The following is a 227,366-nucleotide window of genomic DNA, read 5'->3' as shown; positions in this document are numbered from 1 at the left end:
AGGACGAGGGCGAACAGCTGCCGCTGCCCCGAGGACAGCTCGTGGGGGAAGCGGGCGGCGAGGTGGGCGATCGCGAGCTCGGCGAACACTGCATCGGCCCGCGCCTCGGCCTCGGGCAATGCGATGCCCCAGGAGGCGGCGACGAGGACGGCGTGCTCGCGCAGCGTGAGATCGCGGGCGAGCGGCGGCAGCCCGAGGTGGGCGGCGACGAGTCTGCGGAACTCCGGGCTGCGGTCGTCGGCGGGGCGCCCGGCGATCGCCACGGTGCCCGAGGTCGACCGGGCGCGGCCGGCGAGCGCTCGCAGCAGCGTCGTCTTGCCGGCCCCGTTGGGCCCGGTGACCGCCAGCGCGCGCCCGGCCGCGAGCGCGAAGGACGTCGGTGCGAGGAGCACCTGGCCGTCGAGGGAGACGCCGAGGTCACGGGCCTCGATGCAGGCGTGCGGGCCGCCGGGCTCGGGACCGCCGGGAACGGGTGCGCCCGGGCGCGGGCTGCCGCGGCTCAGCGCGGCACCCTCACCACCATGGTCGGGCAGGCGGCATAGGGCAGCACCGACTGCGAGGTCGAGCCCAGCAGCAGGCCGGCGAACCCGCCGCGGCCGCGCGAGCCGATGATGAGGACGTCGGCGGTGTCCGAGGCGCGCACGAGCACCTCGGCCGGCTGGCCGTCGAACAGCGTCCAGTCGACCTCGAGCCCGGGGTGCTCGGCGGCGACGGCGGTGCGCGCGGACTCGAGCTTGTCCGCACCCTCGTCGAGGAACCGCTTCATGTCCCCGGTGCTCGGCAGCCATTCGGGGCCGACGACGGTGGTGGTGAGCACCCCGAGGATGTGGAGCGGCGTGCCGCGGTGCAGCGCGTGCTCGGCGGCCTTCCACAGCGCCGGCGACTCCTTGGCGAGCGAGTCGACGCCGACCACGACGGAGCCGGAGAAGTCGAGGCCCGGCACCGCCTCGGCGGTCTCGTCGTAGCCGAGGAGCTCGCCGCGGCTCGAGCGGACCGGTCGGGAGGAGCTGTGCTTGGGCGCGGTCTCCCGGCCCGGGGTCCACCCTACGGGGACGACGATCGTCGGGCAGTGGGAGTGGGCGGGCAGGGCGCTGGAGACGGTGCCGAGCAGGCGGCCGGCGAAGCCGCCGCGCCCGCGGGAGCCGACGACTGCGAGCGAGGCCTGGCGGGACTCCTCGACGAGGACGCCGGCGGCATCGCCGATCTCGATGACGGCCTCGACGGGGACGCCGGCGGCCTTGACCTCGGCGGCGGCCTCCTTGAGGGAGGCGGTCACTGCCGCGCGGATCGAGGTGTCGTCGATCGGGACGTAGGAGACGTCGATCGTCGCGGCGGCGACGCTCGGGATCGTGTAGGCGCCGACGAGCCGGATCGACCGTCCGAGGGCCCTGGCCTCCTCGATCGCGAAGCGCAGGGCGTTGCGGCTCGCCTTCGAACCGTCCACGCCGACGAGCACGGCTTGGGGGTCGGCGACTTCTGGGGAGGAGAGTTCCTCGGTCACGGCAGCTCCTTCGTGGCGGTCTCGCGTGCGCCCGGTGGGTGCGCCGCACCGGTTCGGGCGCGGTGTTCTCGCTCACACCGGTGTGCCCACGATACCCGGATGCGGCGGTCGTGCGAACCGCTGGTCATGCGCATGGTTCCGCGGATCTCACGACTCGAACGGCGTTCGCCGCTCACCCCGGAACACCGGATCCCGCCGCCTGTCGCGCCGCGCCGGGCCGGACGATCATTGAGGCTCACAAGTATCCTTGATATATTTAACCGGTAATCGTCAGGAACTACTCCTGCTCGGTGCGGTAGGTCCGCATCACAGAATCCCGGCAGTCGCAGACGGCTGTCCGGACATCCAGAGATAAGGATCAACTCATGGGTATTCTCGCATTCCTCGTCCTCGGCCTCGTCGCCGGCGCCATCGCCAAGGCGATCCTCCCGGGTCGTCAGGGCGGCGGCTGGCTCGGCGCCCTCGTGTGCGGCGTCATCGGCGCCCTGCTCGGCGGCTGGATCGGCTCGGCTCTTTTCGGTGAGGGCGTCGACAAGTTCTTCTCGCTGAGCTCCTGGCTGCTCGCCATCGGCGGCGCACTCATCGTGCTCGTCGTCTGGGGCTTCATCTCCGGTCGCGGCTCCCGCGCCAACCGCTGATCACCTCAGCACACCGCTGAAGGGCGGTGCGATCCCTCCGGGAATCGCACCGCCCTTTCGCATGTCCGGGAATACCGGACGGTCGAGCAACCTCTCCTCCCCCTCCCCTCTCGAAGCACCGGGCACGGGAGTGTGGGGGTTTCGACGATGAGTATGAGCTTCAACGCCACCACTCTCGACCGGAAGCCCCACACTCGCCCGGTGGAGTCGCGGGTCGGCTCAGGCGGCGGAACCGTATTCGAGGAACGGCCGCCACGACTCTGCGGGGTTGTCGAGGTCGCGCAGCCACCAGCGGCCGACCCGCGGCACGTCGGGGACGAAGCCGAGCACCCAGCCCATCTCCTCGGGCGTCCGGTTCCCCTTGATGTTGTTGCACCTCCGGCAGCACGCCACGAGGTTGCGCCAGGTGTTGCCGCCGCCGCGCGAACGGGGCAGCACGTGGTCGACGGTCGTCGCATGGCCGGCGCAGTAGGCACAGGCGAACCCGTCCCGGCGCAGCACCCCGCGCCGCGACAGCGCCACCGAGCGACCGGACGGCGGCCGCACGTAGCGGCGGAGGATGATCACCGAGGGCTGCGGCATGGAGACGTGGACGCTGCGCACCGGTGCATCGTCGTCGGCCGCGAGCACGGAGGCCTTGCCGGCGAGCACGAGGACGACCGCCCGGCGGTAGGACACCACCGACATCGGCTCGTAGCCGGCGTTGAGGACCAGGGTCTTCATCCGCGCTCACCCGCCCGGGAAACAGCGAAGGCGCTGCGCGAATGCGCAACGCCTCCATGCTCCACAACCGTCGGTATCGAATCGACGATGACATCACCGAGCAGATTCCGGGACCGGCTCCACGCCTCGCAACGGCGCACCACGGCGCCCGCCCCGGTCCGGCGGACCGGCACCCGATCTCCCTGCGATGCGGCGCTCACGCGGCCTCCTGTCGGATGAAGTGCAACGACTGGAACCAGAGTAGCGGAGGCCGGCGCCCGCGCAAGCGCCTGCGCGGTCGCAGCGCGCCGCCCCCACCATGATTTCCACGCCGGTTCACCCACCGTTCCGCAACTGCTCACGAGCAGGGCCGGGGCGGAGCATGCGGAATGCTCGCAGACACGACGGAACCCGCCGCCGGGTGGACCATGACCCGGGCGGCGGGTTCCGTCAGTGCGTCGGGCCGTGCCCGACCGTGGATCAGAGAACGCGGATGTAGGTGACCGAGCCCATCCACGAGTGGCTGCGGTACGAGGTCCCCGAGCTCGGGGAGCCCGCGTCGTACATCATGCCGTTGCCGGCGTAGATGCCGATGTGGCCGGGACTGAATACGAGATCGCCGGGCTTCGCCTCAGAAGCCGAGACGACAGTCCCGGCAGCCTTCTGCGCGCCGGAGGTGCGGGGCAGGTTCACGCCGACCTTGTCGTAGACGAACGCTATGTAACCGGAGCAGTCCCAGCCGCTGGGGGTGGTGCCGCCGTAGACGTAGGGCACGCCGACGTACTGCTTGGCGATCGCGATGACCTGCTCGGCCTTCGAGCCGTCCGGCACGGAGACGCTGTCGCTCTTCTTCTCGCTCTTCTTGGAGTCCGAGGAGCGCTCGGTGCTGCGCGAGGTCGAGGAACCGCGGTCCGAGGAGTCCGAGGAGCGCTCGGTGCTGCGCGAGGTCGAGGAACCGCGGTCCGAGGAGTCCGAGGACTCGGTCGAGTCGGAGCTCTGTGCGGGGGCCGGCTCCGGTTCGGGCTCAGGCTCGGGCTCCGGAGCGGCGGTGGAGGTGGTGGTGGAGACGTTCGAGGTGCCGGGCAGTGCGGCGTCGTCCTCGGTGTCCTCGGCGGCCTCCGGGATGACGGTGGCGGCCTGGTTGGAGAAGTCGGCCTCGACGTTCGAGTCGGCGGCCTCGGCGGAGACGACCGCGTCGGACTTCTCATCGCCCTGGGTGGCGGCCGGGAGCACGGCGGTGGCCATGAGTCCACCGGCTGCTGCGACGACGGCCGCGCGGCGACCGACGACACCGGAGTTGGCGCTCAGCGCCTCGGTGAGCTCGGTCAGCGGGGTCTTGACGGGGGTGCTGGCCGCGCGGCGGCCATGCTTCTTCTGTGCCACTGGTGTGTCCTCCACGAAACCTACGAGGTGAGCTGTCGGGCTCGAGCTGGAGTTGCTCGGTCACTCGTGAGTGAACTTGGCCCCTAGTCCCGGTGTCCGGGACGAGTGGTGGTTCCCCCGTTGCCGCTTCAGGTCCTGGTCTCCGCAGGCGGGAGCGGCACTCGGTTGCCCACCTGGAGCCGGGTTCGGTGGAACCCGACCGCTCAACCGTAACCGATGCCGGACCGCAATGTCACATTTGGATCACGGGTTTCGTGACAAAAGTGTCAGGTCGGCAACAAAACCCCAGGTCAGGGCGACTATGAGCGTCGAAAAAGTTCTGTGACGAAAGCCTGCGAAGCCGTGATCCGGCGTGTCGGCCGTGACCGGAACGTGACGGTCGCGCTGCTCCCAACGCGCGCGATCACTCGCCCTCGAGCGGGCGCACGAAGACGTTCGCGGCGGTCTCGAGCGGCAGGTCGAGCACGGTCGCGGCCTCCGGGGCGCGCAGCGTGATGTACTCCCCGGCGGGCTCCGCAGTGACGGTGGCCCCGGGCAGGATCCCGGTCTCGCGCAGCTGGACGAGGAGATGGGCATCGACCTGGAGCGGCTCGGCGAGCCACTCGACGCACACCTCGGCCCGGCCCTGGGCGGGGCAGGCCTCGGTCAGGGGGACGACAGGGGCGGCAGGCGCGGCCTCCGCGCCGATCGCGTCGAGGCCGGGGATCGGGTTGCCGTAGGGACTCGTGCTGTGCTCGGGGAGCATCCGCACGAGCCGGCGCTCGACCTGCTCGCTCATCACGTGCTCCCAGCGGCAGGCCTCGTCGTGGACGAGCTCCCAGTCGAGCCCGATGACATCGGCGAGCAGCCGTTCGGCGAGGCGGTGCTTGCGCATGACCGAGGTCGCGAGCTCCCGGCCGGTGGCGGTGAGCTCGAGGTGGCGGTCGGCGTCGACGACGAGCAGGCCGTCGCGCTCCATCCGGGCCACCGTCTGCGACACGGTGGGCCCTGAATGGTCCAGGCGCTCGGCGATCCGGGCGCGCAGCGGGACGATCCCCTGCTCCTCCAGCTCCACGATGGCCTTGAGGTACATCTCGGTGGTGTCGATGAGGTCGTTCACGGGCGGTTCCACTCCTCTGTGCTCACCGGGTCAGTCTAGCCCGGCACGGAGATGCGGCACGGCCGTCCGCCGGTGGACGGACGGCCGTGCGACGGGCCGACAGCCGGCCTCAGCCGGCGTTGATGTAGGCGGTCTTGTGGACGGTGTAGAACTCGCGCGCCGCCCGCCCCTGCTCGCGCGGGCCGTAGCTCGAGCCCTTCCGGCCGCCGAAAGAGGTGTGGTAGTCGACTCCCGCGGTGGGGGCGTTGACCATGACCATGCCGGCGTTGGAGTGCCGCTTGAAGTGCGCGGCGTGCTGGAGCGAGGTGGTGAAGATGCCCGAGGACAGCCCGAACGAGGTCCGGTTCGCCACGGCGAGCGCCTCCTCGTAGTCGGCGACCTCGATGACCGAGGCGACGGGTCCGAACACCTCCTCGCGGTTGATCGTCATCTCCTCGGTAGTGCCGGTGACGAGGGCGGGGGCGAGGAAGTAGCCCTCCGTGCCGGTGTCGACGACCGCGCCGCCGTGCACGGTCCCGCCCTCGTCGGCGGCGATCTCGAGATACTTGCGGTCCTGGTCGAACTGCGACCGGGACACGACCGGTCCCATCGTCGTGTTCGCATCCCGCGCGTCGCCGACGACGAATCCGTCGATCCGCTCCTTCACCCGGGCGACGAACTCGTCGTGGATGTCGGAGGTGACGATGAGGCGGCTCGAGGCGGTGCAACGCTGGCCGGTGGAGAAGAAGGCCCCGTTGACGGCCGCCTCGACCGCGGCGTCGAGGTCCGCGTCGCCGAGCACGATGAGCGGGTTCTTCCCGCCCATCTCGCACTGCACCTTGGAGCCGGCGGCCGCGGCGTTCGCGATGACGCCGGCACCCACGCCGACCGAGCCGGTGAAGGTCACCGCGTCGACCTCGCTGGAGCCGGAGATCGCGTCGCCGACGACCCGGCCGGGCCCCATGACGAGGTTGAGCACGCCGTCGGGGAGGCCGGCGTCGATGAGGATCCGCACGAGCTCGTGGGCGCTCGCCGGGACGAGCTCGGCGGGCTTGAACACAACGGTGTTGCCGTAGGCGAGCGCCGGGGCGATCTTCCAGGCGGGGATCGCGATCGGGAAGTTCCACGGGGTGACGACGCCGACGACGCCCACCGGCTCATGGGTCATCTCGACGGTGAGGCCGGGGCGCACGGACTCGACGAGCTCGCCGGTGTTGCGCAGGGTCTCCCCGGCGAAGAACTTGAAGATCTGGGCGGCGCGCATGACCTCGGCGGTGGCCTCGGAGACCTGCTTGCCCTCCTCGCGGGCGAGCAGCTCGCCGAGCTCCGCCGCGCGCTCCTTGATCACGGTGCCGGCGGTGTCGAGGATGTCGAAGCGCTGCTGCACGTTCCCCAGCGACCAGGCCGGCAGGGCTGCGCGGGCGGCGGTGATCGCCTGCTCGACGGTCGCGGCGTCGGCGCGGGCGAAGCGGCCGAGCACGTCGGAGGTGTCGGAGGGGTTGATGTTCGCGCTGCGGTCCTCGCTGCCGACCCACCGGCCGCCGATCCAGTTGTCGAACTGTGCCTCGGGGCCGTAGGCGGGTGCGGTGGTGGTGTCGGTCATCGTGGGATTCCTTCTCTGTGCGATGGGGTGTGGTCGAGGTGGGGTGCGGACGAGGTGAGGCGCGCCCGTCGGCACGCTGCCCCGCTGCGGGGTGCGCTCAGGGGTCGAGGCGGGCGACGGTCCAGGCAGCGGCGTCGTCGAGCGCGGCCGGGCGGTCGGCGGACTCGTAGACGAATCGGTCGTGGAACCGGTTCGCCTGCCCCTGCCAGAACTCGATCCGGTGGGGGGCGACGGTGTAGCCGCCCCACTGCTCGGGGCGCGGCACCTCGGCGTCGGCGAACTCGGCCTCGACCCGGTCGAACGCTGCGTGCATCGCCGCCCGGGAGTCCACGGGCTGCGACTGGCGGGAGGCCCGCGCCCCCACCTGGGCGCCGCGCGGGCGGGCGGCGAAGTACTCGTCGGACACCGCCGCCGAGGTGCGTGTCGCGATCCCCTGCACCCGCACCTGCCGGTGCATGTCGTGCCAGGGCAGGACGAGGGCGACCCGCGCGTCGGCGGCGATCTGGAGGCCCTTGGCCGAGGTGTAGTTCGTGAAGAAGGTGAAGCCAGCGGGATCGACGCCCTTGAGGAGGACGATCCGGGCATCCGGACCGGAGCCGGAGGCGGTGGCCAGGAGCATCGCGTTGGGTTCGCGGATCTCGGCCTGCGCCTCGGCGTACCACTGGGAGAAGAAGGTGAATGGGTCGGTCCCGGCGGCGGCCTCGCCGCGGGCACCGTACTCCACGCGCTGGTCGGACAGCCGGGACAGCGGCGAACGGTCATCGGTCATGGATCCACACTACTGCGCGGGGACGCGGGTGCCCAGGGTGTCCGCGCGGTGGGCCGAGGCGCTCGCGCGTACGGCGCCGCGGTAGGATCCCGGTGTGATGAACGCAGAGCAGACCGTGAAGATCCCGTCCGAACTCCTGCCCGCCGACGGCCGGTTCGGCTCCGGCCCGGCCCGCATCCGCCCCGCCCAGATGACCGCCCTGCAGGCGCTCGGCACGACGGTCATGGGGACCTCCCACCGGCAGCCGCCGGTGAAGAGCCTCGTCGCCCGGACCCGCACCGGGCTGACCGAGCTGTTCGACCTGCCCAGCGGCTACGAGGTGGTGCTCGGCAACGGCGGCTCGACAGTGTTCTGGGACGTCGCCGCGTTCTCGCTCGTGCGCTCGCGTGCCGCACACGCGACCTTCGGGGAGTTCGGCGCGAAGTTCGCCGAGGCCACCCGGACCGCACCCTTCCTCGAGGACTCGGTCATCACCGAGGTCGCCCCCGGCACCGGGGCCGTGCCCACCGCAGTCGAGGGCGCGGACGTCTACGCCTGGCCGCACAACGAGACCTCGACCGGAGTCGCGACGACGATCACGCGGCCGGCCGGCATCGCCGAGGACGCCCTCGTCGTCGTCGATGCGACGTCCGCCGCCGGCGGACTGGCCGTCGACATCCGCGAGACCGACGTCTACTACTTCGCCCCGCAGAAGAACATGGGATCCGACGGCGGCCTGTGGCTGGCGATCATGTCCCCGCGCGCGATCGCCCGCGCGCACGAGATCAAGGACTCCGGACGCTGGATCCCGGCCTCGCTCGACCTCGTCACCGCGATCGAGAACTCGGCGAAGAACCAGACGTACAACACCCCGGCAGTGGCCACGCTGGCGCTGCTCGCCGAGCAGATCGAGTGGATCAACGGCAACGGCGGGCTCGCCTGGGCCGCCGAGCGCACCGCGCGGGCCGCCGCGGCCGTGTACGCCTGGGCGGAGGAGAATCCGGCGACGACCCCGTTCGTCGCCGATCCCGCCGACCGCTCGAACGTCGTGTGCACGATCGACTTCGCCGAGGACATCGACGCCGCGGCGATCGCGAAGATCCTCCGGGCCAACGGCGTCGTCGACGTCGAGCCCTACCGCAAGCTCGGCCGCAACCAGCTGCGGATCGCGACCTTCGTGTCGGTCGAGCCCGAGGACGTCACCGCGCTCCTCGGCTGCATCGACTACGTGCTCTCCGCGCTGGGGAACTGACCCCGGGCACCTCGTCCGCACCGAGCCGCCTCGGGCGGTCGCTGCGAGTGCTTCTCTCGGGAGCAGCTGGTTCTGCGCCGATCCGGGGCGCCCGCGCCTCGAATCGGTCGTCATCCGCAGGAACAGCTGCATCCGCGGCGGGACGGCCCGCGGCGGCACGGCCGTCTCAGCGGGACGGCCGCCTCAGACGAAGAAGTGGATGACGGTCGCGACGGCGAAGGCGCCGGCGGCCACGGCCGCGCAGCTGAACTCGACGGCGATCCCGATCCCGGCGGCCTTGATCGCCGTCCAGCTCGAGTCCCAGGCGGCGCGCGCGTCGCGGCGGCGCAGGTACTCGGCGAGGTAGAGGCCGGCGACGAAGCCGACGAGCAGCCCGACGACGGGGATGACGAAGAAGCCCACGATCGCGAGCAGCCCGCCGATGAGGAGCGAGGAGGTCGGCACCTGCTCGGCCTTGAGACGCCGGCCGGTGAGGATGAGCGAGGCGCTCATGCCGAGCGCGACGAGCACGGCGATGATCGCGAAGGCCGTCCACACCGGGGCCGAGCCGAGGACGAGCGCCCAGATCAGCGCGGCGATGCCGATGAGGATCGAGCCGGGGAGCACGGGGACGACGATCCCCACGCAGCCGACGAGGATCGCCGCCCCGGCGAGCACCGTGGTGACGATGTCGAGCGTCATCGTATCCATCGCGGCGCTCAGCCCGAGGCGCCGCTCGTCGACACCTCGGTAACGGGTGCATCGGCAGCCGGCGCCTCGGCCGCGGGTGCCTCCTCAGCGGCAGACGCCTCAGCAGCAGACGCCTCGCCGGCCGACACGTCGACGGTGTCGTGGAGGTCGTCGATGACGGGCTGCGCGGTCTCCGGGGCCTGCCGCTCGACGTCGGTCTCGGAGTGCGCACCGCAACCGGCGTCGAGCGCGACGACGCGCCCGTCGAACGGCGACCACTGGTTGGCGCACACCCCGAACTGGGTGCGCAGGCTGCCGGCCATCGGCAGCAGGTAGCCGCAGGTGACGCACTGGGCCGAGGCGCGCTTGGCGAACTCGCCGTCCGGTCCGGCCTCCGAGTCGTGCCAGCGCTCCGCGGCGTGGGAGATCCCCTGGGCGGAGAGCACGCGGCGGCGGCCGAGCCCGAGCTCGAAGATCGGCAGCTGGTCGACGGCGTCGTCCTCGTCCTCGGCGAGCGGCACCTGTTCGAAGCCGGCCTCGAGGTTGGGATCGTCGTCGACCTTGGGCAGGGTGTCGCGGGCGCTCAGGTCGCCCGGCTGCAGGCGGTCCTCCCACGGCAGCCAGCGGGGCGCGACGAGCGCGTCATCGCCGGGCAGCAGCGCGGTCTCGCACACGGTGATGGTCTTCGAGCGCGGGGCGCGGGCGAGCACGGCGACCCAGTGCCAGCCGCGGTAGGCCTTCGAGGTGCAGGCGAAGGAATGGGTGGCCAGCCGCTGCCCCTCCATCACCGCGCCCAGGTGGGCGCCGATGTGGTTCGGGTCGGCGACCTCGGCGATCGCGCTGCGGGCGGCGTCGACGGCCTCGAGGAGGAGCGCGTCCGGGCTCGGCCGGGCGGCGCGACGGGCGGTCGGGCGATCCGCGGCGGCGGCGTGGGCAGGAGCGGACCCGGCGGCGGGTGCCGGTTCCACGTCGTGCAGCCAGCGGGAGAAGAGTTCCGACATCAGCCCTCCAGGTCGTCGGCGATGGCACGCAGTACTTCTGCCACCTTATGCGAATGCCCGCTGTCGGGATAACGGCCCCTGCGCAGGCCGTTCGAGGTGTCGTCGAGGAGCCGGATGACGTCCTCGATCATCATCGCCGTCTTGTCCGGGTCGCGGCGGGCGCGCTTGGCGACCGGGGGCTCGATGAGCCGGGCCTTGAGCACCTGCTTGCCCTTGCGGCCGTCGATCATGTCGAAGTCGAGGCGGGTGCCCTGCTTGATCTCGGCGCCGTCGGGCAGCGCGGTCGAATGGAGGAACACCTGTTCCCCGTCGTCGGCGGTGACGAAGCCGAATCCCTTGTCGGCGTCGAACCATTTGACTCGTCCGGTCGGCATGATGTCCTTTCGCGGGAAGTGATGTGTGCAGTGGTGGTGCCCGGGGAGCGGCGCAGCGGCGGTGCCGGGCGGCGGGGCGCCGGGTGCGGGCAGCGCAGCTCAGGCCCGGCGGCGGCGTGCGATGGCGCGGGCGAACTCCACGAGCAGGAGGAGGAACGCCACGGGGATCGTGATCATTCCGATCCAGGTCAGGGCACCGGACGGCGTTCCGCCCGAGACCCCGACGATGACGACGAGGGCGAGCGCGACGAGTCCGACGAGGCTGAGCGCCAGGGCGGTCACGACGATGATCGCATCGGCGCGGCCGGTCTCCGCGGTGGGTTCGACTGCCATGTGCCGTACCTCCTCCGTGCGGTCGTGGGTCTGGTCGTGGATCATGTCGTCGGTGCGGTCGTGGGCACGGTGGCCCCGATCCCGCAAGCTCCACCATTGTAGCCGGACTACACTGGAGCGGATGCCTCAGCTCATCTCCTTCGCCTCCTGGCTCTCCCGCGCCGAGGACTCCTGGTTCCTCGCCGTGTGCGAGGCCCGGCCGGACCTCCTCCGCAGCGACACCCCCGACGCCGCGGCCCCTGGCTGCGCGGGCCGCGACCCGGGCGGCCGTCGCCGCCGCCATCGAATCGCTCGACACCGAGCAGCTGCGCGCCGTCCACCGCGCGGCCGTGGCCGCCCGCGTCGATCCCGCGGTCCCCGCGTCCACCCTCGCCGCCGCGCCCGGGGTGCTCACCCGGCTGCTCGCACTCGGCCTCGTCTGGCCGGCCCAGGCCGAGCACATCGCGGACCCCCTGTCCGCCCCGCTCCTGCGGGTCCATGCGGAGACGGTCGGCCTGCTGCCGACCTCCGCGGCGGACCGCGCCCAGGACATCGACTGGCTCACCGCGCAGCGCCCGGTCCCGGTGGAACCGGTGCGGATCCCGGCCGCCCTCGTCTCCAATGCGCAGGCCGCGGCCGCCTCGGGCCTGCTGTCCGAGGTGCTCTCCCTCCTCGACGCCGTCGACGACGACCCGCCCTCCCAGCTCACGAGCGGCGGGGTGGGCAAGCGCGACGTCCAGCTCCGCGCCCGGGCCGCGCGCCTCGAGCCCGAGCACGCGGTGTTCCTCCTCGAGCTCGCCGGAGCCTCCGACCTGCTGGGGGTGGGCGGCTCCGACGTCGACCCGCAGTGGCTGCCGACGGCGCACTACGACGAGTTCCTCGCGCTGCCCGGCGCCGAGGCGCACGCCCGGCTGCTCACCACCTGGCTCACCGGCACCGTCGACACCACCCACGTGCTCGCCGGCCGGACCGGGCGCGGCGAGCGCGTCCACGCCCTGTCCTCGGCCGCCGGGCACGGCCGCCTCAACCCCTACGCGGGCTTCCCGTCCGCGCTCCCCCAGCTCCCCCTCCTCAAGCACCTCGTGCTCGCCGCGCTCCTCGCGGCCGCTCCCGCAGACGGTGCGGCGGACGCCGGTGCGATGACCGGCGGCGCAGATGCCGAGGTCAGCGACGCCTGGGCGGTCCCCGTCGACGCCCTGCTCGCACAGCTGCGCTGGGAGCGGCCGCTCGCCGCCGCGCTGAGCCCCGGAACGCTGGCCCAGGTGCTCCGCGAGGCGCAGGCGTTCGGACTCGTGTGCTCCCCGCTCACCGCCCCGCACGCCTACGGGCTCACGGGATTCGGACGGCTCGCCGCACGTGCGCTCGTGACTGCGATGCGCGCCGCCGCGACGTCGGCCGGCTACGATCCGGCGCTCGTCGAGCTCGGGTCGGAGCTGCCTGCCCGGGTGGACGCCGCGCTCCCGGAGCTGCAGACCACCGTGCTCGTCCAGTCCGATCTCACCGCCGTCGCCGCCGGGCCGGTGGCGCCGCGCCTCCACGCGCAGCTCGACGACATCGCGCTGATCGAGGCGCGCGGGCAAGGGACCGTCTACCGGTTCACCGGCGATTCGGTGTCCCGCGCGCTCCGACGGGGGCGCTCCGCCGCGGACGTCCTCGCGTTCATCGAGCAGGTGTCCTCGACCGGCGTCCCGCAGCCGCTGCGCTTCCTCGTCGAGGAGGCCGCCGCGAAGCTCCACCGGGTGCAGGTCGCCCCGGCCCGCGCCGTCGTCGTCGTCGACCGGCCCGACGACCTCGGCCCGCTGCTCGCCGACCCGCTGCTCGCCGGCGCCGGCCTCGAGCGCATCGCCCCCACCGTGGCGCTCGCGAAGGTCTCGCAGGACCGGCTCACCACGCTCCTCGAGGCGAGCGGGCAGCCGATCGGCTCGCACAGCGCCGGGGCGGGCCCCCGGCCGCGCGCGGTCCGCCGCCGGAACTCCGGTGCCGTGGCCCGCAGCTCGCTGCGGATCCCCGCGGACGAGCGTCCCGCCTTCATCGTCGGCCTGCTGCGCGGCCGCACCGCTGCGGCTCCGGTGCAGGCGGGCGCGTCCCCGCTCAGCGTGCTCGACGTGCTGCGGGAGGCGCAGGCCGCCGGCCGCGCCGTCGAGGTCACCGTCGTCGGCGCCGACGGGGCGCGCCGACGCCTCGCACTGCGCCCCACGCAGATCACCGGCGGCCGCGTGCGCGGAGTGCGCCAGGCCGGCGGGCGCGCTACCGAGATCGCCCTCGCGGTGTCCCGGATCGCAGCGGCGGCTCCGCTCGATCCCCCTGCCGGGGAGCCGGACGGCGGACCGGCGGCCGAGGCGGGGCCGGCATGAGCGGCCCGCTCATCGTCCAGTCGGACCGGACGATCCTCCTCGAGGCCGCCCATCCGGACGCCGCCGAGGCGGCCGTCGCGATCGCGCCCTTCGCACAGCTCGCCCGCACCCCGGAGCACGTCCACACCTACACGATCACCCCGCTCGGGCTGTGGAACGCGCGCGCCAGCGGCCACGACGCGGAATCCGTCGTCGACACCCTGCTCGAGTTCGCCGGGCACCCGGTGCCGCACGAGGTGCTCCTCGACATCGTCGACATCATGGACCGGTTCGGCGTCCTCACCCTCGTCACCTCGCCCGTCCACGGGCTCGTCCTCACGAGCGCCCGCCCCGAGCTCCTCGACGATCTCGTCGGGCAGCCGGAGCTGGCCGGCATCCTCGGTGCCCGGATCGATGCGGGCACCGTCGCCGTCCACCCCTCCGAGCGCGGCGAGCTCAAGCACCGCCTGCTCAAGCTCGGCCACCCGGTGGCCGACCACGCCGGCTACGTCGACGGCGAGGCCCACAGCATCGCCCTCACCGCCGACGCCCCGGAGCCGGACCCGGAGGCCGAGGCGGCCGACGACGATGGGTCCGGGCCGGGGAGTCCGGCGCACTGGCACCTGCGCGACTACCAGCAGCGGGCGGTCGACTCCTTCCTCACCGGGGAATCCGGCGTCGTCGTGCTGCCGTGCGGGGCGGGCAAGACCGTGGTCGGGGCGGCGACGATGGCCGCCGTCGGCACGACCACGCTCATCCTCGTGACGAACTCGGTGTCCGCCCAGCAGTGGAAGGCCGAGCTGCTGCGCCGCACCTCGCTCACCGCCGAGGAGATCGGCGAGTACTCGGGCACCGTCAAGGAGATCCGGCCGGTGACGATCGCGACCTACCAGGTCCTCACCACCCGCCGGAAGGGCTCCTACCTCCACCTCGAGCTGCTCGATGCGCGCGACTGGGGGCTCGTCGTCTACGACGAGGTCCACCTGCTGCCCGCTCCGGTGTTCCGCCTCACCGCGAGTCTGCAGGCGCGCCGCCGCCTGGGCCTCACCGCGACGCTCGTGCGCGAGGACGGGCGCGAGGAGGAGGTGTTCTCCCTCATCGGCCCCAAGCAGTTCGAGACGCCGTGGAAGGAGATCGAGAAGGCCGGCTACATCGCCCAGGCGACCTGCCACGAGGTGCGGGTGCGCCTGGATTCCGGCACCCGGATCGCCTACGCCCGGGCCGACGGCGAGGACCGCTACCGGCTCGCCGCCTGCTCGGATGCGAAGGTGCCTGTGGTCGAGGACCTCGTCGCCGCGCATCCGAGCGCCCAGGTGCTCGTCATCGGGCAGTACCTCGACCAGCTCGAGGAGCTCGGGGCCGCGCTCGGCGCGCCCGTCCTCACCGGGCAGACCCCGGTGAGCGAGCGCACCCGCCTGTTCGATGCCTTCCGGTCCGGGGAGGTGCGCGTGCTCGTCGTGTCGAAGGTCGCGAACTTCTCCGTCGACCTGCCCGAGGCGTCCGTCGCGATCCAGGTGTCCGGCGCCTTCGGCTCCCGGCAGGAGGAGGCGCAGCGCCTGGGCCGGATCCTGCGCCCCAAGGCGCACGCGGAGCCGGCGACCTTCTACACGGTCGTCGCCGCGGACACCGTCGACGAGCAGTTCGCCGCGCACCGTCGCCGGTTCCTCACCGAGCAGGGCTACGCGTACACGATCCACAACCACCCGTTCGAGGACTGAGCCTCCCGCCGGTCAGCCGGCAGCTCAGCCGTCGACGGCCCGGAGCTCCGGGCTCGCGGCATCCCCGGCGGCACGGGGGCCCGCCCCGGAGCTCGCGTCCTCGGTGAGCGCGTCCTCGGCCGCGGTGACCTCGTCGACCACGACCTCGCGGACGGGAACGCGGGACTCCCCGAGCTTGATGAATACGACGCCGGCGATGATGAACACGCCGCCCACGAGCTGCACGTAGCCGGGCAGCTCGGAGAGCACGAGCCAGGCGACGAGCACGGAGAACGGCACCTCGGTGAGGTTGACGAAGCTCGACACGGTCGCCCCGATCATCCGCAGGCCCATGACGCCGGTGAGGTAGGCCCCGGCGGTCGCGGCCGCGAGCAGCCCCACAGCGACCCACCACGGCACCTCGGCCCCGCCGAGGTCGACCGGGACGGAGGTGAAGGAGTACTCGAGGATCCCCGTGGGCCACAGCGCGAGCATGACACCGGCACCCACACCCATGCCGAGCCCGGTCAGGGCGACGGGCGGGATGTCGATGTCGGCCTTCGCCCCGATGAGGAAGTAGGCGCACAGGCACACCGCGGCGCCGAGCGCCAGGAGCACCGCGCCGAGGTGGAGCTCGGCCCCGCGCGGGTCGAGGATGAGCACGAGCCCGAGCATCGCGGTGACCATGCCGGCGAAGGTCGCCGGTGCCGGGCGGCTGCCGGTGCGCATCCACACCCAGAACACGATCATCAGCGGTGCGGTCATCTCGAGCAGCAGCGCGACGGCCACGGTGAGGTGCTCGACGGCGAGGAAGTAGAGGAGCTGCACGCCGACGATCGCGACGACGCCGTAGACGACGACGATGCGCCAGTGCGCGCGCACCGCGCCCCAGCGTCCGCGCATCGCGACGACGGTGGGAACGGCGAGCACGAAAGCGCAGCCGAGCAGGCGGAGGAGCACCACCGCGCCGGGCGTCCAGCCGACCGCGTACATCGCCTTGGCCACGGGGCCGGATGCGGCGAACAGGAACGACGACAGGAGGGTCAGGGCGAGACCCAGCGCGACCTGCTGCTTCATGGTGTCCTCCTCACGGGATGATGGGGAGTGATCTGCATCACTCATGAGTGTTCGACATTTGACTCATGACAGAGCCCCGCCGGATCTCAGTAGACACGATCCCTGGCTCATGAGTCAAATGCGTGATGCGCCTGACATCTGCTGCGCCCGGGAAGGCCCGCCCGGTAGACTGGTCCGACCATGACCTTCACCTACGAGGCGCGCTCCAACCTGCTCATGCTCGTCGACCTGGTCAACAGCGGCCGCCGGGACGTCGAGGACCTCCCCGACCCCGCATCGCTCACCGAATTCGTGCGCACCCACGGCTTCTCCGGCCCGCTCACCGGGACCGCGACGGAACTCGAGCGGGTGCACGCGGTCCGCTCGGAGTTCGCCACGGTGTTCGGCGCGGACTCCGTCGAATCGGTCGTCGCCCTCGTCAACGCCACCCTGCTGCGATGCAATGCGCTCCCCCAGCTCGTCGACCACGACGACTGGGGCTGGCACCTCCACGCGGTGGCGCAGACCGCGCCGCTCGCCGACCGGATCGCGATCGACATCGCTCTCGTGCTCGTCGACGTCGTCCGCGACGGGGAGCTCGCCCGCCTCCAGCACTGCGCCGCCGAGGACTGCGACGCAGTGTTCGTCGACTTCTCCCGCAACCGCTCGAAGCGGTACTGCGACGTCGGCAACTGCGGCAACCGGGCCCACGTCGCGGCCTACCGCAGACGGCAGGAGGCCGCCGAGGCCGGTTGAACCGGACGGGCAGGGCGCCTTGTGCCGCACGGTCGGCACCGGCGCGGACCCGGCCCGGTGACCGCGCCGGAGCACCGGCGTAGGCTGGTCCCATGGTCGCCATCGCCGTGTTCGTCGCACTCCTCGCCCTGGTCGCCGCCTCCGTCCTGCTGGCGGTGGTCGTCTCCGCCTGGTGGTGGCTGCTCGCCGGCCCCGCGATCCTCCTCCTCGTCCTCGGCATCATCGACATCACCCAGCGCGAGCGCGCGATCCTGCGGAACTTCCCGGTGATCGGCCGCGGCCGGTACCTCATGGAGACGATCCGGCCGATGATCCAGCAGTACTTCGTCGAACGGAACTACGACGGCAAGCCCTTCGACCGCGATGTCCGGCTCCTCGTCTACGAGCGCGCCGCCGGCACCCACTCGGTCAAGTCCTTCGGCACCGAGCTCGAGGTGCGCTCCCCGGGATACGAGTACCTCGTCCACTCGGTCCAGCCCGGCCGGATCCCCGAGGGCGAGCATCGCGTGCGCCTCGGCGGTCCCCAGTGCACCCTGCCCTACGACGCCTCGCTGCTGAACATCTCCGCGATGAGCTTCGGCTCCCTGTCGAAGAACGCCGTGCTCGCGATGAACCGGGGTGCGGCCAAGGGCGGCTTCCTCCACGACACCGGGGAGGGCGGCCTGACGAAATACCACCTCGGCGCGGGCACCGATCTCCTGTGGGAGTTCGGCAGCGGCTATTTCGGCTGCCGCGACGCGGACGGGAACTTCTCCCCCGAGGAGTTCGCCGCCAAGGCCCGGCTCGACGAGGTCAGGGCCATCTCCATCAAGCTCTCGCAGGGCGCCAAGCCCGGCCTCGGCGGGGTGCTGCCCGGGGACAAGGTCACCCCGGAGATCGCCGAGGCGCGCGGTGTGCCCGTGGGCATGGACTGCATCTCCCCGCCCGGGCACTCGGCGTTCGGCACCCCGACGGAGATGATGGAGTTCATCGCGCAGCTGCGCGAGCTCTCCGGCGGCAAGCCGATCGGCTTCAAGCTCTGCGTCGGCATGCGTCGGGACTTCCTCGCCCTGTGCAAGGCGATGCTCGCCACCGGCATCCTGCCCGACTTCATCATCGTCGACGGCGCGGAGGGCGGCACCGGGGCGGCCCCGCTCGAGTACGAGGACCACATGGGCACGCCGCTCGCCGAGGGCCTCCACATCGTCCACAACGCGCTCATGGGCTGCGGCCTGCGGGAGCACATCCGGATCGGCGCGGCCGGCAAGATCGCGAGCGGCCACGACATCGTGCGGCTGCTCATCCAAGGCGCTGACTTCTGCATGTCGGCGCGCGCGATGATGATGGCCGTCGGCTGCATCCAGGCCCAGAAGTGCCACACCAACCACTGCCCCACGGGCGTGGCCACGCAGGACCCCAAGCTCGCCCGCGGGCTCGACGTCCCCTCGAAGTCCGAGCAGGTCTACAACTACCACCGGGCGACGATCGAGGAGACCAAGCAGATGCTCTCCACGCTCGGGGTGTCCGGCCCCGAGGAGCTCGACCTGCGGATGCTGCGCCGCCGCATCTCGCAGACCGAGGTGGTGACCTATCAGACGCTCTACAACTGGCTGCGCCACGGCGAGCTCCTCAGCGACCCGCCGCGCGGCTGGGCGGCGGACTGGAACGCCGCCTCGGCCGACCGGTTCGGCCCGGACCCCCGCCTCCGCGGCGCCCGCTACTCCCCCGACCGGAACCGCGACGGGATCCCCGATGTCGGCCTCGACGACGCGCCCGTCGGGACCTCCGGATCGCCGATCGAGGGCCGCGACATCATCCAGGACTCACCGGACGACGGGAGCTACCATGCGTGAATCCCACCCCCGGGTCGCGCATCGTCCTAGATGAGACTCACATCACATTCATGCTCAGTCGACATCCAGCCGACTACCAGATTCGGGGAGCATACTCGGACCATGAACACGACTCACCATGAAGCCCAGGACGTCGAGGCGACCCTCCTCGTCGTCGACGACGAGCCCAACATCCGCGAGCTGCTCTCCACCAGCCTCCGCTTCGCCGGATTCGACGTGGTGTCCGCGGCCAACGGCACCGAGGCCCTGCGCCTGGCCGAGCAGACCGAACCGGACCTCCTCGTCCTCGACGTCATGCTCCCGGACATGGACGGCTTCACCGTCACGCGCCGCCTGCGCCAGGCCGGGCGCCACATCCCGGTCGTCTTCCTCACCGCACGCGACGACACCTCCGACAAGATCACCGGCCTCACGGTGGGCGGCGACGACTACGTCACCAAGCCGTTCTCCCTCGAGGAGGTCGTCGCCCGCATCCGCGCCGTGCTGCGTCGCACCCACAGCCTCGAGGAGGAGGAGACCGCCGTCATCGAGGTCGGCGAGCTCGAGCTCGACGACGACACCCACGAGGTGCGCCGCGGGGGCATCCTCATCGACCTCTCCCCGACCGAGTTCAAGCTCCTGCGCTACCTCATGCTCAACGCGAACCGCGTGCTGTCGAAGGCGCAGATCCTCGATCACGTGTGGGAGTACGACTTCGGCGGCGACACCGGCATCGTCGAGTCCTACATCTCCTACCTGCGCCGCAAGATCGACACCGCGCCCACCACGGACGAGGCCGGCAATCCCGTCGAGCTCGCGTGGACGCCGATGATCCAGACCAAGCGCGGCGTCGGATACATGCTCCGCACGCCCGAGCAGAAGTAGGCGACCGAGCCATCTCCGCCCCCGTCAGACACAGCCGCAGGGACCGGACGGTCATCTGGGAGGAGTGGTCGCTCACGACCAAGCTCCTCTCGATCATGATGACCCTCATGGTGCTCGTCCTGTCCGGCACGAGCGCCTGGGTCCTCGAGAACCTCCGCGCGAGCCTCATCGAGCGCACCGACCAACGGCTCATCCAGGCCTCCGAGGCGCTCGTGATCCAGGCCGCCGACCAGGTGCTCGTCCCCGCCCCGCTGCGCACCCCGGAGTCCTCCACCCCCTCGGAGGACTCGCTGCGCAACCTGCTCCCCGGCTCGTACTACGTGCAGTTCTACACGACCGACGGGGACCGGATCTACGATCCGGTGGCCCCGGTGCCGGACAACACCCCGCGCCTGCCGATCATCGACTCCGATACCGTGACGACGATGCAGGGGCGGCCGTTCACCGTCAACGGCACCGGCTCCCAGTGGCGGGTGCGGGCGCTCACCGTGAGCAGCTCCGACCTCCTCGTCGCGATCGCCGTGCCCTTCGACCGCGAGGTCGACGCGATCAGCGAGCGCGCCCGCAACACCATGGTCGGCATCGGCCTGCTCGCGCTCGCGCTCGTCGCCGGGGTCGGGTACTTCGCGATCACGAACACCTTCCGCCCGCTCAAGGCGATCGAGGAGACCGCCTCCCGGATCGCCGCCGGCGATCTCAGCCAGCGCGTGTCCACGTACCCGCCGGGCACGGAGCTCGGTCGGCTGTCCGCCGCGCTCAACACCATGCTCGGACGGATCGAGGACTCCTTCGACGGGCAGACCCGCTCGGAGAAGCGGATCCGCCAGTTCGTGTCCGACGCCTCCCATGAGCTGCGCACCCCGCTCGTGACGATCCGCGGCTATGCCGAGCTCTACCGACAGGGTGCGGTCACCGACCCCGAGCACGTCGCGCAGGCGATGAGCCGGATCGAGGCCGAGGCGAAGCGGATGGGAGTGCTCGTCGAGGACCTCGTCGTGCTCGCCCGGATGGACGAGCTGCGCCGGACCGAGACGGGCCCGGTGGACCTCGCCGCGATCGTCCGCGATGCCGCTGCGGACGCCGCCGCACAGGACCCCGACCGGGACATCGCCTTCATCGGGCTCGACGGCGAGGACGCCCCGCCGGTGCCGCCGGTCATCGGCTCCGACGCCAAGCTCCGCCAGGTCATCGTCAACCTCGTCGGCAACGCCGTGCGGCACACCCCGCCGCAGACCGCGATCGAGTTCGCCGTGGGCGTCGTCGGTCTGCCCGAGCCCGCTGCCGAGTCCGAGGAGACCAAGCCGGAGCGCGGCTTCGTCACCGGGCCGGTGCGGATCTTCCGCCGCGAGGCTGCCGAGGAGCGCAAGCAGAGCGCCGAGAGGAAGAAGGCGGCGAAGGCCGGGGAGCGCGCCCGCACCCGCACCGGGGAGCAGGCGATCGTGCCCGATGTGTCGGCGACCGGGGGCGTGAGCGTGAGCGAGAACCTCCGCGGCTTCCCCGCCGGCCGCGTGCGCTTCGAGGTCCGCGACCACGGCGAGGGCATCGACCCCGACCTGGCCCCGCGGATCTTCGAGCGCTTCTACCGCCTCGACTCCTCCCGCAACCGCGACACCGGAGGCTCCGGCCTGGGCCTGTCGATCGTCAAGGCGATCGTCGAGTCCCATCGCGGCGAGATCTCCGTGCACCCGACCCCGGGAGGCGGCGCGACGTTCCGCGTCGACCTCCCCATCCCCCCGCAGGACATCTCCGGCGAGGACACCGAGCCGATGAGGAAGGACCTCCCATGAGCGACGATCCACAGCGCCCCGGCCCCGGGGACCCCCGACAGTCCGGATACGGGCAGCACACCCCCGGGTACGCCTCCGGTCCCGGACGGCATGCCGAACCGCAGCGCCCGACCTTCGGGTCTCCCGCTGCTCCTGCCGGGCCCTCGGGTCAGCAGGGCTACAGTCAGCAGTCCCCGGGTCAGGAGTCCCCGGGTCAGCAGGGTCAGCCCGGCCGGCAGGGCTACGGCCGACCCGGTTCGGGACAGTCCGCACCGGCCGGACAGCCGGGCTACGGACAGCAGGGCGGGGCGCCGGGATACGGCCAGCAGTACGGACAGCAGGGCGGCACCCGGCCGGGCTACGGCTCCGCGGGAGCCCCCGCCGCCGGCACGACCTCCACCGGCACTGCGGTCGGCACCACAGCACACGCCGGACCGGCCGGCTCCGGCCCGGCGTCGCCGGCTCCCGCCTCGGGACCGGGGCGCGGCCGCCGCGGACCGGGCTGGCTCCCGCTCCTCGCCCTCACCCTCGTCGCCGCGCTCATCGGCGGGGCGATCGGCGTCGGCACCGCGTTCTTCCTCGATGCGCAGAACGATCGGCAGTCGCAGGAGGAGGTGACGATCGAGACCCCGGACTGGACCGCGATCTCCGCCGAGGCCACGCAGAGCGTCGTCGCGATCCAGGTGGGCACCAACGGCCAGATGTCCGGTGTGGGCTCCGGGTTCGTCTACGGCGACCAGGGCTACATCATCACCAACAACCACGTCGTCGCCCCCGCCGACACCGCCGGCGGCGAGGTGCAGGTGGTGACGAACTCCGGTGCGATGGTGAGCGCCTCGATCGTCGGCCGTGATCCGGAGACGGACATCGCCGTGCTCCAACTCGACCAGCAGCCCGAGGGACTCACCCCGCTTCCGGTGGGCGATTCCGCGGCGATGCAGGTGGGCGACCCGGTGATGGCGCTCGGCAACCCGCTCGGGCTCGCCGACACCGTGACCACCGGCATCGTCTCCGCGCTCAATCGACCGGTGACCACCTCGAACATCGGGGAGAACCCCTCGGAGGAGGACATCGCGCTGACGATCACCAACGCGATCCAGACCGATGCCGCGATCAACCCCGGCAACTCCGGCGGTCCGCTCGTCAACGGGCAGGGCGAGGTCATCGGCGTGAACTCCTCGACGGCGACCCTGCAGCAGCCCGGCTCCGGCGGGCAGAGCGGCTCGATCGGCATCGGATTCGCGATCCCGATCTCGCAGGCGACGAACATCGCCGACCAGCTCATCTCCACCGGTGAGGCCAAGCACCCGCACCTCGGGGTGAGCATCACCTCCGGCGAGGTCGAGAGCGGCGGCATCTCCCGCGGTTCCGCGGTCGTCTCCGCTGTGGAGGGCGGCTCCGCGGCCGACCAGGCCGGCATCCAGCAGGGCGATCACATCATCGCGGTCAACGACACCCCGGTGAACTCGAGTGTGTCGCTCCAGGCGATCATCCGTGCGCAGGCGGTCGGCGACACCGTCACGCTCACGATCGTGCGCGGCGGCTCGGAGACGAACGTGCAGACGACGCTCGGCGAGGGCTGACGCCGGGACCGGAGGTCACAGGCGCACCCACGCGTGCGAGCCGGGGGCTGTGGACGATATCGCGTCATCCACAGCCCCCGTCCGTGCCTGGCGCGGCGGACCGGTGGGGGACGAACCTGGGAGCACCAGCCCGTCACCCCAGGAGGATCCCATGTCCCTGTTCGAAGTCGATTCCGAGCGCGTCCTCGCCACCGCCGCCACCGCATCCCGGTCGGTGACCGTGCTCGGCGGCGAGGTCGACCAGCTGCTCCATCATCTGCGCACCCTCAACGAGTGCTGGCGCGGCAGCGCGGCGCAGAACTTCACCGCCGTCGTCGACGACTGGGAGGCGGTGCAGCGTCGCGTCCACGAGTCGCTCGACTCGATCAAGGAGGCGCTCCAGCTCGCCGGCCGGCAGTACAGCGAGGTCGAGGAGGCGAACACCCGCCTGTTCGTGCGCTGAGGCTGTTCGTGCGCCGCGGCCGCCCTCGCCGCGGATCGCAGACCGGGCGCGGATCTCGGCGGAAATTTCCAGACTCACGCAGTAGTGTGGGCAGGGACCGCACGCGTGACCGAGCGCCGTGGCCGTCGGTGCTCCCCGCCCCGTGCCACGGCTCTCCGACCGGCTCCGAAGGAGACTCCCTGAGCATGAGCATTTTCAAACGCATCGCCATGATTTTCGGCGCCAAGGCGAACTCGGCCCTCGACAAGGCCGAGAACCCCAACGAGACCCTCGACTACTCGTACCAGAAGCAGCTCGAACTCCTGCAGAAGGTGCGCCGCGGGGTCGCGGACGTGGCGACGAGCCGCAAGCGCCTTGAGCTCCAGATCGGCCAGCTCGAGCAGCAGCAGGCGAAGCTCCAGTCGCAGGCGCAGAAGGCCCTCGAGGTCAACCGCGAGGACCTCGCCCGCGAAGCGCTCACCCGGAAGTCCGGCCTGTCGCAGCAGATCGCCGACCTCCAGACGCAGCACCAGAACCTCCAGGCCGAGGAGCAGAAGCTCACCACCGCCTCGCAGCGCCTGCAGGCCAAGGTCGACGCCTTCCGCACCCGTAAGGAGACGATCAAGGCGACGTACACCGCCGCGGAGGCGCAGACGAAGATCGGTGAGGCCTTCACCGGCATCTCCGAGGAGTTCGGCGACGTCGGCCTGGCGATCCAGCGGGCCGAGGACAAGACCGCGCAGCTGCAGGCCCGCGCCGGCGCCGTTGACGAGCTCATCGCCTCCGGCGCGCTCGACGACATGACCGGCACCGCGAAGGACGACATCTCCGCCCAGCTCGACGCGCTGTCGAGCGACAACGACGTGGAGATGGAGCTCGCCCGGATGCGCGATTCGCTGCCGAGCGGGGACGGCGGCGCCCGTCGTCCGGCCCTCGAGGCCGAGGACGCGGAGATCTCGGACCCGGCCCAGGGCACCGCGGAGGGCACCGTCGACGGCCGTGGGGGTGCGCAGTGATCGTCCGCATCATGGGTGAGGGCCAGTTCGACGTCGCCGACGTCGAGCAGGACACCCTGCAGAAGTACGACGCCGAGGTCGAGGAGGCCGTCGAGTCCGGCGATGCCGAGCACGTGCACCGCGCGCTCGAGACGCTCCGCCAGTACATCTACGACCATGCGCAGCCGGTCTCCGAGGACTTCCTCGGCGGGTCCGACATCGTCATCCCCTACCCGGATGCCGAGATCGACGACATCCGCCGGCTGCTCACCGGCGAGGGCTTCCTCCCCGACCCCGCCTGAGCCCGCGGCGCGCGGTCCCCCCGCGTCACCGTCCACCGCCCCGGCGCCGGCCGGGGCGGGCCGCCACACCACAGGAAGCAGGCCGCTCGACTCCATGGCCACCTCGCGATTCATCAAGGACCGCGGACTGTCGTTCCGCATGGGCCTCACCGTGTTCCTCAACGGGCTGATCTACGTCGTCCTCATCCTCGCGATCTGGTGGATCCTGGGGAGGAGCGCCGCCGGAGCGATCCTGGCGCTCCTCATCAGCGTCGGGATCTTCTTCTTCCAGTGGTACTTCTCCGACTCGATCGCGCTCAAGTCGATGCGCGCCCGCGTCGTCACGCCGGAGGAGGCGCCGGAGCTCCACGTCATGGTCGACCGGCTGTGCCAGCTGGCCGACTCGACGAAGCCCCGGGTCGCCTACTCCGACTCCCCGGTGCCCAACGCCTTCGCCACCGGGCGCTCGCCGGACCACTCCGTGGTGTGCGTGACCCGCGGACTGCTCGAGCAGCTCGAGCCGGCGGAGGTCGAATCCGTCCTCGCCCACGAGCTGTCCCACGTCGCGCACCGCGACGTCACGGTGATGACGGTCGCCGGCGTCACCGGTGTCGTCGCCGGGCTGATGATGCGCAGCTTCCTCTACTCCGGCGGGCGCGGCCGCGGGAACTCCAACACCGGCGGCATCCCGATCCAGCTCGCCATGATGCTCGTCGGTGTGGTCGTCTACGCCCTGAGCTTCGTCCTCATGCGGGTCCTCTCCCGCTACCGGGAGCTCGCCGCCGACCGCGCGGCCGCCTACCTCACCGGCAGCCCCTCGACGCTCGCCTCGGCGCTGACGAAGATCAGCGGTGAGATGGGCCGGATCCCCGCCCAGGACCTCCGCGCCGCCTCCGGCGCCAACCACCTGGCACTCGTCCCGGCGATCAACGGCCGCGACGTCGTGCAGCTGCTGAGCACGCACCCCAGCCTGGAGAAGCGCCTCGCCCAGCTCCAGCAGATCTCCGAGGATCTCTCCCGCCCGATGTGAAAGGGGTCCCGATGGGATTCTTCGACGCCCTGCTCGGTCGCAGCTCGCCCAAAAAGGCGAACCTCGACGACCTCTTCGCGTTGCCGCCGGCTGTCCTCACGCTCGAGGCCGCCACCGGTCTGCGCCCCACCGGCACCGCCTCCGTGGCCTTCCGGGAGGTCGAGGGCGGCGCCTTCGCGCAGGTCGAGCAGGAGAGCCGCGCGCTGATCGCCAAGGACCCGGACTGCACGGTCCGGCAGGAGAACGACGGCTTCGGGTACACCTGGCAGGTCATCACGGATGCGCACGCGGACACCTCGAACCTCGTCACCAACGTCCACGCGGTGAATTCCTCGCTCGAGAACCAGGGCTTCGGGCCGATGCTCCTGTGCTCGGCGCTCTACCTCGCCGATGCCGACGGCACGCGCGCCGCACTCGTCTACCTCTACAAGCGCGGCACCTTCTACCCGTTCGTGCAGACCGGACCGCACCGGCGCGACACCGCGCTCGAGATCCAGATCCGGGGCATCGTGTCCTCCGAGCTCCGCATCGAGGACGACCTCTCGAAGTGGTCGCCGGTGTGGGACGCCCCCGGGATGGCCGGGCAGTAGTTATTCCGCGCGGACCACGGTGAAGGAGATGCCGAGGACGGACACGGAGTCCCCGGGAGCGATGCTCCGGCCGCGCCGGGTGTCCACCTCGCCGTTGACGGACACCTCACCGCCGGCGATGAGCTGCTTGGCGAGCGCCCCGTTCTCGGCCACCCCGTGGAGCTTGAGGACCTGACCGAGGGTGATGCTCTCATCCCGGATCTCGATTGACTCCATGACGGGTGCTGACCTTCCGGACTCGGGGCCGCCGGCGCAGGATGCGTGCGGCGGGGACATGCATGCGGTGCTTCCAGGGTAGCGCCCGCCGCGTCTGCGCGCTCGGGACTCAGAACCCGAAGTCGAATCCGCCGCCCATGTCGCCCATGTCCTCGCCGAATCCGCCGCCCATGTCCTCGCCGCCGCCCTCGCCGGCGCCGAACCCGTCCTGGTAGCCGGCATCGTAGGAGCCGTCCCAGCCGCCGCCGAAGCCGCCGAACATCATCGCGCCCATGAGGACGCCGGGCAGCAGGCCGGAGCCGGCGTAGGAGTTGAAGTAGCCGCGGTTGTATTCCGCGTAGGCCGGGCCGGCCTCCCAGTAGGCGCGGCGCGTGCGGCCGTCGCCGGTGGCGACCTTGCGGACCGCGGGCTCCGCGCCGACGGCGACGCGCTCGGCGTCGGCGGCGCACACGGGCACGGGACGGGGGCGGCCGCCCACCGGCGCCCAGTCGATGTCCTGCGTCGAGGGGCCGTGCTGGGGGTTGAAGAAGCAGGGCGGACGGCGCACCGGCAGGGGCTTGCCCTCGACCCGGGCGCGCACGCACTTGGCGGCGTAGCGACCGTCCTCGATCGCCTCGGTGACGTGGCGGATGTCCTCGGGATCGTCGACCTTCTCGAGGGTCTCCTTGGCGGTGTCGTAGGCGTCGATCGCCCGCTGGTAGTCCTGCCGGCCGCCCTCGTCGAGCTCGACCCCGGCGGTGACGATGTCGAGGTCGGCGACCTCCTCGCCGTAGGCGGTGACGTCCTCGGCCGCGGTGCCCTTGACGAGCTCGAGCTCGGCCCTGCGCTGTTCGAGTGCCCGGTTCCGCTCCCGTCGCGAGCCGACGTAGAAGGCCACGCCGACGATGACGAGCAGGGCCACGAACACGTATCCCATTGCGTACCTCTCCATGGTGTTGACGGATCGAGCGGACTGCCTCGATTATCCGTGGTCAACCTGGCAGCGATCTGTGCCCCACCTGCACTGCGGCCCGGTATCGAGCCCCGGGCGGCTCAGCGGCCGGCGAGCTCGGTGAGTCCGATGACGAGGGTGAGGATGCCGCCGCCGAAAGCGAGGGTGATCATGATGATCCGTGCGATGTGCACCGGCATGACGCGGGACAGGAGCTCCCCGGCCACCTGTCCGAGCACGAGCGCGGCGATGATGCTCCCCCAGATCCCGGCCTGCAGCTGCGGCACCGCGTGGGCGCCGTCAAAGAGGATCTTCGCCGCGATCGCTCCGATCCCGGCGATGATGAAGTACGGCTGCAGAGTCGCCGCGAAGCTGCGCTGGTCCCAGCGCGTCATGATCGCGTAGACGCTCACGGCCGGTCCGCCAACCCCGGCCGAGCCGCTCATGAACCCGGAGACGAACCCGGCTGTGCCGGTGCGCGCGGTGGACGGTGCGACCGGCGGGGCGTAGCGGCTCCCGAGCAGCGAGGCGGTGAGCGCGGCGACGATGAGCACGCCGATGAACACGTGGACCGCCCAGCCGGGCAGGACCGTGGTGAGGAGTGCGCCCGGCACTGTCCCCAGCAGCGCCCCGACGGCGAGCACCCAGACCCGCGGCCACTGGATCTCCCGGAACGTCCGGGCCATGACGATGGAGGAGGAGACGACGCCGCAGAAGTTGACGAGCACGACGCCGGGCACCGGATCGAGGAGGACGACGAGGAACGGTCCGGCGACGAGCGCGAAGCCCATGCCGGTGGTGCGCTGCATGAGAGCTCCGACGAACACGAACAGCACGATGAGCACGACGACGAGATCCACGCCCTCGATGGTAGCCCGGTGCGGGAGTAGTCTGGGCGTATGGCTCTCGACAGCTCGGCATGGTCGTCCTTCAGCGCGGACCCGCGCTCCGAGGGCGAGCTCCGGGCCTCCGACATGGACCGCAACGCGGTGTTCGAGATCCTCAACTCCGCACTCGCCGAGGGCCTGCTCGACATCACCGAGCACGGCGAGCGGCTCGACGCCGCCGCCGGCCTGCGCCGGCTGGGCGAGGCCGTGCCGCTCGTCGAGGACCTCATCCGCCCCGACGGCGGGCCGCCCGGCACCGGCACCCTGGTGCGCCCGGAGCTCGAGGCGCTCGACGAGTACTCCGGCACCCCGACCACGCCCGAGGCGATCGACGCCGCGGCGGTCGAGCTGTACCGGGAGGACGTGCGGAAGGCGATCGTCGGAGCGGCCACCCCGTCCCTCATCACCGTGCTCATCTGGGCGGTGACGTGCTTCGTCGCCGGCAGTCTGATCTTCTTCTGGCCGGCCTTCGTCATCCTCGGCACCGGGATCAGCGTCATCACCACCGTGTCCTCGCGGAGCTCGATCATCCGCAGGCGGCGGGAGATGCTCACCACCCGGGCGCGCGCCCGGCTGGGCGATCCCCGTGCGCAGGCCGAGATCGAATCGAATCCGAGCGCGTTCCGCTACGAGCCGCGCTCCAGCCGCGCCGAGCGCCGCGCCCGCCGCCGGGAGATCGACCGCCGGCTCGAGTGAGCGCGGCCGGTGCAGGTACCGCACCGATGAATGCAGTGGGGGCGAGGTCGCGTGCGACCTCGCCCCCGTGCCGACCGGAGTCAGCGCTGGTGTGCGTCGCAGATCAGAAGTCCATGCCGCCCATGCCGCCGTCGGCTCCCGGCATCGCCGGAGCGGGCTCCGGCTTGTCGGCGACGACGGCCTCGGTGGTGAGGAACAGCCCGGCGATCGAGGCGGCGTTCTCCAGTGCGGAGCGCGTCACCTTGACCGGGTCGTTGATGCCTGCGGCGAGCAGGTCCTCGTACTCACCGGTGGCCGCGTTGAGTCCGTGACCGGGCTCGAGGTGGCGCACCTTCTCGGCCACCACGCCCGGCTCGAGGCCGGCGTTCGTGGCGATCTGCTTGAGCGGGGCGTCGATGGCGACCTTGACGATCTGCGCACCGGTCGCCTCGTCGCCGGTCAGCTCGAGGGTCTCGAACGCGGTCTTGCCCGCCTGGATGAGCGCCACGCCGCCACCGGCGACGATGCCCTCCTCGACGGCCGCCTTCGCGTTGCGCACGGCGTCCTCGATGCGGTGCTTGCGCTCCTTGAGCTCGACCTCGGTCGCGGCTCCGGCCTTGATGACTGCGACACCGCCGGCCAGCTTGGCCAGGCGCTCCTGCAGCTTCTCACGGTCGTAGTCGGAGTCCGAGTTCTCGATCTCGGCGCGGATCTGGGCCACGCGGCCGGCGATCTCGTCCGAATCGCCGGCACCCTCGACGATGGTGGTCTCGTCCTTGGTGACGACGACCTTGCGGGCGGTGCCCAGCAGGTCGACGGTGGCGTTCTCGAGCTTGAGGCCGACCTCCTCGGCGATGACCTGACCGCCGGTGAGGATCGCGATGTCGGCGAGCTGCGCCTTGCGGCGGTCGCCGAATCCCGGGGCCTTGACGGCGACGGACTTGAAGGTGCCGCGGATCTTGTTGACCACGAGCACCGCCAGGGCCTCGCCCTCGACGTCCTCGGCGAGGATGACCAGCGGCTTGCCCGACTGCTGCACCTTCTCGAGGACGGGGAGGAGATCCTTGACGTTCGAGACCTTCGAGTTGACGATGAGGATGTAGGGGTCCTCGAGCACCGTCTCCTGGCGCTCCGTGTCGGTGACGAAGTAGCCGGAGATGTAGCCCTTGTCGAAGCGCATGCCCTCGGTGAGCTCGAGCTCGAGGCCGAAGGTGTTCGACTCCTCGACGGTGACGACGCCCTCCTTGCCGACCTTGTCGATCGCCTCGGCGATGAGCTCGCCGATCGCGGGATCACCGGCGGAGATGCCGGCGGTCGCAGCGATCTGCTCCTTGGAGTCCACGTCGACCGCGGACTCGAGGAGCTTCTCCGTCACCGCGGCGACAGCCTTTTCGATGCCGCGCTTGAGGCTGAGCGGATCGGCACCGGCCGCCACGTTGCGCAGGCCCTCGCGGACGAGCGCCTGAGCGAGCACCGTGGCGGTGGTGGTGCCGTCGCCGGCGACGTCATCGGTCTTCTTGGCGACTTCCTTGACGAGTTCCGCACCGATCTTCTCGTACGGGTCCTCGAGCTCGATCTCCTTGGCGATGGAGACGCCGTCATTCGTGATGGTCGGCGCTCCCCACTTCTTTTCGAGCACGACGTTGCGACCGCGCGGTCCGAGCGTGACCTTGACGGCATCGGCCAGGGTGTTGAGCCCGGTCTCGAGTCCGCGACGTGCTTCTTCGTCGAATGCAATGAGCTTTGCCATAGTGGCTGGGGTCCTCCCTGTAACGGGGTGGATTGTCGATCTCGTCTCCGCAGCGCCCGCGACGGCCGGGCTTCGCTCCGCTGATTCCCTTCCACAGCGGCGCTGGGCCCTCTTCGCGGAGCCGAGTCACACCAGTACTAGATTTAGCACTCTCCCCCACCGAGTACAAATGCCCCGGTTCACCGTCTGTCGGCCGATCAGGCCAGAGTCACGGACTCCGCCTGCGGACCCTTGTCGCCCTGGCCGACCTCGAACTCGACCTGCTGGCCCTCTTCCAGCGAACGGTATCCGTCCATCTGGATCGCGGACCAGTGGACGAAGACGTCCTGCTCGCTGCCGTCAACGGTGATGAAACCGTATCCCTTTTCGGCATTGAACCACTTGACAGTACCTTGCGCCATTATTTCTCCAAAACAGCTGTGAGCGCGCGTGATGCGCATTGAATCAGCCCCTGAAACTTCGAGATGACGCCGATACTTCATTCACCGCCGGTGCTGTGCACGCGGCTGAAAACTTCTACCGGAAGCCACGACGGGCCTCAGTTGACTGCTCCCCATCCTAGACGCGCACCCGGAGGAACACAAGCCGCCTTGATGAACATTCGGAGAACCGCCGCATCCGGACCCACTTCAGGACAAGCGGGCTTGCCGCGAAATGGACGGAGTCGGCCCAGGTCAGGGCTATGAGCGCGGGGATCCGCGGCTCAGGCGCCGGGGTCCTCCGCGGCCCCATCGGCAGTCGGCGGATCGTTCGCGATGTCCGAGCAGACGACGACGGTGATGTCGTCCGTGAACTCCTCGGACTCCTCGACATCGGTGACCCCGAGCAGCTCGGCGAGCGCCTGCGCCTCGGCCTCGAACTCCGGATCGGAGTAGTGGATCGAGGACACGGTGTCCGCCGTCGTGTGGTTGCCGACCTGCGCCACGGTCCAGCCGGCGCCCTCGACGGCCTCGCCGAAAGCGGAGCCCGCGCCGGACACGCCCGAGGCGTTGAGGACGGCGACCGCGGCCGTCTTCTCCACCGCGTCGATGTCGACGGAGGGCTCCTCAGTCGTTTCCTCGCTCGTGGGCTCGGCGGTAGCGGTGGGCTCGGCGATCTTCTCCTCCGGGTCGCCGGCCGAGGTGCGGATGATGTTGATCGCACCGAACACGAGGAGCAGCGCGGCGATCGCGAGGATCGCGATGAGCGCGAGCGCCCCGGCCTGCGAGGTCGGGCCGCCGTCGCGCCGATGCGCGCCCTTCCTGCCGGTCGCCGGCAGGTCGTCGAACTCGTCCTTGGGGTAGTCGGCCACGGTTACCTCGCGATCCGGGCCTGTGCGCGGTGGCGCTGTCGACTGTCACGGATCCGCCGCAGTCGCTTGATGAGGATCGGGTCCGCGACGTAGGCCGCGGGGTTCTCGAGCAGGGAGTTCAGCACCTGGAAGTACGACGCGGCGGACATGTCGAAGCGCTCGCGGATCGCGTGGTCCTTCGCTCCGCCGTAGGTGTACCAGCGGCGCTCGAACTCGAGAACCGCGACTTCGAGCGTGCTGAGCTCGCCGTGCGGTGCATCACCGCCGCCGTGCGCGCCCGACTCCACGTGCGCCATGCCACCTGCCTTCTGTTCGGATGCGGCCATTCTACCCGGAATCACATCGATGTGGTTCGCTCCACCGGTGCCCGTGTGCCCGGGTGACCGGGATGAGCGGCGGTCGCTCGCACACCGCCCGACTCGGGACGAGCGTGCGAGCGGCCCTCGGCTCAGCGGATCTTGACGTTGATCTGCTTGATCTGGGTGAAGCCCTCGAGCATGCCCTCGAGCGAGGCCTCGCGGCCGAACCCGGAGGTCTTGTACCCGCCGTAGGACTGGCCGACGACCTGCCCGCCGCCCTGGTTGATCTGCACCCAGCCGGACTCGATCCGGTCCGCCATCCGCAGCGCCTTGTCGATGTCGCGGCAGAACACGAAGGCTGCGAGCCCGAAGTCGCTGTCGTTGGCCATCTCCACGACCTCGTCCTCGGTGGTCCACGGGATCACCGAGAGGACGGGGCCGAAGATCTCCTCCTGGCTCGTCTTCCACTCGTTCTTCGCCTTCGAGAACACGACCGGCGCGTGGTAGAAGCCGGGCTCGCCGACCTCGAGGTCGTCCGCGCCGTCGTAGGCGATCTCGACACCGTCCATCGACTTGCCGAGCTCGATGTAGTCCGCGATCTGCCGGTGCTGCTTCTCATTGATGACGCAGCCGATGTCGCTCGCCTCGTCGCGCGGGTCGCCGACCTTCATCCCCTTGATCCGCTCGACGAGCCTGCCGAGGAAGTCGTCGTAGATCTCGGTATGGAGGAACAGGCGCGAGCCCATGGTGCACGACTGGCCCTGGCGGGCGAACCGGGTGGCGAGGAGCACCTGGTCGAGCACGTCATCGGTGTTCGAGTCCGGGAAGATGATGTTCGGGCTCTTGCCGCCGAGCTCCATCGAGGAGTGGGCGAGGCGCTTGCCGGCGACCTCCGCGACGTGGCGGCCGACCCCGGTGGACCCGGTGAAGGACACCTTGTCGACGTCCGGATGCTGGACGAGCGCCTCACCGATCACCGAGCCCTTGCCGGTGACGACGTTGAAGACGCCGGGGGGCAGGATGTCGCCGATGATCTCGGCCATCTTGACGATCGTCAGGGGCGCGTCCTCGGCGCTCTTGAGCACGAGGGTGTTGCCGGCGGTGAGTGCGGCCGGGGTCTTGAACGCCGCGATCATCAGCGGTGAGTTCCACGGCAGGATGCCAGCGACCACACCGAGCGGTTCGCGCTTGGTGTAGTGGAGGTCGCCGTCGCCGGCCGGCAGGGTGACGCCCTTGACCTCGCCGGCGACGCCGCCCATGTAGCGGAACAGGTCGACGAGCACGCCGGTCTCCGGGCGGGCCTGGGTGCGGATCGCGTTGCCGGTGTCGAGCGCGGTGAGCTGGGCGAGCTCCTCGGTGGCCGACTCGAGCGCGTCGGCGCAGCGGAGGATGAGCTTCTGGCGCTCCTTGAAGTGGAGGCCGGCCCATGCGGGGAAGGCCGCGCGGGCGGCGGCGACGGCGCGGTCGGCGTCCTCGGCCTTGCCGTCGGGCACGGTGGCGACGACCTGGTTGCGGTCGATCGGGGTGATGACGTCGGTGCGGGAGCCGTCGGCGGCATCGACCCATTCGCCGCCGATGTACATCTTCCAGTCCTTCGGTGCTGGAAAGTCGGTCACAGTGTTCCTCTCGTAGCGTGCGGGCCCGGAGCGCTTCCGGGTGCGGGGCGCGGGTTCAGGACGGGAAGGTCCCGTCGACGATCTTCTTGACGATGGAGCAGTCGCGGTCGCCGGCGCCGGCGTCGGACACCTGCTGGAGCATCTCCTGCACGATGGTGCCGAGGACGAGCGGGGTGTCCGTCTCCTCGGCCGCGGCGAGGGCGAGCGTGATGTCCTTGTTCGCGAGGTCGGCGGTGAAGGTGGGGGCGAAGTCGTTGTTCGCCGGGGAGGAGTCGACGACGCCGGGGTACGGGTACCAGGTGCGCAGCGGCCAGGAGTCGCCCGAGGACACGCTGGCGATCGAGTGGAACACCCGGTGGTCGAGGCCCAGGCGGTCGGCGAGCACCGCCGCCTCCGAGGTCGACACCATGTTGATGAAGAGCATGAGGTTGTTGCAGATCTTCGCCGCCTGGCCGGTCGTCGCCTCGCCGGTGGCGATGATGTTGCCGGCCATCGGCTCGATGAACGGCCGGGCCTTCTCCACCACGTCCGGCTCGCCGCCGACCATGAAGGCGAGCGTTCCCTTCTGCGCCCCGGCGATGCCGCCGGACACGGGGGCGTCGAGGAACTCGAAGCCGGCCGCGGCCGCCTCGTCGTGCAGCGTGCGGGCCGAGGCGACATCGATCGTCGAGCAGTCGATGAGCAGGGTGCCCGGGGCCGCGTTCGCGAAGATCCCGTCGGGCCCCTGGTAGGCGGCGAGCGCGTGTTCCCCGCGCGGCAGCATGGTGAACGCGATCTCCGCACCTGCGAGCGCCTCGGTCGAGGACCCGGCGGCGATCACGCCGTCGGCCGCGGCGGCCTCGAGGGCGGGGGCGGAGAGGTCGAAGCCGCGCACGGTGTGGCCGGCCCCCACCAGGTTCGCAGTCATCGGGTGGCCCATGTTCCCCAGGCCGATCCAGGCGATCGTCGCCATCACATCCATCCTTCCGCAGCATCGGTTCGACAGTGCACTCGCCTCCGAGCATATCCGTCACCGGAGCACCCGGTCACTCCCCTGCGCGGACCGCCTGCGCACAGCCGCTGTGCACGCCGCACGCGAAGAGCGCACCGGCCATGTGCCCTGTGGGTGAGGCACTACCGAGGCACTACCCTGTGAGGCATGCCCGACACCCCGCCCCCGCTCTCGCAGATCATGGCCGCCGACTGGGCCGCCGCACTCGCACCCGTCGCAGGCGACATCCGCCGGATGGGCGACTTCCTGCGAGCGGAGAACGCCGCCGGCCGCCACTACCTGCCGGCCGGCGACCAGGTGTTCCGCGCCTTCGTCGAACCGCTCGCCGACGTCCGGGTGCTCATCGTCGGCCAGGATCCCTACCCCACCCCGGGGCACCCGATCGGTCTGTCCTTCGCCGTCGCGCCCGAGGTGCGGCCGCTCCCGCGGTCCCTGCAGAACATCTACACCGAGCTCGAGGCCGACCTGGGGATCCCGAAGGCGGCCTCCGGCGACCTGCGGCCTTGGGCCGAGCAGGGCGTCATGCTCCTCAACCGCTGCCTCACGGTGGCACCCGGCGCACCCGCCTCGCACCGCGGCAAGGGCTGGGAGGCGATCACCGACCGCGCGATCGAGGCGCTCGCCGAGCGCGGCGGGCCGCTCGTGGCGATCCTCTGGGGGCGCGACGCGCAGGCGCTCGGACCGCGGCTCGGCGACGTCCCGATCATCGCCTCACCGCACCCCTCGCCGCTGGCCGCGTCCCGCGGGTTCTTCGGCTCGCGCCCATTCAGCCGCGCGAACGCGGAGCTCGAATCACGCGGCGGGCGCGGGGTCGACTGGCGGCTCTGAGCGGCGCTTGTGCATGCCGAGCGGGCGGGCGAGGAAGTTCCCGAGCACGGCGCCGACGGCGAGCGCGGCGTTCGCGGTGACTGCAGTGAACAGCGAGGACAGGCCGGCGGACAGCGGCACCGCGTCCTGGGGCTGCACGATCTCGTAGACGGCGGAGAAGATCGACAGGCCCTGGAGGAGCGGGAAGATCGCCGGGATGAGCATGACGATCGCCGGCGCACCGCGCCACAGCGCGATCGGGCGGCACAGGAAGCCGACGACGGTCGCCGCGATGAGACTCGTGATGATGGTGCCGAGCCCGATCACGCCGAGCCCGGTCAGCGCGAAGAAGCCGATGAGTCCGACGCCGGCGGCCGGCAGGATGATCCGGCGGGCGGCCTGGTTGCCGATCGAGCCGCAGGCGGCGACGATCGAGGCGGCGATGAGCGAGATGATCGTCGACAGCGCCTCCACTCCCCCGGACTCGACGACGATCTCGATCGGCGAGAGTCCGATGAGCATCCCGACCCGGAGCCCGAGCGCGATCCCGGAGACGATGCCGGCCATCGACATGAACACCTCGACGGTGCGGCTGGCGGCGGTGAGCGGGAACTTCGTCAGCGAGTCCTGCACCGCGGAGAACAGGCCGAGCGTGGGCAGCAGGAGCACGATCCCGCTCGCCACGAGGTACTGCGGACCGGCGATGAGGTCGAAGGTCCAGGCCGTCATCGCGACGAGGGTGGTGAACATCGATTGGGCGGCGATGGTGAAGAACGGCGGCATCCCGGTCCGTCCCAGCAGGGCGCCGAACCGGTCGTTGACGATGGCCATGATGAACCCGAGGAACGAGGCGATGTAGCCGCCGCCGAGCAGGAGGACGAAGCACCCGGCAAGGAGGCCCCAGGCGACGGTGACGAAGGTCTCGCCGTAGGGGCGGCGCTGCCGGCGGATCGCGTCGATCCGTTCGCGGGCCTCGAGGTAGTCGATCTTCCCGTCGGCCATGTCGGACACGAGGGTGTGGACGGAGGCGAGCTTGGCGAAGTGGATGGACTCCTCGCGGTTGACGCGCATGACGGTCATGAAGGTGCCGTCGGGGTTCGCGTAGTGCACGGTGAGCGAGTTCGAGGTGAGGTCGACCTCGACGTCGAGCAGCCCGAGCGAGGTGCAGGTGGCGATGACGGACACCTCGACGTCGGCGGACCCGGCACCGGCGCGGAGCATGATCGCGCCGATGTCGACCGCGAGGTCGAGGATCATCCGCGCCTCCTCCTCGGTCTTCACCACGGTGGCGACCGGCGCCTGGTAGGGCGTGCCCTTGAGCGCGGCGATGATCGGGATCGGTTGGGTCGACGGCGAGTTGTCGGTGACGATGCGGCCGACGGCCTTGCGGGCGATCTTCTCCGCGACGCGCTTGGAGTTCGCACCGGCGGGCCGGGTCAGCTCGATGAGCTTCTTCGCCCGCCGGCTCACCGGCCGCTCGTCGTGCGAGCGCGGGGTCTCGGACTCGGCGGGGCGGGAGCCGCGGGGCGCGGAGTCGACGGCGACCTCGACGAACTCCGGCGGCGTCTCCTCGCCGCTGGCGGCCTCGGCCCCGCGCGCCCCTGCGGGCTCTCCGGAGCCGTCGGCGTCCTCGGCCTCGCGGGCGACGGAGGCGGTGACGGAGTCCGCGGAGGACTCGACGGCAGCGCCCCCGGCCCCGGTCTGCGGTTCGGCGACCGGCTGCTCGGAGGGCTGCGGGATCGGCGAGCCGGCGTTCGGCGTCGCGGTCGTCGTGCCCCCGGCCGGGGTCTCCGTCGTCGCCTCGCTGAGCCGCACCGGATTCCGTGGCCTCGGCGGCGAGCTGCGCCTCGGCGGCGTCGAGAGCGGCCTCCGCGGCGGCTTCGTCGGCATCGTCCTCCGGGGTCTCACCCGTCACCGTCGAGCCCTCGGAGGCGCGCTGGGTCGGGGCCGGGGGCACCGGGTCGCCGGCGGGTGCCGGGTCGCCGGCGGGCGCCTCGGCGACCTGCGGGATGCCGCGGGCCGGCGTCTCGGCCTCGGGGTCGATGATCGGCACTTCCTGGGTGTCGTCGTCCTCGTTGGTCATGGCAGGTGGATGTAGGTCTTCCCGAACGGGTCCGCGACCCGCGCCTCGCCGGTCTCCCAGTCGTGCGTATAGACCTCGCGGCCGTCGACGAACACGTGGGCGGCGCGGGACTCGAGAGCGAGCGGATCGCCGGACCACACGACGACGTCGGCGTCCTTGCCGGGCTCGAGCGAGCCCAGGCGCTCGTCGAGGCCGAGCATGCGGGCGGGATTGATGGTGAGCGCCTCGAGCGCGGTCACCGTGTCGAGCCCGGCGCGCACGCACAGTGCGGCCTCGTTGATGAGGAGGTCGATCGGCACCACCGGGTGGTCGGTGGTGAGCGCGATCCGCACGCCCGCGGCGGCGAGCACGGCAGGGGTGCTCATCGCGCGGTTGCGCAGCTCGATCTTCGACCGGGAAGTCAGCAGCGGGCCGACGATGACGTCGACACCCTTCTCCGCGAGGTAGTCGGCGATGAGGTGGCCCTCGGTGCCGTGGTTGACGACGAGCCGGTAGCCGAACTCCTCGGACAGCCGGATCGCGGTGGCGATGTCGTCGGCGCGATGGCAGTGCTGGTCGAAGGCGAGCTCGCCGCGCAGCACCTGGCACAGGGTCTCGAGCGCGAGGTCCTCGTCGTGGATGACGCCGAGCTCGCGCGCCTCCTCCTTGTGGGCGGCGTAGTTCCGGGCGGCGACGAACGCCTCGCGGATGATCCGGGACACGCCCATGCGCACCGAGGGCGTCTTCTGCTGCCGACCGTAGACGTTCTTCGGGTTCTCGCCGAGCGCGGCCTTGACCGACACCGCCTCGCTGATGAGCATCTCGTCGACGATCCGCCCCCAGGTCTTGATCGCCGCGGTCCGCCCGCCGATCGGGTTGCCGGAGCCGGGCTTGATGACGGCGGAGGTGACGCCGCCGCGCAGGGCATCGCGGAAGCCGACGTCGGCGGGGTTGATCGCGTCGAGGGCGCGCAGCGCCGCCCCGTTGGGGTTCGTCTTCTCGTTGACGTCGTTGTCCGCGTCGGACTCCCCCTCCTCGTGGAGGCCGAGGTGCCCGTGGGACTCGAGCAGGCCGGGGGTGATGAAGCCGCCGGCGGCGTCGACGGTGCGCACGCCCTCGGGGATGGTCACCCGGGCGGCGGGGCCGACGGCGGTGATCCGCCCGTCGGTCACCAGCACGGTGCCGTTCTCGATCGGCTCCGCGCGCTGCTCGCCGGCGGCGACGGGGACGACCGTCCCGCCGGTGATCGCGACGGTCGTTCCGAATCGGACCGGAACAGGCTGGTACATCGCCGTCCTCCTTGGCTAGCGTGGGCGTATGAGCAGGTACATCGTGATCGGCGCCGGCGCGATCGGCGGGACCATCGGGGCGGCGTTCGCCGACTCCGGCACGGAGGTCGTGCTCGTCGCCCGCGGGGACAACGCCCGGGCGATCGAGTCCACGGGATTGCGGCTGCGGAGCCCGGACCGGACCATCACAGCACATCCCACGGTAGTCCGGAAACCGGGTGAGGTGGTCCTCGGCACGCACGATGTGCTCATTCTCGCCACGAAGACCCACCAGGCACTCAGCGCGCTCCGCGACTGGACCGACGAGCCCGTCCACGACACCGCCGGGGCCGTCGTCGGGACCGCCGGGGAGCGCCTCCCGCTCCTCCTCTTCCTCAACGGCGTCGAGGCCGCCCGGATCGCCCCGCGCTGGTTCGCCCGCGTGTGGTCGACGACGATCTGGCTGCCGGCCCTGCACACCGAGCCCGGCGAGGTCGTCGTGCGCATGCACCCGGCGCTCGGCGGGTTCTTCACCGGCCCCGTCACCGCCGCCGCGCGGACCGACTCGGTGCTCGACGAGGTCGCCGCGGACTTCCGAGGTGCCGGCTTCGAGTTCGTGCCGGTCGAGGACATCGCCGAGCACGCCTGGGCCAAGCTCCTTTCGAACCTCGCGAACGGACTCGACGCGATCCTCGGCCCCGGGGCGGATCTCACCGAGCTCGCCCGGGAGATGCGCACCGAGGCGAAGGCGGTGTACCGGGCGGCCGGGATCGAGTACTTGTCGAACGGCCCGGCACGGTACGGGATCGCCGATCGCCTGCAGATGGGCGAGGTGCCCGGCGTCGAGGAGTTCGGATCCTCCTCCTGGCAGTCCCTGGCGCGGGGCACCGGGTCGATCGAGACCGACTACCTCACCGGGGAGATCGTGCGGCTCGCCCACGCCACGGGCGCTGCCGCTGAGCGCTGCGCGCTCGTCTCCCGCTGGTGCCGTGCGCTCGCCGCCGGCTCCGACCTCGGCGGGGAGATCCCGGCCGGGCAGGCCGAGCGGAAGGCCGCGCTCGAGGCGGCGTTCGCGCGGTTCCCGGACGCCGGGGAGCCTCCCACCCCGAGTAGGATCGCCCCATGATCGAACGCATCACCAGCTACGTCGCCATCGGCGATTCCTTCTCCGAGGGCCTCATGGACCCCTCCCCCGACGGCACCCCGGACCGGTTCCGCGGGTGGACCGACCGGCTCGCCGAACAGCTCGTCACGAGCCCCGTCGGCTCCGAGGACCTGCGGTACGCGAACCTCGCGATCCGCGGCCGGCTCGTCGACTCGATCATCGAGGAGCAGGTGCCGCGCGCGCTCGAGCTCGCGCCGGATCTCGTGTCGATCGTCGGCGGCGGCAACGACTGCATGCGGCCGGGCACCGACATCGACGCGATCGCGGCGAAGTTCGAGGAGGCGGTCGTCGCGCTGCGGGAGGCCGGCATCGCGGTGCTCATGGGCAACGGCTACGACACCCGCCGGGCGACCCCGCTCATCAAGCAGCTCCGGCCCCGGGTCGCGATCTACAACTCCCACCTGTGGTCGATCGCTCAGCGCCACGACTGCACGATGCTCGACATGTGGGGGCTGCGGGACCTCTACGGCCCGGAGATGTGGGCGCCGGACCGGATCCACCTGAGCCCCGCCGGGCACGAGCTCGTCGCCGACCAGGCGCTCGCCGCGCTCGAGCGCGCCCCGCTGCCGAGCGCCGGGGTGCACATGCCCGACCGGCCGAACCGGCCGATCCGCACCGCGGTGGCCGAGGAGGCGCACTGGGTGCGCGAGCATCTGGCGCCGTGGGTGGGCCGCCGGCTGCGGGGCGCGAGCTCCGGGGACTTCGTGCAGGCCAAGCTCCCCGAGCTCGTGCGGGTGCGGCCGGAGGAGTGACGGGTCCCGCGGGGGGATTCAGGGTTCGGGCGTGTCCGGCGGCGCATCGCGCGGCTCGATCCGCACCCGGGCGACCCGGCGGTCGTCCATGGCGACGACGGTGAGCGCGGCGTCGTCGGTGGTGACGGAGTCGCCCTCCTCCGGGATCCGGCCGAGGAGTGCCATGACGAGCCCGCCGACGGTCTCGTAGCCGCCTTCGTCGGGCAGCTCGACGCCGGTCTGCTGGCTCGCCTCCTGGAGGATGAGCCCGCCGTCGACCTCGCTCACCTCGCCGTCGCGGTGGACCGCGTCGTCGACGGTGAGTGCGGCATCGTACTCGTCGTAGATCTCGCCGACGAGCTCCTCGAGCAGGTCCTCCATCGTGACGATCCCGTCCGTGCCGCCGTACTCGTCGACGACGAGGGCGATCTGGTCGCCGCCGGCGCGCATCCGGCTCAGTGCGCTGAGCACCTCGACGGTGCCGGGCAGCGCGGGCATCTCGCGCACGATCTGCGCGGCGGTGATGGCCTCCGGGTCGTCGACGTGGAGCAGGTCGCGGACGTGGAAGAAGCCGAGCACATCGTCGTAGTCCTCCCCGGTCACCGGGTAGCGGCTGTACTGGAGGTGCCGGACCTGGGCCCGCACCTCGGCGATGGTCGCAGCACCCTCGACGAACTCGACGTCGGGGCGGGGCTTCATCACCTCGACGACGGTGCGCTCGGCGGCCTCGAACACGTCGTGGAGCACCTTGCGGTCGAGCGCATCGAGCTCCTCCGAGCTCGACACCATGGCGCGGATCTCCTCGGTCGACACCGCCTCGCGGTTGACGTGCGGGTCGCCGCCGAGGAGCCGGATCACCGCGTTCGTCGACACCGACAGGAGCCAGATCACCGGGCGCATGAGCCGGCCGAAGACGACGAGCGGGGGGCCGACGAAGCGGGTCATCGCCATCGCGTTCTGCATCGCCAGGCGCTTGGGGACGAGCTCGCCGAGCACGAGCGAGAGGTAGGCGATGATCAGCGTCATGACGACGAGCGCGACGGTGGCCGCGGCGGCGTCGGGGATGCCGATCCCGGCGAGCAGCGGGGCGAGGTCCGGGGCGATGGTCGAGGCGCCGTAGGCGGAGGAGAAGAAGCCGGCGACGGTGACGCCGATCTGCACGGCGGACAGGAACTGGTTGGGGTTGCGCACCATCTCCGCGGTGCGCCGGCCGCGCGGTCCGGATTCCGCGAGCCGGGTGATCTGGGATTCGCGGAGGTTGACGATGGCCATCTCGGTGCCGGCGAAGAGTCCGCCGATGAGCACGAAGAGGAGGACGAGCCCGAGGTTGACCAGTGTTGTCGGATCCATGGCTCCAGCCTAGAGGCGGCGGCGCCGGGCCGGGCGCCGCTCAGTCGCCGAGCGCCGCCTGGAGCGGGCCGGAGACGAAGTACACGACGAACAGGGCGGCGGTGACGTACATCAGGGCGTGCACCTCGCGCCCCTTGCCGCGGAACAGCTTGATGACGACGTAGGTGATGAAGCCGGCGCCGATCCCGTTGGTGATCGAGTAGGAGAACGGCATGAGGACGATGGTCATGAACGCCGGGATCGCGATCTCGACGTCGGCCCAGTCGACGCGCACGATCTGCTGCATCATGAGGAAGCCGACGAGCACGAGGGTGGCGGCGGCCGCCTCGGTCGGGATGACGGCGGCGAGCGGGGCGAGCACGATCGTGGCGAGGAACATGATCCCGGTGACGACGTTCGCCAGGCCGGTGCGCGCGCCGTCGCCCACGCCGACGGTCGACTCGACGAAGCCGGAGTTCACCGAGGTGGAGCCCATGCCGCCGCCGATCGCGCCGAGCGCGTCGGCGACCATGATGCGCTTCGACTGCGGGATCTCGCCGTGCCGGTCCTTGATGTCGCCCTCGTTGGCGATGCCGACCATGGTGCCGAGCAGGTCGAAGAAGTTCGCGAGGAGGAGGGTGAACACGGCGAGCGCGGCGGCGACGACGCCGACGTGCTGCCAGGAGCCGAGCAGGTTGAAGCTGCCGAGGAGGGACAGGTCGGGCAGCGTGAACCACTGCTGGTCGAGGGTGGGGACGGTGAGGGCCCAGCCCTGCGGGTTGGCGACCTCGCCGTCGGCACCGGTCTTGGGGCCGATCCGGAACACCGCTTCGAGGACGAGGGCGAGGACCGTGGCGCCGACGATCGAGTAGAGGATCGCGCCGCGGACCCGGGCGGCCCACATGACGAAGAGGGCGAGCAGGGAGATGAGGAACACGAGCATCGGCCAGCCGGTGAGGAAGCCGCCCGTGCCGAGCTCGAGGCCGGCGCCCGAGCCGCGGGAGATGAAGCCGGCGTTGATCATGCCGATGAGGGCGATGAAGAGGCCGATGCCGACGCTGATCGCAGTCTTGAGCTGGCCGGGCACGGCGTTGAAGATCGCGGAACGGAAGCCGGTGAGGACGAGGATGAGGAGGATGATGCCCTCGATGACGACGAGGCCCATGGCGTCGGCCCAGGTCATGCCCGGCAGCACGACGATGCCGTAGGTGATGAACGCCGACAGGCCGAGGGAGGAGGACACCGCCATCGGGAAGTTGCCGACGACGCCCATGAGGATGGTGAGGAGACCGGAGACCAAGGAGGTGGCGGCTGCGACGGCGGGCAGGTTGGGTTCGGTGCCGCCGCCGAGGAACAGGCCGGTGCTGTCCGCGGCCGCGCCGATGATGAGCGGGTTGAGCACGACGATGTAGGACATCGCGAAGAACGTCGCGAGCCCGCCGCGGATCTCCCGGCCGACGGTCGAGCCGCGTGCGCTGATGTGGAAGAAGCGGTCGAGCGCGCCCGTGGGTGCGCCGCTGGGCTCGGTGGTGCGTGCCGGGGTGTGACTCACGGGTGCCGCCTCGTGGATAGTTCGGATGATCGGTGGTGCGTGTGCTCGGTGGTGCGGGCGTGCAGTGGTGCGGGCGTGCGGTGGTGCTGGGCCGGTCGGGTGAGCGAGCCGGTGACGCGGGGATCGGGCAGGGGCACCGATCACGCGTTCAAGAATAGGCGAGGACCGATGCGGCTCGAACAGCGCCCGGCGGAGATGCACAGCACCCAGCGGGGGCTTGTCAAGTGAATTGTGTGCGGGGTTTTACAGGTATCGGTTGATTCGGTCGGGGTAGGCCACGGCCAGCTGGGCCAGGGCTTGTTTCCAGTTCGTCGTGACTTGGCCCTCGACGAGCCGGCCGGAAGCTCTTCGTGTGCCGGCCTTGCCGCGCTCCTTCTCGCGTTCACGGGCGCGCTTGTCCTCGATGTTGCAGATCGCCAGCCACAGCAGCTTGACCACGGAGTCGTCGGTGGGGAACTGGGAGCGGTTCTTCGTGACCTTGCGCAGCTGGTAGTTCAGCGACTCGATCGCGTTGGTCGTGTAGATCACCCGGCGCAGGTCGGGTGGGAACTGCAGGAAAGGGGTGAATCGGTCCCAGGCGTTCTCCCATACCGCCACGGCTGAGGGGTACTTCTGGCCCAATGGTGATTCGGCGAACTCCGTGAGCGCTTGCAGGGCCGTCTCCTCGTTCGCAGCGGCGTAGATCGTCTTGAGCTCCTTCGACACGGCCTTGCGGTCGCCGTAAGCGACGAACCGATTCGCTGCCCGGATCAGGTGGACGACACAGGTCTGGACCATGGAATCCGGCCAGGTCGCCTCGATCGCCTCAGCCAGGCCGGTCAGTCCGTCGCAGCACACGATGAGCACGTCGCGGACGCCGCGGTTGGCCAGCTCCGCGCACACGTGGGCCCAGAACGAGGCGCCTTCGGTGTTCTGCACCCAGATGCCGAGCACGTGCTTGATGCCGTCCATGTCGACACCGACGGCGATGTGAGCGGCCTTGGATCTGACGTGGCCGTTGTCGCGGACCTTGACCCGGATCGCGTCGAGGTAGATGACCGGGTAGAACTCCTCCAAGGGTCGATTCTGCCACTCCATCACCGCCTCCAGCACCGCATCGGTGATATTGGCGATCGTCTCGTGCGACAACTCGGTGCCGATCGTCGACAGCAGGTGGTGCTGGATATCCCGGATCGTCATCCCGCCGGCGTAGAGGCTGATGATCATGTCATCGAGTCCACCCAACCGCCGGGAGCCCTTCGGCACCAGCCTGGGGGTGAACGACCCGTCCCGGTCCCGGGGCACGGCGATCTCGATATCGCCGGCCTCCGACGCGACGGTCTTGGCATAGGAGCCGTTGCGGGAATTGGCCGTCACCTTGTCGTCGCGGTCGCCCTTGGCGTAGCCCAGGTGCGAGGTCATCTCCGCCTGCAGGCCTCGCTCGAGTGTCTCCTTGATCAGCGCCGGCACCAGACCACCGTCGCCGGTCAGCTCGACCTCACCGGAATCGATCTTGGAAAACAGCTCATCCAGAGCCCCGGACGCCTTGAGCTGCTCAATCAGCTCGGATGCCTGATTCGGGTTCGATTGTGCATCGGTCACAGTCACCATCATGTCCTCTCATGAGTGAACCGGTACACAATTCATTTGACACCCCCCCCAGCGGAGATGCAGTCGACTTCGTTAGGGTGGAGGAAACCGACACCGACACCAAGGGGCACCCACTATGGACGCCGTCATCGGCATCGGCATCGCCGTCGTCGTCATCATCGTCATACTCATCGTCCTCGCCGCGCTGCTGTTCGGCGGCCTGCGCTCGAGCATCTTCTTCACGGTGCGCACGCAGGAGAACGTCATCGTCGAGCGCTTCGGCAAGTTCAAGAAGGTCGCGCGGCCGGGCCTCAACACCAAGGTCCCGTTCGTCGAGACGACCACGCGGCCGATCTCCCTGCGTGTCCAGCAGCTCGAGGTCAACATCGAGACGAAGACCAAGGACAACGTCTTCGTCACCATTCCCGTCGCCGTGCAGTACGTGGTGAGCGAGCAGAGCGTCGTCGACGCCTACTACCGGCTGGCGAACCCGGAGGAGCAGATCCGCTCCTACGTGTTCGACACCGTGCGCTCCTCGCTGTCGACGCTGACGCTCGACTCCGCGTTCGAGTCGAAGGACGACATCGCCTCGAGCGTCGAGCAGCGCCTGTCGGAGTCGATGGCCCGCTACGGCTTCCGGATCATCAACACCCTCGTCACCGACATCTCCCCCGATCAGCGGGTGCGCGATTCGATGAACTCGATCAACGCGGCGCAGCGTGACCGGGTGGCCGCCCAGGCGCTCGCCGAGGCGGACAAGATCAAGCGGGTCACCCAGGCCGAGGCGGAGGCCGAGTCCAAGCGCCTCCAGGGTGAGGGTGTGGCAGCGCAGCGGAAGGCGATCGCGATCGGCATCGCCGAGCAGTACGAGATGCTCAAGCAGGCCGGCATCGAGCGGACCGCCGAGCAGCTGCTCCTCATGACCCAGTACTTCGACACCATGCAGGACGTGGCCCGCAACGGACGGTCGAACGTACTGTTCCTCCCGTCGAACCCGGGCACGATCGGGGACATGACTACCGAGATCCGCAACTCGCTCCTCGCCGCGCAGGAGGTCGACCACGCCCGCGTGGGTGCCGAGGAGGACGAGGTCGATGAGGAGCGTCAGGCCGCAGCGAAGCAGCGCATGCTCGAGGAGCAGCAGCGCCGCCAGCGCGAGCTCCAGCAGGCGCGCGAGGCGCAGCAGCGCGCGCAGAGCCAGCAGGGGCAGCAGGGCCTCGGTCGTTTCGGCGGCCAGCAGGGTGGTCAGCGGGGTGGACCGGCGATCCCGCCCCGCCCGCCGTGGCAGAACCCGAACCAGTGATCGGATGAGGTTCGCGGGGTTGCGGTCGGTGAGCTGATGCCGACGCACTGATACCGACACGATGAACCCCATGGAGTGACCCGCTGGAGCAGAGGCCGTCCACCACCCGGTGGGCGGCCTCTGCTGAGTCCGGTGGTTCGGTGGGAGGCAGGCACCACGGCCGATCGGCGGTGGCTGCGGCAGACGGACGACTTCGATTCTGCTGATCAGCCCTCTCCGCTGATTCGCGCAAGCCTGCAGTCGTGGTCCACCACCGCGCCGGCGGGGTCGGTCGGGCGCGATCATCGGACACGTCGGGTTCGCGGCTGAGGTCGAGGTCGTTCAGCCGGCGAGCACGGGGAACAGATAGGCATCGATGGGCGGGAGCTGCCCGGTGGTGCGAGCAGTCGCGGAGTAGGCGGTGAGGTGCGCCCGCACGGTCTTCTCAACTCCGCTCCCCCGTATGTGTCCGGTCGAACTCGTGCCTGAGCGGATATCCGAACCCCGACCCGAGCGCGAATCCGAACCCGTGTCCGTGGATCGCGGACGGATCAGCCGCACGGCACGGTTGGTCGGCACGGGGACGTTCGACACTGCACCTCGGCGTTCCACCCCTCGGCGCTCCGTGGACTTCCCATCGACCGTCGACCCGTCCTTGGCCGACGCTCCTGGGCTGGTGTCCACACGCGGCCGTGTCGGCTGACCTGCGTGATCTCGGTTCGGCCCCGCCCGCTTCGGGTCGTTCCACCCGGACACGACCGGGTCGTCATGTGGTGGGGGTTCCCCTCGGCAGGGAGGCGCGGTCCTGGGCTGCCGGTGCGCTCCCCCGATCAACGGTGGAGTGGGCGCCTCATACCTGGCTCCGGTCGGGGTGGTTACGGTGAGCCGATCGGGGTCAGCTTCGTGCCTCCACCCCGGGTTCTCCTTCGCGTAATTGCACGCCGCGCACAACCCCGAAGCATTCCTGAAATCTGTTGCACCGCCGTCGCGATGTGGCCTGGCGTGGTCGATGTGGCGGATCGGAGCATCGCAGAACGGAGTCCGGCACGTGTCATCCCGCACCACGATCATCCGCCGCAGCACACCGGAGAACTCCCGCCTCCGGGAATCCATCCCCACCAGACCACCCGACCCCGGAGCCGTATACAACCTGCGGAGAAAGACTTGGCCCTGCGGATCGGCGAGCATCCGCCGAGCAGCACCGGCAGGCACCGGACCATGACCGGTCACCCACCCCGGAACATCACCATCAGCCAGCAGAGTGGAATCCGTCATCACCAGATGCACCTCGACCGGCACCGCATCCGCGGTCTCCTGCCCGGTGACCCGCTCGACGAGCAGATCCGCAGCGACCTGCCCTGCTGTCCGTTCCCCCGCCTCCCCCGTACCCACCAGGGTGGCGGCAGTCTTCTGGAGGTTCGCGTACACAGCGACGGCCTGGCGCAGCGGGAGAAGAGCGGTCAGATACACCATCCCACCCGGAGCCGGCCGAACACTCACCCGACGCTCCTTCTCACACCGCTCCACGTGCTCGACCGCGGCCTCCTGATCGAGACGCTGAGCATGTGCCCGGGCTTCGGCGGCGAGCCGCCGCACACCCACCCGATCGAGCCGGTCGGCCATGAGCTCGTCGACCAACCGACGTTTCTCTGCCGGCAGCCAAGAGGTCTCGCGGTGCAGGGTGTGGGCCTTCTCCTCCGACACCGCACCGGACTCCAGCCCCGCCAGCGCGCACGGCATGTCGTCGATGAGTGTGCGAGCCAGGGCGAGGAGCCGGGAACCGCGCGCCGGGGACTCCCGCCGCGCCAACCCGACCTCCGCACCCAAGCCCCGGCACCGCTTCTCCGCCGGCACCCCGCGTTCGGCCTCCGCTTCCGTGCGGAGGGAATGCAGGGTGGCCGCGGCGTGGGCCTGCGCGGCCGCGGCTGCGGCCTTGAGCTCCTCGAGAGCACGGACCCGCTCGATCGCATCCGCCTCGGACTCCACAGCCACCATGCTCGTGAGCGCGCCGCGCAGAGCGGTGATGTCACCGGTGCGGAAACGGGGCTCCTCGTTCATGCCACCCACGCTATCGGCACCCACAGACACGGGCCCTGTACGCATGAAAGCCCAGGTCACCGGGGTGCCAGCGCGGGAGGCGCACCTTGGCACTCGGCAATGGTGGTGGGTGGGGACCTCAGCAACCGGGTGCTGTGGCGACACACACCCAGGACCATGGTGCCGGAACAGACGCACGTCTGAGCGGCAGCACGAGAAGAAGCGGGAACCTCGCCGGACGGGCGCAGGAGCAGACGGCCACCTCGGCGAAGGGGTGCTGGAACGGGCGGGCACCTCGCCTGCGGGAACCGCCGGAACGGGAGTGGCACCTCGGCGGCAGGTGCGGGACACCACTGGCCCCGCACCAGAGCGGCTCGGCACCTATTCGTCCTGAGGCGCACATCGCTCTGAAGGCTCCCGGCACCCATCGACTTTGCGAAGAATCGCGGAATCACTCTCAGAAACCTTCAAAAATTGAGGGGTGAATGGCGGAGGGCCCCGACACCGTGGTGGTGTCGGGGCCCTCCGGGTGGATCAGGCCGTCGGATCAGGTGAACCGATCAGATCGGATCAGGCCTGGCCCTTCTTGGTGCGACGGGTGGTCACGTAGACCGCGGCTGCGCCGACCACGAGCAGGCCTGCGCCCACGCCGAGTCCGGTGAGCTCGGTACCGGTGCGCGGCAGGTTGCCGTCACCGTTCTCGTCCTCGTCCTCGCCCGGTGCGGCGCCCTCGTCGGCCACGACCTCGAACGAACCGGTGAGCGGCTCGTCGGCGTCGCCCGCGGCGTAGGCACCGGCCGCCGGAGCGGCCTCGGAGCCGGCGTTCGCGGCGTCGTCGTCAGAGGCGGCGGCCACGCGGACCTCGTAGGTGCCGAGGTAGACGTCGGCGTTGGCGGCGTTGGTGCCGTAGACACCGAAGGTCACGACGCCGTTCTCGTCAGCGGTGCCCTCGAGCGTGAAGTCGTTCACCGAGTCGTTCTGCGGGAACACCTCGAGCTCGACGACCTGGCCCGGAGCGTAGCCGGTGCCGGTGATGTTCACGCCCTCGTCCTCGTTCACGAAGTCCGAGACGGACACGCGGCGCGGGTCGATGGTGAGCTCGCGCTCGGCCGGGGCCTCCTCGGTCGGCTCATCGGTCGGAGCCGGCGTGGTGGGGTCCTCGGTCGGGGTGGCCGAGGGGTCCTCGGTCGGCTCGTCCGAAGGATCGTCGGTCGGAGTCGGAGCCGGGTCATCGGTCGGATCCGGTTCCGGGGTGGGCGGGGTCGGCTCGTCATCGGAGGCCTCGACCACGGTGATGGCGAAGGAGGCCTCATCGGAGACGTTGTACTCGCCCTGGCGTGCCACAGCGGTGTACTCCTGCTCGCCGAGCTCCTGCGGGGCCTCGAAGCTCCAGTTGCCGCTGTCATCCGCGGTGACGGTGATCGGCTCTCCGCCGCCCACTGGGGTGACGGTGACCTCCGCGCCGGCCGGGGCGGTGCCGGGCACGCGTGCGCCCTGCTCGACCTCGGTGGTGGTCACCTTCGGGGCCTCGACGAACAGCGCGACGGTGTAGCCGTCGGTGTGGGGCAGGGCGTGGACGAGCGAGGTGCCCCAGAGGAACGACTCGTTGCCGCCCTCGGCGGGGGTGCCACCGCTGACGACGCCGATCGCGGTGCTGCCCTGGAAGATCGCCCCGCCGGAGTCGCCGGGTGCGCCTTCGAGTCCGTTCGCCGCGAATCCGCGGACCCAGCGGTAGTCGGTCCCGGACACGCCGACCCGGCTCCAGCCGTCGACGATGTCGAGATCGTCGTCGTGGGTGAGACCGGTGGTGCGGCCGCTCTTGGAGACCGGCTGGCCCTCCTGCGGGGCGCCGACGGCGGTGATGGTCGTCTCGATGCCGGCGGCGAGGTCGTCGTCCCCGGCGGTGGACCAGTCGGTCACCTGCGGGAGGAGCTCGAGATCCGGGTTGTCGACGTCGATGACCGCGATGTCGGTGGAGTTGGCATCGTTCTTCGCGCCCTCCGAGTGGCCCGGACCGCCGAACTGCGAGAAGGCGAACGCGCCCATCGGAGCCGGGTCCATGAGCCGCGGGTTGTCCTCACCCGTGAAGGCGGTATCCAGGGACGGAAGGGTGCGCGTGGCAAGGTTCATCGAGTCGTCACCGGTGCAGTGGCCCGCGGTGATGACGGCCGGGTCGCCGTTCGGGTCCCAGGCGGTGAAGCCCACCGAGCACAGGCCGGCGTCCTCCACACCCTGGCCGGTCACCGCGTACCCGGCGCCGCCGACGAGCTGATTCTTGGCGTAGGCCTGGAGCGGCTTGGCGATCTCGATGACCTCGACGTTGGAGTACTCGCCCTTGAAGGCCTCGATCTTCTCGATGCCCTCGTCGTCGAGCTCCGATTCCGGAAGAGTGACGACGACGACGTTGCCCTCGCCATCGGTGCCGTAGGCCTGGATGCCTTCGACGCCGTCGAACTCCTGCACCTGCTTGCTCATGGCCTTGACGGACGTGGACGCTTCCTTGGTCGGCTCGGTGGCCGATGCCGGAACCGTGACGAGCACGCCGGTCATTCCCAGCTACGCCGCTGCGGCAAGAGCTGCCGGGCGCGAAAGGAGTCTCTTCCTCATGTGTGCATTCCCTACTTCGATACGAACTGGTCTGAGTGGTCGGGGATCGGAGTGCTGCTGCACAGACCGGACCCTCTGGGGAGGTCAACCTCGGTCGACTTTACCGATCCGTGACCATATGACCAATGACGGCGTGAACGTAACGAACTAATCACAGGAAGACGACGGTCGCGCAACAACCGCGATCCGCTCAGGCGAGCGGATCGGGGCTCCCGACCCGCGTCGCGGAGTCGTGGAAGGCGATGACCTCGCCTTCGGTCGCACTGCCTCCGTGCCCGATCACCTCGAGCAGCCGGCACACCGCGAACTGCGCGGTGCGCTCCCGGTACGCCGCGAGCCACGTGGGATCGTCCTCGCCGCCCTCCCAGAACCGACCTCGGCCCGAAACCGGGAGCGCGTGCCAACCGGCCCGCCAGGGCTTCGGGGTGAGCCGGGCGCGATAGCTCGCGTGACCGCGGGCGAGCGCGCTGTACCGCGGATCGGCCCCGAGCTCGGTGAGCAGCCCCTGGGCAGCCTCCGTGTCCGCGGTCTTCCGAACTCCGGTGAGGATGACCCGCAGCCCGGCCCGCGTGCGGTAGATCCGCACCCCGTACTCCGGGCGACGGGCGGCGAATCCGCGGATGTACTCCACTGCCGCGCCCTCGGTGATCCCGGGCCGTGCCGGTTCCGGCTCGGCGAAGAGTCTGCCGAGCAGACCACGGCGGGGACCTCCGGCGCCCACTCCGGCCGAGGTCCCGGTCGGCGCCTGCCGCGCCGTCTCCTCGGGGACCTCCTCCCAGCCGGGCACGTCGATGTCGGCGATGAAGAGCCGGTCGGTGTTGAGCACCTCGGCACCGTAGCGGTTGCGGGTGATGACCGCCTCCACGCCGGTGCGTGCCTCCGACACGAGGGCGAGGACCGGCTCCCGGAGCGGGACGCGGGGGTAGTACTCCCCGTGCTCGGGCATCCGGCCGGCGGATTCGGCCGCCGCGACGGCGCGGCGCAGGCGGCCCTCGGCGACGGTGCGCGCCTCGGCCTCGGAGGTCGACGACCACCCCCAGGCCTCGAGTGCGCGGGGCCGGTCGAGCGCGACGGCGCCGGTGGCCTTGAACCAGAATCGAGGGAACTCCATGTGCCCAGTATTCCCGGAGTCGCTGCATCGTCGCGGGTCGACCCGGCATCCCGGCCCAGGCGGTGCGTCCCCCGCTCTCCCACGCCGCGCCCAGGGACTTCCCTGTCGGCCCGGAGTCGCGGTCAGTAGACTCGGGGCATGAGACGCCGATCGCACCATCCCCTCGCAGTCCTGGCCCTGGCATCCACGCTGCTCCTCACCGGGTGCGGCGGCACCGTGTCATCGACGAACGGAGACGACGTGGAATCCGTAGTGGGACGCTGGTCCTCCGACGAGAAGGGTGAGCCGCACCTGAACTTCACCGAGGACGGCAAGGTCGGGGGCAGCGACGGCTGCAACGGCATCGGGACGACGTACGAGCAGGACGGCTCCACCGTCACCCTCACCCGCTTCGCCACCACTCTCAAGGCCTGTATGGGCGTCGACACCTGGCTACGCGAGGCGCGGCACCTCGAGATCGACGGCGAGACCATGACGGTGATGAACGGCGACCACGAGGAGATCGGCACCCTCACCCGCGACTGAGGCGCCGAGCCTCCATCACTCTCACGAGGCACCACACGCACGAGGCCCCGGGATCATCATGATCCCGAGGCCTCGCCCGTTCGCACACGCGCTGTTCGCACACGCGAACCGGTCAGCGGATCACTCCGCCCACTTCGAGGCCTTGATGACCTCGACGAAGTCCGTGCGCTCGAAGCCGGGGAGGAAGTGCTGGAGCACATCGGCCTTGACGTTGCCGAAGGTCGTCTCCGGCCGGTCCTTGAGACCCTCGGTGAAGGCCGCCAGGATCCGGTTCTTGAAGTCGGGGCGCGGGTGGGCCTCGACGACGGCGGCGCGCTGCTCGTCCGTCACCGCGTCGTAGTCGATGCCGAGCACGTCGAGCTCGACGCCGCGGGTGACGAGCGCGACCTCCGGGGCCATGTGGAGCGGGATCTCCGGGGTGGTGTGCAGGGCGATCGCGCTCCATACGCGGTCCGCGAGCTCCTCGGCGATGCCGTGTGCGGTGAGGAACCGGCGCGCCTCGTTCGCCGCGTCGATCTCGAAGCGCTGGTCGGTGGTCCGGTACTTCTCGGTCAGCCCGAGGTCATGGAACATCGCGCCGACGTAGAGGAGCTCGGGGTCGTAGTCGAGCCCGTCGCGCTGTCCGCGCAACGAGCCGAAGAGGAACACGCGGCGCGAGTGGTCGTACACGAGGTCGTTCTCGACGTCGCGGACGAGCGCGGTGGCCTCCTGGGCCAGGGTGCTGTCGGGGATCCGGATTCCGGCGATGGTCTCGGTCATGTCTGCTCTTCCTCTCGTCGTGGCGGTCCAGGAGCCTCCCCGGGCCGCGCTGCTGGAGTCGTGCTGACTCCAGTCTGGTCGGAGGCATTAGGGTGGAGCCATGTCTTTCCGGACTGAAACCCCGCTGATTCGGACATGCTCGTGAGTGCGCACCCCACCACTGCGGACTCCCCTGCGCCCCCGAACCCCGCACCCTCACCCGTGCGGGTCGGCATCGTCGTGTTCGACGGGGTCACCATGCTCGATGCCAGCGGTCCCGCCGAGGCGCTCCACCTGGCCGGCCGCTCCGGCGGCTCCTACGCCGTCGACTTCCTCTCCCCGCACGGCGGCACCGTCGCCACCTCCTCCGGGATGGCGATAGCCGACACCATCCCTGCCCGGGCCGCGGGGGCGGTCGACACGCTCGTCGTCGCCGGTGCCGAGCACCTCGCCGGCCCGGCCGTCGACCCGGATCTCCTCACCGCGGTCGAGGCGCTCGCCGGCCCCGCGCGCCGCGTCGCCTCGGTGTGCACCGGGGCGTTCGTGCTCGCCGAGCTCGGTCTGCTCGATGGGCGGCGCGCGACGACGCACTGGCGCCACGCCTCGGCTCTGGCCCGCCGCTACCCGGCGATCGACGTCGACCCGGACGTCATCCAGCTGCGCGACGGCCGGTTCCTCACCTCCGCCGGGATCACCGCCGGCATCGACCTCAGCCTCGCTCTCATCGAGGACGACCTGGGCGCCGAGGCCGCGCGCAGCACTGCGCGCGAGCTCGTGGTGTTCCTCCAGCGGCCCGGCGGGCAGTCGCAGTTCGCCGCCGCACCGATGCCGGCATCACCCGACCCGGTGCTCCGACCCGTCATCGAGGCGGTGCGCGCGGATCCGGCCGGCGACCACACCGCACCGGCCCTGGCGGCGCGCGCCGCGGTGAGCCCGCGGCACCTGAGCCGACTGTTCGACCGGGAGATCGGGATGCCCCCGACGCGGTGGGTGGAGAGCGTGCGGCTCGAACAGGCGCAGCGCCTGCTGCTCGAGGGAGCGAGTGTCACGCGGGCGGCGCAGCGCAGCGGATTCGGCAGCGACGAGACGCTGCGGCGGGTGTTCGCCCGGCACCTGCGGACCACGCCCTCGGAGTACCGGGACCGGTTCAGGACGACCGAACGGGACACCACCGGCCACGGCGGCACTACCGACCGCGTCGACAGCACCACGGCGGTGGCGCCGGGGAAGAAGTGAGCCCCCTGTCAGACTCGAACTGACGACCTTCGCTTTACAAGAGCGGTGCTCTACCAACTGAGCTAAGGAGGCGGGCCGTCCGCGGTCCGGGCGCGCGAGCGCACCGGCCGGACGACGGTTGCAGTGTATTCCATGAGGATCGGACCGGACAAAATGTCCGGACCCGATGCCCGGGTCGCTCAGCCGATCTCGCCGGCGGCGGTGAGGAGCTCGGTGGCGAAGCCCTGCGGGTCCTGCCAGGAGTCGGTGTCCTCGCCGTTGACGAGGACGCGCGGGGTGCCCTGCAGACCGTTGCTCAGCGCGTCCTGCGTGGTGTTCTCGACGAACTTGTCGAAGCTCACGTTCTCCACGCACTGCTGGACGGTCGCGCCGTCCTCGAGGGTGGTCGCCGCCGCAAGATCCACGCCGGCCTCCTCGGCGAACCCGAGGAGCTGCTCGTCGGTCATCCCGGTCTGACCCTCGCCGGGCTGGTTCTCGAAGAGGATCTTCGTGAGGTCCATGTAGGTGCCGGCCTGGCCGCTGTCGGCCACGCAGGCCATGAGGTTCGCCGCGCGGGTCGAGTACTCGTTGCCCTGCGACTGAGCGTCGAGGATCGCGACCGGCTGGTACTCGACGGCGATGGTGCCCTCCTCGACGAGCTTGTCGAGGGTCTGTCCGTTCGCCTGCTCGAAGCCGGCGCAGCCCGGGCACTGGAAGTCCATGAAGACGGTGACCACGGGTGCGGTGTCGGGCAGGCCGGACTCGGTGAACGCGGGCGCGTCGGCCGGGGCGTCATCGCCGGAGGCGCCCTTGGCGCCGTAGGCCTGCACCGACTCGCCGTCGCTCGCCAGGGTGATCGAGCCGGCGGAGTAGTTCTTGGGGCCGGGCGTCGGCTGCGCGGCCTGGTAGATGAGGAACGCGATGACCGCGATCACCGCGACCACGACCACACCGACACCGGTGTAGAGGACGGTCCGCGCGGTCTTCTCCCGCTTGGCCTGCGCCTCTGCGATCTGACGCGCCTTTTCGCGCGCGGCCTGCCGCCGGTCGGCTGCGGACGAGGAGTTCTTCGCCATGTTTCCTCACGTGGGTCTCGCTGATGGTGGATTCGATCCGCGCCCGAGGCGCCCTGCCATGATACGACGCCGGTCACCACGGCCCATTCATGAAGCACGCAGGTTGACCGGCGGGCCGCCCGGGTCGACGGGGAGCCCGGGTCACCGGGAGAGCCCGGGTCGCCGGGCAAGCGCCTACGGGAACTGCGGTTCGGGGATGAGCCCGAAGGGGTTGGCCGGGGACGGCCACCACGTGACCGCGGCACCGGTGAGCACGGTGATGACGGCGAGCACTGCGAGGACGGCGAAGATCGCGACCGCGACCCACTCCCCAGTCGAGGTGCGGGTCACCGGGCTGAGCACGACCCGCGAGCCGTGCCGGAGGTTCGAGGAGCCCGGGCCGAGCCACAGCACCACCGCGCTGGTGAGTGCGGCCGCCCAGAGCGCGGCGGACTCGGAGAACCCGCGCGGCACGATGCCGAGCACGTCGAGGCGCATGAGCACTGCGATCGCCCCGGCGGCGATGAGCGGCAGGATCATGCAGAAGAGCGAGGTGAAGACCGCGCCGAGGAGCGCACCGGGCATCGACCCGACCGAGGACCACAGGCTCACCGAGCCTGGCCCGCGCTCGAACTGCCGCCAGTTGCGGGTCCGGGCCATCGACCCGGCGGTGCGTGCGATGACCTGCCACAGGTACATCGCGATCATCATGATGAACGGTCCCAGCGGGGTGAGCGCGATCGCCAGCAGGTTGAGGGCGAGCACGGCCCAGGCCCCGCCGAGGCGCGGCGGCAGGGGCGGGCCGGGCGGCATGAGCCGGCCCTGCATGCCCGGATGCGGCCCGGGCGCCTGCATCTGCCCGCCGGGCGCAGGGCCCTGCTGATGCTGCTGGGGGCGGCCGTCGATGCCGAGCGGGCCGTAAGGACGCGGCCCGCCGGGCTGCACCTGCTGCGGGGGCATCCCCGACTGCGGGTGCCCGGGCTGCATGGGCCGACCGTCGCGGTGCTGCGCGGCGTACGGATGGAGGGCGGAGTGCCCGGGGTGCGCGGGGTTCGACTGCCGGGGCACCCCGTGGGCGGCGGGCTGGTGTCCGGGGAAGCCTCGTCCGGGGGCGTCTCCGGGTGCGCCCGGGTAGCCCGTGGGACCGGGCACCGCGGGCATGACCGAGGTGCCGCCGGGACCGGTCGCGGCATGGGAGCCGCCCGCGGCGGCCGCCCCGGCCGCAGCACCCGCGGCGGCGGCACCGGCTCCGCCGGTCGACGACCCCTGGCGCACCGGACCGCCGAGGGTCGGCATGCGTCCGGACTCGATGTCGACGAGCGCGTCGAGGATCATCGTGCCCGAGGGCCGACGCTCGGGCTTGGGGTCGAGGCAGGCGCGCAGCAGCGGGACGAACAGCGCCGGGGCGCCCTCGAGGTTCGCCCGGCCCATCGCCACCCGGCCGAGCACCGCCTCGAGCGGGCCGGAGCCGTAGGGGTTGCGGCCGGTCGCGGCGAACGCCATCGACGCCGCCCAGCCCCACCAGTCGGTCTTCTCGCTCGAGGCCTTGCCGTCGGCGATCTCCGGGCTCAGGTAACCCGGGGTGCCCATGACGAGGCCGGTCGCGGTGACCTTGACCTCGTCGGCGGCCTGCGCGATGCCGAAGTCGATGACCATCGGCTCGCCGTCCATGATCATGATGTTCGCCGGCTTGAGGTCGCGGTGGATGACCCCGGCCTCGTGCACGGCGTTGAGGGCGTCGAGGAGCGCATGGCCGAAGTGCACGAGCTCGTCCTCGGCGAAGGGCCCGTTCTCCTTGACGTCCTCCGACAGCGTCATCCCGTCGACGAACTCGGTGACGATGAAGGGCTGCTCGGACTCGAGCTCGGCGTCGAGCACCTCGGCGATCCGCGGGTGCTTGATCCGGCGCAGCGTGCGCACCTCGCGCGCCAGGCGCTTGCGGGAGGTCTCGTCGTTGGCGATGTGGGAGTGGAGGACCTTGACGGCGACGGGGTTGTTCTCCCCGTCCACCGCGAGATGCACGACGCCCATGCCGCCGGAGCCCAGCTGCTCGAGCAGGCGGTAGCCGCCCAGTTCTTCCAAAGCCACCTCATCCACATTACGCGAGAGAGTAGAATCGCACGTGACCGAGGTTCGACCCGAGGAGCACTGTGACACGCACATCCGCAGATCACGACACCCGTACCTCTCCCCTCCCTCCCCCGCCCGACGGCGCGGACTTCGTCGTCGTCGCCAACCGCCTGCCCGTCGACCGCGACGACTCCGGCCCGGAGCCGTCCTGGACCACCTCACCTGGAGGTCTGGTCACCGCGCTCGCCCCGGTCATGCAGGCCAACGACGGCGCCTGGATCGGCTGGGCCGGGATCCCGGACGAGGACATCGAGCCCTTCGACATCGACGGCATGCACCTCGTCCCGCTGACCCTGAGCTCTGATGAAGTCGTCAGCTACTACGAAGGCTTCTCCAACGCCACGCTGTGGCCGCTCTACCACGACGTCATCGTCGCCCCGGAGTTCCACCGCACCTGGTGGGAGAGCTACCTGCGCGTCAACACCCGGTTCGCCGAGGCCGCCGCGAAGACCGCCGCGGCCGGCGCCACCGTATGGGTCCACGACTACCAGCTGCAGCTCGTCCCGGCGCTCGTGCGCGCGCTGCGCCCCGACGTGTCGATCGGCTTCTTCAACCACATCCCGTTCCCGCCCGCCGAGCTCTTCGCCCAGCTGCCGTGGCGCTCACAGATCCTCAACGGCCTGCTCGGCGCGGACCTCATCGGCTTCCAGCGCCCGGCGGACGCCGCGAACTTCCGCCGCGCCGCCCGCGTCCACGCCGGCTTCGCCACGAAGTCGAGCCATATCCGCGTCCCGGAGAACCCGGAGTCCGGCACCGGCGCCCACATCGCCGAGGCACGCGCCTTCCCGATCTCCGTCGACACCCCGACCCTCGACGCGGCCGCCCGGGACCCGGAGACCATCGCACGGGCGCAGGAGATCCGCTCCGACCTCGGCGACCCGGAGACGCTCATCCTCGGGGTCGACCGCCTCGACTACACCAAGGGCATCAGCCACCGCCTCAAGGCCTACGGGGAGCTGCTCGCCGACGGCTCGATCGACCCCGAGCAGGTCACGCTCGTGCAGATCGCCACCCCGAGCCGCGAGCGGATCGAGCAGTACCAGCAGATCCGCACCGACGTCGAGCTCGCCGCGGGCCGGATCAACGGCGAGCACTCCGACCTCGGCACCACCGCGATCCACTACTTCCACCACTCCTACCCGCGCGAGGAGATGACGGCGCTCTACCTCGCCGCCGACATCCTCCTCGTCACCGCGCTGCGCGACGGCATGAACCTCGTCGCCAAGGAGTACGTCGCGTGCCGCACCGGTGAGGACGGCGTGCTCGTGCTCTCCGAGTTCGCCGGCGCCGCCGACCACATGAACCAGGCGGTGCTCGTCAACCCGCATGACATCGACGGTCTCAAGGCGAACATCCTGCGCGCCATCGAGATGGAGCCCGCCGAGCGCCGCCGCCGGATGCGCGCCCTGCGCCGGCGCCTCATCCGCGACGACGTGCAGTCCTGGTCGCGCTCCTTCCTCGACACCCTCGAGGCGCTCGACGACGACAAGGACCTGCGCCGCTGGGAGGCCGCCGAGGCGAAGGAGCCGCCCGAGCCCACCGAACCCACCGAGAGCCCCGAGCCGGGAGACACGCCCGCCGCGCCGCGGGAGCCCGCGCCGTGACCGCGCTCAGCCCACCCCTGCAGGCACCCGAGGCGATCGACATCACCGCTCTCACCACGGCCGCGCGGCTGCTCGTCGCCCTCGATTTCGACGGGGTCATCGCCCCGCTCCAGGACGACCCCTCGACCTCGACGCCGGTCGCGGAGTCCGCCACCGCGGTCGAGGCGCTCGCCGCGCTCCCCGGCACCGCGGTCGGCTACATCTCCGGACGCGACGTCGCCGCGCTCAAGGACCTGAGCCGGGCTCCAGCGCGCGCGCTGTTCGTCGGCTCCCACGGCGTGGAGCAGGACTTCACCGGACTCGCGGCAGGCGGGCCGGCCGGTGCCCCGGCCACCACCTCGGCGGGTTCGCCCGACCCGAACGACCCCTTCCGCTACTCCGCGGCCCCGGATGCCGGCGAGCGCGCGCTCCTCGAGCGCCTCGACGCGGAGTTCGAGCGGATCACCGAAGCGACCCCGGCCACCGGTTACGGGGAGCTGCGGATCGAGCGCAAGCCGCTCGGCGCCACCTTCCACACGCGCGGATGCTCGCCGGAGCGCGCGGAGTTCTTCACCGCAGAGCTGCGCCGATTCGCCTCCGCACACCCCGAGCTGCGGTCGCTGACCGGCCACGACATGGTCGAGTTCGGGGTCCGGATGCATACGAAGGGCGACGGCCTCGACACGATGATCGAGCGTGCGCAGGCCACGGCCGCCCTCTACATCGGGGACGACACCACCGACGAGGACGCCTTCGCCCACCTCGCCGACCGGCAGGACTCCGGGTTCCCGGGACTGAGCATCCGGGTGGGCACCGCGGACACCCGGGCGCAGGCCCGGCTCGGGTCGACCGACGACGTCGCGGCCTTCCTCACCCGGCTGTCCCGCGAGCGGGCAGCCCACGTGGGCGGCTGAGCCCGCCGGCCACGATCCCGGCGCGCCCGCCGCGCTACCGCGTGCGGACGGGCATCTCGGAGGAGCGGAGCACGAGCTCCGGGGTCACCGAGTAGTCCGGCAGGGTGCGCGATCCCGCGATGAGCCGCTCGAGCTCGCCGATCGCCGTCTGCGCGAGCTGCGGCCAGTCGAAGGTCACCTGGGACAGGGGCGGGTGGACGACATCGGCGTCGGGCATCTCCCCCACGGTGAGCAGCGACAGGTCCCGCGGCACGTCGAGCCCGGCACGCCGCGCGGACTCGAGGACGCCGAAGGTGATCGCCGGCGAGCAGCTGATGACCGCCGAGCAGTTCGCCTGGAGCAGGCGCTCGGCCGCCTGGGAGCCGGCGAGGATCCCCGGGCCGGCCTGCGCCACCGGCGCCTGGTCGCGGGTGGCGGGGATGTGGAGCAGATCGGCCATCGACCTCCGGTAGGCGGCCACCCGGCTCGCCGCCGCGGAGTCCTCCGGCACCGCGATGCCGATCCGCCGGTGCCCCAGGTGCACGAGGTGCCGCACGGCGGTGTCGATCCCCTGGGTGGCGTCGAGGACGATCTGGCCCGTCCCCTCGTGGCGGGCGTTCGACACGCGCATGACCGGGATGTTGAGCGCCGCGAGCCGCTTCGCCTCGGGCCCGGCCGACTGCCCGCCGAGCACCACAGCGCCGACGATCCCGAACTCCTGCAGCCGGGTCGCCGAGGATTCGAGCTCGGGCCCGGTGGTCACGCGCAGCGCCACCCGGCCCACGCGGTAGATCCGGCGCACCATCTCGAGGAACAGGGACTCGAAGGCGTCGACGTCGGCGCCGAGCACGACGGCCTGGACCACGGCGATGATCCCGCGGTCGCTCGGTGCGGCCTCCGCACCGCTCACCCCGAGGGTGCGCAGCGCCACCTCGACGGCGCGGCGCGCCTCGGCCGACACCCCGGGCGCCCGACGCAGCACCCGGGACACCGTCGACTCCGAGCGGCCGGACACCTCCGCGATGCGGGCCAGCGAGACGTCCGTGCGCATCACGAGCGGGCCGCCGCGGTCGAGGCGCGGGCGAGGAGCACGGGCCGGAAGTTCGGGGGCACGGAGCGCATGCGCTCCCCGGGGAGGTCGAGCACGGTGCGCACCCCGGCGGCGAGCGCCCGGATCATGCCCGGGCTGTCGAGCCCGAGCACCGTCGCCGGCGGGGCGGTGTAGCGCATGGTCGAGGAGTCGCCGAAGCCCACCACCGACAGGTCGCGGGGCACGACGAGCCGCCGCTGGCGCATCGCGGCGAACACGCCGTAGAGCTGCAGGGCGCTCTGCACGATGACCGCGGTGCAGGTGGCGTCGCGCAGCCGCACCGCGGCCTCGATGCCGCCGGAGTACGACTTGGGGACGGCGGCGATCCAGCCGTCGAGCCGGGACGTCAGACCGCGCGCAGGGTGCTCGGCGAGGAACCGCTCCTGCAGCTGCTCGGCGAGCGCCCCGGCCTCGTTGCACACGAGCCCGATCCGCCGGTGCCCGAGCGCGGTGAGGTGCTCGAAGGCGAGCGTGAGGCCGCCGGTGAGGTCGATGCGGGCAGCGATCCACTCCCCGCCCACCCGCGGACCGCCCGCCGGCGCGGAGGCCGGGGACTTCACCGTCGCCTCGGCGAAGCGCACCACCGGGACGTCGACGTCGAGGGCGGTGAAGGTCGGGGTGACGACGGTGGCGGCACCGGCCTCGGCGCCGGCGCGGACGTCGGCGAGGTCGGGCTGGAGGAACGCCGAGGCGGTGAGCACGCCCTCCGCCTGGAGGCGATCGGACACGCCCCGGCACACCTCGAGCTGCCAGTGCTCAGGCGATTCCGGGGCGCCCACGACGACGAGCCGGGCCACGCTGCTGTGCAGCAGGGTCGAGCGGGTGTAGCCCACCCGGTCGAGTGCGCGGAGCACCCGGTCCCGGGTCGGAGCGGCCACGGGACCGCGTCCGGAGAGCACGCGCGACACCGTGGTGACCGACACCTCGGCGGCGGCCGCGACGTCTTCCAGGCGAACTCTCATACGCCTATCCTACGGTGGGGATGTTCCGCACCACATACCGATCCACCTGCAACGATGCCTGTCGGAGACGAGCAGGCCCCCGCTCGTGCCACCTGCTGAAGGAGACCCGCCTGCATGTCCACGGTCACCCTGACCGACGTCGCCCACCGCTACCCGGCGACCGCGCACGCCTCGGTCGACGGTGTGTCCTTCCATGTGCGCGACGGCGAGTTCTTCGTCCTCCTCGGCCCCGCCGGTTGCGGGAAGTCGACCGTGCTGCGGATGATCCACGGCACCGAGCGGCCGGCCGGCGGCACGATCGAGATCGGCGGCCAGGACGTGTCGAAGGTCCCGACGAGCGACCGCGACGTCACGCTCGCCTTCGAGAACTACGCCCTCTACCCGCACATGGACGTCGCGGAGAACATGGGCTTCGCGCTCCGGCTCACCGGGATCAACGAGGACGAGATCGACCGACGGGTCACCGATGCCGCCGCCCGCCTGGGCCTCAGCGGGCTGCTCCGCGCCCGCCACGACGAGCTCGACGGCCTGCAGCGCCAGAAGGTCGCGCTCGCCCGGGCGCTCGTGCGCAATCCGCGCGTGTTCGTCATGGACGAGCCGCTGGCCAACCTCGCCCCCGAGGTGCGCGACACCACCCGCGACCAGATCCGCACCCTGCAGCAGGAGCTCGGCATCACCACTCTGTACGCCACCACCTCGGCGGCGGACGCGGTGGCGGTGGCCGACCGGATCGCCGTGCTCGACTCCGGCCGGCTCGTCGCGGTGCACGGTCCCGAGGAGTTCGGGCAGCTGCGCTGAGCCGCGCGGCCGGGGACAGGGCAGTGCCCCACCTGCTCGCACGGCCTCGCCCCTGGACTCCTGCACTGAGATGATGGCCCCATGAACATCACCGCCGACCGGCTCGGCAGCGCGATCGCCACGCTGCCGTGGCGCGTCCCGCTCGCCGACTGGCCGCGCGAGCTGCTCGTCGGCCTGCCGCGGGGCATCTCCCGGCACGTCGTGCGGTTCGTCGAGCTCGCCGGCGTGGTCGTCGCGGTCAAGGAGACCGAGGACCCGATCGCCGAGCGCGAGCACGACCTGCTCCAGGTGCTCAGCCAGCTCGACGCCCCCGCCGTCGCGCCGCTGGGCTACATCACCGGGCGCTGCACCCCCGACGGCGAGCGCCTGCCCGGCGCACTGCTCACCCCGCACCTGCGCTACTCGCTGCCGTACCGGGCGCTGTTCAGCCAGGACCTCGCCGCCGCGGTCGCCCGCCGGCTCGTCGACGCGCTCGCCGTGCTCCTCGTCCGCCTCCACCTCGCCGGGTTCTTCTGGGGCGACGTGTCCCTGTCCAATGCGCTGTTCCGGCGCGACGCCGACGCCTTCGCCGCCTACCTCGTCGACGCGGAGACCGGGGAGCTCCACGCGCAGCTGTCCGACGGGCAGCGCGAGCACGACCTCGAGCTGGCGCGCACGAATATCGCCGGGGACTTCCTCGACCTCCAGGCCGGCGGGCTCGTCGACGCCTCGGTCGACCCCCTCGCGGTGAGCAACCGGCTGCTCGAGCGCTACCGGGAGCTGTGGCAGGAGCTCACCGGACCCGAGGAGTTCTCGATGGACGACCGGTGGCGGGTCGACGACCGGGTGCGCCGGCTCAACGACATCGGCTTCGATCTGGGCGAGCTCACCGTCACCACCGACCTCGACGGGGTCACCACCCGGATCGAGCCGAAGGTCGTGGAGCCCGGCCACCACACCCGCCGCCTGCGCCGGCTGACGGGGATCGGCGCGCAGGACAACCAGGCCCGGCGCATGCTCAACGACCTCGACAGCTACCGGATGGCGACCGGCCGCACCGATGAGGACGAGCACGATTCCGCGATGGCGTGGATGTCCGATGTGTACCGGCCCGTGCTCGACGCGGTGCCGGTGGAGTACGCCGACCGGCTCGAGCCCGCGCAGCTGTTCCACGAGTTCCTCGACCACCGCTGGTACCTGTCGGAGAACGCCGGGCACGACGTCTCCACGCCGGAGGCGATCCGGTCCTACGTCGACACCGTGCTGCCTGCGCACCCGCGCGAGGAGGCCTACCTCCGCGAGCCGAGCACCGGGGCCCTCCAGACGCTGCGCACCGCCGACCCCGACTCCCCCACCCCGTAGACTCCCCACCCCAGACGTCAATTTCCGAAGGTTCCTGAGAGCGGATCCGCCGGAGTTCGCGATCTCGGCAGAGGCGGGCCGGGGCCGCGCCGGCGGCCCGGAATCGTACTGCGCGGTATCCCACCAGCGGCGCGCAATGATGCGTGCGTCACGGGATACCGCGCAGTTCGGTACGCCGTCCACCGCCGGGCGGGGATACAGTGCAGATTGGATTCAGCACCACACCTCTTCAACACCACACCACTTCAGCAGCACCGCACCTCATCAGCACCACCATCCCGGCAGCACCACTCCGACGAAAGGCAGCCCATGAGCGACGCACCCGAATTCCCCTCCATCCCCGCCCTGTTCGACCTCGGCGGCCGCACCGTCGTCGTCGTCGGCAGCGCCTCCGGGCTCGGACAGTCGTCCGCCCTCGGCATCGCGGATGCCGGCGCCCACGTCGTCTGCGCCGACCTCGACGAGGCGGGGGCGCAGAGCACCGGCGAGCTCATCGCCGCCCGCGGGGGTTCCGCGGAGGCGGCCGCGCTCGACGTCACCTCGACCGAATCGGTCGAGGACCTCGTCGCCGCCCACGCCGACGCCGCCGCGCTCGTCATGACCCCGGGTCTCAACATCCGGAAGCGGATGCTGTCGACCACCGACGAGGAGTTCGACCGCGTCATCGATATCAACCTCAAGGGCACGTACCGCCTCATGCGCGGCTTCGGGGCGGAGATGGCCGAGCGCGGCCGCGGCTCGATCGTCACCTTCTCCTCCTTCCGCGCGATCGTCGTCGAGCCCGGCCAGGGCCTCTACGCCGCAGCCAAGGCCGGCGTCGTGCAGCTGACGAAGACGCTCGCGAGCGAGCTCGGACCGTCCGGGGTGCGCGTCAACTCGATCCTTCCCGGCCCCTTCGAGACCCCGCTCACCGTGCAGATCAAGTCCGACGAGGAGTGGTGGAACGCCTACGCGGAGAAGACTGCGCTCGGCCGCTGGGGGATCCTCCACGAGATCGCCGGGCCGGTGCTGTTCCTGTGCTCGGACGCCTCGAGCTTCGTCACCGGCCACTCGCTGCTCGTCGACGGCGGCTGGATGGCCCAGGACGGACGCTTCTCCCCGCGGGTGTGAGGCCGTCGGCCCGGTCCGCACGGCGGGCCGGGCCCCGGTTACCCCCTCCCGGGCCCGAGGCGGGGGCACCTCCCCGGGACACCGCCGGCTCTCCGACCCGCGCCGGAGCCACTGATCTCACGATTCGAACACAAGCTGTGCATACGCTGGACACGGAGTGGCCGGACGTGTAGACCTGACACAGTCCTGACCGAATCTCACTGCTGAGCCCGTGGCCCGAGCCCCTCACCGACGAGACGCGGTCCATCGCACGCAAGGAGATCCGGTGTCCTCATCCACCCCCGCCGCATCCGCGGATCCGGCAGCGAATGCCGAGCTGCGCAAGCGCACACTGCGCAAGGTCGCGCTGCGACTGACCCCGTTCCTCGGGCTCCTCTACTTCATCAACTATCTCGACCGGACCAACATCGGGTTCGCCGGCCCCAACGGCATGAACGACGAACTGGGCCTGACCCAGACGATGTTCGGACTCGCCTCGGGCATCTTCTTCGCCGGCTACCTCCTGCTCGAGGTGCCGTCGAACCTCGCCCTCCACCGGTTCGGCGCCCGCCGCTGGATCGCCCGCATCCTCGTCACTTGGGGTGCGATCGCGGCCGCGATGGCCTTCATCCCGCAGACGAGCTGGCTGGGCATCACCGGCGAATGGTGGCTCATCATCCTCCGGTTCCTCCTCGGCATCGCCGAGGCGGGCTTCTTCCCGGGCATCATCCTCTACCTGACCTTCTGGTTCCCCAAGTCCGAGCGCGCCAAGGCCGTCGCCTACTTCATGGTCGCGATCCCGCTGTCGAGCGTGATCGGCGCCCCGGTGTCCGCGCTCCTCATCGAGCACGGCCACGAGATGCTCTGGGGGATGTCCGGCTGGCGCTTCATGTTCCTCATCGAGGGCCTCCCGGCGATCCTGCTCGGCATCATCTGCTGGTTCTTCCTCACCGACCGGCCGCAGGACGCGAAGTGGCTCGCCGCCGACGAGCGGGCATGGCTCCAGGCCGAGATGGAGCGCGAGGAGTCGGACACCGCGGCCCGCTTCCACGTGCCGCTGCGCAAGTCGCTCACCGCCGGGCGCGTGTGGGCGCTCGCCTTCGTGTACTTCGGTGTGGTCTACGGCCTCTACGCGATCAGCTTCTTCCTGCCGACGATCATCGAGGGCTTCCAGGAGCGCTTCGGCGTCGAGTACTCGATCTGGGAGAAGGGCCTGCTCACCGCAGTGCCGTTCACCTTCGCCGCGGTCTTCATGATCTTCTGGGCGCGCCACGGCGACCGCACCGGGGAGCGCGTGTGGCACGTCGCCGCTCCAGCGATCGTCGCCGCGATCACCATCCCGATCACCGCCTACGTCGGCTCGCCCTTCCTCGCCATGGTGTTCGTGTCGATCTTCGCCTGCGGCGTCATGGGCTCGCTCGCGACCTTCTGGCCGCTGCCCACCGCGTTCCTCTCCGGAGCCGCGGCGGCCGCGGGCGTGGCGCTCATCAACTCGGTGGGCAACGCCTCGGGCTTCTTCGCCCCGTACATCACCGGCTTCCTCGCCGATGCGACCGGTTCGCAGACCGCGGGCATGTGGGTGATCTCCGCGGCGATGGTCATGGCGGTGATCATCACCGTCTCCCTCGGCGCGCTGCCGAAGGAGAGCCGCGCCGCCGGCACGACGGACGGAGCCGACTCGGTGCTCCCGCGCGACGTGCGCTGAGCAGTCGCCCGGCTGCGCGTCCCCGCTCAGCTCTCCCGGGAGCGCGTGCGGGCGACCTCGTAGAGGGTGACGGCGGCGGCGATGCCGGCGTTGAGCGATTCGGTGCTCGCCTGGATCGGGATCGACACGATCTGGTCGCAGAGGTCGCCGACGAGTCGCGACACGCCCTTGCCCTCCGAGCCGACGACGATGCACACCGGCGAGCTCGCGAGCTCGAGCTCCGGCAGTTCGACGTCGCCGTCCATGTCGAGTCCGAGGACGAACACGCCCTGCTGCTTGAGGTCCTGGAGCGCGCGGGCGAGGTTGACCACGCGGGCCACCGGGATCCGCGAGGCCGCCCCGGCCGAGGTCTTCCAGGCCGCCGCGGTCATGCTCGCCGAGCGGCGCTCGGGGATGATCACGCCGTGGCCGCCGAACGCCGCGGTGGAGCGGACGATCGCCCCGAGGTTGCGCGGGTCGGTGATGCCGTCGAGCGCGACGAGCAGCGGGGTCTCGAACCGGTCCGCGGCGAGCGCGAGCAGGTCGTCGGGGTGGGCGTAGTCGTAGGACGGCACCTGCAGGGCGATGCCCTGGTGGATGGCGTCGTCGGTGAGCCGGTCGAGGTCGGGCTTGCTCGCCTCGAGCATGGAGATGCCGCGTTCGGCGGCGAGCGCGATCGACTCCTTGACGCGGTCGTCGGCGTCGATCCGCTGGCCGACGAACAGCGCGGTGGCGGGCACGCCCTCGCGGAGCGCCTCGAGCACGGAGTTCCGGCCCGCGACGACATCGGCCCCGGCCTCGCGCTTCTTGCGCTTGGCCTGCGCGGTCTGGCGCGCCTTCTTGGCCTGCGCCTCCTTGTGCGCCTTGTGGTAGACGCGGTCCTCGGCGCGCGGGGTGGGGCCCTTGCCCTCGAGCTTGCGCCGGCCCTGGCCGCCGGAGCCCTTCGTGGGGCCCTTGCCGGGCTTGCGGATCGCTCCGCCGCGTGACTTCGGTGGCATATCGGGTGTCCTGTCTGTTCAGCGGTGCCGGATCATTGGTGTCGACCGTCCCGGTGGCGGGATCGGTCGGTGGTGGGAGATCGGAGCGGGGTCGACGCGGTCAGTCGGCGAGCGCCCAGCGGAATCCTCCCGGAGTGTCCTCGATGGCGATCCCGGCTGCGGTGAGCCGGTCGCGGATGGCATCGGCGCGAGCGTAGTCCTTCTCCGCCTTCGCCGCCAGCCGTTCGGCGGCGAGCTCGGAGACGAGGGAGTCGAGGGCACGGGTCGCGGCGTCGTCCTGGGCCGAGGCGCTCGCCCAGACCGGCGAGGTCGGGTTGACCCCGAGGATGTCGAGCATGAGCTCGATCTCCGCGACGATCCGTGCGAGGCCGGCCCTGGTATCAGCGTCCGGCGCGGTGCCGGCCGTCTCGAGCTGCCGGTTGCCCTCGCCCACCCGGTCGAAGGCGACGGCGAGTGCGCGCGGGATCGACAGGTCCTCGTCCATCGCGGCGGCGAACTCGTCCGGCACGTCGACCACCCGGTCGCGGTAGCCGGCGGCGGCCTCGGGCACGGGCGGCGCGTCTTCACCGAGCAGCCGCCGGGCGCGGTCGAGGAAGTTCGTGAACCGTTCGAGCGCGGCCTGCTGCTGGGCGACGAGCCCGTCGGAGAACTCGAGCACCGAGCGGTAGTGGGCGGTGGAGAGGAAGTAGCGCACGGTGATCGCCGGGAAGCGGTCGAACAGCGCGTGGGCGAAGATCGAGTTGCCGAGCGACTTCGACATCTTGTCCCCGCCGACGTTGAGCAGCCCCGAGTGCATCCACACCCGGGCGAAGGGGTCCCCAGCGGCGCGGGACTGGGCGAGCTCGTTCTCGTGGTGCGGGAAGCGGAGGTCGAGGCCGCCGCCGTGGATGTCGAACTCGGCGCCGAGGTACTTCGTCGACATCGCCGAGCACTCGATGTGCCAGCCCGGCCGGCCGCGACCCCACGGGGTGGGCCACGAGGCGGACTCCGGGTCCTCGGGCTTGTGGGCCTTCCACAGCGCGAAGTCCCGCGGGTCCTTCTTCCCGCGCAGCGGGGCGTCGGCGGCATCGGACATGTCCTCGAGCCGCTGGTTGGTGAGCGCGCCGTACTCCGGCCAGGCGCTCGCGGCGAAGTAGACGTCGCCGGAGCAGTCGAGCGCCTCGTAGGCCAGCCCGGCCTCGAGGAGGCGGGAGATAAGTTCGACCATCTCCGTGATGTGGCCGGTGGCGCGCGGCTCATAGCTGGGGCGCAGCACGCCCATCCGGTCGTAGGCGGCGGTGAAGACCTGCTCGTAGTGGTAGGCGTGCGCCCACCAGGAGCGGCCCTCCTCGACCGACTTGCTGAGGATCTTGTCGTCGATGTCGGTGACGTTGCGGACGAGCGTGACATCGTAGCCGCGGTAGCCGAGCCAGCGGCGCAGCTGGTCGAACACCACGGCCGAGCGCATGTGCCCGATGTGCGGTGCGCCCTGCACCGTCGCCCCGCACACGTAGATCCCCACCCGGCCGTCGACGACGGAACGGAAGGGCTCGATGGTGCGGGTGGCGGTGTTGTACAGCTGAATGGTCACGCTCAGAGTCTAGCGAGAACCGCGGACAGGTCCGTGCGGGCGGTCCGGGCCCGAGGCACATGCCGGGGCCCGGCGCCGGCCCGCACCGCGCGCACGACTATTCGTCCTCGCCGCGCGCGCAGGCGTCGGACAGGAGCAGGAGCCGGTGCCGGGGCGCGAAGCGGAGGCTGTACCGGGCGACGAGCGCCCACAGCCGCGCGGTGCGGCCGTAGGTGCGCCGCGCGGTCTCGTAGAGCACGACCGTCCCGCCGGGGACCGGCATGAGCTCGAAGCGCTCGTAGCCGGTGACCTGATCGGCCGGACCGGGGACCTTTCCGTCGACCTCCTCGCCGCTGAAGACCACCCTCCAGGCGATGGCCCCCAGCGGGTCGGGCTGCCGGTCGACGCGGAAGACGCCTCCGCCGCCGACGATCCGCCGGATCTGCTCGGGGTCCTCGAGAACGGCCCGGACGCGCGCGGGGTCGGCGGACACGAAGTGGCTCTGCGCGATCGCCGCGGCGGGTTCGCCGCCGGGCCAACACCCGGGCAGCACCCGCGCCGGACGCGGGACGCCGGGGGCCGCGCGACGAACGCCGCGCCCGGTCCCGCTCACGGGTCCGCCCGTCGCGTCGGCCCGGAGTGCTGCGACCGATGCCCCGCAGTGTTCGATGATCGCAGCGATCCGGCCGGAGGGCTCGGCGAGGAGATCGCGGAGGATCCCGGTCTCGAAGTCGGCGCCCCGGAGGCGTCGCCGTCGGCGGCGCTCCCCGGAGGAGAACGGGTTCCAGCCGGGACCCTGGGACAGCACGTCCTGGGCCGCTCGGGACATCGGCAGGTCCCCCACCTCGCGGGCGGTGAGCCCCGCCATGTCGCGGACGTCGCGGACGGGCACAGTGGTGGGGTCGATGCCGATGTCGCCCAGACGCTCAGCCCTCACCGCGGTCACCGCCCGACGTGCACGCGCGAGGGTGACGCCGTGCGCGGCGAGGGTCTGGGCCGGTCCGCCGCCGGCGCCGAGGAGGCCGAGGAGCAGATGCTCGATGTCGAGCTCGGCACGGTGCTCGCGCATGGTCTCGAACCAGGCCGCGCCGCTGATGGACATCGCACGGTTGAAGGAGTTCATCTCTTGCCTCCGGATCGTCTGAGGAGTGCGGGGGCGACCCGCGAACGGTACTTGCGGTGAACCGCCTGCTTGGACACGCCGAGCGCATCGGCGATCTGCTGCCAGGTCATGCCCTGCCCGAGGGCGGACTCGACCTGCGCGAGCTCGAGGGAGTCGGTGAGGGTCCGCAGCTCGGCGACCGCCCGCAGACCCCGGATCGGGTCCGCGGTGTCGCCGGCGACGGCGGTGAGCGTTCGATCTGCCATGCTGTCAATATATGTTGACAGCTGTCGTTCGTCAACATCTGTTGACGCGTTGTCCTCCTCGCCGTCGTGGCGCCCGCTCCCATCCGGCGGTCACCGCACCTTCCGCGCCCCCTCACCAGTGCGCCTCGGCTCCGCACCTTCCGCGCCCCTCCCACGGCCCCTAGACTGGCGACAGACACATCATCGACCGCGCATGCTTGCGCGAACGGAGGCCCCATGCCCACCACAGTCAAGGGAATCGTCGCGATGTCGAAGGGAGCTCCGGTGGAGGTCACGGACATCGTGATCCCCGATCCCGGTCCCGGCGAGGTCGTCGTCGACGTCAAGTCGTGCGGAGTCTGCCACACCGACTTCCACTACCGCGAGGGCGGGATCAGCGACGACTACCCGTTCCTCCTCGGCCACGAGTCCGCCGGCGTCGTCTCGGAGGTCGGCGAGGGCGTCGATTCGGTCGAGGTGGGCGACTTCGTCGTCCTCAACTGGCGGGCGATCTGCGGCGACTGCCGCGCGTGCCGCCGGGGCGAGCCGTGGTACTGCTTCGACACCCACAACGCGACCCAGAAGATGACGCTCACCGACGGCACCGAGCTCGAGGCCGCCCTCGGGATCGGCTCCTTCGCGGAGAAGACGCTGGTGGCCGCCGGCCAGTGCACCAAGGTCGAGGAGTCCGACCCCTCCGTCGTCGGCCTGCTCGGCTGCGGCGTCATGGCCGGGATCGGCGCGGCGATCAACACCGGGCAGGTCACCCGCGGCAAGTCCGTGGCGGTCATCGGCTGCGGCGGCGTGGGCAACGCCGCGATCGCCGGTGCGCACCTCGCCGGCGCCTCGCCGATCATCGCGATCGACTTCGACGAGAAGAAGCTCGCGGCGGCGAAGGAGCTCGGCGCGACCGACACCATCGTGTCGAAGGACCTCGACGAGGACGGCGTGGTGAGCGCCGTGCAGGAGCTCACCGGCGGCTTCGGCGCCGATGTCGTCATCGACGCCGTCGGCCGCCCGGAGACCTGGCGGCAGGCGTTCTACGCCCGCGACCTCGCCGGCACCGTCGTGCTCGTCGGCGTGCCGACCCCGGAGATGGAGCTGTCCGTGCCGCTCGCGGACGTGTTCGGCCGCGGTGGCTCGCTCAAGTCTTCGTGGTACGGCGACTGCCTGCCGGACCGCGACTTCCCCATGCTCGTCGACCTCTACAAGCAGGGCCGCCTGCCGCTGGAGAAGTTCGTCACCGAGCGGATCTCGATCGACGGGGTCGAGGACGCGTTCGCCAAGATGGGCCGCGGTGAGGTCCTGCGATCGGTGGTGGAGTTCTGATGAGCGCGCGCATCGATCATCTCGTGACCTCCGGGACGTTCTCGCTCGACGGCGGGGCCTGGGAGGTCGACAACAACGTCTGGATCGTCGGGGACGACTCCGAGGTCATCGTGTTCGACCCGGCGCACTCCCCCGAGGCCGTCGTCGAGGCGGTCGCCGGGCGCACGGCGAGGGCGATCGTCCTCACCCACGGCCACGACGACCACATCCGCGCGGTCGCGGAGACGCAGCGGCTGCTCGGCGGTCCGCCGGTGCTCCTCAATCCGGAGGACCGGGTGCTCTGGGACATGGTGTACCCGGACACGGAGCCCGACGAGGACCTCTCCGACGGCCAGGAGCTCACCGTCGCCGGGGTCGCCCTGCGGGCGATCCACACCCCCGGCCACTCGCCGGGCTCGACGTGCTTCTACGCGGAGTCCGGGCTGTCGGCCGCCGGCCTGCCGGGGGTGGACGCCGCGGGCGAGATGCCGGTCCTCCTCTCCGGAGACACCCTGTTCCAGGGTGGGCCGGGCGCGACGGGCCGCTCGTACTCGAGCTTCGACACGATCATCGAGTCGATCAGCGAGAAGCTGTTCACCCTGCCGGGAGAGACCGTGGTGCTCACCGGGCACGGCGACGCCACCCGGATCGGTGAGGAGAAGCCGCACCTCCAGGAGTGGATCGACCGCGGGGAGTGAGCGGCCCGGCCGCGCCCCGCTGACGGCGGGGTAGCCCCGGAGCCGATGCCGCGACACCGCGCAGCACCGACACAGCGCAACAGTGGGGCTTTCGGACAAGAGTGGTGGCAATAGTGCCCCAACTCTCGTCCGAAAGCCCCACAGTTCTGCCGGGGGACTGCCGCCCCGGCCCGCGCACTCGTTTCCCAGGCCGGCACCCCGTGTCCAGCATGCAGAACGGCATCTTCAAAACTGAACGATCTATCGCTAGGCTCTCTTCAACGCACATCGGCGTGCGTTCCGGGCTCCCTCGCCCGGGCCGACCCCTCGGGACACGACGACCCTCGGGACACAGAGAAGCAGGACCGACGATGAATCGACTCAGGACCATGTTCACCCGGACCGGCCGGGGCTCCGTTGCCCCCACGTCCACCTCCGCCCGCACCCGCCGCGCTGTCCCCGCGCTCGCCGCCGGAGCCGCGCTCGCGCTCCTGGGCGGGTGCGCCGGATCCAGCGGCGGGGGCGGTGGCGGGCAGGGCGGCGGTGAGGGATTCGAGTACGGCGCCTCGCAGGAGGAGATCAACGCCGCGATCGCCGATCTCGACCCGGTCACTCTGACCTACCAGCCGGGCGCGAGCTCACAGGAATCCGAGACCGCGGCCAGCGCGCTCCGATTCAAGGAATACGTCGAGGAGCGTTCGGACGGAAAGATCACCCTCGAGATCGTGTGGGGTCAGGCGATCGCCAGCTATACCGAGCTCGAGGACGCACTCGTCGACGGTCGGGTCGATCTCGCGTTCCACGCCGCGATCTATTTCCCGGAAGAATTCCCCACGATCGACGCCTTCAGCAAGATCACCCAGTACTCGACCCCCGCGCCGCTCACGGGCGAGGCGATCTCGACGGCGATGATGGCCGAGCTCGGGTGGAACACCCCGGAGCACCTCGAGTCCTTCAAGGAGAAGGGACTCACTCCGCTGTCGCCGCTCATGAACTCCGGCGACTACTGGACCGCGTGCCGCGACACCGGCTCCTCGCTCGACGACTGGAACGGCCGTCAGATGCGGATCGCCGGCACCGCGCACACCGCGATCGCAGAGGCGCTCCAGGCGAGCCCGGTCTCGATGGAATACGGCGAGACCTTCGAGGCCCTGCAGCGCGGCACCGTCGACTGCACCTTCGTGCAGCCGCAGGTCGCCGGCTCGACCGGTCTGCTCGAGGTCGCCCCGCACGTCTCGACCTTCGCCGACTCCCGGGTGACCGGTTCGGCGACGGCGGCCCACGTCGCCGGCTCCTCGTTCGAGAACCTTCCTCTCGCCTACCAGCAGATCCTGTTCGATGGCGAGGTCGACCACTTCCACGGCATCATCCAGAGCACCCTGGATGCCCAGCGACAAGCGGTCATCGACGCGACCGAGGCCGGAGGCGAGTTCACCGACATGGACCCGGAAGCCGAGAAGGTCATGTCCGATGTCCAGGAGCAGCTCGTCGACGACCTCATCTCCGAGGGCCGGCTGCCGGAGGACATCCGCGAACAGATGGAGGAGTCCGCAGAGAAGTGGACCGGGGTCGTCGAGGAGCTCGGCTACACCGACGACGGGGAGCTCACCGACTTCGACGACTGGTACGAGCCCAACGGCGTCGACTTCCGCCCGCTCGGCGAGCGGGTCTTCACCGAGGCGGCAGCCGCCCACCGCCCGAGCTGAGCCGCAGCAGGGCACGAGAACGCACCTCGGCCCCGCAGCTCAGGCGACTGTGGGGCTTTCGGCGGAGAGTGGTGGCGCTGACGCCACCACTCTCCGCCGAAAGCCCCACTCTTGCGGAACAGGGTCTCTGCCGGAGCCGGCGCGGAACGGACGTGCCGCGTCCGAGGCGCCGGGGTGCGGGAATCCGCAGATCCCGCTCGCCCGGCGCCGGTCGGGAATCCTCCAGGGCGCGTGCGCGTTATCCTCGAGACCAGGCCTGTGACCGCCGACTGGGCCCGAGGTCGACTCGCCCGCCCCGGGCGTCGCGCCCCTCGCCCCGGGAGTCGCACGAGAAGGGATCGCGCCATGTCGAACGACCACCGCACCGAGAAGCACCCGCGTCACGACTCCGAGCACCCGCCCGTCACGACCGGTCGCGGCCGACCATCCGGCCCGTCCGCGCGCGCCGACTACACGCTGAGCCGGCACGAGCAGATGTGGATCACTGCGCAGGTCAATCAGCCGGGTTGGAACCTGTTCTACGGCATCGGCCTGCTCGTCGTCGCGATCTCGCTCGCGGTGTCGATCTTCTCCGCACCGCTGACCAGCGGATCCACGGCGATCGCGCTCGGCCTGTCCGCAGTCATCGCCGTCGGCGGGCTCATGCTGTGCCGGATGGGCTGGCGGCGCATCGCGCCGCTGCAGCGGTTGCGCCGCGACCGCGCCCCGCACACCACCCGGTCCGTCGAGGTGCAGGGCCTGCTCGGCTCCAATGCCCTGCGCCTCCTGCAGGACGACGGGCGCGAGGTGTCGCTTCGCGGGCCCGCACCCTCGACAGCGGACGGTGACCGGTCCGAGGCGCCGATCCCCGTGGGCTCGACTGCGCAGCTCTCCGTGTTCGCCCCCTACGACGAGCTCGGCTCCGCGCCGGCTCGGCTACTGCTCGCCGACGGCGACCACGCGATCGGCTGGATCACCGACGACGGCGCCGCCCGCTTCTGAATCGCCCGGCCCGCGGTCGGCAAGCCGGTTCCCGGCTCGCTCCTGCACGGGACGCAGGTTCCGCAGGCGCGCCAGTTCGGTCAGGCCGACTCGCGAGTCACCGTGGTGCGGTCACTCGGCAGAAACCGCACCGGAACGACTCCGGAACGTCTGCGCAGGTCCCGGGCTCAGCGCGCAGCGTGGACGAGCGCGGTGGCGAGCGCGGCGACACCGTCGCCCCGGCCGGTCAGCCCGAGGCCGTCCGTCGTCGTACCCGACACCGCGACCGGCGCACCGGCGGCGGCGCTGAGCGCGGCTTCTGCCTCGGCCCGGCGGGTGCCGATCTTGGGCCGGTTGCACACCGCCTGCACGGACACGTTCCCGATCTCGAACCCGGCCTCGCGCACCAGCCGTGCGGCCTCGGCGAGCAGCTCCGCTCCCGAGGCGCCGGCGAGCTCCGGCCGGTCGGTGCCGAAGTGCGCGCCCAGGTCGCCGATCCCGGCTGCGGAGAACAGCGCATCGCAGCAGGCGTGGGCCACGGCATCGGAATCGGAGTGCCCCTCGAGCCCGGTCACACCTTCCCAATGCAGTCCGGCGAGCCACATCGGGCGCTCCGGATCCGCGGAGAAGCCATGGACGTCGACCCCGATGCCCACCCGGGGCAGCACGGGACCGGGATTCACCGGTTCGTTCGCACTCATGAGGGGTCCTGTTCCGAGCGGATCCCGGCACCGTCGGCGAGGTGCAGGCCGGCGATCCGCAGATCGATCGGGTGGGTGATCTTCAGCGCACGCTCGTCGCCGGCGACGGCCTCGACGCCGTACCCGAGCCGTTCGACGAGCTGCGCGTCGTCGGTCGCGGCCGGGAGCGGGTCCGTGCGCTGCAGCCGGTGCGCCTCGCGGAGGACCGAGGCGGCGAAGCCCTGCGGGGTCTGCACCCGGCGCAGCGCGCCTCGGTCGAGGTCGCTGAGCAGCCGCTCGCGGGTGCCGGCCGGAGCCCCGGGCGCGGTGTCCGCCGCGCGCTTGACGGTGTCGGTCATCGGGAGCACGGGCACGACGGCGCGGGCCCCCGAGTGGAGCGCCGCGGCGACCCGGACGAACACCTCGGGCGGGGTGAGGCAGCGCGCGGCATCGTGGACGAGCACGAGCTCGGGGTCGCCGGCGGCGTCGAGCGCGCGTGCGACGGAATCGATCCGGTCCGCTCCCCCGGCGACGACGCGCACCCGGACGCCGTGCGCACCGGGAGCAGCGCCGTCACCGGCGAGCAGGGCATCGAGCATGTCCTGGGCCGGACGCACGAGCGCCTCGGGCACGGCGACCACGATGTCCGTGGCCGCGCCCGAGGCGAGTGTGCCGAGCACGCAGTGCTCGAGGAGCGTCCGTCCGGCGAGAGCGACGAAGGCCTTGGGGCGATCGCTGCCGAGCCGGGTCCCCGACCCTGCGGCCGGGATGATGACGCAGGTGCTCAGGACGCGAGGACCTCGTCCAGGAGGGCTTCGGCCTCGACCTCTTCCTTCTTCTCCGCCAGCGCGAGCTCGGAGACGAGCACCTGGCGGGCCTTGGCGAGCATCCGCTTCTCCCCGGTGGAGAGCCCGCGGTCCTGCTCGCGGCGCCACAGGTCGCGGACGACCTCGGCGACCTTGATGACATCACCGGACTGGAACTTCTCGAGATTCGCCTTGTAGCGGCGGGACCAGTTCGTGGGCTCCTCGGAGATCTCCGCACGGAGCACGTTGAAAACCTTCTCGAGGCCCTCTTCGCCGACGACGTCCCTGACACCCACCAGGTCGCAGTTCTCGGCCGGGACCTCGATGGTCAGATCCCCGTGCGAGACCTGCAGCTTGAGGTAGAGCTTCTCCACTCCCTTGATGGCGCGAGTCTTGATTTCCTGGACCGTCGCTGCTCCGTGGTGAGGATAGACAACGGTATCGCCGACCTGAAAACTCATATTTTCCTGTACCCCTTTCGCGGACCTCCAGTTTACCATGACATACACCACAGAGATCGCCGAGAATTCCCTCCACGTGTGGTAGGGTCCGGATTTCACCTGGTGTTCACCCTGGTGAGAGGTCCGGAGCGGGTCTGAACGGCAGTAGCGGAGTCACGCCCCGGCGACCGCCCGGGTGCCGTACGGCGTCCAGCCGCGCTCCGCCGGACGCCGTTCTACAGGGGATCGAAAACCGGGTACTATACAGAATGATTCTGTTGTGCCACTTCAAGGAGCTTGAACCGTGAAACGGCTTACCCGTGTCGCCCTGGCCGCCGCTGCCGCGGCGCTCGTCATCCCCGTCAGCGGCTGCGCTGCCCTGCTCTCGGCCCAGCAGACCCATGAGTACCGGTACAACGGCGGCGACGGCGCCTGGACGGACATCGAGGACGTCGCGGTCCGCGGTCTCATGCTCGTGGCGGAGGACGAGGAGCAGGCGAACCTGTTCTTCACCGTCATCAACAACTCGACCGAGGACGCCCAGGTCGAGATCTCGGTCGGCGACACCGACGTCAGCGAGAGCGTTCCGGCCGGCGAGACGCTCGTCCAGAACCCCGCGAACCCGGAATCCGAGTCCGAGCCCATCACCGTGACCGGATTCGGCGGCAAGCCCGGCTCGCTCGTCGACGTCGAGGTCAGCGTCAACGGCCAGAGCGAGACTGTCCGCACGCAGGTCGTCGGCACCGACCTGCCCGAGTACCAGGACCTCGCGCCCACCGGCGGTGCGAGCAGCGATCCGGCCGCGGAGCCCACCGGCGAGGAGACCGCCGCCGAGGAGCAGGGCGCCGGAGAGACCCAGGCACCCTGACGCACCTCCCGGACGCGGGCCCACGGCCCGGCGCTCCACCCAGCATCAGCAAGGCGGGCCCCCCAACCGGGTGCCCGCCTTCTGCGCTCCGTGTGCTCCTAGGCTTCGAACTTGTAGCCGAGCCCCCGCACGGTGACGAGCAGCTTGGGATCCGAGGGCGCGACCTCGACCTTGGCGCGCAGCCGCTTGATGTGGACATCGAGGGTCTTCGTGTCCCCCACGTAGTCCTGACCCCAGATCCGGTCGATGAGCTGGCCGCGGGTCATCACGCGCCCGGCGTTGCGGACGAGCATCTCGAGCAGCTCGAACTCCTTGAGCGGCAGGGACAGCTCCGTGCCGCGCACCGATGCGACGTGGCGGTCGACGTCGATCCGCACCCCGCCGGCCTCGAGCACGGAGTCGACGAGCGCGTCGGGCTCCGCATTGCGGCGCAGCACCGCACGGATCCGGGCGAGCAGCTCACGCGAGGAGTACGGCTTGGTGACGTAGTCGTCGGCCCCGAGCTCGAGCCCCACGACCTTGTCGATCTCGGAGTCCTTGGCGGTGAGCATGATGATGGGGACGTTCGACTTCGCCCGCAGGGTGCGACACACCTCGGTGCCGGAGGCCCCGGGGAGCATGAGGTCGAGCAGCACCAGATCGGCGCCGTTGCGGTCGAACTCGGCGAGCGCCTGCAGACCGTCCTCGGCGACGACCACCTCGTAGCCCTCCTTCCCGAGGAGGTACGACAGCGGGTCGGAGAACGAGTCCTCGTCCTCGACGAGCAGAATGCGTGTCACGTCGTCTGTTTCCTTTGCTCGGTGGTGTCCACGGGCGCATCCGCGGCCACTGGGGCCGCGTCCTGTCCCGCCTCGTGGTCCGGCCCGGGTTCGTGGTCCGGTCCGGTACTGATCAAAATACCCTGCTCGGCCGCCTGCTCGAGAGCGCGTCCGTCGTCGCCGCCGGCGATCGGCAGGAGGATGGTGAAGGTCGAGCCCTGGCCGAGCTTGCTCCACACCCGGATCTCGCCGCCGTGGGTGGCGACGATGTGCTTGACGATGCTCAGCCCGAGCCCGGTCCCGCCGGTCACCCGGGAGCGCGCGGGATCCACGCGGTAGAAGCGCTCGAACACCCGCTCCGTGTCCTCGGTGCTCAGCCCGATCCCCTGGTCGGTCACCGCGATCGCGATCCGGCCGTCGTCGAGCTTCGCACCGATCCCCACCTGGGTGCGCTCGTTCGAGTAGCTGATGGCGTTGTCGACGAGATTGCGCACCGCATTGACGAGGAGCTCGAAGTTGCCCTCGACGTACCACTCCCCGCCGCTCACCACCTGGAGCGTGATGCTCTTCGCGTCCGCCCGGGTGGTCGCGCGGTCGACGGCGTCCTCGATCACCCGGCCGATCGGGATGAGCTCGGTGGCCGCCGGCGTCTCGTGGTCCTGCACCCGGGAGAGGTCGATGATCTCCTGCACGAGCTGGGCGAGCCGCTTCGACTCGCGCTGCATGCGGGAGCCGAACCGGCCCACCGCCTCGGGGTCATCGGCGAAGTCGGTGACCGCCTCGGCGAGCAGGGTGATCGCCCCGATCGGGGTCTTGAGCTCGTGCGACACGTTCGCCACGAAGTCCCGGCGCACCGCATCGAGGCGGCGCGCCTCGGTCTGGTCGTCGCACAGGACGAGGACGAACGCCGTGCCCAGGGGTGCTACCCGGGCGTGGAGGTGGCGGGCGACGCGGGCGTTCGAGCTGCGCTGCTGCTCGAAGTCGAGCTCCTCGATGAGCCCGCGCATGCGCGCCCGGCGCACGACCGCGAGGAGTTCCGGGGAAGCGAGCTCGTGGCCGCGGACGAGGCCGTAGGTGTAGGCCGCCGGTGACGCCTTGACGACGTCGTCGCCGGCATCGATGACGATCGCGGCGCTCGGCAGGACGGCGAGCACCTCGGCGATCCCGTCGGGGAGCTCGCTCTCGGAGTGGAGGTCGATCGGGCTGCGGCTGCGCTCCGAGAACCGGAACGCGAGGATCCCGGCGATGCCGAGACCCAGCCCGATGATGCCCGTGAGGACGGCGACGACCAGAAGATCCACATGTCCAGCCTAGTCGCTGGACGGACGGCGGCGTCCGGGCCGCTGCGGCCCGGAGTAACATATGGACAGATGTTCACCTCCGGGCCAGGATCGGTTCACGCCGCCCTGGGACCGTGGGACACTGCCGGAGATCCGCACACCCGCCGTCGGCCCGGAATCATTCCTGCGAACGCCGCGTTCACGTTCGCAGCACCCTGCGAAAGGAAGCGTCACCATGCGCGAAGTCTTCAAGAACGAGCTCAATGCTCTCGCCGACGATCTCGTCACCATGACGACCAAGGCGGCCGACGCGGTCGAGAAGGCCTCCCGCGCCCTCGAGACCAATGATCTCGATCTTGCCGAGGCGGTGATCGACGGCGATGCCGCGATCGACAACCTCCAGCGTCACGTCGACCAGCAGGCGGCGCAGATCCTCGCCCTGCAGGCACCGGTCGCCCACGACCTGCGCGTCGTGATCTCCGCGCTCAAGATGAGCGTCGCGATCGAGCGGATGGGCGACCTCGCCCGTCACATCGCCTCGCTCGTGCGGATCCGCCACCCCCAGCCCGCGGTGCCCGCGGCCTTCGCCGACACCTTCGTCCTGATGGGGCGCTCGGCGGCCCGGATCGGCCACGCCCTCCAGCAGCTGCTCGACAACCCGGGTCTCGACTCGGTGCCGACGATCACCGCGATCGACGAGGAGCTCGACGAGCAGCACCTGCGGGTGTTCAGCATGATCTCCGAACTCGACTCCTCGGAGATCACGCCCTCGCAGATCGCCGACGTCACCCTGCTGTCGCGCTACTACGAGCGGTTCGGCGACCAGTGCGTCAACGTCTCGCAGCGCGTCGAGTACCTGCTCACCGGCAGCTGGGAGCCGGAGCTCTCCGCCAACGACGCGGCGGAGCAGCGCACCGAACCGCGTCACTGATCACCGCGCCTGCGGCACTCGGGCCGGCACCGCTCAGGCCTGAGCGCCGCAAGGATCCCGTCGCCCCGGCGGCTCCTCCCCAGGGAGGGGCCGCCGGCGTCGTTCCCGGGGGCCGTCTGGTGCATCCTTCTCGGTGCCGCTCGCGCCGCCGCCCCGGTCCCGCCTCCGCCGGCGGAACCGGAGCACGCCCGAGGTGACCGCGACGCCGAGCAGGATGCACCGCGGCCACCGGCTCGCCGGACGCGCCCGGGTGACGCTCGCCGACGTCCGGGCGGAGACGTGGACCTCGGCCCCGCGCAATGCGATCTGCCACCGCTGGCTGCTGAGCCTGTTCGCCGGCTCCGACGTGCAGCCGCGGATCGAGCACTGGGCGCTCGAGTACGACACGCAGCTCGCGTTCGTCACCCACGCCGGGGCGCTCGCGCTCGTGCCCCGGGTGGGGCGCCCCGAGCTCGGCCCGGGCCTCGTCGCCGTCGAGCTCGCCGACTCGACGATCGCGCGGACGATCCGGCTGGTGTGGCGCGCCTCGATGGACCGGGCCCCGGCGATCGGGGCGCTGCGCACGGTGCTCGGCGAAGTCGTGGAACACCTCGGACCCGGGGTCCGCGCGCTCTGAAGGAGCGGGCGGACCATCGGGTCCGATGAGGTGCGCCGGGCTCAGCGCCCCTGGCCGGCGACCTGCCCGATCGCGGCCTCGGCGGCCGCCGGGTCGAGGTAGGTGCCGCCCGGGTTGAGCGGGGTGAGGTTCTCGTCGAGCTGGTAGTGCAACGGGATGCCGGTGGGGATGTTGAGCCCCGGGATGTCGGCGTCGGAGATCCCGTCGAGGTGCTTGACGAGAGCACGCAGCGAATTGCCGTGCGCGGTGACGAGCACGGTGCGTCCGAGCTGCAGATCGGGCACGATCCCGTCGTACCAGTACGGGAGCATGCGGACGATGACGTCGGCGAGGCACTCGGTGCGCGGGATCGCATCGGCGAGGTTCGCATACCGCGGATCCCCGACCTGCGACCACTCGGAGGAGTCGTCGAGCACCGGCGGCGGGGTGTCGAAGGACCGGCGCCAGGTCATGAACTGCTCCTCGCCGAACTCCTCGCGGATCTCCTTCTTGTTCTTGCCCTGGAGCGCGCCGTAGTGGCGCTCGTTGAGCCGCCAGGTGCGCTTGGCGTCGATCCACGAGCGATCGGCGGCCTCGAGCGCGAGGTTCGCGGTGAGGATCGCCCGCTTGAGGCGCGAGGTGTGGAGCACGTCGGGCAGCAGCTCGTGGGCGATGAGCAGCTCGCCGGCGCGGGCGGCCTCGGTGCGGCCCTTGTCGGTGAGCGGCACGTCGACCCAGCCGGTGAACAGGTTCTTCTGGTTCCATTCGCTCTCGCCGTGGCGCAGGAGCACGAGGTTGTACGTCATGGCTGCATTCTTCCACGGGTGCGCGGCCGGGCGCACGCGGTTCCGGGGTTCGGGCCCGAGCATCCCGAAGCCGGGGCCCGGGGGCGTTCAGTACCGGCCGAGGAACTCGTTGTCGTCACCGGAGAGCAGGGGCTCGAAGGCCGCGAGGTTGCGGGTCGACTCCCCGCGTGCGATCCGCCAGGCCCATTCGCGCTTCATCGAGGTGAGGAAGCCGAGCACGAGCAGGTCGTTGAAGGATTCGTCGGCGGCGGTGAGGAAGCGGCCCATGAGCGAGTCGACGACCTCGGTGTTCCACGCCTCGCGCGGCAGCGAGGCGTCGAGGTAGACGTCGCCCAGGGGGTCGGTGGAGAACGCCAGCCCGCGGAGCTTCGAGTTCTTGTGGAGCAGCCAGGCTTGGAACCTCTCCCGGTTCTCGTCCGGGTGGCGGATGACGAAGGCCTGGAGGTCGACCGAGCGCGGCGAGCACCGGATCGACACCGTGGTCTTGAGCTTCCGTTCGCCGGGCAGGGTGACGGCGACGTGCGCCTCCCCCAGCCGGTCGGCCTCAAGGTCCTGCTCCCGTGCCCAGGCGAGCGCGAGCTCGCTCGCGTCCTCCGGGGAGAGCATCCGCGTGCCGCCCGCCGCGGTCCCGTCCGTCGTGCCGTTGTCCGTCGAGTCATTCATCGTGGTCCTCCACCTCTCGCCTCCGCGGTCCCGGGCAGGGCGTCCGGCGCGGCCGGCACCGCTGCGAGCACGGTCGCCGCACAGGTGCGCCAGTCGAACTCGCGGGCCCGCTGCGCGGCCGCTGCTCCCATCCGAGCACGCGCGGCGGGATCGCACAAGAGGGCCTCGATCCCCTCGGCCCAGGTCAGCGGGTCGTCCTCGGCGATGAGGAGGCCGGTGCGGCCGGCCTCGACGACGTGGGTGAGGCCGCCCACGGCTGAGGCGACGACGGGTGCCCCGCAGGCCTGCGCCTCGGCGGCGGCGAACCCGAAGGATTCGCTGCGCGAGGGCACGAGCACGAGGTCGACCGCCCGGTACCAGTCGGCGAGCACGGCGGCCGGCACCGGCGGCAGGATCTCGACCCGGCCGTGCAGCCCGGCGGCGTCGATGCGCGCGCTCACCGCGGCGGGGTCGGTGCCCTCCCCGGAGGCGGCCCCGAGCATGACGAGGCGGGTGCGCGCGGCGAGCATGGGGTCGAGCCGAGCCAGCGCGGCGAGCGCCTCGACCGCGGTGTCCGTGCCCTTGACGTGCTGCATCCGGCCGACGTAGAGGAGCAGCAGATCCGCGTCCTGCTCCCCGACGGCGCGGCGGGCGGTGTGCAGGGGCCCGGGGGTGAAGGTTGCGAGGTCGACGCCGGGCATCGCGGTGACGACGCGGGCGGGGTCCGCACCGAGCAGGTCGACCATGTCCGCGGCCTCCGCCTCCGTGTTCGCGACGAGGAGGTCCGCACCGGCGGCGATCCGCTCCTCGGCGTGCCGGCGCTGCGCGGGCTCGAGGGCCGCCCCGGTGTCGCGGTCCTTGACCGCGGCGATCGTGTGGAAGGACACGACGAGGCGCGGGCCGGGGGTGGGCGCGGGGGTGGGGTGCTCGGTGAGTGCGAGCCCGGCGAGCGCGGAGATCCAGTAGTGCGCCCAGATCAGCTCGCAGCCGGCGTACGCGGGGTGCGCGGCGAGTGCGGCGGCGAGGGCGGGCACGTCGTCGGCGAGCGCCGTCTTGTCCCGGGCGGAGGTGTCGAGCTGGTGGAGGCGCACCCCGGGGGCGAGCTCGACGGTGCCGGTGGTCGGGGCGAGCGGGTCGGCGGTGAAGATCTCCACCGTGTGCCCGGCGCGGGCGAGTTCGGCGGCCGTCGCCCGGACGTAGACATTCATCCCCCCGGCGTCGCCCTGACCGGGCTGCGCGGCGGGCGAGGTGTGGAGGGAGAGGACAGCGATGCGCACGGTATCCGATTCTACCGGGGCGCTCAGGTCTCCTCATCGTCGAAGAAGGCCCGGAGGATCCGGCGCACCTCGCTGCGGCCGCGCCACAGGATGCTGCCTGCCGGCAGGACCTCGAGGGATGCGCGCGGGAAGGCCGCCGCGCAGTCGCGGGCGACGGACACCGGGTGGGAGCGGTCGTCCTCGTGGGTGAGGACGAGCGCCTCGCCGCGGAAGGCCCCGGCCGCCTCGAGTGCGCGGGCCGGGTCGGCGACGGCGCTGTCGAGCGCGAGGCCCACGCCGTCGGACATGTCGGTGTCGAACAGCGCGTCGACCTTCGCGGCCGCCCAGGCACGGGCCGGCGGCAGGTCCGCAACCTCGGCGGGTTCCCGGGCCAGCAGCGCGTCGAGCAGCGCGGCGCGATCGCCGGAGGCCAGGTGGGTGCGGATCGCCTCGACATGGGCGGCGTGGGCCGCGCGCACCTCGGGAGTGAACCCCGCCCACGAGGCGGGCAGCACGAAGGCGACCTTCTCCAGGCCCGTGGCGGCCGGGTGGCCTGCGGTGATGAGCCGGGCGAGTCCGCCGGCGCTCATCGAGACGCCGAGCGCACGGGTGGCGCGGGAGGCCTCGAGCGCGGCGGCGAGCTGTTCGGCGATGGTGCCGTAGGTCCAGCCGGGGCCCGGGGAGGGCCTGCCGCCGTGGCCGCCGAGGTTGACGAGCACCCGGGTGCCGGCGATCCCGGAGGCGAAGGGGCGGGTATCGCGGATCGCGCCGGAGAAGCCGTGGCCGAACAGCGTCACCGGATCCCCGGAGCCGAACGCCGACATCCAGCCGGAGTCCGCGCCGGGTCGATCGGGGTCCTGCGTCATCGATTGCGGAAGCGGGGGTCGACGGCGCGCAGGCCCTTGCGGACGTCGGCGAAGTAGACGGCGGCGGCGACGAATCCGAGCAGCGAGATGAAGATCGGCATCGCCTGCAGCGGCGGCATCGCGAGGAAGCCGACGACCGCGGAGATGCCGAGGATCACGGTCCAGAAGGTCTTCGAGCGCTTGTCGGCGGCGCGATAGACCTCATCGCGGTAGCGCAGCGAGTCGATGAACGCGACGAGCTCGACGATGAATGCCGCGACGGTGAGGAGGAGGAACACGAGACCTTGGATGCTGGCGAGCGCTGACATATCCGCCGATCCTACCGGGCAGTGCTGTCAGTCCGCTCGGAGCGGACGTGTGCGCCGGGTGCGCCGGGCACCCTCACTCGACCGGCGGGCCCTCGGCGGTGTCGTCGCTGAGCACCGGCAGCTGCTCGAGCGCGGCCTCCTCGGTCAGGCCGGCCGCTTGGAGCAGGTCGACGGCGAGCGGGCGCAGGAGCAGCACGAGCGTGCGGTCCTGCATGTCCGCAGCGTCCCGGCCGTTGGGATCGAGCCGGGCGGCGACCTCGGACAGGAACTCCTCGGCCGGGGTGCGCGAGGTGCCCCGTTCGAGCGCCACCCGCAAGCGCCGCGCCCCCTCCCCGAGGCCGCGGACGAGCTCGGCGTGCTGCGGACGCTCGGTCCCGAGCTCGGCCATCGCCTGGGTCCGCCGCGCGACCACCCGCACCATCCGCATCGCACGGTCGGTGAACTCGACGGCCCGGGCCAGGCGGGTCACCTCGGCAGCGTAGCGCCGCGAACGGGCGTTGATCCGGGTGGCCTCCTGGGAGATCCGCAGGGTCGAGCGCCAGGAGTCGACGATCCCCTGCGTGTCCCGCGCCCGCGACAGAGCCCGGCGGGCGGCATGGGCGTCGGCGCGGGCGAGCGCATCGGCGGATTCGAGCAGGGTCTCGGAGATCTCGGTGAGCAGCGAGGACGCCTTGTCCCGCGGGCCCTTGCGGGCGTCGTTGGGGACGACGAGCGCCATGAGGATCGCGACGACCGCGCCGACGAGCGCATCGACTGTCCGGTCGAAGGGCTGGGCCGCCGCGGCCGGCGGCACAGTGATGACGTAGACCGACTGGACGCCGATCTGGGTGATGAAGATGCCCCCGGAGTTGATCATCGTGCCGACCATCAGACCGAGGATCATCGTCACCGCGAGCTGCCACAGCCCCGACCCGAAGGTCACGAGCATGAGCTCCCCGACGAGCACCCCGGCGGTCGCCCCGAATCCGATCTCCATCGAGCGGCGGACCCGGCGGTCGGCGGTCACCCCGGTGCCCACGGCGGCGGCGACCGCGGCGAGGAAGGGGTACTCGTGGCCGAGCACGACCTGGCAGAAGGCGTAGGCCAGCGTGGCGCCGACGGTGACCTGGAGGAGCTGGGACAGATTGGCACGGGTGCGGCGGGCGCCCAGGCGGGTGCGGTTGCGCAGATGCCCGGCCGCCTGCCCGGGCCAGGCGCTCGGGCGGAGCCGACTGCCGTTCTCACGACTCACGCAGTTCTCCCTCCTGTGGCATGCTGGGACGCAGTGTCGCCGACAGCGGGACCCGTTCTCGGCGCGGAAGCGGCGGCGCGGGCCGGAACCCGGTCGGTGCCGCCCAGGACCACGGCGTCCGTTCGGGGCACCGTGTCGAAGGAGGCTCCATGACGACCAATCTCACCCGCGACGAGGCGCGTCATCGCTCCGACCTGCTCACGGTCTCCCGGTACGCCACCATCCTAGACCTCTCCTCCTGCGCCGATCCGGAGCAGCGCGAGTTCGATTCGGTGACCACCGTGGAGTTCACCGCCGCCCGGTCGGAGCCGACGTTCATCGACATCATCGCCGCCGGGATCGTCGAGGCGAGCCTCAACGGCGCCCCGCTCGATCCGGCCGAGGTGTTCGACGGCGCGCGGGTGCGCTTCGTCCCGCGGGCCGGGGAGAACACCCTGCGCATCCACGCCCGGGCGCTGTACTCGCGGACCGGCGAGGGGCTGCACCGCTTCTTCGACCCCGCCGACGACAGCGTGCACCTCTACACCCAGTACGAACCGACCGACGCGCGCCGCGTGTTCGCGAACTTCGACCAGCCCGACCTCAAGGCCCGCTTCGCGTTCACCGTGCTCGCCCCGGACGACCTCGTGGTCCGCAGCAATGCGGTGCTCGCCGAGCGCAGCACCCCCGATGCCGGCATCGCCTGCCACGAGTTCGCCGACACCGAGGTGCTCTCGAGCTACATCACCTGCGTCATCGCGGGGAACTACGCCGAGGCCCGCACCACCTACCGGCACCCGGTCACCGGGGAGCCGATCGAGCTCGGCCTGCTCACCCGCGCCTCCCTCGCCGAGCACATGGACGCCGCGGAGATCTTCCGGGTCACCGCGCAGGGCCTCGACTTCTTCCACGCCGCCTTCGACCTCCCCTACCCGTGGGGCAAGTACGACCAGGTGTTCGTCCCCGAGTACAACCTCGGCGCGATGGAGAACCCCGGGCTCGTGACCTTCACCGACTCGCTGATCTTCCGCGACAAGGTCACCCGCTCGATGCGCGAGTCGCGGGCCAACGTCATCCTCCACGAGATGGCGCACATGTGGTTCGGCGACCTCGTCACCATGCGGTGGTGGGACGACCTGTGGCTCAAGGAGTCCTTCGCCGACTACATGGCCGGCCTCGCGCTGGCGGAGGCGACGGAGTACACCGACGGCTGGGTGACCTTCGCGCTGCGCCGCAAGGACTGGGCGTACCGGCAGGACCAGTACCCGACCACCCATCCGATCGTCGCCGACATCCCCGATGTCGAGGCCGCGAAGCTCAACTTCGACGGCATCACGTACGCGAAGGGCGCCTCGGTCCTCAAGCAGCTCGTGACCTTCGTCGGGCGCGCGGCGTTCCTCGACGGCAGCCGCCGCTACTTCCGCGCCCATGCCTTCGGCACCGCGACGCTCCAGGACTTCCTCGGCGCCCTCGCCGAGGCCGCACCCCACCGCGACGTCCACCACTGGGCCGACGCCTGGCTGGGCACGGTGGGCGTCTCCGAGATCGAGCTCGCCGTCGAGACCGCCGAGGCCGGTACGGGCGGGGAGACCGGGGGCGGCCCGGGCGGGGAGACCGGGGACGGCCCGGGCGCGGAGGTGCTTTCCGACATCCGTATCCGGCAACGCAACACCGAGCCCGAGCCCGAGGTGGTGCGCCCCCACCGGCTCGCGATCGCGGCCTTCGACCGGGTGGGCCCGGTGCTCGAGCGCTCGAAGACGTGGACCCTCGATTTCGCCGTGCCGGACTGCGACGTGCCGGAGATGCTCGGCACCCCGCTGCCGGCGCTGCTGCTGCCCAACGACGGCGACCTCGACTACTGCAAGGTCCAGCTCGATGCGCGCTCGACGGCGACGGCGCTGTCGAGCGTGTCCCGGCTGGCCGATCCCCTGCACCGGGCGCTCGTGTGGTCCGCGCTCGGCAATGCGCTGCGCGACGGGCTGCTGCCGGTCGAGGACTACCTCGCCGCGTACTGCCGCGCACTGTCGAAGGAGACGCACCCGGGGATCGCCGCCGGGCTGCGCACGACGATGCTCACCGCGCTCGACCGCTGGGCCGACCCGTCGGGTCGGCCCGCCGCGGTGGCCGGTGCGCTCGGCGCTGCGCTCGATTCCCTGGTCGCCGCCGAACCGGGGTCCGACGCGCAGCTCGACCTCGCCTCCACCGTGCTCTCCCTCCTCGCGCGCACCGCGGGCGGGACGGGCGAGCCGGCGGGCGCCTCGGGAACGGATCCGGCGGTCGTCGCAGCCCGCGAGTTCGCCTCGACCCTGCTCACCGGCCGGCTCGAGGAGTTCCCGGGTCTCGAGATCGACCATGCGCTGCGGTGGAAGGCGCTCATCGCGCTCGTCGCGCTCGGCTGGGCGGATGTCGCGGAGATCGCGCAGGAGGCGGCGGCCGACCGCACCGGCTCGGGCGCGCTCCACGCCGCGACGGCGCAGGCCGCGCGGCCGCTGCCGATCGTCAAGATGCGGGCGTGGGAATCGCTCACCGGGGACGCCGAGCTCAGCAACGACATGATCTCCGCGGTGATCGCCGGCTTCACCGCGCCGAGCGCCCTGCCGCTCACCGAGCCGTTCGTCGGGCCCTACTTCGAACTGCTCGACACGGTGTGGAGCACGCGATCGATCGAGATCGCCCGCCGGCTCGTCGTCGGCCTCTATCCGCACGGCTCGCAGCGGCCTGCGGACGTGCTCGAACGCACGGACGCCTGGCTCATGCGCAATCCGGAGGCCCCGGGTGCGCTGCGCCGGCTCCTCCTCGAGCTCCGCGACGACCTCGCCCGGTCGATCCGGGTGCGCGCGGCACAGAGCCGGACGGCCTCCCTCGGGACCTCGCAGGGCGCGCACGGCTGAGGCGGGTCGGAACGAGGCGGGCCCGTGCCCCTCGTCGGGTGGCCCCGTGGGGAAACCCGCACCGGGGGTCCGGCTTTCCCCACCGTCTGCGGGCGGATCGGTGGATAGCGTGGCAAGCAGGAGGTCCCCATGTCCACTGCCCCCGCCCCGTCGTCCATCCCCGCCGGTCCCCGGCGGCCGGTCGTCTCAGCGTTCGCCGCGGTTCTCGCCCCCGGCATCGTCCTCGCGCTGACGGTGGTCGACGCACCGCTCCACACCGGCCTCGCCGCCGCGCAGGAGGCGAGTGCCGTCGGCACCGTGACCGACACAGGCGCCGTCACCGACCCGCGTGAGTCGGACCGGCAGTCGTATCCCGGGCTCGAACGGTTCGTCGCCGGACTCGATGTGCCCGGTGCCGCCGCCGCGGTGGTGAGCGAGCACGGGATCGAGGAGGCAGCGGTCACCGGCTCGATGGCGGCACCCACGACCTCGGACGGCGATGGTACGGGGGCACCGGCGGGCGCCTCGGCGGCGGTGCGCTGGGGTTCGGTGCCGAAGGGCATTACGGGAGCCGTCGTCGACGAGCTCGTCGAGAGCGGTCGCGTGGGCCTCGACGACACCGCCGGCTCGGTGCTCCCCGGACTCCCCGACCCTGTCCGGGACGTCACCGTCCGCGGGCTGCTCACCCACACGGGCGGGCTGAGCCATGACCTCGGCGCGACGGATCGACACCGGCCCGGGGCGCACGCGCTCGACGTCCTCGACGATGTGCCCGCCCCACGCGACCCCGGTGACGGGTTCCGCTATGCGAGCACGAACTACCTAGTCCTCCAGGCAATCGTCGAGGAGATCACCGACGCGCCCTTCGCCGAGGCGGCCGCCGAGCACGCCCGCGGCTGCGAGGCCGAGATGGAGGCGGGCGCCGTCCCGTTCCTCGGGTTCACCATGCCGGCACCCGAACGCTGCGACGGCACCGGCCTGGGCTACGGATACCTCGGCGGCGACCTCGGCGAGCTCGCCGCCTGAGCGAGCTGGAATCTGGGCCCGGAGGGTGCAGCGTTCCATGACCGGTCCCGCGCCGCCGCGGCACCCACCGGCGCGGCGACCGAGCACGCCATCGCGCCGCGCTATGGCTTGGGGTGGAACTACGATGCGGCGGAGATCGCCGGGGCCGCGGTGGAGCGGATCCACCATTCGGGCGCGGTGCCCGGGGCGTTCACGCGAGTGGAAGTCCTCCCCGCGAAGGGGCTCGCCGTCGTCCTGCTCGTACCCGAGTACGGCGAACCGGGGTCGACGGCCGTCGCCGAATCGGCGAGCACCCTCGCCGCCGATGTGCTCGGCGACGCGGCGGCCGGCGGCGGCGCGGATGCTGGGAACGGTTCTGATGCGGGCGGTGGCGCGGCAACCGACGGAGGCTCTGGATCGGTGCTCTATTCGGCGCTCGTCGTCGCGCTGCCGGCCGCCACCGGGCTCGACCTCACGGCGCTGTTCCGCTGGGCACCGGACCTGGCGAGCGGTGCCGTCGCCGCCGCCGCGCTCCTCGGGATCGCCGCTCTCATCGGCGGGATCCGGGTGCGCGGTGGAGTCGATGGGGCTCGCCCCGCCGCCGCGTAGTACGCGTCCCGGCTCGGGCGAGCTGCGGAGCTCAGCCCAGGAGCTCGCCGGCGAGCAGCTCGAGGGTGCGGGTGCGGCCGGGCACCTCGTCGAGCGGGTCCTCGGGCCGGGCGCCGGCGACCGGGTGGATCATCACCTCGTCGACGTCGAACCGGGCGGTGGTCTCCTGCAGCTGCGCGGCCGCCTCGGCGGGGGTGCCGACGATCCAGGTGCTGAGCATCTTCTCCGCGAGCTCGCGGTGGCCGGCGCTCATCTTCTCGGCCACGTCCGCGCCGACGAGGGGCAGCGTGGTGATCGGGGCGCCGATCCGCAGGTTGGCCATGGTGAACATGTACGGCTCGGCGAGCGCGAGCGCCTCCTCGCGGGTGTCGGCGACGACGGCGTTGACGGTGAGGAAGGTCGTCGGGGCGGACACCTCGGGCTGGCCGGCGTGGGCGGTCGGGGTGAAGGAGTTCCGGTAGAGGTTGAGGGCGGCCTCGGTGCCGTGGCCGGAGAAGTGGTGGGCGAACACGTAGGGCAGGCCGAGCGCGGCGGACAGCTGCGCGGAGTAGCCGCTCGAGCCGAGCAGCCACACGTGCGGGGCGGCAGTCATCCGCGGGGTCGCGGCCAGCCGGTGCTCGCGGCCGCCGAACATCGGGACCGCGGCACCCTCGGGCGAGAGCAGCGCGAGGGTGTCCATGACGTGCTGGGGGAACTGCTCGACGGGGTCGATCTGGTTGCCCTCGCGGTCGACCATCCGGCCCTCACCCAGGTGCCCGCGCATCGCCATCGAGGTGATCGGGTCGGTGCCGGGAGCGCGGCCGATGCCCAGGTCGATCCGGTCGCCGTAGACGGCGCTCAGCAGCGCGAACTGCTCCGCGACGGCGAGCGGGGCGTGGTTGGGCAGCATGACGCCGCCGGAGCCCAGGCGGATCCGCTCGGTGCCCTGCCCCAGGTGCATGAGCTCGATGCCCGGGGAGGTCGAAGCGACGGATTTCATGTTGTGGTGCTCGGCCACCCAGTAGCGGGTGTAGCCGAGCCGGTCGGCGGTCCCGACGAGCGACTTCGAGGCGTGCAGGGCCTGCGCAGTGGTCTGGTCGCCGCGCACCGGGATGAGATCGAGAACGGAGAGCTTCATGTCCTGGACAACAGGAGCACCCGACGAAACATTCCAAGCCCAGCCCCACCGTCCCAGCTCCCCTCCCGCACGTCGAGTGGTCACAGATCCCTGATTCGGAGGTGCGGAATCGTGGATCTGCGACCACCTGAGCACGGCGCAGAGCCGCTGACCGGGTCGCACGTCGTCAGGTCACAGCGGTGCGACGCGAGGTCACCGACAGGCCGACCGCGGAGTGCTGTCCACAGGTCGCGGCGATCGGTCGACCCCGCCGACGCATCGGACTTCACTGGGAGGACCGAACAGGCCCGGCCGCACTCCCGAACGACGGCGGTCCGGCACCCGCACCGCCGCCTGCTCTCCCCCGGAGGACCCCTCATGCACCGACGCCGCGCCGCACCGATCCGCGCGACTCCGCTCGAACTGCCGCGGATCATCACCCGCTCCACTGCGGAAGAGACCGGCCACACCCCGTACTTCTTCGACTCGACGCCGTTGGCCGAACGCAGCATATACGGCGCTCACGAATCCGCGTCCTCGAGCGAGACCGTGCTCGTCCCCGAGTGGGTCGACGACGGGTGGATCGAGACCTATCGGCGGGCCCGACAGCTCGCGGCAGTGCATCCCGCAGCGGTGTTCTGCTCGCTCACCGCTGCGGAGCTCTACGGCCTGCCGCTGCCGGCGCGCCACCGCGGGGGCGCTCTCCATGTCCTCACGCGAGCGACCGGGAACCGCACCCGGATGCGGAACACGATCGGTCATCGCAGCGACCGGCTCCTGGCCCGATCGGTGCACGACCTGCAGCTGAATCATCCGGCCTACGTGCTGCTCGAACTGGCCGGTCTGCTCGACCGGTGGACCCTCGTGCGGGTCTGCGATGCGATCGTGGGCGGATGGAACGGCCCGCCGATGACGACGATCGACGACCTCCGCGCATTCGTCGCCACGCAGCACCGCTACACCGGCAAGCGGACGCTCGTCGACGCCGCGGCGAGCGCACGAGCCGACGTCGATTCCCCGAAGGAGACCGATGTGCGGCTCACCATCGTGCGGGCCGGCCTGCCCGAGCCCGAGGTGCACCCGGAGATCCGGCTCGCCTCCGGCCATCACGTCTTCCCCGACCTCGGATACCGCCGGGAGCGGGTCGTGCTCGAGTACGAGGGACGCCACCACCGGAAGAAGGGCCAGTGGGACTACGACATCGAGCGCTACGACGATCTCCGCGACATCGGGTACCTCGTCATCCGGATCACCTCCACCACCCCGGAATCGACATGGCTGGGAAAGCTCGAGCGCGCACTGGAAACGCGTCAGGTGGTCACAGATCCCTGATTCGGAGGTGCGGAATCGTGGATCTGTGACCACCTGACGGCGGTGCGGGGCGGGCTCAGCCGAGGGCGTCGGCGAAGGCCTCCTCGAGGACGTCGAAGGCCTCGTTGAGGAGCTCGTCGCTGATGGTCAGCGGCGGGAGGAAGCGGAGCACGTTGCCGAAGGTGCCGGTGACGAGCACGAGCACGGCGTTCTTCGCCGCGTACGCCGCCACGGCTTTCGCGAGGTCCGGATTGGGCTCGATCGAATCCCTGGCGACGAGCTCGATCGCCTGCATCGCACCGCGGCCGCGGATGTCGCCGACCTCCGGGTGCTCGGTCTGCAGGCGCACCACGCGCTCGGTGATGATCTCCCCGATCTGCAGCGCGCGGGCGACGAGGTCGTCCTGCTCGTAGGCCTCGATCGCGCCGAGGGCCGCGGCGACCGCGGTCGGGTTGCCGCCGTAGGTGCCGCCGAGTCCGCCGGCGCCCACCGAGTCGATGATCTCCGCGCGGCCGGTCACGGCCGACAGCGGCAGACCGCCAGCGATGCCCTTGGCGGTGGTGACGAGGTCGGGCTCGATGCCCTCCCACTCGCTGGCGAACATCTTCCCGGTGCGGGCGAAACCGGCCTGCACCTCGTCGGCGACGAACACGATGCCGTTGGCGCGCGCGTACTCGACGAGCGCGGGGAGGAAGCCCTCGGCCGGGACGATGAAGCCGCCCTCGCCCTGGATCGGCTCGATGACGAGCGCCGCGACGTTGTCCGCGCCGATCTGCTTGTCGATCATCGTCATCACGCGCGTCGCCGCGTCCTCACCGGACACCTTGGTGCCGGCCGCGTCGTTGTCGCGGTAGGGGTAGGACATCGGGGCGCGGTAGACTTCGCCGGCGAACGGGCCGAAGCCCGCCTTGTAGGGATGGGCCTTCGCGGTCATCGCCATGGTGAGGTTCGTCCGGCCGTGGTAGGCGTGGTCGAACACGACGACGGCGTCGCGACCGGTGTGGGCGCGGGCGATCTTCACCGCGTTCTCCACCGCCTCCGCACCGGAGTTCAGCAGCACGGTGCGCTTGTCGAAGCCGCCCGGGGTGAGCGCGTTGAGCTTCTCCGCGAGCTCGATGTAGCCCTCGTACGGGTTGACCATGAAGCAGGTGTGGGTGAAGGCCGACAGCTGCGCGGCGGCCCGCTCGACGACCCGCGGGTTCGAGTTGCCGACCGTGGTCACGGCGATGCCGGAGCCGAGGTCGATGATCTGGTTGCCGTCGGCGTCCTTGAGGATGCCGCCGCCGGCGGCGACCACATAGGCCGGCAGGCTCGAGGCGACACCGGCCGCGACGGCCTTGGTGCGACGGGCCTCGATCTCCTGCGACCTGGGGCCGGGGATCTCGGTGACGATTCTGCGTTCCTGCGGCAGCGCGGTGCCGCCCAGCTCTGAGGTGCTCATACTGGGCACATTAGACCCATTCCGGCAGGGTTGTCATACCCCGGCACCCTGCCGCGAGACGGGGCGGGGTGCCCGGTCCCGAACCGACCGGACGCCTGCTCGCGCCCCACGCCGAGCGGGTGACGATGATCACCCGGCGGCCGCGTCGACTCCCGGCACCGTGTCTCAGCGGTGGCGCTGGTCGACGTCCCGGTTGATCTTCGGCACACCCGACCGGTTCTCCCGCTGCGCGGCGACGATCGGCTCGGGGGCCGCAGTGATGACCTCTCCGCCGTCGACCTCGACGAGCAGCTGCTCGTCGACCGGCAGGCTGCGCTTGACGAGGGCGAGCGCGATCGGACCCAGCTCGTGGTGGAGGGCGGCCGAGGTGATCCGTCCCACCGCGCGCACCGCACCGCGGACCTCCGCGCGCACCTCGGCATCAGGGGCCGGCAGGGCGTGGGCGGAGCCGTCGAGGTGGAGGAACACGAGGCGCCGGGGCGGCTGTCCGAGGTTGTGGATCCGCGCGACGGCCTCCTGACCGCGGTAGCAGCCCTTCGCGAGGTGGACGGCGGTGCGGAGCACGTCGAGCTCGCCGACGAGCGACTTGTGGTCGACCTCGGGCAGACCGGGCCGCCAGGCCTCGATCCGCAGCGCCTCCCAGGCGTCGCGGCCGACGACCTCGAGGCCGGCGGCGGCCGGGTCCCAGTCCGCGAGCGCGGCCCGGTCGCACACCGCGATCCGGAACGCGTGCTCACCGCCGGGGTGCTCCGGCGAGGCCACGGGCATTCCGAGGTCGAGCGCGGCGTAGGAGGCCGAGCCCTCACCGATCTCCGGCCACGGGTCGGCCCACACGATCGCCGCGGGCAGGCCGCCGGGCACCGCGGCCGAGGCGGGCGCGGCTTCGAGGCGGGCTGCGTCGAAGCCCAGGCACTGGTAGTCGGCGGAGACGTCGGCGAGCTCGACGCGCATCATGAACTTCATCGACTCGAGGAAGCCGAGCGCGGCCGCGGCGTCCCCGTCGGTGAGCAGCCACAGGCGCTCCCCGTCGTCGTGGATGCGCAGCCAGTGCTCGATGTGCCCGGTGGGCGAGAGCACGAGGGTCTCCGTCGACTGTCCGGGGCGCAGGGTGTCGATCTTCTGCGTGGTGAGCGAATTGAGCCAGCTGAGGGCGTCGGGCCCGGTCAGGGTGAGGACGCGGACGGCCTGGAGGTCCGCGACCGCGCGACCCTGCGCGAGCAGGCGCTGCTCGCGCAGCGGGCCGCCGAAGTGGGCGACCTCCCCGGCGTGCGCGCCCTCCCCCATGACGGCGCTCGAGCGTGGGAAGCGCAGGACGTTGGGCAGCACGGGAGCGGGAGCCGGCGCCTCGGCCTGCGGCACCTGCGCACCGGTCGGGGCTCGGGGCTCGCGCTCCTCGGGGGGGCGGCGGGGTTCTGGGTCATCGTCGTGCTCCTCTCGGTCTCGCTGCGGGGTGTCGCACCGGGGTGCTCACACGAGGTTGCGGATGAGGTCGAGGAGATCGAAGTTCTCGATCCCGTCCCGGACCCGCTCCTGCAGATCGCTGAAGGTCTTGCGGACCGGCGCCACCCGGCCGTAGGCGCCGTCGAGGGCGAGCTCGAGCTCCTCGATCGCATCGCGCACCGCCGGCAGCAGGCCGTCGGTGTCGATCTCCGAGATCGCCGTGCGCACCTCGCCCAGCCGATCGATCGCGCCGGGGGCGGCCCGGATGACGTCCACCGAGTCCTCGATCGTCGTGCGCCATTCGCCCACCGTACTGCCCGGGTCGCGCAGGCGCAGCGTCTCGAAGTCGAGGAGCACGGCGGCGTCGCTGAGGACGGGGGCGACCTCCTCGGTGAGGACCTGCATCTGGTCCACGGCGGTCGCGGTGGCGGTGAGGTTGCGGCCCAGCCAGGGGACGGCGGTGAGCTGGGCGAGCGGCACCTCGGCGAGCTCCGCCTCGGCCTGATCGAGCTCGGACCGGGCGCGGTCGAGGTGGCCGGGCAGCGCCGCAGGATCCTCGGCGAGGGCCATCATGTAGTCCTCGGCGGCGGCCGAGGCGGCCTCGAGATGGCCGATGAGCGCGTTGACCCGGACCGTGGTCAGGGCCGCGAACGCGAGGAGTGCGAGCAGGACGACGGCGAGGACGAGGGCGACCGCGCGGGTGCGCGCCCGGCGAGCCGGACGAGCGCCGATCTCCGAGGAGGGGATCAGGAGACCTTCTTGAGGCGGGCCGAAGCGTGCGTGGTGATGTCCTGGCCGAGCGCGGCCATGTCCCACGCCCACATGAGCTCACCGTCGACGAGGCCGTACATCCGCGTCGAAGCGGTGTACTCCTTCGCCGTGGCGGTGCGGGCGACGACATCCGTGGCGAGGTCGATCCGGGGGCCGGCGACCCGGCCGGCGTAGAGCTCCATGACGCCGTGCGGGTGGGCGATCTCGACCTCGATCTCGAAGTCGCCGTCCGCACCCCGCAGGCCCTCGACGGATTCCGCCGTGGTGAAGGGGGACTCCTCGGTGGGGACCATGAGGCCGGGGCCGGCGTCGTACTCGCGCCGCGGCCGGACGAGCTGCCAGATCCCGGTCTCCAGGGTCAGGGTGTCCGCCGGGCGGCCGTCCTCGTCGAGCAGCCAGGCCTGGGCGGTGTAGTGGAGGAACGGGGCCCGGGCGGGTGCGACGAAGTCGATGCGCTGGCCGAACTGCCGCTCCGGGGTGCCCGGGTACCCGACCACGCCCACGCCCTCCCAGGAGCCCAGCAGCCACGACAGCGGCACGAGCTCCGGCTGGAGGTCCGGGTCGAGTTCGATCGGCATGCGGTCAGCGGGGGGTCTTGAAGAGGTTGGTGATGACCTTGACGGCCACCCCGGCAACACCGAGACCGGCGAGCGCGACGAGCGCGGTGAAGATGATTTCGAGCATCACGAGGTTGTCCATGGCGCCCATTGTACCCATCGGCCCCACCGCGCGCACGGTATCTCCCGAGGTCGGACGAGGCTCGGGACGGGGCGCGCCGCCGGTCTGCGGGGGCGGGCGCCGCGAGGTGTCGGTGAGTACCTCGAGCGGGGTGCTGGAGAGCACCTCAGCGGGCAGCGCGCACCTCGAGCGGGTAGCGCGCGCTTCAGCGGAAGAGGAGGATCCGCTCGATGACGTAGACGACGATCCCGCCGAGCGCGATCGGTGCCGCACCGAGTGCCATCTGCACGGTGAGCAGGCGCGCCTTGTCCCGGCGCCGCTCCTTCCGCAGCTCGCGGGTCTGCAGGCGGCTGCGGGCGACGAGGCCGAGGATCCGGTCCGTCGCGGCGACGAGCAGGCCCATGGCGAAGCCGAGGCCCACCGCGCCCCACAGGTTCAGGCTGCCGTCGACCATGATCGTCGCGGTCACGGCGGCGCCGAGCACGGCCAGGAGCAGGGCCAGCGGCGAGGTGTAGCGCGGCGGCCAGGGCACCACGGTCGCCGCCTGGGCGAGGAGGATCGCGACGAGGCCGACGATCACCGCCTCCTTGTCCCCGGGCACCTGGATCGCCCCGACCCAGCTGGCCGCCGACAGCACGATGACGAGCCCGGCGACCTGGGCGGACACGTTGACGACCGCGTGCGAGGCACCGATCCCGCGCACGAGGTTCTGCACGAAGGCCCAGAGCAGGCCGACGCCGGCGACGATCGGCAGCCAGTCGAGGTACGGCGCGGTGGGGGCGAACCACACCGTGGCCATGCCGACGACGCCGAGCACGAGGAGCATGAGCGTGGTCGCGCGCGGCTGCGGGGAGTCGGTGAGGCGGGGCCAGCCGTAGGCGAGTGCCGCCACGACGACGAGACACGCCAGCGCGAAGGGCATGATGCCGAAGTAGATGGAGACGCCGAGGGCCGCCGTCAGGCACAGGGCGACCACGATCCGGATCCAACGCATCATCCCCCCATCCTGCCAAACCGCCGGCGCAGGCGGTATTCGGCGCTCGTCGGCACGCCGACACCGGAGCCCGGATCCGCTCGACCCGGGCCACCGTTCCCGCACCCGTCCCGCCCGCCGGTCCGGCAGGTGAGGAGACCGGGCCGCCCGGTATACTCGCCAGGGCCAGGACAGGTTCGATGCAGGAGGTGCCGACAGCGTGCGCATACTCCATATCGCCCCGGAGGGCCAGGGCATCGCCCCGGAGGGCCACGGACGCGACTGCGCTGCTCTGCCCGCACTCGACTACCTGCCGCACACCGTCCACTCCGCATGCCCGGACCCGGCGTCCCTGCTCGCCGCCCCACCGGCCGACGTCGCGCTCCTCGATGCGACCGGGGACCTCGGCCTCGCTCCCACCATGGCCTCGCGGCTGGCCACGGTGGGCATCGATCTGCCGCTCATCATCGTCCTCACCGAGGGCGGCCTCGCCGCGGCCAATCCGAGCTGGAACGCCGTCGACATCGTCCTCACCACCGCCGGACCGGCGGAGATCGACGCCCGCCTGCGCCTGGCGGAGATGCGCGCGGTGCCCCGCGAGCCCGCCGACTCCCCCGTGGTCGCCGGCTCCCTCGTCATCGACGAGGGCAGCTACACCGCCTCCGTCGCCGGCCGCCCGATCGACCTCACCTACAAGGAGTTCGAGCTCCTCAAGTTCCTCGCCCAGCACCCCGACCGCGTCTTCACCCGCGCCCAGCTGCTCCAGGACGTGTGGGGCTACGACTACTACGGGGGCACGCGCACCGTCGACGTCCACATCCGGCGCCTGCGCGCCAAGCTCGGCTCGGAGCTCGAGTCCGCGATCCACACCGTGCGCAACGTCGGATACCGCTTCAGCCCCCCCGGCGGCCCCCGAGCCGGTCGTGGCCCCTCGCCTCCCCCATCCACTCACCGGAGGACACCGATGTCAGCGCCTGAGATCCGCCCCGCGACCGCCGCACCGGACACCCTGCCCGCACTGCTCGCCGCCGCCACCCGGGCCGACGGCTCCCCACCCCTGTCCGACGGGCTCCTCGAGGCGCTCGCACAGCCCGCCGCCGGCACCCGGATGTGGACGGCGACCGACGGCGCGGAGCTCCTGGGCTTCGGCGTCGCCGCGGCCCCGGGGGAGCGCGGCGCCGCCGAGGCGACCGTGGCCCCGGCCGTGCGCGGCACCGGACTCGGCGGGGACCTCGTGCGCACCATGGACTCAGCCCTCGCCGCCGCGGAGGAACCAGCCTGGTTCTGGTCGCACGGCGACCACCCGGCCGCCGCCCACCTCGCCACCGAGCTCGGCTACACCCGCGGTCGCGAGCTCCTGCAGCTGCGCACCGACCCCGTGGCCGAGCTCGACCTGCCCGCGCCCGCACCCCCGGCCGGGGTGACGATCCGCCCGTTCGCCCCCGGCGACGAGGACGAGTGGCTGCGCGTGAACAACGCCGCCTTCGACTGGCACCCCGAACAGGGCCGGCAGACGCGCGCCGATCTCGACGCGATCGTCACCGCGCCCGGGTTCGTCCCGGCCGACGTCCTCATCGCCGAGCGCGAGGACCGAGTCATCGGCTTCCACCACACCAAGCTCCACCGCGACCACCCCTCCGGCGCCGCCACCGGTGAGGTCTACGTCATCGGCGTCGACCCCGCCGTGCACGCCTCGGGAGTGGGCCGCGCCCTCACCGTCGCCGGCATGCACCACCTCGTCGGCTCCGGGGCCGAGGTCGTCGAGCTCTACGTCGAGAGCGACAACACCCCGGCCCGCCGCCTCTACGAGTCGCTCGGCTTCGTCCACACGATCGTCCACGTGAGCTACGCACCGCCGGCCACCGCACAGGAGTCCTGAATGTACGACGTATCGACCTTCGGGCTCGAGCACGAGCTGCCCGCTCCGCCCGACCGGTTCCTCGATCGCGAGCTCAGCTGGCTGGCGTTCAACGAGCGGGTCCTCGAGCTCGCCGCCGACACCTCGATCCCGCTCCTCGAGCGGGCGAACTTCCTCAGCATCTTCGCGTCCAACCTCGACGAGTTCTTCATGGTCCGCGTCGCCGGCCTCAAGCGCCGGATCGCCACCGGGCTCGCTGTGCCGTCGATCACCGGCGCCCAGCCGCGGGCCGTCATGCGCTCGCTCGGCAAGCACGCGCACGTCCTCATGGAGCGCCACTCCGAGCTGCTCAAGACCGACATCGGCCCCAAGCTCGACGCCGAGGGGATCTTCTCCGTGTCGATCGCCGACCTCACCGCCGACGAGCGGGCGAAGGTCGACGAGTTCTTCGAGTCCCGCGTGTTCCCCGTCCTCACCCCGCTCGCCGTCGACCCCGCGCACCCCTTCCCCTATATCTCCGGACTCTCGCTCAACCTCGGCGTGCTGCTGCGGCACCCGCAGTCCGGGGCGGAGCTGTTCGCCCGGGTCAAGGTCCCGCAGGTGCTGCCCCGGTTCATCAACGTCTCGGAGACCGCGGACTCCCGGCAGGTGAGCCCGGAGTTCCCGGCGCGGTTCATCGCGCTCGAGGAGATCATCGCCGCTCACCTCGACCGGCTGTTCGAGGGCATGGAGATCGTCGACCACTCGCTGTTCCGGGTCACCCGCAACGAGGACGTCGAGGTCGAGGAGGACGACGCGGAGAACCTCCTCAAGGCCCTCGAGAAGGAGCTGCTGCGCCGCCGCTTCGGACCGGCCGTGCGCCTCGAGGTGACCGACGACCTCCACCCGCGGGTGCGCGAGATCCTCACCCGCGAGCTCGGCATCGACGAATCCGAGATCTACGAGCTGCCCACCCCGCTCGATCTCCGCGGACTGTCCGAGATCACCGACATCAGCCGCGACGATCTCCACTTCCCCAAGGCGGTCCCGGCGATGAACCGGGACCTGTCGCGGGCGGAGACCTCCGAGCAGGTCGACATCTTCGAGGCGGTGAGCGAGCGCGACATCCTCCTCCACCACCCCTACGACTCGTTCTCCACGAGCGTCCAGGCGTTCCTCGAGCAGGCGGCCGCGGACCCCAAGGTGCTCGCGATCAAGCAGACCCTCTACCGCACCTCGGGCGACTCCCCGATCATCGACGCGCTCGTCGACGCCGCCCAGGCCGGCAAGCAGGTGCTCGCGGTCGTCGAGATCAAGGCGCGCTTCGACGAGGAGGCGAACATCACCTGGGCGCGCAAGCTCGAGCGCGCCGGCGTGCACGTGGTCTACGGCATCGTCGGCCTCAAGACCCACGCGAAGCTCTGCCTCGTCATCCGCCAGGAATCCACCGGACTCGTGCGCTACTGCCACGTGGGCACCGGGAACTACCACCCCAAGACGGCCCGCGGGTACGAGGACTTCGGACTGCTCACCCGCGACCCGGAGGTCGGCCAGGACCTCACCAAGCTCTTCAACCAGCTCTCCGGCTACGCCCCGCACGCCGACTACTCCCGGCTCCTCGTCGCCCCCAACCGGGTCCGCGCGGGCCTCATCGAGCTCATCGAGTCCGAGACCGAACACGCCCGGGCCGGGCGTGAGGGGCGGATCCGGATCAAGGTCAACTCGATCGTCGACGAGCCGATCATCGATGCCCTGTACCTCGCCTCGCGGGCCGGGGTGCGGATCGAGCTGTTCGTGCGCGGCATCTGCGCCATCCGCCCCGGGATCCCGGGGCTGAGCGAGAACATCACGGTGCGCTCGATCCTCGGCCGCTACCTCGAGCACTCGCGGATCTTCGTGTTCGGCACCGGCGACCGGATGGTCGCCTACATCGGCTCGGCCGACCTCATGCACCGCAACCTCGACCGCCGGATCGAGGCGCTCGTACGGCTGTCCGCCGCCGAGCACATCGCGGAGGTCGACGGCCTGTTCGACCTCGCGTTCGCCCCGACCACCTCCTCGTTCCACCTGGGCGCCGGTGGGATCTGGTCCCGGCATTCGCGCGGCCCGGACGGGGAGCCGCTCACCGACTACCAGTCCGAGCTCATCCGCCGGCACCACCGGCGCCGGGCGGTGGACCGCGCATGAGTCCCAGCGCAGTCACCAACGCCGAGGAGTCCGCCCGCCTCCAGGCCGATGTGCTCGCTGCCGGCGCCGTGTGCTGGCGCGAGGGCGCGAGCGGCCTCGAGGTGCTGCTCGTCCACCGGCCCCGCTACGACGACTGGTCGTGGCCGAAGGGGAAGGTCGACAAGGGCGAGACGCTGCCGGAGTGCGCGGTGCGCGAGGTCGCGGAGGAGACCGGGTACCCGATCCACCTCGGCCTGCCCATGCCCTCGGCCCGCTACACCGTGGGCCGGTCCCTGACCAAGCACGTGAGCTACTGGGCGGCCGAGGTGAAGAGCGAGAAGCGACCGCGGCCCGACAACCCCAAAGAGATCGACCGCGCGGAGTGGTTCCCGGCCGGCGTGGCCCGCGGCAAGCTCACCCGGTTCGCCGACCGCGAGCAGCTCGACCGGCTCGAGCACGCGCACTCGACCGGCGCGCTGCGCGCCTGGGCGCTCATCATCGTGCGCCACGGCAAGGCGTTCCCCCGCTCCAAATGGCACGAGACCGAGCACGTGCGGCCGCTGCTCGCACTCGGCACCCGGCAGGCCATGGCGCTCACCGGCCTGCTCGCCGCGTGGCGCATCAAGCGCGTGGTATCGAGCCCGTGGAAGCGCTGCGTGGCGACGCTCAAGCCCTACGCCGCCTCGGCCGGGAAGAGCATCAGGACGGCCGGGCCGCTGAGCGAGAAGGCCAACGCGGCGAAGCCGAAGAAGACCGCGCAGACCCTGGAGAAGATCCTCGAGAAGGGCCGGCCGACGGTGCTGTGCACCCACCGCCCCGTGCTCCCGACGGTGCTCACCACGCTCGCCGAGCACGCCCCGGCCGGGCTCGCCGAGCGGCTGCCGGGCAAGGACCCGTACATGAACCCCGGAGAGATCCTCGTCGCATACGTCCGGCCCGGGCCGGTTCCCCGGATCGTCGAGTTCGAGCGGTACCGGCCGATCGACGCCTGAGCGGCCGCCTCGGGCACGGCCCCGGATCAGGGAGTGATGAGAGCTGCGAGGCGCGGATCACCGACTGTGATCAACGCCTCAGCACTTGGCGGCCGAGTTGTGCCCCCGTTTACCGTCCGTTCACCTTCCGAGGGCCTCACGGTCACGCATCGCTCCTATCGTATGGATGTACGCGGGGCGCTGCCCCGGTCTGAAGCTCCTCGACGAAAGGCATCTTCGTGAAGATCACGCGACTTGCTCCTGCTGCGGCTCTCCTCGCCGTCGGCGCCCTGACCCTGTCCGCCTGCGGCGGCTCCAACGGCGGCTCCAACGGCGGAGGTGAAGGCGGAGAGGGCGGCGACAGCGGCTCGATCGCCGGCACCCTCATCGGCGGCGGCGCCTCCTCGCAGGAATCGGCCATGACCGCCTGGGTCGAGGGCGTCAAGGGCGAGCACGCCGACCTCACCGTCCAGTACGACCCGGTGGGCTCCGGCTCGGGCCGCGAGGGCTTCCTCAACGGCCAGTACTCCTTCGCCGGCTCGGACGCCGCGATGGACGACGACGAGAAGAGCCAGGCCGAGTCGATCTGCGGCCCCGAGGGCGTCTTCCACGTCCCGGCCTACATCTCCCCCGTCGCCGTGGCCTACAACCTGCCCGAGGTCTCCGAGGCCGTGAAGATGGACGCCGACACCATCGCCAAGGTCTTCACCGGTGAGATCAGCAAGTGGAACGACGAGGCCATCGCCTCGCAGAACGAGGGCGTCGAGCTCCCCGACATGGACATCACCGTCGTCCACCGCGCCGACGAATCGGGCACCACCGAGAACTTCACCGAGTACCTCGCCGCCGCCGCACCCGACTCCTGGACCCACGACGTCGTCGAGGCCTGGCCCTCCGACATCGCCGCCGAGTCCGCCCAGCAGACCTCCGGCGTCGTGTCGCTGACCAACTCGACCGAGGGTGCCATCACCTACGCCGACGCCTCGCAGGTCGGCGAGCTCGGCACCGTGGCCGTGGGCGTGGGCGAGGAGTACGTCGAGTACTCCGCCGATGCCGCCGCGCAGGCCGTCGAGTCGGCCGAGCAGGCCGAGGACGGCTCCGTCGAGCTCGACCGCGACACCGAGGAAGGCGGCGTCTACCCGATCGTCCTCGTGTCGTACCACATCTACTGCAAGCAGTACCAGGACCAGGAGACCGCGGACCTCGCGAAGGCCTTCGCGACCTACGTCGTCTCCGAGGCCGGCCAGTCCGAGGCCGAGGGCGCTGCGGGATCGGCTCCGATCTCCGCCGGCACCCGCGATGCGGCCATGCAGTCCATCGATGCGATCGGCGTCCAGGGCTGATAGTGTCCACCACCTGCGGCGATCACTGACGATGCAGCCACCGGGTCACAGCTCCATCTGACCCGGTGGCTGCATTGCGCAGGTTGCACATCGATCGCCGCCCTGTCGTTCCACCCACCCGTGAGCGGATCAGCGCCGACCGGGGCAAACCGAGGAAGTCATCGTGACTCAAACAGCTTCTGCAGAGCCGAAGAAGGGTTCGGCTCTCAAGAGATCCCGCGGCGGGGCCGCCGGTGACAAGGTGTTCTCCAACACCGCGCTCGCCGCCGGCGTCATCATCCTCCTGGTGCTGGCATTCGTCGCCATCTTCCTGGTCACCGAGTCGCTCCCCGCGCTCTGGCCCCAGGTCTTCTCCAACCAGGACTCGATCGCGAGCGCCGACACCTTCGGCCAGTACGTGCTGCCCCTCATGGGCGGCACGGTCCTCGCCTCGATCATCGCGCTCATCCTCGCCACCCCCGTGGCCGTCGGCATCGCGCTCTACATCTCGCACTACGCGCCGCGGAAGATCGCCACTCCGGTCGGCTACGTCATCGACCTCCTCGCCGCGATCCCCTCGGTCGTGTACGGCGCCTGGGGCATGACCTTCCTCGCCGCCTCGATGGTGCCGATCTACGGGTGGCTGCACAACAACCTCGGCTTCATCCCGTTCTTCGCCGGGGACCCCTCGACCACCGGACGCACCCTGCTCACCTCCGGCGTCGTGCTCGCGGTGATGATCCTGCCGATCATCACCTCGCTGTGCCGCGAGATCTTCATCCAGACGCCCAAGCTCCACGAGGAGGCGGCGCTCGCGCTCGGCGCGACCCGCTGGGAGATGATCAGGATGACCGTCTTCCCGTTCGCCCGCGCCGGCATCATCTCCTCCGTCATGCTCGGGCTCGGCCGCGCTCTCGGCGAGACGATGGCCGTCACCCTCGTGCTGTCGCCCGGCGTGTTCTCGCTCAGCCTCATCACCTCGGGCCGCAACGCGACGATCCCCTCGGAGATCGCGCTCAACTTCCCCGAGGCCTTCGGCATGCGCCAGTCCGAGCTCATCGCGGCCGGCCTCATGCTGTTCATCATCACCCTCGTGGTCAACATGATCGCCCGCTGGATCGTGAGCCGCCACAAGGAATTCTCGGGAGCCAACTGATGAAGACGACCGATACCGCAGCGCCGGACCCGCGCACGCAGGTCAAGAAGAAGAACGCGCTCACCGCCGGCCAGAAACCCGCGTGGACCTGGATCGCCGTGCTCGTCGGGGCGCTCGTCCTCGCCGGGGTCGTCACCGCGGTGCTCAGCGGCGGATTCAACTGGCCCGGCTTCGTCATCCTCACCGGCGTGTTCTACGTCATCGCGATGTACATCGTCACCCTCGTCGTGGAGAACCGCCGCCGGGCGACCGACGGCCTGTGGAAGAACCTCGTGTGGGGCGCGTTCCTCGTCGCGCTGCTCCCCCTGATCTCGGTGATCTGGACCGTCGTGGGCCAGGGCCTGCCGACCCTGCTCGCCAACCCGAACATGCTGTGGGTCGACATGGGCGGCGTCACCGGCGCCTCCGACCAGGCCACGGTGAATGAGGGCGCCCCGCTCATGGGCGGCTTCCTCCACGGCCTCATCGGCTCGGTGGCGATCACCGCGATCGCCACGCTGATCTCGGTGCCGATCGGCCTCATGGCCTCGATCTACCTCGTCGAGTACTCCCGCGGCGGCTGGTTCTCGAAGGCCATCACGTTCTTCGTCGACGTCATGACGGGCATCCCGTCGATCGTCGCCGGCCTGTTCGCCTTCGCCGCCGTGCAGCTGTTCATCACGACGTTCATCGGCGAAGGCCCGGCACAGCTGCAGATGGTGAAGATGGGCCTCACGGCCGCGATCGCACTGTCGGTGCTCATGATCCCCGTGGTCGTGCGGTCGACGGAGGAGATGCTGCGGGTCGTCCCCAACGAGCTCCGCGAGGCCTCCTACGCGCTCGGCGTGCGCAAGTGGCGCACGATCCTCAAGGTCGTGCTCCCCACTGCGATGTCCGGCATCGCCTCGGGCGTCACCCTGGCGATCGCCCGCGTCACCGGTGAGACCGCTCCGATCCTCGTCACCGCGGGCTTCGCGGCCACGGTCAACTGGAACGTGTTCTCCGGCTGGATGACCGCCCTGCCGGTCTACATCTACCGCCAGCTCGTCAACCCGACCGCTCCGGCCGCGGCGGAGCCCTCCGCTCTGCGCGCCTGGGCCGCGGCCCTCGTGCTCATCATCATCGTCATGGTGCTCAACCTCATCGCCCGCATCATCGCCCAGGCCTTCGCGCCCAAGAAGACCGGCCGCTGAGTCGCGGTCCGACTGAATCCCAGGAAGAGATCTCATGTCCAAGCGCATCGACGCCCGTAACCTCAACGTCTACTACAGCAAGTTCCTTGCGGTGGAGGACGTCAACATCAACATCGAGCCGCGCTCGGTGACCGCGTTCATCGGTCCGTCCGGCTGCGGCAAGACCACCTTCCTCCGCACCATCAACCGCATGCACGAGGTCATCCCCGGCGCCTACGCCGAGGGTGAGCTGCTCCTTGACGGCGACAACATCTACGCCCCCGGCGTGGACCCGGTCAACGTCCGCGCGATGGTCGGCATGGTGTTCCAGCGGCCCAACCCGTTCCCGACGATGTCGATCCGCGACAACATCCTCGCCGGCCACCGGCTCAACGGCGCGCGGATGTCGCGCTCGGAGGCCGACGACATCGTCGAGCGCTCCCTGCGCGGTTCGAACCTGTGGAACGAGGTCAAGGACCGCCTGGACCGCCCCGGCTCCGGTCTGTCCGGCGGTCAGCAGCAGCGTCTGTGCATCGCCCGCACGATCGCCGTCTCGCCCGATGTCATCCTCATGGACGAGCCGTGCTCCGCTCTCGACCCGATCTCCACGCTCGCGATCGAGGACCTCATCAACGATCTCAAGGAGGAGTACACGGTCGTCATCGTCACGCACAACATGCAGCAGGCCGCGCGCGTGGCGGACAAGACCGCGTTCTTCAACATCGCCGGCACCGGCAAGCCCGGCAAGCTCATCGAGTACGACGACACGAGCACGATCTTCTCCAACCCGGCGAACGAGGAGACCCAGAACTACATCTCCGGTCGCTTCGGCTGATCTGAGGCCGGTGGCCCGGAACTGAACTCCGCCCGGGATCCGACGCGCCACGACTGCCGCGCAGCGCTGTCCGACGACAGTCCTGCGCGGCAGTCCGCATTCATCCCGACGCACGCCTCGGCACCCGGCGCGCACCTCGGCCCCCCGCGCACACCTCGGGAAGTGTGGTGGTTCCGAGGGAGAATGCCACCATCAACACCACCACTCTCGGACGGAACCACCACACTCCTGCCGGGAGCCCCCGTGCTCAGGCGCGCAGGGCGAGGAGTGGGAGGGCGAGGAGAGCGGCGAGCAGCCCGGCGGCCGGCAGGCTCAGCAGCCAGGAGCCGACGACCGGCATGAGGTAGCGCATCCGCACCGAGGCCCGGCGGCCGCCCAACTGGGTGCCGAGGTTCGCGGCGACGACGATGAAGCTCATCGACACCGGCACCCGGAGCATCAGGGCGGTGATGTACATGAAGGTCGTCGAGGTGAAGTCCGAGACCGCCGCCTTCACCGGGTCGAGGTCGACCATCCGCACGCTCAGCGTCCGGGCGATCCGCCAGCCGCTCACCAAGGTGCCGAGCGCCAGCGCGACGGCGATGGTGATCCGGACCGGCCAGTCGATCGAGAACGCCTCGAGGCCCACCGGTGCGGAGGTCGTGTAGGCGAGCACGGCGACCATCATGATCGCCGCGGACTTCTGCGCGTCCTGGATGCCGTGGGCCAGGGACAGCCCCCCGGCGAGCACGCTCGATATGATTCGGCTGCGGCGGAACAGCGGCTTCGTGGCGAGCGACCCGCCGAACGCGGCCATCGCCCGCATGGCGAGCATCGCGAGCACGAACGCGACGAGCGGGGTGAGGACGAGGGGCGCGAGCACCGAGGTGAACAGCTCGTGCCCGGAGGAGCTCGCCCCGAACACCAGCCCGGCACCGATCAGCCCGCCGAACAGACAGTGCGTCGAGGACACCGGGAGGGCGGCGAGGTAGGTCGCGATGTTCCACAGCAGCCCGCCGAGCACGCCGGCGAACACGATGAGGAGGATGTCGCGGTGGTCGCTCGGGAGCTCGATGATGTTCTCCGCCACGACCTGCGCGATGCCCTGCCCGAGCAGCGCCCCGATGAAGTTGAAGACCGCGGCGAGGGCGAGCGCGAGCCGGGGGGTGAGCGCACGGTGGACGACGGCGTTGCCGACGGTGATCGCGGCGTCGTGGAACCCGTTCATGAACGCGAACGCGACGACGAGGACGATCACCGCCGCGAACAGCAGCTCCACCTCAGGACTCCTTGACCGCGATGGTCCCGATCACGCGGGCGATCTCCTTAAAGGAGCGGGAGGCCTGGACGAAGGCGGCGGAGAGCTGGATCGCGGCCATCGCGTAGGTGAGCCCGCGGCGGGAGGCCGGGACTGCGTCGGACACCCGCTGCTGGAGGCCGACCGCCCGGTGGTAGAGCGTGTCGATGCTCTCGACGTACTCCCACTGGTCGGTCTTGCCGCGCAGCCGCTGCGTCATCCGCAGGGTCTGGTCGGCCTGGGTGGAGAGCAGCGCGAGCATCTCGAGCGCACCGACCGGCAGGTCGTCGAACGCCGAGGACGTCATCGCGAAGCCGACAGCGTCGAGTGCGTGGCACGTCACACGCAGGCTGTCGGAGAGGAGGTACAGATCATCCCGGTCGAGCGGGGTGACGTAGTTCTCCCGCAGGCGGCGCAGCACGGCCCCGGCCGAGGCGTCGGCGGCATCGCAGATCTCCTGCATCCGCCCGGCGGCCGCACGGCGTTCGTCGACGGGGATGCCGGAGAGCTCGGCGAGGACGAGGCTGCCGTCCTGGAGGTGCTCCGCGAGTTCGATGAACAGCTCGTAGAACTGCGATTCCCGGGGGACTCGGCGCAATCGCACGCGGTTCTCCTCGTTCGGCGGCGCTGGGGAGGGGTGGGTGCCGGACCGAGAGCGCCTCTCGGCGGTAGGCCGCTCGAAGCGGCTGATGTTGGAGCCCGGGGCTTCAGCGGTCCGGCACCCGGTGCGACCCTTGCGGGCCACGTCAGCAGGATACAGTCCGGGCCGAGGAAACCCAATGCGCGCAGGTGCGGTCCGACCGACGGAGCGTGGTCGACCAGTGCGACGGTGCTGCCGACCGCGCCGGGCCCGCTCAGCCGAGGCGCCCGATCCGGTGGGCGCGGGCCGCGCCGGCGAGGTCGCGGGCGAGGTTCTCGAACTGCTCGGCCCCCGTCCCCGTGTCCCCGGTGAGCACCCGGCCGCGCGCGGCGACCTCGACGAACGCCGAGGCGCGGGCGAGGGCGATCGCGAAGTCGCCGGTGAAGGCCCCGGCGAGGATCTCATCGGCGGCGCGGGCGACCGCATCGGGTCCCGGCGGTGCCTCCACCCCGGCGATCACCTCGGCGACGGTGTGACCCTCCCGCCCGGCGGCGAACCAGGCGGCGGCCTGCTGCGGGGAGCGGCGGATCCAGTCGCGCAGGGCGTAGAGGCGCCACAGCGCACCGGGCAGGGACACGGCGGGGGCGGTCGACCAGATCTCGGCGACGGCCTCGAGCCCGACCTCGTCGGCGAGCTGCACGAACCGGGCGGTCGCAGCGGCATCGCGCTCCCCGTCCCGGGTGCCGACGAGGAGCGCGGCGGTGGCGTGCGCCGCCTCGGCCCGGGCGGCCGGGTCGGGCTGGGGCGCGAGGTGCTCGAGGTCGGGCATCATGCGCGGCTTGTGGTGACGCGGTGGGTTGGACATCGCCGTCCAGTGTAGTGCGGGGGCACCGCACGGCTATTCCCCGCCGGCGCTGGGAGTTGGATCGGAGCGGGGGCGCGGGCACGGTCGTAGACTGGGCACCGGCGTCAGACTTCACAATGCCGCTTGTGGGTATCCCCCGTGCAGGTCACGGGGCCCGCAGCGCGCGAGAGAGGAACTCCCATGGTGAAGAACGCAGTGGTCAATGCCGGGCTCGGACGGGCCGCCGGGATGATGGTCAACGAGGACGGCACGCTCCACCCCAAGGCCGAGGGCGGGGTGCGCAGGCTGCTGAGCGTGCAGCGCCCGATCGTGCTCGCCTACCTCCGCAGCCTGCGGCGTCGGCACCCGGAGGCGACTCCGGCCGACATCGCCGAGATCGTCCGCAGCCACTACGTCAACCTCACCACCGGCGGCGGGGCCGCGGTCGGTGCGACCGCCGTGGTGCCGGGCATCCGCACCGGTGCGGCGATGGGTGTGGCGGCAGTCGAGACCGCCGGGTTCCTCGAGGGCTCCGCGCTCTACGCGCAGGCCGTCGCCGAGCTCCACGGGCTCCCGGTGCGGGATCCGGAGCGCGCGAACGTGCTCGTCATGGGCCTCATGCTCGGGGAGTCCGGGCGGGAGCTGGTGAAGAAGTTCGCCGGTCAGGCCAGCGGCACCGGACCCGCGGTGACCGCGAACTGGGGCCAGATGGTCACCAAGCAGCTGCCGGCGTCGATGATGAATTCGCTCACCCGCCGGATGCGCAAGATGCTGTTGAAGAAGTACGCGGCGAAGGCGAGCGGCTCGTTCGTCGGGCGGATCCTGCCGTTCGGGGTCGGCGCGGTGGTCGGGGCCGTGGTCAACCGGACGATGGCGAACACCGTCGTCGACCATGCGCGGACCGCGTTCGGGCCGTTCCCGGTGAACTTCGAGCGCGAGCTCGACCCGCAGGTGAGCACGCCGCGCCGCGATGCGAACATCGTCGGCGGGCTCAAGAACGTGCTCCGGCTGAAGAAGAAGCGCGCCGGGGAGGTCATCGACGGCGAGGTCGTCGACGAGCAGGAGGCCGAGCGCGGACGGAAGGGCCGCAAGGGCCGCGGCTTCGGTCGGAAGGGCGACGCCGGTCGGAAGGGCAGTGACGGCCGGGGCGGGCCGGACATCGTCGCCCACACCGGCTCCGCGGACCCGGATACCGCGGACGAGGCGCCCCGCACCTACCACCCCGACGCCCGCCTCTGAGCCGGCTGGATCCCGTGCTCCGCTGAGGGTGCCGGGGCCCGCGCCCGGCTGAGCACCGCCGTCCATCGACCTGTCGCTCCTGCCCGTTTCTCCCACCGAGGATCGAGCATGAACGGCAGGTCGACGGCGTTCTGGCCCGGGGCCTGCAGGGTTACCGGCAGAGCCGGGTCAGTGGGAGCGGTGCGCGGCCCACACGAGCATGAGGCATGCGAGCGCGGTGACGAGGCCGAGCGCGAAGACGACGAGGAAGCCGGACAGAGCGGGCACTTCGGCCCCGGCGTGGCTCTGGCTCGTCGCGGCGAGCACCATGCCGGTGACCGCGGCCCCGCTGCTCGTGCCGACGCTGCGCATGAGGGCGTTGACGCCGTTCGCCGAGCCGGTGACCGAACGCGGCACCTCGGCCATGACGAGCGTGGGGATGGCCGCGTAGGCTAGGGCGAGACCCGCGCAGAGCACGGTGCTCGACAGCACGAGGTGCCCCACGGCGTCGTGCCACACGAGGGTGTAGCCGTAGGCCAGTGCGATGGTGAGCGCCCCGATGCCGGTCGCCATGTGCCCGCCGAGGCCGCGGATGAGCCGGGCGGAGACCGGGGCGAGCGCCATCATCGCGAGCGCGCCGGGGACGAGTGCGAGGCTCCCCCCGAGCATCGTGAGGCCGAGCCCGGCGTCGGTGTCGGCCGGCAGCTCGAGCATCTGCATGAAGGCGACCTCCATGACGAAGAAGGAGAAGCCGAGCGCGATCGAGCCGAGGTTGACGAGCAGGAGCCGGCGGCGGGCGAGCAGACGCAGGTCGACGATCGGCTCCGCCACGCGCAGCTCGAACACACCCCAGGCCAGGAGCACCGCGACCCCGCCGAACCCGAGGCCCAGGGTGGGTGCCGAGGCCCAGCCCCAGACCGGGCCCTGGGACACGGCGATGAGGATGCCGGACAGGCCGGCGGCCAGCCCGATCGCGCCGAGCACGTCGACGCGCTGGTGGGTGCCCGGCGAGGCCGGGACAGCGGCGAGGATGCCGAGGAAGGTGATGACCCCGAGCAGCGCGGAGGCCCAGAACAGGAGCTTCCAGTCGCCGAGCTGGACCACCCAGGCGCTGAGCGGCAGACCGAGCGCCCCGCCGAACCCCAGGCTCGCGCTGACGATCGCGATGCCGGTGGTGCTGCGGCGGGGGTCGGGGTGGTCGCCGAGGATCGAGATCGCCACGGCGATGATGCCCATGCTCGCACCCTGCAGCGCCCGGCCCACGAGGAGCCCGACCAGGCCGGTGGACAGTGCTGCGACGAGCGAGCCGAGGATGAGCAGCCCGATGAGGGCGAGCGCGACGGTGCGCTTGCCGAACAGGTCGCCGAGGCGCCCGGAGATCGGCGTCGTCACCGCGGCGGCGACGAGGGAGATGGTGAGGACCCAGGCGGTCGAGGCGCGCGAGGCGTCGAGGAGGCCGGGGAGGTGGTTCTGGATGGGGACGACGAGCGTCTGCATGAACGAGCCGCCCGTGCTCGCGACGGCGAGCGCGGCGATGAGGCGCCAGGTGCCGCGCGGGTCGGCGGGCGCGGGGTCCGTGCGGTCGTGGGCCATGTTCCACCGCCTCCGCTCGTTCGTGTTCCGCTCGTGGTCCGGTCGTGGTCCGCTGCTCGCCTGCTCGCGGTCTGCGCGTGGTCTGCAGACCGGCGCTCGGTCCGTGATCTGCGGGCGCGGGCGGATGGGACGCACCGTCGATGTGTGCCCGTGCAACATTACCGATTCGGCCGGTGCGGCGTGGGCAGGCGTCCACGAATGGAATTGGGCGGGGGCTCGCGCGCGGATTAGACTTGACCCGCGCACGCTCGTGCGCTGAACGGCCGGCTCCGCGCTGGAACCGCCGTTCGGGCCTCTAGCTCAGTTGGTAGAGCAGCGGACTTTTAATCCGCGGGTCGTGGGTTCGATCCCCACGGGGCCCACCGTGCGCTCCGGGGTCTGTTGTCGCCTCCCCGGATTCCGAGGTGCTCCACCAGCGGGAGCACAGGCATCTGCGACGATTCGTCGCGCCTGTCCGAGCGCGCCCAGGCCGGGAGCTGACCGGTATCCGAAGACCGTCGCCGCCGCACGCGCCGACTGCCGGACACACCCGAGCCGCCGACCGGGGCCTCGCAAATCTGACGTCAACCTCAAGAATCACCGCCGGCGGTGGTATAAATGAGGGAGCTCACACAGTTGTGGGCCCGGCATCGACCACCGCACCACGCACCCGGCACCATCGACGGGCAGCGCGCCACGCGAGAGTCCCTCGACGAGGAGGAACCCCATGACCACTGTTCGACACGGACGATTCCTGTCCCTGGCCGCACTCGCGGCCTCCGCGACCTTCGCCCTGAGCGCCTGCGCGGGCAGCGCCGGCGGTGGAGGCGGAGGCGGTGAGGGCGGCGGCAGCGGATTCGACTACGGCGCCTCGCAGGAGGACGTCGACGCCGCGCTCTCCGAGCTCGAACCGGTGAACATCGTCTACCAGGCCGGCGCCCAGGGCCCGAACTCCGTGTCCGCCCAGTCCGCCCACGACTTCAAGGAGTACGTCGAGGAGCGCTCCGGCGGGAAGATCACCGTCGAGGTCATCTGGGCACAGGCGATCGCCGGCTACTCCGAGATCGACGATGCCCTGTCCGACGGCCGCATCGATGTCTCCTACGCCCTGCCGATCTACGATCCGTCGACCTACCCGGCGTTCGATGCCCTGGCCACCACCTCGGCCGGGCTGCCGAACTCCCCCGTCGTCGGCGAGCTCGTGGGCAACGCCGCGATCATCGACATGGCGTGGAACTCCGAGGAGATCCTCCAGGGATACGAGGAGCAGGGCATCGTTCCGCTGACCCCTGTGGTGAGCACGGGCAACCACCACGCGATCTGCTCGGATTCCGGCACCACGCTCGACGACTGGAAGGGCCGCCAGGTCCGCATCCCCAGCGTCTCCCTCGAGAAGGTGGCGAGCAACCTCGGCGCCACCCCGGTGTCGATGGAGTACGTCGAGGTGTTCGAGGCGATCCAGCGCGGCACCGTCGACTGCACGCTCGCCCAGCTGCTCCCCTCGGAGGAGGCCGGTCTCCTCGAGATCGCCCCGAACGTCTCCTACGCCTCGCCGGAGGCGAGCCTGTCGAGCCGCGGCGCCGGGGCGATGCTCGCGGGGACGAACTTCCAGAACCTCCCGCTCGCCTACCAGCAGATCATCTTCGACGCCGGTGAGGGCGGCTTCATCGCGAGTTCCGAGGTCATCGCCAACGGCAACGCCGCGAGCGTCAAGCAGCTCCGCGAGGCCGGCGGCGAGATGACCCCGCTCGATCCCGAGGCGGAGAAGAAGTACAAGGAGACGAACGACGAGCTCATCGCACAGGTCGAGGAGGACGGGCTCATCGGCTCCGACGCCTCGCAGCGGATGAAGGACGCCGCGGACAAGTGGAGCGGTGTGGCCGAGGAGATCGGCTACGAGGAGGGCGGCGACTTCGACTCGCTCGACGAGTGGTACAACGCCGATGACTTCGACTACGCGCCGTTCGCAGCACAGCTCTTCGAAGAGGTCTACCTCCCCCACCGCCCGAGCTGATCGCCTGCGGCCGCACGCACCCGTCCGGGTGCATGCGGCCGCCGGCCGGCAGCGGGCCTCAGCTCGATCCCGGGTACGCCACCCGTCCGTCATCGCGGACGACGGCACCCGGGGTCGACTGCGTCTGCGTCATACGCAGCGCACGGATGTCACTTGTAGTAGACGAGCTGGTGCGTGGTGGCGAGCAGGTCACCGGACTCGCCCCAGATCTGGGCGGCCTGGTCGAACAGCCCGTGGCCGAACCGGGAGCCCTGCGCCACGCCGAGCAGGTACTCGCCCTGCGCGGCGAGCTCCTCGGCGCCGGCGTGGAAGTACGCGGTGAAGCTCACCGTGCCGGCCGGGGCGCGCTCGCCGGTGCGCAGGAAGATCCGCGGGAAGAACACATCGCAGGCCGAGGCGAGCGCCGGGAAGTCCCAGCCGCGCGGCTCGGCATGGCGGAACCACTGCTGCGTGAGGGAATCGGGGCGGGCCTGGCCGGGCCCCTCGGGGATCTCGCCGTCGATCACCCGCATCTCGTAGCGGTTGAGCCACGGCAGCGGCAGCGCGCCCGGCCGCGGGTCCACCTCGGCCGGCGGCGGCACCTGCGGGAACGCCGCCTCGGTGTCGGACCAGGTCTCGCGCACCTGTGCGAAAAGCGCGGTGCCGGTGACGGTGACCTCGCCGTTCTGCGTCGCCGTGATCGTCCAGTGCTGGTTCGAGCGGTTGGTGCGCACGGGGACGGCGGTGAGCGTGTACTCGCCGTCGGCGATCGGCGCCAGGTAGTTCACGGTGAGGGCGGCCGGGCGGCCCAGCACCTCGGGGTGCTCGAGCACCGCACGCAGCGCGACGGCCGCGGTGACCCCGCCGTAGGGGCCGACCATGTTCGCCCAGTCCGGGTGGGTGCGCGCGGTCACCGAACCGCTGCCGTCGGGGGTGAGGGCGATCGCCTCGTCGAACGAATGGGTCATGGGTCCTCCTGGATCCGGCCGCGCGGCGGCTGCGAGTGGGCGGCGCCTCGGCGGTGAGGCGCATCACACCCCCGAGCCTAGTGAGCCGACCGGGCGGGCGCGAAACCGGGGTCCCACCAGGCGGTCGGATGCGGCCCGGCGGAGATCCACACCGGGCCCGTCGCGCGCCCCGTCAGCCGGACGCCGGAGCCGAGGCGGCCGCGAGTGCGGATTCGAACTCCGCCCGCTCGAGCCGGCGGCCGAACACGGGCCCGTCGACGTCGAGGAGGTGGGCGCGGTCCGGGCCCAGGACCACCGGGTCGAAACCGAGGCGGTCGACCAGCGCGGCGACTGCTTCGAGCGCGGCGGGATCGTCCCCGGCAACGCCGAGCGCCCGCCGGCCGGGAGCCCCGGCGGGGCGCGCATCGGCGGCGAGGTCGGTGTAGGCGGCGTGGTTGAGCGTGCGGACCACGGCGAGGTGCGGGAGGTCCCGGGCGAGCCCGCAGGTGCCGCTCAGCTGCGGCTCCGCCCCGGCCGGCGCAGCGATGCCGTCAGTGGCCTCCCAGGCGTTCGTCGCGTCGATGACGATGCCGCGGAGGGCCGCGAGGTCGAGGCTCGGCGAGGGCGGGGCGGGGAACGGCGAGGGCGGGGCGGGGAACGGCGAGGATCGTGATGTCGGCGCGGGCGGCGAGCTCGGCGAAGTCGACGAGCTGCGCCTCCGGCAGCAGGCTGGAGACGATGAGGTCGAGCATCGGCTGGCCGGGCCGTCCGGCGAGCGCGAGTTCGCAGCCGGCGTCGATGACGAGCCGGCCGAGGGCCGTGCCGAGCTTGCCGACACCGACGATGCCGATGGTCGTCGCAGTGGTCTTCACGACCGATGCAACGTGCCCTGCGCACGGGCTATTCCGCGAGCCCGCAGCCGGCCCGGAATAATTGATCCTTCAACCAGGTTTCGACTGGCATGATTCATGAATTCGGCATCGACACCTTCGGCGACGTCACTGCGGGCCCCGAGGGCGCACTCCTCACCCACGCGCAGACGGTGCGCAACGTCGTCGAGGAGGGCGTGCGCGCCGACGAGGTCGGGCTCGACTTCATCGGCATCGGCGAGCACCACCGCGACGACTTCGCCGTCTCCGCCCCGGAGATGGTGCTCGCCGCGATCGCCGCGCGCACCGAGAACATCCACCTCGGCTCCGCAGTCACCGTGCTGAGCTCCGACGACCCGGTGCGCGTCTACGAGCGGTTCGCCACCCTCGACGCACTGAGCTCCGGCCGCGCGGAGGTCATCCTCGGCCGCGGCTCCTTCACCGAGTCGTTCCCGCTGTTCGGCTACCGGCTCGAGGACTACGAGGACCTGTTCGAGGAGAAGCTCGCCCTGTTCGCGAAGCTCCGGCAGGAGCAGCCGGTGACCTGGCAGGGCACCCACACCCAGGACCTCGATGCGGCCACCCTCTACCCGCCCGTCGAGAGCGGGGAGCTCAAGACCTGGATCGCCGTCGGCGGCAGCCCGCAGTCCGTCATCCGCGCCGCCCACCACGACCTGCCGCTCATGCTCGCGATCATCGGCGGTCCGGTGGACCGGTTCGCCCCGTTCGCGGACCTCTACCGGCGCGCTCTCGCGGAGTTCGGCGCCACCGAGTCCAACCCGACCGGCTACCACTCCTACGGTCATGTGGCCGACACCGACGAGCAGGCGATGGAAGAGCTCTACGAGCCCTACACCGCGCAGGTCGCCCGGATCGGCGCCGAGCGCGGCTGGGGCCGGCCGTCACGCGCATCGTTCGAGCACGAGGCGCAGCACGGCTCAATGGCCGTCGGCTCCCCGGAGACCGTGGCGAAGAAGATCGCCGCCGGCATGCAGGCCCTCGGTGCCACCCGGTTCGACCTCAAGGTCAGCACCGGCCCGCTCGCGCACGAGAAGATCATGCACAGCATCGAGCTCTACGGCGAGAAGGTCGTCCCGCTCGTCCGCGACATGCTCAGCTGACCTGGAGCGCGCGCTCACGACTGTGGGGATTTCGGCAGAGGGTGGTGGCATCAACGGCCCCATTCTCCGCCGGAAGCCCCACAGTTCCGTCCATGCCGGGGGCGCGCCCCCGGCTCCCACCTCGGCGGCGGGGTGCGCCGGGGCGGGCAGTCACGACTTGGTCACGAAGGCTCGACACCACCCGCATGACCTGGGCATGCGCCCCTCATCTCGCTACCTTGGATGACACCGCGACCGCTCTGCGGAGGCGCGGACGGGTCTGCCCGCGCAGGCCGTACGGAACACACACCATGCTGACGTGAGATGAATCGATAGGGGCGGACGCCATGTGGGACTACCTTGTGGACCGACTGCCCCAGATCCTGTTCGCCGGCTGGCAGCACTTCAGCCTCGTCGTCCAGTGCCTCATCCTCGCCACCGCGCTCTCGATCGTCCTCGCCGCGCTCGTCTACCGCTCCGGCGCCTGGACCTCGGTCGCGAACTCCGTGACCGCGATCGGCCTGACCATCCCGTCCTTCGCGCTCATCGGCCTCCTCATCGCCCCGGTGGGCTACGGCGTGACCCCGGCGGTCATCGTCGTCACCTTCTTCGCCACCCTGCCGATCCTCCGCAACGCCGTGGTCGGCCTGTCCTCCGTGCCGGCCGCCACCGTGGAATCGGCACGCGGCATCGGGATGAGCCGGATGCGCACCCTGCTCACCGTCGAGCTCCCCATGGCCTGGCCGGTGATCCTCGCCGGGATCCGCGTCTCCGCCCAGATGGTCATGGGCATCGCAGCCGTCGCCGCCTATGCGCTCGGCCCCGGCCTGGGCGGGCTGATCTTCTCCGGCCTGTCCCGCCTGGGCGGCGCGAACTCGCTCGAGTCCGTGGTCGTCGGCGTCATCGGCATCATCATCCTCGCGCTCCTGCTCGACCTCATCCTCGTCGGCATCGGCCGGCTGACCACCCCGAAAGGTATCCGTGCCTGAGAATCCCACCGGTCCCGCCGCGCCCCAGGACCGCACCCCGCAGACCACCGGCTCGAGCGCAGGAGCCGCCACCGCACCGACCGGCGCCCAGCCGACCGACACCCAGCCGACCGGTGCTGACATGAGCAGCACCGGCGCTCCTGCCGACGCCGGCTCGCAGGGCGCCTCGATCCTCCTGCGCGAGATCACCAAGGCCTACCCCGGACAGAAGAAGCCGGCCGTCGGTGGACTCACCATGGAGATCCCCGCCGGCAGCACCGTCATGCTCGTCGGACCGTCCGGCTGCGGCAAGACGACGACGCTCAAGATGATCAATCGCCTCATCGAACCCACCGACGGCAGCATCATCATGGGCGACGAGGACATCACCACGATGGACGCGGACAAGCTGCGCCGCCGGATCGGCTACGTCATCCAGGCCGGCGGACTGTTCCCGCACATGACGGTCGCGGCGAACATCGGGATCGTGCCGAAGATGCTCGGCTGGGACAAGCAGCGCATCGCCGACCGCGTCGACGAGCTCCTCGACCTCGTGTCGCTCGACCCCGGCACCTACCGCGGTCGCTACCCCAAGGAGCTCTCCGGCGGCCAGCAGCAGCGCATCGGCGTGGCCCGCGCGCTCGCCGCGGACCCGCCCGTGCTCCTCATGGACGAGCCGTTCGGCGCGGTCGACCCGATCACCCGTCAGCGCCTCCAGGACGAGCTCATCAGCATCCAGGCCGAGCTCAAGAAGACGATCGTGTGCGTCACCCACGACTTCGACGAAGCGGTCAAGCTCGGCGACTGGATCGCGATCTTCGCCGAGGGCGGCCAACTCGTCCAGTACGACTCCCCGGAGCAGATCCTCAAGCACCCGGCGAACGACTTCGTCGAGAACTTCATCGGCTCCGGCGCCGGCCTCAAGCAGCTCACGCTCAGCCGGGTCGCCGACGCCGAAGTGCGCGAGGCCCTGACCTCGCCCGTCGACGCCGGACCCGCCGCCGCGCTCGAGGCGCTCCGCACCGCACAGGCCGCCGGCACCGCCCCGGCCGGCACCGAGGACTCCATCGTCGTCCTCGACTCCCGGCAGCGGCCGGTGCACTGGTTCTCCGCCCGCCAGCTCGAGCGCCTCTCCGCCTTCCCCGACCGCCCCGACGAGGATCTCCCCGTCGTCGGCGAGCGCGCCTCCCTCAACGACGCACTCGACACCATGCTCGTGTCCTCGACGAGCAACGCGATCGTCACCGGGGGCCGTGACCGGTTCCTCGGCGTCATCGGCGTCGAGACCGTGATGGACGCGATCACCTCCGCGCGTTCGGCGGGCGCGGAACAGGCCCCGCCCTCCCCGCTCGGGGAGAACACCGGCCCGGTCGAGGTGACATCGCCATGAGCGAGAGCACCGACACCCGCGCCCCGCAGTCCGGCACCGAACAGTCCCGCAGCGACCGCCGCACCACCGACCCGGCGGTGCCGACCGCCGGGACCCGGGATGCCGCACGCGCCCAGGAGCGGCGCACGCTCGTGCTCCAGATCCTCGTCATCGGGGCCGTGTTCGCCGCGGTCGCGATCTGGCTGGCGACCGCGGACCTCTCGGAGACCGAGCTCGGCACGCTCAACGCCGCCACCCTGTGGGGCTACACCGTCGAGCACCTCGCGCTCACCGCGGTCTCCGCGGTCATCGTGCTCGCGATCGCGATCCCCGCCGGCGTCCTCCTCACCCGCCGGCCGCTGCGGTTCCTCACCGCCCCGGTGATGACCGTGGCGAACATCGGTCAGGCCGCACCTGCGATCGGCCTCATCGTGCTCCTCGCGTTCTGGCTCGGGTTCGGGTTCTGGGCGGCGGTCGTCTCGCTCGTCCTCTACGCCGTCCTCCCCGTGCTGCGCAACACCATGGTCGGCCTCACCCAGGTCGACGACAGTCTCATCGAGGCCGGCCGCGGGATGGGGATGAGCTCCGCCGCAGTGCTGTTCCGCGTCGAGCTGCCGCTCGCCGTGCCGCTCATGCTCGCCGGCATCCGCACCGCCCTCGTCCTGCTCGTCGGCACCGCCACCCTCGCCACCTTCATCAACGGCGGCGGGCTCGGCGTGCTCATCACCACCGGCGTCAACCTCAACCTCACGACGGTGCTCGTCACCGGTTCGCTCCTCGTCGCGCTCCTCGCCCTCGTCGTCGACTGGCTGGGCCGCGTCGTCGAGTACTTCGCCCGCCCGAAAGGACTGTGATGGAGAAGCGCACACGGAATCCCCGCACCCGGTTCGGCATCGCCGCACTCCTGTCCGCCGCGACCTTGGCCGTCACCGGGTGCGGGCTCGAGCCGGCCGCCTCGTTCGTCCCGGCCGTCGGGCCCGGGGAGATCACCGAGGTGCCGGGCGCGGCGGATGCCGACCCCATCACCGTGACCTCGAAGCAGTTCACCGAGCAGCTCATCCTCGGCAAGATCGCCGTCCTCGCCGCCGAGGCGGCCGGCTACGAGGTCGTCGACCTCACCAACGTACCCGGCTCCCAGCCGTCGCGGGAGCTCATCGTGTCCGGTGGAGCCGACGTCGGCTACGAGTACACCGGCACCGCATGGCTGACCTACCTGGGGCAGGAGGAGAGCATCCCCGACACCCAGGAGATGTGGGAGGCCGTGGCCGCGGAGGATGCGGAGAACGGGGTGGTGTGGGGCGAGCCGATGCCGCTCAACAACACCTACGCCTTCGCCGTGCGGCCCGAGGCGGCCGCGGAGTTCGGCGACATGACCACCCTGTCGGAGATCGGCGAGGTGCCCGTGGAGGAGCGCACCTTCTGCGTGGACGCCGAGTTCAACTCCCGTGTCGACGGGATGAACCCGATGCTCGATCTCTACGAGCTGCCGCGCGGCGACGCCGAGGGCGTGCCCGACGACCAGATCGGCATCTACGACATCGGTGCGATCTACTCCGCGACCGCGGCCGGCGACTGCAACTTCGGCGAGGTCTTCACCACCGACGGGCGGATCGACGCGCTCGACCTCGTGGTCCTCGAGGACGACCGCCAGTTCTTCCCCGCCTACAACGCCGCCCCGACCTTCCACGCGGAGTCGCTGTCGAACCACGAGGAGTACAAGGATGTCCTCGACTCGTTCGGCGGGCGGCTGACGAACGAGGTCATGCGCCAGCTCAACCTGCGCGTCGACGTCGAGGGCGAGGAGCCCGCCGACGTCGCCTTCGACTGGATGGTCTCCGAGGGGCTCGTCACCGACCCCAACGCCTGACCGGTGGCAGTCCGGCCGGCCCGCACCTCAGCCCCGGGCCCGCACCTCGGCGGCGGTCCGGTCGGACTGTGGTGGTTCCGTGCGAGTGTGGTGGCATCAACGGCGCTACTCTCTCTCGAAAGTCCTACAGTCGCGGCGATCACGCGGCCGGCGCCTCGGGACCGGGCCCGCGGTCCGGGCGCCGAGGCACCCACAGACGTGAGCGTGGTCACAACGAAACGGACACGATTCGCCCCGGGGCGGCGTCAGCACACCCCGGTCGCAGCCGTCCCGGAGTAGCTTGTCCTCCATACCGGCCCCCGCGGCCAGTCCACGGCCGCCCGGCCGCCCGACCCACCGAGGAGACATTGTGAAACGACGTCTGACGACCGCTCTCGCCCTGCCCGCCGCCCTGCTCATCGCCCTGTCCGCCTGCGGCGGCGGAGGCGACTCCGAACCCGCAGCCACCGGCGAGGGCGGCGTGCCGCTGCTCGAGGAGGGCAAGCTCAAGGTCTGCACCCACCTGTCCTACCAGCCGTTCCAGTTCGAGCGCGACGGCGACGTCGTCGGCTTCGACGTCGACCTCGTCGACCTCGTGGCCGAGGAGCTCGGCGTCGAGCAGGAGATCGTCAACACCCCGTTCGAGACCATCACCACCGGTGCGGCGTTCAACACCGGCGAGTGCGACCTCGCCGCCGCGGGCATGACGATCACCCCGGAGCGCGAAGAGGTTATCGAGTTCTCCGAGGGCTACTTCGACGCCAACCAGGCCGTGCTGTCCAAGGCCGACTCCGGGATCTCCGACGAGGCCGGGCTCGCGGGCAAGAGCATCGCCGCGCAGACCGGCACCACCGGCCTGCAGTACGCGGAGGAGAACCTCGGCGACGCGGAGGTCATCACCTACGAGGACCTGCCGCTGTCCCTCCAGGCGCTGCAGAACGGCGAGGTCGAGGCCGTCATCAACGACAACGGCGTGCTCTACGATTTCGCCAAGGAGAACACCGACTACGCCGTCGGCTTCGACATCCAGACCGGCGAGCAGTACGGCATCGCCGCGAAGAAGGGCAACACCGCCCTCATCGAGAAGGTCGACGAGGTCATCGGCGCGGCCCGCGAGGACGGCACGTACGACGGCATCTACGAGGAGTGGTTCGGCACCGCCCCGGCGAGCTGACCCGCAATCGTCATCGTCGGCGCCCCTTCCCCGTCCGGGCGCCGGCGATGACCCTGCTCCCCCACGCCCACCCGTCCGGGACCACCCCTTCGACCGGCCCGTCGACCGGACCCGGAGCCCGCCACTCGCCCTCCGCACCGCGGGAGGGCCGTCGAGAGAAGACCGACCGTGACCCAGGACAGCTCCCCGGCAGCGGAGACCCGCACCTCGGACCCGAGCACCCGTCCCGCCTCCGACCCCGCACCGCCCCCGCACGTCAAGCCGGGGATGAGCAAGCGCAAGAAGGCGAAGATCTCCCGCGGCATCCAGTACGCGATCCTCCTCATCGCGCTCGCACTCGTCGTCATCGCCGCCGACTGGGGCCGGCTCGCGGAGACCTTCCTCAACGTCGACGTGGCCCTGGACATGTTCCCCGAGGTCATCACCGTCGCGCTGAAGAACACCCTGCTGTTCACGCTGCTCGGCTTCGTGCTCGGTCTGGCGCTGGCGATCGTGCTCGCGCTCATGCGGCTGTCCTCGGTGGGGCCCTACCGCTGGATCTCCGCGATCTACATCGAGTTCTTCCGCGGCCTGCCCGCCCTGGTCGTGTTCCTCGTCATGGGCTTCGGGCTGCCGGTCGCGTTCCCGGGGATGGGGCTGAGCAAGCTCGTCGTCATCATGATCGCGCTCGGCCTGGTGTCGAGCGCCTACATGGCGGAGACGATCCGTGCCGGCATCCAGGCCGTCCCGAAGGGCCAGGTCGAGGCCGCCCGCTCGCTCGGCATGTCGTCCTCGCGGGCGATGATCACCATCGTGCTGCCGCAGGCGTTCCGCATCATCCTGCCGCCGCTGACGAACGAGCTCATCCTGCTGACCAAGGACTCCTCGCTCGCCTACATCCTTGGCTCCGCGGTGGGCGGGCGCGAGCTCGCCGCCCTCGCCCGGGCCGAGATCGTCAACTCCGCCAGCCTCACCCCGTTCATCGTGATCGCGCTGTGCTACCTCGTCATCACCATCCCGCTGTCCTACCTCTCCCGGGTGCTCGAACGGAAGTTCGGCGACGTCGGGACCAAGAGCTGAGACGGAGAGGAATCCTCATGAGCACCCCCACCGGAGACACCCCGCACCCGCCGGTCGCCTGCGAGACCGATCCCGCCGCCGAGGCGCCCGCCACCGGAGCACACGCCGCCGGCACACATGCCGCCGGGTCTCCCACCACCCAAGCGTCCCCCGCCGAGGCGCCCGCCCGGCACCGCGTCGACCGCACCGGGGAGCCGATCGTCCGCATCACCAAGCTCGCGAAGTCGTTCGGCGACAACGAGGTGCTCACCGACATCAACGGCGCCGTCCACCGCGGCGAGGTCGTGTGCATCATCGGCCCGTCCGGCAGCGGCAAGTCGACGCTGCTGCGGTGCATCAACCTGCTCGAGGTGCCGACCTCCGGGGAGATCATCGTCGACGGCCAGTCGATGACGGACCCGGACATCGACATCGACGCCGCCCGCACCCGGATCGGGATGGTGTTCCAGAGCTTCAACCTGTTCTCCCACCTCAGCGTCCGGGAGAACCTCACGGTCCCCCAGCGCAAGGTGCTCAAGCGCTCGAAGGCCGAGGCCGACCGCGTCGCCGAGCACAACCTCGAGCGGGTGGGGCTGAGCGACAAGATCGACGCCTCGCCGGCCTCCCTGTCCGGCGGCCAGCAGCAGCGCGCGGCGATCGCCCGCGCCCTGTCCATGGACCCCGACGTCATGCTCTTCGACGAGCCCACCTCGGCGCTCGACCCGGAGCTCGTCGGCGACGTCCTCAACGTCATGCGCTCGCTCGCCGACGAGGGCATGACGATGATCGTCGTCACCCACGAGATGGCGTTCGCCCGCGACGTCGCCGACCGCGTCGTGTTCATGGCCGACGGCATCGTCGTCGAGGAGGGTCCCGCCGCCCAGGTGATCGGCGACCCGCAGCAGGAGCGCACCCGGGAGTTCCTCCACCGGGTGCTCCACCCGACCGGCTGAGCACATCCGGCAGGATTTCTTGTGACGTGCCGCAGTATGCTGGGAAGCAGGAACCACGGTCGCAGCCGCCGCTGCCACCGCCACCACGAGGGGAACACATGATGTCGAAGGACAAGCAGACGAAGAACGACCCGGTCGAGACGAGCGGGAACACGGGTCTCGATTCGCTCAACGACGCGGCCAAGGAGGTGCTCGGCCCGTCGGACCGGACCGAGGACAACCGCGGCGGCTACGTCGAGGCGAACCCGGATCCGCGCGCGGTCGCAGCGGCCCACGGCGACCGCCTCATCACCGATGCCGACGGCAACACCGTCATCACCGAGGACCCCGCCTCGCCGAACCACCCCGATTCGCCGACCCGCTGAACGGCTGCACGGGCCCGGGCATGCACGTCTACCTCGATATCGACGGCGTGCTCGTCACCGAGCCGTCGCCGCCGTTCCCGCGTGACTTCACCGCCCGCGACGTCCGGGTCGCCGACGGACGATTCGTGCCCGTCGCGTACTCCGCGTCGATCATCGCCGGCCTCGCGGAGATCCTCGGCGCACCCGGCGTGAGCGTGACGACCGTGTCCTCCTGGGAGCACGACGCCCCGTACCTGTTCCGCGCGCTCGGTCTGCCCGAATGCCCGTGGCTCGAGGTCATGGGGCACGGTCCGACGATCTTCCACGGCAAGGAGCGGGCGCTCCTCGCCGACCTCGCCGCGCAGGCGCAGCGGTCCGGGCAGCCGCCGGGCCGGGTGCTGTGGATCGACGACCACCTGCCACCGGCCGAGGCGGACCGGGCCGCGCTCGCCGCCTCGCTCCCGGCCGCGGACGCCCTGCTCATCCGCACCTCGGCGCGGGAATGCCTGACCGCAGCGCACCTCGGCGAGATCGCGGAGTTCGTGCACCGCTGAGGCGGGCCCAGCGGTGCACGCCGCGAGTTGCCGAGGTCTCTTCCTGTGACACGCCTCACTCCGTGACCGGGTCCGTGGTTAGAGTGGTGCCATGAGCGACGAAGCCGCATCCACCACCCCTTCCTCCCCGCAGTCCGCACCCGCCCCCGCGCCCGGGAACCCGCGCACCGGACCGTGCTCGGCCGGCCACCTCATCGTCCGGCAGCTCGAGCGCCACGGCGTCGACCGGATCTACTGCGTGCCCGGGGAGTCCTACCTCGACGTGCTCGACGGCCTCCACGACTCCCCGATCCGCACCGTCGTGTGCCGGCAGGAGGGCGGCGCCGGCTACATGGCCGTCGCCGAGGGCCGCCTCACCGGCCGGCCCGGCATCGCCATGGTGACCCGCGGGCCGGGCGCCTCGAACGTCATGATCGCAGTCCACAACGCCTACCAGGACGCCACCCCGCTCGTCGTGTTCGTCGGCCTCATCCCCACCGAGGTGCGCGGGCGCGAGGCGTTCCAGGAGTTCGACCTCGGCGGCTGGTTCGGGTCGACGGCGAAGAAGGTGCTCGTCCTCGACGACCCCGCCTCCGCCGCCCGGATCGTCGCCGACGCCATGCACACCGCGGTCTCCGGCCGCCCCGGCCCGGTCATCGTCGGGCTGCCGGAGGAGACCCAGCTCGCCCGGACCGACGGGGCCACCGTGCCCCCGCGGCCGGTCGCCGAGCCCGGGCCGGCGGCCGCCGACCTCGAGCTCCTCGACTCCGCGATCGCCCGTGCGCAGCGGCCGGTGCTCGTCACCGGCGGGGAGATGTGGGATGCGGAGACCTCGGCGGCCGTGGCCGCGTGGGCGGCCGGGCGCGGCGTAGGGATCTTCGCGGACTTCCGCGCCTACGACGGCATCGATCACGCCCACCCGCACTACCTCGGGGCGCTCGGCATCGGATCCGCCCCGGTGAGCCGCGAGGCGTTCGCCGCCGCGGACCTGCAGATCTTCCTCGGGTGCGCGCGCACCGACATCATGACGAACTCCTACGAGCTCGGCTGCGATCCGGAGACGACGATCGTCATCAACCGCGACCCCACCACGCACGGCCACTTCGGGCCGCTCGACCACCTCGTCGTGTCGACGACGCGCGCTTTCGGTGCCGCCGTCGCCGGGCTCGAGCCGGTGGTCGCGGAGACGCCGGGCTGGGTCACCGAGGTGCGCGAGGCGTTCCTCGACTGGCGCGAGCCCCGGCCGCCGGCCGATGCCGCGGGCGGGGCGGGCAACTCGCGCAACACGGGCAACTCGGATGCGGCGGGCGCCTCGGGCGGGGCGGGCGGTGCCCCGGAGTACGTCGACATGGACCTCGCGTTCGCAGCGATCCGCGAGCAGCTGCCCGACGACGCGATCATCGCCTACGGGGCGGGGAACCACACCGGCTGGGCGGCGCGGTTCCTGCCGGTCCACGGCTTCCCCTCCGTGCTCGGCCCGCGCAACGGCTCGATGGGCTTCGGGGTGCCGGCGGCCGTCGCCGCCGCCCTCGTCCACCCCGAGCGCACCGTGTTCTCGATCGCCGGCGACGGCTGCTTCATGATGAACGGCCAGGAGTTCTCCACCGCGGTGAATGAGGGCGCGGACCTCACCATCGTCATCAACGACAACTCCCGCTACGGCACGATCGTCGCCCACCAGGAGCGGGAGTACCCCGGGCGGCCCTCGGGCACGAACCTCGGCAATCCGGACTTCGGCGCCTGGGCCCGCTCCTTCGGCGGCTTCGGGGTGCAGGTGACGCGCACCGAGGACTTCGCCGCGGCCTTCGCCCAGGCGCTCGCCCACCCCGGCCCGGCGATCGTGCACGCGCTCACCGACCCGGACATCCGCACCAGCCGGCCCTGAAAGGAGTCCCACCGCTCATGGAGATCGACCTGCTGCTGCGCAACGCCGCCGCCGTGACCTTCGACGACGCCCGCCCCACCGCGTCGACGATCGGCATCCACCAGGGCCGGCTCCTCGGCTTCGACGAGGAGCTCGAGGGCCTCACTGCGCGGCGCACCGTCGACCTCGAGGGTGCCGCGGTGCTGCCGGGATTCAACGACGTCCACTGCCACACGACGTGGTTCGGGCTCACGCTCGCCTCGATCGACGTGGAGAAGCTGCCCGGCGGCCTGCCCGAGGTGTACCGCACCCTCGAGGACGCCGTCGCCGGGATCCCCGCCGGGGAGTGGGTCAACGCCACCGGCTACTCCCACCAGGACTATGACGGCGCATACCCCGACATCGCAGTGCTCGACCGGATCGCCGGCGACCGGCCGCTGTTCATGCGGCAGGTCAGCGGCCACGCCGCGATCGTCAACACCCGCGCCCTCGAGCTTGCCGGGGTGTTCGAGCCCGGGTTCACCGAGCCGGTGGGCGGGAAGATCGTGCGCGACGCCGAGGGCCGACCCACCGGGCTCGTCGAGGAGACCGCGCAGACGCTCGTCCAGGACCTCATCCGGCCGTACTCGGCCGAGGCGATCGTCCACGCCCTCGACCTCGCCACCGCGCACTACGCGCGGGAGGGGATCACGAGCTTCGGGGAGGCCGGGATCGCCGCCGGATGGATCGGCCACTCCCCCATCGAGGTCACCGCCTACCTCCGGGCGCGAGCGGAGGGGCGGCTGCGCGCACGCGCCCAGCTCATGCCCTCGATCAGCGCCCTCCACCCGATGGCCGCGCACGCCGCGGACGACATCGGGCTCGGTCTCGACCTCGGCATGCTCTCCGGGTTCGGCGACGACATGATCAGCCTGGGCCCGGTGAAGATCTTCATGGACGGTGCGATGTCCGGCGAGACCGCCGCGCTCACCGAGAACTACGAGGGCCGCGATCACCCCGGGTACCTCCAGGAGGACCCGGCCGAGCTGCGCCGCCTCACCCTCGATGCCTACCGCTCCGGGTGGTCGCTCGCCGTCCACGCGATCGGCGACCTCGCCGTCGACCAGGCGGTCGCGAACATCACCGAGGCCGTCGACCGGTACGGACGGCGCCGGATCCCCAACCGGATCGAGCACGCCGGGATGGTGCGGGACGAGCACCTGCCGGTGCTCGCGGAGTACGGCATCGCGGTGACCCCGCAGGGCGCGTTCGCCGACGGGATCGGGGACGGGATGAACTCCTCGGTCGGCCCGCAGCGCGCCCACCTGCTCTATCGCGCGGCCTCGCTCGTGGCGGCCGGGGTCCTGGTGCCGGGCAGCTCGGACCGGCCGTGCGCGGACGGCAACGCGCTGCGCGGCATCCAGTCCTTCGTCGACCGCCGCACCCGCTCCGGCGCGGTGTTCGGCGCCGAATCCGAATGCCTGACCCCGGAGCAGGCGGTGCGCGCCTACACCGAGGTGGCCGCTCGCGCCTCGGGCCAGGAGGAGTCCAAGGGGACGCTGAGCACGGGGAAGCTCGCCGACCTCGTCGTGCTCGGGGCCTCGCCGCTCGAGGTCGATCCGACGACGATCAAGGACATCCCGGTGCGCGCCACGCTGCTCGGCGGCGAGTTCACCCACTCCACCCTCTGACCCCAGACTACAATTCTCGACGGTTCCTGAGAGCGTTTCCGCAGATCATCGCAATCTCGATCGCCGTCTCGCACGCCGACGGCCCACTCACCACCCACCCCGACACCCGAGGAGAGACATGACGGACCCCGCCTACTCGCAGCTCACCGCCGAACAGCTCGACGCCGAGGTGCTCGCCGACTTCCGGGAGCTCTCACGGTTCGGAGAGACACCCCGCGGCGGCGTCGACCGTGAGGCGATGACCGCCCCCGACGTGGAGCAGCGCGGCTGGCTCACCGCCTGGCTCACCGAGCGCGGGTTCCGCGTCGAGTGCGACCGGGTCGGCAACCAATTCGGCCTGTACACGTGGACACCCGGCGCACCGTACGTGCTGCTCGGCTCCCACCTCGATTCCCAGCCGCTCGGCGGAAAGTTCGACGGCGCCTACGGGGTGCTCGCCGCTGCGCAGGCCGCCTGGCGCCTGGTGCGCCGCTTCGAGGAGTCCGGGCACACGCCGCGGCACAACATCGCCGTCGTCAACTGGTTCAACGAGGAGGGCTCCCGGTTCCAGCCCTCGATGATGGGCTCGAGCGTCTACACCGGGAAGATGGACGCCGACGCCGCGCTCAAGACCGTCGACCTCACCGGGGTGAGTGTCGCCGAGGCGCTCGAAGCCGGTGGGGCGCTCGGCACCGGTGACGGCCCGGAGGCCGCCGCCTATGCGGAGATCCACATCGAGCAGGGCCGCCACCTCGACGAAGAGGGGGTGACGATCGGCCTCGTCGAAGCGACATGGGCCGCGCAGAAGTACCACCTCATCGTCACCGGCGACCAGTCGCACACCGGGTCCACGGTGATCTCCGACCGGCACGATGCGCTGCTCGGCGCCTCCCACCTCGTCGTCGCGGCCCGCGAGATCGCCGACCGGTTCGGTCCCGACATGCACACCTCGGTCGGGCAGATGGTCATCGAGCCGAACTCCCCGGTCGTCGTCGCGCGCGAGGTGCGCCTCCACCTCGACATGCGCTCCCCCGACGAATCGCTCGTCGCGCAGGCCGATGCGCTGCTCCACGAGCGGATCGCGGAGATCGAGGAGCTCGCGAGCGTCCGGATCGAGAAGGACACCGCGCATTCCTGGGGGCTGCTCCCCTACGATCCGCGCGGCGTCGAGCTGTCCCGTGAGGTCGCCGAGGAGCTCGGGCTCAGCCACCGGGACATCATGACGATCGCCGGCCACGACTCGACGAACGTCAAGGACGTCGTGCCCTCGGTCATGCTGTTCGTGCCGAGCGTCGACGGGGTGTCCCACAACGAGGGCGAGTACACGACGGACGCGGACCTGTGCGCCGGGGTCGACCTGTTCACCGGGGTGGCCGCGCGGCTCGTCGGGGGCGCACTCGACTGACAGCCTCGGCTGACGCGCAGTGAGGACAGCACGGGAGGCGGTCGGGTCGGTCGCGGGAGGCGGTCGGGTCGGTCGCGGGAGGCGGTCGGTCACGGGAGGCGGCCGGCCGCCGAAGAAGACCGTTGAGAGTGCAAATTCTCGCGGATTCGCTCACAGGAACCGCCGGAAATTGCGATCTGCTCAGGTGTAGTGCGCCTCGGAGAGGACCTGCTCGAACACGTCGAGCCCGGCGTTGAGCTCGTCGGCGGAGATGTTGAGCGGCGGGACCACGTGGAGCCGGTGGAAGTTGTTGAACGGCAGCACGCCGCCGGCCTTGAGCTTCCCGACGATCTCCGCGACCTCCGGCGAGCTCCCGCCGTAGGGCGCCAGCGGCTCCCGGGTCTCCTTGTCGCGCACGAGCTCGAGCGCCCAGAACATCCCCACGCCGCGGGTCTCGCCGACGTTAGGGTACTTCTCGGAGAACTCCTGCAGCCGCGGTCCCAGGATCTCCGCACCGAGCTTGGCGGCGTTGTCGATCATGTTCTCCTCGTGCATCGCGGTGATCGTCGCGACGGCGGCCGCGCACGCGAGCGGGTGGCCGGAGTAGGTGAGGCCGCCGGGGTAGGCGCGCTCGGCGAAGGTGGCGTAGATGTCGTCGCTCATGATGACGCCGCCGAGCGGCACGTAGCCGGAGTTGACGCCCTTGGCGAAGGTGATGATGTCGGGCACGATGTCGAAGTGCTCGAAGGCGAACCACTTCCCGGCCCGGCCGAACCCGGCCATGACCTCGTCCGCGATGAGCATGAGGCCGTACTCGTCGCACAGCCGCCGCACGCCCTGCATGTACTCCGGGCTGGGGATCATGATGCCGGCGGTGCCGGGGATCGACTCGAGGACGATCGCGGCGATGGTCTGCGGGCCCTCGAGCTGGATGGTCCGCTCGAGGTGGCGCAGCGCCCGCTCGGTCTCCTCCGCCTCGGTCGTGGCATCGAATTCGCTGCGGTAGAGGAACGGTCCGAAGAAGTGGACGACCCCGGAGTCGCCGCGGTCGTTGGCGAAGCGACGCGGGTCGCCGGTGATGTTGATCGCGGTCTGGGTGCCGCCGTGGTAGCTGCGATACCGGGCGAGCACCTTGTGCTTGCCGGTGTGCAGGCGCGCCATGCGCACCGCGTGCTCGTTGGCGTCCGCACCGCCGTTGGTGAAGAACACGTGATCGAGGCCGGCCGGCGTGAGCTCGGTGATGAGACGGGCGGCCTCGGAACGGGCGGCGTTGCCGTGGGCGGGGTTGATCGTGCAGATGAGGTCGGCCTGATCCTTGATCGCCTGGACGACGGCCGGGTGCTGGTGGCCGATGTTCGTGTTGACGAGCTGCGAGGAGAAGTCGAGGAACCGCGTGCCCTCGCCGTCGAACACGTAGGGGCCCTGCGCCCGGGAGATCACCATCGGCGAGATCTGCGCCTGCGCCGACCACGAATGGAACACGTGCGCGCGGTCGAGCTCGTACGTGCGCTCGGCCTCGCTGCGGATGGCTGCGAGCTCTGCCTCGGTGAAATCGGACATGGACACCCCTTCTCGGCGTGGCGGGTGCGGACCGCAGTCCGCGGGCCGGCGGCTTCGTCCCCTCATCGTAGGCCACCGCCGAGGCGCGGGCGCGGTTTCGGCCGCGTCATCCCGCGGGTCGGGACAGGCCGGCGTGCACCGGGCCGGGGCGTCGCCGGGACCGGTGCTCCCTGTCGTGTTCCGACTGCCGACAGGCCCCGGCGGGGCCGCCCGATACAGTGGCCGGCATGGGCTACGAGGAGCCGGTGGGCGAGAACACCGCGGAGATCGAGATCAAACGGTCCCGCTTCATCGCCCGCGTCGCGCATGCCGCGACCGAGGAGGCCGCCCGGGCGATCGTCGAGGAGCAGCGCGCGGCGCATCCGAAGGCCCGGCACCACTGCACCGCGTTCGTCCTCGGACCGGACGGGCGGACCCAGCGGTCCTCCGACGACGGAGAGCCGGCCGGCACCGCGGGCGCCCCGATCCTCGAGGTCGTCACCGGGCACGGGCTCACCAATGTCGTCGCCGTCGTCACCCGCTACTTCGGCGGGACGAAGCTCGGGGCGGGCGGGCTCGTGCGCGCCTACGGCGCCGCCGCATCCGAGGCGCTCTGGGAGCTCGAGACCGTGCGCCGGAACCTCGTCGTCCCGGTGACCGCGGAGCTCGACTACGCCCACGCCGCACAGGCACAGCGCCTGGCCGAGCAGGCCGGGTGGACGGTGGCCGACAGCACGTGGGCGGAGACCGTCACCCATCGCTTCGCGGTGCCGGCCGGAGAGGTGGACGCCTGTCTGGCGATGCTCGCCGATGTCACCGCCGGGACGTGCGCACCGGAGGTGGGCGAGGCGGAGTACCTGTAGGAGAGCCCGATGCGTCCGAACGCGGGCCCGTGACTTCGACGTCGCTCAGTAGATCCCGTTGCCGGTGGAGAGGTCGCCGACGACGGCGGAGTCGATCGGTGCACTCGCCGGTCCGGCCTGCCGATTGCCGTACCCGGTGAGAGGCAGAGAACTCGTGGGCCCGCTGATCCCGGTGACGACGACCTTGTTGGTGATGCGGCCGTTCGACGTGAGTCCGTCGCGCCAGTAGAACGCGACATCGGGGTAAGCGGTGTCCCCCGGGTTGGAGGTCGACAGACTCGGGATCCGCGTTCCGGCGGGGATCACCCAGGAGAATCTCGTCGTCCGTGTCGTCGGATCGTAAGCGAGTTTCGTCACTGTGCCGTCGGAACTGCTTGCGGTGAAGCTGCGTTCATCGACGGTCCGCGTATTGAGTCCGACGACCTGGAAGTACACCGTCATCGATGCCGGAAGCGTGAATGCCGAGGTCCCCGGCTGCATCCCGAGGTTGAGGTACGACTGCTGCACGAAGCCGTCGGAGCCCGCGAGCGCCTGATTGAACAGCACCGAGAACCCCCGCGTGCTCATCGCGAGCGCCGGAGTGGCCGTGACGACCACGAGGGCAGGGGCTGTCCAGGCGGTGGCGGTGATGAAGCGTCGACGGGAACTGTAGGTCGCCACTATCGCATCCTGTCCGCAGCCGCAAAGTTACTCGACAGTATAGGCGCGTCTGCTCGAGCTCTGTCAACCGATTCGATGCAGGGTTCCCTGCCGGGATCGGCGATCAGTCGAGGTTGGCGATCTTCCCGATGCGCGCGTTCGTGAGCATGACGAGGTCGTTGGGCCGGATCTCGATCTCCATGCCGCGGCGACCGGCGGAGACGAACACGGTGCTGAAGTCCTGGGCGGTGCGGTCGAGGACGACCGGGGAGGCATTGCGCTGGCCGAACGGGCTGACCCCGCCGGCGACGTAGCCGGTGCGTCGCTCGGTCTCAGCGATCCCCGCGAGGTGAGCCTTCTTGCCGCCGAGGACCCCGGCGAGCGCCTTGAGGTCGAGCTGGCCGGAGACGGGGACGAGCGCGATGACGGGCTCGGCGTCGACGAGGATCATCAGGGTCTTGAAGACGCGCGCGGAGTCGGTGCCGAGCTGTTCGACCGCTTCCGGGCCGTAGCGCCGGACCGCTGGGTCGTGGTCGAACTCGTGGACCGAGTACTCCACCCCGGCCAGGTTGAGCACGCGCAGTGCCGGTGTCGCTGAGCTGTGAATGCGGGCCGCAATCGACATGTGTGGCTGTAGCCTCCTGCTCGTCTTCATGCTGTCGAAGCATCCGGACCACGCAGTCCGGTCGAACGAGAGTGGTCTGAATACCCCCGCCACTCTAGGTGATGGTTCAGCGTGTGAGCCAATCCACGACTCAGCCCCAGCCGAGCTCGTGCAGCCGGTCGTCGTCGATCCCGCAGTGGTGGGCGATCTCATGGACGATGGTGATCCGGATCTCCGCCCGCAGATGCTCCTCGTCGCGCGCGAAGTCGATGAGCGGGTTCTTGAACAGGACGATGGTGTCCGGGGGCACGAACCCCCAGGAGCCGTCGCGCTCGGTGAGCGGGATCCCGTCGTACACCCCGAGCAGGTCCGGGGTCTCCGGGGGCGGCGCGTCCTCGACGAACAGCGCCACGTTGTCCATGAAGTCCTCGACGCCCGGCGGCAGGTCCGCCATCGCGGCGTCGACGAGGGCGTCGAACCGCGCATCGTCGATCTTCTCCATGCCCCCAGTCTACGAACGCCGGCCGGCGTGCCCCTTCGCCCCGGTGGGCCGTGATGCACCTCACGCCCCGGGGAGCCGTTCCGGTTTTGCAAAGCGTCGCGGCTCTGGGGTAGGCTGACTGAGGTTCAAACGCCGTGAGAACGGTGAGGCAACTGGGCCCCCATCGTCTAGTGGCCTAGGACACCGCCCTTTCACGGCGGCGACACGGGTTCGAATCCCGTTGGGGGTACGTGTACGATGAGCGGATCCCCGCAGCACGACACAAATGAATATGGCCCTGTGGCGCAGTTGGTTAGCGCGCCGCCCTGTCACGGCGGAGGTCGCGGGTTCGAGTCCCGTCAGGGTCGCGGAGCAATGAAGGCTCTTCTGTTTCAGAAGGGCCTTCGTTCTTCCGTGCGGTACGATGGACCGCACTCGGCTCTGTAGCTCAGTTGGTAGAGCGTTCGACTGAAAATCGAAAGGTCACCGGATCGACGCCGGTCGGAGCCACAGCAGTGATACAGCAGAATCCCGCGGATCCGTTCTCAGGAACCGCGGGATCTCGCTATTCATACACCCTCAGGACGGCTGCTCATACACCCTCAGGACGGCTGCGTCGGCTCGCCCGCGCGCGGGTGCCCGTCTGCGGTCCGGCCCTCGCCGGAGAGGCGCGGCTCCGTCCGCAGCTCCGGCTTCATCCCGGCCTTGTCGGCGTAGAAGGCGCGGATCCGATCCATGTCGGCGGCCATGTTCCCGGTGAGTCGGATCGTCGGCCCCAGCCCGGTGGTGCGGGAGCGTACATCGATGAACCCGAGCGTCACCGGCAGTCCGGTCGCCATCGCGATCCGGTAGAAGCCGCTGCGCCAGCCGTCGCCGGAGCGTGTGCCCTCGGGCGTGACGACGAGCGAGAAGTCCGGCTCGGTGCGCGCTCGCTCGATCACCGCGTCGACGAGCCCGGCCGGGTTCGACCGGTCCACGGGGACACCGCCGAGCATCCGCATGAGCGGGCCGCCGACGCCGCGGAAGAGCTCCTGCTTGCCGAGCCAGCGCACCCGCAGACGTGCGTCCCAGGCGATCGCGAGCATGTGGACGAAGTCCCAGTTCGAGGTGTGCGGGGCGCCCAGCAGGATCCGCGACCCGGTCACCGGCGGATCCTCGCGCACCAGGCGGTAGGAGGTCGCGCGCCACCAGCAGCGGGCGAGAACGCCGCGCAGCGGCATCCGGGGGAGGCGGGCGGAGGCGCCCTCACTGTTCGTCACGAGTCCAAGGCTATCCGGTCCGCCGCCGCCTGGAATTACCGCGGTGAGAGTGCAGAATCATGCGGATCCGCTCTCAGGAACCGCAGGAAATTGCCGTTCGGGTGACGCGAGCTGCTGGAGCAGTGCAGGTGCGCTCAGCCGACCGGGTCCTCCGGCAGCGGGGTCTCCGTGAGCAGGGTGTCGGATTCGTCGGCGGCCCGCTGCGGATCCTTGAGCGGGTCCTCCGCGTCGAGCAGCTCGGGCTCGTCGGATCCGCCGGCCGCCGGCTGGCCGTCGCGGCCGTCGAGGGGCTCGGGCGAGTCCGCGTCACCGGGCTGGGCGAGCAGGTCGTCCTCGGCCTCGGGGACCACTGCGTCGAGCGGCTCGGTGGGCAGTGCGGGGTCGTTCGGGGTCGTCGCGCCGTCCGTCATCGTACGTCCTTCCTCGTGCGGTCAGGTGCGTGCTCCAGCCTAGACCCGCGGCGCGCAGGCCGGAACCGGGCCGGGCGCCTCGCCTGCGGTGGCCGAAGGCATGCGCGGAGGTGGACGAATGGCTGGTCTGCGGTGGCCGGGCGCCTCGCCGGCGCTACCGCTGCCGATCCTCCGACCACCGGTACGAACCGTCGTCCAGGCGGTGGACGAGCACCGGGATCTCGGGGTCGAGCACGAGCCGGTAGCCGCCGGCCCGCGCCTGCTGGTCCGCCGCACGGCGGGCATCCCGGTCCGGCAGCTGCACGCCGGTGCTGCGATCCATGGGCAGGCGGCGCACGATCCGGTCGCGCACCCGCTTGGGCAGCACCGGAGGGCTCTTCCAGTCCATCGTGCGCCGGACGGTCTGCCCGTCCTCGGTGAACCGGAGCGTCAGATGGATCCCCCGCGGGTCCTCGTCGTTCCATGTGTGGGCGTAGCGCTTCCAGTTGTGGAGGATCAGTGCGGACTCGATGACGCCGGGCGTCGTCTGCTGCACCCGCGACATCGGCACGCTGCGGCGGCGCATGACGGTGACGAAGCCGAATCCGACGACGATGAGCATGATGACGATGATGACGGGTATGAAGACGCCGAATCCCCCTGCGGTGCTCGTCATCGCACACCTCCGCACGCCACTTGGACGACCCGCATCACGAGTGCGCCTTCTCAGCGAACACCCAGCGCTCGGCAGCATGGACCACTCCGAGGCCGAGGGCGGCGACCACGAGGGTGCTCACGGTCCCCAGCGCGATCTCGCCGACCGAATGGCCGTCGGGGATGTCGTGGACTCCGACGAAGTACGCTTCCATCGCCACAGGGACGATGAACGCCGCGAGCAGGTGACGCCCCCAGCCACCCTTCCCCTTCCACAGATGGACGGCGGATGACACGACCGCAGCCGCGAACGGGCAGAGGAGGAAGACGTCGTAGAGGCGGTAGGGCAGGATGAAGGTCAGTGCGAGATTGAGCAGCAGGTAGACGGCCGCGCCGGCGGTCCAGGCCCGGATGAGATCACTCATCGCCACGTCTCCCCTCGTCCTGCGGATCGAGCTCGAGCGTTCTCTCGACATCGCGGATGAGGTCGGGGTCCAGCACATCGGATTCACCGACGAGTTCCACCCCGGACACCTGACCGGTGTCCGGATTCGACATGAACCACCAGCGGCCCGTCATCGCGGTCCCCGTGGTGGACGAATAGGTGAACTCAGTCTTGAACGCGGATCGCGCGCCCTCGATCTCGGTCTCCTCGCGCACGTCGGCATGGAAGTCCTTCCCGTATCGCTGCCCCATCTCGGCATCGGCGAAGAGAGTCGATTCCGCATTCACCGGATGGGGCGAGGAACCGTACATCGGCGCGACGCGGAGTCGAGCCCTGGTCTCTCCCTCAGCGCTGTCGTCCAGACCGAACTGCCACGTGTCGTCGAGGGCATCGGCCGGCGATTCGGCCCAACCGTCCGGCACCGCCACTCGGACGTCCTCGAAGCGATGTTCGGTGAAGCCGGATGGGGTGCAGCCGGACAGCGCCAGGAGCACGACGGCCCCGAGCACCGCAGCTGCAGTGTGTAGGTGTCTCATGGGAGTCTCTCCTCACTCGGTGACGTCGGCGCGGACGGCGACGCCCCGGGCCGGAACCCGTCGCCGGGCCGGACCGGGGCGACCTCGCGCGTCACTGCAGGCACGCCTCATTCTGCACGACTTCCCGGTTCCCGGACGGATCCTTCGAGAGGTGGGTAGCTTCGATGAGATCGGCACCGCTGATCGAGCTGTCGATGCTGAAGCCGAGCTTGTCGTTGCCGGACCCCTCGCTCGCGCCGATCGACGAATCCGCACCGGTCTTCTGATAGGTGTTCGCCCCCAGCTGCCCTTCGTCGTAGGCGAGGTTCGAGAAGTCGGTGACCGTGTCGTTGAGCAGGTGATCGGGTGCGCCGTCGTGCATCATGTCGTAGAGGTTCGGGGCGATGAACCCGGACTGGGTGAAATCCGCCCACTGCTTCATCTTCGCTATCTGCTCCGGGGTCATCCCCTCAGTGTTGAGCGTCATCGTGGTCGTCGTGTATGTGCCGCCGTCGGCACCGATGCTCACGGTCTGACCATCGGCGAGCTTGATCTTCCCGTCGGGACCGACGTTGACCGCCCGCGTCTGGGTGATCCGGATCTCGTAGAGCTCACCGTTCTGGTAGGAGATGCCGACCCGGTCCTTCATGGACGCATCGTATCCGGCTCCGTAGGATGCCTTGTTCCCGTCCACTTTGGCGCTCATCTCGGCACGGGCGCTGCCACCGGCCTCGAGCTCGAACTCGTACGAGGTGACGACGCCGCCGTCCTTCGACGTGTCGTTGCGGACGGTGTAGGAGCCCCCGGCGTTCACGGCCGCTTGAGCACTCGCCTCTGCGGAGGGGATACCGGGAATGTCGAGTCCCTCGGGGCTGTCGGTGCCGAGCGGCTCGGAGACCCCTGCCTCGGCCTCGACCTCGAGACTGCCGGTGGTGTAGGTGACATCCGGGTCCCGCGGCGGGGTCGGGTTGCCGGAGATGAAGCTCGCAGGCCCGCCGAGCCAGCCGCCCGACGCCCGGTCGGCGATCTGCACGAGAGCGTAGTCGCGGATCTGCTGCTCGAGCGCTGCAGCGTCCTCGGAGTTCGGATCGACGATCCACGTGTCGCCGAGCGAGAGCCCGCCGTTGATCCCGGCAGACGCTTCGGCCCCTTCCGTGGGGGTGGACAGCTTGGCACCGACCTCGCCTTCGCCGACGAGCGTGTACTTGAGCGTGCCGTCGCTCATCTCCTCGATCTTGATCTGGTACCCGCCCTCGATCGTCACGAACTTGATGTCGAGCTTCGCGGAGCTGTTCTCGGTAGTGGTGGAGACGAGACACGTCGGAGGCAAGTCGTTGGGATTCTCGGACTGTTCCGGCGCAGCTTCCGGGCGTTCGGATCCGCCGCAGTCCCCCGACCCCCCGTTCTCGGAGAATATCCGGCACACGGCAGCCTCGAAGTCCTCCGTGACCTGCGGCTGTGTGGCGACCGGCACGACGATCAGAGTCCCGATGATCGCTGAGGCGATGAGAGCGGTCGCGAGGTATTCGACGCTCACGAGCCCGGTGTCGGACATCCGGGTCGTGCGCTGCTTCAGGGCGCGCAGCATCCGCGCACGGGTGGATGCGGGAACGGGCGGGGAATCCGGCGGATGCGGCACGGGGATGCGGGATCGAGGGGATGAAGAATACATGCCCTCAGGATACGCAGGCCCGTTCCGACGGAGGAGAGCACCGAATCCCACTCATGGACCCAAGCACCCTGGGCCCTCAGGCCCGGTTCTCGCTCCAGCGCACGGAGCCTCGGATCACGCTCCCCCGAACGCCCACAGGCACAGCAGAGCGGCACACAGCATCGCAGGCCCGAAGGGGAAGCTCGTCGAACGCCCCTGACGGGTGAGCACCATGACCACGAGACCGTGGACGAGGCCGAGCACGAGCATCCCGAAGACCCCGACGACCGTCACCAGCGGCCCGAACCACCCGAGAGCCGGCCCCAGGCTCAGTGCCAGCTTGACGTCGCCAAACCCGATCGAGGTCGGGGAGATGAGGAAGAGGGTGAAGAAGAACAGACCGACCCCAGCGCCGGCGAGCAGCGCCATGCCGAATCGGGCCCAATCTCCCCCCGCGGCCGCAGGCACCGCGAGAGCGCCGATCACCAGCGGAACGAGAGGCAGCGTGATGACATCGGGCAGCCGGCGTTCGAGCAGATCGACCCAGATCAGAAGGGGCGCGGCGACGCTCACGAGCAGCGCGGCCCACAGCACTCCGGAATCGGGATCCACGCGCCACACCGTCACGAGCACGGTCGCGAGCGTGCCCAGCACCAGGAGGGCCAGCTCCCCTCGACTGACCCGCCGCGGGAATCTCAGCAGCGGAGACATCGTCTCATTCTCCTCTCCGCCGATTCATCGGCGACGTGACCTCGAACGCCGCGCCGGTCGGCGCTGCGGCCGGCGCTCGCGGGGGGCGCGCTCCTCCCGCGGCGTCAACCGCGCGCGCAGGTGGGCGAGGAGGGCGCCGAGGGCCACCGCGGCCAGCCCCACCCCGAGATCGATGCCGGCGGCGAGGACGAGGGACCCGACCGGCACTCCCGCGTCCCCGATGGCCATCAGGAACGCGGGCAGCACGAACGCGAGCACGAACCCGCTCATGACATTGAGCAGACTCGTCGCCACCGACGCTCGGATGACGATCAGCCGACCGGTGAGCCACCCCGACACGAGTGCGCGGGCCAGGAAGCCCAGCACGCCGAGCAATGTCGCCGCCGTCGTCGGGCCCGCCACGGTGACGAGAGCAGGCCCGCCGATGAGCGCGATCGTGAGCAGGAGAGCTGTGCAGACCACGAACGCGAGAGTCGAGACGAGCAGAGCGGGACCGTAGAACCTCACTCCTCCTCGGTCTCCTCGATCTCGCAGTCGACGAGCGATTCGGGTTCCGTCTCGGGGTTCGCCAGGTCCATCGATTCTGCCGATTCGAGCATGAGCTCACCCACCCCGCGCTGCGGCACCCCGGACACGAGCGACAGCATCGCTGCCGTGCTCAGCGATCCGGAGCCCGCCCGACCGGGAGCATAGCGCGCGCTGACCAGCACCGCGTCGGCTCCGATCCGATCGGCGAGGGCGTCGACGGGATTGCGGTCGTAGTCGCCGTCGACGACCAGGCGGTCGAACTGGCGACGGGGCAGAACCCGGATCTCGGCAGCTCCGTGACGCACGGTCTCGAACACCGCGTCGAAGGCCTCGGCGTTCCGTGCGGTGCGGAGATCGAGGGAATAGGTCCGGATGGCGAACGGCTCGACGTCGTCCGCCGCGGCCGATGACTGGGACCCGACCTGCTGCGACCGCAGCACGTCCATGTTCCAGCGCTCCCGTGCAGTTCCTGACAGAGTCAAACCGACGGGCACACCCCGCGGATCGTGCTCGATCGCATAGGTCAGCATCCCGGTGATGCCCATCCATGCGGCCATCGACGTGATGCGGGGACTCTCCTGCCACGGCAGCTCGGCGACGGCGAAGGTGGTGTACGAGCCGTCCGCACGGGTGCTCACGATCACCGACCGCTCGGTGGCCCCCGGCACGCTCACCGCCGACACCGCAGCATCAGCGGGACGGTTCTGCATCGCGCCGAGGCCGAGCGCCTCCTGCATTCGGAAGTAGCCTGCACCGACCGTGTCATTGGCCGGTCCAGCGCTGGAATCCGCGACTGCGCGATCCCCCGGAGTGCGCCCGACGAGCCAGCGCCGGGCATCGACATGGGAAGTGAATCCGTACTCTTCGAAGGGGCCCACCTCAGCGACCGGGCCGCCCTGCGACGCCTCGGCTGCAACCGGGTGGGGCCCGTCGACCTCGACCACGGTCGCCGTCCCGTCCGCGAACAGGCTCAGCTGCGACCGGCCGTCGTCGACGGGTGCGTGGTAGACCGTCGTGCGGGCTTTGCCGGTGATCGCTCCGCGATCGGGGCGACTGCAGGCGAGTGACATCTCCTCGAGCGTCGTGCATGCGCCGAAACGGCTGCACGCATCCTCCTGGATACGATGCCCCAGCTGCGGGGCCACCGGCAGCAGGACTGCGATCACCACGACAGCGGCGAGTCCTCCCCAGATCCCTGCGCCGAGCTCGAGCCGCGGCCCCCTGCGCTTCATGACCGCCCTCGAGGAGCGGGGCAGGCTCGACGGCCGCCCCCGGCGACCGGAGCACGGAGCTGAGACGTCATCAGCCCTCGGCCCCCGTCGCCTGCTGGCCGAGGTAGGACTCCAGATCGAGCTCCCATTCGCCGCTGTCTGCGAACCGGAGCACCGTGCCGCCCTCCTCGATCGCCGCTGCGGGATAGTAGGCGAACATCGGCGAGCTCAGGGTGAACCCGTGGCCGCGGGTCCCGGCGGCCTCGGTGCACAGACAGCTCACCCCGTCGCCCGTCACCGGCCAGTACTGCTGACCCGAGTCGGTGCCGATCACGGTGACATTGCTGCTCGACGGGTTCTGACCGAGGCCGAAGGAGTTCACCCCGAAGTGCAGGTGGGACTTGACCAGGGCGCTGCCGTAGAAGAGATTGCGCTGGATCGGCCCGCCATCGGCCATCGCGAACGCATAGCCGACCCGGACATGGTCCCCCGCCTCGGCCACCTCGAGCAGGTCTATGCGAAGTGGGGTGTCACCACGGTCGCCGGGCTGTTCGAGGATCGCAGAGGCGAGCACACCGTCGGGCGCCTCGGCCCCCGCCATCACCGGCGCCTCCGGCAGCTCCTCACCCGTCTCGACGCTGAGATCGCCCGAGCCGCTCGGCTGGTACACGAACGAGACCCGGCGATTGAGCGCCCGGTTGTCCTCGTTCGGCTTCCCGTCCGCCGTGAGGTTCGGCGCCAATGGATCCGTCTCTCCGAAGCCCTGCGTCGAGAAGGTGAGCCCGGCATCGGCGAGCTTGGGCTCGACATATTCCCGGACGGTCTCCGCCCGCTTCTCCGACAGCGTCTGGTTGTAGTCCTCCTCGCCCTGATCGTCGGTGTGCCCGGCAATGACGACCTCCTGCCCCTGTGCGGTCGTCCGCAGGGTGTCGACGGCGCCGTCGAGGACCTTCTCCGCCTCGCCGTCGAGCTCGCTCGAGTCGACCTCGAAGAGCACGTCCGCGGGCAGGGAGAGCTCGGTCTCCTCGTCCTCGACGTTGACCGAGGACCCGGTGACGGAGCGTATGCGCGATGCGAACGGCAGCACCGCGCGCTGCGCCGATTCCGCACCGTAGCCCGCCGGGAGCGCCCCGCTGTCGCTGCGGATGTCGAACACGGCAGTCCCCTCTGCGGTGTTCTCGAACTGCTGACCCTCGGACACCGGGATCTCGTCGGTCGGCTCGATGAACTCACCGAACATGACCGAGACCTGCTGCGAGGCGGGAGCGGGGAAGTCGGCGTAGAAGAGCTCGATCTCCTCCGGTACGAAGTCCTCCCCCTGCTCCTTGGAGGTCGTCCGTGAGCACAGGCACTCGTTCTTGCGGTCATTGCTCGCGACATCGGTCTCCGCACCGTAGAGCGGTTCGATGAGATGGCCCGACTGCGCGTCGAGCAGCCGGACCCACGGGACCTGATGGAAGTAGTCCGATCCTCCGGTGAGCTCGTGCGAACCGAGGGAGGGACCCGAGGTCGGCCGCAACCAGGCGCCGACGAGCCGGACGCTGTCTCCCGCCCTGTCGAGGGACAGCACCTGGGCCTTCGCAGTCGCCAGGGCCTCACCGGCCTTGGGTTCGGGCAGCTGCACCTCGACCTCCGCGAGCGGGTCGGGCAGCCGAGCGTCCGACCAGTAGCCGTCGATGTCGACGATGCCCCCCGATGCGTCCGTCGTGTCGGGGGACCGGTCGCGTCCGCCGCCGTCGTCCTGGCCACCCGAGCAGCCGACGGCGCCGAGCAGGGCGCCGATGAGGAACAGGCCGGTCAGCGATCGGCGGAAGGGGATCGAAGTCACGGGAGACCTCCTGGGGAATAAGGGGATTCGTCACGGGGTGGGTGCGGGGAGCTGTCCGGTACATCGTACCCGGGCCCCCTCCGCACGACCCCGTCCGTTCCCACCCCGTGCTCGATCCCGCCGTCTGCCGGGCGGGATCCGAACTCCACGCGAACTCCGCCTGAACCACGGGCGACGTCCACGTAAGCATTTGGCGGGGTGTCCGGGTCCTCCTATGATGGGAGACGCAGATCCCCGGCCGCCCTGTTGCCCTGCCCGCTCAGAAAGTCCCCGATGAAGTCACACCCCTCTCCGCTCCGCACCGACGCTGTCCGCGCGCTCATCCCGCACGAGGACTTCGACGCGCTGCTCGAGCAGCTCGACGCGCCGGAGGACACGTGGGTCGCCCTCATCGTCGATGCCGAACGCGCCACTGAGATCGAGCGCAGGATCAGCCATGCTCGCGCCCGATCCACCGAGAGCAGGGTGCTCATGTTCGAGTCGAACCTCAGTCCGCTCGGCATCCAGGTGCTCACCGAGATCGCCCAGTCCACCCAGACGGAGCTGGATCCGGGTGCGCTGCTCGAACTCCTCCACCGCGTGTCGGGCGCGATCCGGTGTTTCGCAGTGCTCGAATCCGTGGCACGGCTCACGCAGGCTCAGCCGTCGCTCATGCAGCACGCTCTGAGCCTGCTCCCGAGCTCGCGCTTCATTGCGGAGGCGCACGGCCGCGTCCTCCGTGGAACCCGCGCGGAGGACTTCTCCGCGATCCAGCCCTCCGAATCAGCGTCCGTCGCCTTCACCGTCGAAGGCGACCGCCAGGCCACCGAGGCGATCACCGACGCGCTCCTCGCTCGACTGCAGCCGGTGACCGTGGTCCCCCGCAACCGGCCGGCGGGAGCCGGATCACGCTGGTGGGGCCTGGAGCATGCGACCGAGGTCTGTCTGGCCCCTGCGGATCTCGCCCCTCATATCACCACCGTCCGAGAGCAGTCGACCGCGTGCGACTGGTGCGGATTCTCCCGCATCGCGCCGGTCTGCCGCGTCTGCCACCGTCTCGCACCAGACGACCAGGAGTAAGCACCCATGAATCCACGTCAGCGCCGAGGTGTCATCACCCTCGTCATCGCTGCGATCGGCGCGATCGCGGTCTTCCTCGGCGTCGTGTCGTATGTCGGATCGGTCAGTGCCGAGGTGGGTCCGAAGACCACTGTGTACGCGGCGATCGAGGATATCAGCATCCACCAGACGATCGACCCGGGGACTCACCTCGAGACCCAGGAGGTGCCGGACAAGTACGTCACTCCGCAGATGGTGACCCACCTCGATCAGCTGGCCGGTCAGAAGGCCAGGACGGCGATCACGGCCGGCTCGTACATCCAGTCCGACATGCTGGCACCGGTCTCGTCGCTCGAGGACGGACAGCGTGAAATCTCGGTGAACTTCGAAGGGGACGCAGGGATCAACGGCCGGGTCAATCCGGGCGATCTCGTCGATGTGGTCGCGGCCTTCGCCAAGGACCGCGAGAACGACCAGGACGCGAGCTACCGCCGTGCGGACATCCCGTACAACGTCGCCGGTGTCCTCGTCCGCAACGCCGAGGTCGTCGCGGTCGGCCAGCCGGACCAGCAGCTCGCACCCGACGCCGGCCAGGCAGCGGCGCAGGGCGCGCTCGTCGAGACCGTGCCGGTGACCTTCGCGGTTTCGGTCAACGATGCGAGCAAGCTCGCCTATGCCGAGGCGTTCGCAGTATCCCTGCGGATCACACGGTCGGGCAACAACGAGACGGGTTCGACGATCACCGATGACGATCTGTCCTTCGAGGATCCCGATCTCGCACCGGCGCTCGGCTCTGCCGACGGAGGGGGAAACTGATCATGGCACGTGCTGTCATCCTGTCGACCGATGAGCAGAGGGGCTGGGACATCCGCCAGGCGCTCGGCGCCTCCGATGTCGACACCCTGCAGGTCTACACCACGAGCCACGCGCTGCTCCACGGCCTGTCCGCCAATACCGACATCTCCCCCGACATCCTGGCCGTGGACGAGAACTGCGCGCCGATGCCGATGTGGGACCTCGTACGCGAGGTTGCCTCGCGCACTCCTGCGCTCGCGATCCTCGTCGTCCTCGCCGACCCGGCACCGGAGGACTTCGCCGCAGCACTCGACAACGGTGCGCGCGGCGTGGTCCGGTACCCGCTGAGCTACGAGGAGGTCAGCTCACGGGTCGAGAACGCGGTGGCATGGTCCGCCTCGGTCAATCAGGCGGTGCAGAAGCGGTCCGAGAACGAGACCGCAGTGCTCGGCGGCCGACTCGTCGCCATCGCCTCCTCCAAGGGCGGCGCCGGCAGTTCGAGCGTCGCGCTCCACCTCGGGCTGGAGACTGCGCGATCCCGGCCCGGCGACCGGGTGGTCGTCGTCGACCTCGACCTGCAGAAGCCCGATCTGTCGATCCTCCTCGACATCCCGCGATACCGCGACATCACCGACCTTCTGCCCGTCGTGGAGGAACTCACGCCCCGCCACCTCCAGGACGTCGTCCATGAGCACGCTTCCGGGCTGTCGCTGCTGCTCGGCCCCCAGCACGGCGAACGCGGCGAACTCGTCACCGAGTTCGCCGCCCGGCAGATCCTCGGAATGCTCGTCTCGCGCTCGGATGTCGTCATCGTCGATGTCGGATCAGTCATGGGCGAGGCGAACTCGGTCGCCGTGGAAATGGCGGACGAGGTCATCGTCTGCGCCACTCCGGACGTGCTCAGCCTGCGCGGAGTGCAGCGCATCACCGAGCTGTGGAGCCGCCTGTCGATCAGGGACGGCGGCCCTGTCAAGGCACTCCTCAACAAGGTCGACAAGAAGAGCGACCTCCAGCCCGAGACCGCGCGCAGGATCGTCACGGTCCCCACTCTCAGCACCTCCATCCCCCATGAATTCGCTTCCCTGGAACTTGCGGTGAACCGCAGAGACCCCGAACTCGCCGGCGCCGCCTGGTCGAGCAGAATCGAAGATCTAGGAATAGAGATGTCTCTCATCCCCTCGCACTCCCTCGATGACCGAAGCAGCAGACCCCGATTCCGTTCCGCGAGCCGCAGCACCCGGACCGAGACCGCCCCCGATGCTTCAGACGTCGCCGCAGCTGCTCCGGCCCAGCCCGACTCCCGTGCCGCGACGACGGGCCGATCGCGTTTCCGCTCCGACCGAGGTGCCGTGAGCATCGAAGCCGTCGGGATCACTGCGCTGTTCGCCCTCTTCACCGCCATCGCTTTCCAGGTCCTGCTGGTGGGCGTCACCGCGATCTTCGCGAGCAATGCAGCGAACGAGGGCGCCCGCGCGGCCGCTGTCGGCGCGAGCGCCTCACATGCTGCGCACTCCCATACTCCACAGGGATGGCGCGATGGCCTCCAGGTGAGAGAATCGCCCGGACGGGTCTCGGTCGAGCTCAGCACGCCCCTGCTCGTCCCCACCACCGAAGGGTTCGATCTGACCATCCCCGCGAGCGCCGGAGTCGTGAAGGAGCCGTACTGATGATCACCCGCATGCATGCCGCACTCGCACGGCTCCGCGCCGGCCGGCAGGCCGAGCACGGCGCCGTGAGCATCGAGTTCCTCGCCGGCTCCGTCGTCGTGTTCGCCGCCGTCCTCATCGGCCTGCAGGCACTGCTCGCCATGCACTCGCTGTCGCAGGCGAACTCCGCAGCGCGGAACGCCGCCCGCGCCGAATCGATCGTCGCCGGGAGCGGAGTCGCCGCAGGCAACTCCGCCGTCTCGGAATCACTGCGCGCCGGGACCACGACATCCTGCGCGAACGGCGCGGAGATCCGCTGCACCACCACCGTCAGCGTGCCTGTGCTCAACATCAGCTGGCTCGAGGAGCGCGTGCCTCCCATGCAGGTGTCGCGCACCGCTGTATTCCCACGGACGGAACCCTGACCTCGGATGGCACTTCTTCGCAGAGCACAGCAGCAGGCCGATGTCGCCGATGTCGCCGACCCCGGTGGCGAGAAGCTCACGAGCGAGCAGCTCGCCGTGCGCCAATACCGTCGGCTGCTCCTCGAGGAGATCGACCTCGACGAGCTGAGTAAGCTCGACGCCACACAGCGACGGGTCCGGCTCGAGCGCGTGATGAGCCACCTCATCTCCCGCGACGGCCCGGTGCTCTCCGCCCACGACCGACAGGTGATCATCCGACGCGTGGTCGACGAGGCCCTCGGTCTCGGTGTCCTCGAACCCCTGCTCGCCGACCCCACGGTCACGGAGATCATGGTCAACGGGTATCAGAGCATCTACGTCGAGCGCCGGGGCAGGCTCGAGAAGCTCGATGCGACCTTCACCAACTCGGCGCAGCTCATGCAGACGATCGACCGGATCGTCGCCGGGGTCAACAGGCGAGTCGACGAGTCTTCCCCGATGGTCGACGCCCGACTGCCTTCCGGCGAGCGGGTCAACGTCATCGTCCCGCCTCTCGCTCTCGACGGCCCCACCATGACGATCCGTCGATTCCCCACCCCGTTCACGCTCGACGACCTCATCACCAAGGGCTCGCTCGACGCAGCGACGCGCGATCTCCTCACCGCCTGCGTCAGGGCGCGCTTCAACATCGTCGTCTCCGGAGGCACCGGCACCGGCAAGACCACGATGCTCAACGCCCTCTCCGGACTCATCCCTGACGGTGACCGCATCGTCACGGTCGAGGACTCCGCCGAGCTCCAACTCCAACAGCCGCACGTCATCCGGCTCGAATCGCGCCCGGCCAACGTCGAGGGCAAGGGCGCGGTGACGATCCGTGATCTCGTGCGCAACAGCCTCCGCATGCGGCCCGACCGGATCATCGTCGGCGAGGTCCGCGGCGGCGAAACCCTCGACATGCTGCAGGCGATGAACACCGGTCACGACGGCTCCCTGGTAACGGTGCACGCCAACAACGCCACCGACGCGGTGTCGCGACTGGAGACGCTCGCAAGCATGAGCGAGCTCCCTATCCCGTACGAGGCGCTGCGCGATCAGATCAACAGCGCCGTCGATCTCATCGTCCAGCTGTCGCGCGGGGCCGACGGCAGCCGGCGGATCCAGGAGATCGCGGCGGTGACGTCGCGGAGCCGGGCCCAGTTCGAGCTCACTCCCCTCGTGACGTTCCGGGCGAACGCGCTCGGCGCGGACAGAGTGGTCACCGGCGAGTTCGCCGTCCACCCGATGCCGTACCACCTGGCCCATCGCATGTGGCTGTCCGGGTACGAGCTCCCGACGACCTACCCGATCGCCCCTGATCCGGAGACCGGACAAGCGCGCCCGGGCACCCACTCATGAGGGAACTCGTCATTCTCGGCGCCCTCTTCGGAGTGCTCGCTCTCGCCGCGATCGGCTCCTCGGCCTTCATGGTCGGCTCACTCGAGAAGCGCGAGCTGGTGAGGAACCAGACCGAGACCTACCGGCGGAGCTTCCGGGCGCGCTTCGTCACCCCGGTGAATCGTTGGTTCATCGGCACCCGCATCGGCCGACGTCTCGACGACCTCATGCTCCAGGCCAATGTCACGCAGCTCACCCCGGTCGAGTTCGTCCTGATCGGCCTCGTCATCGTCGTCGTGGTCGGCCTGAGCCTCAACACCGTCATGGCGACCTTCTACGCCGTCATGGCCGGGGTGCTCATCGTCGTCGCAATGGTGTACGCGCTCACCATCCTTCGTCACAAGCAGCGGGAGAAGTTCATCGCTCAGCTCCCCGAGTTCGCCCGCATCCTCGCCAACGCGACCGGCGCGGGGCTGTCCATCAACACCGCGCTCCACATCGCCGGCACCGAACTGTCCGACCCGGCCGGGCGCGAGATCCGCCGGATGACGAACGAACTCGACCTCGGAACGCCGATGGACATCGCGTTCGAACGGCTCGAGCGGCGGCTCCCCGGCAAGGATCTCAGCGTGCTCGTGTCCACCCTCGTCATCGCCCACCGCTCCGGAGGATCCCTCATCACAGCACTGCGCGACCTCTCACTCGCGCTCGAGGACCGCAAGGAGACCACCCGAGAGGTCCGCACACTCGTTGCGGAGGCGAGCTACACCGGGTACATGGTCGCCGGCCTCGGAGTGGGTCTGGTCATCATCCTGTCGCTCACGTACAACGACCTGCTGCTCGACCTGACGAGCACGGTCATCGGACAGATCGCGATCGTCATCACCACGGCGTCGTACATCATCGGGATCGTCGCGATCAATCGGCTCACACGGGTGAAGCTCTGATGTGGTCCCTGGCGTTCGGTATCGCAGCACTGTTCATCGCCGGCCTGGCCATGCGCGGCTACGCCCTGGTCAAGACCGACCCGCTGGCTAAGCTCTCGCCCCAGGACCGTGCTCTCATCACCACCTCCGCCAAGCGGAAGCGACGACAGACCGGCCCGCTCGACAGCCTCGCCGCGGCGATCGCGCCCGATGTGGCCAATCTGCTCGGGCCCGCGTACCGACGCTTCGCCAGCGACCGGATCGTCCGGTCCGGCAACGCCGACTATGCGGACTTCCGCCAGTTCATGCAGCAGAAGTGCAAGCTCCTCCTCATCGGTGTCGTGCCGGCAGTGCTCATCAGTGTCCTCGTCCAACCGCTGCTCGGGGTCGGTTTCCTCGTGGCGCTCTTCTTCATCGCCGATATCAGCCTGGCATCGAAGGCATCCGAACGGCAGGAGCAGATCGAGGACGCGCTCCCGGATTTCCTCGACGTCCTCGCAGTGACGGTGTCCGCCGGCCTGTCCTTCCGGGCCGCGCTCGAACGCGTCATAGAAAGGGTCGAAGGGCCGCTGAGCGACGAGCTCCGCCTGACCCTCCGGCAGATGGACGTCGGGCAGTCCCGCAGCGAGGCCTTCGCCGCCCTCCGCAGCCGCACCACCTCGGAATCACTCGAGTCCTTCGTCACCGCTCTCCTCCAGTCCGAGGAGCTCGGCTCCCCGCTGTCCGATGCGCTCGACCAGATCGCCCTCGACATGCGACGCGTCACTGCACAGCGCGCGCGACAGAAGGCGTCCAAGGCCAATCCGAAGATCTCCGCCGTCGTCACCCTCGTCATGGTCCCCGGCACCATGGTGCTCATCATGGTGAGCATGTACTTCGTCGCCGGTATCGATTTCGGAGAGATCCTCTCCAATCTGCAGGGATGACCGGACATGAGACAGCTGCCGCTACCGGAGACGGATTCCCGCACACACCGTGCCACGGCCACCAGTCGGCGCCCTGGTGCCGTGCTTCTGCAGTCGGGGAAGATCGCCCTGCTCCTCCGCCTGCTCTGCGCGTTCCCCGTGCTGCTGAGCTGGCGCTCCGACCGGGCCCCGGTGGTCGAGGTCGTGCTCGTGCTCGTCACCACGGTGCTGTCCGGTGTGCTCATCATCTGGTGGTCGCGCGTCGTGCCGTTCCTGCTCCGCCACCCCGCAGTCGTCCTCGTCGACATCATCGCCTCCCTGGCGCTGCTCGCACTCCAGGGGCCCGATTCCCCCTTCGTCGCCTACATGTTCAGCTCGGCTCTCCTCATCGGCATGCTGTACGCGTACCCAGGGCGCGAGCTGCTGTCAGCCCTGCTCATCACCGGCCTCACCGCAACGGTGTTCCTCGACCGCCTCGCTGACCCGACGCGCTCGGACGGGCCGGTCGATGTGTCTCTCGTCGGCTCGATCGTCGTCATCGTCATCGCAGTGGTCATCGGGAGCTCGCTGCGCACCCTGCAGTCCCAGGTGGACGCCTCTCTCGTGGTGGCGCAGCAGTCCGCCCGCGACGCCGCGCTCGGGGAAGAACGCTCTCGCCTGGCGCGCGAGCTCCACGACTCGCTTGTCAAGACGCTCGTCGGCATCGGGCTGCAGGCGAAGGCGCTCGCCATGACCCAGCCCGGAGCGCAGCCGACCGCCCGGTCGATCAGCGAAGCCGCCGCCGATGCGGTCGCGGAGTCGCGGAGGATCCTCACGAACCTCCGCACGGATTCGACGCCCTCGCTCAACACACTGCTCCAGCGGACCGCAGAGGAGATCGGCGTGCTCCACGGGGTTCCCGTCGATGTGCGGCTGAGCCACGATCTGCCTTTCGATGATAAGCACCGGCACAACATCTGCAAGGTCGCCGAGGAGGCGCTGACGAACGCCGCGCTCCACTCCTCCACCGAGCGGATCGATCTCACCACCCACGTTCACAGCGGGGTGTTCGAACTCGTCGTCACCGACCACGGCCGCGGATTCGCCAAACATGATCGCACCCGCCAGGCCGAGGGACATTTCGGCCTCGCAGGCATGGAGGAGCGTGCTGCGCAGATCGGTTCCTCGCTCGCGATCAGGTCGCGACCGCGCCACGGGACCACCATCACCCTTCGTCACCGGATCCCAGAGGAGGTCATCGATGTCTGAAGCACTGCGGGTGCTCATCGCCGACGACAACAGAGTCGTGAGAATGGGCCTGGAGCAGATCATCGATTCGTCCGACGGGCTCGAGCTCGTCGGCTCGGCGTGCGACGGGCAGGAAGCGATCGACCTCGGCGAGCGCCTCCGTCCCGATGTCTGCCTCCTCGACGTCCGGATGCCCCGACGGGACGGCGTGTCGGCGGCCCGTGAGCTGTCGCAGATCACCACCGTCGTCATGCTCACCCACAGCGAGGAGTCGGAGATCATCGAGGGCGCGCTGGAAGCAGGGGCGAAGGGATACGTCGTCTACCACGAGCTCGATGTCGAGGGGCTCTCGCACGCGCTCCGCTCCGTGGTTCGCGGCAGCATGCTCATGTCGTCGACCGCAGCCGATGTCATACTCTCGAACCACACGCGCCGCAAACAGACCGACTCGGACCACATCCCGGAGCACTCGGGCGGATCCGCACCGTTCGGACTGAGCCGGCGTGAGCACGAGGTCATGGAGCTCGCCGCAGACGGATTGACCAACAGACAGATCGCCCAGCGCCTCTTCCTCAGTGAGAAGACCGTGAAGAACCACATCAACCACATCTTCTCGAAGCTCGACGTCGCGAACCGTGCAGAAGCGGTGAGCGTCTGGTTCAAGAAGCTCCGATAAGACAGGGGAAGAGATGCGCTCCTGGACCCGGTCCTGGGCCCCTGTGCCCTCCCGATTCCGCTCCCAGATGTGGACAATGAAGACGTTCCCTGCTCGCTCCCCGAGGACAGTATGATCCCCATGCTCCGCTTACGCACCCTCCGGCGACCCCCGTCCCTCTTCGACCTGCGCCGCCGCGACCCCGAATCCGGCCAGGTCTCGATCGCGCTCGTCCTTGTCTCGGTCGCCGTCATCGGCGCCTCGCTGCTGTTCATGATCTTCGGTGAGGCCGTCGATCGGAAGACCGAGGCGCAGAAGGCGGCGGACTCCTCGGCGCTCGCTGAGCGCCGAGGCCGCCCGCGGCAACTGGATCACGGCTTGGTTGGGCGGGCAGTCCATCACTGTCAGCAAGCCCACTCCTCCGCCGCCACCTCCGCCCCCGCCGCCGGCTGGGACCCCTCGGACCCCGATCCTCCGCCTCCCCCACCTCCACCGCCGGAGGACGAGGAGGAGGAGATCTCGTTCACCTTCGTCGCCCCGGACCCCTTCTGGGCGGCAGCGGGGTGGACGGGATACCCCAGCGCGAGCAGCTTCGCGGCGAAGAACGACTCGGTGATCCTCACCCAGTACCAGGTCGAGTCACCGCGCACCATCGCTGTGGACGTGTCGACCCAGTCCAAGGCCGTCAAGTCTCCGCAGGGCAAGAAGATCCAGGAGACCCTCACGGCGCCGGGCAGCGCAGCCGCCGAGGTCCGTACCCCGCCCGGCCTGACCTGCATGCCCGAGGGAATGCCGAGCCTCGAGGCGTGGACGCTCGTGTGCACGAGCATCTACGGGTCGGCCCGCGCCTATTATGTCGGCCCGACCTATATCTCCCACGACCACGATGCCTTCGAACGGATGTTCAAGATCAAGCTCGTCGAGTGAGCATTCCCCACCTGCCACGAGGGCACCCGGCTCCGCGCCGGGTGCCCTCAGTCCATTCATCCCCCACAGCGCTCCCGTCCACCAGTCGATCGCCCGCACGAGCGCACTGCCCCCCGGGGGCCCATTCGGCTGGGCCCAATCGCTTTGGGTCCACTCCCGGAACCGGAGACCCTTCTGACGCTCACATCGACCCGGCAGACTGAAGTCACAAGCTCGGCACCGAACCGAAAGGACTTCACCATGAACGCTCTCACCAAGATGACCCAGGCCATCCGCACCAACCGCGAGACCGGCGCCGTCTCGATCGAGTACCTCGCGATCGCCCTCGTCGTCGCCGTCGTCGTCGGCATCGTCATCGCAGCCGCCAGCGGCATCAATCTCACCGGCCCCTTCCAGGACGCCGTCAATTCGATCTTCGACTACTGACCCCCACCCCTCGAACACCCACCATCCCCGAAAGGACTTCACCATGAACGCTCTCACCAAGATGACCCAGGCCATCCGCACCAACCGCGAGACCGGCGCCGTCTCGATCGAGTACCTCGCGATCGCCCTCGTCGTCGCCGTCGTCGTCGGCATCGTCATCGCAGCCGCCAGCGGCATCAATCTCACCGGCCCCTTCCAGGACGCCGTCAATTCGATCTTCGACTACTGACCCCCACCCCTCGAACACCCACCATCCCCGAAAGGCACCCGGTCCCCCGGGTGCCTTTCGCATTCACCTGTGCTTCCTCACCACCCGATCGAGCCGTAAGCGGCACCCGGCCGGTTCTACTCGGAACACCGGACCGCCCGGCTCAGCTGCTGCGGGCGTAGAGCCCGAGCATCTCCCACATCCGGGTGTAGCGGGTGAAGGCCGCTCCCGCGCCCTCGCGGTCGTCGGCGTCGAGGCTGTCGACCCAGTCCGCGACGAGCTCCGCCCCGGTGTCCGGCCACAGCACCTCGCTCATCCCGCCGAGGTCGAGCTCGAGGATCGAATTCATGTCGAACCCGTCGAGCCACTCGGAGAACATCTCCGTCGACTCGACGACGCTGACGAGCTTCGACTTCTCCTTGATGACCTCGAGCGCCCAGTCGACGCGGGAGGAGGCGGTGAGGATCGGCGTGCGGATGCGGATCCGGAAGCCTTCGTCGCCGTCGCCGATATCGTCGCTGATGACCTGGTCGCGCTGCGGGTCGAGGGCGAGCCACCACACGGGCGACACGTCCCACGCCGAGGTCCGGGTGAACACGCGGGTGTCGGGGTCGTCCTGCATCCATTCGACCCGGTGGGCGGCCGCCCGGCGGCGGGCGGCCTTGGGCACGATGAGGTCGAGCTCGCCGCGGGTGCTGTTCTCCGCGAGCGCCTCGAGCGCATGCCACGACCGGATGTCGTCCTGCACCGGGCACACCCGGTCGAACTCGTCGCCGGCGTCGGCGGCGGGCATGAAGATCGGCGTCCCGCGATAGGAGTCGGCCACCGGATCCGGCGGGATGCTGATGAGGCGGATGTCGGCGTCGGCGGCGACGAGACCGGCGATCGCATCGCGGTTGTCCGATACCGGGAAGTCGGCGAGCTCCGGGTGCACCACGCACGGCTCGAACACCCGCAGCCTGATCTCGAAGTCACGCTCGTAGGCCATGGCCCAACCCTATGCGAGAACCGCGCTCAGCGAGCCTTCCGCCACCGCAGGTCCCCGTCCGCCGTCTCCTCGACGGCGACCCGGACCGGCTCCGGCAGGTCGAACCGGAAACCTCCGGACTTCGCAGCCTGGACCGCCTGCCGCCGCAGCTCACCGGTCGGCAGGTTCAAACGGGGATTGAGGGTGTCGTAGATCGTCGACCCGAACAGCTGTCGGAGCACCACGCTCGGCAGCGCATCCACGACCCTGTTGTCCGCCATCCGCTCACCGCCCCCGGCCCGCTCCCGGATCACCGGGGCCGCACTCAGCGGGCTGTCGTCGCCACGCAGCCGCGGGTTGCGCGCGTAGTGCACGATCACCGCGACGATCTCCCCGTCCCAGGTGCGCACAGCGGGCCGGAGCACGGGGAGAAGGAAGCGCCGGCCCAGAGCGAGCAGCGCGGCAAGGGCGACGATGCCGATGAAGACGATCATTCCCACGTCCAGCTCCATCGCTCAGCCCCACAGCGAGAGCGCACCAAGAGCTACGAGGCGCAGCAGGACGAGGTGTCGCTTCCGGGAATGACAGGTTCGGGGGTGCATGATTCCGCAGTGTAGACCGCTCCGTCGAACCGCCGTGAGCCCTGTGGAAGCCGACCGCACTGGCCACCGCACACTGTCCACAAGGCCGTCCGAGGAATGGCACATCCTATCCCGACCGGGTAGGATTCCGGGGTAGAGATGACAACCACGATGCCGGGGTTCGCGCACAGTCGCGTCCTGGACCGACGACAGAGGGGGTCGACGCCTGTGGGTCGCGGCCGCGCTAAGGCGAAGCAGATCAAGGTTGCCCGTAAGCTCAAGTACTACAGCCCGGAGACCGACCTGACTGCTCTGCAGAGGGAACTCGGCGGATCGACGTCCGAGGAGGACGGCGACCCCTTCGACGAGGAGCCCGACTACTCCGAGTACGCCGACAAGTACAACGACATCGACGACGACTGAGCATTCGTCCGTCCACCTGGCACGCTCCGACTCCGACCCGGCGGTTCCCCGACCGCCACGACGATGGCCCGCTCCCTCCGAAACCCGTCCGAATCACTGTCCCCTTGAGCGAAAGCATTCCCCGATGCGCAGAATCCCCTCGGTCCGACCCACCACCGCGATCGCGTCCCTCGTACTCATCCTGAGCCTCGGCGCCTGTTCGCTCGGATCCGACGACACCACCGCCGACCGGCAATCACCCGACGACACCTCGGCAGCCGGTGAGTCCCCCTCCGCAGCACCGTCCGGTGAGCCCGGCTCGCCGGAGTCCGCCGGACTGGACCCGAACAACCTCCCCGAACCGGTAGCGACCGCAACGGTCCCCGTCCACGTCAGTGGAGGAGACGAGCCCGATTCGACGATGACCGTCTAGCTCCTCGGCCTGTACCGCGAGGGCAGGACCGTCGTCGGGCAGTTCGCCTTCACCGTCGATGCCGCCGCCGGCTCCGAACGCAACCATCTCTACCACTATCTCGGCAACAGCGGGTGGGCGCCGTTCTTCATCGACAACACGAACCTCAAGCGCCACCGGGTGCTCAGCGACTCCAGCGGTGTGATCCGCGCCCAGACCGACTACATGGGCGGGAAGTTCGGCCCGGGGCAGACGTTCTACGCGTTCGCGGTCTTCGCAGCACCACCGGAGGACGTCACCGAGGTCGACGTCGCCATGGTGGACGGGGCGCCGCTCGCTACCGGGATCACCATCCAGTGAGCGCCGCACACGACTTCCGCACCTCGTTCCTCGGCGCTGCCGCGGCTGCACTGCTCGTCCTCACCGGGGCGGGCAGTGCAGCGATGGCCTCCCCGACGACTCTGGCGGATGTGGGGGAACCGAGCCAGACCGAGCTCGACGACAGCATCGACGACCTCGACGAGAACACGACCGACCTCCTCGAGAACACCGACGAGGTCGAGACCACGGAGACGGACGGGTCGGAGACGACGATCTCGCTCTCGTCCGACATCCTCTTCGACTTCGATTCCTCGACGGTCAAGGACGCCGCGAAGACCAGGATCCGGGAGCTCGTCGCCGACATCCCGGACGGCGCCCGCATCGAGGTCCACGGCCACACCGATTCGAAGGGCGACGACGACTACAACCAGTCGCTGTCCGAGGACCGGGCGCAGGCGGTCGCCGATGTCATCTCCGATGAACGGTCCGACGTCGAGCTCGATGTCGAAGGATACGGCGAGACCCAGCCGGTGGCCCCCAATGAATCCCGCGGCGAGGACGATCCCGACGGTCGCGCAGCACGGCAGACCCAGCAGCCGAAGGCGGCGCCTCAGTCGAGGAGGATCGCAGCTCCGCCGTCGACGCCCTTGGCGCCCTGCACGTAGTACTCGTCCCCGGCCAGCGCACGGTCGTCGGCGGTGACCTCACCGAGCACCCAGGCACCGTCCACCGCGGCGAGCACGGCGTCGACGGACTTCCGATCGACCACGAGGACCATGCCGACTCCGAGGTTCCATGTGCGCTCGCGGTCGATGCGCGGCACGGAGCCGAGCTCGCCGAGGACGTCGAAGACCGCCGGCACCGTCCAGGTGGAGCGGCGCATGGTGGCGAGCAGTCCCTGCGGGAGCACGCGCGCGATGTTCGCCGACAGCCCGCCGCCGGTGACGTGCGACATCGCGTGCACCGCGTCGGGCTGTGCGGCGAGCAGCTCGAGCAGCGGGCCGGAGTAGACGGTCGTCGGGACGAGGATCTCCTCACCCAGTGTCCGGCCGAACTCGGGCACCTCACGATCGAGGCCCCACCCGGCGTCGGCGATGATGCGCCGCACCAGGGAGTAGCCGTTGGAGTGCAGGCCCGAGGACGGCAGGCCGACGAGCACGTCACCGGCGCTCACGCGGTGCGCGCCGAGCACGCGAGAGGCCTCGACCACACCGGTCGCCGCACCGGCGACGTCGTACTCGTCGACCCCGAGCAGGCCGGGGTGCTCGGCGGTCTCCCCGCCCACGAGCGCGACCCCGGCCGAGGCGCACGCCTCGGCGATGCCGCGCACGATGTCGGCGATCCGCTCCGGCACCACCCGTCCGCAGGCGATGTAGTCGGTCATGATGAGGGGCGTCGCCCCGCACACGACGATGTCGTCGACGACCATGCCGACGAGGTCGAAGCCGATGGTGTGGTGGATGTCGAGGGCCTGCGCGATCGCGACCTTGGTGCCCACCCCGTCGGTCGAGGCCGCGAGCTGGGGCCGCTCGTAGTCCTTGAGCATGGAGACGTCGAAGAGTCCGGCGAAACCGCCGAAGTCCCCGACGACGTTCGGGCCGTGGGTGGCCGACACGGCGGCCTTCATGAGCTCGACGGCCCGGTCGCCGGCCTCGACGTCGACGCCTGCGGAGGCGTAGGTGGTGCCCTGTGCTGCGCTGTCCTCGGTCATGTCAGCAGCTCCTCTCCGGCGCCTGGCCGTCCGGGATCCTGATCGGGTACTCCCCGGAGAAGCAGGCGGTGCACAGCTCGCTGCGCTCCTGCTGGGTCGCGGAGATCATCCCGTCGAGCGAGATGTAGCCGAGCGAGTCCGCGCCGAGCGACTGGCAGATCTCGTCGGTGGTGAGTCCGTTGGCGATGAGCTCGGCACGGGTCGCGAAGTCGATGCCGTAGAAGCACGGCCACTTGACCGGCGGGGAGGAGATGCGGATGTGGATCTCCCGGGCGCCGGCCTCGCGGAGCATCCGCACGAGGGCGCGCTGAGTGTTGCCGCGGACGATCGAGTCGTCGACGACGACGAGCCGCTTGCCCTCGATGTTCTCCCGCAGCGGGTTGAGCTTGAGGCGGATGCCGAGCTGCCGGATCGTCTGCGAGGGCTGGATGAAGGTGCGGCCCACGTAGGCGTTCTTCATCAACCCCTGCCCGAACGGGATCCCCGACTCCTCCGCGTAGCCCACGGCAGCCGGCGTCCCGGATTCCGGGGTGGCGATGACCATGTCCGCGTCGACTGGGTACTCGCGGGCGAGCACCCGGCCCATCTCCGTGCGGGCGGAGTGCACGGTCTTGCCGGCGAGGATGCTGTCCGGGCGGGCGAGGTAGACGTACTCGAACACGCAGCGGGCGAGCTCGGGCTCGGCGAAGGTGTACGAGCGCAGGCCGTCCTCGTCGATCGCGATGAGCTCGCCGGGTTCGACGGCGCGCACGAACGAGGCGCCGACGATGTCGAGCGCGGCGGTCTCGCTCGCGACCACCCAGCCGCGGTCGAGCCGGCCGAGAGCGAGCGGGCGCACGCCGTGGCGGTCGCGGGCGGCGTAGAGCGTGTGCTCGTCCATGAACACGAGGCTGAAGGCGCCCTCGAGCTTGGGGAAGAGCTCGAGCGCGACCTCGGTGAGGTTCTCCCCCGTGCCGGAGGCGAGCAGCTCGGTGATGAGCGAGGTGTCGTTCGAGGAGTCGCGGTGGCCGCGGGTGCGATTGGTCTTCTGCGTCGCCTGCTTGACGGTCTCCTGCCGCACCTCCTGCCGGGTGTCGGCGAGCTCCTGGAGCTCGAGGAAGTTCGTCAGGTTGCCGTTGTGGCCGAGGGCCACCGTGCCGAAGCGGGTGGGCCCGAGCGTCGGCTGCGCGTTCTCCCACGTCGAGGAGCCGGTGGTGGAGTAGCGGGTGTGGCCGACGGCCATGTGCCCGGGCAGCGTCTCGAGGTCGTTCTCGTCGAACACCTGGGACACGAGTCCCATGTCCCGGTAGACGATGATCTGTTCGCCGTTGCTCGCCGCGATCCCGGCCGATTCCTGGCCCCGGTGCTGGAGGGCGTAGAGGCCGTAGTAGACGAGTTTGGACACCTCCTCGCCCGGTGCCCAGACCCCGAACACACCGCATTCGTCCTGCGGCTTCTTGTCCTGGGGGTCGATTTCGTGAGTCAGCTGTCCATCTGCGCGTGCCACGCCGTCATTCTCCCACAGTGCGCGGGGCCTCGGGGCCGCGACCGGCATCCGGGCCGGGCCCCTCCGCGGGCGCCTCGGGAGCGTTCGGGGCGGCATCCGCGGCCGAGGCGGGTGTCGAGGAGTCCGCGGCACGGCGCCGCTCCGGCTCGTACTCCGCGCCCACGGCGAAGGTGCGGGCGCGCTGGACGCTGCGCCGGTCGACGAGGAGCGCGACGATCGCGCCGAGGAAACCGCCGATGATCCCCACCACGACCATGAGCATCCAGACTGCCGAGCCCTGCGTGACCTGGGTGGTGAGGGCGCTCGTGTCCACGGGCAGGAGGCTGAGGACCAGTCCCACGGTCATGCCGAGGACGACCCCGACGATGATGAATGCCGAATACCGTGGACTCCGTCTCACCGAGACGTCGATGGTGTCCTTCATGAACTCCCCTGGGCTGCCGTCGTGTGCGCCCCCGAGTCTAGTCCACCGGGCTCGGCGAGCTCGTCGGTGCACCGGTCTCCGCGGGCCCGTCGGCACCGCCGGCTCAGAGCTTGATGACGACGGTCTTGGTCTGGGTGTACTCGTCGAAGGCCTCGATCGACTTCTCGCGCCCGTAGCCGGATTTCTTGAAGCCGCCGAAGGGCAGCTCGACTCCGCCGCCGGCGCCGTAGGTGTTGACGAACACCTGGCCGGCCTCGATCGCCGCGGCCATCCGGTGCGCCCGGCCCACGTCCCGCGTCCACACCGCGGACACGAGCCCGTAGTCGGTGCCGTTGGCGAGCTCCACGGCCTCGGCGTCGTCGTCGAACTCGGTGGCGACGACGACGGGGCCGAACACCTCCTCGCGGGCGATCTCCGCGGACGGGTCGACATTGTCGACGAGCGTCGGGGAGAAGAAGGCACCGCCTGCCAGATCGTCACCGAGGTCGCTCGGCGCTGATCCGCCGGTGACGATCTCACCGCCGCTGAGCCGGTCGAAGAAGCCGGCCACGCGCTCCTGCTGCTTGACCGACACGAGCGGGCCGAGCATCGGGTCATCGGCCCCGCGGCCGATGCTCACCTTCCCGAACTCCGCGGCCATCTTCTCCACCACCTCGGCGTGCACATCCCGGTGGACGAGCAGGCGCGCGCCGGCCGAGCATGTCTGCCCGGCGTTCTGGAGGATCGACCGCACGAGGCTCGGGATCGCGGCGTCGACGTCGGCGTCGGCGAACACGACGTTCGCAGACTTGCCGCCGAGCTCGAGCACGGTGGGCACCACGCGGTCGGCCGCGGCGTGGGCGATGAGCGAGCCGGTGGCGGTCGAGCCGACGAACCCGAGGTGGGCCACCCCGTCGTGCGCGGCGAGCGCGGCCCCGGCCTCGGAGCCGAGCCCGGTGACGACGTTGAAGGCGCCGGCAGGCACCCCGGCGCGGTGGACGAGCTCGGCGAGGCGCACGGTGGTGCGCGGGGTCTCGTCCGCCGGCTTCGCCACCGCGCAGTTGCCGGTGGCGAGCGAGGAGGCGGCGGCCCGGCCGATGAGCTGGAGCGGATAGTTCCACGCGACGATGTGCCCCGTCACGCCGTAGGGCTCGCGGCGGGTGTAGGCGTGCATGCCCGGGTCGAAGGGGATCGTCTGCCCGTAGTACGACTCGATGGTGTGCCCGTAGAACTCGAAGTAGCGAGCACAGGTGTCGGCGTCCGCATAGGCCTGGGTGAGCGGCTTGCCGGTGTCCTCGGTCTCGAGGCGGGCCAGGGTGTCGCGATCCTCGCGGACGAGCCGGGCGATCTCGACGAGGAACCGGGAGCGCTGCTCCGGCGAGGTGTTCCGCCACTCGCGCTGGGCGCGGGCGGCGGCCGCCACCGCCTGGTCGACGTCCTCCGCGGTGCCCCGGGAGACCCCGCCGAGCGCCCGGTTGGTCGCCGGGTCGATGTTGTCGTAGGTGTCCCGGGCGGGCACGGAGCGGCCGTCGATGAACGAGGTGGTCGGAGTCGTCTGCGCAGTCATGGCCTCATTGTCCTCGCGCACCCGGGGCGTGGGCAACGACCCGCCGCATGCTGGACGGGCGGGCGGGCCGGGGCGGGGTGGGGGCTGGCTGCACGGTTCGGTTCGGAGGGAGGCCTCTCCCGCTCAGCTCGCGGAGATCCCCGCTCGACTCGCGAGGAGCCGCGCTCAGCTCGGGAAGAGCTCGGCGGCGTCGAACAGCGGGGTCACCGCGGTGAGGTCCGCGCGCGTGCCCGAGGCGCTCATGCGTCCGGCGGCGAGCGCGGCGGCGAAGTCCGTCTCCCCCACCGCGACCTCGAGCCAGGCCTCGGGGTCCGCCTCGACGACGTTGGGCGGGGTGCCGCGGGTGTGGCGGGGACCGGCGATGCACTGGGTGACGCCGAAGGGCGGGATCCGCACCTCGACGGAGTTGCCCTCGTTGCGCGCGGCGAGCTCCTCGAGCGTGAACCGCACGGCGGTGGCCAGCGTGGTGCGCGGGGCGGGTGCGGCGCCGGTGCGGCGGGCCTGCACCCAAGCGACGAGCGCCTCGTGCCCGGCGGCCGGGTCGATGCGGCGGCGGATGCTCATCGCCGCCCCAGCTGCTCTGCGGCGGTCAGCACGGCCGAGGAGGAGCGCAGCGCGCCGACGACCGCGGGCTCCCCGTCGCCGCCGATCCCCCCGGTCACCCGGTGGTCGAGCTCGGCGAGCACCGGCACGACCTGCTCGGCGGGCAGGGCGCCGGCGGTGACGAGGAGCTCGAGGGCGACCATCGTCGTCGGCCGGCTCGAGCCGTCGAGGCATTTGACGGCGACCGCGTGGCCTCCCGGGGTGCCCATGACCATGACGCCCTCGGCGCCGAACTTCGCGAGGATGCCGAGCTTCTCGACGACGACGGAGTTCGGTCGGCCGTGCCCCTCGATGGCCCACGGGTGGGCGAGCACGGCATCGCGCAGGGTGCGCGCGTGCTCGGTGGTGCCGGCGGCGAGCCGCCCGATCCCGGCCGCCAGCCGGGTCAGCGGCAGCGCGTGGACCGGGGCCCCGCAGCCGTCGACCCCGACGAAGTCGGACGGGCCCCCGCAGTACTCAGCGACGGTCGCCGCGACCTGCCGCTGCACCGCGGAATCCGGGTCGAGGTAGGCGGCGGTGTCGTGGCCGCCGAGCTGCTGGGCCATGAGGAACGCCGCGTGCTTGCCCGAGCAGTTGAAGTGGAGCGGGGACACCAGGGTGCCGTCCTTGCGCACCCGCATCCGGTCGCCGCGGTCCGCGGGCGCGACGGCCGGGCACTGCAGGTCCTCGGGCCCCAGGCCCACGGAGTCGAGCATCCCGGCGACGACCTCGACATGGCCCTCCTCCGCCCGGTGGGAGGCCGTGGCGAGCACGAGGGACTCTCCCGCCAGCGGCACACCCATCTCCAGGCAGGCGAGCGCCTGGAGGGGCTTGAGGCTCGAGCGGGTGAGGACCGGCTCCGCGGGCGCGCCGAGCTCGATGAGCGGGGCGCCGTCGGGGTCGACGACGACGGCGGAGCCGAGGTGGCGCGACTCGACGAAGCCGGAGCGCTCGATGACGGCGAGCTCGACGGCCGCCGCGGCGGAGAAGGTCTCGGAGGTCGGGGGGTGCGTGCTCTGTGGGCTCATGGGTCCACACTATCGGCGGGCGCCGCCGGCCGTCCGACGCCCGGTTCGGGAGCCCGCCGTACTAGTCTGGGGGCGTGAAGGTTCTCGTCATCGGGCCCGGTGCCCGCGAACACGCCCTGGCCGCCGCGCTGTCCCGCGATCCGCAGGTCGACGCCGTCATCGCCGCGCCCGGCAACCCGGGCATCGGGCTGCTGTGCGAGACCCGGCCGCTCGGCGCCACCGACCCGCATGCTGCGGTCGCGCTCGCCGAGGAGCTCGACGTCGACCTCGTCGTCGTCGGTCCCGAGGCCCCGCTCGTCGCCGGAGTGGCCGATGCGCTGCGCGCCGCCTCGTTCGCGGTGTTCGGCCCCGGCCAGGAGGCCGCGGCGCTCGAGGGCTCGAAGGCCTACGCCAAGGACGTGATGGAGGCCGCCGGGGTGCCCACCGCCGCCGCCGTCGCCGCCACCACCGTGGACGAGGCCGCCGCCGCTCTCGATCGGTTCGGCGCCCCGCACGTCGTCAAGGCCGACGGGCTCGCCGCCGGCAAGGGCGTCGTCGTCACCGAGGACCGCGCCGCCGCGCTCGCCCACGCCGAATCCTGCCTGAGCGTGTCCGACCGGGTCGTCATCGAGGACCACCTGACCGGGCCGGAGGTGTCCCTGTTCGTGCTGTGCGACGGCACCACCGCCGTCCCGCTCGAGCCCGCACAGGACTTCAAGCGCATCCACGACGGCGATGCCGGGCCGAACACGGGAGGTATGGGCGCCTACTCGCCGCTGCCCTGGGCCCCACCCGGGATGGTCGAGGAGATCGTCGCGCGCGTCGCCCAGCCGGTCGTCGACGAGATGGCCCGCCGCGGCGCCCCGTTCGTCGGCCTCCTCTACTGCGGGCTCGCGCTCACCCCGAAGGGCCTCCGGGTCATCGAGTTCAACGTGCGGTTCGGCGACCCGGAGACCCAGTCCGTGCTCGCCCGGCTCGAGACCCCGCTGGCCCAGGCGCTGCTCGCCGCCGCGGAGGGCCGCCTGGCGGAGTTCGGACCACTCTCCTGGTCCCCCGAGGCCGCGGTCACCGTGGTCCTGGCCGCCGCGGGCTACCCCGAGGCGCCGCGCACCGGGGACCCGATCGCGGGGCTCGAGGAGGCCGCCGCCCTGCCCGGCGTCATGGTCCTCCACGCCGGCACCGCCACCTCGCCCGCGGGCGAGGTCGTCACCGCCGGCGGGCGCGTGCTCTCCGTCGTCGCCACCGGGGAGGATCTCACCGCCGCCCGCGAACGCGCCTACGAGGCCGTGGGCCTGATCTCCTGGGACGGCGAGCAGCACCGCACCGACATCGCGCGTGCGGCCGCGGCCGGAGGGGTCGCCGTCCCGGCCGGGAGTTCCGCACCCGGCGGGGACTCCGACCCCACCTGATACCCCCGCCGCCGGCGCACTCCGGCACCGCATCCGACCCGAAGGAACGCCATGATCGACACCGAGCACCCCGACATCCCCGACTGGACCCACGTGTACTCGGGCAAGGTGCGCGACATCTACGTCCCGGCCGAGGTCGGCACGCTCGAGGGCGCGGATCGGATCCTCATGGTCGCCTCGGACCGGATCTCCGCCTACGACCACGTGCTCGCCTCGGAGATCCCGGACAAGGGCGTCGTCCTCACCGGGCTCACCCTGTGGTGGTTCGACCAGCTCGCCGACGTCATCGGCAACCACGTGACCTCGACCGAGGTGCCGGCCGAGGTGGCCGGGCGCGGCATGGTGTGCCGGCCGCTCGACATGTTCCCCATCGAATGCGTGGCCCGCGGCTACCTCACCGGGTCCGGCCTCGCAGACTACCGGCGCACCGGCGCGGTGTGCGGGGTCCGCCTGCCCGCCGGGCTCGGGGAGTCCGACAAGCTCGAACCGGCGATCTTCACCCCGGCGACGAAGGCGCAGATCGGCGACCACGACGAGAACATCGGCTTCGACCGGGCCGCGGAGATCGTCGGAGCCGCGGAGGCCGAGGAGCTGCGCGACGTCACCCTGCGGATCTACACCCGCGCGGAGGAGATCGCCCGCGAGCGCGGCATCATCCTCGCCGACACGAAGTTCGAATTCGGGCGCGGCCCGGGCGGCACCATCCTGCTCGCCGACGAGGTCCTCACCCCGGATTCCTCCCGCTTCTGGGACGCCGCGGCCTACGCGCCCGGCCGCGCGCAGGCGAGCTTCGACAAGCAGTTCGTCCGCGACTGGCTGACCTCCGAGGCCTCCGGCTGGGACAAGGACTCCGGAGATGCCCCGCCGGAGCTGCCCGCGGAGATCGTCGAGAAGACGCGCGCCCGGTATGTCGAGGCCTTCGAGCGCATCACCGGCGAGACCTTCCCCCTCTGAGCGGTCCCGGGAGCCGACGATGAGAACGGTGATGTTCGTGTGCACCGGCAACACGTGCCGTTCCCCCTTCGCCGAGCGCCTCGCAGCACTCCTCGACCCCTCCACCCGGTACACGAGCACCGGCACCCACCTGCTCGCCGACCTCGGCATCGACCCGGCGATGGCGGCGTGCCTGACCCGCCTCGGCGCCTCGACGGCGGGTTTCACCTCCACGCAGCTCGACGCGGACCGCGCGGCCGGGGCCGACCTCCTCGTCTGCCTCACCCGCTCCCACCGGGACTTCGTCGTGGGCACCTGGCCGGAGGCAGCCGCCCGGACCGTCGTGCTGCGCCCCTACGCGGAGCTCGCCGCCGCCGGAACGGTCGCGGCCTGGGACCCGCCGGGCGCGGGCGTCGAGGTCCCGTCCCGCGGATACCTCGACGACATCGCCGACCCCTACCGGCTGGGCCGCGACGAGGCCGAGCGCGCGGCGGCGGAGATCGAGACCGCGCTGCGGACGGTGCTCGGGCTGGGGTGACACAGCAGCTCGGCGTCGGAGGTTCTTATGCTGCCGGCGGGTTCAGGCGGTCGGTGGGCACGGCGCACCGCGCGGGATCACGGTGAGGCCGGGTGCGCGGCGAGGAACGCCTCATAGAGCTGTCGCCTGTCCTCGTCCGCGGCGGCCCGCGTCAGGGCGGCCAGGTGGATGGCGAGCCGGCCGCGCCGCTCGCGGTAGTTCACGCTCGCCCCGGCATCGACGAGGCGCTGCGCCAGCTCGCCGTCGTGTGCTCCGAGCCAGCGGTGGGCACCCAGCAGGATCGAGAGCGTCGACTGCCCGTAGCCGACCGGGGAGGCGTCCGCCCCGTCGTCGAGGAGCCGGCGGGAGATCTCCCACCGCGCCTCCGCATCGCGATTGCCGAGCGCTTCGACGAGCAGCTCGGACGTCGCGTTCCCGTCGTACTCGGCGGAGAAGGCGGAGAGGTCGCCGTCCTTCGCTGATCGCTTCGCAGTGGGCACGGGGATCTCACCTCCGCCAAAGCACGAGCGGGTGCGGACGACCCGGCTGACCCGGCTGACCCGGCTGACACGGCCGATACGGTCGCGCAGCTGCGCGTCCTGGTATCGGCCGCTCCAGGGTGCCCGACACCGCGGTCACTGCTCGAGGTAGGTGAGGACGGCGCCGGCGAGTTCTCGCGCCCGCTCCCGTGTGTCGGCGCCCCCGGTCGCTGCGGCGGTGACCACCAGTGTGCCGCTGCGTACGACGACCTGCGACACCTCGCCCTCTTCCGACGAGGCGGCCTGCGTCATCGTGCTGTGGATACCGACGGCGCTGTCGGCACCGTCGACCTCGACGTCGAATCCTTCGATGGTGGATTCGGAGACAGGCTCGCCATCGTGCAGAAGGCGCATCTCAGGACATTCCGCGACCATGCCGGAGAACATCGATTCATGGGACTCCGCATCGGAGCCCGCAGCATGGCTCGAGATATCGACGCGCATTCCGCCTTTGGCGCTGAGACCAGCGACGGTCGGCGCCTCGGTGCCGTCGAGCGAGCTCAGCGCATCGTCGAAGAATGCTGCACACGATTCCGGCTCGATCTCCGGACGCTGTTCCTGACTTCCGAACTGGGCGAATCCGAGCGTGGATTCGGCGAAGGTGAAGTCATCGAACTCGTTGAAGGTGAATCCGTTCGCTGCCGCGAGCAGGTCGCTCGTCGACCCGAACTGGTGGGCGCCGCCACCGGAATCGGCACCAGGTGTGGTCATCGCGGTCTCCTCTGCCGATGTGCCCGGGTCGTTCGGTTCGGTCCCGTCGGGACCCCCGGCGGAGCATCCGACGAGCGCCAAGGACAGTGCCGCAACGGCTGCGCCGCACCTTACGATTCTCCGCATCCTGTCGTCTTCTCCTCGGGTTCGACATCATCGGGCTGTCTGCTGTCTCGACTGTATCGGATGCTCCTGCGGCAGGCTCCGAGATCGGAACGGGTTGTGTCCGGCACCGGTGCCGGACACCGCGCTCCCGACGATCCTCGGCGTTGGTAGACTCGCAGGTGTTCGGCGCGCGATCGGGGCGCGCCATCCAGCGGTCCGCCGCACCTGCGAGATTCAAGGAGCACCATGGGACGTGTCGTCGTCGAAGTCATGCCGAAGCCGGAGATCCTCGACCCCCAGGGCAAGGCGATCGGCTCGGGCCTCGACCGCTTGGGGCTCACCGCCTTCACCGATGTGCGCCAGGGCAAGCGGTTCGAGCTCACGGTCGACGGCGAGGTCACCGAGGAGATCCTCGCGCAGGCCCGCGAGGCCGCCTCGACGCTGCTGTCCAACCCGGTGATCGAAGACGTCGTCGCAGTCGAAGCGGCACCTGACGCCCCGGAGCCCGCCCACCCGGGCACCCCTGGTGGGCGCCGCCTCGGACTCCGTCGCGGAGGCGAACGACGATCCGGCCGGTGCCCGGTGAGCGGCGACCGCAGCCGGTACACCGCCGGCGGACCCCTCATCGGTGCCGCCGAGTCCACCACGACGCTGCCCGGCGCCGAGGGCGCTCGCGTGGGCGTGGTGACGTTCCCCGGCACGCTCGACGACCGCGACGCCGCCCGCGCCGTCACCCTGTCCGGTGCTCGTGCCGTGCCCCTGTGGCACGCCGACACCTCGCTCTCCGACGTCGACGCCGTGATCCTGCCCGGCGGCTTCTCCTACGGCGACTACCTGCGCTGCGGGGCGATCGCCCGCTTCGCCCCGATCATGGACGCCGTCATCGACGCCGCGCACGGCGGGATGCCGGTGCTCGGCATCTGCAACGGGTTCCAGGTGCTGTGCGAGGCCCACCTGCTGCCCGGTGCGCTCGTCCGCAACGACACCCAGCAGTTCATCTGCCGCGACCAGGTGCTCCGGGTGGAGAACGCCGGCACCGCGTGGACGAACAGCTTCACCGAGGGCCAGGAGATCATCATCCCGCTGAAGAACGGCGAGGGCGGCTTCATGGCCTCCGAGCCCGTGCTCGACGAGCTCGAGGGGACCGGCCGCGTGGTGGTCCGCTACGTGGGCAGCAACCCGAACGGCTCGCGCCGCGACATCGCCGGGATCACCAACGAGCGCGGCAACGTCGTCGGCCTCATGCCCCACCCCGAGCACGCCGTGGAACCCGGCTTCGGGCCGGACACCGCGGACGGTCTGCGCAGCGGGGTGGACGGCCAGGGCTTCTTCACCTCGGTCATCCGCACCCTCGTCAACGCCTGAACCCGGGCCCGGGCCGTGCCCGGACGCGGGACTCCGGGTGCCGAGCTCCGCCCCGGTGAGTCCAGTACCCTGAGATCATGAGCGATTCTCTGCAGAGCCTCGTCAACCGGGCCATCTTCTTCTCCACCGAGATGCAGACGCGATTCGGCCTGCGGATCGCCGACGCCGAGTGGGAGGTCGACTTCTCCGAGAACCCGCGGCTGGCGTTCACCGGCGAGCACCCGCTCACGCTCACCGCGCACCTCATCGGCACCGAGGCGGATTCCCCGCGCACCTGGCACTGGGGCTGGGACAACGTCAACGAGTTCCCCGAGCCCGTCGTCGCGCGCTCGCACGAGGTCCGCAGGCTCGGCGCCGCGCGGGGCATCGGCGAGCTCACCACCGACGAGTTCGACTCCGACGACGAGCTGCCGCTGCGGCTCGTCCTCGCCGCCAAGGAGCTCACCGGCATCTGGGCGCACTACCCAGCGGCCGCAGGCGGGGGCACCGTCGTGTGGATGCTCGTCGAATCACCCGAGCTCGCGCTCGACGCACCGGCCATCAAGTCCCTCGTCCGGTCGATGGCCCAGGGCCTCACCGAGACCACGGTGACCGACCATGTCGAAGCCCTCCAGGCCTATGCGGAGCACCGCGGATTCCCGCTCGTCATGTGTCCGGACGGCACCCTGCGGGTCCTCGCCGCCGACGGCTGGGCCGACGTCACCGTCGACGAGCAGCGCCGCATCACCAACTGCCAGGTCCACTCCCCGCTCGAGGGCCAGGCCGCCGAGGAGTTCGCCGCCGCACGGTCCGCCGCCCCCGGGGAGCCCGGCGCGCCCACCGAAGAGACCGTCCCGTCCCCGGCCGAGGCGCCGGCCGAGACCTCCGCCCCGGTCGAGTCCCCTGTCGAGGAATCTGCCGAAGCACCGGCCGCACCCGAACCGGTCGAACCCGCTCCGGCACCCACCGCGCCCGAACCCGTCGAACCGGCACCGGACGTCCAGCAGCCGGCCGAGGACACCGCGCCCGCTCCGGAATCCCCGGCTGCGGAGACCGCCCCGGCGCCCGAGCCGTCCACCGCCGCCGAGGCGCCCGCCCCGGAGCCGCAGCCGGAACCGCGCCCGGCCCCGGTCGAGCCCTCCGCACCGGAACCCGCTCCGGAACCGGCCGACAGCGCACCCCGCCCCGCTCCAGAACCGACCGCGGATCGTCCCGCGGATACCCCGGCCGAGGACGCGGAGCCGCGCAAGAAGGGCTTCTTCCGCAAGCTGTTCGGCCGCTGAGGCGAGCGCGTCCGCGCGGGTCGTCCAGCACTCCCGGTCGAGCGGCCCGGCCGCGCGTTGCCGCCCCGGACCGGGATCGGTATCCTGAGTCATGGAGCCCGGCACCAGGGCTCGCGGACGAGGGAGCAGTACCCGCACCACGACAAGACTGACTCACACGGGAGTTCGTCATGGCCTGGTTCGTCCTCATCGTCTCCGGCATGCTCGAGGCCGTCTGGGCCTCCGCGCTGTCGGCCTCGCACGGCTTCAGACGCTGGAAGCCCACTCTCCTCTTCATCGTCTCCGTCACGCTGAGCATGGCCGGCCTCGCCTGGGCGATGACCTCGCTGCCCACCGGGACCGCGTACGCGGTGTGGGTGGGGATCGGCGCCTCGCTCACGGTGCTCTGGGGATTCGTCACCGGGCAGGAGCGCGCGACCGTCGCACGCGTGCTGCTCCTCGTCCTCCTCATCGGTTCCGTCGCCGGCCTCAAGGCGGTGAGCTGAATGCCGTGGCTCGTCCTGCTCCTCAGCGCTGTCTTCGAAGCCGTCTGGGCCACCGCGCTCGGCATGTCCGACGGCTTCCGCGCACTCCTGCCCACCGTCGTGTTCGCCGTCGCCGCCGTCATCAGCATGCTCGGCCTCGGCTGGGCGGCCAAGCACATCCCGATCGGCACCGCCTACGCCGTGTGGACAGGAGTGGGCGCCGCACTCACCGTGGGCTGGGCGATGGCCACCGGCACCGAGGCGATCTCAACCGGGAAGATCGTCTTCATGTGCGGGATCATCGGCGCGGTGATCGGGCTCAAGCTCGTCCCGAGTCCCCGGGCCGCGCCCGCTCCGGGAGCGTCGGACGAGGCACCGACCGCCGACGGTCCGGCGCAGAGCGGCTGAGCCGCTGAACGCGCTGGCCGCTGCGTGACCGAGCCGCTCAGCGTGCGCCGCCGACACCGATAGACTGTCAAGATGACTTGTCCCGAATCCTCCTGGGCCGAGGTGCAGGGACGCTGGTGGTCGACGGACGTCCTCCGCATCCTCGCGGTCCTCAGCGTGCCGCTGGCCTGGTGGTACGCCGGGGTCGCCTCGGGCGGGTGCCTGTTCCTCGTGCTCGGTGGGGTGACGCTGCTGCGCTTCCTCGTGCTGCCCCGGCTGGTCGATGCCCTGTGCCAGCTGACCTTCCTCGCCGCCGCCTGGGCCGCGGTGACCGGCCTCTACCAGAACTTCTCCTGGCTCGACATCCCGGCGCACGCCCTCGCCACCGCCGCCGCCGTGCTCATCGCGTGGCGGCTCGTCATGCTCCGCGACCCGGCCCACCGGGTGCGCCCCGATCGCTCCGGCGCGCCTGCAGAATCCGCCCCTCCGGCCGCGCATGGGCCGAGAGACGGCGCTGTCCGCCCTCCCCTGCCATGGTGGTCGCTGCTCTGGCACCTGCTCGCCCTGTCCGCGCTGCTGAGCGTGCTGTGGGAGTTCGGCGAGTGGGCTGGATTCGTCTTCATCTCCGAGGAGATCGGCGTCGGCTACCACGACACGATCGGCGACCTCGCCGCCGGGACGCTCGGCGGCGGGCTCCTCGCACTGCCCCTCGCCCTCGGGCTCGAGCGCGAGGCCGCCTCGCACGCGGGGGCCGACGAATGAGCCCGTCCGACCCGCCGCGCGGCACCGCCCCGCCGTCGCCCCGTGGCGGCGCCGCTCCGGCGCCGAGCACAGACGACTCCGGGGTCTCCGTCGTCATCCCGGTGCTCGACGACGCCGAGACGCTCGCCGGCTGCCTCGCCGCCCTCACCTCCCAGACGCGGCCGCCGCTCGAGATCATCGTCGTCGACAACTCCCCGCCCGGGCCCGCGGATCCCGCGATCTCGGCGGTGGCCCGGAGCGTCGGCGCGCGCGTGGTGCGGGAGGTCAGGCCGGGGGTCGCGGCCGCCTCGGCAGCCGGCTACGACGCTGCGCACGGGACGATCCTCGCCCGCCTCGACGCCGATTCCCGTCCTGCCCCGGACTGGGTGGCGACGGTCGTCGCGGAGATCGAGGGGCGCAACCTCCACGCGGTGACGGGCCCCGGTTGCTTCTACGACATCCCCGGGCTGCGCGGGCGGATCGCCTCGGCGGCGTACCACTCCTCGCTCCAGCTCGGGGTCGGCGCGGCGATGGGCAACGTCCCGCTGTGGGGTTCGACGATGGCGGTGCGCCGCGGGGTGTGGCTGCACGTCCGCCACCGGGCCCATTCGACGGATCCCGCGGTGCACGACGACCTCGATCTCGCGTTCGCGCTCGGCCCGCTCGCGCGGATCGGCTGGAGCCGGGGCATGGCGGTCGGGGTCGAGGGCCGGACCTTCGGCTCGGCCCGGGCGCTCGCCTCGCGCGTGCGGCGGACCCTCTACACGTGCCGGCTGCACTGGGACCGGCAGAGCGCGGGCGAGCGCCTGCTCTGCGGTCTCACCCGCGGGCGCCTCTTCCGGAAGCCGGAGATCGCCCTCCTGTCATGAGTCTGCGCCCCGTGCGGTGAGTGCGCGCCCCGTGCAGCGAGCGCGCCGCCCCTCGGATACCCCGCAGTACGGCGAGGTGCGTCCGGCCGCTCAGCGCGAGGGCGCCTCGGCGCCGGTGATCGCCGATCCCGCGGCACCGGCGGGCACGCACTCTCCGCAGTGCGGGTGAAGTCCCGACTCCGTACACGCGGCGCAGCGGAGGAAGAGCTTGCGGCACTCGTCGTTCGCGCAGTTGACGAACAGCGGCGTGGGCTTCGCGCATTCGGCGCAGCGCCCCAGCGACTCCGCGCCCTCGCCGAACTCCATGTGCATGCGCTTGTCGAATACGTAGAGCGATCCGTCCCACAGGCCGGAGTTGCCGAACGATTCGCCGTAGCGGACGATCCCGCCCTCGAGCTGGTACACCTCGGAGAAGCCCCGGTTCTTCATGAGCACGCTGAGCACCTCGCACCGGATCCCGCCGGTGCAGTAGGTCACCACGGGCCGGTCCTTGAGCTCGGCGTACCGGCCGGACTCGATCTCCGCGATGAAATCGCGGGTGGTGTCCGTGTCGGGCACGATCGCACCCTTGAACCGTCCGATCTGCGCTTCCATCGCATTGCGTCCGTCGAAGAACACGACCTCGTCGCCGCGCTCCTCGATGAGACGGTGCAGCCGTCCGGGCGTCAGGTGCTCGCCGCCGCCCTGCACCCCGTCTGCGGTGACGGTGATCTCGTCCGGGGCGTGGAAGGTCACGAGCTCGGGGCGCACCTTGACGCTGAGCCGGGGGAAGTCGTTGCCGGTCCCGGTAGACCACTTGATGTCGGCGTCCCGGAAGGGTGCGTAGCTGCGGGTGGACCGCACATAGCGCTTGACGTCGTCGATCTCGCCGCCGAGCGTGGCGTTGATGCCCTGGTGGGAGACGATGACCCGCCCCTTGAGCCCGCAGCCCTCGGCGAGCGCGTGCTGCCACAGGCGGACCGCCTCCGGGTCGGACAGCGGGGTGAAGACGTAGAAGAGCACGATCTTGGTCAGCGACATAGGCACATTCTAGGGAGGGTGCGCGGATCGGATCCCCCGGCTCCCGCCTGCCCCTCAGCTCCGAGCGGCGGCCATGCGCTCCCGAGCGATCTCCTCGGCCACCTCCGCACTCGACCGGTCCTCGCGCTCGGCCTGCTCGAGCACGGCTCGCACCCGGTCGAAGAGCGTGAGGACGGTCTCCCGCGAGGACTCGAGCGTGGGATCGGAGTAGATCATCGTCGCCGCCGCCATCACCCCGCCGGCGTTGGCGAGGAAGTCCGGCACGACGGTGATGCCGTGCTCCCGCAGGATCCGGCCGTGCTCCGGGGCGGCGAGCTGGTTGTTCGCGATCCCGCTGACGAGCCGGGCGGAGATCTCCCCCACCGTCGCGTCGTTGATCACCGCGCCGAGCGCGCAGGGAGCGAACACGTCGACGTCCTGGGAGTGGATGACGTCCGGGTCGACCGCCATGGCGCCGTAGGCCTCGACCACGGCGGCGACGGCGTCCGGGGAGACGTCGGCGACGACGAGCTCCGCCCCGGCCTCGTAGAGCAGCCGGGAGAGCTCCCGGCCGGTGCCGCCGAGCCCCTGCACCGCGACCCGCAGCCCCACGAGGTCGGTCCGGTCCCACACGTGGGCGGCCCCGGCGCGCAGCGCGGTGAACGCCCCGAGCGCGGTGAACTGGGAGGCGGTGACGCCGGTGGGGAACTGGCTGGCCCGGGCGAAGATGTAGTCGCACTCCTCGGCGAGGACATCGGCGTCCTCCGGCCCGACGCCGACGTCGATCGCGGTCCAGAAGCGCCCGCCGAGCGTCTGCACGTGCCGGGAGAAGGCGCGCAGCACCTCGGCCTTGTCGGGCCGGCGCGGGTCGGCGATGATCACGCACTTGCCGCCGCCGAGCGGGAGGCCGGCGATCGCGTTCTTGTAGCTCATCCCGCGCGACAGGCGCAGGACGTCGGTGAGCGCATCCTCCTCCGTGGCGTAGGGGTGCATCCGGCAGCCGCCGGCGGCCGGGCCGAGCGCGGTGTCGTGGATGGCGATGATCGCGCGGAGGTCGGTGGCCGGGTCGTGGCAGAACACGACCTGCTCGTGGTGGTCGAACTCGGGGTGGGTGAAGATGTTCACGGCGGCTCCTTCGCAGCGGGCGGGACGGCGGCCGGATCGACGTCCCGGGCCGCAGGCGGGCGATGCGTCCGACGTTACCGCCCACCGGCGCGTGCCACGATCCCGCGCGCCTGGGTCGTCGGGCCCACGACGGCCGGGTACCGGGGCGCTCCGACGGGCGATGTCCGAGGCGCGGTCGACCGGCGCCCCCGCGCCCGGCGGCGGTACGATGGACACGGCGCTGTCTTCACGAAAGGACCACCCCAGGATCATGACGAACACGCACTCGGCACCGGCGGACAAGAAGGTCAGGGAGACGGTCGACTTCGCCGCCGCGAACCCCGATGTCGAGCAGCCGTTCGCGGAGCTCGGGCTCAAGGAGAACGAGTACGCGAGCATCAGGGAGATCCTCGGCCGGCGCCCCACCTCGGCGGAGCTCGCGATGTACTCCGTCATGTGGTCCGAGCACTGCTCCTACAAGTCCTCCAAGGTCCACCTGCGCAAGTTCGGCGACTACGTCACCGACGACATGAAGAAGAACCTGCTCGTGGGCATCGGCGAGAACGCCGGCGTCGTCGACATCGGCGACGACTGGGCGGTGACCTTCAAGGTCGAGAGCCACAACCACCCCTCCTACGTCGAGCCCTACCAGGGTGCGGCCACCGGCGTGGGCGGCATCGTGCGCGACATCATCTCCATGGGGGCGCGCCCCGTCGCGGTCATGGACCAGCTGCGCTTCGGCGCGATCGACCACCCGGACACCGCCCGCGTGGTCCACGGCGTCGTCGCCGGGGTGGGCGGCTACGGCAACTGCCTGGGCCTGCCGAACATCGGCGGCGAGGTCGTCTTCGACTCCGTCTACCAGGGCAACCCGCTCGTCAACGCGCTCGCCGTGGGAGTGCTGCGCCACGACGACATCCGGCTGGCCAACGCTTCGGGCGTGGGCAACAAGGTCGTGCTGTTCGGGGCGCGCACCGGTGGCGACGGGATCGGCGGCGCCTCGATCCTCGCCTCGGAGTCCTTCGACGACACCAAGCCGTCCAAGCGCCCGGCAGTGCAGGTGGGCGACCCGTTCGCGGAGAAGGTCCTCATCGAGTGCTGCCTCGAGCTGTTCGCCGCCGAGGTCGTCGAGGGCATCCAGGACCTCGGCGCCGCCGGGATCTCCTGCGCCACCTCGGAGCTCGCCTCCAACGGCGAGGGCGGCATGCACATCGCGCTCGACGACGTGCTGCTGCGCGACCCCTCGCTCACGCCGGAGGAGATCCTCATGAGCGAATCCCAGGAGCGGATGATGGCGGTCGTCACCCCCGAGAAGCTCGAGGAGTTCCTCGCGATCACCACCAAGTGGGACGTCGAGACGAGCGTGCTCGGCGAGGTCACCGACACCGGCCGGCTCGTCATCGAATGGCACGGCGACATCATCGTCGACGTGCCGCCGCGCTCCGTGGCCCACGACGGCCCGGTCTACGAGCGCCCCTACCACGAGCCCTCGTGGACGGAGGCCACCCGCGCGGACTCCGTCGCCGCCGCCGGCCTCACCCGCCCGGAGTCGGACGAGGAGCTGCGCGCCACGCTGCTGCGACTCCTCGGCTCCCCCAACCTCGCCTCGAAGTCCTGGGTGACGAACCAGTACGACCGCTATGTGCAGGGCAACACCGCACTCGCGTTCCCCGACGACGCCGGCGTCATCCGGGTCGACGAGGAGACCGGGCTCGGCGTGGCGATCGCGACCGACGCCAACGGCCGCTACTGCTATCTCGACCCCGCACGCGGGGCGCAGCTCGCGCTCGCCGAGGCGCACCGCAACGTCGCCACCTCCGGCGCCCGGCCGCTCGCCGTCACCGACTGCCTCAACTTCGGCTCGCCGGAGGACCCGGAGATCATGTGGCAGTTCGCGCAGGCCGTCGAGGGTCTGGCCGCCGGCTGCCAGGAGCTCGGCATCCCCGTCACCGGCGGCAACGTGTCGCTGTACAACCAGACCGGCGGCGTCGCCATCCACCCGACCCCGGTGGTCGGCGTGCTCGGCGTGTTCGACGACGTCACCCGTGCCACCCCGGCGGGCTGGAAGGACGCCGGCCAGACGATCTACCTGCTCGGCACCACCGCCGAGGAGCTCGACGGCTCGGCGTGGGCCGATGTCGTCCACGGCCACCTCGGCGGCGTGCCCCCGGAGTTCCGGCCGGACACGGAGAAGGAGCTCGCCGACATCCTCATCAACGCCTCGCGCGACGGCATGATCGACGCCGCGCACGACCTCTCCGAGGGCGGGCTCGCACAGGCCCTGGCCGAGGCGTGCCTGCGCCGCGGCACGGGTGCGCGGGTATGGCTCGACGAGGTCGCCCAGCGCGACGGCGTCGACCTCTTCACGCTCCTGTTCTCGGAGTCGACGGCACGCGCGATCGTCGCCGTCCCCCGCTCCGAGGAAGTGCGCTTCAAGGACATGTGCACCGCACGCGCCTTCCCGTTCGCGCGGATCGGCATGACCGACGCCGGTGAGGGCAACACCGGTGCGGTGCTCGAGCTCGTCGACCGCTTCACCATCCCGGTCACCGAGCTGCGCACCGCCCACGAGGCGACGCTGCCGCAGCACTTCGGCTGAGAGGCGGGCGCGGCGGAAGCTGCTGCTCTCGAGCGCGGAACGCCCATCGACCTGCCGCTTGAGCTCGGAACGCCCATCGACCTGCCGCTCGTGCTCGAATCCGGACGTGGATATCGAGCACGAGTGACAGGTCGATGCAGGTGCAGCGCCGTTGAACTGAGCTGCGCTGCGACTCGGCCGTAGGCTCAGTCCTCAGCGCGGCCGTAGGTGATCTTGGCGCTGCCGGTCCGGGACGAGATCGTGCCCTCGGGCAGCCGGCGCCTCCGCCCCGGGCCGTCGTGCGCACCGCTCGCGTCCACCTCGTCGACGTAGGGGTCGGCCATGACCGGCACTTCGTCGGCAGCCTCGGGATCGACCACCGTGTCCGAGGTGTCGTGCTCGTCCTCGTCCTGCCGGCGCGCGTACTCCTCGGGCGGGAGGACCTTCTTCCAGCGCCGGGTGCGCATGGGCGGCAGCTCGCCGGCGTCCTCACGCAGCGCGCTGTACAGGGCGTACATCTGGAAGTAGCCCATGATGAAGAACGGGAGCCCGACGAGGATGATCGTCTTCTCGAGCGCCTCGAGCCCGCCGGTGCCGGAGAACACGAGCAGGGTGGCGGTGATGATGCCGATCGACAGGGCCCAGAAGATGCGCTGACCGAGCGGGTTGAAGTCCTCGTGGCCGTTGGCCATGGTGTCGGTGATGAGCGCTGCGGAGTCGACCGAGGTGACGAAGAAGACGACGACGAGCACGATCGCGACGATGGATACGAAGAACGGCAGCGGGTAGTGCTCGAGGAACGCGAACAGGGCTCCCGGGATGTCGCCGTCGGTGACCACGCGGTCGACGAGGCCGCCCTCGCCGTTGAGCTCGATGTCGAACGACGCGAAGCCGAAGATCCCGAACCAGATCACCGAGAAGCCGGCGGGCACCGCGAGCACACCGGACACGAACTGGCGGATGGTGCGGCCCTTGGAGATCCGGGCGATGAAGATCCCGACGAACGGCGACCAGGTGATGGTCCACGCCCAGTAGAAGACGGTCCAGCCGCTCTGCCAGCCGGTGTCGGCGAAGGTGTCGTTCCACAGGGCGAGCTCGGGCAGGTTGACGAGGTAGCTGCCGAACGCCTCGATCGTGCCCTTGAGGAGGAACAGGGTGGGGCCGGCTAGGACGATGAAGATCAGCAGGCAGATGGCGACAATGATGTTCGCGTTCGACAGCACCTTGATGCCCTTGTCGAGACCGAGCGACACCGAGATCAGCGCGACGCCCGTGACGACGCCGATGATGATGAGCTGCCAGCCGGCGTTCTCCGGGATGCCGAACAGCTGCGACAGACCGCCGTTGATCTGCAGGGTGCCCAGGCCGATCGACACGGCGATGCCGAACACCGTGCCGACGATCGCGACGATGTCGATGGTCTTGCCGATCGGGCCGTGGATGCGCTCGCCGAGGATGGGCTGGAAGATCGAGCTCACGCGCGGCGGCAGGTTGCGCTTGTGGATGAAGTAGGCGAAGCACAGGGCCGGCAGCGTGAAGATCGTCCAGGTGTGGAGCGTGAAGTGGTAGAGCGTGAAGTTCATCGCGTCGACGGCCGCGGCCGGGGTGCCGGCCTCGATCCCGAGCGAGGCTCCGCGCGGCGGCTCCCCGAAGTGGCTGATCGGCTCGGCGACACCCCAGAACATGAGGATCGTGCCGATGCCGGCGGCGAACAGCATCGAGAACCAGGCGAGGCCGCTGTGCTCGGGCGGCTCGTCGTCGGGCCCGAGCTTGACCCGTCCGAACCGGCCGACGGCGATGAAGATCAGGAAGGCGAGGAAGATCGTGACCCCGAGGATGTAGAACCACCCGAACTGCGCGAGCAGCCAGTCGGAGGCGGAGGTGACCGCGGCGTCGAGCAGTTCGGTGAAGGCGATCGTCGCGATGACGAAGAGGACGATAACCCCCGCGGCGCCGAAGAAGATCGCCGGCGAGGTGCGCAGGCGCAGGGTGTCGTGCAGTCGGGTCAGCATCGGGCTCGTCTCCTTGAGTCTGGTGCGGGGACTGCCGAGGCGTGCTGCGACGCCCACCCCGGGGACGGCCCGGGCCCCGGACCGCGCATTCAAGGCTACTGAATGGTCACGGCGATGCAAGCGCACAAGGGCACCTGCCGAACCCAGCGGGCGGAACCCACGCCGCGCTGCCGACCCGGTGCAGCACGGCAGTTCTCCGATGCAGCTCTTTCTGCCCAGACCCATGGATTCTCACCTGGTTCCCCTTCGTTGCGAGTGAATTCAGCTGTTGATCCGCGAAACTGCTGCATCCCGCCAGGAGGCCATCCGCAGGGCAGGGGTGCGCCGGAGAGCCCCGGTCGATACGGAGTGCGGTTGTCATCTGCGCCGATGTCCGGGATGCACGCCCGGTCACAGGAGAGCGCACCTCGGGTCACAGGGCGCACGCACCGGGCGGCCTCGTCCACAGGACGCCGCGCGGGATTCCCGGGCAGGGGATCCGACGTCACCCTCGACCCATGACTCTCATCGCCTCCACCCGCTGGCTCCGCTCGATCGGGATCCGTGACGCCGCGCTCGGATCCGCGCGGAAGTGCTGCTTCTCGGTCGTCCTCACCGGTGTTGGAATCATCACCCGTGACTGCCCCGCTCACCCCTCGATCTCCCGGCTCCTCACCGCCGCGGACCACGAGGTGCACCGCGTCCTGCGCACCGTTCCCACCTACGAGGTCGAAGCGCTCAAGCGCCGGATCCTCCTCGAGGCCTTCGACCTCACCGCCCACGGGCTCGCGGCCTCGGCCGCCGGAGTGCCGGTGCTGTCGCACACCTCGGCGGCGCAGGTGCTCGGCCTCGCGTTCGCGGTGCCCGCCGAGCCGGTCGTCGAAGCACAGCGGGAGGGCCGACGATTCACCAATCGGCGCCTCCGGCTCCATCCGCTCGCCGCACCGGAGCTCCATCGGGTCCGCGCACCCGCCCGTGGGCTGCTCCGCCCCGGCGCGCTCTCCGGAGCGGAGTCGGACGAACCGGATGTCCATCTGCCCGAGGGGTTCATCCCGCTTCCCGGTTCGGCTCCCGGCACCGTGCGGCCGGCGCGGTCCCGAGCGGTGACGAGCGTCCCGTGGACAGTGCTCGACGTCGCGCTCGAGCACGGACTCGACCTCGGATTCCCGATGGCCGAGGACGCGCTCCACCGTGGCCTGCTCACCCCGGCCGAGCTGCGGGAGGCGCAGGTACTGCATCCCCACGGTCACCGACGACGCGCGCTGCGCCTCCTCGTCGAGCTCGCCTCTGCAGTCTCGGAGAGCGCCGGCGAATCGCTGACGAAGCTGCGGCTCCACCAGATCGGGCACCTGGCCCGCTTCGAGCAGCAGGTCGAGGTGTACGACGAGGAGGGGTTCATCGCCCGTCTCGACTTCGCCGACTCCGCGTCACGGACGGCCGTCGAGTTCGACGGACACGAGAAGTACCACCTCGCCGGGGACCCGCACGCGGCGCTGAGGCGTCAGTGGCGCAAGGAGCAGCGGCTGCGGAAGCTCCGGTGGTCGGTGCACCGCGTCGAATGGGCCGAGCTGTTCGACCTCGACCGCTTCATCGCCGCAGTCCTCTGAGCGCCGGCACCCCGCCCCGCACATTCCGCCTCGATGCAGCTCATCCTGCAAGCGACAATCGAATATCCGCCCGCAGAGGCCGGCCGGGCGGATATTCGGTCGGCTCCCGCAGAAACAATCGCATCCACCCGGAGGTCCCCGGGTGGGCCGGCGTTCGTCAGCGGGCGGCGATGTGGGCGAAGATGCGCGCCATCGCGATGATGAAGACCTCGATGGCGAGGCCGACGAGGCCCACCGCGAAGCCCACCATCGCACCGCCCCAGAGCGTGCCGGCGATCCCGCCGAGCACGACGAGCACCATGATCACCGGCATCGCGCGGACGTAGATCATCGCCGCCTGGTGTCCGAGCTGCCAGGCCTCCGGAGAGCGCAGGGTCGCCGAGGTGCGGATCCCGCCGCCGTCCTCGGGCCCGAGGCGACCGTCGGCGGCGGCCTTGATGGGCCGGTGGACCACGACGCCCAGGGCCACCACGGCAACGAACAGCACGAGGAGCCCGGCCAGCGCCCCGAGCCCGAGCCCCGGGGCCTCGGGGACACCGAGGGCGAGCGGTGCGGCTGCGGCGCTCACCGCCGCCGCACTCGCGTCGGGTGGCCCGGTCACCGCTCGCCCTCTGCGCCGGTGGCGCTGTCAGTGGACGACTCGACGTGCGCGCCGTCCGTCGAGGTGCTGCCCGCACCATCACCCTCCGCGTCGCGAGCCGGGGATGCACCACCCTCCGCATTTCCGGCAGGAGACGAACCACCCTCGGCGAGTCCGAGCACGTCGAGTGTCCAGGCGAAGTCGAAGGCGGTCTCGCGCCACGCGTCGTAGCGGCCCGAGGCGCCGCCGTGCCCGGCGGCCATCTCCGTCTTGAGGAGGGCGTCCGCCCCGACCTCGCGCAGCCGGGCCACCCACTTGGCCGGCTCGACGTAGAGGACGCGGGTGTCGTTGAGCGAGGTGATCGCGAGGATCCGGGGGTATTCCTGCTCGGTGACGTTCTCGTACGGGGAGTAGTCCCGCATGTACGCGTAGACCTCCGGGTCGTGGAGCGGGTCGCCCCATTCGTCCCACTCGATGACGGTGAGCGGCAGCTCCGGCATGAGGATCGAGGTCAGCGCGTCGACGAAGGGGACGTGCGCGCTGATCCCGGCGAACCGGTCCGGGGCCATGTTCGCGACCGCACCCATGAGCAGCCCGCCGGCGGAGCCGCCCATCGCGACCATCCGCTCCGGCACCGCACGGCCGGCGGCGATGAGGTGGTCGGCGGCGGCGATGAAGTCGGTGAAGGTGTTCTTCTTCGTCAGCGTCCGCCCCTCCTCATACCACTGGCGACCCATCTCGCCGCCGCCGCGCACGTGGGCGATCGCGTAGACGACGCCCCGGTCGAGCAGCGAGAGCCGGGCGACGGAGAAGTACGGGTCCATGCTCGCCTCGTAGGAGCCGTAGCCGTAGAGCAGGGTCGGCGCGGGCCCTTCGGCCGGAACTGCATCGGTGCGCCACACCAGCGACACCGGGATCTCCGTGCCGTCGGCGGCGCGCGCCCACACGAGGTCCTGCTCGTAGTCGGCGACATCGACGCCGCCGAGCACCGGCTGCCGCTTGAGGACTGTGCGCTCCCCGCTCGCGACGTCGTACCCGAACACCACCGAGGGCGTCACCATCGAGGTGTAGCCCAGGCGCAGGCGCGGCTGCGTCCATTCCGGGTTCGCCCCGACGCCCATGGTGCCGATCGGTTCGTCCGCGGCCACCTCGACCATCTCCGAGTACGGGGAGTGCGGAAGGCCCTCGAGCGAGCGCCCGGTGTGAGCGTCCGGCACGGGCTCGGATTCCGGGCGCGGCGGGACCGGGCTCCCTGCGGCGAGCGCGACGCCCGCGGCAGAGCCGTCCCGCGCCTGCCCCGCATCCGTCGCCGAGGCGCCCCGCGCCTCAGCTCCGGCCGCACCGGCACGCCGCCCGGCGTCCGCCTCGGCCCCGGTCTGCTCGTCCCCGCGCTGGGACTCGGCACCGAGCCCCGAGTCCCCGCGGTCGGCGACGAGCTCCTCCGGGCTCTCGTCGCGCACAGCGATGACCCCGACGCGGGCGAACCCGCCCTCCCGGTAGGACACGGCGAGGAACGAGCGGAACGCGTCGATCTCCTCGATCCTCCTGCCCTCGATCTCCGTGAGCACGGCGCGGCCCTCGGACTCGGGGTCGCTGACGGGGACGTCGGTGATCTCGAAGTCCGCCCGGTCGCGGTTGTGGACGATGAGGAACCGGTCCTCGCCGCTGATGATCGCGTGCTCGACGGAGTACTCGACACCTTCCCGGCGCGGCCACACCGGGCGCGGGGTGCCGGCGGGGTCGAGTGCGTCGAGGTACCAGTACCCGGTGGTGATCTTCGAGGCGGTGACGAAGAAGAGGTAGCGCTCCGAACGGCTCACGCCCATCCCGACGAAGTACTTCTCGTCCTCCTCGGCGAACACGCAGACGTCGTCAGCGGCAGGCGAGCCCACGCGGTGGCGCCACACCCGGTCCGGGCGCCAGGCGTCGTCGACGGTGGTGTAGAAGACGTACTCGCCGCTGACGTCGAAGCATGCCCCGGCGAAGGTGTTCGGGATCTCGTCGGGCAGGTCCTCCCCGGTGGTGAGGTCGCGGATGCGCAGGGTGTAGCGCTCGTCGCCGGCGGTGTCCGCCGCCCAGGCCAGGCGGGTGCCGTCCGGGGACACCGAGTAGGAGCCGAGGGAGAAGAAGTCGCAGCCGTCGGCTTCGACATTCGAGTCGAGCACGACCTGCTCACCGGGCAGCTCCCCGCCCCCGCTGATGTCCGGCGGGGTCCAGTCGTCGGGACCGGACACCGGGACCCGGCAGCGCGCCGCGTAGTCCTTGCCCGCGGTGGTCCGGGAGAAGTACCACCAGTCGCCGCGGCGCACGGGCACGGAGAGGTCGGTCTCCTTCACCCGGGCGCGGATCTCCTCGAAGATGTCCTCGCGCAGACCGGCGAGGTGGTCGGTGCGGGCCGCGGTGTAGGCGTTCTCCGCCTCGAGGTGGGCGATGACCTGCGCGGACTCCTTGTCCCGCAGCCATTCGTAGTGGTCGACGAAGGTGTCGCCGTGGTGCGTGCGCTCGTGCGGCACGCGCGCGGCGACCGGCGGCGCGGGGACGGAGGCGGCAGGGGACGGGGAGTGCTGCGGTGCTGTCATACCCTCACCCTATCGAGCACCGCGGACAGCACCCGAGTTCAGACAACTCACATTGTGGCGTGGAAGAGTCGTTGGCCCGACGACGAAAGGTGAGTGCCGTGGGAATCCTCAGCCGCATCCTCAACGGAGCCACGAACACCCGCGGAGGCCGCCGAGGCGGTCGCCCGATGGGCCGCAGCGGAGGGACCAGCGGCGGTCTGCTCGGCATGCTGCGCCGTGGCGCCTCCGACCCGAACACCCGCCGCAAGGCGAAGCAGGCCGTGCGCGGACTCCGCAACCGCCGCCGCTGAGCCGCAGCGCTCCAGCGCACACCCAGCGCCCCTCGCGCCGGGGGCCGGATGACTTCCGGCCCCGGCGCGTTCGCGTTCGCGTTCGCATCAGCAGGATCGTGCTTCCGGGCGAGCGGCCACGGCTCGTTCCCCGCTGACGGCACGCCGACACCGGCTCAGAGACTCTCCCGCACCCGCTGCTCGAAGCTGCGGACGTGCTCCACCGCGATCCGCGCCGCGGCCTCCTCGTCGCCGGCCGCGATCGCCCGAAGCAGGTCCTCGTGCTCGTGGACGTGGCCGGCGAGGTGCGGCAGCCGGTCGAGCACGAGGCTCCAGATCCGGGTCGCCAGGTTGTCGAGCCGCACGAGGACGTCGGCGAGGTGGGCGCTGCCGGAGGCCCGGTACACGAAGCGGTGGATATCGAGGTCGGCGGCGAGGAGCTCCCGCCGTGTGCTGTCTGCGCCCAGCGAACCCAGCCGCTCGAGCAGGTGCTCGGCACCCGAGCGCACCTCGGCGGTGGTGTTCCGCGCAGCCCGCCGGGCGGCGACCGGTTCGAGGTGGATGCGCACCTCGGCGATCTCTGCGAGGTCGGTGATGTCGACACCGGTGGCGAAGGTGCCGCGACGCGGATAGCTCACGACGAGGTGCTCGGCCTCGAGCCGCTTGAGCGCCTCGCGCACGGGGGTCCGGCCGATGCCGAGCTCCTCGGCGAGCGCCGCCTCGTTCACCGGGTCGCCGGGCCGGATGTCGAGCATGATGAGCCGATCGCGCAGCACCGCGTAGCTGTGCTCGGCGAGCGAGCGATGGCCGTGCGCCTCCGCTGCCGTCATCCCACTTCACTTCCTTTCCTCCCGGGCCCTCCACCAGGAACCTTCCCGGGAACCGTTGACACCCACCTGATCCCGATCCTATGCTGATCGCACTCTGATATATCAGTAGTCGACGCTACCTCAGCCGATCGGAGCCTGCAATGGCCGACGCTCTCCCCCAGCATCCCGATTTCCTGTGGCGCAATCCCGAACCGCGCGCCTCCTACGACGCGGTGATCGTCGGCGGCGGCGGACACGGTCTCGCCACCGCCTACTACCTCGCGGTGAATCACGGCATCACGAACACCGCGGTGCTCGAGAAGGGGTGGCTGGCCGGGGGCAACATGGCCCGCAACACCGCGATCATCCGCTCGAACTACCTGTGGGACGAATCCGCCGCGATCTACGAGCACTCGCTCAAGCTCTGGGAGGAGCTGCCGGCCGCCCTCGACTACGACTTCCTCTTCTCCCAGCGCGGCGTGATGAACCTCGCGCACACCCTGGGCGACGTCCGCGAGGGCACCCGCCGGGTGGGCGCCAACGTCCTCAACGGCGTCGACGCCGAATGGCTCGACCCGCAGCAGGTCAAAGAGCTGTGCCCGATCATCAACGTCGCCGACGACCTCCGCTACCCCGTCATGGGGGCGACCTACCAGCCGCGCGGCGGCATCGCCAAGCACGACCACGTCGCCTGGGCGCTCGCCCGGCAGTGCGATGCGATGGGCGTCTACATCATCCAGAACTGCGAGGTCGAGGGGTTCCTCACCGCAGGAGACCGCGTCACCGGGGTGGAGACGAACCGCGGGCGGATCGCCACCGGCACCGTCGGCATGGCCGTCGCCGGGGACAGCTGGGACCTCGCACAGAGCGCGGGCATCCGCCTGCCGATCCAGTCCCACCCGCTCCAGGCGCTCGTGTCCGAGCTCTTCGAACCCGTCCACCCCACGGTCGTCATGTCCAACCACGTGCACGTCTACGTCTCGCAGGCGCACAAGGGGGAGCTCGTCATGGGCGCCGGGGTGGACGGCTACACCGGGTTCGGGCGTCGCGGGAGCTTCCACATCATCGAGGAGCAGCTCGCCGCGGCCGTCGAGCTGTTCCCGATCTTCGCCCGCGCGCACGTGCTCCGCACCTGGGGTGGGATCGTCGACGTCACCCTCGACGCCTCGCCGATCATCAGCCCCACCCCGCTCGACGGCTTCTACGTCAACGCCGGCTGGGGCACCGGCGGGTTCAAGGGCACCCCGGCCTCCGGGTACACCTTCGCCCACACCATCGCCACCGGCAGCCCGCACCCGCTCAACGCGCCCTTCACGCTCGACCGCTTCGAGACCGGGCACCTCATCGACGAGCACGGCGCCGCCGGCGTTGCGCACTGACCCCACCGCCGCCCCGACCACCGGAGATCCCATGCTGCTCATCGAATGCCCGTACTGCGGGCCGCGCGACGAGACCGAGTACCGCCACGGCGGGCAGGCCCACGTCCCCTACCCCGCCGACCCGGAGGCGCTGAGCGACCGGGAGTGGGCGGAGTACCTCTTCTACCGCGACAACCCGCGCGGCATGCTCGCCGAGCGCTGGCTCCACACCGCCGGCTGCCGCCGTTGGTTCAACACCATCCGCGACACCGAGACCTACGAGATCTCCGCCGTCTACCCGATCGGCGCCCCGCGCCCGGACACCGCGGCCGAGGCGCCACCCGGGTCCGCGGCCGCACTCTCCCCGGCGCACCACGCCAAGGGCGACCCCGCGGCCCGCGCGATCGCCTCCTCCGGCTCCCACGCCCGGACCGCCACCGCCCACACGGCTCCCGCCTCAGCGGGCTCGCCGGCCGGCGGGTCCGCCGCGGGAGACCCGGCTGCGCCCGGGGAATCCCCCGCATCCCACCCGACCTCCGAGGGAGACGAGCGATGACCCCCGCACCCGCGCACAGCCTCGCCCGCGGCCCGCACCGGCTCCCGGCCGCCGCCGTCCCGCACGCCCGGATCGACCGGGACACCGCGTTGAGCTTCGAGCTTGCCGGCCGCACGCTCACCGGCCACCCCGGGGACACGCTCGCCTCCGCAGCACTCGGCGCCGGCCTTGTCCGCTGCGGCGACTCCCTCTACCGGAACCGCCCGCGCGGCATCATGGCCGCCGGGGTCGAGGAACCCAACGCCCTCGTCACCGTGGCCGCCCGCCGCCCCGGCGAGGTCGACGAGTCGATGCTCACCGCCACCACGGTCGAGCTCATCGAGGGCCTACGGGCCGACTGGGTCTCCGGACAGGGCGTGCTCGACCCACGGACGGACGAGGCGGAGTACGACCACGTGCACATCCATACCGACGTCCTCGTCGTCGGCGCCGGGCCCGCCGGGCTGGCCGCGGCCCTGGCGGCCGCCCGCACCGGGGCGCGCGTCGTCCTCGCAGACGACCAGCCCGAGCCCGGTGGCGCACTGCTGTCCACCCGGGAGGAGCGGGTCGCAGGCCGGCCGGCGGCGGACTGGATCTCCGCGACCGTCGACGAGTTCGACGCCGCCCCGGAATCGACCCGCCTGCAGCGCACCTCCGCCGCCGGCAGCTACGACTCGAACCATGTCGTCGCCGTGGAGAGGCGCACCGACCACCTCGCAGGCCCGGTGCCCGCCGGCGTCTCCCGCGAGCGCGTGCATCACATCCGCGCCCGGCAGGTGGTGCTCGCCACCGGTGCGCACGAGCGGCCGATCGTGTTCCGCGGCAACGACCGGCCGGGCATCGTGCTCGCCGGTGCCGCCCGCGCCTACCTCAACCGCTGGGGTGTGGCCGTCGGGCACCGCGTCGTCGTCGCGACGACGAACGACTCCGCCTACGCGACCGCCGCGGACCTCCACGCCGCCGGGGTCGAGGTCGTCGCGCTCGTCGACTCCCGGCCCACCGCGAGCCCCGCCGCCGCCCGGGTGAGCGCCGCGCTCGGCCTCCCGGTGCACCTCCGCTCCGCGGTGACGAACACGGCAGGCGACGCCGACGGCCACCTGTCCGGCGTCAGCGTCCATGCGCTCGACGACTCCGGCGATCCGGTGGGGGATCTGCTCGCGTTCGACGCCGATGCGCTCGCGGTGTCCGGCGGGTGGAGCCCGGCCGTGCACCTCCACAGCCAGCGCGGTCCGGTCGAGTGGGACCCGAGACTCGCGGCGTTCGTCCCGAGCACGCCGGTCCGCGACCAGCACCTCGCCGGGGCGCTCCGCGGCACCCTCGACACCGAAGCGGCGGTGGCCGAAGGGGCGAAGTTGGGTGCTCGCGCGGCCGCAGCTGCCGGATTCGCCGCCGAGGCGACGGTGGGCAGCGACGTCGGTGCGCCGGAGTACGTTGCCACCGGCAAGCCGGACCCGGACACCGCAGCCGCAGCAGACGCGCCGGAGTCCGATGCAACCGGCACACCGGACCAGGACACCGCCCCCATCCGCCCGCTGTGGCTCGTCCCCGCCGGGCCGGCGAACCCCGCCGGGCCGTTCAGTCCCAGCGCCGGCGGCGACTTCGACCCGGCGGACCTCGACGAGCACTTCGTCGATCTCCAGCGCGATCAGACCGTCGCGGACATCCTGCGCGCCACCGGGGCCGGCATGCGCAGCGTCGAGCACATCAAGCGCTACACCTCGATCGGCACCGCGCACGACCAGGGCCGTACGAGCGGCCTCGCCGCGATCGGCGTCATCGCGCAGATCATCGGGGCGGACGATCCCGGGGAGATCGGCACCACCCGGTTCCGAGCCCCGGCCACCCCGGTGTCCTTCGCCGCGCTCGCCGGCCGGCGCCGCGGCGAGCTGTTCGAACCCGCCCGGGTCACCTCGATCCACCCCTGGCACGTGGCCCACGGCGCGGAGTTCGAGGACGTAGGCCAGTGGAAGCGCCCCCGGTACTTCCCGCGCCTCGGGGAGGACATGGACGCCGCGGTGCTGCGCGAGTGCGCCGCCGTCCGGGAGTCCGTGGGCTTCATGGACGCCTCGACGCTCGGCACGATCGACGTGCGCGGGACCGACGCCGCGGAGTTCCTCAACCGGATCTACACGAACGGCTACACGAAGCTCGGCATCGGCAGGGCCCGCTACGGGGTGATGTGCACCCCGGACGGGATGATCTTCGACGACGGCACGGTGTTCCGGATCGCCGCTGACCACTTCGTCCTCACCACGACCACCGGCGGGGCCGCTGCCGTCCTCGACTGGCTCGAGGAATGGCTGCAGACCGAATGGCCGGACCTCGACGTCGTGTGCACCTCGGTGACCGAACAGCTCGCCACCGTCGCGGTCGTCGGCCCGCAGTCGCGAGCGGTCGTCGGCGCACTGGCTCCGGATCTCGACGTGTCCCGGGAGGCGTTCCGCTTCATGGACATCCGCGACACGGTGCTCGCCGGCGGCATTCCGGCGCGGGTGTGTCGGATCTCGTTCTCCGGCGAGCTGGCCTTCGAGCTCAATGTCGAGGCGTGGCACGGCCTGGCCCTGTGGGATGCCGTCGCCCAGGCGGGCGCCGAGTTCGACATCACCCCCTACGGCACGGAGACCATGCACGTGCTCCGCGCGGAGAAGGGCTTCATCATCGTCGGGCAGGACACCGACGGCACGGTCACTCCGCAGGACGCCGGGATGGAGTGGATCGTGTCCACGAAGAAGGACTTCATCGGCAAGCGCTCGTACTCCCGCGCCGACAATCTGCGCGAGGACCGCAAGCAGCTGGTCGCCGTGCTTCCGGTGGACCGGTCCCTGGAACTGACCGAGGGCGCGCAGCTGATCACAGCGGGCAGGGAGATTCCACCAGGGGTGCGCTCAGGGGCTGGGACGGTGTCCCCGGAAGCCCACCCGGTGCCGATGGAGGGTCACGTCACCTCCGCCTACCGCAGCGCAGCACTCGAGCGCACCTTCGGTCTGGCGCTGGTGAAGAACGGCCGGGCGCGAATCGGCGAGACGCTGCAGGCCTACCACGACGGTCGGCTCGCCGAGGTGGTCGTCGCCGAACCCGTGCTCTACGACCCTGCGGGCAGCCGGCGCGATGGGGAGGAGCAGCCGGGGAGCGGCCGGAGTGACCGGCGCGACAGTGTCCTCGACCTGGACCGGCGTCCCCGCAACGTGCGCCGGAGTCCGCTCGCCCACCTCGCCGACGTGCTCGCGCAGACCGAAGCGGCGGCCGGAGGCGCGGCCGGCGTGCGGCTCCGCGAGGTGCCGTTCCTGACGATGGTCGGGATCCGAGTGCGCCCGGGATCAGCCGGGGCACGCGCCATCGAAACGGCCGCGGGCCTCCCCCTTCCCGCGACGGTCGGTCGGGTGACCGGCACCGCTCCCGAGGCGGCGGGCGTCTCACTCACGTCCGGCACGTCAGGGGCCGGTTCCGCTCCCGAGGCGGCGGGCGTCTCACTCACCTCCGGCACGTCAGAGGCCGGTTCCATTCCCGAGGCGGCGGGCGCCGTGGCGGGTTCCGGTCCGGCCGGAACGGCGCGGGGCGCAGAGCACTGGGCTCGCGCCTCGGGAATGGCGATGATCTGGCTGGCGCCCGACGAGTTCCTCGCGGTCGCCGGCCCGGACCAGCCGGTGGCCGAGGTGCTGCGCACCGCGCTCGGCGAAGCGCCTGGCTCGGTGGTCGAGCTGTCGGCCAATCGCACGGTCATCGAGCTGGTGGGGCCGCAGGCGCTGCAGGTGCTGCAGAAGGGCTGTCACGTCGACCTGCATCCGCGGGCCTTCCCCGTGGGCGCGGCGGTGTCGACGCTGCTGGGACCGGTCCAGCTCATCGTGTGGCGGACGGGCGAGGACAGGTACTGGCTGATGCCGCGGTCGTCCTTCGCGGACTATCTGGCGGGCTGGCTCCTCGACGCCGTGCGAGAATTCAATCCGACGCCGGAAGGAGCTTGACCATGTAGGACCACACTGAGCACATTCTGACCTTCGCCTGCCCGGAGAAGCTGGGCGTCGTCCACTCGATCACCGAGGTGCTCGTCCAGCAGCGCCAGGAGATCATCGACCTCAAGCAGTTCGGCGACCGGAATTCCCAGCGCTTCTTCCTGCGCGTGCACTTCGCCTGCGAGGGTGGTTCGGCGGTGTCGACACAGGCGCTGCGGGAGGCATTCGCGCCCCTGGCGGAGCAGTACCGGGCGGAGCTCACGGTGGAGCCGAAGGGCCGGAAGCGGCGCGTGCTGCTCATGGTGTCGAAGTCCGAGCACTGCCTCAATGACCTGATGTTCCGCGCCCGCGTGGGCGAGCTGCCGATCGAGGTCGTGGCCGTGGTGTCCAATCACGACGATCACCGCGACCTCGTCGAATGGCATGGGATCCCCTACCACCACATCCCCGTCACTCCGGCCACCAAGCCGCAGGCCGAGGCGGAGCTGCTGAAGCTGCGGGAGCGGTACGACGTGGAGCTCGTGGTGCTGGCCCGGTACATGCAGGTGCTCAGCAGCCGGCTCGTCGAGGACATGGCGGGCGAGGTCATCAACATCCATCACTCGTTCCTGCCGAGCTTCAAGGGCGCCCGTCCCTACCACCAGGCGTACGAGAAGGGTGTGAAGACCGTCGGCGCCACCGCCCACTACGTCAACGCCGAGCTCGACGAGGGCCCGATCATCGCTCAGCAGGTGGTGGAGGTCGACCACACCTTCGACGCCGCCGACCTCGCCGCCGCCGGCCGCGACACCGAGCGCAAGGCGCTGGCGAACGCGGTCAAATGGCACTGCGAGGGGCGTGTCTTCCTCAACGGCAACCGGACTGTGGTGCTGAAGCAGGCCCGGCGCTCAGCACCCGGTCGTGCTGAGCGCCCGAATCAGGCGTCGATGACGACGGCAGTGATCAGCGGCGCCCTACGGTAGGCGCGCTCCAGGTGGCGGCTCACGGTGTCGACGATGAGCTTCTCGAGCTCGTCGATGTCGTCGATCTTCGACGCGTCAGGCGAGGCGAGGGCCTTCTTGACCTTCTCCGCGGCGCCCTTGAAGATCTGCGGGTCCTGGATGAAGCCCTTGGTCATGAACTCGAGCGGTTCGGTGAGCGTGTTCGTGTCGGGATCGACGATCGCCACGATCGTCACCGCGCCGCCCTCCTGGAGCAGCCTGCGCTCGACGAGCGTCTCCTCGGTGACCTTGCCGACCATGTGGCCGTCCACGTAGACCAGCCCGGCCTCGACCTTGCCCGAGACCTTGGCCTGGCCCTTGACGAGATCGACGGTGGTGCCGTCGCCGACGACGAGCACGCGCTCACGCGGCGCCCCGGTCCTCGCGGCGAGCTCGGCGTTGGCGTGGAGGTGCTTCGACTCCCCGTGCACCGGCATCACATGCTTGGGTCGCACGATGTTGTAGCAGTAGACGAGCTCTCCGGCCGAGGCATGACCGGACACGTGGACCTGGGCGTTGCCCTTGTGCACGACCTTGACTCCGAGGTCGGTGAACTTGTTGATGATTCCGTAGATGGCGTTCTCATTGCCGGGGACCATCGAGCTGGCCATCAGGACGGTGTCGTCCCGATCGAGCTTGATCTGGTGGGTCCCGGACGCCATGCGCGACAGCGCCGCCATCGGCTCACCCTGCGAGCCGGTGCACACCAGCGCGATCTTGTTGTCGGGCATCGACTGCAGCTTCTTGAAGTTCACGATCAGGCCGCGCGGGATCTTCAGATATCCCAGCTCACGGGCGATGCCCATGTTCCTGACCATCGAGCGGCCCACGAACGCGACCTTCCGACCACTGGCATGGGCGGCGTCGAGGACCTGCTGGATCCGGTGGACGTGGCTGGCGAAGCTGGAGACGATGATCCGCTTGGGAGCGGTGGCGAACACCTTCTCGATCGCGGGGTTGAGCTCGCGCTCGGAGACGGTGAAGCCGGGCACCTCGGCGTTGGTGGAGTCGGTGAGGAAGAGGTCGACACCCTCCTCGCCCAACCGAGCGAAATGCCGCAGGTCGGTGATCCGGTTGTCCAGCGGGAACTGGTCCATCTTGAAGTCGCCGGTGTGCAGCACGAGCCCGGCACGAGTGCGGATGGCCACAGCAAGGCTGTCCGGAATCGAGTGGTTGACCGCGACGAATTCCAGCTCGAAGGGTCCGACCTTGTGGGTGTCCTCGGCCTCGACGTGGACGGTGGAGGGAGTGATCCGGTGCTCGGTGAGCTTGGCCGTGATGAAGGCCAGGGTCAGCTGCGAGCCGATCAGCGGGATGTCCGGCCGCTCCTTGAGCAGGTACGGCACTCCGCCGATGTGGTCCTCATGGCCGTGCGTGAGCACGATGCCCACCACATCCTGGAGCCGGTGGCGGATGGAGGTGAAGTCGGGCAGGATCACGTCGATGCCGGGCTGGTGCTCTTCGGGGAACAGCACCCCGCAGTCGACGATGAGGAGCTTGCCCTCGTGTTCGAAGACGGTCATGTTGCGCCCGATCTCACCCAGGCCACCCAGCGGGGTGATCCTCAGGCCCCCTGGTGTGAGGGCGGGCGGGGACGTCTGCTTGCGGGAGGAACGAGCCAAAGAATCACGCTTTCATCATCGGTGGGGAAACAGTGGGGTGGTGCAATGTCTTGGGACCCGCGGCCGGCCGAAGAGTGAGCGCCGAGCGGGAAGTCTGCATCGATCGTACCTGCGACCGCCGGTCGAGAGTTCAGGAGTGGTGATTCTGCAGACCTCGCTCCCGCATGCCTGTTCCGAGTCGCTCCATTGCGGGGTGTGACGTCGTGTGAAATCGGGCGTCAGCATGTGACGGCCTTCACGTCGGAGCACCGCGTTTCGTGCTGATCTGGTCCTACCCACGAAAAACCTAGCCGGGTAACCGGGTTGAAGGAGACAGACATGTCCGCAGGAATTCGCACTTCGCACGCCGGGTCGCTGCCGCGCACCCCCAAGCTCATCGATGCCAACGCCGCCAAGGCTGACGCAGCGGTGTCGGACGCAGAGTTCGGCGACCTCCTCGAAGCCAGCGTCGTCGACATCGTGCAGAAGCAGAAGGATCTCGGCATCACCGAGCCGAACGACGGCGAGTTCGGCCACGACATGGCCGCGCAGTTCGACTACGGCGCGTGGTGGCACTACTCCTTCAACCGCACCGGCGGCCTGAAGATCTCAGGCCAGGGCCTGTGGGAGCTGCCCGCCCAGCGGAGCGAGCCGGGCAACGTGCGCCTGACCAGCTTCCAGGACCGTCGCGACCGGAACCTCTTCCCCGCCGCCTACAGCGATCCGACCGCCGGCACCGACACCGGCACACAACCGGGGTTCCCGCAGGCCGTCGGTCCGATCTCCTACATCGGCCACGAACAGGTCAAGCGCGACATCGCCAACGTCAAGAAGGGCCTGGAAGCCGCCGGGTACGATCCTGCCCGCGGGTTCCTCAACTCGCTGTCGCCCGCCTCGGCGGCGCGGATCGAGAACAAGCACTATGAGAGCTATGAGGACTTCGTGTGGGCCTGGGCCGACGTTCTCCGCGAGGAGTACCTGGCGATCACCGAGGCGGGCCTCATCGTGCAGATCGACGACCCCTCACTGGCGGAGAACTTCGACCAGATCAACCCCGAGCCTTCGATCGCGGACTACCGCACGTTCACGCAGCTGAGCATCGACGCCCTCAACCACGCCCTGCGCGGCATCGACCCGCAGCAGGTCCGAATTCACACCTGCTGGGGATCCTGGCATGGACCGCACGTCACCGATCTGCCGTTCTCGGCGATCGTCGATCAGGTCCTGACCATCAACGCTGCCGGGATCACCTTCGAGGCGGCGAACGTACGTCACGAGCACGAGTGGAAGATCTGGCAGGAGACGACTCTTCCGGATGGCAAGTACATCATCCCCGGCATCGTGTCCCATTCGACGAACGTCGTCGAACACCCCGAGCTCGTCGCCGATCGGATCACCCGATTCGCAGAGCTCGTCGGGCCCGAGAATGTCGTCGCCTCCACCGACTGCGGTCTGGGCGGACGCGTCCACCCGGAGATCGCGCTGGCCAAGCTCGAGTCGCTGACGCAGGGCGCGGAGATCGCCACGCAGCGTCTGCGCCAGCGGGCTGTGGTCTGACGGGCAGCCGCTGTCGCGGGTCTGAATCCCACGGCAGCGGCGCAGCGCCTGAGGCGGCGGCCGGAGTTCTTCTCCGGCCGCCGCCTCAGGCGTTGCGGGTGGTGTCAGCTCTTCCGGGGTTCGGTCGCGACCCCGGCACGCTGGGTCGAGACTGAAGTCCCGAAATCCAAGAATCGATCTCGGGACTTCAGTCTCGACTGAGGACAGGGCCGGTAGCCTCAGGAACGCAGCCCAGCGGATGCGGTCCTGGCACTGCTGTCGACACTGGCGCGGCTGCCGGCACCAGCACTGCTGCCGACGATGGCACTGCCCGGGTTGCTGCTGTCAGCAGCGACGCCGTTGCCGGCACCGCAGCCCACGCTGAGCCGCGCCACGATTCCCGCCCGCAGATGTGGAGTCAGGTGCTCGCCCCAATCCTGGACGTCCCCGAGCTGATCGAATCCGCGGATCAGGAAGTTCTGCACTCCCAGATGCCAGTACTCGAGCAGCGAGTCGGCCACCTGCTGGCCCGTTCCCACATGACCACTCGAGTTGCCCTGCGGCCCCATGAGCTTCGTGATGCCGAACCACAGTCGCTCGTCGTGGACGTCGCGCTGGTGGGCCAGACGCTGCAGTCGATCGGCCGACTCCGCTGTTCGCTCGTCGGAGGCCTTGTGCCGCAGCCGCAGCGGATTGTCCTCGGCGCCGGCGGCCTTGTTGTGCGCCGCCTGCTCAAGGTAGGCCTCGGCTTTGGCCCATGCCTCATCCTCCGTCACCCCGACGACCGGGCGGGTCGACAACGAGAACGACAGCCCGTGGTTGCCGGTGCGCTCCGCGACGGCGCGGATCGCAGCAATGCGATCAGCGACCTGTGCTTTCGGCTCACCGAACAGGGCATAGACATCGGCGTGCTCGCCGCCGACTCGCACCGCATCCTCCGACAGCCCGCCGAACCACAGCGGGATGCCGCCAGGGTGGACGGGGTGCACCGCGCTGTTGGCGTCGGCGACTCGGTAGAAGTCTCCGGCGTAGTCGAAGGGCTCGGACGAGTTGAGGGCCTTCCGCAGCACCTGCATGAATTCGGCTGTTCGGGAATAGCGCTCGGGCTTGGTCGAATAGTCGCCGTCGCGGGCCTGCTCGGCATCGGAGCCGCCGGAGATGTGGTGGACCGCGACCCTGCCGCCACCACTGAGGTGGTCGAGCGTGGCGAGCTTCCGTCCGAGGACGGTGGGTGCCACGAAACCGGGCCGGTGGGCGATGAGCACGCCGAGGCGTTCGGTCGCCTGCAGCACCGCCGAGGCGATCGCGAACCCGTCGGGGGACGCTGAGGAGTATCCGATGAGGACCCGGTCGAAGCCGGCTTCCTCGTGGGCACGTGCGAAGTCCCGAATCCATCCGGGATCGACGGCCGGACCGGTGACCGGGTCGGTCTCCGAGCCTCGCTGGGACGAGATCATTCCGAGGATTTCTGCCATTGTCGTCTCCTTCAGAGTGGGGTTGCGGTTGCGCCGCTGATCGTCGGGATCGCGGCGATGAGCTTGCGCGTGTATGGATGCTGAGGCGCGCCGAGAACCTCCGCCGCGGGGCCGGACTCCACGATCGTGCCGTCATTGAGCACGAGCACCCGGTCGGCGATCGACCCCAGCGAGGACAGGTCGTGGGAGATCAGGAGCATTCCAGTGCCCGCGTCGGCGGTGGCGCGCAGCGTGTCGACGACTTCGCTCCGGCTCGAGGCGTCGAGGGCCGACACCGGCTCATCGCACACGAGGAGTCGCGGCTGGACGGCGAGCGCCCGCGCTATCGCGACTCTTTGCCGCTGGCCGCCCGACAGCGCGCCGGCACGATCCGCGGCACCACGTGGGCCAGTACGAGCTTGGGAATCGGAACGCCGAACAGTCGCGCGGCATCCACGTACTGGGTATGCGCGATCTCGATGACGACAGCCCGGACCACCCGGAAGAAGGTCGGGGAGGCGAGGATGCCCACGGCGACCATCGCCGCGTGGATGCTGTTGCCCAGCAGCGCGCCGATCGCGACGGCGAAGGTGATGAAGGGCAGCGCCATGAACGAGTCGAACACCCGCTCGAGCACCCAGCGGATCCCGCGTGGGGCGAACACCGATGCCACGGCGGAAACCGTGCCGAGCAGCAGCGCGATGACGACCGCCTCGAGCGCGGCGAGCACCGACAGCCGTGTGCCGGCCAGCAGTCGGGAGAGGATGTCGCGGCCGAGGTAGTCGGTGCCCAGCCAGTGCGCCGCTGAGGGCGCCGCCAGGACCTGCGAGGTGTCCTGGGCGAGCGGATCGGAGGGAGCGAGCACGGAGCCCAACGCGGTGACCACGGCCACGAGGATCAGCACCGCGAGCGCGACGGCCGCGGTGGGGCGGCTCAGCAGAGTTCGGACGGCGATCACAGGGAGCTCCTCTCGGTGGCGGGGGTGGTCCGGGCCGGGGTTGCCTGAGCCGGGGTGGTCCGGGCCGGGGTGGTCCGGGCCGCGGGATTCAGCGCGAGGATGAGCAGGTCGACGATGAGCGTGCTGATGAGCACCACGACGACGGTCACCATGACCGCGCCGAGCACCACGGGCTGGTCCCCCTGCATCGCGCCGTCGTACGCCATCAGGCCGAGTCCCGGCAGGGAGAAGATCTGCTCGGCGATGATCGCTCCGCCGATCAGCCGCGGCACCTGGATCCCCAGTGCTGCCAGCGCAGGTCCGGAGGCGTGGGGCAGCGCGTGCCGGAACAGGATCCGAGCCGGGGACAGCCCGCGCAGGCGGGCGCCGATCACGAGGTTCTCCTCGTACGTCCGCACGAGCGCGGTGCGCAGCTGACGTGCGATGTCGGCGGCCGCCTCGAGCGACAGGGCGATCGCCGGCAGGATGATCGACGCCAGCCAGCCGCCCGGGCTCCGCTCGAAGGGCACATAGCCGCCGGTGGGAAGGAAGGGCAGCGCCACCCCGAACAACAGGATCAGGCCGATCGACACCACGAACGGCGGCAGCGTGGCCAGCGTGGATGCTGCCAGCGTCACCAGGCGGTCGACCCAGCTGTCGCGCAGCAGGGCTGCCGCGATCCCCGCCGAGGCGCCCAGCACCACGGCGATCACCAGGGCCAGTCCCGCGATGGACAGGCTCACCGGCATCCGGTCCGTGATCGTCGTCAGCACCGGGATGCCGGTGAACCAACTGGTGCCGAGGTCGCCCTGCACCGCCTGGGCGATCCAGGATCCGAACTGGACGAGGAGGGGGCGGTCGCGACCGAGCTCGTGGTTGAGCTCCGCGACGGCTTCGGGGGTGGCGGCCTCGCCGAGGAGGATATCGGCCGGCTCCTGCTTGGTGAACGCGCTCAGCAGGAAGGTGATCCCCGCAGTGGCGAACAGCACCGGCACGGCGCGGCCCAGGCCGTGCAGCACCCAGATTGCAGCGCTCATGAGCGGACCCCCACTCCTTCGAATCGCTGGGTGTGGATGCAGTGCGTGAAGCCCGTGACGCGGTCGTTCAGCGCGTGCGCGCGGTTCCAGTTGACGAGCCACGCGTGCGGTGAGGCCCCGCTGACGGCAGCGCGGGTGGCTGCCTGCAGATGCGGCAGGTAGTCGGGTGACTCTAGCGGGGTGCGGCGCACCCGCTCGAGTGCAGTTGTGAACTCCTCGGGGGCCTGCTGGGAGATGTTCATCCAGCCGCCCTCGCTGTAGAGCACCTCGAGCGCCTGCACCGGAGACTCCCGGCCGGAGAACGAGTACATGTAGAGCGTGTACGAGTGGGCGGCCTTCTGGCCGGCGCCCGGCGGGGCGATCTCCAGGCGTAGGTCGAAGCCGGCTTCGGCCACCTGGGCCTGGACCGCCTCGGCGATCTTCCGGCTGGTGTCGTTGCCGGCATCCCCGATGACGTGGAACGTGACGGAGATGCCGTCGGGGTGGCCCGCCTCGGCGAGCAGGCGGTGGGCCTCCTCCGGGTCGTGGTCCCAGCGCCGGTGGAGTTCGGGGTCGTAGCCCTGCACGCCGCGGGAGAAGGGCTGCCAGTCCGGCTCCCCGTGGCCGAACAGCGGACCTTCGATGATCCCCTCCCGGTCGATGGCGCGGTTGAAGGCCTCGACGACGCGGGGATCGTCGAAGGGAGCGTGCCGATTGTTGACCTCGATGGTGTGGACGTTGAAGCAGGTGCCGCCAATCACGGAGAACCCGGACTGCTCGAGGGGAAGGATCTGGGAGTCGTCGACGTGGGCGAGGTCGTATTGGCCGGAGCGGAGCCCGGCGTAGGCAACCGCTTCAGCGGGGCGGGGCACCACCTGCAGCTCGTCGAGGAGGATCTCCGCGGCGTTCCAGTGATTCGGGTTGCGGCGCAGTGTGGCGTGCGAGCCCGGCACGTACTCGGCGAGCACGAATGGGCCGGCACCCACCGGCGCGATGTTGAGCTCAGCCCCTGATTCGATCGCGGCCGGGGACACGAGATGGCCGATGAGTCCTGCGAGCAGCAGGGGCAGCTGATAGCTGACCTCGGCCAGGTGGAGCGTGACATCGGTGGCGGAGTCCGCGGTGATGTCCTGGATGATCGCCAGGGATTGCCCGCTCGTCGCACCGGGCAGGTCCCGGCTGCGTTCGAGGCCGGCCTTGACGGCTGCGGCGTCGACCGGGGTGCCGTCGCTGTAGGTCAGGTTCGGGCGCAGATGGAAGGTGACAGCGTCGCCGGTGCCGTTGTAGGTCCAGGACTCGGCGAGGTCCGGCTGCAGCGCACCGTCCGGACCCAACCGGGTCAGCCCGGAGTAGACCAGCGACAGGACATGCACGTCGTAGCCGATCCCCTTCGCGGAATCCCACGTGGTCGGCAGCCGCCAGCCCCAGGTGAGCCGGCCCAGCTGCCCGTCCCCCGCCTCGCCGACCGCGCTCACCTGCTGCCGGGGCGGAGCACACCCGGCACCGAGCAGGGCGGTGCCGATCACCGCCGCGGACAGGCGGGCGAAGGCGCTGCGGGATATCAGCTGCTGGGACATGGACCCTCCTCGTGGTGATCGTGATCGCGGAAGCACGGCGGGTTCTGCTCGGCCCTGGAATCCAATGTGCTGAATCCGGGAGTGCGGACGTCGTGCTGGAGTCGTGCTGAATCCGGGCGTCGTTCGGAGCTGGATTTGATGGTCACGGTGGCACGTCCGCCCGCCGGAGACCGTGCCGCCGGTCACACTGCGTCGCGCACGTTCACGGGCTGACGCGGAAGTTCACAATCCGCAACGACGATTCGACCCCGCGGCTGAGCGTGCCCGACTATGACTGCAGACACACGAGAGGACGCACCATGTCAGCCATCGCCCGAGCAGGGTCAGAAAACACGCCGGCCGGCGCCGGGCTCGCTCCGGCGACCCGGCAGATCCACGTCGGCTATACCCCGGGGACACCCCAGAACACGGTCGCCGTGCCGATCTACCAGTCAGCCGCATATGAGTTCGAGAGCTTTGCCGCCGCCCGCGACACCTTCGCGCTGCGCCGCCCCGGCAACATCTACAGCCGCAACGGCAACCCCACCAACGCCGTCCTCGAGCGGCGGGTGGCGGATCTCGAAGGGGGCGCGGGAGCAGTCGCCCTGGGCTCCGGGCAGGCGGCCGTGGCCGTCGCGCTCCTCACCCTGGTCGCCGCCGCCGGGCCGGGCTCGGCGCGCGGGCCGGGCATGCCTCACCACATCGTGGCGTCGAACAAGCTGTACGGCGGTACCAGCGACCTGCTGGGTGACACCTTCGCGGACCTCGGCATCGAGGTGACGTTCGTCGACCCGCTCGACCTCGCGGCGTGGGAGGCCGCGCTGCGCGAAACCACCCGCGCAGTCTTCCTCGAGTCGATCGGCAACCCGATCCTCACGGTGCCCGACATCGCCGCGATCGCGGATCTCGCCCACTCCCGAGGCGTGCCAGTGGTCATCGACAACACGATGGCCACCCCCGTCCTGCTCCGGCCCATCGAGCTGGGCGCCGACATCGTGGTCCATTCGGCGACCAAATATCTCGGCGGGCACGGCACCTCGATCGCAGGCGTGATCGTCGACGCGGGCACCTTCGACTTCACCGCCGAGGCGCCCCGCTGGCCCCGGCTCACCCGGCCCTACCACCGGTTCGGCGACATCGTGTTCACCGAGGAGTTCGACGGCAGCGGCGGCCGCACGCCGTTCCTCGTGCTGGCACGCGCCAAGGCCGTCCATGACCTCGGTCCGACGCTGTCACCGTTCAACGCCGCACAGATCATCCAGGGCATCGAGACCCTGGAGCTGCGGATCCGGCGTCAGACGCAGACGGCATTCGAGCTTGCGGAGTTCCTCGTCGAGCAGCCGCAGGTCGCACGAGTCCATCATCCGGGGCTGCCCGGCCACCCCGAGCACGCGCTGGCCGGCCGGCTGCTGCCCGAAGGCCTCGGCAGCGTCTTCGCCTTCGACCTCGCCGCCGACCCGGTTCAGGTGGAGACCTTCGTCGATGCGCTCGAGCTGTTCGCGCTCGTGGCCAACATCGGCGACACCCGCTCGCTAGTCGTCCACCCCGCGACCATGACGCACTCGCGCCTCGACGAGGCGGGCCGGGCTGGGGCCGGAATCGAACTCACCACTGTCCGCCTGTCGATCGGGCTCGAGGATCCGGCGGATCTGCGCCGTGACCTCGCCGCCGCATTGGCGGCCCTCACTCCGGCTGCGGCCGCCTCGGCCACCGACCACTCCCCCGCCCTGGCTCACTGAAGCCCCACTGAAGGAGAACTATGCGATTCGGCTACTGGACCCCCGTCTACGGCGGCTTTCTGCGCAACGTCGGCGACGAGGGGATGCCCGCGACCTGGGATTACATCCGCACCATCAGCACCCAGGCCGACCGGCTGGGCTTCGAGCTCACCCTCGTCCCGGAGCTCTACCTCAATGACCGCAAGGGCGTGAATGAGCCCAGCCTGGAGGCATGGTCGCTGGCGACCGCGATCGCCGCGGTCACGGAGAAGCTGGAGATCCTCACCGCGATCCGCCCCGGCTACCACAACCCGCAGGTGACGGCGAAGCGACTGTCCACCCTGGCCGACGTCTCGAACGACCGGTTCTCGCTCAACGTCGTCGCGGCGTGGTGGGAGGAAGAGGCCAAGCAGTTCGGCGGAGTCTTCCCCTCCCACGACGACCGGTACGTCCACTGCACCGAGTTCGTCGACGCCCTCCGCGGGCTGTGGACCCAGAACCCGTACAGCCAGCACGGGCGGTACTTCAGCTTCGAGGACACCGTGGTCGAGCCGAAGCCGGCGAAGACCCCGAAGATCTACGCCGGCGGAGAATCGGAGGGCGGCCGCGAGGCGATCGCCGGCTTCGCCGACTCCTACGTCACCCATGGCGGCACCGTCGAGGAGCTGCGGGAGAAGGCCGCCGACGTGAATGCGCGCCGCTTCCGCCTGCAGGGCGCGCCGTTCGAGACCATCGGGATGAGCGCCTACGTCATCGTCCGCGACACGGAGGCCGAGGCGCGGGCTGAGCTCGAGCGCATCACCACCGTCGACCCGAACTCGCCCGGCTACGCCTCGTTCGAGGAGTTCGTGGCCCACTCGAAGCTCGATGTCGAAGTCTCCAAGCGGGAGTATTCGGTGGGTACCCGCGCGCTGCGCCCGGAGCTGGTCGGCACGCCCGAACAGGTCGCGGAGAAGATCGCCGCGTACCGCGCCGCCGGAGTCAATCTGCTGCTGATCCAGGCGTCGCCGCTCCATGAGGAGCTCGAGCGGATCGCCTCGGACCTCATCCCGCTCGTGCGCGAGATCGAGGCGGGTGCGGAGTCCCAGACGTCGGTCGGGGCAGGAACGAAGCCGGCCGGCGCGGAAGCCGATCGCGCTGCCACACGAGTCTGATCCGCACGTCCTCCGCAACCGTCCGCACATTCTGAAAGGAACCCCCATGACAGTCACCTCATCGACGAGCACCGTCACCACCACCGCCATCGAGATCAAGCCCGGAGCCAACCCTCGCGGCACGGTCACCATGATCGCCGGCCGTGGCGAGGCCGCCTCCGTCTACGACAGGTTCGCCGGCCGCATCGCCTATGACGCCTACCCGGTCCGCGTCGTGACCGGGGCGGCTGCGGACCCCCAGGCAGCGGCCGAGGCGGTCCACGCCGTTCTCAACGATCCCGAGCTGCCCACTCCGCACTTCCTTGTCGGCTCGGATGCCGGCGGGGTCCTCGCCCTCGACCTCGCAGCCGATGAAGCGCCAGTCGCCGGCGTGGTCATCGCGGGCCTTCCGGTGGCGCCGTCACCGGCCGCGACTGACGGGACTACCGCCTCGGACGCGGGTTCCACGCCGGCTGCTGATGCCAGTGGGACTGTGCTGGATCCCGAGGCGCAGATCGGCCGGCGCTCCACCTGCCCGGTGCACCAGTCAGTGCTCAGGCAGCCGGGGAACCTGGACCCTGCGGCACTGTCGACGCCGCTGCCGGCCAGCCTGTCCCTGCCGGCGCCGGAGTCGGTGAAGGTTCCGGTCCTCGGCGTCTACGGTGAGTCCGATGACGTGGTCGACGTGAACGCAGGCACCGCATGGCTGACTCGCGTGCCGGGTGCGGCTGTCGTCCGGACTGCCGACGGCGCCCATGACGCGCTCAACGACCGCTCGCATCGCAGCGTCGCTGCTCGGATCGTCCAGTTCCTCGAGGACATCAAGAACGACGGCAGTCCGATTCTGCGGTGAACGCGTCGAATCATTCACCGTCGAACGGGGCGCCGATCGCTGGCTGAGCGGCCGGCGCCCTTCTGCTGAACGGCGAGCAGGCGAGAAAGTCCCAGGGTCTGAGATCAGAACCCTGGGACTTCTGGTTCCAGCGAGCAGCACTCGTGCCGCCGCAGCCGGCAGCCGACACTCAGTCCAGCAGGTCGTGGCGGACGATCGACTGCTCGCGGTCCGGGCCGACGCCGATCACCGAGATCCGGCAGCCGGACATCGCTTCGAGCGCGAGGACGTACTTCTGCGCGTTCTCCGGCAGGTCCTCGAAGGTGCGGGCGCCGGTGATGTCCTCGGTCCAGCCATCGAAGTGCTCGAAGATCGGGGTGGCGTGGTGGAAGTCTGACTGGCTCATGGGCATCTGGTCGTGGCGGACGCCGTCGACGTCGTAGGCCACGCATACCGGGATCTGCTCGATGCCGGTGAGGACGTCGAGCTTGGTGAGCACGTAGTCGGTGAAGCCGTTGACGCGGCTGGCGTAGCGCGCGATGACGGCGTCGTACCAGCCGCAGCGCCGGGCCCGGCCGGTGTTGACGCCGAACTCCCCGCCGGTCTTCTGCAGGTGGACGCCCATGTCGTCGAACAGCTCGGTGGGGAACGGGCCGGAGCCCACGCGGGTGGTGTAGGCCTTGATGATGCCCACGACCCGCGAAACCCGGGTGGGACCGATGCCGGAGCCCACGACCGCACCGCCGGCGGTCGGGTTCGAGGAGGTGACGAAGGGGTAGGTGCCGTGGTCGACGTCGAGCATGGTCGCCTGGCCGCCCTCCATGACGACGACCTCGCCGGCGTCGAGCGCCTCGTTGAGCAGGAGCGAGGTGTCGGCGACCATCGGCCGCAGGCGGTCGACGTACTGGAGGAAGTGCTCGACGATCTCCTCGGTCTCGACAGCGCGGCGGTTGTAGACCTTGAGGAGGAGCTCATTCTTCTGCCGCAGTGCTCCCTCGACCTTCTGCCGCAGGATCGACTCGTCGAAGATGTCCTGGACCCGGATGCCCAGGCGCCCCACCTTGTCCTGGTAGGTCGGCCCGATGCCGCGGCCGGTGGTGCCGATCGCGCGCTTGCCGAGGAAGCGCTCGGTGACCTTGTCGAGCACCTGGTGGTACGGGGCGACGAGGTGGGCGTCGGCGGAGATCCGCAGCTTCGAGGTGTCCGCGCCGCGGGACTCGAGCATCTCGATCTCCTCGAACAGCGCCTCAAGGTTGACGACGACGCCGTTGCCGATCACCGGGGTCACCGAGGACGAGAGGATGCCGGCCGGCAGGAGCTTGAGCTCGTACTTCTCCCCGCCGACGACGACAGTGTGCCCGGCGTTGTTGCCGCCGTTGGGTTTGACCACGTAGTCGACACGGGTGCCGAGGATATCGGTGGTCTTGCCCTTGCCTTCATCGCCCCATTGGGCGCCGACGACCACGAGTGCTGGCATGTGTTCTCATCACCTTGGTTTGTCCGGGCAGCCTGCTCCCAGGCCTGACCCGGCCAGTCTACCGGCGGTCCGGGGCGCCTCCGCCACCGGCGGTCGGCCCGTCGGTGGCAGCAGCTCCGCCACCGGTCGTGGCCGCGCCTCGACGATCATGCGGGAGCAGGGCGCGCAGGCCGCGGGCACACAGGTACACCCAGAGCGGGCAGCCGAGGGCGAGGACCCAGATGAGCGGGGAGACCGCGGCATCGCCCCGGCCGAACACGAGCACCTGCCCGAACGCCGCCCAGCTCTGCGGGGCGTGGGCGATCATGGCCGCGGTCATCGACCCGGTGAGCACGTACACGATGCCGAACGCGGCGCCGGTGATGAGGTAGGAGATCGCCTCGACCCCGGTGAGGGACTCGCCGAGGTGCGGGAAGGCGAACATCACCGCGCTGACGAGGATGCCGAGCACTGCTCCCAGCCCGGCCCGGCCTCCGCGGGCGAGGTGGTCGTGGGTCGGCCGCAGCACGGCACCGCGGCAGAGGATACTTGGAAGGTTGACTCGAAGGATCACACGGTGGCCGCGTCTACATCCGGAAGGGTGTGTCCGGGCCTCTGTGCGTTACACCACTCTATGGGGCTCTACCCCAGCGCCCGCCTCGCCTCAGCGGAGGTCGGCGGCGATGCGGTCGATCGCCTCGGGGTCGGACTCGCGGAGGAACTTCTCCACCCGCGCGGCCTCCTCGGCCTCGCCGATCGATGCGGCCGCCCGGCCGAGTGCGTAGAGCGCGCGGAGGAAACCGCGGTTGACCTCGTGGGAGTAAGGGATCGGGCCGGCGCCGCGCCAGCCCGCCTGCCGGAGCGCATCGAGGCCGCGGTGGTACCCCACCCGGGCGTAGGCGTAGGAATCGACCTTGCGGCCCTCGTCGAACGCCTCGTCTGCGAGCAGCGCCCAGGCGAGCGAGCTCGCGGGCAGGTCGTGGGCGACGTCGAGGGGCTCCTCGCCGGCGTCGATCCGGCTCCTCGCCTCGACGTCGGGGTGGTCCTCGGGCAGGTGCGTGGGCTGCGGGCCGAGCTGCGAGGCGTCGAGGTTGCCGATGCTCACGGGGCTGCCGATGGGCTGTGACATGGTGTCGTTCTCCTCCGTTGGGTGGTTTCCGCAGGTCGCGGGTGTCAGCGGGCGTGCGGTCCGCGCACGCGGCTCGTCTCAGTCAGTCTTCACGTTCGAGGGCTGGATGGCGAACGGATTCGCGCTCAGCGCACCGAAGGCCCCGCGCTCGGCGAGGTCGGCGAGCGCGCCCTCCGATTCCACTCCGGTCGCCCACATCTTCACCTCGGAGCCGAGCCAGGTGTCGAGCTCGTCAGAATCGGCGGGCACCGCGGCCATGCCGACACCGGCTTCGAGCAGCGCGCCCGGCGTCACCGCGGTGACGTCCCCGGAGTAGAGAGCAGCGATGTCGCGGTCGACAGCGGTCCGCAGCACCTCGAGGTCGGACGAGCGGATGATCACACCCTCCGGCCGGCCGCCGGCCTCGATCGCCTCGAGCACGGGGCCCATGACCTGGGCGGAGGCGACCTCGGGCATGAACACCGTCGCGTCGCCGTACTCCATGAGCGCCTGCTCCCAGGTGATCGGGGTGCCGTCGCGGGTGGTCTCCGCCTCCTCGGCCTCCCCCTCGGGGTCGGCCGACAGCGGGGCCGGAGCGATGCGCGCGGCGGTGAAGGCCGCCGCGTCCGTCTGCTCGAGCGGCTTCTCCAGCCCCAGGTCCTCCTGGCCGGTCTCCGGGTCGGCGAGCGCGACGGTGCCGTCGGACAGCAGGGCGGTGGCCACCGCGGGCAGGTACCCGAACTTGACGTTCTCCTCGATCGCCTCGGCGGAGTTCGCCGGATAGATGTCCTCGCCCGCACCCAGCGCACCCACTGCGGGGCTCTGCAGGGCGTCGACGGTGAGGGCCTCGGGCTGGCGCACCGCGTTGGCGATGACGAGGGCGATGACCGCGACCAGCACGATCGCCCCGGCGATGAGCGGGGCGTAGAAGCGGCGCGGCTGCTCCGCGGCGTCGCTCTGCTCGGCGTCGCTCACGGGCGCAGCTCGGCGGGGACGGCCGATTCCACGATGTCGGCCAGGCCGCGGGAGGCCCGCCAGCCGAGCTCGCGTTCGATCGCGGAGACGTCGGCGACGAGCTGGGGCGGGTCGCCCGGCCGTCGCGGCGCGATCTCCGGGGTGAGGTCGCGGCCGAGTGCGGCCGACATCGCGTCGATGACCTCGAGGACCGAGGCGCCCCGTCCGGTGCCGACGTTGAACACGGACTCCGCGATCTCCCCGGCCCCGAGGTGGTCGAGGGCGGCGATGTGGGCGTCGGCGAGGTCGGCGACGTGGACGTAGTCGCGGATGCACGTGCCGTCCGGGGTGGGGTAGTCGTCGCCGAACACCACCGGCGCCCGACCTGCCGCAGCGCGGTTGAGGATGATCGGGATGAGGTTCATCACCGCGGTGTCGGCGAGCTCCGGCCAGCCGGCGCCGGCGACGTTGAAGTAGCGCAGCTTGATGGCGCGCAGGCCGTGGCGGGCGGCGTTGTCGATCATCCACTCGCCCACGAGCTTCGTCTGCCCGTACGGGTTGATCGGGCGGCAGTCGATCTTCTCCGGCACGATCCCGACGTCGGGCATGCCGTAGACCGCGGCCGAGGAGGAGAACACCATCGTGGTGACGTCAGCGGACTCCATGGCGGCGAGCAGGTTCGCCAGCCCCTCGACGTTGTTGCGGTAGTACCAGAGCGGGCGCTCCACCGACTCCCCCACCTGCTTCTTCGCTGCGAAGTGGATGACCGCGGTGACCGCGTGCTCCTCCATTACCGCCCGCAGCCGGGATTCGGCGTCGGCGGCCGACAGGTCGAGCTCGACCAGCGTGGCGTTCGGCACGCGGGCGGGGATGCCGTTGGAGAGGTCGTCGACGACGACGACCTGCTCGCCGCGCTGCTCGAGGAGGCGGACGACGTGGGAGCCGATGTACCCGGCCCCGCCGGTGACCAATGTGCTCATGAGCGCCTGACGCCTTTCGTCGGGTGTGGTTCGGGGACGTGCCGGTGCCGGGAGCAACGGCGATTCCCTCTCGAGGATAGCCGGGGTGCCGGCGCGGAACTCAGCGGGAGCGGTCAGCCGCCGTGCCGGCGCCGGTGAGCAGGCCGCGGAGGAAACCGGCGCCCCAGCTCAGGTGCATGGTGGGGAGCACGAGAGCGAACCACGCTCGCTCCCGCCTGCCGCAGTCCCGCGCCTGCCCGGCTGCGGCGACGATACCGGCGACGTAGGCGAGGCTCGGCACGTGGACGAGTGCGGTGAAGTGGCGGAGGAACCGCGGCCAGGTGTGGGTGGCCCCGGAGAGCTGGAGGAGCGTTTCGATGAGGGAGGCCGCCACGCCGAGCACCAGGAGGGGCGGCGCGAAGTAGCGCCACGAGTTCTTGGTGCCGTGGCGGCGGATGAGTTCGGCGCGCCAGATCCCGGTGGCGTGGAACTGCTGGACGATCTTCCTCCACGTGGTGCGCGGCCAGTAGGTGACCTCGAGGCGCGGGTCGAACCATATCCGTCCGCCGGCCTCGCGGATGCGGAGGTTGAGCTCCCAGTCCTGACCGCGGCGCAAGGTGGAATCGAAGCCGCCGAGCACGTCGAACACCTCGCGGCGGTAGATGCCCAGGTAGGCCGACTCGGATTCCTGCGGCTCGTCCCCGGTGTGATAGGCGGGACCGCCCAGACCCACGCGGGACATGTAGGCCCGGGCGACGGCCTTCTGGAACGGGGTCCGACCGCGGGCGAGCATGAGCCCGCCGCAGTTGGCGGCCCCGGTGTCGCGCAGCACTGCGATCGCAGTGTCGGTGTAGTCGCCGGTGAGCTCGGAGTGAGCGTCGACGCGGACGATCACCGGGTGCGAGGTGGCGGCGATGGCGAGGTTGAGGCTCGTCGGGGTGTCACCGGCCGGGTTGTGGACTATGTGGATGCGCGGTTCGCCCGCGGCGAGCGTGGTGACGATCGACGTCGTCTCATCGGTCGACGGGCCGAGTGCGAGCACGATCTCCTTCTCGCCGGCGTATTCCTGGTCGAGGATCGTGGTGATCGCGGCAGAAATGTGCTCGGCCTCGTTGAGGACCGGCATGATGTAGGAGACTCCGGGCCGGGCGGGCAGCGGCGGCAGGGCCTCGGCGGTGAGCTTCTGGGGACGTTTCGGCACGGCTCGATTCTTCCATACGGCGGATGAGCGGCATCTGAGACGCGTCTCAGATGCCGCTCATCCGGGTGGGGCAGCCGCCGGCGCGTCCGCTCGGGCCGGCATCACCGGTGCTGCTCGTACTCCTTGACCACCGCATCGGTGTCGCCGTCGGCGCGGAGCTCACCCTTCTCGATCCAGATGGTGCGGTTGCACGTGTCGCGGATCGAGCGCATCGAGTGGGAGACGAGGAACACGGTGCCGGCACGCTCGCGGATGTCGCGGATGCGCTTCTCGCTCTTCTTCTGGAAGTCGCGGTCGCCCACGCTCAGCGCCTCGTCGACGATGAGGATCTCGTGCTCCTTGGCTGTGGCGATCGCGAACTTGAGTCGGGCGGACATGCCGGAGGAATACGTGCGCATGGGCATGTCGATGAAGTCCTCGAGCCCGGTGAACTCGACGATCTCGTCGTACTGCGCCTCGATCTCGGACCGCTCCATGCCCATCGCGAGCCCGCCGAGGATGATGTTGTTGCCGCCGGACAGATCCGGGATGAGGGCAGCACCCACGCCCAGCAGGTTGGGCCGTGACTTCGCGTAGACCGCACCGCGGGTGGCCGGGGTGAGCCCGGTGATCGTGCGCATGAGGGTGGACTTGCCCGAGCCGTTCGTACCGATGATGCCGATCGACTCGTTGGCGCGCGCCACGAAGGTCACTCCCTTGAGCGCGTGCACCGTGCGCAGGGACCGGCCGCGCTGGAGCAGGCCGCTGCTCATGCTGGGCTTGATCGGCTTCCCGGTGGCCAGGGTGCGGAACTCGACGTGGACGTCGTCGCAGGCGACGACCGGCCGGCCCTCGGCGGGCTTCTCAGTTCTCTCGGCCATAGCGCTCCTCCGCCTTCCAGAAGAAGACCGTGCCGACGACGAGGATGACGACGGCCCAGATCGCGAGCTTCCACCAGTAGTCCCACGGGATCGAGTACTCGTCGAGCAGGATGCCGCGCGCGATCGCAAGCACCTCGTTGAGCGGGTGCCAGGCGTAGACCGCCTGCAGGGTGGGGTAGGGCTCGAGCACGGTGCGCGGGTCGAAGAACACACCCGAGGTGTAGAAGATCAGGCGGGAGATGAACGGCACGAACTGGCTGAGGTCGCGCACGTGCACCGTGAGCCGCGCGAAGATCAGCGCCACACCCTGGTTGAACAGGTAGAACAACGCGATGAGTGGGATGAAGAGGAACCAGGAGAGGTTCGGCCGCGCCCCCCACAGCATGGTGAGGACGAACATCAGCAGCAGGGTCGGCATGAAATTGAGCAGGTTCTGCAGGACCGTGGCGATCGGCAGCACCATGCGGGGGAACGGCAGGGACTGCACGAGCGCGGTATTGCTGATGATCGACTTCGCTCCGCCGTTCATCGAGGTGTTGAAGAACTCGAGGAAGAACACGCCGATGATGAGGAAGGGCACGAAGTTCGCCGGGCGCATGCCGGCGAGGATGAGCCCGAACACGAGCCCGTAGACCATCGCGGAGAGGATCGGCCGCAGCACGACCCAGAGCATGCCCAGGCGATTCCGCTCGTTCTCGCTCTGGATGCGGTACTTCGCCAGGGAGTATGTGAAGTCCCGGCGCCGCCACACCTCGGTGACGTAATCGGTGAACGACGGCCGGGCGCCGACGCGCTCGAGCGAGTTCGCGGCGGCCAGTTCGGACATGCTCATAGACAGCGGGACACTCTCCGATCGGGACTCTGACCCGCCAAGTCTACGCCCTCACGTGTCCGGAGCCTGCCAGGCGCGAGGCGACGACGAGGTCGAAATCCGGGGCGCTCACCTGCGCTCGGGTGGGCACCGTGCCCGAGGCGAGCAGCCGACGGGCTGCGAGGTGCGGCTTGGGCGGGCCCAGGGTCTCGACGCCGACGAGCGGGGCGTCATCCGCCTCCGAGGCGAACAGCGCCACCTGCCCGCTCCCCGTCGCCAGGTCACCGAGGACCACGGGCTCGCCCTGAGATGCGGCGGCGGACATGCCGGCGGTGAAGACGCGCACGGGGCCCTGGAAGCTCCAGTGCCACGGGAGGTCGCTCCAGGCGGCGGTCGGCGCGGAGTGGCCCGGCTCCACGTGTTCGGAGGGGTCGGGCTCGGCGGGACCCGGTGATTCGGCGTGGTTCGATGCGGCACCCAGGCACCGACCGAGCCACTCCCCCTGCGAGGCGGCCACCGGTTCGGATTCCTGGGGGCCGTAGGCCGCCATCGGGCCGTGCGCCACCTGCCCGCAGTCACCGATCGCGTAGACCGCCTCCAGCGGGGCGCCGCCCGCAGCGAGGACCCGGAGGTGGGCGTCGGTGAGGAGCGCGCCCGCGCTCGTGCGCTGGACGCCACGGCCGGCGAAATCCGTGGCGGCCTGCGCTCCGACGGCCGTGATCCAGAAGTCGCGGGCGACGTAGTCGACCGGTGTGGAGTGCGGGACGAAGCGGACGCCGGCGGATTCATGGAGCGCCATGACGGCGTCACTCAGCGGTGCGCTGAGCCGGGGCAGCGGGCGCGGCCCGTTGAGGTGCACGGTCGCCGTATGGCCGGCGTCCACCGCACCGCGGGCGAGCTCGAGCGCGAGGAAGCCGGAGCCGATGATGCCGATATCGACCGGGGTGTCCTGGGCGGAACCGGAGCGGAGCGCCGCGAGGTGCTCGCGGATCGCCTGTGCGTCGGCGGCGGAGTGCAGAGTGAAGGCCGGGCCCCCGGGCAGCTCGATGTCGAGGATCCGGGCGGCGGATCCGGTGGCGATGACGATGGCGGAGCCGTGGACCCACTCCCCGGTGTCGAGCCGGACAGAGCGGGTGTCGAGGTCGAGCTCGACCGCTGCGCCCTGAAGAAGTGCGACGCTCGAGCCGCCGGACACGGCATGTCCCGGACCGGAGTCTGCGGCGGCCGGGTCCACACTGTGCGCGGTGAGCGTCAACGATTCCGCGAAGAGCTTCTTCGACAGCGGCGGCAGTTCGACGCCGGGCGAACCGTCGGGGGAGAGAACGACGACCGGTGCGCCCCTGCTGGCAAGTGCACCGGCCACACGCGAACCGGCCTCGCCTGCGCCGACGACGAGCACCGCACCGCCGACGGAGTCAGGGTGCAGGCCCGGAGCGGCGGCGGAGCGGGATTCATCGCACATGGCACACCGACACTACCTGAGATCGCCTCGCCGGCCATGACCGCGGCGCCTCTGCCTGTTCGTCGCGACCCGACGCCGACCTCGTTGCGACGACTGCTCAGATCACGCGCTCGTCGCGGGCGCGTTCGATCGCCTGGGTCCGATTGTCCGCTCCGAGCTTGTCGAAGATGTGCACGAGGTGGGTCTTGACTGTCGCCTCGGAGATGAACAGCCGGCGCGCCAGCTGGCGGTTGGTGGCACCGCCGGAGAGGAGTTCGAGGATCTCGATCTCGCGCGGGGTCAGGGCTGTCGCCGGGGAGGCGATCCGCTTCATCATCTGTGCGATGACGGACGGAGAGAGCACCGATCTCCCGGCCGCCGCGTCCTCCACGGCACGCGCGATCTCATCGGCCGGGCAGCCCTTGAGCAGGTAACCGATGGCGCCGACCTCCAGCGCCGCCACGACGTCGGCCTGGGTGTCGAACGCCGTCATGATCAGCACCAGTATATCGCAACGCTCCCGGATCAGTCGAGTCGCCTCGATCCCCGACACTCCCGCGCCCATCCGCAGATCCATCATGATGACATCGATCTGCGCGCCGAATTCCTCGAGGCGCAGCAGCGCCTCCTCGCCCGTGCCGGCCTCGACCGCCACCGTCATGGTCTCGCGCCCGTCCACCAGGGCGCACAGACCTGCGCGCACGACGGGATGGTCATCGACGATCATCACCTGTACCCGCGGCACTGTGCCTCCCACCGGTGGATCGTGCGACGACGACGCACGACGACCGATCTCCGCAGGGCCTGTCGCCCGTCTCTTCCGCGCGTCCGCACCCACCGGACCCGACGCGCCGAGCCGCCGATCCGCCGGCTCACCGCGGATGATACCTGCTGCCGCTCCGGATGAAGTCAACCGATCGGATGATCTCCGCGTCGTCCGGATGATCCCTGCGGTTCAACCGGTGGGGCGATCCGCGCCCGCGCCCCCTCCACCATGATGGATGGACACCCGACATTCCTACCGACCTCGGAGAGCAGACATGTACCTGGCCTTCCGCGATATCGTCTTCGCGAAGGGGCGCTTCGCCCTGATCGGCGGCGTGGTCGCACTCATCACCCTGCTGCTCGTGCTGCTCACCGGTCTGACCGACGGACTGGGCCGGCAGAACACCTCGGCCCTGGAGAACCTCGGCGCGTCGCATATCGTCTTCGCCGCCCCGGACGACGACGGCGACGAGCCGTCGTTCACTGAGTCGGTCATCACAGCCGATGAGCTGCGGGCATGGAATAACGCAGTGAGCGGTCCGCGGGCTGAGCGCCTCGGTGTCACCCAGACCCGGGCCGAGGCCGCCGGCACCGGGGGCGGCTCGAACGGGCCGGCCGCTTCCGTCGCGGTGATGGGCCTGGAGACCGGCACCGCTCTGGCTCCCTCCCTGGAATCCATCGATGGCCGGACCCACCCGCTTGCAGGACAGGCCGTACTCAGCGAGGAAGCCGCGGCGGATCTCGCTGTTTCGCTCGGTGACACCATTCACCTGTCCTCGACAGAGCTCGATGTGGTCGGGATCGTCGGGGACGAGTACTACAGTCACCTTCCGGTGGCGTGGACATCGATCGACGACTTCGCCGGCATCGCACATCTGGGCGATGGGCTCGAGGCGACAGCCCTCGCGATCCCGGCCGACCGCATCGCCGACTCGGCGGGTCCGCCCACCGAGGACACTCTCGCGTCGGCCGACGCGGCCGCCGGGACAGTGTCGAAGGACACCCGCACGGCCTTCTCCGCGCTGCCCGCCTACCAGTCCGAGCGCGGTTCGCTCCTCATGATGCAGGCATTCCTCTACGGCATCTCCGCCCTCGTCGTGGTGTCCTTCCTCACCGTGTGGACCATCCAGCGCACCCGGGATCTCGCCGTCCTTCGCGCATTGGGGTCCTCCCGCGGTTACCTCGTACGGGACTCCATGACCCAGGCCGCCTTCGTCGTGCTCCTCGGAGCTGCGGCCGGAGGCGCAGCCGGCGCCGCCGGAGGAGCGGCGGTCGGCTCCGCAGTGCCGTTCGCGCTGACGCCGATGACCATCCTCACGCCGGTGCTCGGCGTGTTCGTCCTCGGTCTGATCGGGGCTGCACTGGCCACCCGGCGCGTGACCCGGATCGATCCCCTGCTCGCTCTCGGAGGGAACTGACCATGCACTCATCGACGCCTCAGCCCCTGCCCTCCCCCGCACCCCACCGATCCGCTCCCGCGCTCCGGCTCGAGAACGTCAGCCTCGTCTACCCCGATGGCGTGGACGAGAACGGCGCACCCCGCACCATCCGCGCCCTGGCCGCCGTCGATCTCTCCGCCGAGTCGGGAACCGTCACTGCTCTCGTGGGACCGTCGGGATCCGGCAAGTCCTCGCTCCTGGCCGTCGCGTCGACCCTCATCGGTCCGAGTTCGGGATCGGTGCGCCTGGCAGGTCGCGAGCTCACCGGACTGCCGGAGAAGGACCGCGCGATGCTGCGGAGAACGCAGCTCGGCACGATCTTCCAGCAGCCCAACCTGCTCCCGTTGCTCACCGCGCACGACCAGCTCGTGCTCACTGAGCATCTGCGCGGGGCCCGGGGCCGGCAGCTGGCCCGTGCCGGCCAGCGGGCGCACGAGCTGCTCGAGGTCGTCGGTCTGGCCGCCGCCGCCGACCGGCGACCGCATCAGCTGTCCGGTGGTCAACGGCAACGGGTGAACGTCGCGCGAGCTCTCATGGGACGACCGAAGGTCATGCTGGTCGACGAACCCACGTCCGCGCTCGATCACGACCGCTCGAGAGCCATCATCGACCTCATCGTGGCGACGACCCGGCAGTTCGACACCGCAACGGTCGTCGTCACCCACGATACCGAGTTCGTGCCCCTGGCCGACACAGCCTTGACGATCCGCGGCGGCCGCCTGGACTGACCTGCTCCCGGACCCGTGATCCGAGAGCTGCCGGTCGGGTCGAATCCCGCCCGGTGCGCAGAACCGATCACCGCGCGGAACAAATCTCACGAAGTCCCGCATCCGGTCGAGGTTCGGCGAATTGGCACGATAGTTGGGGCGGCAGTGATGAGTGGAAGCGGAATCCCGCGCAGGCAACCGCACCTCCGCCGGGAATACGCGCGACGGGGTTGGGCCGCCTCGATGACCGGCGGCAGGACGCGCGCCGACAGCGTTCGACCGGGTGCCCGTCTGATCGACGTTCACGATCACCGTCGAGCCCGAGGGCGGGTCGGCGGCGCCGACCACGGATCCGATCGTGGCCATCCCGACCGGCTGATCCGCCGAATCGCCGCAGTGCACCGGCGGCATCGTCCGGCCGGCGCTCATTGCCGAACCGGCGTCCGCGTAATAGGTTGCTTCTACCCGAGGTGCAGGGCGGCCGCTCGGCGAGGGCCGCTGCGACTCGCATCGGCGCCTCGGCCCTTCGACGACGAGGCGGTCGGCCATGACGACATTCGGAATCGAGGAGGAGTACCTCCTCATCGATCGGGACACCGGACTGCCGGCCTCCCCCTCCCCCGAGCAGACGCGCACGCTCCACGCGCTCGAGGTCGCCGGCGGGAGCGCGACCGCCGAATGGTTCACCTGCCAGCTCGAGTACAACTCCCCCGTGCACACCGAGACCGGCACGGCACTGTCCAAACTGCTCGGTTTCCGCCGCGCACTCGCCGCGACCGCGGACCGCATTGGGTTCGCGGTCGCGGCCCTGGGGACCGCACCGGACCACCCGCGCTCACCCTCCGAGGTGAGTCCCGGGGCTCATTACTCGACCCTCGCCGAGCTCGCCCCGCGCTTCACCGTCGACCATCATGTCAACGGCCTGCACGTCCACGTGGGTCTGGCCGACCTCGCCACCGGCGTCCGGGCCCTCAACGGGCTGCGCCCCTGGCTGCCGGTGCTGGTCGCGCTCGGAGCGAACTCGCCCGTGTGGCAGGGCGCGGACACCGGGTTCGCGAGCTGGCGGACCATCCAGTACCGGCGCTGGCTGGTCAACGGCATACCGCCGCGCTTCCACGACCTCGCCGACTACGAATCCCGCGTCGCCGCCCTCGTCGCACTCGACGCGGTCCCCGACCGCAACTGCCTGGGGTGGATCGTGCGGCTCTCCCCGCGCTACGGCACGCTCGAGATCCGCGCGTCCGATGCCCAGCTGCGGGCGGGGCAGACTGTTGCGCTCGCGAGCCTCGCCCGGGCGCTCGTGGTGATGTCCCTCGCAGCTCCCCTGCCCGGGGACCCGCCGCCGGAGCTGCTCGACACCGCGTGCTGGCAGGCGGCCCGGTTCGGGCTGTCCGGCACCCTGCTGGATCCGGTGAGCGGGACGCAGCAGCCTGCTGAGGCCGTGGTGCTCGGGCTGCTGCAGCGGGCACGTCCGCACTTCTCGAACGACGCGGATCGGGAGTGCGCGGAAGCCGGCATCGCGCGGCTGCTCGACCAGGGCACCGGGGCGGCGCGGCAGCGGCGCGCGCTCGGAGCGGGCGGGCTCCCAGGTCTGCTCGACTTCGCCGCCGCCGAGCTCACCGCTGCCGATGTGGAGTAAACCCCCGCACCGCCATCTGCCACACCCCGGGGCTTCGCACCCGGGCCGCGGAATCTACTCTATAATCAAGGTGCCTTGACTATTGAGACCATATTCTGCACCAGGGGGCAGACGATGAGCGAGACTCGATCCGCAGATCACCCGGCGGATGCTCCGCATCCCGAGGACGACCGGAAGCCCGACGATCCGACCGACCTCACGAAACCGTCGTGGAAGTACGTGCTCCGGACGACCATCCGCGAGTTCGCCGCCGACGGTTGCACGGACGTGGCCGCAGGGCTCACCTACCGCACCGTGTTCTCCGTGTTCCCCGGCCTCATCGCCCTGGTCTCGATCCTCAGCCTGTTCGGGCAGAGCGGGCAGACCGTCACCGCCGTCCTCGACCAGGTGCAGGGCGTGGTGCCGGAGGACACCTGGAACAGCGTGCGTCCCCCGCTCGAGTCGGTGCTCACCGCGCCGGCGCCCGGCCTCGGCCTGATCATCGGTCTGCTCGTCGCACTGTGGTCGGCCTCGGGGTATGTGAAGGCCTTCGGCCGCGCGATGAATACCATCTACGACGTGCCCGAGGGTCGTGGAGGCATCAAGCTCACCCTGCAGATGTACCTGCTCACGGCGCTCATCCTGGTGCTGGGTGCTGTCGCGCTGATGATCTTCGTGCTGTCCGGCCCGGTCGCCGAAGGAGTGGGCGATCTGATCGGCCTGGGTTCCGCCGCGGTGGGTGTGTGGAACGTGGCCAAGTGGTTCGTCCTGGCGTTCATCGTCGTCTTCGTCGTGGCACTGCTGTACTACGCCACGCCGAATGTGCAGCAGCCGAAGTTCCGGTGGGTCAGCTTCGGTGCGCTGATCGCCATCCTCGTCTCCGTGCTCGCGACACTCGGGTTCTTCTTCTACGTGTCGAACTTCGGCAACTACAACGCGACCTACGGCGCCCTGGCCGGCGTCATCATCCTGCTGCTGTGGATCTACATCATCAATGCGATCCTGCTGTTCGGCGCAGAGGTCGACGCCGAGCTCGAGCGCGGACGCGAGCTGCAGGCCGGGATCCCCGCAGAGGTGGACCTGCAGCTGCCGCCGCGCGACACCGCTGCCAGCGACAAGAAGGCGAAGAAGTTCGACGAGGATGTGCGCCGCGCCCGCAGCCTGCGGGTGACCGCGGGCGGCACGCAGGAGCACCCCGTCGCCGCCGAGAGAGAGGAGACGGCTGCCGGAGAGTCCTCCGGAACCTCAGAGGACGACCCGCGGCGGTGAGCAGCGCGGGGATGCCCCGCAGCGGGTGAGGCCCGCTCGGTGCGGGCCCGGGCTCAATCGCCGGGCCACTCGCCGGCGAGCCGCTCGCATGCGCGGGCCCGGCTCTGAAGCGTCCAGCGCCTTGACCACGGCGGACAGACCGACGGCTCGCTCATGTCCTCACTCCCGCAGCGCCCGGGCCACCTCGCGCCGCTGGGCCTGCTCGACCGGATCGGGCACCGGGAGCGAAGCGATGAGACGCCGCGTGTAGTCGTGCTGCGGGTTGCCGAGCACCTGCGCACCTGTCCCCTCCTCCAGCAGCCGGCCGTGGAACAGCACACCGATCCGATCGGAGAGCATGTCGACCACGGCGAGGTCGTGGCTGATGAAGAGCGCCGCGTAGTGGAACCGCTCCTGCAGCTCGCGGAACAGCTCGAGCACCTTCGCCTGCACCGAAACATCGAGTGCCGAGGTCGGCTCGTCGGCGATGAGGAACTCCGGGTCGAGCGCGATGCCGCGGGCCAAGGACGCACGCTGACGCTGGCCGCCGGACAGCTCGTGGGGGAACCGGGCGGCATAGGACTGCGGCAGCTGCACGGCCTCGAGCAGGTCGAGCGCGGCCCGCCGGCGCTGCTGATCGCCCAGCTCCGGACGGTGCACCGCGAGCGGCTCGGCCACGCACTCGCCGATCGACAGGTGCGGGTTGAAGGAGGCCGCCGGGTCCTGGAACACGAACCCGATCCGCTTACGCACGGGTCGGAACGTCTTCTCCCTGAACCCGACCATCTCGTGGTCGAACACCGTGAGCGAACCCCCGGTGGCACGGGTCAGACCCGCGATCGCGCGCCCGATGGTCGTCTTGCCCGACCCCGATTCGCCGACGAGGCCGAACACCTCGCCCGGCCGGATCTCGAAGCTCACGCCGTCCACGGCGGTGAAATCGCTCTTGCCGAAGCCGCCCGGATAGACGATCTCGAGGTCGCGCGCGACGACCACCGGCGCGATATCCGGGCGCACGTCCGCGGCCGGATCGGCACCGGGAGCCGCGGCCGCCGCCCCCGCCGAGGCGCCTGTTGCAGCCTCGGCGACCGGCACCTCGGTGACGGAGAGCCGGGGCACGGCGGCGAGCAGCGCGCGCGTGTACTCGTGGGTCGGATTCGCGAACAGGGTGCGGACGTCCGCGGTCTCGACGAGGTCGCCGCGGTACATCACGGCCACCCGGTCGGCGAGGTCGGCGACGACGCCCATATTGTGGGTGATGAGGACGATCGAGGTGCCCATGTCGTCGCGCAGGTCGCGGAGCAGGTCGAGGATCTCGGCCTGCACGGTGACGTCGAGCGCGGTGGTGGGCTCGTCGGCGACGATGAGCTCCGCCCCGAGCGCGAGCGCCATCGCGATGACGATCCGCTGCTTCTGCCCGCCGGAGAACTGGTGCGGGTAGTAGTCGTGGCGCTCCTCGGCGTTCGGGATGCCCACGTTCTCCATCGCCTCGACGACGCGCGCCCGCATCGCCTTCCTGCTCATCTTCGGGTTGTGGGCGCGCAGGCCCTCCGCGATCTGCCAGCCCACGGTGAACACCGGGTTGAGCGCCGTCGAGGGCTCCTGGAACACCATCGACACATCCGCCCCGCGCATCTGCCGCAGCTTCTGCTCCGAGGCGGTGAGCACGTTCCGGCCCGACAGCAGGATCGCGCCGTCGGTAGTGGCGGTCTCCGGGAGCAGGCCGAGGATGGCGGGACCGGGACGGTCCAACGAGCATGAGAACCCGCACATCGTGGCTGGTGACGACACGGTGCTAGCCACGGTGGAACCGGGTAAAGAGCTCGACCGTGACGATGCTCTCGCGCTGGCTAACACGCTGGATCATCCGCGCAAGATGTATGGCCGCGAAGTGAAGGTTCCGATCCGCCGCTACGACGCCGAGGCCGGCAAGAGAGTGAAGGTGGGCGAGAAGGACGGGCACGTGTGGCACTGCTCCCTGTCGCTGAAAGCAGACGCCGACGAACCGTTGACCGACGAAGCCTGGAAACTCATCGCCGAACAGTTCGTGGATCGCATGGGATTCATCGACCCGGACGGCGCGAAATCCTCACGATGGGTCGCGGTCCGGCATGGCATGTCGAAGAACGGAAACGACCACATTCACCTCGCCGTGCAGATGGTCACCGAGGACGGTTCCCGCGCACGAGAGCACAACGATCAATCACGCGCGCAGAGGATCTGCAGACAGCTTGAACGCGAGTGGGGCCTGGCGATCACCGAAGGTGCTGCCCTCAAGCAGACTCTGCCGCACGAGAAGCGGTGGGAACGCGAACGCAGCGAGCGGGAGCACGCTCCGCACTACGAGCGGCAGGAACTACGGCGGCGCCTGCGAGCGGCAGCGGCCGGAGCCACGAGCGAAGCGGAGTTCGTCCAGCGCGTCTACTCGTCCGGCGTCATCATTCGACCCCGCTTCGCGCAGGGCAGCACTGACCAAATCACCGGCTGCTCGGTGGCGCTTCCCGCACCCAAGGGCGTCGACCGTGACCCGATCTTCTACTCACCTGCGAAGCACCTAGACAAGAACCTGAGCTTGCCCAAGGTGCGCGCCTCACTCGGCGCACCAAAGGAAGGCGACCCACAAGCCGTGGGAGTGTGGCAGGAGCACCACACCGCCACCCGGAAGGACGCGCCACCGCAGACGCTTGCGCGCCCAACGGAAGCACTGCGGAACCGTCTCGCGGCTGGCAACGTGTCGTTGGTGGACCTCTCACGGATCTACGCATCCGCCTCGATCCACTTCGAGAAGGGCGAGGCCGGCCCCCTGGCCGAAGCCAGCGAACACATCGCAGCTGTGGCCACCAACCCGATGCAGGCCGGACACTCGGCCCGACTCATGGACCGGGCGCTCAGTCGGGATTCCATCGAGGGCTGGACGGCGCTCATGCGCCAAGCCATGAAACTCTCGCAGGTGATGAGCCGCAATCGGTTCGGCGGTGGCCGCGTCCAGCTCGCCGCAGCACATGACCAGGTACTCGAAGACGCCGCGAAGCGGCACAGTTCGGGCACCACAACAGCAGTGCGCGAGCGTTCCCCCGAGACGCGCGAACGCGGCCGAGGAGGCGGCGCAGCGATGAACTCCCGCGAACGGCTGTTCGGGATGCCCGGCAGCAGTGCGAAGCCGACCAAACCACCAAGGCCCGGACAAGGACAACCCACCCGCGACCCGGCGCGCGACCGCGACGACGGGATCGGACGATAGGAGGCGGAACCATGAGTGTGAACCCCGCAGAGGAAGAGACCGAGTCCTTCAACGAGATGGGCCGGATCGCACGCGGCCTCGGCATGGCCGGCATGCAGATCAAGGAAGCCGGCGAACGCAAACGTGAAGCACGAGAGCGAACGTGCAGAGCGCCAAGAACAAGGCGCTGAGGCAGAGCAGCAGCGGCAGGCTCAGGACCGCCACCGCGACGAAGCCGAAGCGGCCAAGGCGCTACACAAGGACGCCTACTCGGCGCAGTTCTGGAAGTCGACATCGAACGCACACCTGGATCGCTCCATCGTTGACGCCCAGGACCTCGCAGCAAAGGGCCACGGACCGGCGAACAGCGCCTACATGGCGTTCGCTGACCGCGTCCGGGACTTGCACGGTCTCAACATCGAAAACCTGACTTCTCAAGGTGCCGATGGAACCGCACGTTTCAACGCACTGCAAGCTGCCCTCGACGACCACAATGCCGCTGGCCGTCTGCGTGCCGAGGAACGCACGAACGACACCGCCGCCGAGTCGGTCCGGGAAGAACAGCAGGCGCAGGCCGAGGACGAAGCCGCCCACGATCCTGCCCTCCGCGAGGCCGCGATGAGTGAAGCCGCCGAGGCCGGTATCGACACCGACGACTACCTCGACCGGTTGTCAGCCGAGGACAGGGACGCGTTGCTGGCAGACCCGGAGAACCCGGAGGCGCGAGACGCCCGAATCGAAACAGCCACACGCGAGGACGCTGGGGCTGATGTCGACCGCACCCACTCGGAGTCCCACCCTGAGGAAAAGCACTACGACACCGCCGCCGATACAGCCGGCGACGACGCCGACCTTGCGCGGAAGCGCGAGCCCGGCCACCTGGCAGCCGCAGCGTCACTGCCTGACTCCCAGCACAACCGGGACATGAGCCGGCATCTGGACGAAGTCGCCAAGCGCGACCCACAGGCAGCTGCCACCAGACGGGAAGCGCTCAAGAACATCTCGGGCGACGCTAAGGACTACCTGCGGCGTTCCGTTGATTCGAAGGCTCATGTCCGCAAGGCAGGCCAGAGTCAGCCCACACGCGAACGCGAGCACGTCCAGCAACGCTGACGCACACATCAAAGGGGCACCCAACCGAAGCGGTTGGGTGCCCCTTCGTGTGCCGGTCAGTCGAGTCGGAACAGGTCTGGAACCGTCAGCGGAGAATGCGGCAACGGCTCCGGCATATCTCGCTCACCGTCCGGGTCCGTCTTGTTCGGATCGTAGGCATGGAACGGCCCCTGCGGGTCGAGGATGACCCGCATCATCGGGTCCAGGTAGTCGCGAAAGAACGTCACGATTCCCGGCCCGCCCTCCAGCCGCATCTTCTCCCAGGACGCCCACAGCGCCTCCAGGCGCATCACGACCTCCGAGCACCGCCACCACTGCGGGTCCCACCGGAACTGCGAGACATCGCGTAATGGCCGCGAGTAGTTCGGCAACAGCCAATCAGTCACCCACTGATCCAGGGACGAGTAGAACGGCTCGAAGGCCGGCTCCGTCTCCGTGATCTCTTCCTCTGTTGCTTCCTCGATGGGTTCGGCCGGTGCGAAGTCATCCGACATGCTGGTCCTCCTTGCCGATCTGCGAGGTCGACGCGCCGCTCTGGGTCGCCGAGGACGTCTACGACCAGGTGAGCGTCGAGACCGAGGTGCAGTCCGAGGACGAGGAAGAGGAGATCAAGGAGTTCCGCGACTTCGTCGAGCACGTCGACCCGGAAGAGTTCGAGAAGTGGACTGACTGAGGGCGCACCGGCCCCGGCCTATCGCGTCAGGTGCGCCTCGGGCGTCAGGCACCTCAGAAGCCTGACTACACCGTCCGCGTTCTCGACAGCGAGGGATCCCAGCCTGACCCAGGGCAATCAGACTTGGGACGCCTCCACGAACTCCGCGTAGTACTTCTGCGCGACGTTGGGGTGCGACCGCAGCCGCGATGCAAAGGCATTCTCCCCGTAGACGGCGTGCAGCGCGTCCCGCTCGTCCTGGGAGACTCCACGGGCGCGGGCGGCGAGCTCCGAAGGCAGCTGCACCTCGGGCAGCGAGCTGCGCAGTGCGGGATTGAAGAAGAACGGGACGGAGATCCGGTCCTTCCCCGGCTGGGTGGGGAGCACCCTGTGAACCGTGGCTCTCAGATACCCGCCGGTGGCAACCTCGAGCAGCTTGCCGATGTTCACGATGAAGACGTCTTCGATCGGGTCAGCGTCGATGTAGCCGTCATCGGTCAGCACCTGCAGACCTGTGGTGCCGGGCTGCGGGTACAACAGCGTGAGCACTCCTCCGTCGCGGTGCTCTCCAACCCCCTGCGTGACCGTCTCGTCAGCTGGGGCCGGGTAGCGAACGATCTTGATGAAGGACTCCGGACCATCCTCGAAGGCCGGAGCGAAGAGGTCTGCCGGCTGCCCGAGGCTCAGCGCCCATTCGGACAGCAGCTTGCCGCCCAGAACGGTGAGCTGCCGGTGCCACCGGTCGGTCACCTCACGAAGCTCGGGCAGAGACGCAGGGTACTGGTTCGGACCGGTCAGCCGATCGAAGGGGAACTGCGGATCTGCAACCGGTTCGCGGTTCGGACCGATGTCGATCTGCTCCCGCCAGTCGACCTTCCCCCGCGTTCGCTCCCCACCCGTCCGCGTGTAGCCGCGGAAGTGAGGGGACTTGGTGTTCTCGATCGCCAGCTTCTCCTCCTCAGGAAGAGCGAAGAAGCGCTGGGCCACGTCGATGATTTCGCCGAAGTCCTCAGCGGGAATGCCGTGGCCGGTGAGGTAGAAGAATCCGATTTTGTGGGTCACGCGACGGAGATCGTCGCGAAAGGCCTGGGCCGTACTCGGATCGTCGGCCCGGGACAGGTCGATGATCGGCAGTGTGGAATCTGACATTGTGCTCTCCTCGTCTCGTTGTCGCTTGCGGCGGGCCGTAATCGCCCGACGTCATGCTCCGCTCGC

General features: G+C 70.6%; 215 protein-coding genes, 5 tRNA genes, 3 pseudogenes and 2 riboswitches (2 of these 225 running past the window's edge). Of the genes and pseudogenes, 110 read left to right on the top strand and 113 right to left on the bottom strand.

Annotation, left to right across the window (positions count from 1 at the left end):
* Together FDF13_RS06350 and FDF13_RS06345 are read right to left on the bottom strand one after the other, a co-directional pair.
* Positions 1-392, bottom strand: partial view of an ATP-binding cassette domain-containing protein gene (locus FDF13_RS06350; RefSeq protein ID WP_254668934.1) — the 5' portion only. Its footprint begins 199 nt before the window's first position; only the first 392 of its 591 coding nucleotides appear in the window; the start codon lies at positions 390-392; its stop codon lies beyond the left edge, outside the window.
* Positions 393-499: 107 nt separating this feature from the next.
* Complete coding sequence (locus FDF13_RS06345) at positions 500-1,501, bottom strand: universal stress protein (RefSeq protein ID WP_137318931.1); 1,002 nt, start codon at positions 1,499-1,501, stop codon at positions 500-502.
* Positions 1,502-1,866: 365 nt separating this feature from the next.
* On the opposite strand from FDF13_RS06345, the gene FDF13_RS06340 reads away from it, so the two are divergent.
* Complete coding sequence (locus tag FDF13_RS06340) at positions 1,867-2,139, top strand: GlsB/YeaQ/YmgE family stress response membrane protein (RefSeq protein WP_137318930.1); 273 nt, start codon at positions 1,867-1,869, stop codon at positions 2,137-2,139.
* 219 nt (positions 2,140-2,358) lie between these two features.
* Here FDF13_RS06340 and FDF13_RS06335 read toward each other — a convergent pair whose 3' ends face one another.
* The 5 genes from FDF13_RS06335 to pdxH all read right to left on the bottom strand — a co-directional run bounded on the left by FDF13_RS06335 (position 2,359) and on the right by pdxH (position 7,674).
* The gene (locus tag FDF13_RS06335) at positions 2,359-2,862 is read right to left on the bottom strand and encodes an HNH endonuclease (RefSeq protein WP_137318929.1); all 504 of its coding nucleotides are present in this window, start codon (positions 2,860-2,862) and stop codon (positions 2,359-2,361) included.
* Positions 2,863-3,321: 459 nt separating this feature from the next.
* A complete protein-coding gene (locus FDF13_RS06330) occupies positions 3,322-4,224 on the bottom strand; it encodes a C40 family peptidase (RefSeq protein ID WP_137318928.1) in 903 nt (300 codons plus the stop codon).
* A 2-nt stretch (positions 4,225-4,226) separates the two neighbouring features.
* A riboswitch (cyclic di-AMP (ydaO/yuaA leader) is annotated at positions 4,227-4,369 on the bottom strand.
* A 258-nt stretch (positions 4,370-4,627) separates the two neighbouring features.
* Positions 4,628-5,323 carry a metal-dependent transcriptional regulator gene (locus FDF13_RS06325; RefSeq protein WP_137318927.1) on the bottom strand — a complete coding sequence of 232 codons (696 nt, stop codon included), beginning with the start codon at positions 5,321-5,323 and terminating at the stop codon, positions 4,628-4,630.
* A gap of 109 nt (positions 5,324-5,432) precedes the next feature.
* On the bottom strand, positions 5,433-6,905 hold the full coding sequence (locus FDF13_RS06320) for an aldehyde dehydrogenase family protein (protein ID WP_137318926.1): 1,473 nt from the start codon (positions 6,903-6,905) through the stop codon (positions 5,433-5,435).
* Positions 6,906-7,002: 97 nt separating this feature from the next.
* Positions 7,003-7,674, bottom strand: a complete 672-nt coding sequence (gene pdxH / locus FDF13_RS06315) for a pyridoxamine 5'-phosphate oxidase (protein WP_217494910.1) — start codon at positions 7,672-7,674, stop codon at positions 7,003-7,005.
* A gap of 97 nt (positions 7,675-7,771) precedes the next feature.
* Here pdxH and serC point away from each other — a divergent pair, with 97 nt between their 5' ends.
* Entirely contained in the window at positions 7,772-8,905 is a 1,134-nt protein-coding gene (gene serC, locus FDF13_RS06310; RefSeq protein ID WP_137318925.1) for a phosphoserine transaminase, read from the top strand.
* A gap of 183 nt (positions 8,906-9,088) precedes the next feature.
* Here serC and FDF13_RS06305 read toward each other — a convergent pair whose 3' ends face one another.
* The 4 genes from FDF13_RS06305 to FDF13_RS06290 all read right to left on the bottom strand — a co-directional run bounded on the left by FDF13_RS06305 (position 9,089) and on the right by FDF13_RS06290 (position 11,282).
* The gene (locus FDF13_RS06305) at positions 9,089-9,586 is read right to left on the bottom strand and encodes a DUF456 domain-containing protein (RefSeq protein WP_137318924.1); all 498 of its coding nucleotides are present in this window, start codon (positions 9,584-9,586) and stop codon (positions 9,089-9,091) included.
* Positions 9,587-9,603: 17 nt separating this feature from the next.
* Complete coding sequence (locus tag FDF13_RS06300; RefSeq protein ID WP_137318923.1) at positions 9,604-10,575, bottom strand: DUF3027 domain-containing protein; 972 nt, start codon at positions 10,573-10,575, stop codon at positions 9,604-9,606.
* Positions 10,575-10,949, bottom strand: coding sequence for a cold-shock protein (locus FDF13_RS06295; protein ID WP_137318922.1), 375 nt, complete (start codon positions 10,947-10,949; stop codon positions 10,575-10,577). The genes FDF13_RS06300 and FDF13_RS06295 overlap by 1 nt, the downstream gene beginning before the upstream one ends.
* Positions 10,950-11,048: 99 nt before the next feature.
* Complete coding sequence (locus FDF13_RS06290) at positions 11,049-11,282, bottom strand: hypothetical protein (protein WP_137318921.1); 234 nt, start codon at positions 11,280-11,282, stop codon at positions 11,049-11,051.
* 329 nt (positions 11,283-11,611) lie between these two features.
* Between FDF13_RS06290 and FDF13_RS14715 the strand changes: the two genes are divergently transcribed.
* Both FDF13_RS14715 and FDF13_RS06280 read left to right on the top strand, forming a co-directional pair.
* On the top strand, positions 11,612-13,615 hold the full coding sequence (locus FDF13_RS14715; protein ID WP_175406884.1) for a helicase-associated domain-containing protein: 2,004 nt from the start codon (positions 11,612-11,614) through the stop codon (positions 13,613-13,615).
* The gene (locus tag FDF13_RS06280; RefSeq protein WP_137318920.1) at positions 13,612-15,312 is read left to right on the top strand and encodes a DNA repair helicase XPB; all 1,701 of its coding nucleotides are present in this window, start codon (positions 13,612-13,614) and stop codon (positions 15,310-15,312) included. Before FDF13_RS14715 ends, FDF13_RS06280 begins: the two co-directional genes overlap by 4 nt.
* 24 nt (positions 15,313-15,336) lie before the next feature.
* Here FDF13_RS06280 and FDF13_RS06275 read toward each other — a convergent pair whose 3' ends face one another.
* Positions 15,337-16,368 carry a DMT family transporter gene (locus FDF13_RS06275; protein ID WP_254668933.1) on the bottom strand — a complete coding sequence of 344 codons (1,032 nt, stop codon included), beginning with the start codon at positions 16,366-16,368 and terminating at the stop codon, positions 15,337-15,339.
* Positions 16,369-16,548: 180 nt separating this feature from the next.
* Between FDF13_RS06275 and FDF13_RS06270 the strand changes: the two genes are divergently transcribed.
* The 10 genes from FDF13_RS06270 (at position 16,549) to FDF13_RS06225 (ending at position 26,465) form a co-directional block, all read left to right on the top strand.
* On the top strand, positions 16,549-17,103 hold the full coding sequence (locus FDF13_RS06270) for a CGNR zinc finger domain-containing protein (protein ID WP_175406883.1): 555 nt from the start codon (positions 16,549-16,551) through the stop codon (positions 17,101-17,103).
* A 92-nt stretch (positions 17,104-17,195) separates the two neighbouring features.
* Positions 17,196-18,935, top strand: a complete 1,740-nt coding sequence (locus FDF13_RS06265; protein ID WP_137318918.1) for an FMN-binding glutamate synthase family protein — start codon at positions 17,196-17,198, stop codon at positions 18,933-18,935.
* A 102-nt stretch (positions 18,936-19,037) separates the two neighbouring features.
* Positions 19,038-19,799 (top strand): response regulator transcription factor, encoded by a 762-nt coding sequence (locus FDF13_RS06260; RefSeq protein WP_137318917.1) that lies wholly within the window; start codon positions 19,038-19,040, stop codon positions 19,797-19,799.
* A gap of 98 nt (positions 19,800-19,897) precedes the next feature.
* On the top strand, positions 19,898-21,586 hold the full coding sequence (locus FDF13_RS15460) for a cell wall metabolism sensor histidine kinase WalK (protein ID WP_137320395.1): 1,689 nt from the start codon (positions 19,898-19,900) through the stop codon (positions 21,584-21,586).
* On the top strand, positions 21,583-23,148 hold the full coding sequence (locus FDF13_RS06250; RefSeq protein ID WP_137318916.1) for a S1C family serine protease: 1,566 nt from the start codon (positions 21,583-21,585) through the stop codon (positions 23,146-23,148). Before FDF13_RS15460 ends, FDF13_RS06250 begins: the two co-directional genes overlap by 4 nt.
* 151 nt (positions 23,149-23,299) lie before the next feature.
* Positions 23,300-23,590, top strand: coding sequence for a WXG100 family type VII secretion target (locus FDF13_RS06245; protein ID WP_137318915.1), 291 nt, complete (start codon positions 23,300-23,302; stop codon positions 23,588-23,590).
* 185 nt (positions 23,591-23,775) lie between these two features.
* The gene (locus FDF13_RS06240; protein WP_137318914.1) at positions 23,776-24,585 is read left to right on the top strand and encodes a PspA/IM30 family protein; all 810 of its coding nucleotides are present in this window, start codon (positions 23,776-23,778) and stop codon (positions 24,583-24,585) included.
* Positions 24,582-24,866 (top strand): hypothetical protein, encoded by a 285-nt coding sequence (locus tag FDF13_RS06235; protein WP_137318913.1) that lies wholly within the window; start codon positions 24,582-24,584, stop codon positions 24,864-24,866. The genes FDF13_RS06240 and FDF13_RS06235 overlap by 4 nt, the downstream gene beginning before the upstream one ends.
* Positions 24,867-24,960: 94 nt before the next feature.
* Positions 24,961-25,875: a zinc metalloprotease HtpX gene (gene htpX / locus FDF13_RS06230; protein ID WP_137318912.1), complete on the top strand. Its 915-nt coding sequence runs from the start codon at positions 24,961-24,963 to the stop codon at positions 25,873-25,875.
* Positions 25,876-25,886: 11 nt separating this feature from the next.
* Positions 25,887-26,465 (top strand): hypothetical protein, encoded by a 579-nt coding sequence (locus tag FDF13_RS06225; RefSeq protein WP_137318911.1) that lies wholly within the window; start codon positions 25,887-25,889, stop codon positions 26,463-26,465.
* On the opposite strand, the gene FDF13_RS06220 is transcribed toward FDF13_RS06225, so the two are convergent.
* The 3 genes from FDF13_RS06220 to FDF13_RS06210 form a co-directional block, all read right to left on the bottom strand.
* A complete protein-coding gene (locus FDF13_RS06220; RefSeq protein WP_137318910.1) occupies positions 26,466-26,681 on the bottom strand; it encodes an RNA-binding S4 domain-containing protein in 216 nt (71 codons plus the stop codon).
* Positions 26,682-26,790: 109 nt separating this feature from the next.
* On the bottom strand, positions 26,791-27,597 hold the full coding sequence (locus FDF13_RS06215) for a hypothetical protein (protein ID WP_137318909.1): 807 nt from the start codon (positions 27,595-27,597) through the stop codon (positions 26,791-26,793).
* A 116-nt stretch (positions 27,598-27,713) separates the two neighbouring features.
* Positions 27,714-28,472: a sulfite exporter TauE/SafE family protein gene (locus FDF13_RS06210; protein WP_137318908.1), complete on the bottom strand. Its 759-nt coding sequence runs from the start codon at positions 28,470-28,472 to the stop codon at positions 27,714-27,716.
* 39 nt (positions 28,473-28,511) lie between these two features.
* Between FDF13_RS06210 and FDF13_RS06205 the strand changes: the two genes are divergently transcribed.
* Positions 28,512-29,195, top strand: a complete 684-nt coding sequence (locus tag FDF13_RS06205) for a DUF1707 domain-containing protein (RefSeq protein WP_137318907.1) — start codon at positions 28,512-28,514, stop codon at positions 29,193-29,195.
* A gap of 103 nt (positions 29,196-29,298) precedes the next feature.
* On the opposite strand, the gene groL is transcribed toward FDF13_RS06205, so the two are convergent.
* From groL to mmsB, 6 genes are all read right to left on the bottom strand, one after another.
* On the bottom strand, positions 29,299-30,924 hold the full coding sequence (groL, locus tag FDF13_RS06200; RefSeq protein ID WP_137318906.1) for a chaperonin GroEL: 1,626 nt from the start codon (positions 30,922-30,924) through the stop codon (positions 29,299-29,301).
* Between the two features lie 197 nt (positions 30,925-31,121).
* Positions 31,122-31,325, bottom strand: coding sequence for a cold-shock protein (locus tag FDF13_RS06195; protein ID WP_137318905.1), 204 nt, complete (start codon positions 31,323-31,325; stop codon positions 31,122-31,124).
* A 302-nt stretch (positions 31,326-31,627) separates the two neighbouring features.
* Entirely contained in the window at positions 31,628-32,215 is a 588-nt protein-coding gene (locus tag FDF13_RS06190) for a LytR C-terminal domain-containing protein (RefSeq protein WP_137318904.1), read from the bottom strand.
* Between the two features lie 2 nt (positions 32,216-32,217).
* Entirely contained in the window at positions 32,218-32,511 is a 294-nt protein-coding gene (locus FDF13_RS06185; RefSeq protein ID WP_137318903.1) for a DUF3263 domain-containing protein, read from the bottom strand.
* A 152-nt stretch (positions 32,512-32,663) separates the two neighbouring features.
* A complete protein-coding gene (locus tag FDF13_RS06180; RefSeq protein ID WP_217494909.1) occupies positions 32,664-34,130 on the bottom strand; it encodes an aldehyde dehydrogenase family protein in 1,467 nt (488 codons plus the stop codon).
* Positions 34,131-34,185: 55 nt separating this feature from the next.
* Positions 34,186-35,082 (bottom strand): 3-hydroxyisobutyrate dehydrogenase, encoded by an 897-nt coding sequence (gene mmsB / locus FDF13_RS06175; protein ID WP_137318902.1) that lies wholly within the window; start codon positions 35,080-35,082, stop codon positions 34,186-34,188.
* A 186-nt stretch (positions 35,083-35,268) separates the two neighbouring features.
* On the opposite strand from mmsB, the gene FDF13_RS06170 reads away from it, so the two are divergent.
* On the top strand, positions 35,269-35,949 hold the full coding sequence (locus FDF13_RS06170; protein ID WP_137318901.1) for a uracil-DNA glycosylase: 681 nt from the start codon (positions 35,269-35,271) through the stop codon (positions 35,947-35,949).
* Here FDF13_RS06170 and FDF13_RS06165 read toward each other — a convergent pair.
* Both FDF13_RS06165 and FDF13_RS06160 read right to left on the bottom strand, forming a co-directional pair.
* Positions 35,914-37,743 (bottom strand): threonine/serine exporter ThrE family protein, encoded by a 1,830-nt coding sequence (locus FDF13_RS06165; RefSeq protein ID WP_254668932.1) that lies wholly within the window; start codon positions 37,741-37,743, stop codon positions 35,914-35,916. The two genes, FDF13_RS06170 and FDF13_RS06165, sit on opposite strands and share 36 nt — an antisense overlap.
* A 264-nt stretch (positions 37,744-38,007) precedes the next feature.
* The gene (locus FDF13_RS06160; RefSeq protein ID WP_137318900.1) at positions 38,008-39,279 is read right to left on the bottom strand and encodes an amidohydrolase; all 1,272 of its coding nucleotides are present in this window, start codon (positions 39,277-39,279) and stop codon (positions 38,008-38,010) included.
* A gap of 28 nt (positions 39,280-39,307) precedes the next feature.
* On the opposite strand from FDF13_RS06160, the gene FDF13_RS06155 reads away from it, so the two are divergent.
* On the top strand, positions 39,308-40,384 hold the full coding sequence (locus FDF13_RS06155; protein WP_137318899.1) for a ketopantoate reductase family protein: 1,077 nt from the start codon (positions 39,308-39,310) through the stop codon (positions 40,382-40,384).
* The gene (locus tag FDF13_RS06150) at positions 40,381-41,175 is read left to right on the top strand and encodes an SGNH/GDSL hydrolase family protein (RefSeq protein WP_137318898.1); all 795 of its coding nucleotides are present in this window, start codon (positions 40,381-40,383) and stop codon (positions 41,173-41,175) included. The genes FDF13_RS06155 and FDF13_RS06150 overlap by 4 nt, the downstream gene beginning before the upstream one ends.
* Positions 41,176-41,193: 18 nt before the next feature.
* Here FDF13_RS06150 and FDF13_RS06145 read toward each other — a convergent pair whose 3' ends face one another.
* The 3 genes from FDF13_RS06145 to FDF13_RS06135 form a co-directional block, all read right to left on the bottom strand.
* Positions 41,194-42,504 (bottom strand): hemolysin family protein, encoded by a 1,311-nt coding sequence (locus FDF13_RS06145; protein ID WP_137318897.1) that lies wholly within the window; start codon positions 42,502-42,504, stop codon positions 41,194-41,196.
* Between the two features lie 40 nt (positions 42,505-42,544).
* Positions 42,545-44,035, bottom strand: coding sequence for an NCS2 family permease (locus tag FDF13_RS06140; protein ID WP_137318896.1), 1,491 nt, complete (start codon positions 44,033-44,035; stop codon positions 42,545-42,547).
* Between the two features lie 243 nt (positions 44,036-44,278).
* Positions 44,279-45,628 (bottom strand): IS256 family transposase, encoded by a 1,350-nt coding sequence (locus FDF13_RS06135; RefSeq protein ID WP_137318492.1) that lies wholly within the window; start codon positions 45,626-45,628, stop codon positions 44,279-44,281.
* A 112-nt stretch (positions 45,629-45,740) separates the two neighbouring features.
* Between FDF13_RS06135 and FDF13_RS06130 the strand changes: the two genes are divergently transcribed.
* Positions 45,741-46,907: an SPFH domain-containing protein gene (locus FDF13_RS06130; RefSeq protein ID WP_137318895.1), complete on the top strand. Its 1,167-nt coding sequence runs from the start codon at positions 45,741-45,743 to the stop codon at positions 46,905-46,907.
* A gap of 957 nt (positions 46,908-47,864) precedes the next feature.
* On the opposite strand, the pseudogene FDF13_RS15205 reads toward FDF13_RS06130, so the two are convergent.
* The 3 genes and pseudogenes from FDF13_RS15205 to FDF13_RS06115 all read right to left on the bottom strand — a co-directional run.
* Positions 47,865-48,881 (bottom strand): annotated as a pseudogene (locus FDF13_RS15205) (DUF222 domain-containing protein); the annotation flags it as partial.
* Positions 48,882-49,493: 612 nt separating this feature from the next.
* A complete protein-coding gene (locus FDF13_RS06120) occupies positions 49,494-51,464 on the bottom strand; it encodes a trypsin-like serine protease (RefSeq protein ID WP_175406882.1) in 1,971 nt (656 codons plus the stop codon).
* A 256-nt stretch (positions 51,465-51,720) separates the two neighbouring features.
* Positions 51,721-52,641 (bottom strand): hypothetical protein, encoded by a 921-nt coding sequence (locus tag FDF13_RS06115; protein WP_137318893.1) that lies wholly within the window; start codon positions 52,639-52,641, stop codon positions 51,721-51,723.
* 138 nt (positions 52,642-52,779) lie between these two features.
* Here FDF13_RS06115 and FDF13_RS06110 point away from each other — a divergent pair, with 138 nt between their 5' ends.
* The gene (locus tag FDF13_RS06110; RefSeq protein ID WP_137318892.1) at positions 52,780-53,166 is read left to right on the top strand and encodes an META domain-containing protein; all 387 of its coding nucleotides are present in this window, start codon (positions 52,780-52,782) and stop codon (positions 53,164-53,166) included.
* Between the two features lie 120 nt (positions 53,167-53,286).
* Here FDF13_RS06110 and FDF13_RS06105 read toward each other — a convergent pair whose 3' ends face one another.
* The gene (locus tag FDF13_RS06105; RefSeq protein ID WP_137318891.1) at positions 53,287-53,925 is read right to left on the bottom strand and encodes an HD domain-containing protein; all 639 of its coding nucleotides are present in this window, start codon (positions 53,923-53,925) and stop codon (positions 53,287-53,289) included.
* A gap of 141 nt (positions 53,926-54,066) precedes the next feature.
* On the opposite strand from FDF13_RS06105, the gene FDF13_RS06100 reads away from it, so the two are divergent.
* Entirely contained in the window at positions 54,067-55,140 is a 1,074-nt protein-coding gene (locus FDF13_RS06100) for a GlxA family transcriptional regulator (protein ID WP_254668931.1), read from the top strand.
* Here the strand turns inward: FDF13_RS06100 and FDF13_RS06095 are convergent.
* The 3 genes from FDF13_RS06095 to FDF13_RS06085 all read right to left on the bottom strand — a co-directional run bounded on the left by FDF13_RS06095 (position 55,140) and on the right by FDF13_RS06085 (position 58,262).
* Positions 55,140-55,212, bottom strand: a tRNA-Thr gene (locus FDF13_RS06095). The genes FDF13_RS06100 and FDF13_RS06095 overlap by 1 nt on opposite strands.
* 107 nt (positions 55,213-55,319) lie before the next feature.
* On the bottom strand, positions 55,320-56,195 hold the full coding sequence (locus tag FDF13_RS06090; protein WP_137318889.1) for a thioredoxin domain-containing protein: 876 nt from the start codon (positions 56,193-56,195) through the stop codon (positions 55,320-55,322).
* A gap of 174 nt (positions 56,196-56,369) precedes the next feature.
* Entirely contained in the window at positions 56,370-58,262 is a 1,893-nt protein-coding gene (locus FDF13_RS06085; protein ID WP_254668930.1) for a serine/threonine-protein kinase, read from the bottom strand.
* A 152-nt stretch (positions 58,263-58,414) separates the two neighbouring features.
* Between FDF13_RS06085 and FDF13_RS06080 the strand changes: the two genes are divergently transcribed.
* Both FDF13_RS06080 and FDF13_RS06075 read left to right on the top strand, forming a co-directional pair.
* Positions 58,415-59,908 carry a trehalose-6-phosphate synthase gene (locus FDF13_RS06080; RefSeq protein WP_254668960.1) on the top strand — a complete coding sequence of 498 codons (1,494 nt, stop codon included), beginning with the start codon at positions 58,415-58,417 and terminating at the stop codon, positions 59,906-59,908.
* Entirely contained in the window at positions 59,905-60,801 is an 897-nt protein-coding gene (locus FDF13_RS06075; protein ID WP_175406881.1) for a trehalose-phosphatase, read from the top strand. The genes FDF13_RS06080 and FDF13_RS06075 overlap by 4 nt, the downstream gene beginning before the upstream one ends.
* A gap of 34 nt (positions 60,802-60,835) precedes the next feature.
* Here FDF13_RS06075 and FDF13_RS06070 read toward each other — a convergent pair whose 3' ends face one another.
* Both FDF13_RS06070 and FDF13_RS06065 read right to left on the bottom strand, forming a co-directional pair.
* Positions 60,836-61,831 (bottom strand): LacI family DNA-binding transcriptional regulator, encoded by a 996-nt coding sequence (locus tag FDF13_RS06070; RefSeq protein WP_137320391.1) that lies wholly within the window; start codon positions 61,829-61,831, stop codon positions 60,836-60,838.
* Positions 61,831-62,832, bottom strand: coding sequence for a LacI family DNA-binding transcriptional regulator (locus tag FDF13_RS06065; RefSeq protein ID WP_137318885.1), 1,002 nt, complete (start codon positions 62,830-62,832; stop codon positions 61,831-61,833). Before FDF13_RS06065 ends, FDF13_RS06070 begins: the two co-directional genes overlap by 1 nt.
* Positions 62,833-62,946: 114 nt before the next feature.
* On the opposite strand from FDF13_RS06065, the gene FDF13_RS06060 reads away from it, so the two are divergent.
* The 4 genes from FDF13_RS06060 (at position 62,947) to FDF13_RS06045 (ending at position 67,765) form a co-directional block, all read left to right on the top strand.
* Entirely contained in the window at positions 62,947-63,630 is a 684-nt protein-coding gene (locus FDF13_RS06060) for an ABC transporter ATP-binding protein (protein ID WP_137318884.1), read from the top strand.
* A gap of 81 nt (positions 63,631-63,711) precedes the next feature.
* Positions 63,712-64,971 (top strand): DUF4032 domain-containing protein, encoded by a 1,260-nt coding sequence (locus FDF13_RS06055; RefSeq protein ID WP_137318883.1) that lies wholly within the window; start codon positions 63,712-63,714, stop codon positions 64,969-64,971.
* A 309-nt stretch (positions 64,972-65,280) separates the two neighbouring features.
* On the top strand, positions 65,281-66,081 hold the full coding sequence (locus FDF13_RS06050) for an SDR family NAD(P)-dependent oxidoreductase (protein WP_137318882.1): 801 nt from the start codon (positions 65,281-65,283) through the stop codon (positions 66,079-66,081).
* A gap of 265 nt (positions 66,082-66,346) precedes the next feature.
* Positions 66,347-67,765 (top strand): MFS transporter, encoded by a 1,419-nt coding sequence (locus FDF13_RS06045; protein ID WP_254668929.1) that lies wholly within the window; start codon positions 66,347-66,349, stop codon positions 67,763-67,765.
* Positions 67,766-67,791: 26 nt separating this feature from the next.
* On the opposite strand, the gene rlmB is transcribed toward FDF13_RS06045, so the two are convergent.
* From rlmB to FDF13_RS06025, 4 genes are all read right to left on the bottom strand, one after another.
* Complete coding sequence (rlmB, locus tag FDF13_RS06040) at positions 67,792-68,742, bottom strand: 23S rRNA (guanosine(2251)-2'-O)-methyltransferase RlmB (protein ID WP_137318881.1); 951 nt, start codon at positions 68,740-68,742, stop codon at positions 67,792-67,794.
* Positions 68,743-68,842: 100 nt separating this feature from the next.
* Positions 68,843-70,312 (bottom strand): cysteine--tRNA ligase, encoded by a 1,470-nt coding sequence (gene cysS / locus FDF13_RS06035; protein WP_137318880.1) that lies wholly within the window; start codon positions 70,310-70,312, stop codon positions 68,843-68,845.
* Between the two features lie 97 nt (positions 70,313-70,409).
* The gene (locus FDF13_RS06030; protein WP_137318879.1) at positions 70,410-71,414 is read right to left on the bottom strand and encodes a Clp protease N-terminal domain-containing protein; all 1,005 of its coding nucleotides are present in this window, start codon (positions 71,412-71,414) and stop codon (positions 70,410-70,412) included.
* Entirely contained in the window at positions 71,411-71,659 is a 249-nt protein-coding gene (locus FDF13_RS06025) for a hypothetical protein (RefSeq protein WP_101653266.1), read from the bottom strand. Before FDF13_RS06025 ends, FDF13_RS06030 begins: the two co-directional genes overlap by 4 nt.
* A 216-nt stretch (positions 71,660-71,875) precedes the next feature.
* On the opposite strand from FDF13_RS06025, the gene FDF13_RS06020 reads away from it, so the two are divergent.
* The 4 genes from FDF13_RS06020 to FDF13_RS06005 all read left to right on the top strand — a co-directional run bounded on the left by FDF13_RS06020 (position 71,876) and on the right by FDF13_RS06005 (position 76,310).
* Positions 71,876-72,967 carry an S-(hydroxymethyl)mycothiol dehydrogenase gene (locus FDF13_RS06020; RefSeq protein WP_137318878.1) on the top strand — a complete coding sequence of 364 codons (1,092 nt, stop codon included), beginning with the start codon at positions 71,876-71,878 and terminating at the stop codon, positions 72,965-72,967.
* Positions 72,967-73,644 (top strand): MBL fold metallo-hydrolase, encoded by a 678-nt coding sequence (locus FDF13_RS06015; protein WP_137318877.1) that lies wholly within the window; start codon positions 72,967-72,969, stop codon positions 73,642-73,644. Before FDF13_RS06020 ends, FDF13_RS06015 begins: the two co-directional genes overlap by 1 nt.
* A gap of 368 nt (positions 73,645-74,012) precedes the next feature.
* Positions 74,013-75,329: a TRAP transporter substrate-binding protein DctP gene (dctP, locus tag FDF13_RS06010; protein ID WP_137318876.1), complete on the top strand. Its 1,317-nt coding sequence runs from the start codon at positions 74,013-74,015 to the stop codon at positions 75,327-75,329.
* A 345-nt stretch (positions 75,330-75,674) separates the two neighbouring features.
* Positions 75,675-76,310 carry a hypothetical protein gene (locus FDF13_RS06005; protein WP_137318875.1) on the top strand — a complete coding sequence of 212 codons (636 nt, stop codon included), beginning with the start codon at positions 75,675-75,677 and terminating at the stop codon, positions 76,308-76,310.
* A gap of 167 nt (positions 76,311-76,477) precedes the next feature.
* On the opposite strand, the gene ispF is transcribed toward FDF13_RS06005, so the two are convergent.
* From ispF to FDF13_RS05990, 3 genes are read right to left on the bottom strand one after another with little or no spacing between them, the layout of a single operon-like run.
* A complete protein-coding gene (gene ispF / locus FDF13_RS06000) occupies positions 76,478-76,990 on the bottom strand; it encodes a 2-C-methyl-D-erythritol 2,4-cyclodiphosphate synthase (RefSeq protein ID WP_137318874.1) in 513 nt (170 codons plus the stop codon).
* Complete coding sequence (locus FDF13_RS05995) at positions 76,987-77,739, bottom strand: 2-C-methyl-D-erythritol 4-phosphate cytidylyltransferase (protein WP_254668959.1); 753 nt, start codon at positions 77,737-77,739, stop codon at positions 76,987-76,989. The genes ispF and FDF13_RS05995 overlap by 4 nt, the downstream gene beginning before the upstream one ends.
* 14 nt (positions 77,740-77,753) lie before the next feature.
* Positions 77,754-78,236 carry a CarD family transcriptional regulator gene (locus FDF13_RS05990; RefSeq protein WP_137318873.1) on the bottom strand — a complete coding sequence of 161 codons (483 nt, stop codon included), beginning with the start codon at positions 78,234-78,236 and terminating at the stop codon, positions 77,754-77,756.
* A 283-nt stretch (positions 78,237-78,519) separates the two neighbouring features.
* On the opposite strand from FDF13_RS05990, the gene FDF13_RS05985 reads away from it, so the two are divergent.
* On the top strand, positions 78,520-79,083 hold the full coding sequence (locus tag FDF13_RS05985) for a hypothetical protein (RefSeq protein ID WP_137318872.1): 564 nt from the start codon (positions 78,520-78,522) through the stop codon (positions 79,081-79,083).
* 98 nt (positions 79,084-79,181) lie between these two features.
* Here the strand turns inward: FDF13_RS05985 and FDF13_RS05980 are convergent, their stop codons facing one another.
* Both FDF13_RS05980 and FDF13_RS05975 read right to left on the bottom strand, forming a co-directional pair.
* Positions 79,182-79,862 carry a response regulator transcription factor gene (locus tag FDF13_RS05980; protein ID WP_137318871.1) on the bottom strand — a complete coding sequence of 227 codons (681 nt, stop codon included), beginning with the start codon at positions 79,860-79,862 and terminating at the stop codon, positions 79,182-79,184.
* A complete protein-coding gene (locus FDF13_RS05975; RefSeq protein ID WP_137318870.1) occupies positions 79,859-81,142 on the bottom strand; it encodes a cell wall metabolism sensor histidine kinase WalK in 1,284 nt (427 codons plus the stop codon). Before FDF13_RS05975 ends, FDF13_RS05980 begins: the two co-directional genes overlap by 4 nt.
* A gap of 214 nt (positions 81,143-81,356) precedes the next feature.
* On the opposite strand from FDF13_RS05975, the gene phoU reads away from it, so the two are divergent.
* Positions 81,357-82,052 carry a phosphate signaling complex protein PhoU gene (gene phoU / locus FDF13_RS05970; RefSeq protein ID WP_137318869.1) on the top strand — a complete coding sequence of 232 codons (696 nt, stop codon included), beginning with the start codon at positions 81,357-81,359 and terminating at the stop codon, positions 82,050-82,052.
* 193 nt (positions 82,053-82,245) lie between these two features.
* Positions 82,246-82,668 (top strand): LysR substrate-binding domain-containing protein, encoded by a 423-nt coding sequence (locus tag FDF13_RS05965; RefSeq protein ID WP_137318868.1) that lies wholly within the window; start codon positions 82,246-82,248, stop codon positions 82,666-82,668.
* Between the two features lie 41 nt (positions 82,669-82,709).
* Here FDF13_RS05965 and FDF13_RS05960 read toward each other — a convergent pair whose 3' ends face one another.
* From FDF13_RS05960 to FDF13_RS05935, 6 genes are all read right to left on the bottom strand, one after another.
* Positions 82,710-83,453 (bottom strand): phosphoglyceromutase, encoded by a 744-nt coding sequence (locus FDF13_RS05960; protein WP_137318867.1) that lies wholly within the window; start codon positions 83,451-83,453, stop codon positions 82,710-82,712.
* A gap of 87 nt (positions 83,454-83,540) precedes the next feature.
* Positions 83,541-84,116: a YbjN domain-containing protein gene (locus tag FDF13_RS05955; RefSeq protein ID WP_254668928.1), complete on the bottom strand. Its 576-nt coding sequence runs from the start codon at positions 84,114-84,116 to the stop codon at positions 83,541-83,543.
* Positions 84,113-85,372 (bottom strand): glycosyltransferase, encoded by a 1,260-nt coding sequence (locus tag FDF13_RS05950; protein WP_137318866.1) that lies wholly within the window; start codon positions 85,370-85,372, stop codon positions 84,113-84,115. Before FDF13_RS05950 ends, FDF13_RS05955 begins: the two co-directional genes overlap by 4 nt.
* A 23-nt stretch (positions 85,373-85,395) precedes the next feature.
* The gene (locus FDF13_RS05945; RefSeq protein WP_137318865.1) at positions 85,396-86,217 is read right to left on the bottom strand and encodes an alpha/beta hydrolase; all 822 of its coding nucleotides are present in this window, start codon (positions 86,215-86,217) and stop codon (positions 85,396-85,398) included.
* A complete protein-coding gene (locus FDF13_RS05940) occupies positions 86,214-86,525 on the bottom strand; it encodes a DUF2516 family protein (RefSeq protein WP_137318864.1) in 312 nt (103 codons plus the stop codon). Before FDF13_RS05940 ends, FDF13_RS05945 begins: the two co-directional genes overlap by 4 nt.
* Positions 86,526-86,598: 73 nt before the next feature.
* Positions 86,599-87,756, bottom strand: coding sequence for an aromatic acid exporter family protein (locus tag FDF13_RS05935; protein WP_137318863.1), 1,158 nt, complete (start codon positions 87,754-87,756; stop codon positions 86,599-86,601).
* A 149-nt stretch (positions 87,757-87,905) separates the two neighbouring features.
* Between FDF13_RS05935 and pepN the strand changes: the two genes are divergently transcribed.
* From pepN to FDF13_RS05920, 3 genes are all read left to right on the top strand, one after another.
* Positions 87,906-90,626 (top strand): aminopeptidase N, encoded by a 2,721-nt coding sequence (pepN, locus tag FDF13_RS05930; RefSeq protein WP_137318862.1) that lies wholly within the window; start codon positions 87,906-87,908, stop codon positions 90,624-90,626.
* 129 nt (positions 90,627-90,755) lie between these two features.
* Positions 90,756-91,631 carry a serine hydrolase gene (locus tag FDF13_RS05925; protein ID WP_137318861.1) on the top strand — a complete coding sequence of 292 codons (876 nt, stop codon included), beginning with the start codon at positions 90,756-90,758 and terminating at the stop codon, positions 91,629-91,631.
* 108 nt (positions 91,632-91,739) lie between these two features.
* Positions 91,740-92,219 carry a hypothetical protein gene (locus FDF13_RS05920; RefSeq protein WP_137318860.1) on the top strand — a complete coding sequence of 160 codons (480 nt, stop codon included), beginning with the start codon at positions 91,740-91,742 and terminating at the stop codon, positions 92,217-92,219.
* 31 nt (positions 92,220-92,250) lie between these two features.
* On the opposite strand, the gene FDF13_RS05915 is transcribed toward FDF13_RS05920, so the two are convergent.
* Positions 92,251-93,336, bottom strand: a complete 1,086-nt coding sequence (locus tag FDF13_RS05915) for an LLM class flavin-dependent oxidoreductase (protein WP_137318859.1) — start codon at positions 93,334-93,336, stop codon at positions 92,251-92,253.
* Between the two features lie 357 nt (positions 93,337-93,693).
* Here FDF13_RS05915 and FDF13_RS05910 point away from each other — a divergent pair, with 357 nt between their 5' ends.
* Positions 93,694-94,647: a hypothetical protein gene (locus tag FDF13_RS05910; RefSeq protein ID WP_137318858.1), complete on the top strand. Its 954-nt coding sequence runs from the start codon at positions 93,694-93,696 to the stop codon at positions 94,645-94,647.
* A 55-nt stretch (positions 94,648-94,702) separates the two neighbouring features.
* Here the strand turns inward: FDF13_RS05910 and gabT are convergent, their stop codons facing one another.
* The 5 genes from gabT to FDF13_RS05885 form a co-directional block, all read right to left on the bottom strand.
* Positions 94,703-96,067: a 4-aminobutyrate--2-oxoglutarate transaminase gene (gene gabT / locus FDF13_RS05905; RefSeq protein WP_175406880.1), complete on the bottom strand. Its 1,365-nt coding sequence runs from the start codon at positions 96,065-96,067 to the stop codon at positions 94,703-94,705.
* A gap of 165 nt (positions 96,068-96,232) precedes the next feature.
* On the bottom strand, positions 96,233-97,426 hold the full coding sequence (locus tag FDF13_RS05900; protein ID WP_254668927.1) for a folate-binding protein YgfZ: 1,194 nt from the start codon (positions 97,424-97,426) through the stop codon (positions 96,233-96,235).
* 108 nt (positions 97,427-97,534) lie between these two features.
* The gene (locus FDF13_RS05895) at positions 97,535-98,323 is read right to left on the bottom strand and encodes a hypothetical protein (protein WP_137318857.1); all 789 of its coding nucleotides are present in this window, start codon (positions 98,321-98,323) and stop codon (positions 97,535-97,537) included.
* Positions 98,254-98,856, bottom strand: coding sequence for an FABP family protein (locus FDF13_RS05890; protein WP_137318856.1), 603 nt, complete (start codon positions 98,854-98,856; stop codon positions 98,254-98,256). The genes FDF13_RS05895 and FDF13_RS05890 overlap by 70 nt, the downstream gene beginning before the upstream one ends.
* Positions 98,857-99,161: 305 nt before the next feature.
* Positions 99,162-99,953: an ammonia permease gene (locus tag FDF13_RS05885; protein WP_137318855.1), complete on the bottom strand. Its 792-nt coding sequence runs from the start codon at positions 99,951-99,953 to the stop codon at positions 99,162-99,164.
* A gap of 196 nt (positions 99,954-100,149) precedes the next feature.
* Between FDF13_RS05885 and mshD the strand changes: the two genes are divergently transcribed.
* From mshD to pstB, 7 genes are all read left to right on the top strand, one after another.
* Positions 100,150-101,808 carry a mycothiol synthase gene (mshD, locus tag FDF13_RS15575; protein ID WP_137318854.1) on the top strand — a complete coding sequence of 553 codons (1,659 nt, stop codon included), beginning with the start codon at positions 100,150-100,152 and terminating at the stop codon, positions 101,806-101,808.
* A complete protein-coding gene (locus FDF13_RS05875; protein WP_137318853.1) occupies positions 101,809-103,953 on the top strand; it encodes an RNA degradosome polyphosphate kinase in 2,145 nt (714 codons plus the stop codon).
* Positions 103,950-104,924 carry an NUDIX hydrolase gene (locus FDF13_RS05870; RefSeq protein WP_137318852.1) on the top strand — a complete coding sequence of 325 codons (975 nt, stop codon included), beginning with the start codon at positions 103,950-103,952 and terminating at the stop codon, positions 104,922-104,924. Before FDF13_RS05875 ends, FDF13_RS05870 begins: the two co-directional genes overlap by 4 nt.
* 218 nt (positions 104,925-105,142) lie before the next feature.
* Positions 105,143-106,246: a phosphate ABC transporter substrate-binding protein PstS gene (locus tag FDF13_RS05865; protein ID WP_137318851.1), complete on the top strand. Its 1,104-nt coding sequence runs from the start codon at positions 105,143-105,145 to the stop codon at positions 106,244-106,246.
* Between the two features lie 163 nt (positions 106,247-106,409).
* On the top strand, positions 106,410-107,381 hold the full coding sequence (gene pstC / locus FDF13_RS05860) for a phosphate ABC transporter permease subunit PstC (protein WP_137318850.1): 972 nt from the start codon (positions 106,410-106,412) through the stop codon (positions 107,379-107,381).
* On the top strand, positions 107,381-108,553 hold the full coding sequence (gene pstA, locus FDF13_RS05855; RefSeq protein ID WP_137318849.1) for a phosphate ABC transporter permease PstA: 1,173 nt from the start codon (positions 107,381-107,383) through the stop codon (positions 108,551-108,553). Before pstC ends, pstA begins: the two co-directional genes overlap by 1 nt.
* 34 nt (positions 108,554-108,587) lie before the next feature.
* On the top strand, positions 108,588-109,367 hold the full coding sequence (pstB, locus tag FDF13_RS05850) for a phosphate ABC transporter ATP-binding protein PstB (protein WP_137318848.1): 780 nt from the start codon (positions 108,588-108,590) through the stop codon (positions 109,365-109,367).
* 247 nt (positions 109,368-109,614) lie between these two features.
* On the opposite strand, the gene FDF13_RS05845 is transcribed toward pstB, so the two are convergent.
* The 3 genes from FDF13_RS05845 to FDF13_RS05835 form a co-directional block, all read right to left on the bottom strand.
* Positions 109,615-110,625, bottom strand: a complete 1,011-nt coding sequence (locus FDF13_RS05845) for an inorganic phosphate transporter (protein WP_137318847.1) — start codon at positions 110,623-110,625, stop codon at positions 109,615-109,617.
* A gap of 1 nt (position 110,626) precedes the next feature.
* Positions 110,627-111,247, bottom strand: a complete 621-nt coding sequence (locus FDF13_RS05840; RefSeq protein WP_137318846.1) for a DUF47 domain-containing protein — start codon at positions 111,245-111,247, stop codon at positions 110,627-110,629.
* A gap of 250 nt (positions 111,248-111,497) precedes the next feature.
* Positions 111,498-112,088, bottom strand: a complete 591-nt coding sequence (locus FDF13_RS05835) for a hypothetical protein (protein WP_247423433.1) — start codon at positions 112,086-112,088, stop codon at positions 111,498-111,500.
* Between the two features lie 180 nt (positions 112,089-112,268).
* Between FDF13_RS05835 and FDF13_RS05830 the strand changes: the two genes are divergently transcribed.
* Positions 112,269-113,306 (top strand): hypothetical protein, encoded by a 1,038-nt coding sequence (locus FDF13_RS05830; RefSeq protein WP_137318845.1) that lies wholly within the window; start codon positions 112,269-112,271, stop codon positions 113,304-113,306.
* A 168-nt stretch (positions 113,307-113,474) separates the two neighbouring features.
* On the opposite strand, the gene FDF13_RS05825 is transcribed toward FDF13_RS05830, so the two are convergent.
* Complete coding sequence (locus FDF13_RS05825) at positions 113,475-114,878, bottom strand: MFS transporter (protein WP_175406879.1); 1,404 nt, start codon at positions 114,876-114,878, stop codon at positions 113,475-113,477.
* Between the two features lie 289 nt (positions 114,879-115,167).
* Here FDF13_RS05825 and FDF13_RS05820 point away from each other — a divergent pair.
* Positions 115,168-115,240: transfer RNA gene (locus FDF13_RS05820), tRNA-Lys, on the top strand.
* A 344-nt stretch (positions 115,241-115,584) separates the two neighbouring features.
* Positions 115,585-116,871 carry a TRAP transporter substrate-binding protein DctP gene (dctP, locus tag FDF13_RS05815; protein WP_137318843.1) on the top strand — a complete coding sequence of 429 codons (1,287 nt, stop codon included), beginning with the start codon at positions 115,585-115,587 and terminating at the stop codon, positions 116,869-116,871.
* 149 nt (positions 116,872-117,020) lie between these two features.
* Here the strand turns inward: dctP (FDF13_RS05815) and FDF13_RS05810 are convergent, their stop codons facing one another.
* From FDF13_RS05810 to FDF13_RS05800, 3 genes are all read right to left on the bottom strand, one after another.
* Entirely contained in the window at positions 117,021-117,818 is a 798-nt protein-coding gene (locus FDF13_RS05810; RefSeq protein WP_137318842.1) for an acyl-CoA thioesterase II, read from the bottom strand.
* Between the two features lie 172 nt (positions 117,819-117,990).
* Positions 117,991-118,269, bottom strand: a complete 279-nt coding sequence (locus tag FDF13_RS05805; RefSeq protein WP_137318841.1) for a hypothetical protein — start codon at positions 118,267-118,269, stop codon at positions 117,991-117,993.
* A gap of 79 nt (positions 118,270-118,348) precedes the next feature.
* A complete protein-coding gene (locus tag FDF13_RS05800; protein ID WP_175406878.1) occupies positions 118,349-118,669 on the bottom strand; it encodes an NAD(P)-binding domain-containing protein in 321 nt (106 codons plus the stop codon).
* An 89-nt stretch (positions 118,670-118,758) separates the two neighbouring features.
* On the opposite strand from FDF13_RS05800, the gene FDF13_RS05795 reads away from it, so the two are divergent.
* From FDF13_RS05795 to FDF13_RS05735, 13 genes are all read left to right on the top strand, one after another.
* The gene (locus FDF13_RS05795; protein WP_137318839.1) at positions 118,759-119,787 is read left to right on the top strand and encodes an LLM class flavin-dependent oxidoreductase; all 1,029 of its coding nucleotides are present in this window, start codon (positions 118,759-118,761) and stop codon (positions 119,785-119,787) included.
* 326 nt (positions 119,788-120,113) lie between these two features.
* On the top strand, positions 120,114-120,755 hold the full coding sequence (locus FDF13_RS05790; RefSeq protein ID WP_137318838.1) for an ABC transporter permease: 642 nt from the start codon (positions 120,114-120,116) through the stop codon (positions 120,753-120,755).
* A gap of 121 nt (positions 120,756-120,876) precedes the next feature.
* Positions 120,877-122,124, top strand: a complete 1,248-nt coding sequence (locus FDF13_RS05785; RefSeq protein WP_137320384.1) for an ABC transporter ATP-binding protein — start codon at positions 120,877-120,879, stop codon at positions 122,122-122,124.
* Positions 122,121-122,957 (top strand): ABC transporter permease, encoded by an 837-nt coding sequence (locus tag FDF13_RS05780; RefSeq protein ID WP_137318837.1) that lies wholly within the window; start codon positions 122,121-122,123, stop codon positions 122,955-122,957. Before FDF13_RS05785 ends, FDF13_RS05780 begins: the two co-directional genes overlap by 4 nt.
* On the top strand, positions 122,957-123,970 hold the full coding sequence (locus FDF13_RS05775) for a glycine betaine ABC transporter substrate-binding protein (protein WP_137318836.1): 1,014 nt from the start codon (positions 122,957-122,959) through the stop codon (positions 123,968-123,970). The genes FDF13_RS05780 and FDF13_RS05775 overlap by 1 nt, the downstream gene beginning before the upstream one ends.
* Before the next feature lie 349 nt (positions 123,971-124,319).
* Complete coding sequence (locus tag FDF13_RS05770) at positions 124,320-125,123, top strand: basic amino acid ABC transporter substrate-binding protein (RefSeq protein ID WP_137318835.1); 804 nt, start codon at positions 124,320-124,322, stop codon at positions 125,121-125,123.
* A 267-nt stretch (positions 125,124-125,390) separates the two neighbouring features.
* Positions 125,391-126,182, top strand: a complete 792-nt coding sequence (locus tag FDF13_RS05765) for an amino acid ABC transporter permease (protein WP_137320383.1) — start codon at positions 125,391-125,393, stop codon at positions 126,180-126,182.
* 17 nt (positions 126,183-126,199) lie between these two features.
* Entirely contained in the window at positions 126,200-127,114 is a 915-nt protein-coding gene (locus FDF13_RS05760; RefSeq protein WP_137318834.1) for an amino acid ABC transporter ATP-binding protein, read from the top strand.
* Between the two features lie 98 nt (positions 127,115-127,212).
* Entirely contained in the window at positions 127,213-127,479 is a 267-nt protein-coding gene (locus FDF13_RS05755; RefSeq protein ID WP_137318833.1) for a hypothetical protein, read from the top strand.
* Positions 127,480-127,499: 20 nt separating this feature from the next.
* Positions 127,500-128,012 (top strand): HAD domain-containing protein, encoded by a 513-nt coding sequence (locus FDF13_RS05750; protein ID WP_137318832.1) that lies wholly within the window; start codon positions 127,500-127,502, stop codon positions 128,010-128,012.
* Between the two features lie 91 nt (positions 128,013-128,103).
* Complete coding sequence (locus FDF13_RS05745; protein ID WP_137318831.1) at positions 128,104-129,876, top strand: thiamine pyrophosphate-dependent enzyme; 1,773 nt, start codon at positions 128,104-128,106, stop codon at positions 129,874-129,876.
* A gap of 17 nt (positions 129,877-129,893) precedes the next feature.
* Positions 129,894-131,525: an amidohydrolase gene (locus FDF13_RS05740; RefSeq protein WP_137318830.1), complete on the top strand. Its 1,632-nt coding sequence runs from the start codon at positions 129,894-129,896 to the stop codon at positions 131,523-131,525.
* Between the two features lie 118 nt (positions 131,526-131,643).
* The gene (locus FDF13_RS05735) at positions 131,644-132,909 is read left to right on the top strand and encodes a M20 family metallo-hydrolase (RefSeq protein ID WP_137318829.1); all 1,266 of its coding nucleotides are present in this window, start codon (positions 131,644-131,646) and stop codon (positions 132,907-132,909) included.
* Between the two features lie 180 nt (positions 132,910-133,089).
* Here the strand turns inward: FDF13_RS05735 and FDF13_RS05730 are convergent, their stop codons facing one another.
* Positions 133,090-134,448 (bottom strand): aspartate aminotransferase family protein, encoded by a 1,359-nt coding sequence (locus tag FDF13_RS05730; protein WP_137318828.1) that lies wholly within the window; start codon positions 134,446-134,448, stop codon positions 133,090-133,092.
* Positions 134,449-134,675: 227 nt separating this feature from the next.
* Between FDF13_RS05730 and FDF13_RS05725 the strand changes: the two genes are divergently transcribed.
* The gene (locus FDF13_RS05725; RefSeq protein ID WP_137318827.1) at positions 134,676-135,290 is read left to right on the top strand and encodes a YigZ family protein; all 615 of its coding nucleotides are present in this window, start codon (positions 134,676-134,678) and stop codon (positions 135,288-135,290) included.
* Between the two features lie 45 nt (positions 135,291-135,335).
* Here FDF13_RS05725 and FDF13_RS05720 read toward each other — a convergent pair whose 3' ends face one another.
* The 3 genes from FDF13_RS05720 to FDF13_RS05710 form a co-directional block, all read right to left on the bottom strand.
* Positions 135,336-135,950, bottom strand: a complete 615-nt coding sequence (locus FDF13_RS05720; RefSeq protein ID WP_137318826.1) for a hypothetical protein — start codon at positions 135,948-135,950, stop codon at positions 135,336-135,338.
* Between the two features lie 103 nt (positions 135,951-136,053).
* A complete protein-coding gene (gene ybaK / locus FDF13_RS05715; RefSeq protein WP_137318825.1) occupies positions 136,054-136,554 on the bottom strand; it encodes a Cys-tRNA(Pro) deacylase in 501 nt (166 codons plus the stop codon).
* A gap of 130 nt (positions 136,555-136,684) precedes the next feature.
* Positions 136,685-137,035, bottom strand: coding sequence for a metallopeptidase family protein (locus FDF13_RS05710; protein ID WP_137318824.1), 351 nt, complete (start codon positions 137,033-137,035; stop codon positions 136,685-136,687).
* Between the two features lie 156 nt (positions 137,036-137,191).
* Between FDF13_RS05710 and FDF13_RS05705 the strand changes: the two genes are divergently transcribed.
* The 3 genes from FDF13_RS05705 (at position 137,192) to FDF13_RS05695 (ending at position 137,524) form a co-directional block, all read left to right on the top strand.
* Positions 137,192-137,264: transfer RNA gene (locus FDF13_RS05705), tRNA-Glu, on the top strand.
* A 44-nt stretch (positions 137,265-137,308) separates the two neighbouring features.
* Positions 137,309-137,382 (top strand) — tRNA-Asp (locus FDF13_RS05700).
* Positions 137,383-137,451: 69 nt separating this feature from the next.
* A tRNA-Phe gene (locus FDF13_RS05695) sits at positions 137,452-137,524 on the top strand.
* A gap of 92 nt (positions 137,525-137,616) precedes the next feature.
* Here FDF13_RS05695 and FDF13_RS05690 read toward each other — a convergent pair.
* From FDF13_RS05690 to FDF13_RS05645, 10 genes are all read right to left on the bottom strand, one after another.
* Positions 137,617-138,234, bottom strand: coding sequence for a 1-acyl-sn-glycerol-3-phosphate acyltransferase (locus tag FDF13_RS05690; RefSeq protein WP_137320382.1), 618 nt, complete (start codon positions 138,232-138,234; stop codon positions 137,617-137,619).
* A gap of 173 nt (positions 138,235-138,407) precedes the next feature.
* Complete coding sequence (locus FDF13_RS05685; protein ID WP_137318823.1) at positions 138,408-138,683, bottom strand: hypothetical protein; 276 nt, start codon at positions 138,681-138,683, stop codon at positions 138,408-138,410.
* 154 nt (positions 138,684-138,837) lie between these two features.
* Positions 138,838-139,338: a hypothetical protein gene (locus tag FDF13_RS05680; RefSeq protein ID WP_137318822.1), complete on the bottom strand. Its 501-nt coding sequence runs from the start codon at positions 139,336-139,338 to the stop codon at positions 138,838-138,840.
* Positions 139,339-139,372: 34 nt separating this feature from the next.
* Entirely contained in the window at positions 139,373-139,741 is a 369-nt protein-coding gene (locus FDF13_RS05675) for a hypothetical protein (protein WP_137318821.1), read from the bottom strand.
* Positions 139,734-140,270: a hypothetical protein gene (locus FDF13_RS05670; RefSeq protein ID WP_137318820.1), complete on the bottom strand. Its 537-nt coding sequence runs from the start codon at positions 140,268-140,270 to the stop codon at positions 139,734-139,736. The genes FDF13_RS05675 and FDF13_RS05670 overlap by 8 nt, the downstream gene beginning before the upstream one ends.
* Positions 140,271-140,388: 118 nt before the next feature.
* Entirely contained in the window at positions 140,389-141,864 is a 1,476-nt protein-coding gene (locus tag FDF13_RS05665) for a hypothetical protein (RefSeq protein WP_137318819.1), read from the bottom strand.
* Positions 141,865-142,062: 198 nt separating this feature from the next.
* Complete coding sequence (locus tag FDF13_RS05660) at positions 142,063-142,638, bottom strand: prepilin peptidase (RefSeq protein ID WP_137318818.1); 576 nt, start codon at positions 142,636-142,638, stop codon at positions 142,063-142,065.
* Between the two features lie 24 nt (positions 142,639-142,662).
* Positions 142,663-143,145: a hypothetical protein gene (locus tag FDF13_RS05655; RefSeq protein WP_137318817.1), complete on the bottom strand. Its 483-nt coding sequence runs from the start codon at positions 143,143-143,145 to the stop codon at positions 142,663-142,665.
* Positions 143,142-144,398, bottom strand: coding sequence for a hypothetical protein (locus FDF13_RS05650; RefSeq protein WP_137318816.1), 1,257 nt, complete (start codon positions 144,396-144,398; stop codon positions 143,142-143,144). Before FDF13_RS05650 ends, FDF13_RS05655 begins: the two co-directional genes overlap by 4 nt.
* Before the next feature lie 70 nt (positions 144,399-144,468).
* Complete coding sequence (locus tag FDF13_RS05645; protein WP_137318815.1) at positions 144,469-146,205, bottom strand: OmpA family protein; 1,737 nt, start codon at positions 146,203-146,205, stop codon at positions 144,469-144,471.
* A gap of 273 nt (positions 146,206-146,478) precedes the next feature.
* Between FDF13_RS05645 and FDF13_RS05640 the strand changes: the two genes are divergently transcribed.
* The 12 genes from FDF13_RS05640 to FDF13_RS05580 all read left to right on the top strand — a co-directional run bounded on the left by FDF13_RS05640 (position 146,479) and on the right by FDF13_RS05580 (position 156,757).
* Entirely contained in the window at positions 146,479-147,264 is a 786-nt protein-coding gene (locus FDF13_RS05640) for a hypothetical protein (RefSeq protein WP_137318814.1), read from the top strand.
* A gap of 6 nt (positions 147,265-147,270) precedes the next feature.
* Positions 147,271-148,059: a Flp pilus assembly protein CpaB gene (gene cpaB / locus FDF13_RS05635; RefSeq protein WP_137318813.1), complete on the top strand. Its 789-nt coding sequence runs from the start codon at positions 147,271-147,273 to the stop codon at positions 148,057-148,059.
* 2 nt (positions 148,060-148,061) lie between these two features.
* The gene (locus tag FDF13_RS05630) at positions 148,062-149,705 is read left to right on the top strand and encodes an AAA family ATPase (protein ID WP_137318812.1); all 1,644 of its coding nucleotides are present in this window, start codon (positions 148,062-148,064) and stop codon (positions 149,703-149,705) included.
* Positions 149,705-150,109, top strand: a complete 405-nt coding sequence (locus FDF13_RS05625) for a hypothetical protein (protein WP_137318811.1) — start codon at positions 149,705-149,707, stop codon at positions 150,107-150,109. Before FDF13_RS05630 ends, FDF13_RS05625 begins: the two co-directional genes overlap by 1 nt.
* Before the next feature lie 6 nt (positions 150,110-150,115).
* A complete protein-coding gene (locus tag FDF13_RS05620) occupies positions 150,116-151,483 on the top strand; it encodes a CpaF family protein (RefSeq protein ID WP_137318810.1) in 1,368 nt (455 codons plus the stop codon).
* Positions 151,480-152,409 (top strand): type II secretion system F family protein, encoded by a 930-nt coding sequence (locus FDF13_RS05615; RefSeq protein ID WP_137318809.1) that lies wholly within the window; start codon positions 151,480-151,482, stop codon positions 152,407-152,409. The genes FDF13_RS05620 and FDF13_RS05615 overlap by 4 nt, the downstream gene beginning before the upstream one ends.
* Positions 152,409-153,314 carry a type II secretion system F family protein gene (locus FDF13_RS05610; RefSeq protein WP_217494907.1) on the top strand — a complete coding sequence of 302 codons (906 nt, stop codon included), beginning with the start codon at positions 152,409-152,411 and terminating at the stop codon, positions 153,312-153,314. Before FDF13_RS05615 ends, FDF13_RS05610 begins: the two co-directional genes overlap by 1 nt.
* Before the next feature lie 81 nt (positions 153,315-153,395).
* Entirely contained in the window at positions 153,396-154,541 is a 1,146-nt protein-coding gene (locus FDF13_RS05605; protein WP_175406877.1) for a sensor histidine kinase, read from the top strand.
* A complete protein-coding gene (locus tag FDF13_RS05600) occupies positions 154,534-155,196 on the top strand; it encodes a response regulator transcription factor (RefSeq protein WP_137318807.1) in 663 nt (220 codons plus the stop codon). Before FDF13_RS05605 ends, FDF13_RS05600 begins: the two co-directional genes overlap by 8 nt.
* Before the next feature lie 111 nt (positions 155,197-155,307).
* Positions 155,308-156,102 carry a Tad domain-containing protein gene (locus FDF13_RS14710; RefSeq protein WP_175406876.1) on the top strand — a complete coding sequence of 265 codons (795 nt, stop codon included), beginning with the start codon at positions 155,308-155,310 and terminating at the stop codon, positions 156,100-156,102.
* Between the two features lie 240 nt (positions 156,103-156,342).
* Positions 156,343-156,528, top strand: coding sequence for a hypothetical protein (locus FDF13_RS05585; RefSeq protein WP_137318805.1), 186 nt, complete (start codon positions 156,343-156,345; stop codon positions 156,526-156,528).
* 43 nt (positions 156,529-156,571) lie between these two features.
* The gene (locus FDF13_RS05580) at positions 156,572-156,757 is read left to right on the top strand and encodes a hypothetical protein (RefSeq protein WP_137318805.1); all 186 of its coding nucleotides are present in this window, start codon (positions 156,572-156,574) and stop codon (positions 156,755-156,757) included.
* 142 nt (positions 156,758-156,899) lie between these two features.
* On the opposite strand, the gene FDF13_RS05575 is transcribed toward FDF13_RS05580, so the two are convergent.
* Together FDF13_RS05575 and FDF13_RS05570 are read right to left on the bottom strand one after the other, a co-directional pair.
* The gene (locus FDF13_RS05575) at positions 156,900-157,724 is read right to left on the bottom strand and encodes a hypothetical protein (RefSeq protein WP_137318804.1); all 825 of its coding nucleotides are present in this window, start codon (positions 157,722-157,724) and stop codon (positions 156,900-156,902) included.
* Positions 157,725-157,750: 26 nt separating this feature from the next.
* Entirely contained in the window at positions 157,751-158,203 is a 453-nt protein-coding gene (locus tag FDF13_RS05570) for a hypothetical protein (RefSeq protein WP_137318803.1), read from the bottom strand.
* A gap of 309 nt (positions 158,204-158,512) precedes the next feature.
* Between FDF13_RS05570 and FDF13_RS05565 the strand changes: the two genes are divergently transcribed.
* From FDF13_RS05565 to FDF13_RS05555, 4 genes are all read left to right on the top strand, one after another.
* Positions 158,513-158,707 (top strand): DUF3073 domain-containing protein, encoded by a 195-nt coding sequence (locus FDF13_RS05565; protein ID WP_137318802.1) that lies wholly within the window; start codon positions 158,513-158,515, stop codon positions 158,705-158,707.
* Positions 158,708-158,831: 124 nt separating this feature from the next.
* Positions 158,832-159,119, top strand: coding sequence for a hypothetical protein (locus tag FDF13_RS05560; RefSeq protein WP_137318801.1), 288 nt, complete (start codon positions 158,832-158,834; stop codon positions 159,117-159,119).
* 180 nt (positions 159,120-159,299) lie between these two features.
* Positions 159,300-159,458 (top strand): hypothetical protein, encoded by a 159-nt coding sequence (locus FDF13_RS14705; RefSeq protein WP_217494906.1) that lies wholly within the window; start codon positions 159,300-159,302, stop codon positions 159,456-159,458.
* Entirely contained in the window at positions 159,455-160,084 is a 630-nt protein-coding gene (locus FDF13_RS05555) for an OmpA family protein (RefSeq protein WP_137318800.1), read from the top strand. The genes FDF13_RS14705 and FDF13_RS05555 overlap by 4 nt, the downstream gene beginning before the upstream one ends.
* On the opposite strand, the gene purM is transcribed toward FDF13_RS05555, so the two are convergent.
* The 6 genes from purM to FDF13_RS05525 form a co-directional block, all read right to left on the bottom strand.
* On the bottom strand, positions 160,030-161,130 hold the full coding sequence (gene purM / locus FDF13_RS05550) for a phosphoribosylformylglycinamidine cyclo-ligase (protein WP_137318799.1): 1,101 nt from the start codon (positions 161,128-161,130) through the stop codon (positions 160,030-160,032). The genes FDF13_RS05555 and purM overlap by 55 nt on opposite strands.
* Before the next feature lies 1 nt (position 161,131).
* Positions 161,132-162,664: an amidophosphoribosyltransferase gene (gene purF / locus FDF13_RS05545; RefSeq protein ID WP_137318798.1), complete on the bottom strand. Its 1,533-nt coding sequence runs from the start codon at positions 162,662-162,664 to the stop codon at positions 161,132-161,134.
* Positions 162,621-163,040, bottom strand: a complete 420-nt coding sequence (locus tag FDF13_RS05540; protein ID WP_137318797.1) for a hypothetical protein — start codon at positions 163,038-163,040, stop codon at positions 162,621-162,623. Before FDF13_RS05540 ends, purF begins: the two co-directional genes overlap by 44 nt.
* A gap of 103 nt (positions 163,041-163,143) precedes the next feature.
* On the bottom strand, positions 163,144-164,586 hold the full coding sequence (locus FDF13_RS05535) for an aldehyde dehydrogenase family protein (RefSeq protein WP_137318796.1): 1,443 nt from the start codon (positions 164,584-164,586) through the stop codon (positions 163,144-163,146).
* Between the two features lie 165 nt (positions 164,587-164,751).
* Positions 164,752-165,150: a sterol carrier family protein gene (locus tag FDF13_RS05530; RefSeq protein WP_137318795.1), complete on the bottom strand. Its 399-nt coding sequence runs from the start codon at positions 165,148-165,150 to the stop codon at positions 164,752-164,754.
* Positions 165,147-166,196: an asparaginase gene (locus tag FDF13_RS05525; RefSeq protein WP_137318794.1), complete on the bottom strand. Its 1,050-nt coding sequence runs from the start codon at positions 166,194-166,196 to the stop codon at positions 165,147-165,149. The genes FDF13_RS05530 and FDF13_RS05525 overlap by 4 nt, the downstream gene beginning before the upstream one ends.
* A 74-nt stretch (positions 166,197-166,270) precedes the next feature.
* Here FDF13_RS05525 and purD point away from each other — a divergent pair, with 74 nt between their 5' ends.
* From purD to FDF13_RS05515, 3 genes are read left to right on the top strand one after another with little or no spacing between them, the layout of a single operon-like run.
* Positions 166,271-167,584, top strand: a complete 1,314-nt coding sequence (gene purD, locus FDF13_RS15190) for a phosphoribosylamine--glycine ligase (protein WP_254668926.1) — start codon at positions 166,271-166,273, stop codon at positions 167,582-167,584.
* A gap of 51 nt (positions 167,585-167,635) precedes the next feature.
* Entirely contained in the window at positions 167,636-168,538 is a 903-nt protein-coding gene (locus FDF13_RS15185; RefSeq protein WP_254668925.1) for a phosphoribosylaminoimidazolesuccinocarboxamide synthase, read from the top strand.
* Positions 168,539-168,569: 31 nt separating this feature from the next.
* On the top strand, positions 168,570-169,055 hold the full coding sequence (locus FDF13_RS05515) for a low molecular weight phosphatase family protein (RefSeq protein WP_175406874.1): 486 nt from the start codon (positions 168,570-168,572) through the stop codon (positions 169,053-169,055).
* Positions 169,056-169,132: 77 nt separating this feature from the next.
* Here FDF13_RS05515 and FDF13_RS05510 read toward each other — a convergent pair whose 3' ends face one another.
* Complete coding sequence (locus FDF13_RS05510; protein ID WP_137318792.1) at positions 169,133-169,534, bottom strand: hypothetical protein; 402 nt, start codon at positions 169,532-169,534, stop codon at positions 169,133-169,135.
* 135 nt (positions 169,535-169,669) lie between these two features.
* The gene (locus tag FDF13_RS05505) at positions 169,670-170,284 is read right to left on the bottom strand and encodes a hypothetical protein (protein WP_137318791.1); all 615 of its coding nucleotides are present in this window, start codon (positions 170,282-170,284) and stop codon (positions 169,670-169,672) included.
* 351 nt (positions 170,285-170,635) lie between these two features.
* On the opposite strand from FDF13_RS05505, the pseudogene FDF13_RS15180 reads away from it, so the two are divergent.
* The 7 genes and pseudogenes from FDF13_RS15180 to FDF13_RS05480 all read left to right on the top strand — a co-directional run.
* Positions 170,636-170,800: pseudogene (locus tag FDF13_RS15180) on the top strand (phosphoribosylformylglycinamidine synthase subunit PurS); the annotation flags it as partial.
* 213 nt (positions 170,801-171,013) lie between these two features.
* The gene (gene purQ / locus FDF13_RS05500) at positions 171,014-171,754 is read left to right on the top strand and encodes a phosphoribosylformylglycinamidine synthase subunit PurQ (RefSeq protein ID WP_247423655.1); all 741 of its coding nucleotides are present in this window, start codon (positions 171,014-171,016) and stop codon (positions 171,752-171,754) included.
* A gap of 77 nt (positions 171,755-171,831) precedes the next feature.
* Entirely contained in the window at positions 171,832-173,016 is a 1,185-nt protein-coding gene (locus tag FDF13_RS05495) for a DUF6882 domain-containing protein (protein WP_137318789.1), read from the top strand.
* 91 nt (positions 173,017-173,107) lie between these two features.
* Positions 173,108-173,174, top strand: a riboswitch (guanidine-III (ykkC-III) riboswitch).
* A gap of 12 nt (positions 173,175-173,186) precedes the next feature.
* On the top strand, positions 173,187-173,501 hold the full coding sequence (locus FDF13_RS05490; RefSeq protein WP_137318788.1) for a multidrug efflux SMR transporter: 315 nt from the start codon (positions 173,187-173,189) through the stop codon (positions 173,499-173,501).
* Entirely contained in the window at positions 173,502-173,888 is a 387-nt protein-coding gene (locus FDF13_RS05485; protein WP_137318787.1) for a multidrug efflux SMR transporter, read from the top strand. It begins immediately after the preceding gene.
* Positions 173,889-173,960: 72 nt separating this feature from the next.
* Positions 173,961-174,629 (top strand): hypothetical protein, encoded by a 669-nt coding sequence (locus FDF13_RS14695; RefSeq protein WP_175406873.1) that lies wholly within the window; start codon positions 173,961-173,963, stop codon positions 174,627-174,629.
* On the top strand, positions 174,626-175,477 hold the full coding sequence (locus FDF13_RS05480; RefSeq protein ID WP_175406872.1) for a glycosyltransferase family 2 protein: 852 nt from the start codon (positions 174,626-174,628) through the stop codon (positions 175,475-175,477). The genes FDF13_RS14695 and FDF13_RS05480 overlap by 4 nt, the downstream gene beginning before the upstream one ends.
* Positions 175,478-175,567: 90 nt before the next feature.
* On the opposite strand, the gene FDF13_RS05475 is transcribed toward FDF13_RS05480, so the two are convergent.
* Positions 175,568-176,497, bottom strand: coding sequence for a rhodanese-related sulfurtransferase (locus FDF13_RS05475; protein WP_137318785.1), 930 nt, complete (start codon positions 176,495-176,497; stop codon positions 175,568-175,570).
* A 54-nt stretch (positions 176,498-176,551) separates the two neighbouring features.
* The gene (locus tag FDF13_RS05470; RefSeq protein ID WP_217494905.1) at positions 176,552-177,601 is read right to left on the bottom strand and encodes a Glu/Leu/Phe/Val dehydrogenase dimerization domain-containing protein; all 1,050 of its coding nucleotides are present in this window, start codon (positions 177,599-177,601) and stop codon (positions 176,552-176,554) included.
* A 250-nt stretch (positions 177,602-177,851) separates the two neighbouring features.
* On the opposite strand from FDF13_RS05470, the gene purL reads away from it, so the two are divergent.
* Positions 177,852-180,179 (top strand): phosphoribosylformylglycinamidine synthase subunit PurL, encoded by a 2,328-nt coding sequence (gene purL / locus FDF13_RS05465; protein WP_137318784.1) that lies wholly within the window; start codon positions 177,852-177,854, stop codon positions 180,177-180,179.
* Between the two features lie 185 nt (positions 180,180-180,364).
* Here the strand turns inward: purL and FDF13_RS05460 are convergent, their stop codons facing one another.
* On the bottom strand, positions 180,365-182,170 hold the full coding sequence (locus tag FDF13_RS05460; RefSeq protein ID WP_137318783.1) for a BCCT family transporter: 1,806 nt from the start codon (positions 182,168-182,170) through the stop codon (positions 180,365-180,367).
* 497 nt (positions 182,171-182,667) lie between these two features.
* Between FDF13_RS05460 and FDF13_RS05455 the strand changes: the two genes are divergently transcribed.
* Complete coding sequence (locus FDF13_RS05455; protein WP_137318782.1) at positions 182,668-183,756, top strand: hypothetical protein; 1,089 nt, start codon at positions 182,668-182,670, stop codon at positions 183,754-183,756.
* Between the two features lie 157 nt (positions 183,757-183,913).
* On the opposite strand, the gene FDF13_RS05450 is transcribed toward FDF13_RS05455, so the two are convergent.
* Both FDF13_RS05450 and FDF13_RS14965 read right to left on the bottom strand, forming a co-directional pair.
* Complete coding sequence (locus tag FDF13_RS05450) at positions 183,914-184,357, bottom strand: SdpI family protein (protein ID WP_137318781.1); 444 nt, start codon at positions 184,355-184,357, stop codon at positions 183,914-183,916.
* The gene (locus FDF13_RS14965) at positions 184,354-186,915 is read right to left on the bottom strand and encodes a S9 family peptidase (protein WP_217494904.1); all 2,562 of its coding nucleotides are present in this window, start codon (positions 186,913-186,915) and stop codon (positions 184,354-184,356) included. Before FDF13_RS14965 ends, FDF13_RS05450 begins: the two co-directional genes overlap by 4 nt.
* A gap of 98 nt (positions 186,916-187,013) precedes the next feature.
* Between FDF13_RS14965 and FDF13_RS05435 the strand changes: the two genes are divergently transcribed.
* Complete coding sequence (locus FDF13_RS05435) at positions 187,014-187,205, top strand: hypothetical protein (protein ID WP_137318780.1); 192 nt, start codon at positions 187,014-187,016, stop codon at positions 187,203-187,205.
* A gap of 155 nt (positions 187,206-187,360) precedes the next feature.
* Here the strand turns inward: FDF13_RS05435 and FDF13_RS05430 are convergent, their stop codons facing one another.
* Positions 187,361-188,014: a GntR family transcriptional regulator gene (locus FDF13_RS05430; protein ID WP_137318779.1), complete on the bottom strand. Its 654-nt coding sequence runs from the start codon at positions 188,012-188,014 to the stop codon at positions 187,361-187,363.
* 140 nt (positions 188,015-188,154) lie between these two features.
* Here FDF13_RS05430 and FDF13_RS05425 point away from each other — a divergent pair, with 140 nt between their 5' ends.
* From FDF13_RS05425 to purU, 5 genes and pseudogenes are all read left to right on the top strand, one after another.
* A complete protein-coding gene (locus FDF13_RS05425) occupies positions 188,155-189,372 on the top strand; it encodes a sarcosine oxidase subunit beta family protein (RefSeq protein ID WP_137318778.1) in 1,218 nt (405 codons plus the stop codon).
* 31 nt (positions 189,373-189,403) lie between these two features.
* Positions 189,404-189,907, top strand: a complete 504-nt coding sequence (locus FDF13_RS15570) for a sarcosine oxidase subunit delta (RefSeq protein WP_137318777.1) — start codon at positions 189,404-189,406, stop codon at positions 189,905-189,907.
* Positions 189,904-192,999, top strand: a pseudogene (locus FDF13_RS05415) (FAD-dependent oxidoreductase); the annotation flags it as partial. The gene FDF13_RS15570 and the pseudogene FDF13_RS05415, both read left to right, overlap by 4 nt.
* A 177-nt stretch (positions 193,000-193,176) precedes the next feature.
* On the top strand, positions 193,177-193,848 hold the full coding sequence (locus tag FDF13_RS15565; RefSeq protein ID WP_217494932.1) for a sarcosine oxidase subunit gamma family protein: 672 nt from the start codon (positions 193,177-193,179) through the stop codon (positions 193,846-193,848).
* Positions 193,849-193,871: 23 nt separating this feature from the next.
* A complete protein-coding gene (purU, locus tag FDF13_RS05410; protein WP_137318775.1) occupies positions 193,872-194,798 on the top strand; it encodes a formyltetrahydrofolate deformylase in 927 nt (308 codons plus the stop codon).
* Here the strand turns inward: purU and FDF13_RS05405 are convergent.
* The gene (locus FDF13_RS05405) at positions 194,753-196,339 is read right to left on the bottom strand and encodes a ribonuclease J (protein WP_254668923.1); all 1,587 of its coding nucleotides are present in this window, start codon (positions 196,337-196,339) and stop codon (positions 194,753-194,755) included. The genes purU and FDF13_RS05405 overlap by 46 nt on opposite strands.
* A gap of 417 nt (positions 196,340-196,756) precedes the next feature.
* Here FDF13_RS05405 and FDF13_RS05400 point away from each other — a divergent pair, with 417 nt between their 5' ends.
* Positions 196,757-197,974: a cobalamin-independent methionine synthase II family protein gene (locus FDF13_RS05400; RefSeq protein ID WP_137318774.1), complete on the top strand. Its 1,218-nt coding sequence runs from the start codon at positions 196,757-196,759 to the stop codon at positions 197,972-197,974.
* A gap of 218 nt (positions 197,975-198,192) precedes the next feature.
* On the opposite strand, the gene FDF13_RS05395 is transcribed toward FDF13_RS05400, so the two are convergent.
* Genes FDF13_RS05395 through FDF13_RS05375 form a run of 5 tightly spaced genes read right to left on the bottom strand, consistent with a single transcriptional unit; the run spans position 198,193 to position 202,937 of the window.
* Positions 198,193-199,428 (bottom strand): LLM class flavin-dependent oxidoreductase, encoded by a 1,236-nt coding sequence (locus FDF13_RS05395; RefSeq protein WP_137318773.1) that lies wholly within the window; start codon positions 199,426-199,428, stop codon positions 198,193-198,195.
* Positions 199,429-199,439: 11 nt separating this feature from the next.
* Positions 199,440-199,784, bottom strand: a complete 345-nt coding sequence (locus FDF13_RS05390) for an ATP-binding cassette domain-containing protein (RefSeq protein WP_368074057.1) — start codon at positions 199,782-199,784, stop codon at positions 199,440-199,442.
* Complete coding sequence (locus FDF13_RS05385; RefSeq protein ID WP_137318772.1) at positions 199,751-200,365, bottom strand: ABC transporter permease; 615 nt, start codon at positions 200,363-200,365, stop codon at positions 199,751-199,753. The genes FDF13_RS05390 and FDF13_RS05385 overlap by 34 nt, the downstream gene beginning before the upstream one ends.
* Positions 200,362-201,381, bottom strand: coding sequence for an ABC transporter permease (locus FDF13_RS05380; RefSeq protein WP_137318771.1), 1,020 nt, complete (start codon positions 201,379-201,381; stop codon positions 200,362-200,364). Before FDF13_RS05380 ends, FDF13_RS05385 begins: the two co-directional genes overlap by 4 nt.
* Positions 201,378-202,937, bottom strand: coding sequence for an ABC transporter substrate-binding protein (locus tag FDF13_RS05375; protein WP_137318770.1), 1,560 nt, complete (start codon positions 202,935-202,937; stop codon positions 201,378-201,380). The genes FDF13_RS05380 and FDF13_RS05375 overlap by 4 nt, the downstream gene beginning before the upstream one ends.
* Before the next feature lie 299 nt (positions 202,938-203,236).
* On the opposite strand from FDF13_RS05375, the gene FDF13_RS05370 reads away from it, so the two are divergent.
* From FDF13_RS05370 to FDF13_RS05360, 3 genes are all read left to right on the top strand, one after another.
* Positions 203,237-204,655 carry an O-acetylhomoserine aminocarboxypropyltransferase/cysteine synthase family protein gene (locus FDF13_RS05370; RefSeq protein WP_137318769.1) on the top strand — a complete coding sequence of 473 codons (1,419 nt, stop codon included), beginning with the start codon at positions 203,237-203,239 and terminating at the stop codon, positions 204,653-204,655.
* 20 nt (positions 204,656-204,675) lie between these two features.
* A complete protein-coding gene (locus FDF13_RS05365) occupies positions 204,676-205,788 on the top strand; it encodes an LLM class flavin-dependent oxidoreductase (protein WP_137318768.1) in 1,113 nt (370 codons plus the stop codon).
* A 130-nt stretch (positions 205,789-205,918) separates the two neighbouring features.
* A complete protein-coding gene (locus FDF13_RS05360; protein ID WP_217494903.1) occupies positions 205,919-206,620 on the top strand; it encodes a hypothetical protein in 702 nt (233 codons plus the stop codon).
* A 169-nt stretch (positions 206,621-206,789) separates the two neighbouring features.
* Here the strand turns inward: FDF13_RS05360 and FDF13_RS05355 are convergent, their stop codons facing one another.
* The 10 genes from FDF13_RS05355 to FDF13_RS05310 form a co-directional block, all read right to left on the bottom strand.
* Positions 206,790-208,076 carry an adenylosuccinate synthase gene (locus FDF13_RS05355; RefSeq protein WP_137318766.1) on the bottom strand — a complete coding sequence of 429 codons (1,287 nt, stop codon included), beginning with the start codon at positions 208,074-208,076 and terminating at the stop codon, positions 206,790-206,792.
* Positions 208,077-208,134: 58 nt separating this feature from the next.
* Positions 208,135-208,584, bottom strand: a complete 450-nt coding sequence (locus tag FDF13_RS05350) for a CPBP family intramembrane glutamic endopeptidase (RefSeq protein WP_175406871.1) — start codon at positions 208,582-208,584, stop codon at positions 208,135-208,137.
* Between the two features lie 135 nt (positions 208,585-208,719).
* Positions 208,720-209,184: a DUF3151 domain-containing protein gene (locus FDF13_RS05345; RefSeq protein ID WP_137318764.1), complete on the bottom strand. Its 465-nt coding sequence runs from the start codon at positions 209,182-209,184 to the stop codon at positions 208,720-208,722.
* A 78-nt stretch (positions 209,185-209,262) separates the two neighbouring features.
* Positions 209,263-210,138, bottom strand: coding sequence for a hypothetical protein (locus tag FDF13_RS05340; protein ID WP_137318763.1), 876 nt, complete (start codon positions 210,136-210,138; stop codon positions 209,263-209,265).
* Positions 210,135-211,097, bottom strand: coding sequence for a UDP-glucose 4-epimerase GalE (gene galE / locus FDF13_RS05335; protein ID WP_137318762.1), 963 nt, complete (start codon positions 211,095-211,097; stop codon positions 210,135-210,137). The genes FDF13_RS05340 and galE overlap by 4 nt, the downstream gene beginning before the upstream one ends.
* A 100-nt stretch (positions 211,098-211,197) precedes the next feature.
* Entirely contained in the window at positions 211,198-212,277 is a 1,080-nt protein-coding gene (locus FDF13_RS05330; protein WP_137318761.1) for a glycosyltransferase family 2 protein, read from the bottom strand.
* 101 nt (positions 212,278-212,378) lie between these two features.
* Positions 212,379-213,137, bottom strand: a complete 759-nt coding sequence (locus FDF13_RS05325) for an ABC transporter ATP-binding protein (RefSeq protein ID WP_137318760.1) — start codon at positions 213,135-213,137, stop codon at positions 212,379-212,381.
* Positions 213,121-213,969, bottom strand: coding sequence for an ABC transporter permease (locus FDF13_RS05320; protein WP_137318759.1), 849 nt, complete (start codon positions 213,967-213,969; stop codon positions 213,121-213,123). The genes FDF13_RS05325 and FDF13_RS05320 overlap by 17 nt, the downstream gene beginning before the upstream one ends.
* Positions 213,970-214,012: 43 nt before the next feature.
* Positions 214,013-215,410 (bottom strand): FAD-dependent oxidoreductase, encoded by a 1,398-nt coding sequence (locus tag FDF13_RS05315; protein ID WP_137318758.1) that lies wholly within the window; start codon positions 215,408-215,410, stop codon positions 214,013-214,015.
* A gap of 97 nt (positions 215,411-215,507) precedes the next feature.
* The gene (locus FDF13_RS05310) at positions 215,508-216,116 is read right to left on the bottom strand and encodes a response regulator transcription factor (protein WP_137318757.1); all 609 of its coding nucleotides are present in this window, start codon (positions 216,114-216,116) and stop codon (positions 215,508-215,510) included.
* A 274-nt stretch (positions 216,117-216,390) separates the two neighbouring features.
* Here FDF13_RS05310 and FDF13_RS05305 point away from each other — a divergent pair, with 274 nt between their 5' ends.
* The 4 genes from FDF13_RS05305 to FDF13_RS05290 all read left to right on the top strand — a co-directional run bounded on the left by FDF13_RS05305 (position 216,391) and on the right by FDF13_RS05290 (position 221,187).
* Entirely contained in the window at positions 216,391-217,572 is a 1,182-nt protein-coding gene (locus FDF13_RS05305; RefSeq protein ID WP_348983832.1) for an ABC transporter permease, read from the top strand.
* 2 nt (positions 217,573-217,574) lie between these two features.
* The gene (locus tag FDF13_RS05300; protein WP_137318756.1) at positions 217,575-218,321 is read left to right on the top strand and encodes an ABC transporter ATP-binding protein; all 747 of its coding nucleotides are present in this window, start codon (positions 217,575-217,577) and stop codon (positions 218,319-218,321) included.
* Positions 218,322-218,847: 526 nt separating this feature from the next.
* Complete coding sequence (locus FDF13_RS05295) at positions 218,848-219,939, top strand: YbdK family carboxylate-amine ligase (protein WP_137318755.1); 1,092 nt, start codon at positions 218,848-218,850, stop codon at positions 219,937-219,939.
* A 114-nt stretch (positions 219,940-220,053) separates the two neighbouring features.
* Positions 220,054-221,187 (top strand): YihY/virulence factor BrkB family protein, encoded by a 1,134-nt coding sequence (locus tag FDF13_RS05290; RefSeq protein ID WP_137318754.1) that lies wholly within the window; start codon positions 220,054-220,056, stop codon positions 221,185-221,187.
* A 159-nt stretch (positions 221,188-221,346) separates the two neighbouring features.
* On the opposite strand, the gene FDF13_RS05285 is transcribed toward FDF13_RS05290, so the two are convergent.
* Positions 221,347-222,918 carry an ABC transporter ATP-binding protein gene (locus FDF13_RS05285; RefSeq protein WP_254668922.1) on the bottom strand — a complete coding sequence of 524 codons (1,572 nt, stop codon included), beginning with the start codon at positions 222,916-222,918 and terminating at the stop codon, positions 221,347-221,349.
* Between the two features lie 22 nt (positions 222,919-222,940).
* On the opposite strand from FDF13_RS05285, the gene FDF13_RS05280 reads away from it, so the two are divergent.
* The gene (locus FDF13_RS05280) at positions 222,941-224,407 is read left to right on the top strand and encodes a relaxase/mobilization nuclease domain-containing protein (protein ID WP_175406870.1); all 1,467 of its coding nucleotides are present in this window, start codon (positions 222,941-222,943) and stop codon (positions 224,405-224,407) included.
* Positions 224,408-224,530: 123 nt separating this feature from the next.
* Positions 224,531-225,499, top strand: a complete 969-nt coding sequence (locus FDF13_RS05275) for a hypothetical protein (RefSeq protein WP_137318751.1) — start codon at positions 224,531-224,533, stop codon at positions 225,497-225,499.
* 56 nt (positions 225,500-225,555) lie between these two features.
* Here the strand turns inward: FDF13_RS05275 and FDF13_RS05270 are convergent, their stop codons facing one another.
* Entirely contained in the window at positions 225,556-225,993 is a 438-nt protein-coding gene (locus FDF13_RS05270) for a DUF4913 domain-containing protein (protein ID WP_137318750.1), read from the bottom strand.
* An 11-nt stretch (positions 225,994-226,004) separates the two neighbouring features.
* Between FDF13_RS05270 and FDF13_RS14685 the strand changes: the two genes are divergently transcribed.
* On the top strand, positions 226,005-226,172 hold the full coding sequence (locus tag FDF13_RS14685) for a hypothetical protein (protein ID WP_175406869.1): 168 nt from the start codon (positions 226,005-226,007) through the stop codon (positions 226,170-226,172).
* 117 nt (positions 226,173-226,289) lie between these two features.
* Here FDF13_RS14685 and FDF13_RS05265 read toward each other — a convergent pair whose 3' ends face one another.
* Positions 226,290-227,300, bottom strand: coding sequence for an isopenicillin N synthase family oxygenase (locus FDF13_RS05265; protein ID WP_137318749.1), 1,011 nt, complete (start codon positions 227,298-227,300; stop codon positions 226,290-226,292).
* Positions 227,301-227,351: 51 nt separating this feature from the next.
* A protein-coding gene (locus FDF13_RS05260; protein ID WP_137318748.1) for a MetQ/NlpA family ABC transporter substrate-binding protein crosses the window boundary here: on the bottom strand, positions 227,352-227,366 show its final stretch. 861 nt of this gene lie beyond the right edge of the window; the window shows 15 of its 876 coding nt (coding positions 862-876); its start codon lies beyond the right edge, outside the window; the stop codon is at positions 227,352-227,354.

The sequence above is a fragment of the Brevibacterium sp. CS2 genome, assembly GCF_005280295.1.
Lineage (GTDB): Bacteria > Actinomycetota > Actinomycetes > Actinomycetales > Brevibacteriaceae > Brevibacterium > Brevibacterium pityocampae.
Note: the sequence above shows the minus strand (reverse complement) of the source record. Positions and strands in the feature narration are given on the sequence as shown.

Coding starts and splice junctions, on each gene's coding strand:
- FDF13_RS06340 (WP_137318930.1), top strand. CDS start 1,867: ATGGGTATTCTCGCATTCCTCGTCCTCGGCCTCGTCGCCGGCGCCATC.
- FDF13_RS06335 (WP_137318929.1), bottom strand. CDS start 2,862: ATGAAGACCCTGGTCCTCAACGCCGGCTACGAGCCGATGTCGGTGGTG.
- FDF13_RS06320 (WP_137318926.1), bottom strand. CDS start 6,905: ATGACCGACACCACCACCGCACCCGCCTACGGCCCCGAGGCACAGTTC.
- pdxH (WP_217494910.1), bottom strand. CDS start 7,674: ATGACCGATGACCGTTCGCCGCTGTCCCGGCTGTCCGACCAGCGCGTG.
- serC (WP_137318925.1), top strand. CDS start 7,772: ATGAACGCAGAGCAGACCGTGAAGATCCCGTCCGAACTCCTGCCCGCC.
- FDF13_RS06305 (WP_137318924.1), bottom strand. CDS start 9,586: ATGACGCTCGACATCGTCACCACGGTGCTCGCCGGGGCGGCGATCCTC.
- FDF13_RS06300 (WP_137318923.1), bottom strand. CDS start 10,575: ATGTCGGAACTCTTCTCCCGCTGGCTGCACGACGTGGAACCGGCACCC.
- FDF13_RS06295 (WP_137318922.1), bottom strand. CDS start 10,949: ATGCCGACCGGACGAGTCAAATGGTTCGACGCCGACAAGGGATTCGGC.
- FDF13_RS06290 (WP_137318921.1), bottom strand. CDS start 11,282: ATGGCAGTCGAACCCACCGCGGAGACCGGCCGCGCCGATGCGATCATC.
- FDF13_RS06280 (WP_137318920.1), top strand. CDS start 13,612: ATGAGCGGCCCGCTCATCGTCCAGTCGGACCGGACGATCCTCCTCGAG.
- FDF13_RS06275 (WP_254668933.1), bottom strand. CDS start 16,368: ATGAAGCAGCAGGTCGCGCTGGGTCTCGCCCTGACCCTCCTGTCGTCG.
- FDF13_RS06270 (WP_175406883.1), top strand. CDS start 16,549: ATGACCTTCACCTACGAGGCGCGCTCCAACCTGCTCATGCTCGTCGAC.
- FDF13_RS06265 (WP_137318918.1), top strand. CDS start 17,196: ATGGTCGCCATCGCCGTGTTCGTCGCACTCCTCGCCCTGGTCGCCGCC.
- FDF13_RS06260 (WP_137318917.1), top strand. CDS start 19,038: ATGAACACGACTCACCATGAAGCCCAGGACGTCGAGGCGACCCTCCTC.
- FDF13_RS15460 (WP_137320395.1), top strand. CDS start 19,898: ATGACCCTCATGGTGCTCGTCCTGTCCGGCACGAGCGCCTGGGTCCTC.
- FDF13_RS06250 (WP_137318916.1), top strand. CDS start 21,583: ATGAGCGACGATCCACAGCGCCCCGGCCCCGGGGACCCCCGACAGTCC.
- FDF13_RS06245 (WP_137318915.1), top strand. CDS start 23,300: ATGTCCCTGTTCGAAGTCGATTCCGAGCGCGTCCTCGCCACCGCCGCC.
- FDF13_RS06240 (WP_137318914.1), top strand. CDS start 23,776: ATGAGCATTTTCAAACGCATCGCCATGATTTTCGGCGCCAAGGCGAAC.
- htpX (WP_137318912.1), top strand. CDS start 24,961: ATGGCCACCTCGCGATTCATCAAGGACCGCGGACTGTCGTTCCGCATG.
- FDF13_RS06225 (WP_137318911.1), top strand. CDS start 25,887: ATGGGATTCTTCGACGCCCTGCTCGGTCGCAGCTCGCCCAAAAAGGCG.
- FDF13_RS06220 (WP_137318910.1), bottom strand. CDS start 26,681: ATGGAGTCAATCGAGATCCGGGATGAGAGCATCACCCTCGGTCAGGTC.
- FDF13_RS06215 (WP_137318909.1), bottom strand. CDS start 27,597: ATGGGATACGTGTTCGTGGCCCTGCTCGTCATCGTCGGCGTGGCCTTC.
- FDF13_RS06205 (WP_137318907.1), top strand. CDS start 28,512: ATGGCTCTCGACAGCTCGGCATGGTCGTCCTTCAGCGCGGACCCGCGC.
- groL (WP_137318906.1), bottom strand. CDS start 30,924: ATGGCAAAGCTCATTGCATTCGACGAAGAAGCACGTCGCGGACTCGAG.
- FDF13_RS06195 (WP_137318905.1), bottom strand. CDS start 31,325: ATGGCGCAAGGTACTGTCAAGTGGTTCAATGCCGAAAAGGGATACGGT.
- FDF13_RS06185 (WP_137318903.1), bottom strand. CDS start 32,511: ATGGCGCACGTGGAGTCGGGCGCGCACGGCGGCGGTGATGCACCGCAC.
- mmsB (WP_137318902.1), bottom strand. CDS start 35,082: ATGGCGACGATCGCCTGGATCGGCCTGGGGAACATGGGCCACCCGATG.
- FDF13_RS06170 (WP_137318901.1), top strand. CDS start 35,269: ATGCCCGACACCCCGCCCCCGCTCTCGCAGATCATGGCCGCCGACTGG.
- FDF13_RS06160 (WP_137318900.1), bottom strand. CDS start 39,279: ATGTACCAGCCTGTTCCGGTCCGATTCGGAACGACCGTCGCGATCACC.
- FDF13_RS06155 (WP_137318899.1), top strand. CDS start 39,308: ATGAGCAGGTACATCGTGATCGGCGCCGGCGCGATCGGCGGGACCATC.
- FDF13_RS06150 (WP_137318898.1), top strand. CDS start 40,381: ATGATCGAACGCATCACCAGCTACGTCGCCATCGGCGATTCCTTCTCC.
- FDF13_RS06145 (WP_137318897.1), bottom strand. CDS start 42,504: ATGGATCCGACAACACTGGTCAACCTCGGGCTCGTCCTCCTCTTCGTG.
- FDF13_RS06135 (WP_137318492.1), bottom strand. CDS start 45,628: ATGATGGTGACTGTGACCGATGCACAATCGAACCCGAATCAGGCATCC.
- FDF13_RS06130 (WP_137318895.1), top strand. CDS start 45,741: ATGGACGCCGTCATCGGCATCGGCATCGCCGTCGTCGTCATCATCGTC.
- FDF13_RS06115 (WP_137318893.1), bottom strand. CDS start 52,641: ATGGAGTTCCCTCGATTCTGGTTCAAGGCCACCGGCGCCGTCGCGCTC.
- FDF13_RS06110 (WP_137318892.1), top strand. CDS start 52,780: ATGAGACGCCGATCGCACCATCCCCTCGCAGTCCTGGCCCTGGCATCC.
- FDF13_RS06105 (WP_137318891.1), bottom strand. CDS start 53,925: ATGACCGAGACCATCGCCGGAATCCGGATCCCCGACAGCACCCTGGCC.
- FDF13_RS06090 (WP_137318889.1), bottom strand. CDS start 56,195: ATGGCGAAGAACTCCTCGTCCGCAGCCGACCGGCGGCAGGCCGCGCGC.
- FDF13_RS06070 (WP_137320391.1), bottom strand. CDS start 61,831: ATGCGCACGGACGTCTCGCTGGCCCGCATCGCGGAGGTGTCCGGCCGC.
- FDF13_RS06065 (WP_137318885.1), bottom strand. CDS start 62,832: ATGAGAGTTCGCCTGGAAGACGTCGCGGCCGCCGCCGAGGTGTCGGTC.
- FDF13_RS06060 (WP_137318884.1), top strand. CDS start 62,947: ATGTCCACGGTCACCCTGACCGACGTCGCCCACCGCTACCCGGCGACC.
- FDF13_RS06055 (WP_137318883.1), top strand. CDS start 63,712: ATGAACATCACCGCCGACCGGCTCGGCAGCGCGATCGCCACGCTGCCG.
- FDF13_RS06050 (WP_137318882.1), top strand. CDS start 65,281: ATGAGCGACGCACCCGAATTCCCCTCCATCCCCGCCCTGTTCGACCTC.
- rlmB (WP_137318881.1), bottom strand. CDS start 68,742: ATGCCACCGAAGTCACGCGGCGGAGCGATCCGCAAGCCCGGCAAGGGC.
- FDF13_RS06030 (WP_137318879.1), bottom strand. CDS start 71,414: ATGAACTCCTTCAACCGTGCGATGTCCATCAGCGGCGCGGCCTGGTTC.
- FDF13_RS06025 (WP_101653266.1), bottom strand. CDS start 71,659: ATGGCAGATCGAACGCTCACCGCCGTCGCCGGCGACACCGCGGACCCG.
- FDF13_RS06020 (WP_137318878.1), top strand. CDS start 71,876: ATGCCCACCACAGTCAAGGGAATCGTCGCGATGTCGAAGGGAGCTCCG.
- FDF13_RS06015 (WP_137318877.1), top strand. CDS start 72,967: ATGAGCGCGCGCATCGATCATCTCGTGACCTCCGGGACGTTCTCGCTC.
- dctP (WP_137318876.1), top strand. CDS start 74,013: ATGTTCACCCGGACCGGCCGGGGCTCCGTTGCCCCCACGTCCACCTCC.
- FDF13_RS06005 (WP_137318875.1), top strand. CDS start 75,675: ATGTCGAACGACCACCGCACCGAGAAGCACCCGCGTCACGACTCCGAG.
- ispF (WP_137318874.1), bottom strand. CDS start 76,990: ATGAGTGCGAACGAACCGGTGAATCCCGGTCCCGTGCTGCCCCGGGTG.
- FDF13_RS05990 (WP_137318873.1), bottom strand. CDS start 78,236: ATGAGTTTTCAGGTCGGCGATACCGTTGTCTATCCTCACCACGGAGCA.
- phoU (WP_137318869.1), top strand. CDS start 81,357: ATGCGCGAAGTCTTCAAGAACGAGCTCAATGCTCTCGCCGACGATCTC.
- FDF13_RS05960 (WP_137318867.1), bottom strand. CDS start 83,453: ATGACGTACAACCTCGTGCTCCTGCGCCACGGCGAGAGCGAATGGAAC.
- FDF13_RS05955 (WP_254668928.1), bottom strand. CDS start 84,116: ATGAATGACTCGACGGACAACGGCACGACGGACGGGACCGCGGCGGGC.
- FDF13_RS05945 (WP_137318865.1), bottom strand. CDS start 86,217: ATGACGCAGGACCCCGATCGACCCGGCGCGGACTCCGGCTGGATGTCG.
- FDF13_RS05940 (WP_137318864.1), bottom strand. CDS start 86,525: ATGTCAGCGCTCGCCAGCATCCAAGGTCTCGTGTTCCTCCTCCTCACC.
- pepN (WP_137318862.1), top strand. CDS start 87,906: ATGACGACCAATCTCACCCGCGACGAGGCGCGTCATCGCTCCGACCTG.
- FDF13_RS05925 (WP_137318861.1), top strand. CDS start 90,756: ATGTCCACTGCCCCCGCCCCGTCGTCCATCCCCGCCGGTCCCCGGCGG.
- FDF13_RS05915 (WP_137318859.1), bottom strand. CDS start 93,336: ATGAAGCTCTCCGTTCTCGATCTCATCCCGGTGCGCGGCGACCAGACC.
- FDF13_RS05910 (WP_137318858.1), top strand. CDS start 93,694: ATGCACCGACGCCGCGCCGCACCGATCCGCGCGACTCCGCTCGAACTG.
- gabT (WP_175406880.1), bottom strand. CDS start 96,067: ATGAGCACCTCAGAGCTGGGCGGCACCGCGCTGCCGCAGGAACGCAGA.
- FDF13_RS05890 (WP_137318856.1), bottom strand. CDS start 98,856: ATGCCGATCGAACTCGACCCGGACCTCCAGCCGGAGCTCGTGCCGCTG.
- FDF13_RS05885 (WP_137318855.1), bottom strand. CDS start 99,953: ATGATGCGTTGGATCCGGATCGTGGTCGCCCTGTGCCTGACGGCGGCC.
- FDF13_RS05875 (WP_137318853.1), top strand. CDS start 101,809: ATGTACGACGTATCGACCTTCGGGCTCGAGCACGAGCTGCCCGCTCCG.
- FDF13_RS05870 (WP_137318852.1), top strand. CDS start 103,950: ATGAGTCCCAGCGCAGTCACCAACGCCGAGGAGTCCGCCCGCCTCCAG.
- pstA (WP_137318849.1), top strand. CDS start 107,381: ATGAAGACGACCGATACCGCAGCGCCGGACCCGCGCACGCAGGTCAAG.
- pstB (WP_137318848.1), top strand. CDS start 108,588: ATGTCCAAGCGCATCGACGCCCGTAACCTCAACGTCTACTACAGCAAG.
- FDF13_RS05835 (WP_247423433.1), bottom strand. CDS start 112,088: ATGTCCAACCCACCGCGTCACCACAAGCCGCGCATGATGCCCGACCTC.
- FDF13_RS05830 (WP_137318845.1), top strand. CDS start 112,269: ATGGTGAAGAACGCAGTGGTCAATGCCGGGCTCGGACGGGCCGCCGGG.
- FDF13_RS05825 (WP_175406879.1), bottom strand. CDS start 114,878: ATGGCCCACGACCGCACGGACCCCGCGCCCGCCGACCCGCGCGGCACC.
- dctP (WP_137318843.1), top strand. CDS start 115,585: ATGACCACTGTTCGACACGGACGATTCCTGTCCCTGGCCGCACTCGCG.
- FDF13_RS05810 (WP_137318842.1), bottom strand. CDS start 117,818: ATGACCCATTCGTTCGACGAGGCGATCGCCCTCACCCCCGACGGCAGC.
- FDF13_RS05795 (WP_137318839.1), top strand. CDS start 118,759: ATGATTCATGAATTCGGCATCGACACCTTCGGCGACGTCACTGCGGGC.
- FDF13_RS05790 (WP_137318838.1), top strand. CDS start 120,114: ATGTGGGACTACCTTGTGGACCGACTGCCCCAGATCCTGTTCGCCGGC.
- FDF13_RS05785 (WP_137320384.1), top strand. CDS start 120,877: ATGAGCAGCACCGGCGCTCCTGCCGACGCCGGCTCGCAGGGCGCCTCG.
- FDF13_RS05780 (WP_137318837.1), top strand. CDS start 122,121: ATGAGCGAGAGCACCGACACCCGCGCCCCGCAGTCCGGCACCGAACAG.
- FDF13_RS05775 (WP_137318836.1), top strand. CDS start 122,957: ATGGAGAAGCGCACACGGAATCCCCGCACCCGGTTCGGCATCGCCGCA.
- FDF13_RS05765 (WP_137320383.1), top strand. CDS start 125,391: ATGAGCAAGCGCAAGAAGGCGAAGATCTCCCGCGGCATCCAGTACGCG.
- FDF13_RS05760 (WP_137318834.1), top strand. CDS start 126,200: ATGAGCACCCCCACCGGAGACACCCCGCACCCGCCGGTCGCCTGCGAG.
- FDF13_RS05755 (WP_137318833.1), top strand. CDS start 127,213: ATGATGTCGAAGGACAAGCAGACGAAGAACGACCCGGTCGAGACGAGC.
- FDF13_RS05750 (WP_137318832.1), top strand. CDS start 127,500: ATGCACGTCTACCTCGATATCGACGGCGTGCTCGTCACCGAGCCGTCG.
- FDF13_RS05745 (WP_137318831.1), top strand. CDS start 128,104: ATGAGCGACGAAGCCGCATCCACCACCCCTTCCTCCCCGCAGTCCGCA.
- FDF13_RS05740 (WP_137318830.1), top strand. CDS start 129,894: ATGGAGATCGACCTGCTGCTGCGCAACGCCGCCGCCGTGACCTTCGAC.
- FDF13_RS05735 (WP_137318829.1), top strand. CDS start 131,644: ATGACGGACCCCGCCTACTCGCAGCTCACCGCCGAACAGCTCGACGCC.
- FDF13_RS05730 (WP_137318828.1), bottom strand. CDS start 134,448: ATGTCCGATTTCACCGAGGCAGAGCTCGCAGCCATCCGCAGCGAGGCC.
- FDF13_RS05725 (WP_137318827.1), top strand. CDS start 134,676: ATGGGCTACGAGGAGCCGGTGGGCGAGAACACCGCGGAGATCGAGATC.
- ybaK (WP_137318825.1), bottom strand. CDS start 136,554: ATGTCGATTGCGGCCCGCATTCACAGCTCAGCGACACCGGCACTGCGC.
- FDF13_RS05710 (WP_137318824.1), bottom strand. CDS start 137,035: ATGGAGAAGATCGACGATGCGCGGTTCGACGCCCTCGTCGACGCCGCG.
- FDF13_RS05690 (WP_137320382.1), bottom strand. CDS start 138,234: ATGCCGCTGCGCGGCGTTCTCGCCCGCTGCTGGTGGCGCGCGACCTCC.
- FDF13_RS05685 (WP_137318823.1), bottom strand. CDS start 138,683: ATGACGGACGGCGCGACGACCCCGAACGACCCCGCACTGCCCACCGAG.
- FDF13_RS05680 (WP_137318822.1), bottom strand. CDS start 139,338: ATGACGAGCACCGCAGGGGGATTCGGCGTCTTCATACCCGTCATCATC.
- FDF13_RS05675 (WP_137318821.1), bottom strand. CDS start 139,741: ATGAGTGATCTCATCCGGGCCTGGACCGCCGGCGCGGCCGTCTACCTG.
- FDF13_RS05665 (WP_137318819.1), bottom strand. CDS start 141,864: ATGCTGCGCGCCCTGAAGCAGCGCACGACCCGGATGTCCGACACCGGG.
- FDF13_RS05660 (WP_137318818.1), bottom strand. CDS start 142,638: ATGTCTCCGCTGCTGAGATTCCCGCGGCGGGTCAGTCGAGGGGAGCTG.
- FDF13_RS05650 (WP_137318816.1), bottom strand. CDS start 144,398: ATGAAGCGCAGGGGGCCGCGGCTCGAGCTCGGCGCAGGGATCTGGGGA.
- FDF13_RS05640 (WP_137318814.1), top strand. CDS start 146,479: ATGAAGTCACACCCCTCTCCGCTCCGCACCGACGCTGTCCGCGCGCTC.
- cpaB (WP_137318813.1), top strand. CDS start 147,271: ATGAATCCACGTCAGCGCCGAGGTGTCATCACCCTCGTCATCGCTGCG.
- FDF13_RS05630 (WP_137318812.1), top strand. CDS start 148,062: ATGGCACGTGCTGTCATCCTGTCGACCGATGAGCAGAGGGGCTGGGAC.
- FDF13_RS05625 (WP_137318811.1), top strand. CDS start 149,705: ATGATCACCCGCATGCATGCCGCACTCGCACGGCTCCGCGCCGGCCGG.
- FDF13_RS05620 (WP_137318810.1), top strand. CDS start 150,116: ATGGCACTTCTTCGCAGAGCACAGCAGCAGGCCGATGTCGCCGATGTC.
- FDF13_RS05615 (WP_137318809.1), top strand. CDS start 151,480: ATGAGGGAACTCGTCATTCTCGGCGCCCTCTTCGGAGTGCTCGCTCTC.
- FDF13_RS05610 (WP_217494907.1), top strand. CDS start 152,409: ATGTGGTCCCTGGCGTTCGGTATCGCAGCACTGTTCATCGCCGGCCTG.
- FDF13_RS05600 (WP_137318807.1), top strand. CDS start 154,534: ATGTCTGAAGCACTGCGGGTGCTCATCGCCGACGACAACAGAGTCGTG.
- FDF13_RS14710 (WP_175406876.1), top strand. CDS start 155,308: ATGATCCCCATGCTCCGCTTACGCACCCTCCGGCGACCCCCGTCCCTC.
- FDF13_RS05585 (WP_137318805.1), top strand. CDS start 156,343: ATGAACGCTCTCACCAAGATGACCCAGGCCATCCGCACCAACCGCGAG.
- FDF13_RS05580 (WP_137318805.1), top strand. CDS start 156,572: ATGAACGCTCTCACCAAGATGACCCAGGCCATCCGCACCAACCGCGAG.
- FDF13_RS05575 (WP_137318804.1), bottom strand. CDS start 157,724: ATGGCCTACGAGCGTGACTTCGAGATCAGGCTGCGGGTGTTCGAGCCG.
- FDF13_RS05560 (WP_137318801.1), top strand. CDS start 158,832: ATGCGCAGAATCCCCTCGGTCCGACCCACCACCGCGATCGCGTCCCTC.
- purM (WP_137318799.1), bottom strand. CDS start 161,130: ATGACCGAGGACAGCGCAGCACAGGGCACCACCTACGCCTCCGCAGGC.
- purF (WP_137318798.1), bottom strand. CDS start 162,664: ATGCCGGTCGCGGCCCCGAGGCCCCGCGCACTGTGGGAGAATGACGGC.
- FDF13_RS05540 (WP_137318797.1), bottom strand. CDS start 163,040: ATGAAGGACACCATCGACGTCTCGGTGAGACGGAGTCCACGGTATTCG.
- FDF13_RS05535 (WP_137318796.1), bottom strand. CDS start 164,586: ATGACTGCGCAGACGACTCCGACCACCTCGTTCATCGACGGCCGCTCC.
- FDF13_RS05530 (WP_137318795.1), bottom strand. CDS start 165,150: ATGAGCATCCGCCGCCGCATCGACCCGGCCGCCGGGCACGAGGCGCTC.
- FDF13_RS05525 (WP_137318794.1), bottom strand. CDS start 166,196: ATGAGCCCACAGAGCACGCACCCCCCGACCTCCGAGACCTTCTCCGCC.
- FDF13_RS15185 (WP_254668925.1), top strand. CDS start 167,636: ATGATCGACACCGAGCACCCCGACATCCCCGACTGGACCCACGTGTAC.
- FDF13_RS05515 (WP_175406874.1), top strand. CDS start 168,570: ATGTTCGTGTGCACCGGCAACACGTGCCGTTCCCCCTTCGCCGAGCGC.
- FDF13_RS05505 (WP_137318791.1), bottom strand. CDS start 170,284: ATGACCACACCTGGTGCCGATTCCGGTGGCGGCGCCCACCAGTTCGGG.
- FDF13_RS05495 (WP_137318789.1), top strand. CDS start 171,832: ATGAGCGATTCTCTGCAGAGCCTCGTCAACCGGGCCATCTTCTTCTCC.
- FDF13_RS05490 (WP_137318788.1), top strand. CDS start 173,187: ATGGCCTGGTTCGTCCTCATCGTCTCCGGCATGCTCGAGGCCGTCTGG.
- FDF13_RS05485 (WP_137318787.1), top strand. CDS start 173,502: ATGCCGTGGCTCGTCCTGCTCCTCAGCGCTGTCTTCGAAGCCGTCTGG.
- FDF13_RS14695 (WP_175406873.1), top strand. CDS start 173,961: ATGACTTGTCCCGAATCCTCCTGGGCCGAGGTGCAGGGACGCTGGTGG.
- FDF13_RS05480 (WP_175406872.1), top strand. CDS start 174,626: ATGAGCCCGTCCGACCCGCCGCGCGGCACCGCCCCGCCGTCGCCCCGT.
- FDF13_RS05475 (WP_137318785.1), bottom strand. CDS start 176,497: ATGTCGCTGACCAAGATCGTGCTCTTCTACGTCTTCACCCCGCTGTCC.
- purL (WP_137318784.1), top strand. CDS start 177,852: ATGACGAACACGCACTCGGCACCGGCGGACAAGAAGGTCAGGGAGACG.
- FDF13_RS05460 (WP_137318783.1), bottom strand. CDS start 182,170: ATGCTGACCCGACTGCACGACACCCTGCGCCTGCGCACCTCGCCGGCG.
- FDF13_RS05455 (WP_137318782.1), top strand. CDS start 182,668: ATGACTCTCATCGCCTCCACCCGCTGGCTCCGCTCGATCGGGATCCGT.
- FDF13_RS14965 (WP_217494904.1), bottom strand. CDS start 186,915: ATGACAGCACCGCAGCACTCCCCGTCCCCTGCCGCCTCCGTCCCCGCG.
- FDF13_RS05430 (WP_137318779.1), bottom strand. CDS start 188,014: ATGACGGCAGCGGAGGCGCACGGCCATCGCTCGCTCGCCGAGCACAGC.
- FDF13_RS05425 (WP_137318778.1), top strand. CDS start 188,155: ATGGCCGACGCTCTCCCCCAGCATCCCGATTTCCTGTGGCGCAATCCC.
- FDF13_RS15570 (WP_137318777.1), top strand. CDS start 189,404: ATGCTGCTCATCGAATGCCCGTACTGCGGGCCGCGCGACGAGACCGAG.
- FDF13_RS15565 (WP_217494932.1), top strand. CDS start 193,177: ATGGTCGGGATCCGAGTGCGCCCGGGATCAGCCGGGGCACGCGCCATC.
- FDF13_RS05405 (WP_254668923.1), bottom strand. CDS start 196,339: ATGACCGTCTTCGAACACGAGGGCAAGCTCCTCATCGTCGACTGCGGG.
- FDF13_RS05400 (WP_137318774.1), top strand. CDS start 196,757: ATGTCCGCAGGAATTCGCACTTCGCACGCCGGGTCGCTGCCGCGCACC.
- FDF13_RS05395 (WP_137318773.1), bottom strand. CDS start 199,428: ATGGCAGAAATCCTCGGAATGATCTCGTCCCAGCGAGGCTCGGAGACC.
- FDF13_RS05380 (WP_137318771.1), bottom strand. CDS start 201,381: ATGAGCGCTGCAATCTGGGTGCTGCACGGCCTGGGCCGCGCCGTGCCG.
- FDF13_RS05375 (WP_137318770.1), bottom strand. CDS start 202,937: ATGTCCCAGCAGCTGATATCCCGCAGCGCCTTCGCCCGCCTGTCCGCG.
- FDF13_RS05370 (WP_137318769.1), top strand. CDS start 203,237: ATGTCAGCCATCGCCCGAGCAGGGTCAGAAAACACGCCGGCCGGCGCC.
- FDF13_RS05365 (WP_137318768.1), top strand. CDS start 204,676: ATGCGATTCGGCTACTGGACCCCCGTCTACGGCGGCTTTCTGCGCAAC.
- FDF13_RS05360 (WP_217494903.1), top strand. CDS start 205,919: ATGATCGCCGGCCGTGGCGAGGCCGCCTCCGTCTACGACAGGTTCGCC.
- FDF13_RS05355 (WP_137318766.1), bottom strand. CDS start 208,076: ATGCCAGCACTCGTGGTCGTCGGCGCCCAATGGGGCGATGAAGGCAAG.
- FDF13_RS05345 (WP_137318764.1), bottom strand. CDS start 209,184: ATGTCACAGCCCATCGGCAGCCCCGTGAGCATCGGCAACCTCGACGCC.
- galE (WP_137318762.1), bottom strand. CDS start 211,097: ATGAGCACATTGGTCACCGGCGGGGCCGGGTACATCGGCTCCCACGTC.
- FDF13_RS05325 (WP_137318760.1), bottom strand. CDS start 213,137: ATGGCCGAGAGAACTGAGAAGCCCGCCGAGGGCCGGCCGGTCGTCGCC.
- FDF13_RS05320 (WP_137318759.1), bottom strand. CDS start 213,969: ATGAGCATGTCCGAACTGGCCGCCGCGAACTCGCTCGAGCGCGTCGGC.
- FDF13_RS05315 (WP_137318758.1), bottom strand. CDS start 215,410: ATGTGCGATGAATCCCGCTCCGCCGCCGCTCCGGGCCTGCACCCTGAC.
- FDF13_RS05310 (WP_137318757.1), bottom strand. CDS start 216,116: ATGATCGTCGATGACCATCCCGTCGTGCGCGCAGGTCTGTGCGCCCTG.
- FDF13_RS05305 (WP_348983832.1), top strand. CDS start 216,391: ATGGACACCCGACATTCCTACCGACCTCGGAGAGCAGACATGTACCTG.
- FDF13_RS05300 (WP_137318756.1), top strand. CDS start 217,575: ATGCACTCATCGACGCCTCAGCCCCTGCCCTCCCCCGCACCCCACCGA.
- FDF13_RS05295 (WP_137318755.1), top strand. CDS start 218,848: ATGACGACATTCGGAATCGAGGAGGAGTACCTCCTCATCGATCGGGAC.
- FDF13_RS05290 (WP_137318754.1), top strand. CDS start 220,054: ATGAGCGAGACTCGATCCGCAGATCACCCGGCGGATGCTCCGCATCCC.
- FDF13_RS05270 (WP_137318750.1), bottom strand. CDS start 225,993: ATGTCGGATGACTTCGCACCGGCCGAACCCATCGAGGAAGCAACAGAG.
- FDF13_RS05265 (WP_137318749.1), bottom strand. CDS start 227,300: ATGTCAGATTCCACACTGCCGATCATCGACCTGTCCCGGGCCGACGAT.